At 68.3% G+C, this 225,468-nt stretch carries 219 protein-coding genes and 4 riboswitches (2 of these 223 cut by a window edge); of the genes, 90 read left to right on the forward strand and 129 right to left on the reverse strand.

Annotated features, from left to right (window positions below):
* On the reverse strand, positions 1-82 hold the start of the coding sequence (locus G6N26_RS16505; protein ID WP_083020365.1) for a hypothetical protein. The gene continues 566 nt to the left of window position 1, outside the view; the window shows 82 of its 648 coding nt (coding positions 1-82); it begins with the start codon at positions 80-82; the stop codon falls past the left edge of the window.
* A gap of 41 nt (positions 83-123) precedes the next feature.
* On the opposite strand from G6N26_RS16505, the gene G6N26_RS16510 reads away from it, so the two are divergent.
* A complete protein-coding gene (locus G6N26_RS16510; RefSeq protein ID WP_067168407.1) occupies positions 124-2,112 on the forward strand; it encodes a M13 family metallopeptidase in 1,989 nt (662 codons plus the stop codon).
* Between the two features lie 35 nt (positions 2,113-2,147).
* Here the strand turns inward: G6N26_RS16510 and G6N26_RS16515 are convergent, their stop codons facing one another.
* The 5 genes from G6N26_RS16515 to ricR all read right to left on the reverse strand — a co-directional run bounded on the left by G6N26_RS16515 (position 2,148) and on the right by ricR (position 7,952).
* Positions 2,148-4,394 (reverse strand): molybdopterin oxidoreductase family protein, encoded by a 2,247-nt coding sequence (locus G6N26_RS16515; protein WP_067168408.1) that lies wholly within the window; start codon positions 4,392-4,394, stop codon positions 2,148-2,150.
* Positions 4,391-4,993, reverse strand: coding sequence for a TetR/AcrR family transcriptional regulator (locus G6N26_RS16520; RefSeq protein ID WP_139799230.1), 603 nt, complete (start codon positions 4,991-4,993; stop codon positions 4,391-4,393). Before G6N26_RS16520 ends, G6N26_RS16515 begins: the two co-directional genes overlap by 4 nt.
* A 146-nt stretch (positions 4,994-5,139) precedes the next feature.
* The gene (locus G6N26_RS16525) at positions 5,140-6,180 is read right to left on the reverse strand and encodes a L,D-transpeptidase (RefSeq protein WP_095577971.1); all 1,041 of its coding nucleotides are present in this window, start codon (positions 6,178-6,180) and stop codon (positions 5,140-5,142) included.
* A 118-nt stretch (positions 6,181-6,298) separates the two neighbouring features.
* Positions 6,299-7,543 (reverse strand): MFS transporter, encoded by a 1,245-nt coding sequence (locus tag G6N26_RS16530; RefSeq protein ID WP_083020381.1) that lies wholly within the window; start codon positions 7,541-7,543, stop codon positions 6,299-6,301.
* 118 nt (positions 7,544-7,661) lie between these two features.
* Positions 7,662-7,952: a copper-sensing transcriptional repressor RicR gene (gene ricR, locus G6N26_RS16535; RefSeq protein WP_067171393.1), complete on the reverse strand. Its 291-nt coding sequence runs from the start codon at positions 7,950-7,952 to the stop codon at positions 7,662-7,664.
* A gap of 108 nt (positions 7,953-8,060) precedes the next feature.
* On the opposite strand from ricR, the gene ilvD reads away from it, so the two are divergent.
* Positions 8,061-9,773 carry a dihydroxy-acid dehydratase gene (gene ilvD, locus G6N26_RS16540; protein WP_083020380.1) on the forward strand — a complete coding sequence of 571 codons (1,713 nt, stop codon included), beginning with the start codon at positions 8,061-8,063 and terminating at the stop codon, positions 9,771-9,773.
* 65 nt (positions 9,774-9,838) lie between these two features.
* Here the strand turns inward: ilvD and G6N26_RS16545 are convergent, their stop codons facing one another.
* A complete protein-coding gene (locus G6N26_RS16545) occupies positions 9,839-10,279 on the reverse strand; it encodes an SPW repeat protein (RefSeq protein WP_083020379.1) in 441 nt (146 codons plus the stop codon).
* Positions 10,280-10,394: 115 nt separating this feature from the next.
* Here G6N26_RS16545 and G6N26_RS16550 point away from each other — a divergent pair, with 115 nt between their 5' ends.
* Entirely contained in the window at positions 10,395-11,378 is a 984-nt protein-coding gene (locus G6N26_RS16550; RefSeq protein WP_083020378.1) for an NAD(P)H-dependent flavin oxidoreductase, read from the forward strand.
* A 2-nt stretch (positions 11,379-11,380) separates the two neighbouring features.
* On the opposite strand, the gene G6N26_RS16555 is transcribed toward G6N26_RS16550, so the two are convergent.
* Complete coding sequence (locus G6N26_RS16555; protein ID WP_083020377.1) at positions 11,381-12,037, reverse strand: O-methyltransferase; 657 nt, start codon at positions 12,035-12,037, stop codon at positions 11,381-11,383.
* Positions 12,038-12,184: 147 nt separating this feature from the next.
* Here G6N26_RS16555 and mymT point away from each other — a divergent pair, with 147 nt between their 5' ends.
* The gene (gene mymT / locus G6N26_RS16560; protein ID WP_008261926.1) at positions 12,185-12,331 is read left to right on the forward strand and encodes a copper-binding metallothionein MymT; all 147 of its coding nucleotides are present in this window, start codon (positions 12,185-12,187) and stop codon (positions 12,329-12,331) included.
* Between the two features lie 41 nt (positions 12,332-12,372).
* Here mymT and G6N26_RS16565 read toward each other — a convergent pair whose 3' ends face one another.
* The 4 genes from G6N26_RS16565 to G6N26_RS16580 all read right to left on the reverse strand — a co-directional run bounded on the left by G6N26_RS16565 (position 12,373) and on the right by G6N26_RS16580 (position 16,760).
* Entirely contained in the window at positions 12,373-14,490 is a 2,118-nt protein-coding gene (locus G6N26_RS16565) for a glycoside hydrolase family 3 protein (RefSeq protein WP_083020376.1), read from the reverse strand.
* A complete protein-coding gene (locus G6N26_RS16570) occupies positions 14,487-14,999 on the reverse strand; it encodes a TIGR04338 family metallohydrolase (RefSeq protein WP_067171381.1) in 513 nt (170 codons plus the stop codon). The genes G6N26_RS16565 and G6N26_RS16570 overlap by 4 nt, the downstream gene beginning before the upstream one ends.
* On the reverse strand, positions 14,996-15,745 hold the full coding sequence (locus G6N26_RS16575; RefSeq protein WP_067171379.1) for a DUF2786 domain-containing protein: 750 nt from the start codon (positions 15,743-15,745) through the stop codon (positions 14,996-14,998). Before G6N26_RS16575 ends, G6N26_RS16570 begins: the two co-directional genes overlap by 4 nt.
* Positions 15,746-15,926: 181 nt before the next feature.
* On the reverse strand, positions 15,927-16,760 hold the full coding sequence (locus tag G6N26_RS16580; protein WP_083020375.1) for an alpha/beta hydrolase: 834 nt from the start codon (positions 16,758-16,760) through the stop codon (positions 15,927-15,929).
* A gap of 80 nt (positions 16,761-16,840) precedes the next feature.
* Here G6N26_RS16580 and G6N26_RS16585 point away from each other — a divergent pair, with 80 nt between their 5' ends.
* Together G6N26_RS16585 and G6N26_RS16590 are read left to right on the forward strand one after the other, a co-directional pair.
* Positions 16,841-17,872 (forward strand): sigma-70 family RNA polymerase sigma factor, encoded by a 1,032-nt coding sequence (locus G6N26_RS16585; protein WP_083020383.1) that lies wholly within the window; start codon positions 16,841-16,843, stop codon positions 17,870-17,872.
* A gap of 13 nt (positions 17,873-17,885) precedes the next feature.
* The gene (locus G6N26_RS16590; RefSeq protein ID WP_083020374.1) at positions 17,886-19,307 is read left to right on the forward strand and encodes an alpha/beta hydrolase domain-containing protein; all 1,422 of its coding nucleotides are present in this window, start codon (positions 17,886-17,888) and stop codon (positions 19,305-19,307) included.
* A gap of 85 nt (positions 19,308-19,392) precedes the next feature.
* On the opposite strand, the gene G6N26_RS16595 is transcribed toward G6N26_RS16590, so the two are convergent.
* Positions 19,393-20,583 (reverse strand): NAD(P)H-dependent amine dehydrogenase family protein, encoded by a 1,191-nt coding sequence (locus G6N26_RS16595; protein WP_083020373.1) that lies wholly within the window; start codon positions 20,581-20,583, stop codon positions 19,393-19,395.
* A 74-nt stretch (positions 20,584-20,657) separates the two neighbouring features.
* Between G6N26_RS16595 and G6N26_RS16600 the strand changes: the two genes are divergently transcribed.
* The 4 genes from G6N26_RS16600 (at position 20,658) to G6N26_RS16615 (ending at position 24,937) form a co-directional block, all read left to right on the forward strand.
* Positions 20,658-21,536 (forward strand): MarR family transcriptional regulator, encoded by an 879-nt coding sequence (locus G6N26_RS16600; protein ID WP_067171369.1) that lies wholly within the window; start codon positions 20,658-20,660, stop codon positions 21,534-21,536.
* Positions 21,537-21,561: 25 nt separating this feature from the next.
* Entirely contained in the window at positions 21,562-22,287 is a 726-nt protein-coding gene (locus G6N26_RS16605) for a pirin family protein (RefSeq protein ID WP_083020372.1), read from the forward strand.
* A gap of 57 nt (positions 22,288-22,344) precedes the next feature.
* Positions 22,345-23,748 (forward strand): YhgE/Pip domain-containing protein, encoded by a 1,404-nt coding sequence (locus tag G6N26_RS16610; RefSeq protein WP_083020371.1) that lies wholly within the window; start codon positions 22,345-22,347, stop codon positions 23,746-23,748.
* A gap of 79 nt (positions 23,749-23,827) precedes the next feature.
* Positions 23,828-24,937, forward strand: a complete 1,110-nt coding sequence (locus G6N26_RS16615; RefSeq protein WP_095577979.1) for a phosphodiester glycosidase family protein — start codon at positions 23,828-23,830, stop codon at positions 24,935-24,937.
* Here G6N26_RS16615 and G6N26_RS16620 read toward each other — a convergent pair.
* The 14 genes from G6N26_RS16620 to fadD5 all read right to left on the reverse strand — a co-directional run bounded on the left by G6N26_RS16620 (position 24,930) and on the right by fadD5 (position 40,294).
* Positions 24,930-25,595: a YoaK family protein gene (locus tag G6N26_RS16620; protein ID WP_083020370.1), complete on the reverse strand. Its 666-nt coding sequence runs from the start codon at positions 25,593-25,595 to the stop codon at positions 24,930-24,932. The two genes, G6N26_RS16615 and G6N26_RS16620, sit on opposite strands and share 8 nt — an antisense overlap.
* Positions 25,596-25,667: 72 nt before the next feature.
* Positions 25,668-26,378, reverse strand: a complete 711-nt coding sequence (locus G6N26_RS16625) for a mammalian cell entry protein (RefSeq protein ID WP_083020369.1) — start codon at positions 26,376-26,378, stop codon at positions 25,668-25,670.
* Positions 26,345-26,899: a mammalian cell entry protein gene (locus tag G6N26_RS16630; RefSeq protein WP_083020382.1), complete on the reverse strand. Its 555-nt coding sequence runs from the start codon at positions 26,897-26,899 to the stop codon at positions 26,345-26,347. The genes G6N26_RS16625 and G6N26_RS16630 overlap by 34 nt, the downstream gene beginning before the upstream one ends.
* On the reverse strand, positions 26,896-27,867 hold the full coding sequence (locus tag G6N26_RS16635) for an RDD family protein (RefSeq protein WP_083020368.1): 972 nt from the start codon (positions 27,865-27,867) through the stop codon (positions 26,896-26,898). The genes G6N26_RS16630 and G6N26_RS16635 overlap by 4 nt, the downstream gene beginning before the upstream one ends.
* Positions 27,864-28,544 (reverse strand): Mce protein, encoded by a 681-nt coding sequence (locus G6N26_RS16640; protein WP_067171350.1) that lies wholly within the window; start codon positions 28,542-28,544, stop codon positions 27,864-27,866. Before G6N26_RS16640 ends, G6N26_RS16635 begins: the two co-directional genes overlap by 4 nt.
* Entirely contained in the window at positions 28,514-30,064 is a 1,551-nt protein-coding gene (locus G6N26_RS16645) for a virulence factor Mce family protein (protein ID WP_067171347.1), read from the reverse strand. Before G6N26_RS16645 ends, G6N26_RS16640 begins: the two co-directional genes overlap by 31 nt.
* Entirely contained in the window at positions 30,058-31,209 is a 1,152-nt protein-coding gene (locus tag G6N26_RS16650; RefSeq protein WP_067171344.1) for a virulence factor Mce family protein, read from the reverse strand. The genes G6N26_RS16645 and G6N26_RS16650 overlap by 7 nt, the downstream gene beginning before the upstream one ends.
* A gap of 17 nt (positions 31,210-31,226) precedes the next feature.
* Positions 31,227-32,843: a virulence factor Mce family protein gene (locus G6N26_RS16655; RefSeq protein WP_067171341.1), complete on the reverse strand. Its 1,617-nt coding sequence runs from the start codon at positions 32,841-32,843 to the stop codon at positions 31,227-31,229.
* On the reverse strand, positions 32,840-34,405 hold the full coding sequence (locus G6N26_RS16660; protein ID WP_067171337.1) for a virulence factor Mce family protein: 1,566 nt from the start codon (positions 34,403-34,405) through the stop codon (positions 32,840-32,842). The genes G6N26_RS16655 and G6N26_RS16660 overlap by 4 nt, the downstream gene beginning before the upstream one ends.
* A complete protein-coding gene (locus G6N26_RS16665) occupies positions 34,402-35,442 on the reverse strand; it encodes a virulence factor Mce family protein (protein WP_067171335.1) in 1,041 nt (346 codons plus the stop codon). The genes G6N26_RS16660 and G6N26_RS16665 overlap by 4 nt, the downstream gene beginning before the upstream one ends.
* Positions 35,439-36,746 carry an MCE family protein gene (locus G6N26_RS16670; protein WP_163648830.1) on the reverse strand — a complete coding sequence of 436 codons (1,308 nt, stop codon included), beginning with the start codon at positions 36,744-36,746 and terminating at the stop codon, positions 35,439-35,441. The genes G6N26_RS16665 and G6N26_RS16670 overlap by 4 nt, the downstream gene beginning before the upstream one ends.
* Before the next feature lie 5 nt (positions 36,747-36,751).
* Complete coding sequence (locus G6N26_RS16675; RefSeq protein ID WP_067169545.1) at positions 36,752-37,621, reverse strand: MlaE family ABC transporter permease; 870 nt, start codon at positions 37,619-37,621, stop codon at positions 36,752-36,754.
* A gap of 1 nt (position 37,622) precedes the next feature.
* Complete coding sequence (locus tag G6N26_RS16680; RefSeq protein ID WP_067169542.1) at positions 37,623-38,438, reverse strand: MlaE family ABC transporter permease; 816 nt, start codon at positions 38,436-38,438, stop codon at positions 37,623-37,625.
* Between the two features lie 260 nt (positions 38,439-38,698).
* Positions 38,699-40,294, reverse strand: coding sequence for a fatty-acid--CoA ligase FadD5 (gene fadD5, locus G6N26_RS16685; RefSeq protein ID WP_083017941.1), 1,596 nt, complete (start codon positions 40,292-40,294; stop codon positions 38,699-38,701).
* A 183-nt stretch (positions 40,295-40,477) separates the two neighbouring features.
* On the opposite strand from fadD5, the gene G6N26_RS16690 reads away from it, so the two are divergent.
* The gene (locus G6N26_RS16690) at positions 40,478-41,155 is read left to right on the forward strand and encodes a GntR family transcriptional regulator (RefSeq protein WP_179960224.1); all 678 of its coding nucleotides are present in this window, start codon (positions 40,478-40,480) and stop codon (positions 41,153-41,155) included.
* 59 nt (positions 41,156-41,214) lie between these two features.
* On the opposite strand, the gene G6N26_RS16695 is transcribed toward G6N26_RS16690, so the two are convergent.
* Entirely contained in the window at positions 41,215-41,655 is a 441-nt protein-coding gene (locus G6N26_RS16695; protein ID WP_067169537.1) for an SRPBCC family protein, read from the reverse strand.
* 58 nt (positions 41,656-41,713) lie between these two features.
* Complete coding sequence (locus G6N26_RS16700) at positions 41,714-42,202, reverse strand: acyl-CoA thioesterase (protein WP_120312685.1); 489 nt, start codon at positions 42,200-42,202, stop codon at positions 41,714-41,716.
* Positions 42,203-42,216: 14 nt separating this feature from the next.
* Between G6N26_RS16700 and G6N26_RS16705 the strand changes: the two genes are divergently transcribed.
* Positions 42,217-43,329 carry an alcohol dehydrogenase catalytic domain-containing protein gene (locus tag G6N26_RS16705; protein ID WP_083017806.1) on the forward strand — a complete coding sequence of 371 codons (1,113 nt, stop codon included), beginning with the start codon at positions 42,217-42,219 and terminating at the stop codon, positions 43,327-43,329.
* On the opposite strand, the gene G6N26_RS16710 is transcribed toward G6N26_RS16705, so the two are convergent.
* From G6N26_RS16710 to G6N26_RS16760, 11 genes are all read right to left on the reverse strand, one after another.
* On the reverse strand, positions 43,326-44,249 hold the full coding sequence (locus G6N26_RS16710) for an alpha/beta hydrolase (protein ID WP_083017808.1): 924 nt from the start codon (positions 44,247-44,249) through the stop codon (positions 43,326-43,328). The two genes, G6N26_RS16705 and G6N26_RS16710, sit on opposite strands and share 4 nt — an antisense overlap.
* On the reverse strand, positions 44,246-45,766 hold the full coding sequence (locus G6N26_RS16715; RefSeq protein WP_139799136.1) for a flavin-containing monooxygenase: 1,521 nt from the start codon (positions 45,764-45,766) through the stop codon (positions 44,246-44,248). The genes G6N26_RS16710 and G6N26_RS16715 overlap by 4 nt, the downstream gene beginning before the upstream one ends.
* A complete protein-coding gene (locus tag G6N26_RS16720) occupies positions 45,748-46,476 on the reverse strand; it encodes an SDR family NAD(P)-dependent oxidoreductase (RefSeq protein ID WP_083017810.1) in 729 nt (242 codons plus the stop codon). Before G6N26_RS16720 ends, G6N26_RS16715 begins: the two co-directional genes overlap by 19 nt.
* The gene (locus tag G6N26_RS16725; protein ID WP_083017812.1) at positions 46,473-46,883 is read right to left on the reverse strand and encodes a nuclear transport factor 2 family protein; all 411 of its coding nucleotides are present in this window, start codon (positions 46,881-46,883) and stop codon (positions 46,473-46,475) included. Before G6N26_RS16725 ends, G6N26_RS16720 begins: the two co-directional genes overlap by 4 nt.
* Positions 46,880-47,638: an HpcH/HpaI aldolase family protein gene (locus G6N26_RS16730; protein WP_083017814.1), complete on the reverse strand. Its 759-nt coding sequence runs from the start codon at positions 47,636-47,638 to the stop codon at positions 46,880-46,882. Before G6N26_RS16730 ends, G6N26_RS16725 begins: the two co-directional genes overlap by 4 nt.
* Positions 47,639-47,648: 10 nt before the next feature.
* Complete coding sequence (locus G6N26_RS16735) at positions 47,649-48,617, reverse strand: zinc-binding dehydrogenase (RefSeq protein ID WP_067169516.1); 969 nt, start codon at positions 48,615-48,617, stop codon at positions 47,649-47,651.
* 1 nt (position 48,618) lies between these two features.
* Positions 48,619-49,839 carry a cytochrome P450 gene (locus G6N26_RS16740; RefSeq protein WP_083017816.1) on the reverse strand — a complete coding sequence of 407 codons (1,221 nt, stop codon included), beginning with the start codon at positions 49,837-49,839 and terminating at the stop codon, positions 48,619-48,621.
* 17 nt (positions 49,840-49,856) lie between these two features.
* Positions 49,857-50,561, reverse strand: a complete 705-nt coding sequence (locus tag G6N26_RS16745) for an NIPSNAP family protein (RefSeq protein WP_083017817.1) — start codon at positions 50,559-50,561, stop codon at positions 49,857-49,859.
* Between the two features lie 4 nt (positions 50,562-50,565).
* Complete coding sequence (locus tag G6N26_RS16750; protein ID WP_067169507.1) at positions 50,566-51,129, reverse strand: hypothetical protein; 564 nt, start codon at positions 51,127-51,129, stop codon at positions 50,566-50,568.
* A 159-nt stretch (positions 51,130-51,288) separates the two neighbouring features.
* Positions 51,289-52,458: a CaiB/BaiF CoA transferase family protein gene (locus G6N26_RS16755; RefSeq protein ID WP_067169504.1), complete on the reverse strand. Its 1,170-nt coding sequence runs from the start codon at positions 52,456-52,458 to the stop codon at positions 51,289-51,291.
* A gap of 63 nt (positions 52,459-52,521) precedes the next feature.
* Complete coding sequence (locus G6N26_RS16760) at positions 52,522-53,442, reverse strand: NAD(P)H-binding protein (RefSeq protein WP_083017819.1); 921 nt, start codon at positions 53,440-53,442, stop codon at positions 52,522-52,524.
* A gap of 89 nt (positions 53,443-53,531) precedes the next feature.
* On the opposite strand from G6N26_RS16760, the gene G6N26_RS16765 reads away from it, so the two are divergent.
* Together G6N26_RS16765 and G6N26_RS16770 are read left to right on the forward strand one after the other, a co-directional pair.
* Positions 53,532-53,999 carry a winged helix-turn-helix transcriptional regulator gene (locus tag G6N26_RS16765; protein ID WP_083017820.1) on the forward strand — a complete coding sequence of 156 codons (468 nt, stop codon included), beginning with the start codon at positions 53,532-53,534 and terminating at the stop codon, positions 53,997-53,999.
* Positions 54,000-54,034: 35 nt separating this feature from the next.
* Positions 54,035-54,721 (forward strand): DUF427 domain-containing protein, encoded by a 687-nt coding sequence (locus G6N26_RS16770; RefSeq protein WP_083017822.1) that lies wholly within the window; start codon positions 54,035-54,037, stop codon positions 54,719-54,721.
* On the opposite strand, the gene G6N26_RS16775 is transcribed toward G6N26_RS16770, so the two are convergent.
* Genes G6N26_RS16775 through G6N26_RS16785 form a run of 3 tightly spaced genes read right to left on the reverse strand, consistent with a single transcriptional unit; the run spans position 54,705 to position 57,718 of the window.
* Positions 54,705-55,889, reverse strand: coding sequence for an acyl-CoA dehydrogenase family protein (locus tag G6N26_RS16775; RefSeq protein ID WP_083017824.1), 1,185 nt, complete (start codon positions 55,887-55,889; stop codon positions 54,705-54,707). The two genes, G6N26_RS16770 and G6N26_RS16775, sit on opposite strands and share 17 nt — an antisense overlap.
* On the reverse strand, positions 55,890-56,810 hold the full coding sequence (locus G6N26_RS16780; RefSeq protein WP_083017826.1) for an LLM class F420-dependent oxidoreductase: 921 nt from the start codon (positions 56,808-56,810) through the stop codon (positions 55,890-55,892).
* A 5-nt stretch (positions 56,811-56,815) separates the two neighbouring features.
* Positions 56,816-57,718, reverse strand: a complete 903-nt coding sequence (locus G6N26_RS16785) for an acyl-CoA thioesterase (protein ID WP_179960225.1) — start codon at positions 57,716-57,718, stop codon at positions 56,816-56,818.
* A 121-nt stretch (positions 57,719-57,839) separates the two neighbouring features.
* On the opposite strand from G6N26_RS16785, the gene G6N26_RS16790 reads away from it, so the two are divergent.
* The 4 genes from G6N26_RS16790 to G6N26_RS16805 all read left to right on the forward strand — a co-directional run bounded on the left by G6N26_RS16790 (position 57,840) and on the right by G6N26_RS16805 (position 60,620).
* Positions 57,840-58,316: an SRPBCC family protein gene (locus G6N26_RS16790; protein ID WP_083017828.1), complete on the forward strand. Its 477-nt coding sequence runs from the start codon at positions 57,840-57,842 to the stop codon at positions 58,314-58,316.
* 72 nt (positions 58,317-58,388) lie between these two features.
* Positions 58,389-59,207: an SMP-30/gluconolactonase/LRE family protein gene (locus tag G6N26_RS16795; protein WP_067169486.1), complete on the forward strand. Its 819-nt coding sequence runs from the start codon at positions 58,389-58,391 to the stop codon at positions 59,205-59,207.
* Positions 59,208-59,225: 18 nt separating this feature from the next.
* Positions 59,226-60,059 carry a thioesterase family protein gene (locus G6N26_RS16800; RefSeq protein ID WP_083017830.1) on the forward strand — a complete coding sequence of 278 codons (834 nt, stop codon included), beginning with the start codon at positions 59,226-59,228 and terminating at the stop codon, positions 60,057-60,059.
* A 15-nt stretch (positions 60,060-60,074) separates the two neighbouring features.
* Positions 60,075-60,620 carry a TetR/AcrR family transcriptional regulator gene (locus tag G6N26_RS16805; RefSeq protein WP_067169480.1) on the forward strand — a complete coding sequence of 182 codons (546 nt, stop codon included), beginning with the start codon at positions 60,075-60,077 and terminating at the stop codon, positions 60,618-60,620.
* A gap of 85 nt (positions 60,621-60,705) precedes the next feature.
* On the opposite strand, the gene G6N26_RS16810 is transcribed toward G6N26_RS16805, so the two are convergent.
* The 3 genes from G6N26_RS16810 to G6N26_RS16820 are packed head-to-tail and all read right to left on the reverse strand — an operon-like array spanning position 60,706 to position 63,929.
* A complete protein-coding gene (locus tag G6N26_RS16810) occupies positions 60,706-62,046 on the reverse strand; it encodes an FAD-binding oxidoreductase (protein WP_083017832.1) in 1,341 nt (446 codons plus the stop codon).
* A gap of 21 nt (positions 62,047-62,067) precedes the next feature.
* Positions 62,068-62,811 (reverse strand): glucose 1-dehydrogenase, encoded by a 744-nt coding sequence (locus G6N26_RS16815; RefSeq protein ID WP_067171839.1) that lies wholly within the window; start codon positions 62,809-62,811, stop codon positions 62,068-62,070.
* 17 nt (positions 62,812-62,828) lie between these two features.
* A complete protein-coding gene (locus G6N26_RS16820) occupies positions 62,829-63,929 on the reverse strand; it encodes an NAD(P)H-dependent amine dehydrogenase family protein (RefSeq protein WP_067171837.1) in 1,101 nt (366 codons plus the stop codon).
* A gap of 110 nt (positions 63,930-64,039) precedes the next feature.
* Here G6N26_RS16820 and G6N26_RS16825 point away from each other — a divergent pair, with 110 nt between their 5' ends.
* Positions 64,040-64,939, forward strand: a complete 900-nt coding sequence (locus G6N26_RS16825) for an alpha/beta hydrolase (RefSeq protein WP_083017834.1) — start codon at positions 64,040-64,042, stop codon at positions 64,937-64,939.
* Here the strand turns inward: G6N26_RS16825 and G6N26_RS16830 are convergent.
* Positions 64,936-65,571, reverse strand: coding sequence for a TetR/AcrR family transcriptional regulator (locus G6N26_RS16830; protein WP_014381479.1), 636 nt, complete (start codon positions 65,569-65,571; stop codon positions 64,936-64,938). The two genes, G6N26_RS16825 and G6N26_RS16830, sit on opposite strands and share 4 nt — an antisense overlap.
* A 157-nt stretch (positions 65,572-65,728) precedes the next feature.
* Here G6N26_RS16830 and G6N26_RS16835 point away from each other — a divergent pair, with 157 nt between their 5' ends.
* Positions 65,729-65,854: a hypothetical protein gene (locus G6N26_RS16835; protein WP_003874194.1), complete on the forward strand. Its 126-nt coding sequence runs from the start codon at positions 65,729-65,731 to the stop codon at positions 65,852-65,854.
* Between the two features lie 87 nt (positions 65,855-65,941).
* On the opposite strand, the gene G6N26_RS16840 is transcribed toward G6N26_RS16835, so the two are convergent.
* The 4 genes from G6N26_RS16840 to G6N26_RS16855 form a co-directional block, all read right to left on the reverse strand.
* The gene (locus G6N26_RS16840; RefSeq protein ID WP_067171834.1) at positions 65,942-67,366 is read right to left on the reverse strand and encodes an NAD(P)(+) transhydrogenase (Re/Si-specific) subunit beta; all 1,425 of its coding nucleotides are present in this window, start codon (positions 67,364-67,366) and stop codon (positions 65,942-65,944) included.
* On the reverse strand, positions 67,363-67,692 hold the full coding sequence (locus tag G6N26_RS16845; protein WP_008262035.1) for an NAD(P) transhydrogenase subunit alpha part 2: 330 nt from the start codon (positions 67,690-67,692) through the stop codon (positions 67,363-67,365). The genes G6N26_RS16840 and G6N26_RS16845 overlap by 4 nt, the downstream gene beginning before the upstream one ends.
* Positions 67,693-68,802, reverse strand: coding sequence for a Re/Si-specific NAD(P)(+) transhydrogenase subunit alpha (locus G6N26_RS16850; protein ID WP_067171833.1), 1,110 nt, complete (start codon positions 68,800-68,802; stop codon positions 67,693-67,695). It abuts the gene before it with no gap.
* 244 nt (positions 68,803-69,046) lie between these two features.
* On the reverse strand, positions 69,047-69,508 hold the full coding sequence (locus G6N26_RS16855) for a nuclear transport factor 2 family protein (RefSeq protein WP_083017836.1): 462 nt from the start codon (positions 69,506-69,508) through the stop codon (positions 69,047-69,049).
* A 119-nt stretch (positions 69,509-69,627) separates the two neighbouring features.
* Here G6N26_RS16855 and G6N26_RS16860 point away from each other — a divergent pair, with 119 nt between their 5' ends.
* Entirely contained in the window at positions 69,628-70,848 is a 1,221-nt protein-coding gene (locus tag G6N26_RS16860) for an acyl-CoA dehydrogenase family protein (protein WP_067171849.1), read from the forward strand.
* On the forward strand, positions 70,841-71,674 hold the full coding sequence (locus tag G6N26_RS16865) for a tyrosine-protein phosphatase (protein ID WP_067171829.1): 834 nt from the start codon (positions 70,841-70,843) through the stop codon (positions 71,672-71,674). The genes G6N26_RS16860 and G6N26_RS16865 overlap by 8 nt, the downstream gene beginning before the upstream one ends.
* A 27-nt stretch (positions 71,675-71,701) precedes the next feature.
* Here the strand turns inward: G6N26_RS16865 and G6N26_RS16870 are convergent, their stop codons facing one another.
* The 9 genes from G6N26_RS16870 to G6N26_RS16910 form a co-directional block, all read right to left on the reverse strand.
* A complete protein-coding gene (locus G6N26_RS16870; protein WP_067171827.1) occupies positions 71,702-72,565 on the reverse strand; it encodes an SDR family oxidoreductase in 864 nt (287 codons plus the stop codon).
* 55 nt (positions 72,566-72,620) lie between these two features.
* A complete protein-coding gene (locus G6N26_RS16875) occupies positions 72,621-74,054 on the reverse strand; it encodes an aldehyde dehydrogenase family protein (protein ID WP_067171825.1) in 1,434 nt (477 codons plus the stop codon).
* 106 nt (positions 74,055-74,160) lie between these two features.
* Entirely contained in the window at positions 74,161-75,726 is a 1,566-nt protein-coding gene (locus G6N26_RS16880; RefSeq protein ID WP_067171823.1) for an LCP family protein, read from the reverse strand.
* A gap of 80 nt (positions 75,727-75,806) precedes the next feature.
* A complete protein-coding gene (locus G6N26_RS16885) occupies positions 75,807-76,748 on the reverse strand; it encodes a class I SAM-dependent methyltransferase (RefSeq protein ID WP_067171820.1) in 942 nt (313 codons plus the stop codon).
* A 33-nt stretch (positions 76,749-76,781) separates the two neighbouring features.
* Positions 76,782-77,723, reverse strand: a complete 942-nt coding sequence (locus G6N26_RS16890) for a class I SAM-dependent methyltransferase (RefSeq protein WP_083017838.1) — start codon at positions 77,721-77,723, stop codon at positions 76,782-76,784.
* A gap of 55 nt (positions 77,724-77,778) precedes the next feature.
* Positions 77,779-78,411 (reverse strand): TetR/AcrR family transcriptional regulator, encoded by a 633-nt coding sequence (locus G6N26_RS16895; protein WP_083017840.1) that lies wholly within the window; start codon positions 78,409-78,411, stop codon positions 77,779-77,781.
* Positions 78,412-78,413: 2 nt separating this feature from the next.
* The gene (locus G6N26_RS16900) at positions 78,414-79,397 is read right to left on the reverse strand and encodes a pirin family protein (RefSeq protein ID WP_083017842.1); all 984 of its coding nucleotides are present in this window, start codon (positions 79,395-79,397) and stop codon (positions 78,414-78,416) included.
* A 146-nt stretch (positions 79,398-79,543) separates the two neighbouring features.
* Entirely contained in the window at positions 79,544-80,092 is a 549-nt protein-coding gene (locus tag G6N26_RS16905) for a Dps family protein (RefSeq protein ID WP_067171810.1), read from the reverse strand.
* An 88-nt stretch (positions 80,093-80,180) separates the two neighbouring features.
* On the reverse strand, positions 80,181-81,092 hold the full coding sequence (locus tag G6N26_RS16910; protein ID WP_083017843.1) for a DNA-3-methyladenine glycosylase family protein: 912 nt from the start codon (positions 81,090-81,092) through the stop codon (positions 80,181-80,183).
* 62 nt (positions 81,093-81,154) lie between these two features.
* On the opposite strand from G6N26_RS16910, the gene G6N26_RS16915 reads away from it, so the two are divergent.
* Entirely contained in the window at positions 81,155-81,553 is a 399-nt protein-coding gene (locus tag G6N26_RS16915; RefSeq protein ID WP_067171806.1) for a nuclear transport factor 2 family protein, read from the forward strand.
* Here G6N26_RS16915 and G6N26_RS16920 read toward each other — a convergent pair.
* The 4 genes from G6N26_RS16920 to G6N26_RS16935 form a co-directional block, all read right to left on the reverse strand.
* A complete protein-coding gene (locus G6N26_RS16920; protein WP_067171804.1) occupies positions 81,547-81,927 on the reverse strand; it encodes a DUF427 domain-containing protein in 381 nt (126 codons plus the stop codon). The genes G6N26_RS16915 and G6N26_RS16920 overlap by 7 nt on opposite strands.
* 50 nt (positions 81,928-81,977) lie before the next feature.
* Positions 81,978-82,805: a class I SAM-dependent methyltransferase gene (locus G6N26_RS16925; protein WP_067171802.1), complete on the reverse strand. Its 828-nt coding sequence runs from the start codon at positions 82,803-82,805 to the stop codon at positions 81,978-81,980.
* Between the two features lie 79 nt (positions 82,806-82,884).
* A complete protein-coding gene (locus G6N26_RS16930) occupies positions 82,885-83,904 on the reverse strand; it encodes an NAD-dependent epimerase/dehydratase family protein (protein ID WP_083017845.1) in 1,020 nt (339 codons plus the stop codon).
* A complete protein-coding gene (locus tag G6N26_RS16935) occupies positions 83,901-84,410 on the reverse strand; it encodes a nuclear transport factor 2 family protein (RefSeq protein ID WP_067171847.1) in 510 nt (169 codons plus the stop codon). Before G6N26_RS16935 ends, G6N26_RS16930 begins: the two co-directional genes overlap by 4 nt.
* 74 nt (positions 84,411-84,484) lie before the next feature.
* Here G6N26_RS16935 and msrA point away from each other — a divergent pair, with 74 nt between their 5' ends.
* Positions 84,485-84,997 carry a peptide-methionine (S)-S-oxide reductase MsrA gene (gene msrA / locus G6N26_RS16940; protein WP_083017847.1) on the forward strand — a complete coding sequence of 171 codons (513 nt, stop codon included), beginning with the start codon at positions 84,485-84,487 and terminating at the stop codon, positions 84,995-84,997.
* Positions 84,998-85,002: 5 nt separating this feature from the next.
* On the opposite strand, the gene G6N26_RS16945 is transcribed toward msrA, so the two are convergent.
* Positions 85,003-86,322 carry a cytochrome P450 gene (locus G6N26_RS16945; protein WP_067171798.1) on the reverse strand — a complete coding sequence of 440 codons (1,320 nt, stop codon included), beginning with the start codon at positions 86,320-86,322 and terminating at the stop codon, positions 85,003-85,005.
* 145 nt (positions 86,323-86,467) lie between these two features.
* On the opposite strand from G6N26_RS16945, the gene G6N26_RS16950 reads away from it, so the two are divergent.
* Positions 86,468-87,073 carry a TetR/AcrR family transcriptional regulator gene (locus tag G6N26_RS16950; RefSeq protein ID WP_083017849.1) on the forward strand — a complete coding sequence of 202 codons (606 nt, stop codon included), beginning with the start codon at positions 86,468-86,470 and terminating at the stop codon, positions 87,071-87,073.
* Between the two features lie 106 nt (positions 87,074-87,179).
* The gene (locus G6N26_RS16955) at positions 87,180-87,392 is read left to right on the forward strand and encodes a TOBE domain-containing protein (protein ID WP_067171845.1); all 213 of its coding nucleotides are present in this window, start codon (positions 87,180-87,182) and stop codon (positions 87,390-87,392) included.
* A gap of 26 nt (positions 87,393-87,418) precedes the next feature.
* On the opposite strand, the gene G6N26_RS16960 is transcribed toward G6N26_RS16955, so the two are convergent.
* Both G6N26_RS16960 and G6N26_RS16965 read right to left on the reverse strand, forming a co-directional pair.
* The gene (locus G6N26_RS16960) at positions 87,419-88,309 is read right to left on the reverse strand and encodes an alpha/beta fold hydrolase (RefSeq protein WP_067171794.1); all 891 of its coding nucleotides are present in this window, start codon (positions 88,307-88,309) and stop codon (positions 87,419-87,421) included.
* Between the two features lie 29 nt (positions 88,310-88,338).
* A complete protein-coding gene (locus G6N26_RS16965) occupies positions 88,339-89,583 on the reverse strand; it encodes a sulfotransferase family protein (protein ID WP_083017851.1) in 1,245 nt (414 codons plus the stop codon).
* A 28-nt stretch (positions 89,584-89,611) separates the two neighbouring features.
* On the opposite strand from G6N26_RS16965, the gene G6N26_RS16970 reads away from it, so the two are divergent.
* Together G6N26_RS16970 and G6N26_RS16975 are read left to right on the forward strand one after the other, a co-directional pair.
* Positions 89,612-90,187 carry a TetR/AcrR family transcriptional regulator gene (locus G6N26_RS16970; RefSeq protein ID WP_083017853.1) on the forward strand — a complete coding sequence of 192 codons (576 nt, stop codon included), beginning with the start codon at positions 89,612-89,614 and terminating at the stop codon, positions 90,185-90,187.
* Entirely contained in the window at positions 90,184-91,305 is a 1,122-nt protein-coding gene (locus tag G6N26_RS16975; protein ID WP_083017855.1) for a DUF1214 domain-containing protein, read from the forward strand. Before G6N26_RS16970 ends, G6N26_RS16975 begins: the two co-directional genes overlap by 4 nt.
* Positions 91,306-91,373: 68 nt before the next feature.
* Here G6N26_RS16975 and G6N26_RS16980 read toward each other — a convergent pair whose 3' ends face one another.
* From G6N26_RS16980 to G6N26_RS16995, 4 genes are read right to left on the reverse strand one after another with little or no spacing between them, the layout of a single operon-like run.
* Entirely contained in the window at positions 91,374-92,432 is a 1,059-nt protein-coding gene (locus G6N26_RS16980) for an LLM class flavin-dependent oxidoreductase (RefSeq protein ID WP_083017857.1), read from the reverse strand.
* Complete coding sequence (locus G6N26_RS16985) at positions 92,432-92,956, reverse strand: SRPBCC family protein (RefSeq protein ID WP_179960226.1); 525 nt, start codon at positions 92,954-92,956, stop codon at positions 92,432-92,434. The genes G6N26_RS16980 and G6N26_RS16985 overlap by 1 nt, the downstream gene beginning before the upstream one ends.
* 44 nt (positions 92,957-93,000) lie before the next feature.
* Positions 93,001-94,107: a fatty acid desaturase family protein gene (locus G6N26_RS16990; protein ID WP_083017861.1), complete on the reverse strand. Its 1,107-nt coding sequence runs from the start codon at positions 94,105-94,107 to the stop codon at positions 93,001-93,003.
* Positions 94,108-94,138: 31 nt separating this feature from the next.
* The gene (locus G6N26_RS16995; protein ID WP_083017863.1) at positions 94,139-95,242 is read right to left on the reverse strand and encodes a ferredoxin reductase; all 1,104 of its coding nucleotides are present in this window, start codon (positions 95,240-95,242) and stop codon (positions 94,139-94,141) included.
* A 70-nt stretch (positions 95,243-95,312) separates the two neighbouring features.
* Here G6N26_RS16995 and G6N26_RS17000 point away from each other — a divergent pair, with 70 nt between their 5' ends.
* A complete protein-coding gene (locus G6N26_RS17000) occupies positions 95,313-95,987 on the forward strand; it encodes a TetR family transcriptional regulator (RefSeq protein WP_067171779.1) in 675 nt (224 codons plus the stop codon).
* 34 nt (positions 95,988-96,021) lie between these two features.
* Here G6N26_RS17000 and G6N26_RS17005 read toward each other — a convergent pair whose 3' ends face one another.
* Positions 96,022-96,375: a hypothetical protein gene (locus G6N26_RS17005; protein ID WP_067171776.1), complete on the reverse strand. Its 354-nt coding sequence runs from the start codon at positions 96,373-96,375 to the stop codon at positions 96,022-96,024.
* 30 nt (positions 96,376-96,405) lie between these two features.
* Complete coding sequence (locus G6N26_RS17010; protein WP_083017865.1) at positions 96,406-97,020, reverse strand: GNAT family N-acetyltransferase; 615 nt, start codon at positions 97,018-97,020, stop codon at positions 96,406-96,408.
* A 52-nt stretch (positions 97,021-97,072) separates the two neighbouring features.
* Here G6N26_RS17010 and G6N26_RS17015 point away from each other — a divergent pair, with 52 nt between their 5' ends.
* Both G6N26_RS17015 and G6N26_RS17020 read left to right on the forward strand, forming a co-directional pair.
* Positions 97,073-98,170 carry a F420-dependent hydroxymycolic acid dehydrogenase gene (locus tag G6N26_RS17015; protein ID WP_139799137.1) on the forward strand — a complete coding sequence of 366 codons (1,098 nt, stop codon included), beginning with the start codon at positions 97,073-97,075 and terminating at the stop codon, positions 98,168-98,170.
* A gap of 88 nt (positions 98,171-98,258) precedes the next feature.
* Positions 98,259-98,837: a hemerythrin domain-containing protein gene (locus G6N26_RS17020; protein ID WP_083017867.1), complete on the forward strand. Its 579-nt coding sequence runs from the start codon at positions 98,259-98,261 to the stop codon at positions 98,835-98,837.
* A 56-nt stretch (positions 98,838-98,893) separates the two neighbouring features.
* On the opposite strand, the gene G6N26_RS17025 is transcribed toward G6N26_RS17020, so the two are convergent.
* A complete protein-coding gene (locus G6N26_RS17025; RefSeq protein WP_067171769.1) occupies positions 98,894-99,790 on the reverse strand; it encodes a manganese catalase family protein in 897 nt (298 codons plus the stop codon).
* Between the two features lie 144 nt (positions 99,791-99,934).
* Between G6N26_RS17025 and G6N26_RS17030 the strand changes: the two genes are divergently transcribed.
* On the forward strand, positions 99,935-100,633 hold the full coding sequence (locus G6N26_RS17030) for a GAF and ANTAR domain-containing protein (RefSeq protein ID WP_067171766.1): 699 nt from the start codon (positions 99,935-99,937) through the stop codon (positions 100,631-100,633).
* A 72-nt stretch (positions 100,634-100,705) separates the two neighbouring features.
* Here the strand turns inward: G6N26_RS17030 and G6N26_RS17035 are convergent, their stop codons facing one another.
* Positions 100,706-101,161, reverse strand: a complete 456-nt coding sequence (locus G6N26_RS17035) for a MaoC family dehydratase (RefSeq protein ID WP_067171764.1) — start codon at positions 101,159-101,161, stop codon at positions 100,706-100,708.
* 116 nt (positions 101,162-101,277) lie between these two features.
* Between G6N26_RS17035 and G6N26_RS17040 the strand changes: the two genes are divergently transcribed.
* Both G6N26_RS17040 and G6N26_RS25815 read left to right on the forward strand, forming a co-directional pair.
* The gene (locus tag G6N26_RS17040) at positions 101,278-102,114 is read left to right on the forward strand and encodes an alpha/beta fold hydrolase (RefSeq protein ID WP_083017869.1); all 837 of its coding nucleotides are present in this window, start codon (positions 101,278-101,280) and stop codon (positions 102,112-102,114) included.
* An 82-nt stretch (positions 102,115-102,196) separates the two neighbouring features.
* Positions 102,197-102,370, forward strand: coding sequence for a hypothetical protein (locus G6N26_RS25815; RefSeq protein ID WP_165605075.1), 174 nt, complete (start codon positions 102,197-102,199; stop codon positions 102,368-102,370).
* A 37-nt stretch (positions 102,371-102,407) separates the two neighbouring features.
* Here the strand turns inward: G6N26_RS25815 and G6N26_RS17045 are convergent, their stop codons facing one another.
* From G6N26_RS17045 to G6N26_RS26580, 4 genes are all read right to left on the reverse strand, one after another.
* Positions 102,408-103,067, reverse strand: a complete 660-nt coding sequence (locus G6N26_RS17045) for a GAP family protein (protein WP_067171760.1) — start codon at positions 103,065-103,067, stop codon at positions 102,408-102,410.
* Between the two features lie 74 nt (positions 103,068-103,141).
* Entirely contained in the window at positions 103,142-103,537 is a 396-nt protein-coding gene (locus G6N26_RS17050; RefSeq protein WP_067171758.1) for a DUF302 domain-containing protein, read from the reverse strand.
* Positions 103,538-103,588: 51 nt separating this feature from the next.
* The gene (locus tag G6N26_RS17055; protein ID WP_083017871.1) at positions 103,589-104,203 is read right to left on the reverse strand and encodes a mycothiol-dependent nitroreductase Rv2466c family protein; all 615 of its coding nucleotides are present in this window, start codon (positions 104,201-104,203) and stop codon (positions 103,589-103,591) included.
* A 32-nt stretch (positions 104,204-104,235) separates the two neighbouring features.
* Positions 104,236-104,553 (reverse strand): metal-sensitive transcriptional regulator, encoded by a 318-nt coding sequence (locus G6N26_RS26580; protein WP_083017873.1) that lies wholly within the window; start codon positions 104,551-104,553, stop codon positions 104,236-104,238.
* 234 nt (positions 104,554-104,787) lie between these two features.
* Between G6N26_RS26580 and G6N26_RS17065 the strand changes: the two genes are divergently transcribed.
* From G6N26_RS17065 to ag85C, 7 genes are all read left to right on the forward strand, one after another.
* Positions 104,788-105,219, forward strand: a complete 432-nt coding sequence (locus G6N26_RS17065; protein ID WP_083017875.1) for an MmpS family transport accessory protein — start codon at positions 104,788-104,790, stop codon at positions 105,217-105,219.
* Positions 105,216-108,134: an MMPL/RND family transporter gene (locus G6N26_RS17070; RefSeq protein ID WP_083017877.1), complete on the forward strand. Its 2,919-nt coding sequence runs from the start codon at positions 105,216-105,218 to the stop codon at positions 108,132-108,134. The genes G6N26_RS17065 and G6N26_RS17070 overlap by 4 nt, the downstream gene beginning before the upstream one ends.
* A 25-nt stretch (positions 108,135-108,159) precedes the next feature.
* Positions 108,160-108,657 (forward strand): metallophosphoesterase family protein, encoded by a 498-nt coding sequence (locus tag G6N26_RS17075; protein WP_083017879.1) that lies wholly within the window; start codon positions 108,160-108,162, stop codon positions 108,655-108,657.
* 57 nt (positions 108,658-108,714) lie between these two features.
* Positions 108,715-109,176 carry a MarR family winged helix-turn-helix transcriptional regulator gene (locus G6N26_RS17080; RefSeq protein ID WP_067171745.1) on the forward strand — a complete coding sequence of 154 codons (462 nt, stop codon included), beginning with the start codon at positions 108,715-108,717 and terminating at the stop codon, positions 109,174-109,176.
* On the forward strand, positions 109,173-110,012 hold the full coding sequence (locus G6N26_RS17085) for an ATP-binding cassette domain-containing protein (protein WP_083017881.1): 840 nt from the start codon (positions 109,173-109,175) through the stop codon (positions 110,010-110,012). Before G6N26_RS17080 ends, G6N26_RS17085 begins: the two co-directional genes overlap by 4 nt.
* Positions 110,002-110,820 (forward strand): ABC transporter permease, encoded by an 819-nt coding sequence (locus tag G6N26_RS17090; protein ID WP_083017883.1) that lies wholly within the window; start codon positions 110,002-110,004, stop codon positions 110,818-110,820. Before G6N26_RS17085 ends, G6N26_RS17090 begins: the two co-directional genes overlap by 11 nt.
* Positions 110,821-111,052: 232 nt before the next feature.
* Entirely contained in the window at positions 111,053-112,102 is a 1,050-nt protein-coding gene (gene ag85C / locus G6N26_RS17095; protein ID WP_067171739.1) for a diacylglycerol acyltransferase/mycolyltransferase Ag85C, read from the forward strand.
* A gap of 60 nt (positions 112,103-112,162) precedes the next feature.
* Here ag85C and G6N26_RS17100 read toward each other — a convergent pair whose 3' ends face one another.
* The 4 genes from G6N26_RS17100 to G6N26_RS17115 all read right to left on the reverse strand — a co-directional run bounded on the left by G6N26_RS17100 (position 112,163) and on the right by G6N26_RS17115 (position 117,276).
* The gene (locus tag G6N26_RS17100; RefSeq protein WP_083017885.1) at positions 112,163-112,849 is read right to left on the reverse strand and encodes a YoaK family protein; all 687 of its coding nucleotides are present in this window, start codon (positions 112,847-112,849) and stop codon (positions 112,163-112,165) included.
* 60 nt (positions 112,850-112,909) lie between these two features.
* Entirely contained in the window at positions 112,910-114,262 is a 1,353-nt protein-coding gene (locus G6N26_RS17105; protein ID WP_083017887.1) for a maltokinase N-terminal cap-like domain-containing protein, read from the reverse strand.
* 52 nt (positions 114,263-114,314) lie between these two features.
* A complete protein-coding gene (gene treS, locus G6N26_RS17110; protein ID WP_083017947.1) occupies positions 114,315-116,096 on the reverse strand; it encodes a maltose alpha-D-glucosyltransferase in 1,782 nt (593 codons plus the stop codon).
* Between the two features lie 121 nt (positions 116,097-116,217).
* Complete coding sequence (locus G6N26_RS17115) at positions 116,218-117,276, reverse strand: S1C family serine protease (protein WP_083017889.1); 1,059 nt, start codon at positions 117,274-117,276, stop codon at positions 116,218-116,220.
* A 162-nt stretch (positions 117,277-117,438) separates the two neighbouring features.
* Between G6N26_RS17115 and G6N26_RS17120 the strand changes: the two genes are divergently transcribed.
* The gene (locus tag G6N26_RS17120; protein ID WP_083017891.1) at positions 117,439-117,864 is read left to right on the forward strand and encodes a TIGR03668 family PPOX class F420-dependent oxidoreductase; all 426 of its coding nucleotides are present in this window, start codon (positions 117,439-117,441) and stop codon (positions 117,862-117,864) included.
* 125 nt (positions 117,865-117,989) lie between these two features.
* Positions 117,990-120,158: an elongation factor G-like protein EF-G2 gene (locus tag G6N26_RS17125; RefSeq protein WP_083017893.1), complete on the forward strand. Its 2,169-nt coding sequence runs from the start codon at positions 117,990-117,992 to the stop codon at positions 120,156-120,158.
* Between the two features lie 13 nt (positions 120,159-120,171).
* Here the strand turns inward: G6N26_RS17125 and G6N26_RS17130 are convergent, their stop codons facing one another.
* Entirely contained in the window at positions 120,172-121,752 is a 1,581-nt protein-coding gene (locus G6N26_RS17130) for a FadD7 family fatty acid--CoA ligase (protein WP_083017895.1), read from the reverse strand.
* Positions 121,753-122,016: 264 nt separating this feature from the next.
* Here G6N26_RS17130 and oxc point away from each other — a divergent pair, with 264 nt between their 5' ends.
* Positions 122,017-123,753 carry an oxalyl-CoA decarboxylase gene (oxc, locus tag G6N26_RS17135; protein ID WP_083017897.1) on the forward strand — a complete coding sequence of 579 codons (1,737 nt, stop codon included), beginning with the start codon at positions 122,017-122,019 and terminating at the stop codon, positions 123,751-123,753.
* On the opposite strand, the gene G6N26_RS17140 is transcribed toward oxc, so the two are convergent.
* Positions 123,737-124,669 (reverse strand): LysR family transcriptional regulator, encoded by a 933-nt coding sequence (locus G6N26_RS17140; RefSeq protein WP_067171843.1) that lies wholly within the window; start codon positions 124,667-124,669, stop codon positions 123,737-123,739. The two genes, oxc and G6N26_RS17140, sit on opposite strands and share 17 nt — an antisense overlap.
* 332 nt (positions 124,670-125,001) lie before the next feature.
* On the opposite strand from G6N26_RS17140, the gene G6N26_RS17145 reads away from it, so the two are divergent.
* Entirely contained in the window at positions 125,002-125,757 is a 756-nt protein-coding gene (locus tag G6N26_RS17145; protein WP_083017899.1) for a L,D-transpeptidase, read from the forward strand.
* 109 nt (positions 125,758-125,866) lie between these two features.
* Positions 125,867-129,442, forward strand: a complete 3,576-nt coding sequence (car, locus tag G6N26_RS17150) for a carboxylic acid reductase (RefSeq protein ID WP_232067478.1) — start codon at positions 125,867-125,869, stop codon at positions 129,440-129,442.
* A gap of 31 nt (positions 129,443-129,473) precedes the next feature.
* On the opposite strand, the gene G6N26_RS17155 is transcribed toward car, so the two are convergent.
* Positions 129,474-130,106: a hypothetical protein gene (locus G6N26_RS17155; RefSeq protein WP_083017901.1), complete on the reverse strand. Its 633-nt coding sequence runs from the start codon at positions 130,104-130,106 to the stop codon at positions 129,474-129,476.
* 129 nt (positions 130,107-130,235) lie between these two features.
* Between G6N26_RS17155 and G6N26_RS17160 the strand changes: the two genes are divergently transcribed.
* Positions 130,236-131,180 (forward strand): NADP-dependent oxidoreductase, encoded by a 945-nt coding sequence (locus G6N26_RS17160; protein WP_083017903.1) that lies wholly within the window; start codon positions 130,236-130,238, stop codon positions 131,178-131,180.
* On the opposite strand, the gene G6N26_RS17165 is transcribed toward G6N26_RS17160, so the two are convergent.
* Together G6N26_RS17165 and G6N26_RS17170 are read right to left on the reverse strand one after the other, a co-directional pair.
* A complete protein-coding gene (locus G6N26_RS17165) occupies positions 131,172-132,983 on the reverse strand; it encodes an NRAMP family divalent metal transporter (protein ID WP_083017905.1) in 1,812 nt (603 codons plus the stop codon). The genes G6N26_RS17160 and G6N26_RS17165 overlap by 9 nt on opposite strands.
* A gap of 72 nt (positions 132,984-133,055) precedes the next feature.
* The gene (locus G6N26_RS17170) at positions 133,056-133,271 is read right to left on the reverse strand and encodes a hypothetical protein (protein ID WP_131813331.1); all 216 of its coding nucleotides are present in this window, start codon (positions 133,269-133,271) and stop codon (positions 133,056-133,058) included.
* 249 nt (positions 133,272-133,520) lie between these two features.
* Positions 133,521-133,749, reverse strand: a riboswitch (M-box (ykoK) riboswitch).
* 169 nt (positions 133,750-133,918) lie between these two features.
* On the opposite strand from G6N26_RS17170, the gene G6N26_RS17175 reads away from it, so the two are divergent.
* Positions 133,919-134,578, forward strand: coding sequence for an O-methyltransferase (locus G6N26_RS17175; RefSeq protein ID WP_083017907.1), 660 nt, complete (start codon positions 133,919-133,921; stop codon positions 134,576-134,578).
* Positions 134,579-134,598: 20 nt separating this feature from the next.
* On the opposite strand, the gene G6N26_RS17180 is transcribed toward G6N26_RS17175, so the two are convergent.
* The 8 genes from G6N26_RS17180 to G6N26_RS17215 form a co-directional block, all read right to left on the reverse strand.
* The gene (locus tag G6N26_RS17180; protein ID WP_083017908.1) at positions 134,599-136,593 is read right to left on the reverse strand and encodes an acyltransferase family protein; all 1,995 of its coding nucleotides are present in this window, start codon (positions 136,591-136,593) and stop codon (positions 134,599-134,601) included.
* Between the two features lie 232 nt (positions 136,594-136,825).
* Complete coding sequence (locus G6N26_RS17185) at positions 136,826-138,256, reverse strand: aldehyde dehydrogenase family protein (protein WP_067175937.1); 1,431 nt, start codon at positions 138,254-138,256, stop codon at positions 136,826-136,828.
* A 28-nt stretch (positions 138,257-138,284) separates the two neighbouring features.
* Positions 138,285-139,994 (reverse strand): thiamine pyrophosphate-binding protein, encoded by a 1,710-nt coding sequence (locus tag G6N26_RS17190; protein WP_083017910.1) that lies wholly within the window; start codon positions 139,992-139,994, stop codon positions 138,285-138,287.
* 44 nt (positions 139,995-140,038) lie between these two features.
* Positions 140,039-141,181: a CaiB/BaiF CoA transferase family protein gene (locus tag G6N26_RS17195; RefSeq protein ID WP_067175925.1), complete on the reverse strand. Its 1,143-nt coding sequence runs from the start codon at positions 141,179-141,181 to the stop codon at positions 140,039-140,041.
* Positions 141,182-141,194: 13 nt separating this feature from the next.
* The gene (locus tag G6N26_RS17200; RefSeq protein WP_083017912.1) at positions 141,195-142,163 is read right to left on the reverse strand and encodes an SDR family NAD(P)-dependent oxidoreductase; all 969 of its coding nucleotides are present in this window, start codon (positions 142,161-142,163) and stop codon (positions 141,195-141,197) included.
* Complete coding sequence (locus G6N26_RS17205) at positions 142,160-144,007, reverse strand: flavin-containing monooxygenase (RefSeq protein ID WP_067175919.1); 1,848 nt, start codon at positions 144,005-144,007, stop codon at positions 142,160-142,162. The genes G6N26_RS17200 and G6N26_RS17205 overlap by 4 nt, the downstream gene beginning before the upstream one ends.
* Entirely contained in the window at positions 144,004-145,404 is a 1,401-nt protein-coding gene (locus tag G6N26_RS17210) for an aromatic ring-hydroxylating oxygenase subunit alpha (protein WP_083017914.1), read from the reverse strand. Before G6N26_RS17210 ends, G6N26_RS17205 begins: the two co-directional genes overlap by 4 nt.
* A complete protein-coding gene (locus G6N26_RS17215; RefSeq protein WP_083017918.1) occupies positions 145,401-146,258 on the reverse strand; it encodes an SDR family NAD(P)-dependent oxidoreductase in 858 nt (285 codons plus the stop codon). Before G6N26_RS17215 ends, G6N26_RS17210 begins: the two co-directional genes overlap by 4 nt.
* A 209-nt stretch (positions 146,259-146,467) precedes the next feature.
* Between G6N26_RS17215 and G6N26_RS17220 the strand changes: the two genes are divergently transcribed.
* Genes G6N26_RS17220 through G6N26_RS17245 form a run of 6 tightly spaced genes read left to right on the forward strand, consistent with a single transcriptional unit; the run spans position 146,468 to position 153,940 of the window.
* A complete protein-coding gene (locus G6N26_RS17220) occupies positions 146,468-148,090 on the forward strand; it encodes an SMP-30/gluconolactonase/LRE family protein (protein ID WP_083017920.1) in 1,623 nt (540 codons plus the stop codon).
* On the forward strand, positions 148,090-148,839 hold the full coding sequence (locus G6N26_RS17225) for a GntR family transcriptional regulator (protein WP_083017922.1): 750 nt from the start codon (positions 148,090-148,092) through the stop codon (positions 148,837-148,839). The genes G6N26_RS17220 and G6N26_RS17225 overlap by 1 nt, the downstream gene beginning before the upstream one ends.
* 4 nt (positions 148,840-148,843) lie before the next feature.
* The gene (locus G6N26_RS17230) at positions 148,844-150,472 is read left to right on the forward strand and encodes an AMP-binding protein (RefSeq protein WP_232067606.1); all 1,629 of its coding nucleotides are present in this window, start codon (positions 148,844-148,846) and stop codon (positions 150,470-150,472) included.
* Positions 150,473-150,474: 2 nt separating this feature from the next.
* Entirely contained in the window at positions 150,475-151,257 is a 783-nt protein-coding gene (locus tag G6N26_RS17235) for an SDR family NAD(P)-dependent oxidoreductase (protein ID WP_082991560.1), read from the forward strand.
* Positions 151,254-152,783: an acyl-CoA synthetase gene (locus tag G6N26_RS17240; RefSeq protein WP_179960227.1), complete on the forward strand. Its 1,530-nt coding sequence runs from the start codon at positions 151,254-151,256 to the stop codon at positions 152,781-152,783. The genes G6N26_RS17235 and G6N26_RS17240 overlap by 4 nt, the downstream gene beginning before the upstream one ends.
* Positions 152,780-153,940 (forward strand): NDMA-dependent alcohol dehydrogenase, encoded by a 1,161-nt coding sequence (locus tag G6N26_RS17245; RefSeq protein WP_083017926.1) that lies wholly within the window; start codon positions 152,780-152,782, stop codon positions 153,938-153,940. The genes G6N26_RS17240 and G6N26_RS17245 overlap by 4 nt, the downstream gene beginning before the upstream one ends.
* A gap of 8 nt (positions 153,941-153,948) precedes the next feature.
* On the opposite strand, the gene G6N26_RS17250 is transcribed toward G6N26_RS17245, so the two are convergent.
* Positions 153,949-154,431, reverse strand: coding sequence for an SRPBCC family protein (locus G6N26_RS17250; protein ID WP_083017928.1), 483 nt, complete (start codon positions 154,429-154,431; stop codon positions 153,949-153,951).
* 115 nt (positions 154,432-154,546) lie between these two features.
* On the opposite strand from G6N26_RS17250, the gene G6N26_RS17255 reads away from it, so the two are divergent.
* Complete coding sequence (locus G6N26_RS17255) at positions 154,547-154,768, forward strand: hypothetical protein (RefSeq protein WP_067175893.1); 222 nt, start codon at positions 154,547-154,549, stop codon at positions 154,766-154,768.
* A gap of 44 nt (positions 154,769-154,812) precedes the next feature.
* Here G6N26_RS17255 and G6N26_RS17260 read toward each other — a convergent pair whose 3' ends face one another.
* Together G6N26_RS17260 and G6N26_RS17265 are read right to left on the reverse strand one after the other, a co-directional pair.
* Entirely contained in the window at positions 154,813-155,586 is a 774-nt protein-coding gene (locus G6N26_RS17260; protein ID WP_083017929.1) for a DUF899 domain-containing protein, read from the reverse strand.
* A 29-nt stretch (positions 155,587-155,615) separates the two neighbouring features.
* Entirely contained in the window at positions 155,616-156,383 is a 768-nt protein-coding gene (locus G6N26_RS17265) for an SDR family oxidoreductase (protein WP_083017931.1), read from the reverse strand.
* A 156-nt stretch (positions 156,384-156,539) separates the two neighbouring features.
* Between G6N26_RS17265 and G6N26_RS17270 the strand changes: the two genes are divergently transcribed.
* Positions 156,540-157,496, forward strand: a complete 957-nt coding sequence (locus G6N26_RS17270; protein ID WP_083017933.1) for a sigma-70 family RNA polymerase sigma factor — start codon at positions 156,540-156,542, stop codon at positions 157,494-157,496.
* A 171-nt stretch (positions 157,497-157,667) separates the two neighbouring features.
* Positions 157,668-162,509, forward strand: coding sequence for a cation-translocating P-type ATPase (locus tag G6N26_RS17275; protein WP_083017935.1), 4,842 nt, complete (start codon positions 157,668-157,670; stop codon positions 162,507-162,509).
* Between the two features lie 10 nt (positions 162,510-162,519).
* Here G6N26_RS17275 and G6N26_RS17280 read toward each other — a convergent pair whose 3' ends face one another.
* A complete protein-coding gene (locus tag G6N26_RS17280) occupies positions 162,520-164,097 on the reverse strand; it encodes an AMP-binding protein (RefSeq protein WP_083017937.1) in 1,578 nt (525 codons plus the stop codon).
* Positions 164,087-164,992 carry an SDR family NAD(P)-dependent oxidoreductase gene (locus G6N26_RS17285; RefSeq protein WP_083017939.1) on the reverse strand — a complete coding sequence of 302 codons (906 nt, stop codon included), beginning with the start codon at positions 164,990-164,992 and terminating at the stop codon, positions 164,087-164,089. The genes G6N26_RS17280 and G6N26_RS17285 overlap by 11 nt, the downstream gene beginning before the upstream one ends.
* A gap of 301 nt (positions 164,993-165,293) precedes the next feature.
* On the opposite strand from G6N26_RS17285, the gene G6N26_RS17290 reads away from it, so the two are divergent.
* Complete coding sequence (locus G6N26_RS17290) at positions 165,294-166,037, forward strand: cutinase family protein (protein ID WP_095578022.1); 744 nt, start codon at positions 165,294-165,296, stop codon at positions 166,035-166,037.
* 82 nt (positions 166,038-166,119) lie between these two features.
* Here the strand turns inward: G6N26_RS17290 and G6N26_RS17295 are convergent, their stop codons facing one another.
* Both G6N26_RS17295 and G6N26_RS17300 read right to left on the reverse strand, forming a co-directional pair.
* Positions 166,120-166,884, reverse strand: a complete 765-nt coding sequence (locus G6N26_RS17295; protein ID WP_083015952.1) for an SDR family oxidoreductase — start codon at positions 166,882-166,884, stop codon at positions 166,120-166,122.
* Positions 166,885-167,032: 148 nt separating this feature from the next.
* Complete coding sequence (locus G6N26_RS17300; RefSeq protein ID WP_067175797.1) at positions 167,033-168,004, reverse strand: oxygenase MpaB family protein; 972 nt, start codon at positions 168,002-168,004, stop codon at positions 167,033-167,035.
* Between the two features lie 201 nt (positions 168,005-168,205).
* Here G6N26_RS17300 and G6N26_RS17305 point away from each other — a divergent pair, with 201 nt between their 5' ends.
* The 3 genes from G6N26_RS17305 to G6N26_RS17315 all read left to right on the forward strand — a co-directional run bounded on the left by G6N26_RS17305 (position 168,206) and on the right by G6N26_RS17315 (position 171,087).
* Positions 168,206-168,811, forward strand: coding sequence for a TetR/AcrR family transcriptional regulator (locus G6N26_RS17305; RefSeq protein ID WP_067175794.1), 606 nt, complete (start codon positions 168,206-168,208; stop codon positions 168,809-168,811).
* A gap of 40 nt (positions 168,812-168,851) precedes the next feature.
* On the forward strand, positions 168,852-170,237 hold the full coding sequence (locus tag G6N26_RS17310) for an adenylate/guanylate cyclase domain-containing protein (protein WP_083015948.1): 1,386 nt from the start codon (positions 168,852-168,854) through the stop codon (positions 170,235-170,237).
* Positions 170,238-170,343: 106 nt separating this feature from the next.
* Positions 170,344-171,087: a methyltransferase domain-containing protein gene (locus G6N26_RS17315; protein WP_083015944.1), complete on the forward strand. Its 744-nt coding sequence runs from the start codon at positions 170,344-170,346 to the stop codon at positions 171,085-171,087.
* An 18-nt stretch (positions 171,088-171,105) separates the two neighbouring features.
* Here G6N26_RS17315 and G6N26_RS17320 read toward each other — a convergent pair whose 3' ends face one another.
* Both G6N26_RS17320 and G6N26_RS17325 read right to left on the reverse strand, forming a co-directional pair.
* The gene (locus tag G6N26_RS17320; protein ID WP_083016003.1) at positions 171,106-171,558 is read right to left on the reverse strand and encodes an SRPBCC family protein; all 453 of its coding nucleotides are present in this window, start codon (positions 171,556-171,558) and stop codon (positions 171,106-171,108) included.
* A 57-nt stretch (positions 171,559-171,615) separates the two neighbouring features.
* Positions 171,616-172,311: an SDR family oxidoreductase gene (locus tag G6N26_RS17325; RefSeq protein ID WP_083015940.1), complete on the reverse strand. Its 696-nt coding sequence runs from the start codon at positions 172,309-172,311 to the stop codon at positions 171,616-171,618.
* Between the two features lie 149 nt (positions 172,312-172,460).
* On the opposite strand from G6N26_RS17325, the gene G6N26_RS17330 reads away from it, so the two are divergent.
* On the forward strand, positions 172,461-173,006 hold the full coding sequence (locus G6N26_RS17330; RefSeq protein WP_083015999.1) for a CGNR zinc finger domain-containing protein: 546 nt from the start codon (positions 172,461-172,463) through the stop codon (positions 173,004-173,006).
* Here the strand turns inward: G6N26_RS17330 and G6N26_RS17335 are convergent.
* The 3 genes from G6N26_RS17335 to G6N26_RS17340 all read right to left on the reverse strand — a co-directional run bounded on the left by G6N26_RS17335 (position 172,986) and on the right by G6N26_RS17340 (position 174,789).
* A complete protein-coding gene (locus G6N26_RS17335) occupies positions 172,986-173,597 on the reverse strand; it encodes a class I SAM-dependent methyltransferase (RefSeq protein ID WP_083015937.1) in 612 nt (203 codons plus the stop codon). The genes G6N26_RS17330 and G6N26_RS17335 overlap by 21 nt on opposite strands.
* 27 nt (positions 173,598-173,624) lie before the next feature.
* Positions 173,625-173,789, reverse strand: a complete 165-nt coding sequence (locus G6N26_RS25820; protein WP_165605111.1) for a hypothetical protein — start codon at positions 173,787-173,789, stop codon at positions 173,625-173,627.
* Positions 173,790-173,943: 154 nt separating this feature from the next.
* Positions 173,944-174,789 (reverse strand): SDR family oxidoreductase, encoded by an 846-nt coding sequence (locus tag G6N26_RS17340; RefSeq protein WP_083015934.1) that lies wholly within the window; start codon positions 174,787-174,789, stop codon positions 173,944-173,946.
* Positions 174,790-174,882: 93 nt separating this feature from the next.
* Here G6N26_RS17340 and G6N26_RS17345 point away from each other — a divergent pair, with 93 nt between their 5' ends.
* A complete protein-coding gene (locus G6N26_RS17345) occupies positions 174,883-175,497 on the forward strand; it encodes a PaaI family thioesterase (RefSeq protein ID WP_067175774.1) in 615 nt (204 codons plus the stop codon).
* Between the two features lie 13 nt (positions 175,498-175,510).
* On the opposite strand, the gene G6N26_RS17350 is transcribed toward G6N26_RS17345, so the two are convergent.
* Positions 175,511-176,275, reverse strand: coding sequence for a DUF2127 domain-containing protein (locus G6N26_RS17350; RefSeq protein ID WP_083015931.1), 765 nt, complete (start codon positions 176,273-176,275; stop codon positions 175,511-175,513).
* 70 nt (positions 176,276-176,345) lie between these two features.
* Entirely contained in the window at positions 176,346-177,197 is an 852-nt protein-coding gene (locus tag G6N26_RS17355; protein ID WP_083015929.1) for a helix-turn-helix domain-containing protein, read from the reverse strand.
* A gap of 124 nt (positions 177,198-177,321) precedes the next feature.
* On the opposite strand from G6N26_RS17355, the gene G6N26_RS17360 reads away from it, so the two are divergent.
* The 5 genes from G6N26_RS17360 (at position 177,322) to G6N26_RS17380 (ending at position 182,019) form a co-directional block, all read left to right on the forward strand.
* Positions 177,322-178,365 carry a zinc-binding dehydrogenase gene (locus tag G6N26_RS17360; protein ID WP_083015926.1) on the forward strand — a complete coding sequence of 348 codons (1,044 nt, stop codon included), beginning with the start codon at positions 177,322-177,324 and terminating at the stop codon, positions 178,363-178,365.
* Entirely contained in the window at positions 178,362-178,772 is a 411-nt protein-coding gene (locus G6N26_RS17365; RefSeq protein WP_083015923.1) for a nuclear transport factor 2 family protein, read from the forward strand. Before G6N26_RS17360 ends, G6N26_RS17365 begins: the two co-directional genes overlap by 4 nt.
* A gap of 18 nt (positions 178,773-178,790) precedes the next feature.
* Complete coding sequence (locus G6N26_RS17370) at positions 178,791-179,609, forward strand: SDR family NAD(P)-dependent oxidoreductase (protein ID WP_067175758.1); 819 nt, start codon at positions 178,791-178,793, stop codon at positions 179,607-179,609.
* A 246-nt stretch (positions 179,610-179,855) separates the two neighbouring features.
* Complete coding sequence (locus G6N26_RS17375) at positions 179,856-181,148, forward strand: sodium:proton exchanger (protein ID WP_067175755.1); 1,293 nt, start codon at positions 179,856-179,858, stop codon at positions 181,146-181,148.
* Between the two features lie 34 nt (positions 181,149-181,182).
* Positions 181,183-182,019, forward strand: coding sequence for an SDR family oxidoreductase (locus G6N26_RS17380; protein ID WP_082991558.1), 837 nt, complete (start codon positions 181,183-181,185; stop codon positions 182,017-182,019).
* On the opposite strand, the gene G6N26_RS17385 is transcribed toward G6N26_RS17380, so the two are convergent.
* The 4 genes from G6N26_RS17385 to G6N26_RS17400 all read right to left on the reverse strand — a co-directional run bounded on the left by G6N26_RS17385 (position 182,016) and on the right by G6N26_RS17400 (position 186,603).
* Positions 182,016-183,560, reverse strand: a complete 1,545-nt coding sequence (locus G6N26_RS17385; protein ID WP_225323272.1) for a flavin-containing monooxygenase — start codon at positions 183,558-183,560, stop codon at positions 182,016-182,018. The genes G6N26_RS17380 and G6N26_RS17385 overlap by 4 nt on opposite strands.
* A 38-nt stretch (positions 183,561-183,598) precedes the next feature.
* A complete protein-coding gene (locus G6N26_RS17390) occupies positions 183,599-185,407 on the reverse strand; it encodes a flavin-containing monooxygenase (protein ID WP_083015919.1) in 1,809 nt (602 codons plus the stop codon).
* A 36-nt stretch (positions 185,408-185,443) separates the two neighbouring features.
* Positions 185,444-185,920 carry a DUF417 family protein gene (locus G6N26_RS17395; RefSeq protein ID WP_083015994.1) on the reverse strand — a complete coding sequence of 159 codons (477 nt, stop codon included), beginning with the start codon at positions 185,918-185,920 and terminating at the stop codon, positions 185,444-185,446.
* 68 nt (positions 185,921-185,988) lie between these two features.
* The gene (locus tag G6N26_RS17400; RefSeq protein WP_197746771.1) at positions 185,989-186,603 is read right to left on the reverse strand and encodes a TetR/AcrR family transcriptional regulator; all 615 of its coding nucleotides are present in this window, start codon (positions 186,601-186,603) and stop codon (positions 185,989-185,991) included.
* 125 nt (positions 186,604-186,728) lie between these two features.
* Between G6N26_RS17400 and G6N26_RS17405 the strand changes: the two genes are divergently transcribed.
* Positions 186,729-187,286: a pyridoxamine 5'-phosphate oxidase family protein gene (locus G6N26_RS17405; protein WP_083015912.1), complete on the forward strand. Its 558-nt coding sequence runs from the start codon at positions 186,729-186,731 to the stop codon at positions 187,284-187,286.
* Here the strand turns inward: G6N26_RS17405 and G6N26_RS17410 are convergent, their stop codons facing one another.
* Positions 187,287-187,757: an SRPBCC family protein gene (locus tag G6N26_RS17410; protein ID WP_067175735.1), complete on the reverse strand. Its 471-nt coding sequence runs from the start codon at positions 187,755-187,757 to the stop codon at positions 187,287-187,289.
* Between the two features lie 39 nt (positions 187,758-187,796).
* Positions 187,797-188,762, reverse strand: a complete 966-nt coding sequence (locus tag G6N26_RS17415) for a LysR family transcriptional regulator (RefSeq protein WP_083015991.1) — start codon at positions 188,760-188,762, stop codon at positions 187,797-187,799.
* Positions 188,763-188,901: 139 nt separating this feature from the next.
* Between G6N26_RS17415 and G6N26_RS17420 the strand changes: the two genes are divergently transcribed.
* From G6N26_RS17420 to G6N26_RS17470, 11 genes are all read left to right on the forward strand, one after another.
* Positions 188,902-189,777, forward strand: a complete 876-nt coding sequence (locus G6N26_RS17420; protein ID WP_067175732.1) for an SDR family NAD(P)-dependent oxidoreductase — start codon at positions 188,902-188,904, stop codon at positions 189,775-189,777.
* 44 nt (positions 189,778-189,821) lie between these two features.
* Positions 189,822-190,982: a sulfotransferase family protein gene (locus tag G6N26_RS17425; protein WP_067175806.1), complete on the forward strand. Its 1,161-nt coding sequence runs from the start codon at positions 189,822-189,824 to the stop codon at positions 190,980-190,982.
* Positions 190,972-192,036 (forward strand): hypothetical protein, encoded by a 1,065-nt coding sequence (locus tag G6N26_RS17430; protein WP_083015909.1) that lies wholly within the window; start codon positions 190,972-190,974, stop codon positions 192,034-192,036. Before G6N26_RS17425 ends, G6N26_RS17430 begins: the two co-directional genes overlap by 11 nt.
* Positions 192,037-192,054: 18 nt before the next feature.
* Positions 192,055-192,876 carry a mycofactocin-coupled SDR family oxidoreductase gene (locus G6N26_RS17435; RefSeq protein WP_083015906.1) on the forward strand — a complete coding sequence of 274 codons (822 nt, stop codon included), beginning with the start codon at positions 192,055-192,057 and terminating at the stop codon, positions 192,874-192,876.
* On the forward strand, positions 192,876-193,646 hold the full coding sequence (locus G6N26_RS17440) for an SDR family NAD(P)-dependent oxidoreductase (protein ID WP_083015903.1): 771 nt from the start codon (positions 192,876-192,878) through the stop codon (positions 193,644-193,646). The genes G6N26_RS17435 and G6N26_RS17440 overlap by 1 nt, the downstream gene beginning before the upstream one ends.
* 63 nt (positions 193,647-193,709) lie before the next feature.
* The gene (locus G6N26_RS17445; RefSeq protein ID WP_067175720.1) at positions 193,710-193,922 is read left to right on the forward strand and encodes a heavy-metal-associated domain-containing protein; all 213 of its coding nucleotides are present in this window, start codon (positions 193,710-193,712) and stop codon (positions 193,920-193,922) included.
* Positions 193,919-196,189, forward strand: coding sequence for a heavy metal translocating P-type ATPase (locus G6N26_RS17450; protein ID WP_083015900.1), 2,271 nt, complete (start codon positions 193,919-193,921; stop codon positions 196,187-196,189). Before G6N26_RS17445 ends, G6N26_RS17450 begins: the two co-directional genes overlap by 4 nt.
* A 146-nt stretch (positions 196,190-196,335) precedes the next feature.
* The gene (locus G6N26_RS17455) at positions 196,336-197,727 is read left to right on the forward strand and encodes an alpha/beta hydrolase (RefSeq protein ID WP_083015897.1); all 1,392 of its coding nucleotides are present in this window, start codon (positions 196,336-196,338) and stop codon (positions 197,725-197,727) included.
* Positions 197,728-197,988: 261 nt separating this feature from the next.
* A complete protein-coding gene (locus G6N26_RS17460) occupies positions 197,989-198,798 on the forward strand; it encodes a polysaccharide deacetylase family protein (protein WP_067175710.1) in 810 nt (269 codons plus the stop codon).
* Positions 198,799-198,911: 113 nt separating this feature from the next.
* Positions 198,912-200,201, forward strand: a complete 1,290-nt coding sequence (locus tag G6N26_RS17465) for a lipase family protein (protein ID WP_145010373.1) — start codon at positions 198,912-198,914, stop codon at positions 200,199-200,201.
* Between the two features lie 102 nt (positions 200,202-200,303).
* On the forward strand, positions 200,304-200,864 hold the full coding sequence (locus G6N26_RS17470; RefSeq protein ID WP_083015892.1) for a TetR/AcrR family transcriptional regulator: 561 nt from the start codon (positions 200,304-200,306) through the stop codon (positions 200,862-200,864).
* Between the two features lie 8 nt (positions 200,865-200,872).
* Here G6N26_RS17470 and G6N26_RS17475 read toward each other — a convergent pair whose 3' ends face one another.
* Positions 200,873-201,481: a TetR/AcrR family transcriptional regulator gene (locus tag G6N26_RS17475; protein ID WP_083015888.1), complete on the reverse strand. Its 609-nt coding sequence runs from the start codon at positions 201,479-201,481 to the stop codon at positions 200,873-200,875.
* A 68-nt stretch (positions 201,482-201,549) separates the two neighbouring features.
* Here G6N26_RS17475 and G6N26_RS17480 point away from each other — a divergent pair, with 68 nt between their 5' ends.
* The 3 genes from G6N26_RS17480 (at position 201,550) to fadD1 (ending at position 204,961) form a co-directional block, all read left to right on the forward strand.
* Complete coding sequence (locus G6N26_RS17480) at positions 201,550-202,380, forward strand: alpha/beta fold hydrolase (protein ID WP_067175701.1); 831 nt, start codon at positions 201,550-201,552, stop codon at positions 202,378-202,380.
* Positions 202,381-202,478: 98 nt separating this feature from the next.
* Positions 202,479-203,240 carry an SDR family NAD(P)-dependent oxidoreductase gene (locus G6N26_RS17485; RefSeq protein ID WP_083015885.1) on the forward strand — a complete coding sequence of 254 codons (762 nt, stop codon included), beginning with the start codon at positions 202,479-202,481 and terminating at the stop codon, positions 203,238-203,240.
* 86 nt (positions 203,241-203,326) lie between these two features.
* Positions 203,327-204,961 carry a fatty-acid--CoA ligase FadD1 gene (fadD1, locus tag G6N26_RS17490; RefSeq protein WP_083015880.1) on the forward strand — a complete coding sequence of 545 codons (1,635 nt, stop codon included), beginning with the start codon at positions 203,327-203,329 and terminating at the stop codon, positions 204,959-204,961.
* Here fadD1 and G6N26_RS17495 read toward each other — a convergent pair.
* Genes G6N26_RS17495 through G6N26_RS17520 form a run of 6 tightly spaced genes read right to left on the reverse strand, consistent with a single transcriptional unit; the run spans position 204,900 to position 211,205 of the window.
* A complete protein-coding gene (locus G6N26_RS17495; protein ID WP_067175692.1) occupies positions 204,900-205,550 on the reverse strand; it encodes a PadR family transcriptional regulator in 651 nt (216 codons plus the stop codon). The two genes, fadD1 and G6N26_RS17495, sit on opposite strands and share 62 nt — an antisense overlap.
* On the reverse strand, positions 205,547-205,981 hold the full coding sequence (locus G6N26_RS17500; protein ID WP_083015877.1) for a Zn-ribbon domain-containing OB-fold protein: 435 nt from the start codon (positions 205,979-205,981) through the stop codon (positions 205,547-205,549). Before G6N26_RS17500 ends, G6N26_RS17495 begins: the two co-directional genes overlap by 4 nt.
* Complete coding sequence (locus G6N26_RS17505; protein ID WP_083015873.1) at positions 205,978-207,138, reverse strand: thiolase family protein; 1,161 nt, start codon at positions 207,136-207,138, stop codon at positions 205,978-205,980. Before G6N26_RS17505 ends, G6N26_RS17500 begins: the two co-directional genes overlap by 4 nt.
* A 26-nt stretch (positions 207,139-207,164) precedes the next feature.
* Positions 207,165-207,518 (reverse strand): hypothetical protein, encoded by a 354-nt coding sequence (locus G6N26_RS17510; protein ID WP_067175682.1) that lies wholly within the window; start codon positions 207,516-207,518, stop codon positions 207,165-207,167.
* Between the two features lies 1 nt (position 207,519).
* The gene (locus G6N26_RS17515; RefSeq protein WP_083015870.1) at positions 207,520-209,853 is read right to left on the reverse strand and encodes a CaiB/BaiF CoA-transferase family protein; all 2,334 of its coding nucleotides are present in this window, start codon (positions 209,851-209,853) and stop codon (positions 207,520-207,522) included.
* 2 nt (positions 209,854-209,855) lie between these two features.
* Entirely contained in the window at positions 209,856-211,205 is a 1,350-nt protein-coding gene (locus G6N26_RS17520) for an amidohydrolase family protein (protein WP_020823950.1), read from the reverse strand.
* A 301-nt stretch (positions 211,206-211,506) separates the two neighbouring features.
* On the opposite strand from G6N26_RS17520, the gene G6N26_RS17525 reads away from it, so the two are divergent.
* On the forward strand, positions 211,507-212,484 hold the full coding sequence (locus G6N26_RS17525; RefSeq protein ID WP_020823951.1) for a LacI family DNA-binding transcriptional regulator: 978 nt from the start codon (positions 211,507-211,509) through the stop codon (positions 212,482-212,484).
* A gap of 3 nt (positions 212,485-212,487) precedes the next feature.
* On the opposite strand, the gene G6N26_RS17530 is transcribed toward G6N26_RS17525, so the two are convergent.
* Genes G6N26_RS17530 through G6N26_RS17540 form a run of 3 tightly spaced genes read right to left on the reverse strand, consistent with a single transcriptional unit; the run spans position 212,488 to position 216,350 of the window.
* On the reverse strand, positions 212,488-212,901 hold the full coding sequence (locus G6N26_RS17530) for a Zn-ribbon domain-containing OB-fold protein (protein WP_020823952.1): 414 nt from the start codon (positions 212,899-212,901) through the stop codon (positions 212,488-212,490).
* A gap of 6 nt (positions 212,902-212,907) precedes the next feature.
* Positions 212,908-214,116 carry a thiolase family protein gene (locus G6N26_RS17535; protein WP_083015866.1) on the reverse strand — a complete coding sequence of 403 codons (1,209 nt, stop codon included), beginning with the start codon at positions 214,114-214,116 and terminating at the stop codon, positions 212,908-212,910.
* 8 nt (positions 214,117-214,124) lie between these two features.
* The gene (locus tag G6N26_RS17540) at positions 214,125-216,350 is read right to left on the reverse strand and encodes an acyl-CoA dehydrogenase (protein ID WP_067175672.1); all 2,226 of its coding nucleotides are present in this window, start codon (positions 216,348-216,350) and stop codon (positions 214,125-214,127) included.
* Between the two features lie 220 nt (positions 216,351-216,570).
* On the opposite strand from G6N26_RS17540, the gene G6N26_RS17545 reads away from it, so the two are divergent.
* Complete coding sequence (locus G6N26_RS17545; RefSeq protein ID WP_067175669.1) at positions 216,571-217,167, forward strand: TetR/AcrR family transcriptional regulator; 597 nt, start codon at positions 216,571-216,573, stop codon at positions 217,165-217,167.
* Here the strand turns inward: G6N26_RS17545 and G6N26_RS17550 are convergent.
* Complete coding sequence (locus tag G6N26_RS17550; RefSeq protein ID WP_083015862.1) at positions 217,154-217,792, reverse strand: TetR family transcriptional regulator; 639 nt, start codon at positions 217,790-217,792, stop codon at positions 217,154-217,156. The two genes, G6N26_RS17545 and G6N26_RS17550, sit on opposite strands and share 14 nt — an antisense overlap.
* Before the next feature lie 61 nt (positions 217,793-217,853).
* Here G6N26_RS17550 and G6N26_RS17555 point away from each other — a divergent pair, with 61 nt between their 5' ends.
* The 3 genes from G6N26_RS17555 to G6N26_RS26355 all read left to right on the forward strand — a co-directional run bounded on the left by G6N26_RS17555 (position 217,854) and on the right by G6N26_RS26355 (position 222,075).
* Entirely contained in the window at positions 217,854-218,948 is a 1,095-nt protein-coding gene (locus tag G6N26_RS17555; protein ID WP_083015859.1) for a DUF1214 domain-containing protein, read from the forward strand.
* Positions 218,948-220,120 carry a sulfotransferase family protein gene (locus G6N26_RS17560; protein ID WP_067164966.1) on the forward strand — a complete coding sequence of 391 codons (1,173 nt, stop codon included), beginning with the start codon at positions 218,948-218,950 and terminating at the stop codon, positions 220,118-220,120. Before G6N26_RS17555 ends, G6N26_RS17560 begins: the two co-directional genes overlap by 1 nt.
* Positions 220,121-220,269: 149 nt before the next feature.
* Positions 220,270-220,330: riboswitch (Fluoride riboswitch) on the forward strand.
* A gap of 359 nt (positions 220,331-220,689) precedes the next feature.
* A complete protein-coding gene (locus tag G6N26_RS26355; protein ID WP_083015856.1) occupies positions 220,690-222,075 on the forward strand; it encodes a PPE family protein in 1,386 nt (461 codons plus the stop codon).
* Here G6N26_RS26355 and G6N26_RS17570 read toward each other — a convergent pair.
* Positions 222,072-223,289 (reverse strand): MFS transporter, encoded by a 1,218-nt coding sequence (locus G6N26_RS17570; protein ID WP_083015853.1) that lies wholly within the window; start codon positions 223,287-223,289, stop codon positions 222,072-222,074. The genes G6N26_RS26355 and G6N26_RS17570 overlap by 4 nt on opposite strands.
* The gene (locus G6N26_RS17575) at positions 223,286-223,858 is read right to left on the reverse strand and encodes a histidine phosphatase family protein (protein ID WP_083015849.1); all 573 of its coding nucleotides are present in this window, start codon (positions 223,856-223,858) and stop codon (positions 223,286-223,288) included. Before G6N26_RS17575 ends, G6N26_RS17570 begins: the two co-directional genes overlap by 4 nt.
* 11 nt (positions 223,859-223,869) lie before the next feature.
* A riboswitch (Fluoride riboswitch) is annotated at positions 223,870-223,950 on the reverse strand.
* A gap of 101 nt (positions 223,951-224,051) precedes the next feature.
* A riboswitch (Fluoride riboswitch) is annotated at positions 224,052-224,125 on the forward strand.
* An 83-nt stretch (positions 224,126-224,208) separates the two neighbouring features.
* On the opposite strand from G6N26_RS17575, the gene G6N26_RS17580 reads away from it, so the two are divergent.
* Both G6N26_RS17580 and G6N26_RS17585 read left to right on the forward strand, forming a co-directional pair.
* Positions 224,209-224,634: an NUDIX domain-containing protein gene (locus G6N26_RS17580; RefSeq protein ID WP_225323264.1), complete on the forward strand. Its 426-nt coding sequence runs from the start codon at positions 224,209-224,211 to the stop codon at positions 224,632-224,634.
* Positions 224,631-225,468, forward strand: partial view of a respiratory chain complex I subunit 1 family protein gene (locus tag G6N26_RS17585; RefSeq protein ID WP_083015846.1) — the 5' portion only. The gene runs 122 nt beyond the window's last position; the window shows 838 of its 960 coding nt (coding positions 1-838); the start codon lies at positions 224,631-224,633; the stop codon falls past the right edge of the window. Before G6N26_RS17580 ends, G6N26_RS17585 begins: the two co-directional genes overlap by 4 nt.

Below are 225,468 nucleotides of genomic sequence, written 5' to 3' on the forward strand. Positions count from 1 at the left end.
CGCCAGCGGCTTCGGCGTCGTCGACATGGACGTCGGCGGATTCTTCTTCGGCAGGTGGCTCGGTGCGCGCGCCCTCGGACATGGCCCGATCGTTGCACCCGGGAAAGATGGAAGGATGGCGGGGTGACGAATACGGCTCTCCGCTCGGGCATCGACCTGAGCCACGTAGACGACAGCATCCGCCCCCAAGACGACCTGTTCGGTCACGTCAACGGTCGTTGGCTGGCCGAATACGAGATACCGGCGGACCGGGCCACCGACGGCGCCTTCCGGCAGCTCTACGACCGCGCCGAGGAGCAGGTGCGCGACCTCATCGTCGAGGCCAGCGAGCAGGGTTCGGCGGCCGGCGACCCCGACGCGCAGCGCATCGGCGATCTGTATGCGAGCTTCCTGGACGAGGAAACCGTGCAGCGCCGCGGTGTGCGCCCGCTGCTCGACGAGCTGGCCGTGATCGATGGCGCCGCCGACGCCGACGCGCTGGCCGCGGCCCTGGGCGCGCTGCAGCGCACCGGGGTGGGCGGCGGCGTCGCGATGTACGTGGACACCGACGCCAAGAACTCGGCGCGCTACCTGGTGCACTTCACCCAGTCCGGGCTCGGCCTGCCCGATGAGTCCTACTACCGCGAGGAGCAGCACGCCGAGGTGCTCGAGGCCTACCCCGGGCACATCGCGCGGATGTTCGGCCTGGTGTTCGGCGGGGACCCGGAAAGCCACATCCAGACCGCTGAGCGCATCGTCGCGCTTGAGACCAGGCTGGCCGAGGCGCACTGGGACGTGGTCAAGCGCCGCGACGCCGACCTCAGCTACAACCTGCGTACGTTCGCGGAATTGCGCGACGAATCGGTGGGCTTCGACTGGGTCACGTGGGTCGCCGCACTGGGCACCAACGTTGACGCGCTCGCGGAGGTCGTTGTGCGCCAACCGGATTACATTCGGTCATTCGCCGAATTGTGGCGCGGCGAAGACCTCGAGGTGTGGAAGAGCTGGGCACGCTGGCGGGTGATCCGCGCCCGATCCTCCTGGCTGACCGACGAACTGGTGGCCGCGGACTTCGACTTCTACGGCCGCCGCCTGACCGGGGCCGAGCAGATCCGCGAGCGGTGGAAGCGCGCGGTCTCGCTGGTCGAGGGCCTGATGGGCGACGCGGTCGGAAAGCTGTACGTGCAGCGGCATTTCCCGCCCGGCGCCAAGGCGCGCATCGACGAGCTGGTGGCCAACCTGCGGGCGGCCTACCGGATGAGCATCAACGACCTGGAATGGATGACACCGCAGACCAGGGAGCGGGCGCTGGCCAAGCTGGACAAGTTCACCGCCAAGGTCGGCTACCCGGCGAAGTGGCGGGACTACTCCGCGCTGGTGATCGACCGCAACGACCTCTACGGCAACTACCAGCGCGGGTACGCCGTCGACCACGACCGCGAGCTGGCCAAGCTCGGCGGTCCGGTGGACAAGGACGAGTGGTTCATGACCCCGCAGACGGTCAACGCGTACTACAACCCGGGGATGAACGAAATCGTTTTCCCCGCGGCCATTTTGCAGCCGCCGTTCTTCGACGCCGAGGCCGACGATGCCGCGAACTACGGCGGCATCGGTGCGGTGATCGGGCACGAGATCGGCCACGGCTTTGACGACCAGGGCGCCAAGTACGACGGTGACGGGAACCTGGTCGACTGGTGGACGGATGCCGACCGCACCGAATTCGGCACCCGCACAAAAGCTCTCATCGAACAGTACGACACGTACATCCCGCGGGGGCTCGCCGGCGGCCACCACGTGAACGGCGCGTTCACCGTCGGGGAGAACATCGGCGACCTGGGCGGGTTGTCGATCGCGCTGCTCGCCTACCAGTTGTCGCTGAACGGCCAGCCCGCTCCGGTGATCGACGGCCTGACCGGCGTGCAGCGCGTGTTCTACGGCTGGGCCCAGGTGTGGCGCACCAAATCCCGTGACGCCGAAGCGATCCGGCGCCTGGCGGTGGACCCGCACTCGCCGCCGGAATTCCGCTGCAACGGCGTGCTGCGCAACATGGACGCCTTCTACGACGCTTTCGACGGCGCCGACTCCGGAGCGCTGTTCTTGGAGCCGGACCGCCGGGTCAAGATCTGGAACTGACGCCGGCCTCCCCCGCGAGCAGACGTAACACGCCGTCAAATGGGGACTGTTGCGTCTGCTCGGCAGGGTTCGATGCGCGCGGGCACGTGCTTGTGCCACGGTGTGCCCGCATAGGGATCGCGCCACCCAGTCGAGGTCAGCGCGTTCGGGGCTACGCCGGGTACGACGGTGTGACCGTCGTCGTCGAGGTAGTCGAGCCCAAAACCGTTGGGCAGGGCTGCATGTCCGGGCAGCATGGTCTCGGTGATCTCCACGGTCGCCTCGGCGCTGCCGGCCGCGGTGCTGATGCGCGCCCGGCATCCGTCGGCGAGGCCCAACGCCTGGGCGTCTTCGACGCTCACCCGCAAGGCGCCGTCGGCATCGCGCTTGCGCCAGGACGGGTCCCGGAAGATGTCGTTGGCGGTGTAGGCGCGCCGCTCGCCCACCGACAGCACGATCGGGAAATCGGGGGTGGTCAGCTCGGCCGGGGTGCGGGCCAGCGCCGCCAATTCGTCGAGCATCGACGGGATTTCCAGCGCGATCTTGCGGTCGGAGTGGCCGATCAACGCGAAGTCGTCCTCGTAGTTGTGAACGGTGAACGTCACTCCCGAGGGGTTATCGAGGATCGCGTCGAACAGCGCGTTGCCGTCGGCGTGCCCGGCGCGCCGCACGGCGTGGGGATAGCTCATCGCGGTCTTCTGGGCCAGGCCCCACAGGGCGGCCGCGCCGCGCAGGCCGTCCGGCAGCGTGGGTCCGAGGGTCTCGTAGAGCACGTACGGGAGCAGCTGCGCCACCGTGGGATTGGTGGCGACGGCCGATAGGAAGGCCTCGGCGTAGGCTGGCCGGCCCCGTTGGGCGGCGTCGCGCAGGGGCCGCAGATCCGCGTCGTCGACCACGCCGAGCGCGCGCACCAGCCGGGCCCAGATCTCGGGCTCGGGCAGTGTTCCGGGCAACGGCTCCAGCAGCGGGCGGCGCAATTGGAAAGTGTTGTGCGGGAACTCCAGGTTGAAGAAGGTGGCCTCGGGCTTCTCGAATTGGGAGGCGGCGGGAAGCACGTAATGGGCGAGCCTGGCGGTCTCGGTCATCGCGACGTCGATGACCACCATCAGTTCCAGCGACCGGAAGGCCTCGCGGCAGGCGGTCGAATCGGCCAGCGAGTGAGCGGGATTGCTGCTTTCCACGATCATGGCGCGGAAGCGGTCCGGGTGGTCGGTCAGGATTTCCTCGGGCACCACGTTGCTGGGCACCAGTCCGGAGATGATGGGAGCGCCGGTGACCGGCGTGCGGCCGGAGAACTGGCCGAACAGCGGCGCGAACGACGAATGCAGGTGCTGGCCACCTTTTTTCGCGAAGTTGCCGGTGAGCACCCACAGCAGCTTGTTCAGGTAGGAGCACAGCGTGCTGTTGGGGGCCTGCTGCACGCCGAGATCCTCGAAGACCGACACGCTGGCGGCGGCGCCGATGCGCCGGGCCGCCGCGCGCAGCAGTTCCTCGTCGACCCCGCAGTGTTGCGCGTAGTCGGCGACCGCGACGTCGCGCAAGGCGGCGCAGACGGTGTCGGCGCCGCGCACATGATCGGCGAGAAAAGTTTCGTCGCAGAGGTTTTCCTGGACGAGGATGGCGGCCAGCGCCGCCAGGCACCACGCGTCGGTGCCGGGTCGCACCCGCAGATGGAAGTCGGACATCTTGGCGGTGTCGGTGAGGACGGGATCGATGACGATCATCGACCGGGCCGGATCCTTGGCGATCTCGTTCAGCACCACCCGCGCGCGCGGAAAGCTCTGCGACATCCACGGATTCTTGCCGACGAACACCGCCACTTCAGCGTGCTCGAACTCTCCCCTGGTGTGGCCCCCGTACAACTGTCCGTCGATCCAGGACTCACCGGTTTTCTCCTGCGCCAACGCATTTGAGCGGTAGCGGGATCCCAGCGCTTTCAGGAAGGCGCCGCTGTACGCCCCGCCCAGGTGATTGCCCTGCCCGCCGCCGCCGTAGTAGAAGATCTTGTCCCCGCCGTAGGTGTCGCGAATGCGCTTGAACCCCTCGGCGATCTCCACGATCGCGGTGTCCCAGTCGATTTCCTCGTAGCTGCCGTCGGCGCGGCGGCGCAGCGGGGAGGTCAGCCGGGTGCGGCTGTTCTGATAGTGGTCCAGCCGCAGCGCCTTGTTGCACGTGTAGCCCTGCGATGCCGGGTGTGCCTTGTCGCCGCGGATGCGGGCTAGCCGGCGGTCGTCGAGCTGAACGACGATGCCGCAGTTGCATTCGCACAAGATGCAGGCGGTGGAGTGCCATTCACCGGTCATTGCGGGACATCCTCTTCGGTTACCTGATGGGGCGGGGTCGCCAACAGCAGCTCGCGCAGCTGACGGCGCACGACGTCAAGGGGCATCAGATCGCGGCGCACCCGGGCCAGCAGGATCGCGCCCTCGAGCGCGGTGGTGGCCAGGACCGCCAGTTCACCCCCTCGTTCCCGGGCTATGCCGTCGGCGATGAAGCGCTGCGCGATCAGGTCGGTCCAGCGGTCGAACACCGCCGCCGCACGCTCGACGACCGGCGCCATGCGCTCGGCGTCCTGCTGCTCGCCCGCCTCCACGGAGACGGCCACGATGGGACAGCCGGCGCGGAAGTCGGTGTCGAGCAGCTGTTGGCGGTATTTGTCGATCAGGGTGTCGATCAGCTGCAGGCCGTTCTCGGCCTCGGCGATGATCTCGGCGACGTGGTCGCCGGCGTAGTCCACCGCGTCGCACAGCAGTTGCGTGCGGCCGCCCGGGAAGTAGTGGTACGCCGAACCGCGCGGCGCCCCGCTGTGCTCGAGCACGTCGGAGATGGCGGTGGCGTGCGCGCCGCGCTCCCTGATCAGCAGCGCCGCCGAGATCACCATCCGTTCGCGTGGACCGCGCACCGCCGCTCCTCAGGGCCGAAGTTATATATGATGCTATACATAATCCGGCGACCCGCGAAAGCCCCCGCTGCGGCGCGACGGCGGAGAAAAGCAGAAATCGCCGAGTTCACGAGGAAATGGGCGATTCTGCGGCTGCTGGCGAAGAGCTAGTTCATCCAGTCGGCGGAGCCGTCGTTCTTCTTGTAGCTGCCGCCGGTGGAGTTCTTCACGATGATCGGGTCCCCCGCGCCGAAGTTGTCGAAGAACCACTTCGCGTTGGACGGGCTGATGTTGATGCAGCCGTGGCTGACGTCGCGCTTGCCCTGGTCGTCCACCGACCAGGGGGCGCTGTGCACGTAGTCGCCGACGTTGTCGAAGCGGACCGCGTCCTCCACCGTCACCTTGTAGCCGTAGGTCGAACTGACCGGCACCCCGTAGGTCGACGAGTCCATCACCACCGACGCCTTCTTGTCCTGCACGTAGTAGGTGCCATTGGGGGTCTGGTGGTTACCGGACGTCATGCCCATCGACATCGGGATCGTCTTCTCCACCGTGCCGTTGCGGGTCACGGTCAACTGATGCGTGGCGTCGTCGGCCGTCGCCACCAGCGTGTCTCCGGTGCGGAAGCTCGACACGGTGCCCCCGGCGTCGACGGTCACCGCGGTGTGGGCGGGCCAGAAGCTCAACGGCCGCCAGCGCAGCTGCGTGGGGGTCATCCAGTAGAACTTGCCCGGGACCGCGGGCACCGACGAGACGTGGACCGCGCCTTCGGCGGCGCCGGCGTCGTCGACCCGTCCCGGGAAGTTGATGATGATCGGCTGGCCAACGCCCACGGTCGACCCGTTGGCGGGCTGGATCTTCGGGGGCCCGAATGGCGCGGTCCCGGTGAACGGGGCGGGGTTCTGCCCGGCGGCCGAGGCGGCCGCGGGTTCCGCCATCGGCGGAACCCATGGCGGGGCCGCCACCGGGTCGGGCGGGGGCGGCGGTGCCAGCGGGTCGGGCGGGGGTGGCGGCGCGAAGGGATCCGGCGGCGCGGGCGGGCCGGGCGGGGCGGCGACGGCGCCCGGATCACCGGGGGCCGGCTCCGGGTCGGCCAGCGCGGGGGCCGCGCTCAGCACCAGCGCCAGGGTCAAGACAGCGCCCCAGCCGGTGACGTTCAGAGCGGCGAAGAGACCCCTGAAAGTCCAGGCCTTCGTCCAGCCCGACATATGCATACCTCCACTCGTCTACTCCGACACAGTGTGGCATAGGGCGCGCGCCGAAGACCGTCGTCGACGGGCGTGCGCGGGCCCGACGGCGGCGCAATGGCGCCCTTGAACAGGGCTTTTATGAATCGAGTGAGCTTGTCGGCGGCGGCTGGGGGACGTCGAGCATCCGCCGGTTGGCCGCGATGCCGACGAGCGCGACCGCCATCAGGATCGCCGAAGCGATGAGCATCGTCGTGACGCTGTGCTCGTAGAGAAGACCACCCGCCAACGAGCCGGCCATGATGCCGACCTGAAACGCCGTCACGTACAGACCCGACGCGCCGTCGGGGTCGTCGGCCCCGTTGCGCATGGCGGCGGATTGCATCATCGGCGACACGGCGGTGGCCATGGCTCCCCACAGCACGATCGCGGCGGTGCCGATCAGTGCGGTCGTCGCGCCGGACCGGCCGCCGAACGCCAGCGCGGTCAGCACCACGAAGGCCGCCGTCAGTCCGGCCATGCACAGGATGACGGCGCTCTTGGGCCGGTGGTCCAGCGGCCGCGCCACCAGCGGCACCGACAGCAGGCCGGCCAGCCCGTAGGCGGCCAGCACCCAGGCCAGGTTCGGCCCCCGCACGCCCAGGACGTTGCGGATCAACTCGACGATGAACGTGTAGGACACGAAATGGCCGGTCACCGCGATCATCGCCAGCACGCTCACCGTGATCAGCCGGGGGTTGCGGTGATGGCGGGACCGGGGCCCGACGTGGGCCAGCTGGTCCTCCGTGAGCACCATCTCCGGCAGCATCAGCCGCGCGGCGACCGTGACCAGCGCGGCCGCCACGGTGACGCACACGACGGCCAGGCGCCAGCCCCACATCAGGCTCAGGGCCGCGGTCAGCGGGCTGCCCACGACCAGCGCCAGGCTGGTGCCGACGTAGATCGACGTGGTCGCGCGCCCGGCGTGGCTGGGCGGCACCAACCGGGTCGCGATCGGCGCGATGACCGACCACAGCAGGCCGTGGGTGATCGCGCACAGCACCCGCCCGGCGGCCAGCACCGCGAAGTTGGGCGCCAGCGCCGAGATCACCTGCGAGGCGGTCAGGCAGGTCAGGCTCACCACCAGCACGCGGCGGCGGGGCAGGTGCGCCGTCCAGCGCACCAGCGGGATCGTCGTCAGCGCCGCCACCAGGGCGTACCACGACAGCAGGGTGCCAACCAGGACCAAGCTGACGTTGAGGTTGCGGGCGATCGCCGGCAGCGCCCCGACCGGCAAAATCTCGGCGGTGACATAGGTGAAGGCCGCGGCCGCGAGGATGGCGAGCTGAGCCGCGATCCGTGGCGTCCACGTTCGCGCGGCTGTGTTGGCGGTTTCGGCAGTCATCACAGTCATCGCTTGGGTGTGCGCAATCGGCTGAGCAACGTCGCCGAGGTCACGCTCCCCTACCGTACGCACACCGACAACCGGTTCCTCCAACTTGGCGTGGCAACACGCCCTGCGATCAGGAGCGAACGAGGCGAGCGATCGCGGCGGAGGCCTCGGTGAGCTTGGCGTCGGCCTCGGCGCCGCCCTCGGCCACGGCCCGGGTGACGCAGTGGCTCAGGTGCTCATCGAGCAAATTCAGCGCGACCGACCGCAACGCGCTGTTGACGGCGCTGACCTGGGTCAGGACGTCGATGCAGTACTTGTCTTCCTCGATCATGCGGGCGATGCCCCGCACCTGGCCCTCGATGCGCCGCAGCCGCTTGGCGTAATTGTCCTTCTGCTGCGAGTACCCGTGTTCGTCGGTCATCGTCGTTTCACCCCTGCCGCTCCGTGTGGCCCGCCGATCCCAGCTTATACCCCATCGGGGTATTACCCCGGCAACGGGCATCGCGACTGGCCAGCGCATACTTGAACGATGCCCACCACCGATTCGGCTCGGACCGCCGACATCAAGCCGCGTAGTCGTGACGTCACCGACGGCCTGGAGAAGGCCGCCGCCCGTGGCATGCTGCGGGCCGTAGGCATGGGCGACGAGGACTTCGCCAAGCCGCAGATCGGGGTCGCGTCGTCCTGGAACGAGATCACGCCGTGCAACCTCTCCCTGGACCGGCTCGCCAAGGCGGTCAAGGAGGGGGTGTTCTCGGCCGGCGGGTACCCCCTCGAGTTCGGCACCATCTCGGTGTCCGACGGCATTTCGATGGGCCACGAGGGCATGCACTTCTCGCTGGTGTCGCGCGAGGTGATCGCCGACAGCGTCGAGACGGTGATGCAGGCCGAACGCCTCGACGGCTCGGTGCTGCTGGCCGGCTGCGACAAGTCGCTGCCCGGAATGCTGATGGCCGCCGCGCGGCTGGACCTGGCCTCGGTGTTCCTCTACGCGGGCTCGATCCTGCCCGGGGTCGCCAAGCTTTCCGACGGCAGCGAGCGCGAGGTCACCATCATCGACGCGTTCGAGGCGGTGGGGGCGTGCGCCCGCGGGCTGATGCCGCGCGAGGACGTCGACGCCATCGAGCGGGCGATCTGTCCCGGCGAGGGCGCCTGTGGCGGCATGTACACGGCCAACACGATGGCCAGCGCGGCCGAGGCGCTCGGGATGTCGTTGCCAGGCAGCGCGGCGCCGCCGGCGACCGACCGCCGCCGCGACGGGTTCGCGCGGCGCAGCGGCGCGGCGGTCGTCGAACTGCTGCGGCGCGGGATCACCGCCCGCGACATCCTCACCAAGGAGGCGTTCGAGAACGCGATCGCGGTGGTGATGGCGTTCGGCGGTTCCACCAACGCGGTGCTGCATCTGCTGGCCATCGCCCACGAGGCCGACGTCGCGCTGACGCTCGACGACTTCAGCCGGATCGGATCGAAGGTTCCGCATTTGGCTGATGTCAAGCCGTTCGGCCGCCACGTCATGTCTCACGTCGACCACATCGGCGGCGTGCCGGTGATGATGAAGGCCTTGCTGGATGCCGGCCTGCTGCACGGCGATTGCCTGACGGTGACCGGCGCGACCGTGGCCCAGAACCTGGCCGAGATCGCCCCGCCCGACCCGGACGGCAAGGTGCTGCGGGCCCTGAGCAATCCCATCCACCCCACCGGCGGCATCACCATCCTGCGCGGATCGCTGGCGCCCGAGGGCGCGGTGGTCAAGTCTGCCGGTTTCGATTCCGACGTGTTCGAGGGCACCGCAAGGGTTTTCGACGGCGAGCGGGCCGCGCTGGATGCGCTGGAGGACGGCACCATCACCAAGGGTGACGCGGTCGTGATCCGCTACGAAGGCCCCAAGGGCGGGCCCGGCATGCGTGAAATGCTGGCCATCACGGGCGCAATCAAGGGCGCCGGCCTCGGCAAGGACGTGCTGTTGCTGACCGACGGCAGGTTCTCCGGCGGGACGACCGGCCTGTGCGTCGGGCACATCGCCCCGGAGGCGGTGGACGCCGGACCGATCGCGTTTCTGCGCGACGGCGACCGTATTCGCCTGGACGTCGCGAACTGTGTCCTCGACGTGCTCACCGATCCCGCCGAATTCGACTCTCGGCGAACGGGGTTCACGCCGCCCGTGCCGCGCTACAAGACCGGCGTGCTGGCCAAGTACGTCAAGCTGGTCAGCTCGGCGGCGATCGGCGCAGTCTGCGGTTGATCTCCGCCTGACCGGATCGCCCGGCCAGGCGGTCAATCGTCCTGCGACCTAACCGAATTCGGGGTCTACGCGTGGGTGCCCGTGGCGCGCGTGCGCATGCCGAAGTAGGTGGCGTTGAGACCCAAGAACGTCAACAACGCACCCGCGACGACATTCGACCAGGTCATGCCGGTGGTCAGCGCGACGTCCGGCAGGATCCACGTCGACACGATGACCCACACGCCGAGCACCGGCAACGTCCACGTCATGCCGTGTGCGCGATCCAGCGTCGTCGCGAACCCGTACGCCAGGAACGCCACCGCGATCCCGACGATCAGGTCAGACGTGGCGAGCGACCTCGTCGCGCTGAATCCCACGATCCACGGCGACGTGGCCACATACAGACCCGTCAGCAGTGCGAGGCCGAAGGTGAAATGCGCACTCATCGACTCGGCCACGCGCTCGTAGCGGGCGCGTAGCGCCAACAAATCGGGGTGGTGATCGATTGATGAATGGACTGTACTCATTTTGTGACCTTTCTGTTATGCAGCAAGCCTTTTGAGCTGGACTGCACCCATCCATCTGTGGTCCAGATTACGCTCGATCGCGGCGGGGTTCGAGGGTCCGCGTAGCGTATTGAGGATGGACGTCACGGACCGGTTGCGGCTCGATTGCCCCGTGGGGCAGGCCGGCATGGGCGGCGGGCTGGCGGGGGCGAGCCTGGCGGCCGCGGTCGCCGACGCTGGTGGGCTGGGCACGCTGGGCATCGACACGCCGCGGCGACTGCGCGCCTCGATCGACCGGGTGCGCGAACAAGCGCCGGGCCGTGCCGTTGCGGTAAACCTGTTGCTGCCCTTCGTGCATCGCCACCACGTCGCGGTGTGCGTCGACGCCCGGGTGGACGCTGTCGTGTTGGCGTTCGGCGAGAAGCGGGGCCTCGTCGAGCATCTGCGCGACGCCGGGATCTTCGTCTTCGTGATGGTGGGCACCGAGGCGCAGGCGGGTGCCGCGATCGCCTGCGGCGCCGACGGTTTGATCGCTCAGGGGCGCGAGGCCGGCGGGCACCTCGTCGGGACCGTGCCAGCCCTCGATTTCCTGCCGCACGCCCTGAGCGCGGCCGGGGACCGTCCGGTATTCCTGGCCGGCGGCATCGCCACCGCCGCCGATACGCGCGCCGCGCTGGACGGCGGTGCCAGCGGCGTGATCGCGGGCACGCGATTCCTGTTGACGCACGAGGCCAACGCGAGCCGCGAGTATCAGCGGCGAATCCTTCAGGCCGACAGGACGATCGAGACCAACCTGTTCGGCCTGAGCTGGCCGCTACGCCACCGCGTCGTGCCCAACGCAGCCACGCGCCGGTGGTGCCGCCCCGACGGATGGGCCAAGGCGGTGCCGGCGGCGCTCAACGCGGCCAGTCGCCCGGTCTCGGCGCTGGGCTATTTCGACGCGGGTGCACTGATGCGCCTGCAGTCCCCGGCTCTTCCGTTCTTCACGCCCCTGGCGCCGGTGGCCGGTGTGCCCGATTCCCGGCTGGACAGCGTCGCCCTCTACGCCGGTGAAACCGCCCTGCGGATCGGCGAACTCACCTCCGCCGGGCAAGCGGTCGCCGACCTGTCGCCGCGCTGAGGCTACTGCACCAGAGCCAAGGCGAAGCCGTCCCAGTGCTTGGCCCCCACCGTCTGGATCACCGCCGTGTCCAGGCGCGGGTGCTCCCCCATCGCCTGCAGCGTCTTTCGGGTCGCCACCACCCGGGCATCGTCGGAGTCCGGCCGCAGGATCTGTCCGTCGCGAATCACGTTGTCCACCACGACGACTGCGCCGGGACGGGCCAGTCGAACGGCCCACTCCAGGTACGCAAGGTTGTTCTCCTTGTCGGCGTCGATGAAGATCAGATCGAAGGGGCCGGTGACCGTCGGCAGCGTATCCAGCGCTGCGCCGACGATCACCTCGACCCGCTCGGCGACGCCGGCGCGCTCCAGGTTGCCGCGCGCCACTTCGGCGTGCTTCGGCGCGTATTCCAGCGTCACCACCCGGCCCTGCGGCCCGGCGCCGCGCGCCAGCCAGATCGTGCTGAAACCGCCCAGGGTGCCGATCTCGAGGATGCGCCGCGCGCCGGTGGCGCCCGCGAGCAGGCTCAGGAACTTTCCTTGCTGCACCGAGACCGCGATCGGCGGTAGCCCGGCCGCGTTGCTGGCCTCGAGCGCGGCGGTCAATGCCGGGTCGTCGCCGACCACTGTGCTGTCCAGGAAGGCGTCGACGTCGTGGGGGGTTGGTTTTTCGCTCATGACGTCAACGCTAGCCGCGCGCGATCGGCCCACGCGCGCGCCACCGAACCCGTCGCGAGTGTTTACGTATACCCATGGGGGGTATATAGTGAGGGTGCGGCCGAACCGCGCCGCATGAGTCACACCACAAGAAGAGGGTGAGTCAAAATGGCAACTTACGAAGCCGGAACCCTGTTGACGTGCGGTCACGAAGGCTGCGGCTGCCGTGTCCGCATCGAGGTTCCCTGCCACTGCTCGGGTGCGGGTGAGGGGTACCGCTGCACGTGCGGCGATGCGCTGACCCCCGTCGAGTAACGCGTCGGGCCGGTCGTGCGTTCGGCGTCAACCGGTGCGAGTCATCGCCCGAACGTACGGCCGGTCAGCTCGACCGCGGCCGCCAGCCGCATGGCCGACGCCGAAATGCCCACGGCCGCCGCGTAATCGCCGGGCTCGATCCGCCAGCTTCCGACACTGCTGTCGTAGCGGGCGAGCAGGCGCGGATCGGCCTCGATCCTCACCCGGCGGGTGGCGCCCGGTTCGAGCTCGACCCGCTCGAATCCCAGTAACCGCAGGCACGGTCCGCCGGGTGCTGCCGTCACATACAGCTGCGGCACGTCGGCCCCGGCGCGATCGCCGACATTGACGACGCTGAAACTCGCGGTGATGGTGTCTCCGCCGGTGAGCACCAGGTCGCGGTAGTCAAACCTGGTGTAGGACAAGCCATGACCGAAGGCAAACATCGGGACGTGGCCATTGCCCGCATACCAGCGATAGCCGACATCGGCGCCCTCGGAGTACTCGATCGTGCTGGCCGTCCCCCATGGCGCGCCGGCGCCGGGCAGCCGCGGGCGCGGCGTCTGGTCCAGATCGACCGGAAAGGTGATCGGAAGCCGGCCCGACGGATTCACCCGCCCGGTGAGGATCCCTACGATCGCGCGGGCGCCGGCCTGGCCCGGATACCATGCCTGCACGACGGCGTTCACCGCAGCACGCCACGGCATGCTCACCGGATTGCCGGTCTCGAGGACCACCACGGTGTTGGGGTTGGCTGCCGCCACGGCCATGATCATCTCGTCCTGCCCCCACGGCAGCGACAGGTCGGCGAGGTCGTAACCTTCCCCCTCCGCACGCACCGCGAACACGATCGCGACGTCGGCGAGCTGCGCCGCGCGCGCCGCCTCGGCGGGGCTGACGCCGGGATCGAACTCAATCTGGGTCTGCGGCAATTGGTTTCGCAATTCTTGCAGCGGAGACGACGGTAGCAGGTACAGGTTGCGCAGCCCGGCCTCCAGTCCCGAGCCGCCGATCGGGACCACGCCCGCATAGCCACCGTGGGGGACGACGGTGCTCGAACCGTAACCGGCCGGCACGCCCAGGTGCGCGTACCCGCCGATGACGGCGATGCGTTGGCCCGGCTCGGGCGCCAACGGGAGCGCTCCGCGGTTGGTCAACAACACGGCGCCTTGGCGAGCTATGCGCAGCGCAATCTCGTTGTGCGCGGCCATATCCGGTTCCGGCGGCGCGGCGGCGGCGTCGATACCGACGGCGAACATGGACCGCAGGATCCGTCGGACCATGTCCGACAGCCGCTCCCGGGGCAGCCTGCCCTCGGCGTACGCGTCGCGCAGCGGCGCACCGAAGGTCTCGGCCTGCCACAGCAGCGCGTCGATCTGGGCCCCGCATTCTTGGTCGAGACCGGCCAGCGCGCATTCCCAGCCGGGGGTGGCGCCCCAGTCGGACATGACCCAACCGCGATACGCCCAGGCGCCCTTGAGGACCTCGTTGATCAGGACGGCGTTCGCCGCGGCGTAGACGCCGTTGACCTTGTTGTACGCGGTCATCACGGCGCCGGGTTGCGCCCGCTCGATCGCGATCTCGAAGGCCAGCAGGTCGGATTCGCGGTGCGCGTCGGGATCGATGACCGCGTCCAGGAAGTGCCGATTGGACTCGTTGCAGTTCAGCGAGTAGTGCTTGACCGTCGAGATGACGCCGTGGCGCTGAATGCCGTCGATCGACTCCGCGATCATCGTGGCGGTCAAAAGCGGGTCCTCGGACAGGTATTCGAAGTTGCGGCCGTTGCGCGGGTCGCGCGCGAGATTCATCGCCCCGGCGAGCTGCACGTTGAATCCGCGGCTGCGCGCTTCTGAACCGATCACTTCGCCGGCGGACCGGGCCAGCGCCGGATCGAAGCCGGCGGCCAGTGCCAGGCCGGCCGGCAGCGCGGTGGCCGTGTCGCCCGGGCGGTAGCCGGGGTTGGTGACGCCCAGGCCCGCGTCGCTCATCCGCAGGGGCGGCACCCCGAGGCGGGGTACCCCGGGCACGTACCCCGCGCTCATCGGTGTGTCCGCCGGGATGCGCTCGTCGCGTACCGGCCACAGGTCACCGGCCCCCATCACCGAGACCAGCAGCGAGAACCGCTCGTCGTCGGTCATCTGGGCTTCGATCTCGCGCGCCCTCTCGTCAGGATCGCTCACCGCACACCCTCTTTGGCGTAGACGACGCGCAGCACATGCCCCACTTCGGGTCCCATCACCAGCTCCGACAACTCGCAGATCGTCGCGACGAACTCGGGGCCGTGCGCCGGCTCGGCCTGGCACAAATGATGCGCCACTTCGTGCAGCATCACCAGCTCACGCAGCGCCCAGTCGGCGGTGTCACGGTCCGGGACCGCGATAACGCCCGTGCCGTCGTGGTTTTCGTAGTGCGCGGCGGTGGCGGCCCGCCGCGGCCGGACCCGCAGCGGTGCCACGCCCGGCCACCGCTGACGCACCGCGGGCAGCGCCAGCACGTCGTCCACGTAGCGCTGGGCGGAGGCCACCGAACCGAATCGTCCCTCGGGTGGCAGCGTCAACTGGGTGCCGAAGAAATCCACGGCGGGCGACCCGTGCTCGGTGGCACGGTCGAACAGCGTGCGGACGAATTCCTCGGCCGCATAAACCCTGGAGCGTTGAGAATCCCGCCGGCGGGAGTTCCCGGGACTCACCCGCTCAGCGCGCTCCGCGCCCCGGGGAGTTCCGGGCTGTTGCCGAGCCGCGCTCGCTTCCCGGCCCGGTCGCCCGCGCGCCGCGCGGCCGAGGAATACCCGGCCGAGGCTCGACTGGCCTGCCAGGTGCCGCGCGCCTTGGACGCACCGCGGTAGTAGTCCACGAGCTCAACCTCCTTGTCCCGCAGGGCGATAGCGGTGCCCGGTGCACGCCGCCGGTCCTTGGTGGCTTCCTGCCGCGCTTCGTCGCGGGCCTCGGCCAGCCGGTGGCCGACGCGCGCCCCGAAGGCCAGTTGAAAGTTGAGTCGGGCGGTGATCGTCGGTGTCGGACGATGCGCACCCGAGGCGAGATAGGCGTCCGACGCGCGCACCATTTGCACGACCAGGCTGGCGTACAGGGCGTGGCTGGCGTCGATGTCCTCGGCGAACCCGTAGGCGTAGACGAACGTCGAGTTCGATGCGACGTCGCATCGAACGTCGTTGGCCGCGGCGATCAGCACGAAGAGCTGAACATACGTCCGTAACCCCTTGGTGCCCGCCGCGCCGATGGTGATGGTGCGCTGCGTCGGGGCCTCCGCGGCCGAACGCTGCGCCGAATGGGAGCGCGCCACCGCGAGGTCGATGGACGCGGCCGTCGCCAGCCGCTGCGCCGCCGACATGAACGCGTCCGCTTCGTGGGAGTTGTCGGTGCCTTCGGCCTGACGCAGTAGCGCGGCGATGCGCGCCAGCATCTTGTCGTCAGTCATCGGCGCCGTTCCTCCTCATCGCTGCGTTCTGCATCGTCACCGGCGCGAGTCATCGGCGCCGTTCCTCCTCATCGCTGCGTTCTGCATCGTCACCGGCGCGAGTCATCGGCGCCGTTCCTCCTCATCGCTGCGCTCTGCATCGTCACAGCGCCAAACTACGGGAGCGGTCCGACACGCTCGCTCACAACCGAGCGGTGATCCAGGAGACGACGTCGTCAAGCACCTGCTCACGCTCGGGCTCGTTGAAGACCTCGTGATACAGGCCGGGGTAGACCTTCAACTCGACGTCGGTGGACCCCACGCATTCGACGAGGCGGTGGCTGCCCGCGACGGGGATCAACCGGTCGTCGGACCCGTGCACCACCAGTAACGGCGCGGTCAGCGCCGGCGCCCGCCGCGGCATCGTCTCGCCGACCTGCAGCAACGCGCGGCCGATGCCGGCCGGAACCTTGCCGTGGTACACCAGCGGTTCGTCTTTGTAGGCCGCCACCACGGCAGGATCGCGGGAGATGGCGTCGACGTCGAGGTCTTGCGCGGGCAGCCCGGGCACGATGGCGCCGAGCACCTTGGCGGCCAGGGCCAGCAGCGGCGACACCTGGTCCTGCGCCGCCACCGCGGGACCCGACAGCACCATCAGGTCGTAGTTGTCCGGGCGCTCGACGCCGTAGGCGAAGACGATTCCCCCGCCCATGCTGTGGCCCAACACGATGCATTTGAGGCCGTGGTGCTCCCGGGTGGCGATCCCGACCAGGGTGTCGAAGTCGGCGGTGTACTCGTGGATGTCGCGCACCAGCGCCCGTTTGCCACCGGAGCGGCCGTGTCCGCGATGATCCAGCGCGTAGGTGACCAGGCCCGCCTCGCCGAACCGCTGCGCGACGTGGTCGTACCGGCGGGCGTACTCCCCGAGGCCGTGCGCCAGCACCAGGACCGCCCGCGGCGCCGTGTCAGGGGTCCAGACGTCATAGACGATGCGCACACCGCCGAACCCGTCGAAACTGCGTTCGGTGCGGTTCATCGGGAGGTCCTAGTCATCACGTGGCAGCGTAATGGCTGGGATCGGGACCGGGTTTGCGGACACTGCGTAGGCTCATGCGGATGAGCTCCCCCGCAAGCGGGTGGCACCACCATCCGGCGGAGTACCCGGCGCCCTCCCCGGTGGTGGGGGCCGATTTCTCGGCGCAAGCCGAACCGTATCGCCGCGAGCTGCTCGCCCACTGCTACCGGATGACCGGCTCCTTGCACGACGCCGAGGATCTGGTGCAAGAGACGTTGCTGCGGGCCTGGAAGGCCTACGACCGTTTCGAAGGTAAGTCCTCGCTGCGGACCTGGCTGCACCGCATCGCCACCAACACCTGCCTGAGCGCGCTGGAGGGCAAGGGACGCAGGGCGCTGCCGGTGGGCCTGGGCGCCCCCAGCGCGGACCCGACCGCCGAGCTGGTGGAGCGCCGCGAGGTGCCCTGGCTGGAGCCGCTGCCGACGTCGACCGACGACCCGTCCGACCCGTCGGTGGTCGTCGGGTCGCGGGAGTCGGTGCGGCTGGCGTTCGTGGCTGCGCTGCAATACCTTCCGCCACGGCAGCGGGCGGTGCTGTTGCTGCGCGACGTGCTGCAATGGCGCTCCGCCGAGGTCGCCGAGGCGGTGGGCACCACCACGACCGCCGTCAACAGCCTGCTGCAGCGGGCCCGGTCGCAACTGGACGCCGTCGGCCCCAACGTCGATGACCGACTGGCGCCGCCGGATTCGCCGGAGGCCCAAGACCTGCTGGCCCGCTACATCGCCGCGTTCGAAACCTACGACATCGACCGCCTGGTCGAGTTGTTCACCGCCGAGGCGATCTGGGAAATGCCGCCGTACGCCGGCTGGTATCGGGGTGCGGCGGACATCGTCACCCTGATCCACCAGCAATGCCCGGCCGAGGCGAGCGGAGACATGCGGCTGCTGCCGCTCGTCGCCAACGGTCAGCTGGCCGCGGCGATGTACATGCGCGCCGGTGACGTGCACGTCCCCTTTCAGCTGCATGTGCTCGATCTGCACGGCGACAAGGTGTCTCACGTGGTCGCGTTCCTCGACGACACCTTGTTCACCAAGTTCGGGCTGCCCGGTTCGCTGTCCGCGGGTCACCAATAAGAAGGGTGCGCTTATGCCGAGTTCCACCGCCCAGGTCACCGCCGCGCCCGGGAGACCGCTGCTGCTGCTGAGCGCCTATGACCTCGCCGACGTGGGCTACCAGGTCGAGGAGTTCTTCGTTTCCGCGACGGCCACGTCCTATACCCCGGTGACCGAGCTGGGCCCGGACGGCCGTTGGGACGTAACACCCTCGGGCTCCGCCGATTTCACGACGCGAATCGTGGTGCTGACACCCACCGATCCGGCGCGCTTCAACGGGACCGTGCTCGTCGAATGGCTCAACGTGAGCGGCGGCATCGACGCTCCCGCGGTCTGGATGATGGCGCACCGCGAAATCATCCGGGCCGGTTACGCCTACGTCGGGGTCTCGGCGCAGCGGGTGGGGATCGAGGGCGGCGACAGCCTGCTCGGCGCGGACATGTCGCTGAAAAGCCAGGATCCGCAACGTTATGCGCCCCTCCACCACCCGGGCGACGCCTTCTCCTACGACATCTTCTCCCAGATCGGCGACCTGCTCAACAGCGCCAACCACTGTGACCTGGTCCGGGATCTGCCCGTGCAGCGCGTCATCGCGCTAGGGGAATCGCAATCGGCGATGTTCCTCACGACCTACATCAACGCCGTCGACCCGTTGGCCCGCAGCTACGACGGGTTCCTCGTCCATTCCCGCTTCGGCTCGGCCGCCCCGCTCCACGGGACCTCGATCTTCGCGGAAACCGAGGAGCCGCAAGGGGTTGCGTTCCGGCCGGAGCTGCGCGTCCCGCTGCTGACGGTCGTCACCGAAACCGACGTCTTCGGCGGAGCCCGGCAGGGCTACTACTTCGCCCGGCAGCCCGACAACCAGCACCTGAGGGTGTGGGAGATCGCCGGCGCCGCCCACGCCGACAACTACACCATCCAGGTCGCGTTCATCGACAGCGGCTCGGCGCCGCTCGCGGACATCGCCGCCGCCTACGCGCCGACCAACATGCTGATGGGCCAACAATTGGCGCACTGCATCAACTTCGGACCGCAACACCACTATGTGGTGCAGGCCGGGCTCGCCGCCCTCAACGCCTGGGTCGCCAGCGGCGAGCCGGCGCCGAGCGCGGAGCCTCTCGCGGCCCGCGAAACGCCAGGGCCACAACCGGTTCCGGATGACAACGGCGTCGCCCGCGGCGGCCTCAGGACCCCGTGGGTGGACGTGCCGGTCGCCCGGACGTCGGGCCTGGGCGGCGAGGAAAGCATCATGTCCATGATCTTCGGCTCCGGCGAGCTTTTCGACGCCGCCACGCTGCGCGGGCTCTATCCCGGCGGTAGCACCGAATACCTGGAGCGCTTCACCGGCGCGCTCGACGCGGCGATCGGCGCCGGGTTCATCCTGCCGGCCGACCGCGAGGAGATCCTGCAGCTCGCCGCCGCGACGTATCCCGGGCGCGGCAAAAACCAGGGCTAACGCTGACGCCGAGCGCGCGATCGGTGGCGACCGCACCGCGTGCCGCGTCGTGAAATGCGCACTCGGCGAAGCGGACTGAGCGCCCCTAGGTCCGATTACCCGGCTCCTCACTCGCGCTGTTCCGGCGCTCGCCGTCGCCGGGCGAGAACAGCCGGCTGTCCGGCGGCGGCCCCGGCACCGGCCGCACCAGCCCGGTCCCCGTGATCAGCGGCAGGTCCAGCGCGGAGAGCAGCCCGGGCGGGGCGGCGCACACCGCGGGGATGGCGTTGACCATCCGCGAGGAGCCCGCAATGCGCGCCCCCAGGTCGTGGTCGTGGTCTTCGGCCATCTCGAATTCGCACCGCATGCTCGGGGAGCCCTCGATCTCCACGCGGTACAACCCGCGGCCGGACGCCATGCCGTAACCGAGGTCCTTCGGCTCGATGCAGATGCGCGGCTGGGGCCAGTCCGGCGCGATGTCGTCGCGCATGCGCGTCACGTGGTCGAGGACGAATGTCGGTTTCCCACCGACGTAACCGGTCAGGGTCGAGCGCATGGCCGCGATCGTTCCGGCCGCGATACGCCCCGTCGGCGTGTCGAACGATTCACCCGCGGACACCCGCTCGTTGGCCTCCTCGATGTTGTCGATCTTGACCCCCAACCCGGCGGCGAGCTGGTGCAACACGGGCCCCCAGCCGAAGGTGAAGATCCCGGGCTGGGCAGCGAAGGCCGGGTAGTCCGGTGGTTGCCCGAAGCCGAGGATCTCGTAGACCGCGGAGCGATCCGGATAGGTCGCGTAGTTGAACATCTCGGTCACCCGCACCGAGTCGATCACCCGGGATACGCCGGTAAGTACCAGCGGCAGAACGTCATTGGCGAAGCCGGAGTCGATCCCGGTGGTGAAGAACGACACCCCGCCCTCGATCGCGGCCTGGCGCAGCGGCTCGGTGAAGGCGGCGTCGACGCCGTCGGGAAAGACCAGCGGCACCACCGAACACGACACCACGTTCTTTTTGGCCCGCAGGATCGAGACCATGTCCTCGACGGCGTCCAGCGGCCGCAGGTTGGCGCCGGCGGCGTAGACCACCGCGTCGGCGTCGCCGGCGAGCATGGCCGCCGGATCCTGGGTAGCCACCACGCCCACTGGCGCGATGCCGCACAGCTCCCCGGCGTCGCGGCCGGCCTTGGCGTCGCTGTGCACCACGACGTCGACCAATTGCAGCTCCGGATGGTCGATCACCCCGCGCAGGGCGACCACGCCCATGGAACCGGGCCCCCACACTCCCACCTTCAACACGACGATCTCCTAATATTAGGACGTATATCCTTGTATTTTGGACGGATCGTAGGGAGGCGGCGGTGGCTACGTCAATGGCCCAGGAGCGCAGCGAATCACGCGCCAAATCGCCCCCCACGGCGCGGGTGATGGATGTCCTTGCCGCCCTGGCGAATTCGCCGGGTGGCTTGACGTCGGCCGAGCTGGCGAAGCGGTGCGCGATCAGCACCTCGACGTGTGCCCTCGTGCTGGCCGAGCTGGAACGCGGCGCCTGGGTGGCGCGCCGCGGGGATCGTCGCTATGCGCTGGGCAGCGGGCTGTTCGGGCTCGTGCATGGGCTGCGCGAGCAGTTTCCGCTGCTGGACCGCGGGCGTGACGCGCTGCGCTTCCTGCACGACACGCTCGGCGCGGGCTGTTCCATGTCGAAGATCGGCGCCCGGCACCTGACCACTGTCGACACCGTGGGCCACGGCACCGACGGCGAACATGCCGTGGGGCAGCGCTTCCCCATCGACCCGCCATTCGGTCTGGTCGCCATGGCCTGGCGTGACGAGGATTTCATCGCGACCTGGCTGCACCGCGTGATGCCCCGGCTCACCCGCGCCGAAATCACCGAGCACCAACGGGTGCTGGCCGACATCCGCGCCCGCGGCTATGGCGCCTGGCGCTTCGACGACACCCACCAGTCGCTGCACAATCGGCTGGCCGAGGTGCTGTCGTCGCTGGAGCCGACGGCCCAGGTGACCCGTCAGCTCACCACGCTGATGACGATGGTGACGCTGCGGTCGGTCACCGACGTCCTCGAAACAGACTTGCCCACTGCCGAATTCGTCGTGCTGCCGATCTTCTCCCCGGCTGGTCAACCGGAGTACCAGATCGAGATCCACCTGGGCCACGCCACCGGACTGACCCTGTCCGAACTCGACGCCGCGCTCCGTCATGCCCAAGGGCTGCTCACCGCCGCCGTCGGCTGACCCGGCCGAGGATTACCCTGGAAACATGTCTGCCACCACGGAGATCCGGCGTGCGGCCGATCGGGCCGTCACCACCACACCCTGGCTGACCTCCCGGCACTCGTTCTCCTTCGGCGACCACTACGACCCGGGCAACACCCATTACGGGCTGCTGTTGGTCAACAACGACGACATCGTCGCCCCTGGAACGGGTTTCGACACGCACCCGCATCGAGACATGGAAATCGTGACCTGGGTGCTGCGCGGCGAACTGTCCCATCACGACTCCACCGGAAACCGAGGGGTCATCTATCCCGGGCTGGCGCAACGTATGTCGGCCGGCAGTGGCATTCTGCACTCCGAGCGCAACGACTCCCCCAGCGAGCCGGTGCATTTCGTGCAGATGTGGGTGGTGCCCGACGAGTCCGGCATCGACCCGAGCTACCAACAGTACGAGATCGACCAGAAGCTGTTGGACGACAACCTTGTGACGATCGCCTCAGGCAGCCCCGCCGACGACGCGGCCATCACCCTGCACAACCGCAGCGCCGCCCTGCACGTCGCACGCCTGCGGGCGGGGACGACGGTGGCCCTCCCTGCGGCCCCCTACCTGCATCTTTTCCTGGCCCACGGCCGGATCCGGGTCGAAGGAATCGGGGAGTTGAACGAGGGCGACGCCCTGCGATTCGCCGACGCCGACGGCCGGCACGTGGCGGCGAGCGAGCCCTCGGAGCTGCTGATCTGGGAGATGCACGCGAAGCTGGGTGACTGAGACCATAGAGGGCCGGCGGCACAGCCCATAGAGTGGGCACGACAGACAGGAGTCGGCATGCCTCACTCGCACCCGCAGCACGCGGCGCCCAACCCCAAGCACAACATCAAGGCGATCCGCACCGTGCGATTCTGGGCGGCACCGCTGATCATCACGTTGGCACTGATGTCGGCGCTGTGCGCGCTGTATCTCGGCGGTATCTTGAACCCGAGCACCAACCTGCGCCATTTCCCCATCGCGGTGGTGAACGAGGACGCCGGCCCCGGGGGCGCGCAGATCACCGACCGGCTGGTCAATGGGTTGGACAAGAACAAGTTCGACGTCCGGGTGCTCTCCCGCGGCGAGGCCAAACAGCAACTGGACACCGGCCAGGTGTACGGCTCGGTGGTGATACCGGTCAGCTTCTCGTCCAAGCTGCGCGACTTCGCGACGAGCGCGGTGGTGCCGACCCGCGCCGAACGCCCGTCGATCACCGTCTCCACCAACCCGCGCGCCGGCACCCTGGGCGCGAGCATCGCCGGGCAGACCCTCAGCATGGCCATGGGCATGGCCAATGGCATAGCGGGGCAACGGGTTATGGCGGAGGTGGCCGCGCAGACCGGCGGCGCGCCGCTACCCGGCGCGGCCCAGGTGGGCCTCGCCGCTCCCATCGAGATTCAGTCGGTCGTCTACAACCCGCTGCCCAACGGCACCGGTAACGGGTTGTCCGCCTTCTATTACGCGCTGCTGCTCCTGCTGGCCGGGTTCACCGGCAGCATCGTGGTCAGCACGCTCGTCGACGCGCTACTCGGCTATGTGCCTGCCGAATTCGGCCCGGTATACCGGTTCGCCGAGCAGGTCAGGATCTCCAGATTCCAGACGCTGCTGCTCAAGTGGGCCATGATGGTGCTGCTCGCGCTGCTCACCTCGGCGGTGTACCTGTGGATCGCCGACGCGCTCGGCATGCCCATCGATCTCAGTTGGCAACTCTGGGCGTTCGGCGTGTTCGCGATCGCCGCGGTGGGCATCACCTCCAGTTCCCTGCTCTCGGTGCTGGGCACGGCGGGAATGCTCGTCAGCATGCTCATCTTCGTCATCCTTGGCTTGCCATCGGCCGGAGCCACGGTGCCGCTGGAGGCGACGCCGTCCTTCTTCCGCTGGCTGGCCGAATTCGAACCGATGCACCAGGTTTTCCTGGGCGCTCGATCCCTGCTGTACTTCGGCGGCCGCGCGGATGCGGGCCTGGCTCAGGCCCTGATCATGACGTCGGTGGGCCTTGTCATCGGTCTGCTGCTCGGCGGTGTCGTCACGCATCTGTACGACCGCAAGGGCTTTCACCGTATCCAGGGCGCGGTCGCGTTGGCGATCGCGCAGGAGCATCAGGCGCAGCACAAAGCCCGCCGCGGCAAGCAGGCGGAGGCCGTCGTCACCGAATCGGAGCCGGTGGTCACCGAGCCCGAAAGCTCAAGCGAACAAACGTAATTCGCGCGTGTCCCAAGCGTCACCGGCCCGTTATTTTTGTTGACAGTGTGACTTATGAGGCTGATGATGTCTGTGTTGCATTCAGATCATGGCCGAAAGGGCGATCGTGGTGACCCGACGCGCCAGCTTCCGCCGGCTGGCGGCGTGCTGCACCGCCCTCCTGGCCTGGTTCACGCTTGGCGTCACCTCGGGCCAGCCCCTGGCGCGAGCCGCCGACGGGCGCGATCTGCTCGCCAACGCCATCGGCGGCACCCGCGGTTCCTACCTGGTCTATAACTTCGGCGCCGGCCACCCCGCGCCGATGCTCAACGCCGGCGGCAGTTGGTATGAGATGAACAACGGCGGCCATCTGATGATCATCAAGAACGCGGCCGGACGTCTCTCACCGCATTTGCTCGTCGACACCCACCAGGGCGACCAGGCCCGCTGCGAAAACAATCCCGGCGCCCGCACCGGCGAAGGGCTGTGGCAGGCCTCGGAGCTCTACGCACCGCTGCAGGCGTGGCAGCGCATGGGCCAGCCGACGATCGCGATCAACGCCAACTTCTTCGACGTGCGCGGGCAGAAGGGCGGCTCGTGGCGCCAGACCGGCTGCAGTTCGCCGTTGGGCGCCTTCGTGGACAACACCAATGGCCGGGGCCGCGCCAACCAGGCGGTCACCGGCACCCTCGCCTACCCCGGCAAGCAGGGTCTCTCCGGCGGTGGCGAGAGCTGGAGCGCGCTGACGACGATGATCCTGCCGTCCGGCGGCGCGCCCTATGTGGTGTGGCCCAGGACGAAAAAGGACTACGACGCCGCCACCCCCGTCGTCCAGGACCTGCTCAACAAGAACGAGAGGTTCGTGGCGGTGTCGGGAATCGGACTGCTGGCGCCCGGCAACACCGGACAGCTTCACGACGGCGGGCCCAGCGCGGCGCGAACGGCGTTGGCCTACTCGCGACAAAAGGACGAGATGTACATCTTCGAGGGCGGCAGCTACACGCCGGACAACATGCAGGACCTGTTCCGCGGGCTGGGCAGCGACAACGCCGTGCTGCTCGACGGCGGTGGCTCCTCGGCGATCGTGCTGCGCCGTGACACCGGCGGCATGTGGGCCGGCGCCGGCTCGCCTCGGGGGTCGTGCGATACCCGACAGGTGCTCTGCGACTCCCACGAGCGGGCGCTGCCGAGCTGGCTGGCCTTCAACTAGCAACCGCCGCAGTGTTTCTCGCCGCAGCGGGACCGAACCGGAAGATCAGCAGGCTCGTCGCGATCACCGCCGCCGCCACCACGAAGACCGGGGCGACCACGTACCTCGACATCGTCGCGCCGACGAACGCGCCGGCGCACATCGTGACGACGACGCCGATGCGCAGCCGTTGGCGCTCGCCCGTGCCGCCGGCCAGCCGGCTGTCCAGGCCGAGGCTGACGATCGTCGACGTCAGCACCGTGGTGGAGAGTTCGGGAATGCCGAACTGACGGGCGCTGGAATGTTGCAACCCGAATGTCACGGCGAGCATGCCGATCATGATGAGTGTGGAATTCCGTTGGTAGGGCAGCACTCCCGCGCCCGCCAGAATGGCCAATGCGACCAGCAACGCGATTTCGGTGGCCAGCACCGTGGTGATCCACGCCCGCGTTCGCTCGCCGAAGTGCCGGGACAGCCGGCCGCTGAGCACGGTGGTGCACACGAACGTCGGCAGGGCGACCACGACGGCGGTCAGGTCGATGCTGGTTCTCGGCGCCAGCCAGAAACCGAGGAAGATCACGTTGCCGGTCATGTTGGCGACGAACACGTGGCCGAGCACCAGGATACTGATCGAGTCGGCCAATCCCGTCGCAAACGTCAGCAGCAGCAGCGCCGCCACCGTCGATCGTTGTGATACCGGTGAGGTAACTGCCATGGGGTGCAGTCTCTTTCGGCGCGGGCCGCTGCGGCGTTACGTTTTCGGTGTCAGATCCAGCGAGGTGATCGTCGTCATCCTGGTCACCAGCCAGTGGCTCTTCTGGCGCTTCATGAACAGCCGGTAGGACAGGTATTTCAGCGATGGCACGTTCTTCGTCAGCGGGCTGGTGGACGTCGTGTTCGTGTAGGTGATGACGACGGCGTTGTTGTCGTCGAGCGATTCGACCGCCGCGCCGGTGACTTCGGTGCTGTTGGTGATCTTGGCCTGCTTGTTGGGCGCCACGATGGCGTCGACGAATTTGCGGTACTGCGCGGCGAAATCACCGCTGAGATAGGCGGATGCGCGGTCGGCCAGGGTGTCCATGTTTTCCGGGGTGTAGGTCCACAGGGTGGTGATCGCCCTTGCCGCGGTTCGCGCGACGTTGAGTTTCGTTTCGGCGACGGCCCGGTCGGCCAGGTAGGGCTGCACCATCGCCCCGGCGAATCCCGCCGAACCGACGAAGAGCAGGGCGGCGACCAGCGCGACGATCGCCCACGCCTTGCCCGCCAGGCGTCTTTTCCGCTTCGCGGGCGGTGGTGCTTCGGTTGCGTCGGCGGCGTCCTCAGTGGCCTCGCCGTCCTCGGTCGTCTCGGCGTCTTCGGTGGCCTCGGCGTCGTCCGGTGCCGCCGCGGTCGCCTCGTCCTCGGGGCCCGCTGGGTTGTCCTCGGCGGTCAGATCACCTGTTGCAGGTTGCTGATCTTCCACTGGTTCCCTTCCTGCGTCGCGGTTGCCGCCCAACGGTTGGCGTTTTCCAAGACCTGTTTCTCATCCGGTGATTTCGTGGTGATGGCCGTGGCCACCATGACATTGGCGCTGCCGTCGTCGTTCCATCGCTCCAGGCCGGCGTCGAGCACGCTGCCCGTGGCCGGTTCGGCCCGGGCGACCTGGAGCAGGATCTCGTTGGCGTTCTTCTGGTACTGCTTGGCGAAATCACCGGTCGCCTGGGCGAGTATCCGGTTCACGTAGTCGTTGGCGTGAAAGGGGTCGATGGAGGTGAACTGCGTCATGAAGCCGGTCACGTAGGTCAGCACCTCGCGGTCCCGCGAGGCGGCCCGCGCCTGCGATTCGTGGGAAACCCACACCAGCGCGCAGACGGTGATCGCCGCCACCATCAGCACCGCCGCGACCGTACTGGCCAATGACATCAGCCACCCTCGCTGCGGCGCGACCGGGCACTCGACGAGCAAGGGCCGCTCACCGGGCGCGAACTTGCGGCGGGGGCTCATTTGCCGTCTCCCGGCGGTTTCGGCTTGGACAGCACGGTGAGATCATCGACGCGCCAACCGTTTCCGCCATTCTTGGCGAAGTTCACCCGCACGGTCGCGCTGATGTAGCGCACCTCGGGTGCCGCGCCGCGCCGGCCCTGCATGAACAGCAGCATGGTCGCCCGGTTCGGGGCGGCCGTTTCGATCGAGCTGTTGGTGACCCAGTACTCGTTGATCACCGGGGTGCCCTTGCGCACCAGGTCCTGCTGGGCCGCCAACTGTCCGCGGTATTTGTCGGTCGCCAGCGACTGCGCCCGGGCGAAGTCGTCCTGCAGCGACTTGGGGTCATACGTCAGCATCTGGGCCACGATTTTGGGGCCCTGCGTGGCGATCTGGGCGCGGGTCTGATCGCTCGCCCGCTGCGGGGCGTACACCGCGCCATAGCTCATCGCCGCACCGCCCAGGCACGCCAGCGTCGCGCCCGCCACCGCGACCGCGGCCCAGCGCCGGGCATCCGGCGGCACCTGGTCCGGTGGCAGGCGCCGCACCTCGGTGCGCGCCACCATGTCGGCGAACGTGCGGCGACGCGAATCCCACAGCGGCCACAGCCATCCCACCACCGACACGGTGTCGAGCAGGTGGGCGACGTCGCGCAGCAGCAGCGTCCACGGCCCCGCAGCGTCGCCGCCGCGACGGGTCACGGCGACGCCGACCAGGCCGCGGCCCAGACTCCACCCGAGGATCGTCGGCAGCAGCAATCGGTTGACCAACATCGCCAAGACGACAAGCCCCAACACGCAGATGCACACCCACCACCACGCGCCGCGCGCCGGCACCGTGGACGACACCAACGCCAGCGTCACCACGACCGCCACGCCGGGCAGCACGTCGACGCCAACGGCGCCGGCACGAGAAGGCCAGGGCGCCAAGGCTTCCCGCGGTGGCTCTTGGACGTCCGTGGGTGCAGTCTGTTCGACCACCACCGTCACTTCGTCACCTGGTCGAGTTTGGAGATCCGGTAGCGCCCCTCGGCGAAGGCCATCTTCACCCGCAGGCGGTAACCGGCCTCGTTCTGATTCTGGTCGCTGGCCACCTGGACGCGAAGCGCGACCAGGATATCGATCGAACCGTCGGGGTTGTTGCGCTCGACCGCCGCGCGCACATCCGACACCTGAACGTGGATGTTCGCGGCCTGATATGCCTGGATGAGCATGGAGGTGTAGAGCAGGGCCTGCGTGCGGAAAGTGTCTGTGCCACAGTCGATGATCTTCTGCTCGCTCGCGGTCATCGCGTTGGTGTCCGGCGCCTGGGTCGCCGTCACGCATTCCACCGCCGCCTTGAGCGCGGTGGCGTCGTTGCGGGCGATCATCTGGCTGTCGTGGTGGTAACGCAGCGCAAGGTAGCCACCCGCCCCGATCGCGGCCGCACACAGCACCAGCAGCACGGCGATGGCGGCTAGCCACCCACGCCCCACCCGCGACGGACCGCGTGGCGCGACCGCGCCGGGCTCACCGGATTCCACCGGATCCTCGGGGTCGCCCTGCGGACCGGTCTCCTCGGCTCCGCTGTCGGCCGCCGTCGAATCCTCATCCTTGTCTTCGGGGTTCAACGAATCGTCGTCCGTGTCGATGGGGTTCAGCCGGCTGGTGCCAGCATCTCCTTCCATCCGTCGTCTCCTGTTCTGGCCGAGTTCTCGACGGAGTATTTAACTCCGTCTGGCCCCACCAGTTCACCGCTTTGGGGACTGTAGACCGCCGTGGGAGGCCCGCTGGGGGTGTAGACACACGGGTTCGGTTGCTGGCCGTTGCACTGCACCGTACCCGACCCCGGCCGCGACAACGGATCGCTGGTCGGCGGGGGCGTTCCCGCCACCCGGTCCGACGGCGCGGGGTTGAGCCCGTTGTTGATCGACGGCGCCGGGATCACCATGCCGGGCTTGACGGGCTGGTCACAGCGCGCGGACGGCGCCGGGCAGGTGAGGGTCTGGTTGGGGTCGCCGTACCAGGGGTTGGTGCCCGCCGGGACGTACGGTTTGGGGTCGCGGCATTCCCGCGGGGTGGCCGCCCGTTTGCCCGGGATGTCGGTGCAGGGGATGTTGCGCGACCCACGCACGCTGTTGGCCGGGGTCTCCATCGGGATCTTGCAGTAGGTGCCCGTCGGCAACGGCTGCATGCTGGTGTCCGCCGGGGACCGCCACTCCGACGCCGGGATGAACCCGGTGAGGCACGGCGGCGGCTGGTTGATCGACAGCGCCAGATCGAGCGCGGCCATGTTCGGGAACGGCGCGGCCACGGTCTGTGCGATCGATGCGCCCTGCGGAAGAAACACCAGGACCTGCTCGACGCCGGTGTGGTAGCGCTTGAGCAGGTCGAAGACGACCTCGAGATTGGCCAGCGTCTGCGGCAGCGAATCCCGAACACCGCTGAAGACGCTTTCGACCTGATCGGCCGTCGGGGCCGCCTGGCGCAGCAGGCTTTTCAGGTGCGGGTCCTGCTGTGCGGACTGGGCGGCCAGCCTGTTCAGGTTGCGCGCCCAGCGCTCGATGTTGTCACCCGATTTGACCTGGCTGTCCAGCACCGGGCCGGAGTTCTCGATGATGTCGTTGACGTCGGTGATCTGTGTTTTGAAATCGCCCACGATCGCCTGGGTCGCGTCGACCAAGCGCTGCAGGGCGGGCCCCAGCCCGCCGACGGACTGCGCCGTCTCGTCGAGGAGCTGGCCGATCTTCTCCTTGGGCAGCACCGACAGGCCGCGGTTCGCCGTGTCCAGGGCCGGCCCGATCTCCGCGGGCACCGTGCCCTTGGTGATGGTCTGCCCGTCCGCCAGGTATTTGCCGGGGTTTCCGGTCGACACCAGGTCCAGGTATTGCTCACCGACGGCCGAGACCGAATGCACGTCGGCCGTCGCGTCGACCGGGATCTTGTAATGGCTGTCGATGCTCATGGTGGCCTCGGCGCCGTGCTCGGTCGGCTCGACATCCGTGACCTTGCCGATGGTGATGCCCCGGTAGGTGACGTTGGCCGTCGGGTACAGCCCGCCCGAAGCGGGCAGCTCGGCCTTCAGGGTGTAGCGACCGATCCCCACCAGGCTCGGGATCTGCAGGTAGTACACCCCGAGCACGAGCAGCGAGACGACGGTCAGGATGCCGAACGCGATCAGCTGGCGTCGGATGAAGGGAGTCAGCAATTCCTGTCCCCCCTTTCCACCAGCGGTCCGCCCGGAGCGTCATTCGGGTTCGGTGTGTAGCGCACGTCCGGGATCATCGTCTCGGGATCGCGCCCGAACGACTGCTCGAGTGCCCGCAGCGCTCCGGACAATCCGGTCCCGGTGAGGAACGCGTTATCGACGGCGCTGTAGGTCAGGTCCAGCGTCAGCGAGATGTTGATGTAGTCACCGCGGAAGATCTTCGGCACGGTGTCGATGTCGAACGGCTGGGTCAGGATCAACTTCAGCGCGCCGATCAAATACGGCGAAGCGCGGCCGAGCTCCTTGAGCGGGCATTGCAGCAGTTGCAGGTCCTTGTTCAGCGGCGCACGCGTCTCCGACAGGTACTGGTCGGCGACCTGGCTCAGGCGTCCCACCGAATCGACGGCGTTGATCAGCAGGTTTTGGGTGTCGGCGAAGTGCTTGATCACCGGCGGGATGTCGGTGAGCACCCGGTCCAGGACGTCGGCCCGGCCGCCCACATAAGTCAGCAGCCGGTTGGTGGAGTCGATGGCGTGGGTGATGTCGTCACGCTGCGCGTTGAGCTGGGTGGTGAACGTGTCCAGCTTGCCCAGCAGGGACCGGATCGCCTCGCCCCGCCCGTTGAAGATGTTGTAAATCTCGTTCTGCAGCACCTCGAGATTGGGGATGCCGCCACCGCGCAGGATCAGCGACAGGCTGGCCAGCGTCTGCTCGGTCGTCGGATACGACGACGAGTTCTTCAGCGGGATGGTGTCGCCGTCCTTGAGCAGCTCGGGCGACGGGTTCGGCGGTGCCGCGAGCTCGACGTGCTGGGAACCCAGCAGCGAGGTCTGGCCGATCTTGGCGGTGGCGTTCTTGGGCAGCTTGGTGTGCTTGTCCAGCCCGAGCGTCAGGGTGGCCACCCAGTTCTTCAGGTTGATGGCCTTGATCGAGCCGACGAACACGTCGGCCACCATCACCTTGCTGTTGCCGTTGATCGCCAGGGTGTCGGGCACCTGGACATAGATGGTCATGGCCCCCGACCCGCTGCCGGGGCCACCCGGAATCGAGACGTTGGAGATGCCCTTCCAGCCGCAGGAGCTCAGCACCATCGCGGCCACCAGCAGTACCAAGGTCTGCCACGACCGGTAGCGGATCAGCCTCATCACGCTCGTCGCGCCCCTCACTGGCCACCCCCGAAGTCAGCGGCCGACGCCGGGCCACCCGCGTTCGGCGCGGGCGCCGACACCGGCGCCGGTGTGGGCGCCACGGGGCCCGGGGCCACGCCCGGCCCGGGCGGTGGCGGCGGTATCGGAACCTGCGGCGGGTTTTGGCCGATCACTGGCGCGATCGGGTTCTCGTCGTAGGCGTTCGGCGGACCCGGCGGAGTCTGCAGGTTCGACTGGACGGGTTCGATGTTGGGGCCACCCATGAGCTCTTCCAGCGACTCCGGCGTCATCAGGCCCGCGGTGATAGGTCCGACCTGCTGGCCCTGCATACCCGGGGCGACGATCCAGCCCGGCTGGGTGTTGCGGTGCGAGGTCGGGGTGTCCGGCACCCAGATGCCCGGAACGGTCGTGTCCTTGTATCCGTTCGGCGGCTGTAGCCGCGGCTCGGAGTAGGCGACTTCCTTGGGCAGCGTCTCGGCGGTGCTGAACAGGTTCAACCCGAACGGCGGGTAGTTGAACTTGATCGCGTCGAGGATCGGTGCCAGGTATTGCGCGCACAGTTCGGCCGACTCCTGATAGCCCAGCCGGCTGCCGGCCTGAATCGCGCTGCAGATGAACTGCATCGGGTTCGCGAAGTTGGTGATCGAAGGGATGGCGACCACTGATCCGTGCGACGGGTGATAGATCTGGTTGATGTTCGCCGCGGCCGTCGGCAGCACATGCAGCGCGGTCTCCAGCCCGTTCAGCGGGTCCGGCTGCAGCAGCGCGTTGGTCGCGGTCTCCAGGTTCTTGACGTCGTAAATCAACACTTCGCTGTTCTTGTCCAGCCACGGACGGATCGTGGTCAGCAGGCTGTCGAACTGCTGGAGCGCGTTGGACAGGTCGGTGTCGTTGTGCGCGAGCCGGGTGGTGAAATCGGCCAGGTTCTGGTTGAGGGCGACGAACTGCGCGTCGTCCTCGTGCAGCGCGTTGACGAACAGCGCCAGGCTGCGCACCACCGCGAAGAAGTCGCCGCGACCCTCGTTCAATGCGGTCAACGCTCGCGACAGGTTGCTCAGCGTGGTGTTGAACTGCTTGCCCTTGCCGGCCAGCCCGTTGGCGAACGACTCGATGACCTCACCGAACGGGCCCTTGGGTTGCTCGGCAGTGGGGCCCAGCTTCGAGATGATGTTGGTGATGCTGTTGCGCAGCTGATCCCATTCGACCGGAACCTGGGTGCGCTCCTCGGGGATCACCGCGTTGTCGGACAGCACCGGGCCGCCCTTGTACGGCGGCTCCAGCTGGATCGCGCGCGAGGCCACCAGGGTGGGGTTGAGGATCACCGCCGACGCGTTGGCCGGCACCCGGTACTTGTTCTCGTAGTGGAAGGTGACCTTCATCTTGTCGCCGGCCGGCTCGATCTTGTCGATCGCGCCCACCCGCAGGCCCATGATCTGGACCTTGTCCCCCGGGTAAAGGGCGTTGGCCGCGGGGAAGTAGGCGACCACGGTGTTGTTGGTGAGCTTCTCGTACAGCCGCCAGCCGACGTAGCCGACAACGAGGGCCAGCACGATCACCAGGGCCCCGATGATCACCGACGCCCGGGACAGCTTCGGGAGCCGAATGTTGCGGATGTCAAAGATGGTGCTCAATTCTGGCTACCTCCCCCCGCTGCGCCACTACCTCCGGCTCCGCCGGGGTTGATGAACGGTGCCGGCAGCTGGTTACCGGGCCCGGGCGGTGCCGGCGGACCCGGCGGCAGCCCCGGCGCGAACGTCGACGGCGGCGGCACCGGTCCGGCCGGCGCCAGGTTCTCGGTGCGCGCGCCCGGGGGCGCCTGCGTCGGCAGCGGCACCGGTGTTCCCGGCACGTCGGGCGGCGGGTCGCCCGGCCGCCCGGCGATATTGATGCCCGGCGTGGGCGGCAGGCCCGCGGGGTTCGGCGGCGACGTCAACACGTCGACCGGCGCCGGGAAGCCCGGCCCACCGAATGGCCCGGACACCGCGCCCGCACAGGGCAGCGGGTTGTCGGGCCGGGGCAGCCCGTCGGCCGCGGGCGTGTACGAACACGGCGATCCCGGTGGGACGGCCGGGCCCGGGTGATCGGGCGTGCCCTCGAGCACCGGGGGCGCCGGGGGCGGTGCGCCGTTGGGGAACCGGGTGCCGTTGGGGTCGGGGAACCGGTAGGCGGGCAGTCCGGCGCTGCGCCAGAAGTCCTCCGGATCGATGCCGCGCTTCTTGAACGCCGCGTCGACCCACGGCTGCGAGATCTGGTAAAGGGCCAGGTTGTGGAGGACCACCTTGAAGAACGGTCCCGACGCGATGGCCTCGTTCAAAGACGGCAGGAACTTGCCGACCTCGGTGAACCCATTGGCCAGGTCGTCCTTGCGCTGGACCAGGATGTCGCTGAGCGTGCGCAACTGCTCCAGCACGTGGTTCAGGTTCGGGTTGTCATTGATGAAACCCTTGACCTGCTCGGAAAACGCGGCGATGTTCGCCAGCAGGGCGTTAATGGCCTGGCCGCGCTCGTTGAAGGCGGCCAGCAGCGTTTTCGCGTTGACCAACGCCCGGTCGACCTGGTTGCTGCGGTCACCCAGGACGCTGGCCACCTGGTTGGCCTGGGCCAGCAGATGCTTGACCTCTTCGTCGCGCTTGCCGATCGTGTCGGAGAACTTGGCCACGCCGTCGAGCGCCGGGCTCAGGTGTGGGTAGGTCTGGTCGATGGTCTCCGAGAGCACGTGCAGTGACTGCTTGACGGTGTCGATGTCCCATCCCTGGGCAGCTTTGGTGACGTCGAAGAACGCGTCGTAAATCTGGTAGGGCGTGGTGCTTTGGCCCAGCGGCAGGGTCTGGCCGGGGCGCAGCGGCTGGTTGCCGCGGGCCTCGACGTCGAGGATCTTCTTACCGAGGATGGTGTCGGTCTTGATCGCCAGCCGGCTCTCGGTGCCGATGGAGTTGGTGCCGACGGAGAACTTCAGCTTGACGTGGTCGCCGTCGATCTTCAGGCCCTCCACTTTGCCGACGTCCACGCCGGCGATGCGCACTTTGTCGCCGGTGTTGATGCCGCCGGAGTCGGTGAACTGCCCGTAGTAGCTCGGCTTGGCGAACAGCATCGGAACGCTGGTGAAGCTTTGGCCGACGCCGATCACCAGCACCGTCACGGCGATGCCCATCAGTCCGATGCGCACCCGGTTCGGGGGTTCCAGGGTTCTCATTGCGGCGTGCACCTACCCGTCGGCTGCTGGAACAGCCGGACCGTGCGGACCGGCCCGCCCGCCTGCAGGCCGTTGATCTTGAGGGTGATGTCGCAGGCGTAGAAGTTCACGAAGTCCCCGTAGGAGCCGATGGCGCGACCGATCATGTTCAACGCGGTCGGCACCTTCTTGAGGTAATCCTGCAATTGGTCTTGCTGGTCGATCAGCGGCTGCTGCACGGCGTCCAGATAATTCAGCGTCTTGTGCAGCAGTGTGCGATCTTCGGCCAGCAGATCGGCGACCGTCCCGGCGGCGTTGCTGATGTGGGCGAACCCGGCGGCCTGCTGGTCGCCGTGGTTCTTGAGCCCGGTGATCAACACCTCGAGCTTGTCGACCGTCTGGTCGAACTGCTGCCGGTGCCGAACGGTCGTGTCCAAGACGACGTTCAGGTTCTTGATGACCTCGCCGATCGCTTGGTCGCGCTCACCGAGCTGGTTGGTCAGCTGCGCGGTGTTGTCGAGGATGTCGTTGATGGTGCCGCCCTGGCCCTGGAACACGGTGACCAGCGTGGACGCGATGGTGTTGACCTTCTGCGGGTCCAGCGCCCGAAACAGCGGCTTGAAACCGCCGATCAGCGCGTCGAGGTCGAGTGCCGGCTGGGTGCGCGACAGCGGGATGAAGCCGCCGGGCGGCAGAACCTTGTCCGCTCCCTCACCCTGACCGCGTTTGATCTCCAGGTAGCGGTTACCGATCAGGTCGAGGTAGCGGATCTGGGCGCGCGTCGACTGGTACAGCGGGATCGAGCGGTCGACGTTGAATTTCACCCGTGCGCGCTTGCCGCCGTCGGTCAGTTCCACCTTGTCGACCTTGCCGACCTCGACGCCGGAGGCGCGGACGAACTGACCCGCGCGCAGGCCGCTGACGTTGGTGAACTCCGCCGAGTACCCGTTGGTGCGGTCAAAGCGCATCTGACCGAACACCACGATGATCATCACAGTGAAGATCAGCAGCACCACCGAGAAGATGCTGAGTCTGACAAGGGTTCCGGTGATTTTCATGGGTTGATCGTGTTATCCCCTACCTGGCGGCCCCAGACGTACTCGATCGCATACGGCGATCCGGTGTCGAGGTGGTTGTACGGCGCGAGGCTGTTTCCGGAGTCCATCACCAACTCCGGTGCGGGCCACAGATCGTGGGTGAGGGGCTGCCAGCAACCCGGGGCGCCGCCGGGGCCGCCGCGGGCGTTCACCCGGGGCAGGTTCTCGGGCCAGACGTAGGGGTTGGGCGCCCCGCCGACCAAACCGGCCGTGGCGCCGAGTCCAAGCGTCAACGCGGCGACGGCGACCAAGGACAGCGGGTTGGCGATCAGCCCCAGTCCGGACAGCGCCTGGGTGTGGCTGTTGAGCGAGTAGCCGTTGCCGCCCAGGAACGACGCGGCCTTGGGCTCGATGTCGTGGTAGTTGCGCACCGTGCAGAACAGCTCGGGGCTGTACGTGTCCAGCAGCTCCGCCGAGGGCACCAGGTCGGCCGCGCCGCGCGCCAGGTACGGCCCGCCCTTGGTGAACAGGTCGGCCCCGGTGTTGCCGAACCCGGCCGCCGCCAACAACGCCTGATCCAAATCCTTTTGCTGCGCATTGATCGTGCGCGAGGTCACCACCGCGTTATTCAAAAAGTCGAACAGATCCGGCGACGCGTTCGCATACGTATCCCCCAGCGCCGCCAACCGCTGAATGTCCTTGCGCGCCTGCGGCATTCGCGGGTTCACATCGTCGAGCAGCATATCGGCGTTCACCACCGACTGGCCGAACTTCTCCCCCAGCCCCGCCAACGACTGCGCCGCCGCGCTCAACGTCAAATTCAACTTGACCGGATCAACCTTCTCCGCGATCGAGGTGATCGTCTGAAACAACGTGTTGATCTCAGTGGTCACCGACCGCGCATCCAGCACCGTGTGCGACGAGATCTTCTGCGGCGACGGGTTGGCCGGCGTCGTCAACGACACATACTTCCCACCGAACACCGTCGTCGCCTTGATATCGGCGTTCACATTCGACGGAATCAGCTTCAAATACCGCGGATAGACCTCGAGGGTGAACTTGGCCGCCGGCTTGCCATCACGCACCGTCTCCGCGATCTTGCCCACCCGGCCGATCTCCACCCCGTTGTAGGTCACCTTCGACCCCGGATCCATCACCAGCCCGGCCCGCGCGGCCAGCATCGTCAGGTTGGTCTTCGGGGTGAAATCGCCACGGAACTGCCCGTAGACGAAGCCGAGGACCAGCGCGGCGATCAGCAACGCCACCAACCCGACCCACTTGTACGGCGGGTTCCGCGGGGCGTTGGTCTGGATCGGCGCGGGCATGGCGGCTACACCGTGAGCGCGAAGTTGGGGTTGACGCCATAGAGCGCCAACGCGGCGGCCAACACGACAACCTGCACCGACACCAGCGAGAAACGCATCGATCGGCCGACGGCCTCACCCACGCCGACCGGCCCGCCCCCGGCGTTGTAGCCGTAGAAGCAGTGGGTGATCATGACGACGGCGGTGATGATGATGGCTTCCAAGAACGACCAGAAGACGTCGTCGGGGCGCAGGAACGTCCGGAAGTAGTGCTCGTAGGTGCCGTTGGATTGCCCGTAGAGCACGGTCGTGGTGATCTGCGGTGACAGGAACGACATGATCATCGCCAGCGCGTACAGCGGGATGATCACCACCAGCCCGGCCATGATCCGGGTGGTCGCCAAGAACGAAATCGATTTGATGCCCATCACTTCCAGCGCGTCGATCTCCTCGCTGATGCGCATCGCGCCCAGCTCGGCCGTCGCGCCGGCACCGACCGTGGCGGCCATCGCGATGCCGGTGACGACGGGCGCGGCGATGCGCACGTTGATCAGCGCGGCGAAGAACCCGGTGAACGCCTCGACGCCGATGTTGCCCAGCGAGGCGAACCCCTGGATCGCGACCAGGGAGCTACCGGACAACGTCACGAAGCCGACGATGGCGACGGTGCCGCCGATGACGGCCATGGCGCCGGTGCCCATGCCGATCTGGGCGATCAGCCGCAGCGTTTCCTTGCGGTAGTTGCGCAGCGCGTGCGGAATGTGGGCCAGGGCCACCCCGCCGAACCACGCCATCTGGCCGATGTCGTCGAGCCCGCGTGCCGCGGCGAGGCCGTAGCGGTTGAGGTTTTCTGCCGCCCGCGGGAAGCGGGAGCGAAAGACGGCGGCGGTCGACATGTCAGTGCCCCGTCCCGAATCGGACGCCGATCGTGGTCAGCACGACGTTGACCGCATACAGCGCGACGACGCAGAGCACCACGGTCTCGTTGACGGCGGTGCCGAGCCCCTTGGAGCCGCCGCGCACGGTCAGGCCGCGGTAGCACCCGACCAGCCCGGCGATCAGACCGAAGACGGCGGCCTTGACCGTCGCGATGACGACCTCGGGCAGGCCGGTGATGGTGGTCAGGGTGGCCAGGTACGCCCCGCCCGACACGTTCTGCAGGTAGACACCGAATAGATAGCCACCGACCAGACCGACGGTGATCACCAGGCCGTTGAGCAGGGTGGCGACCAGGGTCGCGGCAATCACCCGGGGCACCACCAGCCGGTGGATCGGGTCGATCCCGAGCACCTCCATCGCGTCGATCTCTTCGCGGATGGTGCGCGCGCCCAGGTCGGCGCAGATCGCCGTCGAGCCGGCGCCGGCGACCACCAGCACCGTGGTCAGCGGGCCGAGCTGGGTGACCGCGCCGATGGCCGCGCCGGCACCGGAGAGGTCAGCGGCGCCGAACTGCGCCAGCAAAACGTTGAGGGTGAAGATCAGCAGCACGGTCAGCGGGATCGAGACCATGATGGTCGGCAAGAACGCCACCCGCATGATGAACCAGCACTGCAGGATGAACTCGCGATACTGGAAAGGCCAGCGGAACAGGGCTTTTCCGGTGAGCACGCACATCCGGAAGAACCCGCCGACAAGCTCCAGCGGGGTTTGCAGTTGATCGCGCACATAGCCGACCAGGTAGGGGCCCCGTCGACTCGTCGACGTTGAAGTCACCGTTGCCCCCTCAGACCGTCACCGCGCACCGTCCGGCGCCGCGGCGGAACATGTAGCACGCCTCCTCCTCGCCCCGACTCAACGTCTGTGACCATCGGCTCCCTACTGGCAAGTAGTAACGGAGACCACAGGAATGTACCCGATGGCCAAGCACGTGTGAACCGCATCCGCACAATTAACCCTTCGCCAACAGCTGGCAAACGTTACCGCTCCTGCCCAACTTCCTCTCTGGCTTTAAAACCTCTTGCCCTAGAATGGATTTAGTCGATTTTTGCGACTCCGTAACGGACCCGCAGCTCAGTCTTGAGCACCTTGCCGGCCGGGTTGCGCGGCAGCGCGTCGACGATCTCGAGCGCCTTCGGGTGCTTGTAGCGCGCCAGCCGCTCGGTCAAGAACTCGTCCAGTTCGTCGAGCCCCAACTTGTCGCCCGCCACCGCGGCGACCGCGATCGGCACCTCGCCCCACTTGTCGTGGGACCGGCCGATGACGGCGACTTCGACGATGCTCGGGTGGCTGGCCAGGACGTTCTCCACCTCGGCGCAGTAGATGTTCTCGCCACCGGAGATGATCATGTCCTTCTTGCGATCGACCACCCACACGTAACCGTCGGAGTCCATGCGGACCAGGTCGCCGGAGTGGAACCAGCCGCCGGCGAACGCTTCCGCCGTCGCCTCCGGGTTGTTCCAGTACCCGCTCATCAAAGTTGGTGCGCGATAGACGATTTCACCGACCTCGCCGATGGGCACGTCGTTCATGTTCTCGTCGACGACCCGGGCGGCCACCGTCGGGATCACCTTGCCGACCGAGCCGCGCTTACGGATCGCGTCCTCGCCCAGCAACATGCAGGTGACCGGCGACATCTCCGTCTGGCCGAACGCGGCCAGGATCTGGGTGCCGGGGAACCTTTCCGACATCTCCCGCAGCAGCGCGTCGGGAGCCGGTGCGGCGCCCCAGGAGATCACCCGCAATTTCAGGTCGCGTGGGTGCGCCTTTTGCTCGGCGCAGACCGCCTGCCACTGCGCGGGGACCAGAAAAATCCCGGTGACCTTTTCTGCGGCCAGCACGTCGAGCAGTTGCCCGGGCTCGAACGCGCCGAGCGGGTAGATGACGGTGGCGATGCCGAGCAGCACCCCGGTCAGCATGTTGCCGATGCCGGCGATGTGGAAGAACGGCACCCCGATGAACCCGACGTCACTGTTGATGTCGGCGCCGTTGGTGTACAGCCCGGTCATCGTCTGGCCGGTCAGGTTGGTGTGGGTGAGCACGGCGCCCTTGGGGCGGCCGGTAGTGCCCGAGGTGTACATGATCAACGCCGGCGAGTCGTTCGGGATGTCGACGGGTTCGTGCGACTCCCCGGTCTCGCTGACGAGGTCTTCGTAACCCAGCACCTTGGCCGTGTCGTCGTAAGTTGAGCCGCCCGCAACCACGATGGTGCCGAGCAGCGACTCGATGTCGCGCACGCCGGTGGCGACCGGGGCGAGCACCGATTCGGTGATGATCACCCGCGCTTCGCAATCCTGGACCAGGAAGGCGATTTCGGCCGCGGTAAGCCGGAAGTTCAGCGGCACCGCGATGGCGCCGAGCATGTTGATGGCCAGCACCGACTCGACGAACTCGGTGCGGTTGAGCATCAGGATCATGACGCGGTCGCCGAAGCCGACACCCCGGCGGCTCAGCGCGTCGGCCAGCGCCGCCACCCGGCCGCGCAGGTCACCCCACGTCAGGGTCTTGCCCAGGAACCTCAGCGCCGTCGCGTTCGGCTGCATCAGGGCGTGCCGCTCGAGCTGGTTCACCCAGTTCTGCCGCCGGGCCAGGTACGGCTGCTGGGTCAGATGGTCTGCCAATTGCGCGGTCAAACTGCACACTTCCCTTCACTCGCGCACCGCTTGCGCCAGGTTGATATTTGATAAAACTTAGTGTTGTGTGGGTCACACTATGGCTTTGACAGTCCACTGACAAGTCCCCGTCAACACCCGTCAAAACTTAAACCCCGTCCCGCCACGTCACTGAAAGTCCTGGCAGACCCTGTGAACGCACCGATGTCTATGCAGCCGAGGAGTCGGCGGCCGCTGCGGCGGGCCCAGCTGTCCGACGAGGTCGCCGGCCACCTGCGGGCGTCGATCATGTCCGGCAGGCTGCGTCCGGGAACGTTCATCCGTCTCGACGAGACCGCGGCCCAGCTCGGTGTCAGCGTCACCCCGGTGCGCGAAGCCCTGCTGAAATTGCGCGGCGAGGGCATGGTGCAGCTGGAGCCGCACCGCGGTCACGTCGTGTTGCCGCTCACCCGCCAGGACATCGAGGACATCTTCTGGCTGCAGGCCTCGATCGCCAAGGAGTTAGCGGCCGCGGCCACCGACCACATCACCGAGGCCGAGATCGACGAGCTGGACCGCATCAACGATTCCCTCGCCGCGGCCGTCGGTTCCGGCGACGCCGAGACCATCGCGGGCATCGAGTTCGCCTTTCACCGCGTCTTCAACCAGGCCAGCGGCCGGATCAAGCTCGCCTGGTTCCTGCTGAACGCCGCGCGCTACATGCCGGTGCTGGTGTATGCCGCCGATCCGCATTGGGGCGAGGCGGCCGTCGACAACCACCGGAAGCTGACCGCCGCGCTACGCCGACGCGACACTGCCGCGGTGATCGAGCACACCGTGTGGCAGTTCACCGACGCGGCGGCCCGGCTGACCGAGATGCGGGACCGCACCGGAATCTTCTGATTCGCGGCGATCGCAACAGACCAGCCGGGCGCAGCGGGTGTCGCCATCAAGCGCCGCGGCTAGCTGGCGGCCAGCTGCTCGGCTCGCTTCTTGAGGCTCTCGGCCAGATGGTCGAGGACGTTGTTGAGGAGTTGCTTGACCATCGGAGCGGGGACCGGCATCGACGTTTCGACATCCAGGTCCACGGTCAGCAGGCTCGACGCGCCCATCGCCACCACGGAGAACAGCTGCTCCTGCTTGGTGAACAGGTCGCCCTGCTGCAGGACGGTCTGGATCTGGTTTTCGCCCGGGTAGTACACGGCCTGGATGAACATGCTCTGCATGCCCTGGTAATCGGTGTCGAGCCGCAACTGGCTGGGCCGCCCGTCGTCGTACCGGGCGAGCACCCAGAGACCCTTGATCTCCTCGTTCCACTGCGGGTAGGCCTCGAAGTCGCCGACGATCTTCATGATCAACGCGGCGTCGGCGCCGATCTCGACGGTCTTGCTCAACACTGGCATGCGCGCAGCATAACGGGGTGAGCGAAAACCCCAGCGCGGGGCGCTATCTGGGCCGCGGCTAGGCCGATTCGCCGACGTCGGCCGTCGACAGCAGGGTCCGGACGGGCTCGGGAATCGGGACGGACTTGCGCGTGAGACGGTCGACGTAGACGTGCACCCAATGTCCCAGCGCGGTGATCGGCCGCGCTATTTCTTCTTCGGGGCCGTCCCCGGACTCGAACACGCCCAGCCGGTAGGTGACGCTGCTGCGGCCCAGCCGCGTCACGGCCAGACCCACCATGAGGTCCTGCGGGAAATGCAGCTCGGCGAAATAGCGGCAGCCCGACTCGGCGACGATGCCCAGCGCGGGGGTGGTCATCGGATCCAGCCCGGTGCTGGTGTTAATCCACGCGTTGATCGCGGTGTCGAACAACTGGTAGTAGACCGCGTTGTTGAGGTGTCCGAACATGTCGTTGTCGGCCCACCGCGTCCCGACCGGCCACAGCACCGGGAAGTCGTTGCTGGTCAACCCGTCCGGGGCGGGGGGAACTACTGGAGCCGGGGCCATGGTTGTATTCCAGCATGTCCGGAATTCGGGGCGCGGTGCTGGAGCACATCGGGGCGCCCCGGCCCTACGCACGGTCGCGGCCGATCAGCATCACCGACGTCGACCTCGCGCCCCCGGGACGCGACGAGGTGCTGGTCCGCATCGAGGCGGCCGGCATCTGCCACTCCGACCTGTCGGTGGTCGACGGCAACCGGGTACGCCCGGTGCCGATGCTGCTCGGCCACGAAGCCGCCGGCATCGTCGAGCAGGTCGGTGACGGTGTCGGTGACGTGGCCATCGGTCAGCGGGTGGTGCTCGTGTTCTTGCCGCGCTGCGGCCATTGCGCCGCGTGCGCGACGCAGGGACTGACGCCGTGTGAACCGGGCAGCGCGGCCAACGGCGCCGGCACCCTGCTGGGCGGTGACATTCGGCTCAGCCGGGCCGGTCGGCCGGTCTATCACCACCTCGGGGTCTCGGGTTTCGCGACGCACGCGGTCGTCAACCGCGCCAGCGCGGTCCCGGTGCCGCCCGACGTGCCGGCCGATGTCGCCGCGCTGTTGGGATGCGCGGTGCTGACCGGCGGTGGCGCGGTGCTCAACGTGGGGCATCCGCGGCCCGGCCAGGCGGTCGCGGTGGTCGGTCTGGGCGGCGTCGGGATGGCGGCGCTGCTCACCGCGCTGACCTACGACGACGTGCGGGTGGTCGCCGTCGATCAATTGCCGGAGAAGTTGGCCGCCGCCCGCCGCCTGGGCGCCCACGAGACCTACACGCCACAGCAGGCCGCGGACGCGCGGGTGAAGGCGGCCGTGGTCGTCGAGGCCGTCGGCCATCCAGCCGCCCTTGAGACCGCGATCGGGTTGACCGCGCCGGGCGGTCGCACCATCACGGTCGGTTTGCCGCCGCCGGACGCGCGAATCAGCGTGTCGCCGTTGGGTTTTGTGGCCGAGGGCCGGTCGCTGATCGGTAGCTACCTCGGATCGGCGGTGCCCAGCCGGGACATCCCGCGGTTCGTCGAGCTGTGGCGTTCCGGCCGGCTGCCGGTCCAATCGCTGGTGTCGTCGACGATCCGGCTGGACGACATCAACGAGGCGATGGACCATCTGGCCGACGGCACCGCCGTGCGCCAGCTGATCCGATTCGACGCCTAGCCGCCGTGCAGCGCGCTGGACAGGACATCGCCTTGCAGCGCGAACAGGCGCTGGGAGCCCGGCCATTCCGGTAGCAGCGAGTCGAACCCATGGCAGGCGCGCGCAAACACGTGCAGCTCCGCTGAGACACCGGCACGCAGGAGCCGCAGCGCATAGTCGATGGCCTCGTCCCGGAAGGGATCGATCTCGGCGCAGGTGATCAAGGCCGGTGCCAACCCGGCGAATTCCTGCCGACGGGCGGGCACCGCTGCCTGCGGCCCGACCTCCGGGTGCAGGTAGTGGCGCCACATCAGCTCGGCGCCCTCGCCGTCGAACGCCGGGCTGGCGCGGAACTCCGCCTTCGACGGGGTGGGCCGGTCGTCGAGCACCGGCTGGTGCAGCAGCTGGAACACCACCGGCGGCAACGATCCGTCGGCGGCGCGCTGCGCCAGGCACGCGGCCAGGGCGGCGCCGGCGCTGCTACCCGCGACGGCCAGCCGGGTGGGATCCACGCCGAGTGACGCCGCGTCGTCGGCCACCCAGCGCAGCACGGCGCTCGCGTCCTCGAGCGCGGCCGGATGGGGGTGCTCCGGCGCCAGCCGGTAGTCCACCGACACCACCGTGCACCGCCCGCGGCGGGCGAGCTCCACGCACTGGCGGTGATCGGTGTCGAGGTTTCCCAGCGCGAAACCGCCGGCGTGGCAATACACGACGGCGGGCGACGGCGCCGCGCCCCCGCGGTAGATACGCACCGCGACGCCGCCCACGCTGTCCTCGTCGATTCGGACGTCGCCGGCGCCGGTCTGCCCGGCCGTGATGCGGCGGCGTTCGTTGAACGGATCGCGGGTCAGTCGGATTGCGGCAGCCGAGAAGTCGGTGCGGGTGGTCGCGAGCGCGCGCAGCGCCGGGTCGAGGCGGTCGGCGCCGTCGAGCTCCGTCATCGCGTACTTCGCTCGGGCTCGGCGGCCGGGGAGGGGGTCAAGGCGGCGGGCGGCTCGAAGCGGAAGTCGGCCGGTCTGAACCTGCGCGTCATGCCCCAGAAGGTACGCGCGCTGCGCGGCCACTGGGTGACCACGCGCCCGTTAGGAGCGCGGAAGTAGTTGCTGCACTGGGTGGTCCACACGGTGCCCGCCATCCATCGGTCGATCTTGTCGACGAAGTCGGCCAGCGCCGAGGCACGCACCGCCACGTACCGCCGGCGGCGACGGCGCAGGTGCCGCAGCGCCCGCACGATGTAGCGCGCTTGGGCTTCGAGGATGAAGATGACGCTGTTGGAGCCGACGTTGGTGTTCGGCCCGTACAGCATGAAGAAGTTGGGAAACTCCGGCACGGCCATGCCGAGGTAGGCGTGTGCGCCGTCGCGCCAGACCTGCCGCAGCGTGATTCCGTGTTCGCCGGAAACGTCCAGTTCCCCGAGATAGTCGGCGGCGGCGTAGCCGGTGGCGCAGACCACCACGTCGACCTCGCGTTCGGTGCCGTCTTCGGTGACCAGGGATCGCTTACGCAGGTAGCGCGCCGGGCTGGTCACCACCTCGACGTTGGACCGGGTCAGCGCGGGCAGGTAGTCCGAGGAGAACACCAGCCGCTTGCAGCCCATCGGATGATCCGGTGTGAGCTTGCGGCGCAATTCCTCATCGTCGACCGTCTTTTCGAGCAGCTGCAGGGCCAGTGCGGTGAACTGCTCGGTCTTTTCGCTGCCGTGCTCGATCACGGAGATGTTGGATTCGCTGCGCAGCCACAGCCGGGCGCGGTAGAGCTTTTTGGCGAGCGGGAGGTGCGCGAAGGCCCAGCGCTCCCGCCGCGTGTAGTGCCGGTCGGGCTTGGGCAGTATCCAGGTGGGTGATCGTTGCACCGAATACACCGTGTCGGCCACCTTGGCCAATTCGGGGATCAGCTGGGAGGCCGTCGACCCGGTCCCCAGCACCGCAATCTTCTTGCCCTCCAGCGCGATCGAGTGGTCCCAGCGCGACGAGTGCATCACCTTTCCGGTGAAGGGCTCTTCTTCGATGAGGTCGGGCAGCAGCGGCCGGGTGAACAGGCCGACGGCCGAAACGACGATGTTGAAGTTGTGCTGTTCGCCGGCGGTGGTGGTCAGGCACCAGAGCTGGGTGTCCGAATCCCAGTGCGCGGAGCGGATTTCGGTGCGCAGCTTCAGGTGCGGCCGCAGGCCGTGCTTGTCGGCGGCCCGCTGGAAGTAGTCCAGGATTTCGGGTTGTCCCGACCACAGCCGTGACCAGTGGGCGTTCAGGTCGAAGGAGAACGAGTACAAGTGTGACTTGACGTCACAGGCTAGCCCCGGATAGGTGTTGATGCGCCAGGTGCCCCCGACACCGTCTTCGCGGTCGAAAATGGTGAAGTTGCCAAAACCGGCGCGGGACAGCATGATTCCGAGCGCCAGGCCGCCCGGGCCCGCGCCGATGATGCCTACCGACAGGTCGTTCATCGGATCTGCAGGCATTGACCACCGTCGATGATGAGTTCGGAGCCGGTGATGAACGACGCCTCACCGGAGACCAGGAAGGCCACGGCGTCGGCGACTTCGTCGGCCCGGCCTATCCGCCCGAACATCGACGCCTCGGCCAGCCGGTCCTGGGTGGTTTCGTCGAGCATCGAGGTGGCGATCGGCCCGGGGAACACCGCGTTGACCCGGATGCCGGCGGGGGCGAGTTCGGCCGCGGCGGTCTGGGTCAGGCCGCGCAGCGCCCACTTCGACGAGCCGTAGGCGCCGTGCTGCGGGAACGGGCGGATCGCGCCGGTGCTGCAGATGTTGACGATGGACGCGTCGGGCGCCGCGCGCAGGTGCTCCAGCGCCGCGCGCATGCCGAGGAACGCGCCCAGACAGTTGACCCGCCAGGAGTTTTCGAATCCTTCGGCGGTCTCCTCGGTCAACGACGCCCGGTGCAGCACGCCGGCGCAGTTGACCAGCGTGCTCAGCGACCCGAAGCGCTCGACCACCGCCGCAACCGCGGAGTCCCACTGCTGCTCCGCGGTGACGTCTAGTTCCACCGCGATCAGTTCCTCGTCGCCCGATTCGCGCACCGCGGCGGCGAGATCGTCGGCCCGCCGGTCGCAGGCCGCCACCGAAAACCCCTTGGCGCGTAACCGTTCGGCGATGGCCCGGCCCTGCCCGCCGGCCGCGCCGGTCACCAGTGCGACACGTGGATTCATGCCGGCGTCACCTCCGGGCTCTCGGCTAATCCGCCGGTGGTGATGAAGCGGCACCGGCGCCGCGCGAAACGCCACTGGCCGGCGACGCGGGTCAACTCGTCGTCGTAGAGGGCGGGCCGCAACTGCAGATCGCCGCACCGGACGAACAGCACCTGCGATCGGGCGCTCGCGCGGTCCCCGTCGACCGTGATCCTCGAGACACCGGTCAGATGCAGGCCGCGCGCCGCGTCGCGGAACATGCCGGCGATCCCGTCGTGTCCTGCGAAAGTCTTGCCGTAGACCAGGAATTCGCCGTCGGAGGCGAACAGCTGGGCGCAGCCGTCGACATCACCGGCATCGAGTGCGAGGGCGTATGCGGCGATCAGGTCGCGGATCGCGGCCTGATCGTCCGCCTGGTTGGCGGTCATTGCGTCGCCTCACGCAGGTGTTCGGCGGCCCCGCGCCGCAGCGCCAGGGACTCGGCGGCCAGGGTGATCATGCCGAAGCCCAACCGCGCCATGGCCTGGCCCGTGACACCGTCGCCGGCGTGGATGCCGGTGACCAGGCCCGCGTCCGAGGCCGCCCGGTGGACGCGCGTGATCGCGTCGAGCACCTCGGGGTGCCGGGTCGCCCCGAGGACGCCGACACCCATGGAGATGGCGAGATCGGCGGGGCCGACGTAGATTCCGGTCAGACCGTCGACGGCGCAGATCTCCTCGATGCCGGAGAGCGCCGCCGCGGTCTCGATCATCGCGAACACGCTCACCCGGGATTCGTGGGCGGCGGGGTCGGCACCGAGACTGGCGCACAGCGGGCCGAAGCTGCGCACGCCCGCCGGTGGATAGCGGGTGGCGGCCACCGCCGCCGCGGCCTCGTCGGCCGACTCGATCATCGCGATGACGACGGCGTCGGCGCCGGCATCGGCCACCCGCCCGATCGGCGCGGCATCGGCGTTGGGCAGGCGCACCGCGGTGGCCAGCGGCAGGTGCTCGGTGCGGCGCAGCATGCGGGCGATGTCGGCGTCGTCGAGATAGCCGTGCTGGGCGTCGAATCCGACGTAGTCGTAACCGGCGCGGGCGAATTCCTCGGGCCCCAGCCACGTCGGCCCGGTGACCCAGCCGCCGAAGATCACGGGTTTGCTGCCCAGCGCCAGCTGCAGATTGCTCGGCGAAGCATCCGTCACGGTCGGCCCCTCACCCGGCGATCGCGATCTTGATGCGCTCGGCCACCGGTCGGCAGGCCAGCTCGAACGCATCCTGCACCGCCTCGACACCGAACGTGTGGGTGAGGTAGGCGCCGAGTAGCCAGGGATGCTCGGCGGTGAACTTGCTCGCGAGCTCCAGCATGCGCCGCCGGTCAAGGGTCACACCGGATTTCAGCGTCAGGTTATTGCGCAGCATGGCCCGCATGCTGATCGGATACATCTCGTCGTCGGCGACACCGAAATAGAAGACGGTGCCGCCGGGTGCGGTGGCGTCGATGGCGTGCGTCAGGGTGGCGACCTGGTGTCCGACCGCCTCGATGACGACGTCGGCGCGGTCCCCGGGTTCGAGCTGACTCGCCCAGCGATCGCTGGTGGCGCGCACCGCCTCGTCGACGCCGAATGCCCTTGCCACATCGCGGCGATCGATCGGGTCGACCCCGGTGACGCGCCGCGCACCGGCCGCCTTGGCCACGTAGGAGAACAGCAGGCCGATCGATCCCTGGCCGATGATCGCGACGTGCCGGCCGGCCAAATCGCCGAGCTGCTCGCAGGCGTAGAGCACACAGGCCAGCGGTTGCAGGCCGATGGCCTGCGCCGGCGTCAGCGCCGGGTCGTAGGGCGCCAGCCCATCGCCGTTGCTCACGATGCGTTCCATCATGCCGTCGAACCCGGAGGCCCAGCCGACGACGACGTCCCCGGGACGGTGCGCGCGGTGCCGGCTGGCGATCACCTCACCGGCGACCTCGTGGATGGGGAAGCCGTCTTTCTCGGGTCCGCTGCGGCCGTCGTCGCCCGGGATCCGGCCCTTGGCACCGCGGAAGGCGGGCAGGTCGCTGCCGCAGACGCCGGCGGCCAAAAAACGCAGCAGCACCTGTCCGTCGGTCAGGGACTCGGGCGTGGGGTCCGCGATCGTCGTCCGCTCGAACTGGTACGGGGCGATGAGCCGGTAGGACCACACGTCACACCTCCACCGGGATGTTGTTCCAACCCCATTGGAAGCTCGACGGCAACCGGGTGGCGGCTTCGGACTGAATAGCGTAGTCGGGCACCCGGCGCAGCCATTCCTGTAGCAGCACATCGATTTCCAGCCTCGCCAGGTGGTAGCCGATGCAGAAGTGCTGGCCGCGGCCGAACGCCAGTGAGCGGCGGATGGGCCGGTCCCAGAGGAATTCGTCGGGTTCGGGGTACTCCCGCTCGTCGCGGCTGGCCGACGCGAGCAGGGTGATGACGCGCTGGCCGGGGCTGATGGTCTGGCCGTGAATCTCGAAGGGCCTGCGCGCCGTTCGCGCGAACCACTGCGCCGGCGCGCAGTACCGGATCATCTCCTCACGCGCGACGGGCACGTTGCTTGCGGGATCGGCGCGAACGGTGGCCAGCTGGCCGGGCCGTTGGCTGAGCTCCCACAGCCCGTGGGCGACGATCTTGGGCACCGTCTCCGTGCCGCCAATGAAGATGCACAGCATCTGGGTGGCGACTTCCATGTCGTCGAGGGCGCTGCCGTCGGGCAGGTGATAGCCGAGCAGGCCGTCGACCACGTCCAGCGGCGGCCCGGACCGGTCGGCGCGACGGCGGGCGACCGCGGGCAGCAGGAACTCGAAATAGTTGGGGCGCGCCTGCCCGGTGTCCACGCCGACACCGGGCTGAGCGAGGCTGCCGACGTTGACCGCGGCGAGGACCTGCGGCGCGAGATCGGTGGGGATGCCCAGCAATTCGCAGACAACCGCGGCCACCACGACGCCGCCGTAATCCTGGGTCAGGTCGAACGCACCGCGCGGCAGCAGCAGGTCGAGCCGTTCGTTGGCCAGCTCCCGGATCCTGCCCTCGAGGTCGGTGACCGACCGCGGCCGAAACGGCCGGGAGTGCGTGCGCCGGATCTCGCCGTACAGGTCGGCGTCGAACATGGCGTGGAACGGCAGGGGGTGCAGCGGTGGGTCGTCGACCGGACCCGAGTTGTGTTGGGCCAGCACCGATGCCGCGGGCAGGGTGCCCTCCGAGGCGACGAACGTGCCGTTGTTGACCTCCAGGACCTTCCAGATGTCCTCGAAGCGCGACAGCGCGAAGGTGTCCCACTGCGGCATGTAATACACCGGGTGGTGGTCGCGCAGGATTCGGTAGTACGGCAACGGGTTTGCCATCACCGCAGCGTCGAAGGGATCGTAGCTGAAGTCGGTGTGGTCCATGGGTCCTTGGCGCTCGGTCACTGCAGCGGTGAGGGCGGGAGGGCCTGCAGGATGGAATCTTCCCACCCGTCACGCAACGCGGGGGCCACGCTCATCCAGGTGACGATCTCGGCGGGCGGGCTCTCCTTCCACGAGGGGTAGTGCTCGGCGAAGCAGTCCCAGCCCCCGTCCAGCGCCCAGTAGTGGATGACCTCGTTGAAGCGGAAGGTCGTGGTGAACGAACCGAGCCAGCGTTTTCCGGTGCGTTCCGACCACGGCACGTAGAGCCGCTCGAGCTCCCGGATGTAGTCGTCCTGGCGGCCCGGCTTGGTCTGCATGATCTCCTGAATCACCAGCGGCGCAGTGAAATTCGCCTCACGCAGCTGGGCGAGCGTCCTGTTGCTGGGTCCGGCGTACATGATGCGGCCCTCGCCCGAGGCGCCGAGGTCGGCCAGAAACGCCGACCATTTTCCGGCCGCGGCCTCATGACTGCCGCCGCGGGCCTGGGCCGCGCCGATCCTGGCGTAGTCGGCGAACCCGTCGATCTCCCAGATGACCGTCACCTGCGGCCAGTGCCCGTTGTACGCGGTGGACTCCCAGATCGCGAACAACCGGGCGCCCAGTTGCTCCATCATCGGCTGGTAGGTGTCGGCGAAGATCTCGGTGAACCGGTCGCTGCGTCCGGATCCCAGCGAGATCGTCTCGTGCAGGTAGAGCAGCGCGTGTTTGTAGTACTTCTTCATGGGCCTAGTCGAGCCGGATCAGCTCGGAGTCGGCCCCCGACCCCACGTCGCACAGCAGCGTTTCGATGGGGGCGACCGTGGCGTCCGAAATGCCCGCTGCCGCAAGCGCATAGCCCTTGAACATGCGCGCCGCACCGCTGAGCAGGTGCTGGGCGCGGGTCGTGGCGCGATGCACTCCCAGGGGCCACCCGTCGCCCCACAACGCGACTTCCGTCAGCCGGTTGTCCAGCGACTCGAGCACGGCGTCACGCACCCGGGCGTCGGCGGTGAAGGCGTCCGCGCTGACGGCCAGGCTGGTCGAGCCCGCCCCCAGCGCGGCCAGGGACGACTCGAGGTCGGCAACCCGCACCCCCAGGATCCGCAGCGATCGGGTGTCGCGGCCCTGAGGCAGCAGGACCGTCACCTCCCAGCCGGCCATCGCCCGGTCGTAGAGCCACCCCCCGGCCGATTGCACGACGTCGACGGCGCTGGCGGCGACGACGTCCAGTCGATAGCGCAGGCCATCACTGGTGGCCTGGGTTGCTCGGGCGGCGTCGGTCTTGCTGATGTCGAACGTTGGAGCGACCATCGATCCATTCCTCACCACGGCCCCAACGACTCCGTTGGCGGGCCTCAAGCACTTGTCATGGGCTTTCTCAAGGGCTGGAGCCGCTGCACGCGTCGGGTGAAGCGACTCACCGGACAGCGTGACACTTCCGGCGAAATTTGTAAAGGTCCTCGCGGGCCGTTACGAACCGCGGCGCGCCTCGAGGTCGGCCAGGACTTCCTCGGTGTGCTGCCCGAGTTCTGGTGCCGCAGAACGCGGTGCCCAGGGGGTGCCGTGAAAATCCGCGGGCGTGGCCACCATCGGCACGGCCGCCTCCCCGTCGGGCACGTCGACGATGCCACCCGCGGCGTGGAACTGCTCGTCGGCCACGACGTCCTCGAGGGTGTTGACCGGTGACCAGAAGAAATCCGGTTCGCCGGCGAAGACCTGCGCCCATTCGTCGAGCGGGCGCGTCGCGAAGATCTCGTCCAGGGCGGCAATCAGCGCCGCCGAGTTGGCCGCACGGGATCGGGCATCGGCGAACCGCGGGTCGTCGCGCCATTCGGGCCGTCCCACCGCGCGGCACAGCGCCGGCCAGTGCCGCTCGGGCTCCAGGCCGACGATCCAGAACCGGCGCCCGTCTTGGGCGGCGTAGTTGTTCATGCACGGGTTGCCCATCGATTCGCGCTGCCCGATCGCGATCGGCTGGCCGCTCATCAGATAGGTGTTCAGGTCGAAGCTCACGGTGTAGGCGCCCTGCCGGTACAGCGAGGTGGTCACCAGCTGGCCCGCCCCGGTGCGTTCGCGCGCCAGCAGCGCCGCGCACACCGCCGCGGCCATCGTCATCCCGGCGGAGTGGTCGCCCATGCCGCCGCGCTGAAACGGAGGCGTCTCGCCGGGCCGGGTGAGCAGGTGGGCCACCCCGGCCCGCGACCAGAACGCGGCCACGTCGAAGGCGGCGCGATCGGCGTCCGGTCCGTTTTCGCCGTATCCGGTGATGAGGCCGTAGACCAGGCGGGGGTTGGTCGCCGACACCGACTCGAAGTCCAGCCCGAGGCGTTGCAGCGCACCCGGTCGCACGTTGGTCAGGAAAACGTCTGCGCCGGCGAGCAATTCGAAGGCGGTGGCGCGGCCCGCGTCGGTGCCGAGGTCCAGCACGACGCTGCGCTTGGACCGGTTGTCCATTTCGAACGGCGGGTTGAGGCCCATATCGCAGCCCAGCATCCGGCCGAACAGGCGCGCCGGATCGCCGGTGGGCGGTTCGATCTTGATCACGTCGGCGCCCCAGTCCGCCAGGATGCCGCCGGCGGCCGGCCCGGCCACCCACACCCCGAGCTCGACGACTTTGACGCCTTCCACCGGTCCCGCCATGGGTAAGTTCCTACCCTGTCGGCGGGCGGAGGCGCACGCATCCCCCCGATTGCGCGGTAGGGGTCAGCTCGCCACGGGCTGATCGCGCACCGCGAATCCGCCGTCATGGTCGAAGGCGGCGCGGTTGGCATCGACGTACTCGGGCACGGTCATGGGTTTGTGGCCTGTGATGACCTCGGTGAGGTTGTTCTCGCCCGCGAAGATGCCGTCCTGGTAGTCCCGGGCGACGCTGCTGATGTGCTGCACGAAGAAGTCGGACCTGCCTTGCGCTTTCAGCGCCGCGGCAAACGTCGGGACGCCGACCGGCTCGTAGCGGACCGGAATGCCCAGCGTGTCCGAGATTTGTTCCGCGATGTGAAAGTGGTCGAGTTCTTCGGCACCCACCAGCGGATAGATCTGGCGATTGTGGGGAGCCGGATTCTGCAGGATCGCGGCGATGACGCCGGCCTGATCGCGCCCGGCGATGGGCGCGTGGCGCCCGTTGCCGAACGGCAGTCGCAGCACCCCTTCGTCGCCGTTACGCAGCCATTGCCATTTGAGCCACTCGGCGAAGAACGTAGGGCGCAGGTGTGTGGTGCCGAACGCGAAGCGGTCCAGCAGCCGCTCGGCGATCCAGTGCTGCTGTGCAGCATTGCTTTTCGCCTCACGTCGCGCGGATATCTGCGACATGTTGACCACCGCGCGCACGCCCGCTTCGCTGGCTGCCTGGGCGAAGATGGCAGTGGCCGGCAGCAGGCTGCCCGGGGCGATCGGGTAGCAAAAGTAGGCGGCGCTGACGCCGGACATCGCCGAGCTGACGGCATGGAAGTCGAGCAGGTCACCTGTGACGACCTCGGCCCCGATGGCAGCCAGCGCGTCGGAGCGTCGGTCGCTGCGGTGCACGAACGCGCGCACTCGGTGGCCGGCGTCGAGCAGCATCTCGACGGTGGGCGCGCCGGTGTTGCCGGTTGCGCCGGTGATGAGAAACAGCTGGTCTGATGGCATTGTCCGCCCTCCTTGCTGAGTAACGATTCCGTTAGTAAGATAAGAGCACACCATGCTGGATAACGCAAGCGTTAGTCATAGGGGTTGTGATGGAGTTCGAGAACCGGCTGCAAGACCGGGAGCGATGGGCCATTGGCGAAAGCTGTTCGATGTCGAAAGTCCTCGAGCTACTCAGCACCAAGACCGCATTCCAAGTGGTCCGCGAGTTGTTCTTCGGCACAAGGCGATTCGAGGACTTTGTAGAACGCATTGCGACGTCGGCCCCGGCGGTGTCGCGGGCGCTCAAGCAGCTCGAAGCCGCGGGCATCGTCGCCCGCGTTCCCTACCGGGAGGCAGGTAAGCGCGTCCGCGACGAGTACCGACTGACCGAGGCCGGGGAGGACTTCCTGCCGGTGTTCATGTCGTTGGTGCAGTGGGGAGACACCTATCTGCAGGATGGGCCTGCGCCTCTGTCGTTCGTCGACGCGGCCACCGGCCGGGCAGTTGGGGTGTGCGTCACCACCGACATCGACGCACCGGGAAAGCGGTCGGCCGACATTCAGATACAGCGCACATGATTGGCTAGAGCGGCGAGCAACCGGAAGGACGACGCATGAGTCTGGTGGCAGGGCGCGGTCCCCTCAGCAGCGAGCCGGCGGGGCGCTTCGTGCCCGCGATCCCCTACGGTGTCGTCTACGTCGAGCCGCATCCCCGGCGCGTGCAGGCGGTCAAGGACGGGCGGCTGGTGATCGATACCGAGCGGGCGCTGATGGTGCACCGGCGGGGCCGCCCACTGGGCTACGTGTTCACGCCCGACGACGTCGGCGAGCTGCCGAGCGAGCCCGAGCCGGAGGCACCGGGTTTCGTTCACGTCCCGTGGGACGCGGTCGACACGTGGTTCGAGGAGGGGCGCAAACTCGTGCACTATCCGCCCAATCCCTATCACCGCGTCGACTGCCGCCCGACGCAACGGCGCCTGCGCGTCCGCGTCGACGGCACCACGTTGGTCGACACCGACGACACGACGATTCTGTTCGAGACCGCGCTCGAGCCGCGGTTGTACGTCGACCCGGCACACGTGCGCACCGATCTGCTGCGCCGATCCGAGACGTCGAGTTACTGCAATTACAAGGGCTTTGCGACGTATTGGTCGTTCGTCTCGGGCGACCGGGTCGCCGAGGACGTCGCCTGGTGTTATCCGGACCCGCCGCCGGAAAGCCTGCCGATCAAGGGTTTTCTGAGTTTCGACGACACGCGCGTCGACATGCTGGCCGCGCTGCCGGTCAGCGGCCGTAGCTAGGGCGCCCGAGCCCCAACTCGTGCTGGGCGATCATATTGCGGAACACTTCCATGGTGCCGCCGTAGATCCCGGCGGGCACGCCGTGCCGGAAGATGAACTCGATGGCACCATTGTCGGCGAAGTCCGCGGATCCCGTGGTGTCGGTGGGCAATGCCGAAGCCGCCCCCAGCAGGTCCATCAACTCCTGGGACACCTCACGCATGGTCTGGATGAGCCCCACCCGCCCGTACATCCCGGGAGTCGACATGGCCGCCTCGATCCGGGCCATGGCGCGCCCGAGGCGGTATTTCGTCGCCTCGTCGTCGATCGGGCGCCGCCCGCTGGCGTCGGGCCTGGACAGGATCGCGGCGACCCCGTCGGCCGCCTCGGCCATCAGGTGGCCGTGCTCTGAGAGCATCGAAATGTTCTGCAGGCCATGGTCTTGGACCTCGGTGATGCCATGTTCGGCATCGAGGGCGAACCGCATCACCGTCCAGCCGCCGTTGACCTCACCGATCCGGTAGAGGTCGTCGACCCGCACGTCGCTGTAGTACACGATGTTGGTGCGGTCCCCGTCGACGGTGCGGATGGCCTGGACCTCGATGCCCTCCGAATCCAGCGGCACCAGAAACATGGTCAGGTTCTTGTGCTTCGGGCCCTGCGGGTCGGTGTTGGTGAGCAGGAAGACGTACTTGGCGTTCTGCGCGTTCGAGGTGAACATCTTGGAGCCGTTAATGATCCACGCATCGCCGTCGCGCACCGCGCGGGTCTTGCAGGTGGCGACGTCGGAGCCGCCCTCGGGCTCGGTGTAGCCCAGGCAGAGCCGGATCTCACCAGACAGCACCCCGGGCAACACCTGGCTGCTCAGTTCCGGCGCACCGAATTGGCGCACCAACCGCGCGACGACCGCCGTGGTGCCCCAGTGGAACCACGGGGCGTGGGCACGACCGATCTCGAGGTGAAAGATCCGGCGGCGCACCGGATTGAAGCCGCCTTCGGACTCCAGTCTCCAGTCCGACTCCAGATAGCCGGCTTCGCCTAATGCCAAATGCACCGGCTCACTGAAGTTTTCGCCGGTCTCCCGATCGCGTCGCCGGACCTCGTCGGTGACATGCTCGGTGAGGAATTCCCGGAACTGATCGTGGAAGTCCTGGTCCTCGGGCGAGAGCGCTACGCGGGAGAAGTCCATTCAGGCCGCGTCGATCACGAGGGTACGGAAACGGTCGAGGGTCTCCAGCGCGTGCGTCATGCTGTCGCCGGGCAGATGGACACTGACCCAGGTCACCCCCAGCTTCGCCAAGCTGTCCAGGCCCTCCAGGTAAGCGTCGGGGTTGAACGCGTCATCGGCGGGGCTGCCGCCCTCGAAGTTGGTGAAGGTGATGTCGATCGCCGACCAATCCCGGCCCGCCGCATCGCATCTGCGCCGCAGGTCCTCGATGCCCGCGGTGAGCTTGGCCACCGAGTCGATGGTGGCCGTGCCCGCGGTCTGCGCCAACTGGGGCGGGGCGGGAAACGGGCACCAGCCGTCGCCGTACTGGGCCACCCGCTGACGCGACGCGGCGGTGTTGCCGCCGATCCAGATCGGGGGGTGCGGGCTGCTGACGGGCCGCGGATGCGCGGTGATGCCGCGCGCGCTGAAATGCTTCCCCTCGAAGGAGATGTCGTCTTGGGTCCAGACGGCCCGGATCACCTGGAGGGCTTCCTCGAACAACTCGGCGCGTTCGTCGTAGCTGACGCCCAGCGCGGCGAATTCGCGCTTGAGGTAGCCCACGCCGACCGCGAGCGTGAAGCGGCCGCCGGACAACAGGTCCAGCGTGGCGCCGGACTTGGCCACCACGAACGGGTTTCGGTACGGCAGCACCACGATGTTGGGGATCAGCCGCAGGGTGGACGTGGTGGCCGCGGCGAAACCCAGTGCGACGAAAGGATCTAACGCGTCATGCCCGCCGGCTTCCAGCCACCGCTGTGACGGTGCCGGGTGATCGGTGAAGCCGAAACCGTGGATCCCGGCGGCTTCGGTGGCCGCGGCCACCTTGCCGATGCCGTCCCCACTCACCAATTCCCGGTTGTAGGGATGGCTGTGCATCGGGTGGGTGATCGTGAAGTGCATGGCCGTCAGAAGCGCGCGCGGGAGTCGATCGCGGAGTCGCTGGTCCGCAGCGGGCGGATCAGCGCCTCCTGGGAGAACGACGCCAGCAGCTCCCCCTCTTCGGCGTGCACGGCGCCGCGCACGTACGACATTCCCGCACCCACCTGAGTGCTCTCGTGGGTGTAGAGCAGCCACCCACTCCAGTGCACCGGCTCGTGGAAGGCGACCGAGATGCTCATCGGCGCGGTGGACACGGTCAGGTGCGCCTGGGCGGTGCCGATGCCTTCGTGCGCGCGCATGGTGGTGGAGATCCCCAGGTGGCCGGTGAAGTACGCCAGCAGCGCCTTGGCCAGATCGTCGCGCTGCGGGATCGGGTCGTAGTGCAGCCACGCGTAGAGCTCCGGCGGGCCGACCTCGTCGGGGCTGTTGACGTCGACGACGTCCACCAGGCGCAGCTCGCGGCCGACCATCGGCATCGGTGAGGGGTTGGCGTCGGCCGGCGCGGCCACGTCGGGGCGCGGCAGGTGGTGACGGATGACATCGCCGGTCGGGACGTCGGCCAGCACCGTGATGCTCAGGCAGCGCCGGCTGTTCTGGTGCACGGCGACGACGGCGGTGGCGGTGGATCGGCCCTCGGCCACGACGTCGAGGATCAGCTCGATCGGCGGACCGACGGTCACGGCGCGAGAGAACACCGCGTGCGCCGAGCGCACCGACTTGTCCGGGAATCGTTTGGCCACCGCGACGATCGCCTGGGCCAGCACCTGGGTGCCCTCCACCACCTGGCGTTCGTCGCCGACAGCGATGCCGGTGTCGCCGGTGAACCGGTCCTGGCCGTCGGCCTGCACGTCAAACAGATCCAGCAGGCCTTGCACCGTCCACTCGGTCTGCTGAGATTCCTCGGAAGCTTTCGTCAAAATCCGCTCCACCTCTCGCGCTAGCAGCTCAGGGCTCAGCGTGACACTTTGAGTAGGATTTGTAAAGCTTGGCTAACAAGACGGCGGCCTGGCGGCTGAATCGGCCAACGGAAAGCGCAGGGAGGCAACACCATTGGGCATCGTGACCACCACTTCGGAGACCGCGTTCACGCAGTCCGCCGAGACCGTCTACGACTTCGTCACCAACCCGCAGAACTGGACCAAGACCTACCCCGGCAGCGCCCACATCGGCGGGCTGCCCGAGCTACCCCTGAAGGTCGGTGACACCTGGGAGGAAGCCGGGCCCGACGGCGACCGGATCTTCCGCTGGCAGCTGGCCGCCGCCGTGCGGCCCACCCTGTTCGTGTTCACCTCGATCGGGCGCCTGGGCCATGACCGCGACGGGAACGGCGGTATGGAGGGGCGGATCACCGTCTCCTACCACTTCACCCGGCCGGGCCAGGACGTCACGCTGTTCTCCCGGACCATGACGATCGAGGCGTACAAGCACGCCCCCTTGCCCGATCAGCTCTTCGTCCAGGCCAACCCGGCGAAGATCGACGCCTACCACGAGGCCGTCGCGCGCGAACTCGCCCGATCGGCAGATTGACACCGGCACCCGCGGTGCGTGACACTTTTTCGGTGTTTTGTAAAGCGGAAGGTTGGCCGAAGGCATGAGCGGATGATCCCCGAGCCGCTGGCCAACGGGTTCTGCTTCGGCGAGGGACCGCGCTGGTTCGAGGGCCTGCTGTGGTTCTCCGACATGCTAGGCGAAGCGGTCCACACCTCGACCATGGGGGGCTCGCTGACTACGCTGCCGCTGCCCGGGCACTCACCGTCGGGCCTGGGCTTCCGTCCCGACGGCTCGCTGCTGATCGCCTCGACCGAGGACCGGCGGGTACTGCGCTATGACGGCGAAACCGTCGTCACCATCGCCGATCTCGCCGACGTGGCGCCGGCCAACCTCGGCGACATGGTCGTCGACGACGCGGGCCGCGCCTACATCGGCTGCCAGGCGCTGCACGGCGGCGTCGTCATCCGCCTCGATCCCGACGACAGCGCGACCGTCGTCGCCGAGGATCTCGACTTCCCCAACGGGATGGCGATCACCCCGGACCGCAAGACCCTGATCGTCGCCGAGTCGACGGGGCGGCGGCTGAGCGCGTTCTCCATCGGTGATGACGGGGGCCTGACCGACCGGCGGATCTTCGCCGACGGCCTGGACGGGCCGCCCGACGGCATCGCGCTCGACGCCGAGGGCGGGGTGTGGGCGTCGATGACGCTGGCCCATCAGTTCGAGCGGATCGTGGCCGGCGGCGACGTGACCGACCGCATCGACATGGGCGACCGCGTCGCCATCGCCTGCGCCCTCGGTGGCCCGCAACGCCGCACCCTGTTTCTCTTATCGAGCACGGAGGCCTACCCCCAGCGCCTGGTCGGCACCCGGCTGTCGCGGCTGGACGCCGTCACGGTGACCACCCCCGGCGCCGGCCTCCCCTAACCCCCGAAAAGGTTGACGATGACCGACGCCTACTACGAACTGATCGACCCGGCCGGCGACGACGCCGATGCGCCGGGCGAGAAGTTCCGGGCGACCGACCTGGCGCGCGGCACCTGGTCGGCGGCGATCCAGCACGGCGGTCCGGTGTCGGGGCTGCTGGTGCGGGCGCTGGAACGCTGCGAACAGCGCGACGACACCCGCCTGTCCCGGGTCGTCATCGACCTGCTGGGCGGGGTGCCGGCCGACGGCGACCTGTGGGTCCGCTCGCAGGTGCAGCGCCCGGGCAAGCAGATCGAACTCGTCAGCGCCGAGATGCTGGCGCCGGGCCCCGACGGCGCACCCCGGCCGGTGGCGCGCGCCAGCGGCTGGCGGTTGCAGCACCAGGACACCCACGAGCTGGCGCACGCGGCGGCCCCCCTGCCCCGGCCGAGGGCCGAGGCCTACGACCGCAACCTCAAGGCCAAGGACTGGGACCGCAATTACGTGCACAGCCTTCAGTGGCTGTGGCTGACCGAGCCGCTGAGCGAGGGCCCCGGCGAATCGTGGATCAACCCGACGGTCGACCTGGTCAACGGCGAGTCCATGACCCCGCTGGAACGGCTGTTCGCGGTCGCCGACTGCGCCAACGGCATCGGCAGCAAGCTCGACATCACCAAATGGACGTTCCTCAACACCGATCTGGCCGTGCACGTGTTTCGTGTTCCCGACGGTGATTGGATCGGCATCAGGGCGGAAACCAGTTACGGGCCGGACGGAATCGGGACGACGATCGGCACATTGTTCGATGAGCAGGGCGCGGTCGGCGCCATCCAGCAGTCGGTGCTGGTGCGCCGGCGCCCCCCTCGGGCCTAACGTGGAGGCGAAAACATGAGCCAGCCGGTCCGGGCGACGACGATCGCCGACACAGACACCTCGACCCGTCAGCGCATCCTGGCGGCCACCGCCGAGGTGCTCGGCCGCAATGGCAAAACCAAGCTCAGCCTGTCCGACGTGGCCACCCAGGCGGGCGTGTCCCGCCCGACGCTGTACCGCTGGTTCGCGTCCAAAGAGGAGTTGCTGTCGGCGTTTTCGGCCTACGAGCGACAGATCTTCGAAAGCGGCCTCGTGAAGGCCACCGCGGGCCTCAAGGGCGTCGACAAGCTCGACGCCGTGCTGCGGTTCATCGTCGATTACCAGCATTCATACTCGGGTGTGCGCATGGTCGACGTCGAACCCGAGCACACCATCGCCCAGTTCTCCTGGGTCATCCCGCAGATGCGCGAGGGCCTGCGACGGCACCTGCCCGGACCGAACTCCGCGGTGAAGGCGGCGACGGTGATCCGGATCGCGATCTCGCACTACATCGTGCGCAGCGACGACGCCGAGCAGTTCCTGGCGCAGCTGCGCCACGCGGTCGGGATCAAGGGCAGCTGAGATCAACCACCCCCGCGAGCGTGCAACTGGCGACACATTTCCCGAGTAGCGGTGTCGGTACTTGCACTCTCGGGGCGAACGCGCGTCAGTCGAACAGCACCGCGGCGTTGAGATAACCGGTCGGGTCCAGCGCGGCCTTGAGCGTGCGCATCGCGGCGATGTCGGCGGGCTCGCGGGACATGCCGAGGTAGGGCCGCTTGCGGCTGCCGACGCCGTGCTCGGAGCTGACATTGCCCCCGGATCGCGCGATGAGGTCCATCATCGGCTCGTAGAGGTGCCGCTCTTGCTCATCGGGGCAACGCAATACGTTCAGGTGCAGGTTGCCCTCGCCGACATGCCCGAACAGCACCGGCAGCGCCCCGGGAGCGTGGGTAGCGACCAAATCGACGGCGTGGCTTTCGAATTCGCTGATCGCCGACAGCGGCAGCGACACGTCGAATTTCAGCGGCGGCCCGTACACGCCCAGCACCTCGGCGAGTGATTCGCGCAACTGCCACAACCGTTGCTGCGCCGCGAGATCCACGCCCACCGCCGGTTCGCCGCACATGGGCACGTTTTCGAGCAGGTCGGCGAGGCGCTCGGTCTGGTCATGGTCGGCGGCCAACTCAACCAGCAGCAGCCAGTCCCCGGTGACCGGCGAACCCACACCGCGATGCTCGCGGGTCAGCGCGGCGGCCCGGCCGTCGATCAACTCCAGGGCCGCGATGCCGTCCACGTCGCGGAAGATGCGGCCGGCGGCCACCAGCGCGTCGAGGTCGGCGAATCCGCAGATGGCGGTCACCCGGTGCGGGGGGATGGCGTGCAGCCGCAGGTCCAGCCCGGTGATGACGCCCAGCGTGCCCTCGGCGCCCACGAATAGCGCCGGCAGGTCGTAGCCGGTGTTGTCGCGGCGCACCCGACTGTGCCGGCGCAGCAGGGAGCCGTCGGGCAGCGCGACGTGCACGCCGATCACCTGCTCGCCCATGTTGCCGTAGCGGACGGTGCGCAGTCCGCCGGCGTTGGTCGACGCCATGCCGCCGACGGTCGCCGTGTCGCGGGCGGACAGATCCACGCCGAACACCAGGCCGGCCGCCGCCGCGGCTTGTTGCACCGCGGCCAGGGTGGCGCCGGCGCCGACCTCGATGCGGCTCTCGACGGTGTCGACGTCCCCGATGCCGTGCAGCCGTTCGGTGGACAACAACACGTCGTCGTGTTCGGGGACGGTGCCGGCCACCAGCGAGGTCCGGCCGCCCTGCACCGTCACATGCGCGCCGGCGTCGCGGCACACCCGCAGCACCTCGGCGACCTGCTCGGCCGAGCCGGGCCGCACCAGGGCGCTCGCTCGCCCGCGGTAGCGGCCGGTGTGGTCGACGCTGCGCGCCGCCAACACGTCGGGGTCGGTGACGACGTGGTTCGATCCGACCAGGCTCGCCAGGGTGCGCAGCATGTTCGCGGTTATAGCACCGCCCTAGAACAGGTCCTTGTGCGGCACGTCGGTGACCAGGCCGCCGTCCATGACGAATTCGCTGCCGGTGGCATACGACGACTCGTCGCTGGCCAGGAACAGGATGAACGTCGACACCTCCCGGGACTCGGCCGGGCGGCCCAGCGGGATGGTCACCATGTCCTCGGGCAGGTGCTTGGTCATCGGGGTGCGGATGAACCCGGGGTGCACGGAGTTGACGCGGATGTTGTGCTTCGCCAGCTCCAACGCCGCGGACTTGGCCAGGCCGCGCACCGCCCACTTGGAGGCGACGTAGGGGTGCACCATCGGCGCGCCGCGCAGACCCTCGATGGACGACACGTTGATGATCGAGCCGCCCCCGGCGGCGATCATCGGCTCGACGGCCACCCGCATGCCCAGGAACGTCCCCGTCAGGTTGACGTCAATCACCTTCTGCCACTTGGCCAGATCGAAGCTCTTCAGTGGGCCGAGCGCGACGGTCCCGGCGTTGTTGACCAACACGTTGAGCTTGCCGAATTCGCCGATGGCGGTCTGCACGGCGGCGTCCCACTGGTCGGGCTGGGTGACGTCGAGGTGCACGTAGCGCACCGCGTCACCGATCTCGGCAGCCACCGCTTTGCCCTCGTCGTCGAGGATGTCGCCGATCACCACCTTGGCGCCTTCGGCCGCCAGCAGCCGCGCGTGCTCGGCGCCCATCCCGCGCGCACCGCCACTGATGAGCGCAACTTTGCCGTCTACTCGACCCACCTGGGTCTCCTTTCGATTTAAGTGGTCACCAAAGTGCTTGGTGCGTAAAGGCCTTTTCCGGTGACCAGCGGCAGATCGAGCGTGGTCCGGATGCCCGGCGGCGCCGCGATCACCGCCGGGATGGCGTTGACGACGCGACCCGCGGCGCCCGCGATCGCGGCGTGGTTGTGGTCGCCCTTGCGGCTGCTGGGAATGATGTCGACGGCATAGGAGGGCTCGCCCGTGATCTCGACGCGGTAGGAGCCGTCGCCCGCGGCGGGCTGGGGCAGGTCGGGGCGCAGGTCGGGCCGCAGCCGGGTGACGTGCTCGATGACGATGGCGGGGCGGCCCTTGACCATGCCGCGGATCTCGAACTGCAGCACGGCCACGGTCCCCTTGGCGACGTGGCCGATCGCGATGTCGAAGTCCTCGGGTGCGGGCTCGCGCTGGTAGGACTCGGTGATCTCGTCGACCTCGATGCCCAGGCCGGCCGCCAGCTGACGGATGGCGGTGCCCCAGGCGATGCTGAGGATGCCGGGCTGCAGCAGCATCGGGACCTCGTCCATGGGCTTGGCGAATCCCATGTAGTCCATGACCTCGGTCCCGTTGTAGGACGCATAGTCGTGAATCTCCATGCAGCGCACCTGCTCGATGCGCTGGCACGTCCCGGCGAGCGCGAACGGGATCAGGTCGTTGGCGAACCCGGGGTCGACGCCGCTGATGAAGATGCTCGAATTACCTTGTTTGGCAGCCTCTTCCACGCGGGCGATGTACTTGTCGGGCATCACGCCCCACGGGAACTGCAGCAGACCCGGCGAGGACCCGACGACGTTGATGCCGGCGGCCAGGATGCGCATGACGTCGGCCATCGCCTCGGGCAGCCGGGTGTCGCCCATCGCGCAGTAGACGACGCACTCGGGCTTGGCGGCGATGATGGCGTCCAGGTCGTCGACGGCCGCGACCCCGGTGACCACGGGGCCGTCCAGCCCGACGCCACACAGCTCCCCCGCGTCCCTACCCACCTTCTCCGGGGTGGAGACGCACACCCCGGTCAGTTCGAACGCCGGATTGGTGATCAGTTCGGCCAGGGCCAGGCCACCGACGTTTCCGGTACCGACGTGCGCGACGCGGATCGCCATGACAGTCTCCGTCCGTTGAGCGCTCAAAACGTTTCTAGACACTAGTCCATTAATTTGGGCGCGCATACCGGCGGACCGCTCGCGACCCGCGGGGGCACAATCAACCGTTGATGACAGCACGCGAAGACATCCGGTTCCCGTCCGGTGACGACCTGATCAGCGCCTGGCTCTACCGGCCGGCCGGCGACGGGCCCGCGCCGCTGCTGGTGATGGCGCACGGCCTGGGCGCGGTGCGGACCATGCGCCTGGACGCCTACGCCGAACGCTTCAGCGCGGCCGGCTATGCCTGCCTGGTGTTCGACTACCGCAATTTCGGCGACAGCGCCGGGTTGCCCCGTCAGGTCCTCGACGTCGGCATGCAGCTCGCCGACTGGGCCGCGGCCGTCGACCACGCCCGCACCCTCCCGGCGATCGACCCCGACCGAATCGCGTTGTGGGGCACCTCCTTTGGTGGCGGCCACGTGATCGCCACGGCCGCGCGGCTGCCGGGCATCGCCGCGGCCGTCGCCCAGTGCCCCTTCACCGACGGCCTCGCGTCGGCGCGCACCATCACCAACCCGTCGATCACCGCGCGCATCACCGCGCGGGCGGTGCGCGACGTGCTCGCGAGCAAGCGCGGCAGGCCGCCGGTGATGGTCGCAACGGCGGGTCCGCCCGGCGAGGTCGCGTTGATGAACACGCCCGACGCGTATGCGGGCTATCTGCGGCTGGTGCCCGACGGCGTTGACCTACGCAACGAGGTCGCCGCGCGAATCGCGTTGCAGGTCTTCACCTATCGCCCGGGACGCCTGACGCCGAAGATCTCCTGCCCGATCCTGTTCTGCGTGTGCGAGGCCGACTCGGTGGCTCCGGCGGCGGCGACGCTGCGCCACGCGGCCAAGGCGCCCCGCGGCGAGGTCAAGCTGTATCCCGAGGGCCATTTCGCGATCTACGTCGACGACGCGTTCGAGCGGGTGGTCGCCGATCAGCTCGCGTTCCTCGACACGCACCTCACCGGTGCGCGCCCCTAGGGTCCGAGCGGCGACGTCGTGCGGATCGCCTCGTCACGGATCAGCCCGCGCAGCAGCGCGGTGCTGAACTCGGCCGCGATCTCCTTGGCGGAGCGGCGTCCGCTGGGCCGCAGCCAGCGATAGCTGCCCAGCGTCATCCCGATGTAGCCGAGCGCCAGCACGTGCGAGTCGCACTGGTAGAACTCGCCGCTGGCGATCCCGCGGTCGATCAGGCCGTGCACGTGGTGGTAGACCTGCGCTTCCTTCTCGCGGACCTCGGCGACCTGTTCGCTGGTGAACCACTCGGTGATGTAGGGCTGTTCCTGGAAGTACACCGCCGCCCGCTCGGGATCGCTGGCGATGCCGGTGAGCAACCGCACGGTGTACTGGTAGAGCGCCTCACGCGCCGTCCAGGACGGGTCGTCGTGCACGGCGGCCAGCGTGCCCTCGGCGGCCTGCCGGTAGATGTCGAACAGGATCAGCGACTTGCTGGCGTAATAGTGATAGACGGTCGCCTTGTTCAGGCCGATCACGTCAGCCACATCGTCCATCCGGGTGCCGTGGTAACCGCGCGCGGCGAACAGTTTGGTGGCGACGGCGAGCAGCTCTTCGCGCCGCGTTTGCCCATTGGGTGTGATGCTGTCGGTGGGCATCTGTTCTCACTATCGTCGGTACGGGCAGGCCAGGCCCGGTTCGGCCAAGAATAACTATCAATCAACTGGTTGGACAGTTTAAGCAACAACGCCGGGTGTCACGTCGACGGGCATGCGACTAGACTCCTGAACGAACGAGATTCGAGAGGTGGGACCGATGGATCCGAGCCCGGATTACGACGGAAGCGACGAGATCGAGTTCTTCATGCGGTACCTCACCTGGGGTTTGCGCGGCGTCACGGACGGCAACGGATACCCGCCGCCGGCCTACCCACCCGTCTAAGCGCCACGAGCAGACACAAAAGCACCTAGAACATCGGCGTGTCGGGGACTTTTGCGTCTGCTCGGCGGAAAGCCTTCGGCGGAAGTCCTACAGCGCCTTGAGTTCCTCGGCGACCTCGGTCACCGACTTCTTCGCATCCCCGAACAGCATGCTGGTGCCCTCGCCGTAGAACAGCGGGTTGTCGATGCCGGCGAACCCGGAGTTCATCGACCGCTTCAGCACGATCACCGACTTGGCCTTGTCGACGTTGAGGATCGGCATGCCGTAGATCGGGCTGGACGCGTCGTTGCGCGCCGCCGGGTTGGTGACGTCGTTGGCGCCGATGACGATCGCGACGTCGGTGCGCGCGAACTCGTCGTTGATGTCGTCCATGTCCTTCATCGCGTCGTAGTCGACCTCGGCCTCGGCCAGCAACACGTTCATGTGCCCGGGCATTCGGCCGGCCACCGGGTGGATGGCGTACTTGACCTCCACGCCCTTGTCTTCCAGCAGGGCCGCCATGTCCTTCACCGCGTGCTGCGCCTGCGCCACGGCCAGGCCGTAGCCCGGCACCACGATCACCTGGTTGGCGTAGGCCATCTGGATCGCGGCGTCCGCGGCCGAGGTGGCCTTGACCGTCTTGTCTCCCCCGCCGTCGCCGCTGGGGGCCACCCCGCCGCCGCCGAAGCCGCCGGCGACGATCGCGGGGATCGAGCGGTTCATGGCCTTGGCCATCAGGTTGGTCAGGATCGAGCCGGACGCGCCGACGATCATGCCCGCGACGATCATCGCGGTGTTGTTCAGCGCCAGACCGGCGGCCGCGGCCGACAGCCCGGTCATCGCGTTGAGCAGCGAAATGACCACCGGCATGTCGGCGCCGCCGATGGGCAGCACCACCATCAGGCCCAGCACACCGGCCGCGGCGAGCAGCCCGATCATCCACCACAGTGACGCACCACCGGTGCCGGGATGGGCGTGCAGCCCGATGACCACCGCAGCGGCCACCGCCGCGGCGAGCAACAGCAGGTTGACGGGTTGCTGGGCCCTGCCGAAGCCGATCGGCGAGCCCGAGATGATCTCCTGCAGCTTGCCGAACGCGATGATCGATCCCCAGAACGAGATCGAGCCGATGACGGCGGCGAACAACGACGCCACCACGATGTGCACGGTCGGTGACTCACCGTGCTGGAAGGCCGAAAACCCGCTGGTCTCAATGAATTCCGACAGCGCGATCAGCGCGACCGTGCCACCGCCGACACCGTTGAAGAACGCCACCAGTTGCGGCATCGCCGTCATCTTGGTGTAGCGCGCCGGCGGGACACCGAGCACCACACCCACCACCAGGCCGGCGATGATCAGCACCCATTGGTCGGTGTGGCGGATCTTGATCAGGGTCGCCGCCACCGCGAGCGCCATACCCACCGCGGCGATCAGGTTGCCCCGCACCGCTGTCTTGGGCCCGGTCAGGCCCATCAGGCCGTAGATGAAGAGGGCGAACGAAATGATGTACAGGCCGATGACCAAGTAGTTCATTTGGCGGCCGGCTCCTCACTCGCGGCGGGCACCGGTTTCTTCTTGCCCTTGAACATGCCCAGCATCCGGTCGGTGACGATGAACCCGCCGATGACGTTCAGGGTGCCGAACACGACGGCGACGAACAGGATGATCTGCACCGCCAGCGAGGGGTGCTCGACCGAGCCGAACACCACCAGCGCGCCCAGCACCACGATGCCGTGGATGGCGTTGGTGCCCGACATCAGCGGTGTGTGCAGCGTGTTGGGCACCTTGGAGATGACCGCGAACCCGACGAACCCGGACAGCACCAGGATCGCCACGTTGGCCAACAGTTCGTCGTACATCTAGGAATCCTTCTGTCCTTGGTCGCGGGTCACGCACGACCCCGCGATGACCTCGTCGTCGAAGTCCGGCGCCAGCTTGCCGTCGGTGAGCAGCAGGTCGAGCAGCGCGGTGATGTTCTTGCTGTAGAGCTCGGAGGCGTGCTCGGGCATCGTCGCCGGCAGGTTCAGCGGCGAGGCGATGGTGACGTCGTGCTTGACGACGGTCTTGCCGGGTTCGGTGAGCTCGCAGTTGCCGCCGGTCTCACCGGCCAGGTCCACCACCACACTGCCGGGCTTCATCGCCTCCACGGCCGCGGCGGTCACCAGGCGCGGCGCCGGCCGACCGGGGACCAGCGCCGTGGTGATCACGACGTCGAAGCCGCTGATGGCCTTCTCCAGCGCCTGTTGCTGCTGCGCGCGCTCCTCGTCGGTCAGCTCGCGGGCGTATCCGCCCTCGCCGGCCGCGTCGATACCGATGTCGAGCCATTGCGCGCCCACCGAGCGTACCTGGTCGGCGACTTCGGGGCGCACGTCGTAGCCGGTGGTGCGCGCGCCGAGGCGCTTGGCCGTCGCCAGCGCCTGCAGCCCGGCCACCCCGACCCCGAGCACCAGCACCGTCGCCGGCTTCACCGTTCCGGCCGCCGTCGTCAGCATCGGGAAGAATCGGGTCGCCTCGGAGGCCGCCAGCAGCACGGCCTTGTAGCCGGCCACGTTGCCCTGCGACGACAACGCGTCCATTGCCTGCGCCCGCGAGATCCGCGGGATGGCCTCCAGCGCGAACGCCTGCACGCCCGCCTGTTTCAAAGCGCCGATCGAGTTCTCGGCGTTGCGCGGCGCGAGGAAACCGATCAGGGTCTGCCCGCTGCGCAGCTTGCCGACCTCGTCGGCGGTGGGCGGCGCGACCTTGACCACGACATCGGCGGCCCACGCGTCCCCGATGGTGGCGCCGGCCTGCGTGTAGAGCTGGTCGGGAAGCAGCGCCCGTTCGCCCGCGCCGGACTCGACCACGACCGCCACGCCGCTGCCCACCAGCGACGCGACCGCCTTCGGCACCAGCGCGACCCGCCGCTCGTCGGCCCCGGACTCGGAGACCACTCCTACCTTGACCGCGTTGGTCTGCGCATCTGTCATGGCGCGTACATCTACTTTCCGTACTCTTACGTACTGTCCGTGCCGATGGGCGTGGCGCCGGCTCGGCCGCGCGCTTCGCTACCTTAACCAGCTTTCGCCACGGATGGGTGATCGGCTCTGGGCCACCCGGGGCCGGATACCCCGCCCGCGGGCGATCGACTCCCGGTCATGGTTCGCCGCTCCACGGCGATGCAGTAGCGGCCACACCGTTGTGACGTCACAAGGGGTCGTTGTCGCGTCCCGCCTACCAGAGCGGGATGTCGCGGCCGTGTTCGGACGACGGGCGAGGCCCGAAGAAACGTCGCTGCGATGCGTCGATCGGCACGTCGTTGATGCTGGCTTCGCGGCGGGCCATCAGCCCGGACTCGGTGAACTCCCACAGCTCGTTGCCGTAGCTGCGGTACCACTGGCCCGATGCGTCGTGGCACTCGTACTGGAACCGCACCGCGATGCGGTTGTCGTGGAAGTCCCAAAGAACCTTGCGCAGCGCGTAATCGAGTTCGCGCTGCCACTTGCGGGTCAAAAACGCCACGATCTCGTCGCGGCCCACGACGTGTTCCCCGCGGTTTCGCCACTGCGAGTCGACCGTGTACGCCAGGCTGACGCGGTGCGGGTCGCGGGTGTTCCACGCATCCTCGGCTGCCTGCACCTTCTGGATCGCGGTCTCCCGCGTGAACGGCGGGAGCGGGGGCCGGGATTCGCTCACCCCCTCATCCTGCGCGAGTAGCCACAGAATCGCACTAATCCGCACTGCAGCATGCGATTTTGCGTCTGCTCGCGCCGTCCGATACCGCGTGACCTATCGTGACGGGCATGGACTTCGCGATGTCGGCCAAGGCCAGCGACTACCACAAGCGGCTGACCGATTTCATGACCGAGCATGTGTTCCCGGCCGAGGCCGACTACGACAAGTTCCGCCACGAAGCAGGCCCGCGCGACCACACGGTTCCGCCCGTCGTCGAGGAACTGAAGATCAAGGCCAAGCAGCAGGGTCTGTGGAACCTGTTCCTGCCGGCCGAATCCGGCCTGACCAATCTCGAATACGCGCCGCTGGCCGAGATCAGCGGCTGGAGCCTGGAGATCGCGCCCGAGGCGCTCAACTGCGCGGCGCCCGACACCGGCAACATGGAGACGCTGCACCTGTTCGCCACCGAGGAACAGCGCAAGCAGTGGCTGGAGCCGTTGCTGGCCGGTGAGATCCGCAGCGCCTTCTCCATGACGGAGCCGGCCGTCGCCAGCAGCGACGCCCGCAACATCGAGACCTTGATCGTGCGCGACGGCGCCGACTACGTGATCAACGGGCGCAAGTGGTGGACGTCGGGTGCGGCCGACCCGCGCTGCAAGATCCTCATCGTGATGGGCCGCACCAACCCCGACGCGGCCAGCCACCAGCAGCAGTCGATGGTGCTGGTGCCCATGGACACGCCGGGCGTGACGGTGGTGCGCTCCACCCCGGTGTTCGGCTGGCAGGACCAGCACGGCCACTGCGAGATCATTTACGACAACGTGCGCGTGCCGGCCACCAACCTGCTCGGCGAAGAGGGCGGCGGCTTCGCGATCGCCCAGGCCCGGCTCGGACCGGGCCGCATCCATCACTGCATGCGCGCCCTCGGCGGCGCCGAGCGCGCCCTGGCGCTGATGTCCGACCGGGCCCAAACGCGGGTGGCGTTCGGCCGCCCGCTAGCCGAGCAGGGCGTGGTACGGGAGTCAATCGCCAAGTCCCGCAACGAAATAGACCAGGCACGGCTGCTGTGCGAGAAGGCGGCGTGGACCATCGACCAGCACGGCAACAAGGCCGCGCATCTGCTGGTCTCCCAGATCAAGGCGGTGGCCCCGCAGGTGGCCTGCGACGTCATCGACCGCGCCATCCAGGTGCACGGTGCCGCCGGTGTCAGCGACGACACGGTGCTGGCCCGCCTGTACGGCTGGCACCGCGCCATGCGGATCTTCGACGGCCCCGACGAGGTGCACATGCGAACCATCGCGCGCGCCGAACTCGGCCGGGAAAAGTCGGCCCTCGCCGCGGCGGTCACGGCGCATGACTGAGGCCTTGCGAGAACTGTCGGGCGCGTGGAACTTTCGTGACGTCGCAGAAGGTACCGCGGTGCTCAAACCCGGGCGGCTGTTCCGCTCCGGTGAACTGAGCGGGCTCGACGACGACGGCCGCGCGACGCTGAGCCGGCTGGGCATCACCGATGTCGCCGATCTGCGGGCGTCCCGCGAGGTCGCCCGGCGCGGCCCCGGGCTGGTTCCCGACGGCGTCGAGGTGCACCTGCTGCCCTTCCCCGATCTCGGCGACCAGGACGCCGGGACCGACGACGCCGCGCCGCACGAACACGCGTTCCAGCGGCTGCTCACCGGCGAGGGAGTCGAGGAGCAGTCGGGCCAATCCGTCGATGAGGCCGCCACCCGCTACATGATCGACGAATACCGGCAATTCCCCACGCGTAACGGGGCGCAGCAGGCGGTGCACCGCGTCATTTCGCTGCTGGCCACCGGGCATTCGGTGTTGACGCACTGCTTCGCCGGCAAGGACCGCACCGGCTTCGTGGTGGCGACGGTGCTCGAAGCGATCGGCATCGACCGCGACACCATCTTGGCCGATTTCCTGCGCAGCAACGACGCGGCACCCGCCCTGCGGGCGCAGATTTCGGCGATGATCGCGCAGCGCCAGGACTCCGAGCTGACGCCGGAGGTGGTGACCTGGACCGAGGCGCGGCTCTCCGACGGCGTGCTCGGGGTCCGGGAGGTCTACCTGGCCGCCGCGCGCCAGACCATCGACGAGGAATTCGGGTCGCTGGACGCCTATTTGCGCGCCGCGAGTGTCAGCGAGTCAGACGTGGAGCGCCTGCGCGAAGCGCTGCTCGCCTGACCCGCCGAGCACCCGGCAACGGCGGGCTCAGCCCAGCTTGAAGGTGGCCTGCTGGGCCGCGGACAGGTCGGTGATCTGGCCCCACTTGGCGGCGATGTCCTCGACCGACGGCACGCTGTCGAAGGTGATGCCGTCGTTCTGGAACAGCGCGGTGCGCTGCACCTTGCCGCCGCCGACGATGAACACCGAGTCGGTGTCGGTCAGCTCCTCGGTCATCAGGTAGGCCACCACCGGGGCGACGTACTCCGGGGTGATCTTCTCGAAGACCTCCGGCGGCAGGATGTCCTGCGTCATCCGGGTGGCGGCGATCGGCGCGACCGCGTTGGTCTTGATGTTGTACTTGGCGCCCTCCTGGGCCAGCGTGTTGATCAGGCCGACCAGGCCGAGCTTGGCGGCGCCGTAGTTGGCCTGCCCGAAGTTGCCGAACAGACCGCTGGTGGAGGTGGCGACGACGACGCGGCCGAAGCTCTGCTCACGGAAGTGCGGCCACGCGGCGCGGATGATGTTGTACCCGCCGTAGAGGTGCACCTTGAGCACGGCGTCCCAGTTCTCGAAGGACATCTTGTGGAACGTGCCGTCGCGCAGAATGCCCGCGTTGCTGACCACGCCGTCGACCTTGCCGAATTCGTCGAGCGCGGTTTTGACCATGTTCTCGGCGCCCTCGGGTTCGGCGACGCTGTCGTAGTTGGCGACCGCCCGGCCACCGGCGTCCTTGATCTGCTTGACCACCTCGTCGGCCATGTTGTGGCCGGCGCCGGTGCCGTCGCGGGCGCCACCGAGGTCGTTGACCACGACGCTGGCGCCCTCCTTGGCGAGGGTCAGGGCGTACTCGCGGCCCAGTCCCCCACCGGCTCCGGTGACGATGACGACGCGATCCTGCACTCCGGGCATAAGGTTCCTCTCTGCGTGGAAAACTCTGTCTGGCAAATGGTTCGGCGAAGCCGGGTCAGAACATCCGGCGGGCCATCTTGAAGGCCCGCTCGGTGTATGGAGGGTAGATGAAGCTCGACAGGTCGGGGCGGGTGGGCTTGGTCAGGACCGCCTTGCGGTGGCTGAACTCGTCGAAGCCCCACTTGCCGTGGTAGGCGCCCATGCCCGACGCGCCGACGCCGCCGAAGGGCAGCTTGGCCGTCGACACCTGGAAGGCGACGTGGTTGACCAGCATGCCCCCGGCCGGCACCTCCTTGATCACCCGCTCGCGGGTCTCGCGCCGCTTGGTGAACAGGTAGGCCGACAGCGGCTTGGGTCGTGAGTTCACGAAACGTATTGCCTCGTCCAGGTTTTGGACCGTGATCACCGGCAGGACCGGACCGAAGATCTCGTTCCGCATCAGCGGGCCGTCCGGGTCGGGGTCCAGAACCACCGCGGGCTGGATGCGCAGCTTCGAGGCGTCGCAGGCGCCGCCGACGGTGACCGTGCCGTCGGATCCGGAAAGGTAGCCGCTGATTCGGTCGAACTGCCGCTGGTTGACCACCCGCATGCCGTCCGGCTTGTCGGAGGTGAACTTCGTGATGGCGGCACCGATCTTGTTGACCAGGTCGTCGCGGATCGTGGCGTCGGCCAACACGTAATCCGGTGCGACGCAAGTCTGTCCGGCGTTGAGCAGTTTCATCCAGGCGATCCGCTTGGCGGCCACGTCCACGTCGGCGTCCGCCGCGACGATCACCGGGCTCTTGCCGCCGAGCTCGAGGGTGCAGGGGGTCAGGTGCGGCGCCGCACCCTCGTAGACCTTGCGGCCGATCTCGGTGCCGCCGGTGAACATCACCCGGTCCAGGCCCTGGGCGATGAGCTCCTGGCTCGTCGCGCCGTCGCCCTCGATCACGGCGATGGCGTCGTTGTCGAGGTACTTCGGGACGAGTTCGGCCATCACTCGCGAGGACGCGGCCGCGATTTCCGACGGCTTGAGGATCACGGTGTTGCCGGCGGCGATCGCCCCGACGGCCGGGCCGAGCGTGAGGTAGAAGGGGTAGTTCCAGGCGCCGATGATCAGCACGGTGCCATAGGGCTCGTATTCCACCCAGCCGCGGCCGGGCAGCTGCGGCAGCTCCAGCAGTTGGTACTTGCGCCGCGTCCACTTGCGCACCCGCTTGGCCGCGTACTTGGCCTCACCGGCGGTGGTGGCGATGTCGGCGATGTAGGCCTCGAACGGGCTGCGGTCCAGGTCTTCGGCGAGCGCGGCGGCCAGCGCGGCCTCGTTCTCCTCCATCAGCTTCACGAGTTGCAGCAACTGCCGCTTACGCCATTCGACGTCGCGGGTGCGCCCGGTGGCGAAGGTCTGGCGAAGCCGCGCGACCGTCGCGGCGATGTCGCCCGAAGCGGCGCCGTTCGTGGAGTCCTTGGAGAGCGATGTCTGCGATGCAACCGATTCGGTGGTCATCATTGTCCTTCCCGAGCAGAGTCCCGCCGCGAGGCGGCCGCTCATCGGCGATAACCGCGATACTAACCATCCGGTTGGGAGAGCAGTAGAAAGGCTCTGGCGCGCGGGGTTACTTGACGCAGGGGACGCTCGAGGCCGTCATCTGGCTGAGGTCGGTCGGCGCCGGGGCGCGGTCGCCGCTGCCGGTGGCGGCGACGGCCATCACCTGCCCGGACGCCGATGCAGCACCGGCCGCGCCGGGGCGGGTGAGGTAGTCCGCCGCGGGAAATCCCGTTCCCACCGTCAGCCGGACGGTTCCGGAGGCCACCGAGGGATCCGCGGTCGCCGGCACGTGCAGCTGCTCGGCCAGGACCCGCGCGCCCGCATCGGCCCCGGGGCCGTATTCGATCGCGCTGTCGTCGGCCGGGGCGGCGGCGGTCGTGGCGCTGCCCCGAGTGAAGCCCCGTCCGGCGAAGGCCTCCTCGAGAGCGGCCGCGAGTCCGTCGCGTGCACTGGCGTTGACGACGTCGAGAACGACGGGGTCGGCCAGCGCGGGTGGCGGCTGGGCGTCCGGCGACGCGGCGTCGAGCGCGGCCGGCGCGTCCGACATGAAGCGCTCGTTGACGATGCGCCGGATGGCCGGAAGGTCGACGAGGTTGATGTCGGAGCCGTTCGGGTCCGTGCCGAAGCCGGAGATCGGCAGGGTGTAGAGCGACAGCGGCCGCCCGGTCAGCCGCGAGGCCCGCGACGCGAACTGCACGAGGTCGAGCCCGGCGTCGACGGCGACGTTGTCCCGGGCGACCTGAAGCATTTTGCGCAGCCCGCTCACGCTGGACAGTGCGCCGCCGCTGCGGGCCGCCTCGACCAACGACACCAGGAACGCCTGCTGGCGTCGGGTCCGGTCGAAATCGGTGAACGAGCCGTCGTTTTCGTCCCGCCGCTGCCGCACGAAGGCCATCGCGTCGGCCGCGTCGATGCGCTGCACCCCCTGGTGGAAGTCCGCACCCGAATAGCTGTCACGCGTATCGCCGTTGAGGCACACCGTGATTGGCTCGACCGCCTTGGCGATCTGGTAGAAGGCGCCGAGCGTGACCTCGACGAAGTGGTCGATCGAGATACCCAGAAAGTCGCTGACGGCGCCGATTTCGGCTTTGCGGCCGGCCTCGCGGGCGGTCTGCTCGCGGGCCGCCAGATCGGTCGACCCCGCGCCGCCCGAGTTCCCGGCGGCCTGCGCGTTCAGCGATTGCTGATAGGCCAGCCCGTAGGCCTGCTTGATCTTGCCGGTGCAGACCGAGCCCGGGCAGCCCGGCAGCTCGGCGTAGTCGTCGCGGGGAATAGACACCGCGGTGACGGGACCGTCGCGGTCCGAAATGTGCACGACGATAAGGACATTGGCGTTGTAGCCGCCCGAGGTTTCGTCGCCGGCGTGCAGCGCGTCGTAAATCTCGGCCGGCAGCGGCCGGCCGTTCTGGTCCAGCCGGCTGTCAAGGCCCATCAACAGGATGTTCTGGTTGTCGCCGAGCGAGGCCGCCCCGTTCGGCAGCGCGTGGGAGATGATGATCCGGCCCAGGGCGGTGTGGTAGCCCGTCCAGCCGATGCCGGTGATGGCCATGACGAAGGCCGAAGCGATGCCGGCGACGAGCCGGCCCTTCAACAGCACCCAGCGGTGTGATCGCTCAGCCGCGCCGCCGCCCATAATGAGTCATCATTGTCCCCGATGACCTGGCGAAATCCCGGTAACCGCGGCCGCGAGCCGACGGTGGGCGGGGCGGGTCGTTACAGGCGCTCGCCGATCACGAAGTCGGAGAAGGCGTCCCGGTCGTCGTCCAGCTCTGAACTCCGGACGCCGCGGTTCAGGCGGTACATCTCGTCGATCGAGTTCTGCGCGGTGGCGCGCCAGCCGTGGTCGTTGAGCCAGTCGGCGAGGTTCGCGCGGTGCTCGTCGCGGTACATCAGCTCGCCGACGTCGACGGTCTCCTCCAAGCCGAGCTCGTCGGCCACCTTCTTGAACCGTTCGCGCATCTGCTGGCGCCGCTCCTCGGCGTGCATCGGTGCGGTTTCGGCGGAGACCCGGCTGCCCGCCGGACTCAACTCGCCGATCTGCGTGAACAACTTGTCCTGCGCCTCGGCGGGCAGGTACATCAGCAGGCCCTCGGCCAGCCAGGCGGTCGGACGCGCGGGGTCGAAGCCCGCGGCGCGCAGCGCGGCCGGCCAGTCTTCGCGCAGGTCGACCGCCACCTCGCGGCGGTCGGCGGACGGCGTGGCGCCGGCTTCGGCCAGCGTGGTGGTTTTGTAGTCCAGCACCTGGGGCTGGTCGATCTCGTACACCGTGGTGCCGGCCGGCCAGTCGAGGCGGTACGCCCGCGAATCCAGCCCCGACGCGAGGATCACCACCTGCCGGATTCCGGTGGCGACGGCGTCGGCGAAGTACTCGTCGAAGAAGTGGGTCCGCACCGCCTGGTAGCCGCGCATGTGCTGGATCCGGGCGGCGGATTCCTCATCGATGGCTTCGATCTTGGCCACCACCTCGGGGTCGAGCATGGCTTCCCACAGGACCTCGGCGCCGGCGTTGTTCACGAGCAGGCGGGCGTAGGGGTCGCGGATCAGCGCGTCGGGCTGCTCGGTCTCGATGGCGCGGGCGGCAGCCACCATGACGGCGGTGGTGCCGACGCTGCTCTTGATGTCCCAGGTGTCGTCGTGGGTGCGCAGCGAGCTCATGCATTAACTCCTTGGGTGTCGAGAGGCTGAAAGTCAGGCGGTGGTCCCGCCGAGGCGCGCCCGCAGCAACTCGCTGCGCACCGCCTCGTCGGAAAGGTCCTCGGGGACGGCACGGCCGAGCCGGGCCATCTCGTCGCGGTTGTTCACGGTCTGCACGTGCCAGCCGTGGTCGGTCAGCCACGCGGCGGCGTCCGAGCGGTCCGGCTCGTGGTAGGTCAGCGCCTGGACGTTGACGTCCAGGCCGAGCCGCTCGCGCATCCGCAACCAGCGCTGCGAGTTGCTCCGCGAGTTCATGCCGAACACCTCGATCGCGACCTGGCTGCCGGGCGCGCTGAGCGCCGTGAACATCTCGAACAGCCGGTCCTGGGCGTCGCTGGGCAGGTACGGCAGCAGCCCTTCGGCCAGCCAGGCGGTCGGTTGCGTGCGGTCGAAGCCGGCCGCGGTCAGGGCCGCGGGCCAATCCTCGCGCAGGTCCACCGCGACGGGATGGCGGATCGCGGTGGGCACGGCGCCGTGCTGCTGCAGGATGCCGGCTTTGTACTCCAGCACCTTGGGCTGGTCGATCTCGTAGACCGTGGTGCCGGTGGGCCAGTCCAGCCGGTAGGCCCGCGAATCCAGACCGGCGGCCAGGATCACCGCCTGCCGGATTCCGGAACGTACCGCGCCGTCGAAGTACTCGTCGAAGAAGTGGGTGCGCACGGCCTGGTAGTCGATCCCGGTGCGATGCGCGCGGCGCCCGTGCTGGTCGTCGTCGAGCCAGGACAGCTCGGGGTCGGCCAGCCGCGCCCACGCCGGGCCTGCCGACGACACCAGCAGGCGGGCGAACTCGTCACGAATCAGGGGCTCGGCGCCGGCGGTCTCGGCCGCGCGCGAGGCGGCGACGCCCAGCGCGGTCGCGCCGACGAGTTCGGTGATGGACCAGCTGTCGCCGGCAGACCGCACGGACGGCGGCATCGAGGCATCCAGGTCAGTCATATCCCGACCATGGTACCGGGATAAGTTAGTTAGCCTATACGCTTTGTGCGCAACTTCACTCGCGTGGCCGCAACGCACCTTCCAGTAACTGGCGCAGCACCCCGGTGAGGGCCATTATGGCCTCCGGACTCTGGATGTAGCCCGCGTACAGGCCCACCCCACAGACGAGCACGAGCTGCGCCTCGACCAATGCCGACGCATCGAAGTCGCTGACGATTTCGCCCCGCTCCATCGCCTCGTTGACCACGCGCACCAGGAATTCCCGGGCAATCCGCACGGAATCGTTTTCGGTTCCGGCCAAATCCGGATGGCGCTGCGATTCCAGTACGCCGCTGATTAAAAAAGCGGATCCGGCCGGGTTCTCGGCATTAGCTCTTGTCGCTTCGTAGATGAACGCCGTCAACTGCGCCGCCAGCGTGGACTCTTGCTCGGCTTGTTTGATACCGGCCCCGATGACGGATTTGTTCGTCTCGTTAAGTACTTCGCGATACAACGCGCGCTTGCTCGAAAAGTAATGGTTGATCGCCGGCCGGGTCAGGTCCGCGCGAGAAGCGATGGCCTGGAACGTCGCTCCGTCGTAGCCGCGTTCGCTGAACACCAAACGAGCAGCTTGGATGATTCGTTGCCGGGTCTCGTCCGCCTTCGCTGCAGGCGGACGGCCCGGCCTGCGATTCCCCCGAGGAAGCATTGCTAGAGTGTGCCACCGCCACGGTGAGGCATTAGCGCATTTGGCGGAATACTGCCAAATTTTCCAGCTTGATAGTCCTCGAGCGCCTCGATCAATTCCGCGCGAGTGTTCATCACGAAAGGGCCGTAGTGGAATACCGGCTCGCGAATGGGTCGCCCACCCAGAAGCAGCACATCAATGGCCGTCGCGCCACCCGAATCCCGCACCCGCTGCGCGCCGACCGTGATCCGGTCGCCGGGCCCCAGGACGGCCAACTGACCCTGGTGGATCGGGTGGGCGACCGGGCCGACGTACCCGCTGCCCGACAGCACGTACACGAGTGCGTTGAAGTCCCGCCGCCACGGAATGTTGAGCCGCGCGCCGTTCTCGACGGTCGCGTGCGCGAGCGTGACCGGCGTGTGCGTGACGCCGGGCCCCCGGTGGCCGTCGATCTCGCCCGCGATGATGCGGATCAGGGCCCCACCGTCGTCGGACGCCAGCAACGCGGCGTCACCACCCTCGATGGCCTGGTACCGCGGCGGGGCGAACTTGTCCTTCTTCGGCAGGTTCACCCAGAGCTGGACGCCGTGGAAGAGGCCGCCGCTGTCGACGAGTTCGGCCGGCGGCGTCTCGATGTGCAGGATGCCCGAACCCGCGGTCATCCACTGCGTCGCTCCATCGGCGATCAGGCCGCCGCCCCCGTGGGAGTCCTGGTGAGCGAATTTCCCGTCGAGCATGTAGGTGACGGTTTCGAAGCCGCGGTGTGGATGCCAGTCGGTGCCGCGGGGTTCGCCGGGCTGGTAGTCGACCTCACCCATCTGGTCCATGTGCACGAACGGATCCAGGGCCGCGCTGCTCACCCCGGCGAAAGCCCGGACGACGGGAAAGCCTTCGCCCTCGTACCCACGCGGGCCGGTGGTGATCGACCGCACCGGCCGCTCGGTGTCGGCGGGCCCGGGGCCGTGGACTCGCGGCAACGTCAGCGTGTTGGCCGTAACTGCAGGCATCTGACCTCCTCGTAAAGCGAACTACCCGATATAACCGGACTAGAGTCCACTTATTCCGGGGGGTCGGTGTCACGAGGTGCGGCAAGACGCCATCGCCCCGGCAGCCGTTTGCCGGGGCGATCGCGCGGAGTGTGCGAACGGCGGTGTCAGGATTTGCTGCGCGCGCTCTTGGCGGCAGATTTTTCGGTGCTCTTGCCCGCGTGGGCCAGCTGGCCGCCGGCGCTTTCAAGGTGCGCCCGGACGAACCATTGGAACTTCTCCAGCTGACCCGCCTGGCCGATCAACAGGTCCTGGGTGACCTGGTCGAGTTCGTCTGTCTCGTCGATGTATTGGCGGATGTCTTCGACGACCCCGTTGTAGACGAGGTCCAGCGCGGCCAAGTGGGCCTGGACGGTGTCGCGGCCGACCGAATAGTCGTCCCACGAGCGGTCCTTGATGATGGCACCAGGCGTGCCCTGCGGCGAAGAGCCCAGAGCGGCAATGCGTTCGGCGACATCGTCGGCGAAGCTGCGCACCGCATCCACCTGCGGGTCGATCATCTCGTGCACACCGATGAAGTTCGGGCCAACGACGTTCCAGTGAATGTGCTTGAGCGTCAGGTGAAGATCGTTGTAGGTGCTCAGTTGCTTTTGCAGCAGTTCGGTGAGGCGCGCCGCCTGCTTGTCGGTCAATCCCGGAATCGTGAACTGAGTCATCGCGTGTTTCCTTGTTTCCTTTCGTGGGGTTCCCACACAGTTACTTGCCCTGTTGGGTACCCGATGGCCGGTGCGAAAAACCGGCGGATCACAGTGAGTGGATTTGCTGCACCGGCAGGCGCGGCCCGCGGCGCGGTTCGTACGCCAATCCGCTGGCTTCGAGCAGCCGGACCACCCGCTGGCGGTGCGGCCGCATCGGCTCCAGCAGTTCGAGCATCCCCGCGTCGTCGGTGGGCTCTCCCCGCAACGTCCAGCCGATCATCTTCGGGATGTGGTAGTCGCCCACCGATACGGCGTCGGCGTCGCCGAAGGCCCGCTGCGCCGTCTCGGCGGCCGTCCACACGCCCACGCCCGGCAAGGACATCAACGCCTCGCGCGCCTGCGCCGCCGGCCGTGACGTCAACCGTTCCAGCGAGGCGGCGCGCTGGGCGCAGGTCACCACCGCTTGCGCCCGCCTCGGGTCGACGTTGGCCCGATGAAACTCCCACGACGGGATGGTTCGCCACTCCTGCGCCGACGGCAGCACCCGCATCCCCTCCGGGGCCGGTCCCGGCGCGGGCCTCCCGTACTTGGTCACCAGCACACGCCAGGAGCGAAACGCGTCGGCGCCGGGCACCCGCTGCTCGATGATCGCCGGGATCAGCGCCTCCAGCACCAGCCCGGTGCGGCCCAGCCGCAGGTGCGGCACCCGCTGGTGCGCGGCGGCGACCGTCGGGTGCCGCGGCACGAAGTCCGAGGCGTCGTCCTCGAGACCCAGCAGGGCGGGCAGCATTTCGACGAACTCCTGCGCGCCGCCCCCCCACGCCACACACTGCGCGGCGTCGGGGGCCGCGCGCGTGATTCTCGCCGTGACCGGGCCGGTGGGCAGCAGGCTGGTCCGCCAGATCGAACCGTCGCCGGGCGTCCGGAAGCAGGGATCCGCTGGACCACGGCGAAGCGGCGACAACGTGTGCCCGAAGCTGGCGGCCCCCGGGAACACGACCGTGCGCGTGCTCTTCACCTGATGACTCTCCGACTGCTCGATTGACCCTGAACTCCGTCCCCAGTCAATATTGCGGTGTGATGACGCCGTTCGATGACCCGCAGGGCGAACTGGCCTGGATGTTTTTGCAGAGCACCAGCGACGGCGGCGATCTGGACGAGGGCTTCGCGCTGCTGCGCGACGACTTCACCTACTGGACGCTGTTCACGCGTACCGCCTGCGACAAGGACACCTTCCGGCGCGCGATCGAGCGGCGCAAACAAGACCTCGAACTGGACATCGACTTGGTGCGCTGCGTAAACGAGGGAGAGACGGTGGTGGTGGAGGCGCACGCCACCGGCACGACGTCCGACGGCGTGGCCTATGACAGCCCGTTCGTGTGCATCTTCGACACGCGCGACGGCCTGATCGTCTCGATGCGCCTCTACAGCGATACCCGGGCGGCGGCGTCCGCGCTTCCCGGATGGGTCCCCTACTGAGGCGAGACGCTGATGTCGGCCTTGTCGGGGTAGAACGCGACGTGCCCGGCGATCGCGGCGACCGCCGGATACGGCTGCTCGTAGGTCCAGATCACGTCGTCGACGGTGTCACCGGATGAGGTCGTCACGCTGTAGTAGGTGGCGTCGCCCTTGAACGGGCAGTAGGTGCTGGTGTCGGTGCGGGTGAGCCGATCCTGTAGCACGTCGGCGATCGGAATGTATTGCACCGCAGGGATTGTGGCTTCGCGCAGTTCCAGCGCGTCGGTGGTGTCGGCGACCAACTCGCCGTTGACGCGGACCTGCACCCGGCCGTTCGTGGGCTCGATGGTGATGGGGTGCCCGGCGTTTGGCTCCAGGACTTGGCGGTGGGCCATGATCAATACCTCCTACAGACGCCTATTGAGGTTGCAACACCCCGCCGTCGTCAACCCTTCCCGTCCGGCGGGCCGAATGCGTACCGGTGGTACTGAGACATGTTCGCCGCGGCGGGGATCGCGGACATAACTCTGCCCAGGACCCGGGATGAGCGTGGCAACTGCGCGAAGGTGAACGACTCGAACCATCGCTCCCAGGCCAGCAACCGCACCCCCGGTACGGCTTCGACGATGTCGTCGGGTCCGTTGATCGCCCACTGCAGGGTCGACCCCGACCCTCGCACCACGGTGTTGAGCCATTGCGACTTGATCCCGAGCCAATTGAACACGTCGAACTGCAGTTCACCCGAACCGAACCGGTCGACGACTCGGCGCAGCAGCGCGGTGCCGTCCTGCTCGGTCAGGTACATGGTCAGCCCCTCCCCGATCATCAACGCAGGACGGTCGGCGGGGATTTCGCTCAGCCATGCCGGGTCGGTGACCGAGGCGGCAATGACACGATAGCGATCGCGGCTCGGGTAAAGCTGGGTGCGCAGCGCTGCGACCTCGGGGTAGTCGACGTCGTACCACTGGACGTCCGGGCCCGGCTGCACGCGGAAAAACCGGCTGTCCAGTCCGCAGCCCACGTGCAGCACGACCGAGCGTGGGTGCGCTGCAAGGAATTTGCGCGTCCACTCATCAAAGTGCGCCGAGCGGGTAGTGACCGACGGCGCCCGCCGGGCGGTGATGGTCGTTTTCTTCCAGTCGTAATCGATGCGGTCGACGATTTCCTTCGCGTACCGATCGCCCAGGATCGGTTTTTCGAAGTCGGCATCCAGCGCCTTCGCGTAGAAGGTCGCCAGCATGGTCTGGGGCGCCCCGGTGAGATCGACGGACACTCGTGCGGTATTCACACCGCCCGAGGCTAGTCCCACAGCAAGTGCCGCGCAGCGTCCTGAACAACGGCCGGCGTGGTGTTCAGCCGGGAGTCGTGCTCCTACCCTTGGCATTTCGCATCTCCGCCCAGAAGCGCGCCGCCTCGCGGATGGATTCCTCGACGGGGCGTGGCTGCCAACCCAATTCGCGGACGGCCTTGCTGTGGTCGACCGGCGCCTCGGCACGCATCATGCGCACCGACGCGAGGCTGAGCTCGGCGTCCTTGCCGGTGAGCCGGGCTCGCAGACTGCCCAGCGCGCCGAGGGCGTACAGCACCGGAACGGAGATGGAACGTCGCGGTGCCGGCACGCCAGCCTCGTCGGCCGCGATCCGCACGACGTCGGTCAGCGCGATCATCCGCTCTGAGATCAGGTACCGCTCGCCGATGCGCCCGCGCTCGGCCGCCAAGACCATGGCCCGGGCGGCGTCGGTGACGCCGACGACTTCCAACTCGATGCCGTCCATCGTGAAGGGCAGCTTGCCGAAGACGGCGCCGGCGATGAACGCGCCGTGCGGGGTGCCGCCCCAGTCGCCGCTGCCGTAGGTCGTCGACACGCACATCGCCACCGCGGGCAGCCCCGCCTCGGCCACGTAGCGCATCACCAGATCCTCGGCCTGGACCCGGGATTGGACGTAGTCCGACAGCCCGCGGGCGGCCACGATGTCGTCCTCGGTCGCCACGTGCCCGCGCCGCCGGCCGACGGTCGCGTACGTGCTCGTGAAGACGAACCTGCGCAGGTCGGGTTGCGCGACGGCCACGTCGAGAACGTTGCGCAACCCTTCGACATTGGTGTGAAACAGCGGCGAGGTGTCGCGCAGCCAGGCGCGGGTGTCCACGACGCAGTAGTAGACGTCGTCGACGCCGTCCATGGCCGCCCGCAGCACGGCGGAGTCGAACACGTCGCCGTGGAAGCGCGTGAGCTCGAGGTCGTCGATGGCGCGGGTGTTGGCGCCTTCGCGCACCATGGCCCGCACCTGATAGCCGTCGGCGACCAGCTGACGGGTCACATGCGAACCCAGAAATCCGTTGGCACCGATCACGAGCTTGGGCTTCGTGGTCATTGAGCCGCCCCTCCGTACTGCTCCATGAAACGCGCGGCGTCCTCGTCGAGGGTGCCGAGCTCCTGGGCCTTGCGGCACCACTTCATCGTGGCCTGCACGAAGCGCAGCGGGTTGTAGATGTCCTCCTGCTGACGCCACAGGCCGTCGCCGGCGTAGGTGATGATCGAGATGTTGGTGGCACCGATGACGGTGCCATCGCCGGGATCGCGCATCGGATTGTCGAGTTCCATGATGATCCGCCCCGTGGGTTCGTCGATCACCGACCACAGCGACGGGAACGCGACCATGTGGCTGCCGGGAAAACTGCCCATCGTCCTGCTGATCCACTCGCGGACCTCGTCGCGGCCGTGCATGGTGCCCGCCGCGTGTTCGATGTACAAGACGTCCGGAGTGTAGTGCTGGACCCACGCGTCCCAGTCGTGCGACTGGGCGGCCGCATCGACGGTAGCTTCGAATTGCTCGAACGCGGCGGCCAGTTCGCTACGGGAGAACTTCGGCGTACTCATGATTTCGCGGCACCATTGCAGCTCATCGGCGGAGTGTAGCCTGGGCGTCACTGTGGCGGTTAGGAGGACGAGCGATGACCAACCAGAAAGCGATTCTCGCCGGCGGGTGCTTCTGGGGAGTGCAGGAACTCATCCGCAAGCAGCCCGGAGTCGTCTCGACGCGGGTCGGCTACACCGGCGGTGACGTCCCCAACGCGACCTATCGCAACCACGGCACCCACGCCGAAGCCATCGAGATCGTCTACGACCCAGCGGAGACCGATTACCGGACGATGCTGGAGTTCTTCTTCCAGATCCACGACCCGACAACGAAGAACCGCCAGGGCAACGACCTGGGGATGAGTTACCGGTCGGCGATCTTCTACCTGGACGAGGAGCAGAAGCGGATCGCGCTGGACACCATCGCCGACGTCGAGGCGTCCGGCCTGTGGCCGGGCAAGGTGGTGACCGAGGTCAGCCCCGCCGGCGACTTCTGGGAAGCCGAGCCCGAACACCAGGACTACCTGCAGCACTATCCGAACGGATACACCTGCCACTTCATCCGCCCGGGCTGGAAGCTGCCGCGGCGGGCGTCAGCCAGCCAATAGGCGGATCAGCGCCGGCGCACCGTAATTCGGCCGCCGTCCTTCGGGGTGAACGCGACCCCGCGGCAGTGCCACCGCTCACCCGGTGCGTCGGTCGTCTCAATCGCCAAGCGGCGCAACACCGTCCGGAGCACGACGTCCATCTCCATGTTGGCGAATGCGGCCCCGACACAGCGGCGGGTGCCCCCACCGAACGGAACCCAGGCCAGCGCCGACGGTTTCGTGCCGATGAAGCGCTGCGGGTCGAAGCGGCCGGGATCGGGGAACAGCTCGGGGTTGTCGTGTAGCTGTGCGATGCCCACGATGATCGAGTAACCGCGCGGAATCACCCACTCGCCCAGTTGATAGGTCTCGGGGTAAACGTGGCGTCCGGCGAAGTCGATCACCGTCCTCGCCCGCTGGACCTCCAGGATTGTCGCCTGGCGCAGCTCGTTGCCGCCGCTATCGGCCTCCTCGACGAGGGCCGCCAGCACATCGGGGTGCCGGCTGATCCGCTCGAACGCCCACGCCAGCGTGGACGCGGTGGTTTCGTGGCCGGCGGCCAGCAGGGTGAGCAGCTCGTCGCCAATGTCCTTGTGTGACATGGCCGAACCGTCGTCGTAGGTGCTGCGCAGCAACAGGGCGAGCACATCGGTCCGCTCGGCGAAGTCCGGGTCCGCCCGCTCGGCCGCGATCAACGTGTCGATGACCTTGTCGTACTGGCGCCGCCACTCGTCGAGGCGGTACCACGGGCTGAACCGGCCGTAATTCCGTTTCGGCTTGGGCAGCGCCGCCAGACGCGAGCCCAGGGTGACCCACGGTGGGATGAGGCGGCGCAGCTCGTCGAGTTCGGCGCCGTCGGCCCCGAAGACCGCGCGCAGGATGGCGTTCAGCGTGATCCGCATCATCGGAGGCAGCGTCGCGAACGATTCGGCCTGCTGCCAGCCGGCGATCTCGCGCAGCGTCTCCTCTTCGATGATGCTCTCGTAGTTCTTCATGCTCTTGCCGTGAAACGGCGGCGCCAACAGCCGTCGCCGGCGACGGTGGTCATCGCCCTCGAGCGCGAACACCGAGCCGCTGCCGAACAGCCTGCTCAGATTGGGCTGGATGTTGCCGAGCTCGTCGGGGCTGGTGGTGAAGACCTGTTTGGCCAACTCCGGGTCGCTGACGGCGATGACGCGCCCCCACATCGGGAGCCGCAGCGCGACGACACTGCCGTAGCGGCGCGACAGTCGTCGCATCATCGAGCGCCGCGACATCGCGAAGCCAATGCCCTGAACTGCCTTGGGAATTCGGGCGACCGGCGGCAGCTTGACCGCGGCCGGTGGGGCGACGACTTGTTGGCTCATGACGATGACTTCTCCCAACGTCGGCCCCTGCACCGGGGTTGGTACGGCGATGTACCGCGGGTTCTTCCAGGTACGGTACTCTGAAGTACCAGAGCTGACAAGATCCGCATCGAACCGAAAGGGGGCGCCGGCCGTGACCTCAGCGATGACAGCGACCGATGGCGGCCCCGATCTCGTCGAGGTCGATCCGTTTCGACTCAGATTGCTCGACGGCCTGGCCGACGCGATCACCGAGCGCGGTTACCGGACCAGCACGGTCGCCGACATCGTCCGCTACGCCCGCACCTCCAAGCGCACCTTCTACGACCAGTTCGCCAGTAAGGAAGAGTGCTTCCTCGAGCTACTCGCCGCCGACATGGAGAAGCTCGGCGAACGTATCGCGGCCTCGGTCGATCCCGACGCCGATTGGCACGCGCAGATCCGGCAGGCGGTCGAGGCGTATGTCGGTTACATCGAGGCCCGCCCTGCCATCACGTTGAGCTGGATCCGTGAATTGCCGTCGCTGGGTGCGGCCGCCCGCCCGGTTCAGCGCCGCGGGCAGCAGTTGTTGACCAGCCTGCTGATCGACCTCAGCGCCAGCCCCGGGTTTCGGCGCGCGAAGCTGCCGCCGTTGACCGCGCCCCTGGCCGTGATCCTGTTGGGGGGCCTGCGGGAGCTGACCGCACTTGCGGTCGAAGACGGAACACCGGTCCGAGAAATCGTGGAACCGGCGGTGGATGCGTCCGTAGCTCTGCTCGGCCCGCGGCACTGAGCTCGCCGGGCCCCGTAAATCAAGGTGTCGCAAGCCATTCCGGGCCCGGCCCGGCGGAGATAGGCTCACCGCAGACCCCGTCCGCTCTGACATGGAGGATTCTGCGATGCGGCTCTCGACTCGAAACCAGCTCAGGGGAAAGATCACCGAGGTCGAACTCGGCGCCGTGATGGCCGTGGTGAAGGTGACGCTCGACGGTGGCGATCAGGTCGTCACGTCATCGGTCACCAAGGACGCCGCGACCGACCTCGGGCTCAAGGTCGGGCAGCCCGCGACCGTGTTCATCAAGTCGACCGAGGTCACCATCGGCGTCGATTAGGGCGTGCCGAAAAGCTTTGCCGCGAACTACTTTTGGGCGCCGAGAAAGGTCCGCACGCGGTCCAGGACCAGGTCGGGCCGCTGGTCGACGATCCAGTGGCCGACGCCGTCGACCAGTTCGACCTCGAAATCCTCGATGTGGTCGGCGTATCCCTCGGTCAGGTCCGCGGTGATCACCGGATCTTCGGTGCCCGTCAACCAGCGGACGGGGACGTCGACACGGGCGTCGGCGTACTCGCCGCGCATCCAGCTCAGCATTTCCTTGGTCTGAAACGACCGGTACCACCGCGAACCCGCTTCGGCGTGGCCGGGCTGGCGCATGCACTCGAGGTACAGCTGCACGTCCTCGTCGGGCAGCGTGTAGCCGCCGCCCACCCATGACCCGAGGAAGCGCAGGAACCGGGAGTCCGGCGCGCTGATCACGCGGGGGCCGATGACCGGCAACGAGATTGGGATCTGATACCAGAACCGCCAGACGTTGCGCAGCGTCGACGGTGAGCGCTTCACGAATGGCGCCGAGGTGTTCACCCCGAAAAAGCCGCTCACCCTTTCGGGGTGGCGCAGCATCATGATGAACGCGACCGGCCCGCCCCAGTCGTGGGCCACCAGCTTGACCGTCGCGACGCCCAACCGATCCAGCACGCCGGCCAGATCGTCGGCCATCTCGTCCTTGCGGTAACTGGATGGCGGCGCCGAACTCCAACCCGACCCGCGCAGGTCCGGACACAACACCCGGTAGCCGTCGGCGGCCAGCGGCCCGATCAGCTCGCGCCATTCCCACCAGTTCTGCGGGAAGCCGTGCACCAGCATCACCACCGGCCCGCTCGCCGGGCCCGCGTCCGCGACATGGATCGTCACGCCGTCTCCGAGATCGACGTACCTGTGTTCGACACCGTCCAGCGCGGGCATAGTCACCATGTGTTGAGAACGTAGCGGCTGGGAAGGGCTTAGGCCAGAAACCGCTCGACATACGGCGCGAAGCGCTCCCGCAGGTTGTCCTCGGTCAACCCGAACATCTCGAAGGACGTTTCAACGTTGCCCAGCCGGCCACGGCGGTGGCCCGCCAGGTAGCCCGTGATCGCGTCGCGCGCCTCGTCGGTGAAGGGCTCGCCGGCCAACGTGTAGACGCGCTGCGCGGTGCCGAGTTCGTCGGCCATGAACTCGTCGAACCGGATGTCGACCGAGCGGTCCGGGCCGATGGTGTCGCGGTCGCGCACCAGCGCGCTGAGCATCTGGTCGAGGCGGTCGATCCAGGAGTGGGCGATCTGCTCCACCGGCACCGGCGAGCGGTGCATGCGCGCGGAATAGGTGATCATCGCGATCATCGACAGCGCCACCGGCACGGGGTCGCGGTGGGTGAACACGACGATGCTGTCGGGAAACACCCGGTCCAGGACGGGCACCTGTTCGAGGTGCTGGGGCGACTTGAGCAGCCAGCGCCGCCCCCCGCGCAGGAACTGCATCGCCCGCAGCTGGGTGGCCAGGTATTCGTAGTGCGGCGTCTGGTCGTGGGACTGGTAGTAGTCGCGCCAGCGGGGCACGTCAGCGAGCGTCTCCAGCAGCATCGTGGACACGTCGTTGGCCAGCAGCTGGATCTCCTCGTGGACGTGGTCGGTAGTCATTTCGTGCATGAGGACGAAATGCGGCATCACCATATTGATCACCCCGACCGCGACGTCCATCCGAGCCCGTCGCGGATCCGGCTGCACGCCAACCTCATTCGGCGTCGGGAAGGGCTCGTTGCTTTCCCAGTACGGCATGGTCCGGAAGGTGGGTGGCGCGGCCAGCAAGTTGTGCAGGTGCGTGGTGCCGGTGCGGGGCAGCCCGGCGATCACCACCGGCGAGGTCAGCTCGATGTCGTTGATCTCGGGGTGGCGCGTCAGCAAATCGGCCAACAGCAGCCGATTTTTGAGGATCTGCAGCAGCTGCCCGTAGAAGTTGACCGCGCCGGCGCCGTGCAGCCCGTCGATCTCCCGCAGCGCGGCGAGGTAGACATCGAGACGCTCGCGGTAGTCGTCGGGCCCGAAATCGTGCAATCCGGTGTCCTGCCTGGCCTGGGCGTGCAGCGCGTCGGCGTCCAGCGGGCACTGCGGGGCCATCGCGGTCATCATGTCGAGGATCTGCTGACCCTCGGCGCTGAATCGGGGCGTGGCCAGGTCATCGAGGGAAACGGAGCGAACGGCATCGGTCACGGCGACTTATGTTACTCTGAGTTTCGTAATGGTTGTTGATTTTGGCCGGCCCCGCGATCCGCGTATCGACGCCGCGGTGTTGCGCGCGACGGTGGAGCTGCTCGCCGAGTCCGGTTACCCGGGGTTGTTGGTTTCCGCCATTGCCGAGCGGGCCGGCACCAGCAAGCCCGCGATCTATCGCCGCTGGCCCAGCAAGGCGCATCTGGTGCACGAGGCGGTGTTCCCGATCGGCGCCGGCACCGCCATCCCCGACGCCGGCTCGACGCCCGACGGGCTGCGCGAGATGGTCCGCCGCACAATGCTTTTCCTCACCACGCCGCCCGCGCGGGCGGCACTGCCGGGCCTGATCGGCGAAATGGCCGCGGATCCCAGCCTGCACTCGGCGCTGCTGGAGCGCTTCGCCGGCGTCATCGGCGGCGGGCTGGCCGACTGGCTCGCGGCGGCGGCCGCGCGTGGTGAGGTGCGCGCGGACGTGACCGCCGCGGAACTGGCCGAGACGATCGCCGGCGTCACGCTGGTCGCCCTGCTCACCCGCGCCACCGAGCTCGACGAAGCGTGGGTCGATCGCACGACAAGGTTGCTCCTGAAAGGAATCAGCGCATGACGCACGAATCGACGGTCGCGTGGCAGGACTTGCTGAAAACCCTTGGCGGCCTCGATCGCTCGTTCTTGGAGGGCGACCGCGCCGTCACCGACGACCGGCACATCGCCGACGGCTACCGCATGCTCGCCACCACCCTGGGCGTGGCGTTGGACACCTACCTGTTCCCCGAACCCGATCGGCCGCAATTCGTCGCGGTGAACACGCCGTTTCGCCGCGACCGCCGCTGGGGCGGGGACAACACCGACGCCTACTACCACATCTGCCCGGTCGACCCGGCGCGCCGCTACCGCATCAGCGGGAACAAGGGTGACAGCGTGTACTTTTCGGTCACCGCCTACAACGAACCGACGCTCGGCGCCTGGTCGGACCGGGTGGTCGCGATCGTCCGCGACACCGACCTCGACATCGACGCCGACGGCAACTTCTCCTTCGACTTCCCCGCGGGGGATTCCGGGGCCGACGCGGCCGTGCTGATGACCCGCGACTACCAGGCCGATCCCCTGACCGGTCGCCCGGTGGTCTGGCAGATCGAGGCGCTCGACGAGCCGACGCCGCTTCGCCACGGCGACGCGGAGACCGCCGCGCGCCTGCGCGCGGTCGCGACCTGGCTGCACACCATGTTCGCCATCGTGCCGCTGGCCGTCGGTAACCGGGTCGACGACACCCACGCCCTCGGGCACGAAACCGCCCACGCCGCAAACGCGTTCGCCGACCCCTATCAGGTGCCGGACGCCAACTTCGGCTGGTCGGCGCGCGACGCCTGCTATTCGTATGGCAGTTTCGTGCTCGACGAGGACGAGGCGCTGGTGATCACGCACCGTCCGCCGTCGTGCAGGTTCTGGAACATGGTGGTGTGGAACCAGTTCATGGCCACCTACGGCGTGTCGGAGGGTCCCGACGCGCGCTGCTCGATCAACGGCCACAGCGCGGTCGCCAACAGTGACGGCTCGGTGACGATCGTGCTGTCCGGCGCGAAGACCGCGCACCCGAATTCCCTGACCACGCTGGGTTATCCGCGCGGCAACCTGGCGTTCCGGTGGTTCCTGGCCGACGGGGTGCCGCAGCGGCCGGAGGTGAAGCTCGTCAAGGTGGCCGACGCGCCGACGGCGCCCAGCTGATCCGGCGAGCGCGCACCGACGGCGAGAAAGGCGCGAAAAACTCGCCACCAGTGCATGTTTCGCGATAGTCAGGAGGCCGGCGTCTGCCGGGCCAGCTCGATGGCGCGGCCCAGCGTCTCCAGCTTGGCGTCCAGCGTGTCGCCAGCGGGATAGAGCCGCACGGTGTTCACGCCGGCATCCCGCCACACCGCGAGGCGCGCGGCCACCATCGGCTCGGTGCCGATGAGCGTGGTCGCCAGCACCATCTCGTCGGTCACCAGGCCGGCCGCGCCGTCCCGGTCACCGCGCTGCCAGCGCTCGCGCACCTCGGCGGCGATCTCGGCCCAGCCCTGCCGGCTGTAGGCCCGGTTGTAGAAGTTCGTGCTCGACGATCCCATGCCGCCGAGGCTGAACGCGAGTTCCTTCTTGCGGCCCGCGATCATGCCCCGCAACTCGTCTTCGTCTGCGGCGAAGGCGACTTCGGCCCCCTGGCAGATGTCGATGTCGGCGCGGGTGCGGCCCGCCGCCGCCAGGCCATCGTCAAGGTGGGAGAAGTAGGCGTCCTTCGCGCCCTCCGGGACGAAGCTGGTGCCCAGCCACCCATCGGCGACCCGTCCGGTCAACCGCAGCATCGCCGGTGACAGGGTGGCCAAATAGAGCGGGATGGCGTGTTCCGGTCGCGTCGACAGCCGCATCGGCTTCGCCTCGCCGCCGGGCCGGGGTAGCTCGAATTCCCGCCCGGCGTAGGAGATCTTTCCGCCCGCAAAAGCCTGCCGAACGATGTCGACGGTTTCGGAGATACGCGCCAGCGGCCGGTCGAACGCGACGCCGTGCAGGCCCTCGATCACCTGCGGACCCGAGGCGCCCAGCCCGAGCAGGAACCGCCCGCCCGACAGGTTGGACAGCGTGATCGCGGTCTGGGCGATCAGGACGGGCGATCGCGTGCCGACCTGGATCACGCCGGATCCCAGCAGCATCCGCTCGGTGCGCGCGGCCAGGTAGCCCAGAGCCGACGGGGCGTCCGCGCCCCACGCCTCGGCCACCCAACACACGTCGAGGCCCAGCTTTTCCGCCTCGACCGCGAGCGCCACCACCTGCCCGGCGTCGTTCCCGGTCCCGGAGAACTCCACCGTGGTGGCGGTCCGCATCACCGCACTCCGTGCTCGGCCAGCCGTTTGATCGACGCCAGGGCCTTGCCGATCGCGGCCTCGAACTCCCGCATCCGCACGAACACGATTTTCTGTTCCTTGTCGGGCATCGAGTCGATCGCGGTCGACAATCCCGAGCGACCCGGCCCCATCTGCATCCAGTAGTTCAGGGCCGTGCCGCCGTCGCGGGGCGCCAGCCGGAACCGCCAGGTCGCGGCCGGGTTATCGGGTTCGCCGACGGCCCAAGCGAATTCGCGGGGCTCGTCGCAGGCGACGATCTGTGACGTGGTGCTCCATTGGCCGAACGCCTCGTGTTCGTTGTGTCCGATGAAGCGGGCGCCGACCCGGGGGCCGTCCGATCCCTCGGCCCACTGGACGGCCTTGAGCTCGTTGCTGACCGCGGGCATCAGCGCGATATCGCAGACCAGGCTCCAGACCCGGTGCGGGTCGGCGTCGATCCAAGTCGAGGCCTCCACGGTCGGGGTGTCCGCATAGCGCGCGCCGGTCCATTCCACGGACCTCATTGTCCCCCTCGCCCGGCGCAAGGCAATGCGTGGACGGCACCGAGTTACGCGGCGATCGGCTCCCGAGCGGCGGACTCGTCCGCACCGGCCTTGGGGAGCCAGTTGTCCGGGAATGTGAGCCTGACGATCTTGCGGACGACGGTGCCGAACTGCCGCAGCAGCGGGCCGCGGTTGTACGGGATGCCGTAGCGCTCGCAGATCCGTTGCACCTCGGGCGCGATCTCGGCGTAGCGGCGGGCCGGCATGTCGGGAAACAGGTGGTGCTCGATCTGGTGGGAGAGGTTGCCGGAGAGCAGGTGAAAGAGCCGGCCGCCGGTGAGGTTCGCCGAGCCGAGGACCTGGCGGAAGTACCACATACCGCGCGACTCGTCCTTGGTCTCCTCGACGGTGAATTCCTGTGTGCCGTCGGGGAAGTGACCGCAGAAGATGATCATGTACGACCACACGTTGCGCATCAGGTTGGCCGTGAGGTTGCCGGTGAAGACGAACGGCGCGAACGGTCCGGCCAGCAGCGGGAAGGCGACGTAGTCCTTGAGGGTCTGGCGGCGGGTTTTGCGCCAGATGGCGCGGAGCACTTCCCGCTTGTCCTCGAGGCGGATCTCGCCCGAGCGGATGCGCTCGGTTTCCAGTTCGTGCAGCGCGACGCCGTATTGGAACAGGACCATCAGCAGGAAGGCGTAGAGCGGGTTGCCCAGGAAGTAGGGCTGCCAGCGCTGGTCCTCGCTCATCCGCAGGATCCCGTAGCCGATGTCGCGGTCCATTCCCACGATGTTGGTGTGGGTGTGGTGCATGTAGTTGTGCGAGTGCCGCCACTGGTCGGCCGGGCACGCGGTGTCCCACTCGAAGGTGCGTCCCGAGATCGCCGGGTCACGCATCCAGTCGTACTGGCCGTGCATGATGTTGTGGCCGATCTCCATGTTGTCCAGGATTTTGGCGATGCCGAGCATGCCGGTGCCCAGCAGCCAGGCCGGCGGCAGGAACAGCAGCACCCGGCCGCCGACTTCGAGCGCACGCTGGGTCTTGATGACGCGGCGAATGTAGTCGGCGTCCTTTTCGCCGAGGTCCGCCATCACGCGCTCCTTGATGGCGTCGAGCTCGCGGCCGAAGGCGTCGGCCTGCTCGGGTGTCAGGGTGATCTTGTTGGGTGTCATGGCTTTTCCTCTCAGGTCTTCTGATCGACCGCTAGAGCGAGACATCGACGTCACCGACCGGAACGGACACGCAGATCTGCACGTCCTCGTCGGGGGCGGTCGAAACCGCGCCGGTGACCAGGTTGCGCACGGTACCGGCGGTTTTGCGCCGCGTGCAGGTGTGGCAGATGCCCATCCGGCATCCGTTTTCCGGGGACAGGCCGGCGGATTCGGCCTGCTCCAGCAGTGAGCGCCCGTCGTCGGTGATGTCAACACCGCTGTCGGAGAACGTGACTCGGCCCCCCGACGGGTTGGCCGGCACGTCGAGCGCGGGCGGGACGAAGCTCTCGGTGTACACGGTGTCGCAGTGCTCGCGCACGGCCTCGACCAAAGCCGGCGGCCCGCAGACGAATACCGCGTCGGGCGAGGGCATCGCGGCGGCCAGGTGTTCCGGGCCGAAGCGTCCGGCCAGCTCGCCGCCCTCCGAACGGGTGTACCCGTGCAGCACCCGCACCGAGGACAGCGCGGCCAGCTCGTCGCGGTAGCAGGCCTCCGCGGGCGTGCGCGCGTAGTGGATGAAGGCGATCTCGCCGCGATGCCTTTCGGCGACCAGGGTGCGCGCCATCGCCAGCACCGGGGTGATCCCGCTTCCGCCGGAGACGAGGAGGATCCGGCGCGGGCGCCGCGATCCGCGCGGCGGCAGCGTGAAGTCGCCGCCGACACCGGTCAGACCGACCACCATGCCGGGACGGGCGTGTTCGTACAGGTGGTTCGAGACCAGCCCGCCCTCGTGCCGACCGATGGTCAGCTCGAGGGTGGCCGTGCCTTCGGCATTGGCCGGGGAGTAGCAGCGCGTGTGCCGGCGCCCGTCGATCTCGACGGTCAGGTTGACGTACTGGCCGGCCCGGACGGTGTGGGCGGCCAGGAAGGTGTCGTTGGGAGTCAGGGTGAGCGTGACGCTGCGGGGCGTGCTGCGGCGCACGTCGGTCACCTTGGCGCGGGCTTCGCCCAGCGTCCACGTCGGTGCGACGAGTTCGGTGTAGCGGTCGACGCCGTGCGGACCAGTCAGCAGGTCTAGGAGCTCTGAACCCAACACGCGGCGCCGCAACGTCCGCGCGAGGACCCGGCCAGAAGCTTGAGCGGTTTGAGTGAACATATGTACACCGTGCGACCGCAACGGCCAGGTCGTCAAGGGTTTACTGGCCGGATGTGGTAGGGTTCACATAGTGAACAGCCGTACTCCTAGCTCACGGGCGCGCGGCTCCGGACGTGAACGCTCGCGGGAAAGTCAGTCGCGCGAGGAGCGCAAGGAGGCGACGCGCCGCGCCATCATCGCCGCGGCCCTCAAGCTCTTGCAGGACCGCAGCTTTTCCAGCCTGAGCCTGCGCGAGGTGACCCGCGAGGTCGGGATCGTGCCGGCGGCGTTCTACCGCCACTTCGAGTCGATGGAGGCCCTCGGCCTGGTCCTGATCGACGAGTCGTTTCGCAGCCTGCGCGACACCCTGCGCGACGCCCGCGCCGGCAAGCTCGACCCGAACCGGGTCATCGAGTCGTCCGTCGAGATCCTGGTCGCCAGCGTCGCCGACCGGCGCGAGCACTGGAGGCTCATCGGTCGCGAGCGCAACAGCGGCCTGTCCGTGCTGCGCTACGCCATTCGCACCGAGATCCGGCTGATCACCTCCGAGCTGGCCACCGACCTGGCGCGTTTCCCCGGTTTGAACAAGTGGACCACCGAGGATCTCAACGTGCTGGCGACGCTGTTCGTCAACGCCATGATCGTCATCGCGGAGGCCATCGAGGATTCGCAGAGCACCGAGGCCACCGAGGACATCCGCCGGCTGGCCGTCAAGCAGTTGCGGATGATCGCGACCGGCATCGCCGGGTGGCAGAGCACTCCCTGATCGCGCCGGCCGCAGTAAACAGGCGAGCACTGACTTACTCGTCGACCACGTCATAGAGCGAATCGCCGTCTTCCGGGGTGCCGTCGATCTGGCCGCGATGCGCGCGCCGCGGGCCGTCGTCGACCGGCTCGATGGCGTCGGGCACGTCGGGCTCCTCGGCGGCCAGTCGATCGTCGAGGGATTCGCCCTCCCGTTCTTCTCTCGCCGTCACGCCGAAGCGGTTGGCCTCGCTCCAGTCCTCGGGGGGATCGACGACGATGTCGCCGTCGTCGTTGCGCAGTTCGTCCGAGTCGGTACCTTCGCTCGCGTTCAGGGTGTCACCCGGGCCGCCCTCTTCGGGGAAGTCGGCGGGATCGACCAGATCGTCGGCGTGGGGGTTGTCGCTCATGCCAAAACGGTTGCCCGCCGGATTGGGCGACTAAACGCGGCCCCGCGGCGCCCGCCACATGGCCCACATCGTCGGCCCGCCGTCCGGCAGCACGATCTCCCGGGTGACGGTGAAGCCGAAACGCTCGTAGTACGGGACGTTTTCGGATTTGGTCGACTCGAGGTAGGCCGGGCAGTATTCGGCGTCGCAACGGTCCAGCCGCGATCTCATCAACGCTTGCCCGAATCCCCGGCCACGGACCGTCGGGTCGCTGCCGATGACCGCCAGATACCAGTGCGGTTCCTCGGGGTGGACGCTTTTCATCAATTCCTGGACCGCGCGTCCGCGCATCGAACGCAGGCCGAATACCCGCAGGAACGTGGGCGTCATCGCCAGCTGGGCACCCTGCGTCTCCCGCCACTGGTCGGGCGGATCCCACAGCGCCGCAGCGCCGATACCGGACGCCTCGGAGGCCACCTCCACGCCGCCACGGCCCAGATGGTGGTGGCGGGTCATCGTCGCGAACATCCGCGCCAGGTGAGCGGTGCGCTTGTCCTGGTCGGGCAGCAGCCAGATCATCACGGGGTCGTCGTAGAACGCGCGGGCCAGGGTGCGTGACAGCTCGCGGACGTCGGCCTTGGCCGCCGGGCGGACGTGCTGGGTCATCCACGTCAGGCTAGTGGGTGTGTGAGGTGATCGCCGCGGGTATGCCGACCCGGTGACCGGCATGTCGCGGCGAGCATTCGGGCGGGTGGCTGCCGGCGCGGGCGTGGCCGGGTCCGTCGGGCTGTCCGACGGCTGCGCGAAACGCGGCCGCGACCACGGCACATCGTCCGGTCCGCCACCACCGTCCGGCAGGGGCGTGGGGTTCGTGCTCTCCCACGAACAATTCCGCACCGACCGGCTGGTGGCGCAGGCCCAGGCGGCCGAAGAGGCCGGCTTCCACCACGTGTGGGCCAGCGACCACATTCAGCCGTGGCAGGACAACCAGGGCCACTCGATGTTCCCGTGGCTCACGCTGGCGCTGGTCGGCAGCGCCACCAGCCGGATCTCGTTCGGCACCGGGGTGACCTGCCCGACCTACCGCTACCACCCGGCCACGGTCGCTCAGTCCTTCGCCTCCCTGGCAATCCTCAACCCGGGCAGGGTGTTCCTGGGCGTCGGCACCGGCGAGCGGCTCAACGAACAGGCCACCACCAACGCCTACGGGAACTACGCCGAGCGCCACGACCGGCTGGTCGAAGCGATCGACCTGATCCGGCGGTTGTGGAGTGGATCGCGAACCTCCTTCTCCGGGAAATACTTTCAGACCAATTCGTTGAAGCTCTACGACGTCCCGGCCACTCCGCCACCGATCTTCGTGGCGGCCGGCGGACCGAAGAGCGCGAGACTGGCCGGTCAGTACGGAGACGGCTGGATCACCCAGGCCCACGATGTGACGGACCCAAAACTGTTGGCGGCCTTTGGCGCCGGAGCGCAGGCCGCCGGGCGCGACATGGGCACGCTCGGTAAACGGGCCGAATTGTTCGCGGTCGTCGGCGACAAGGCCAAGGCGGCCCGCGCCGCCACGCTGTGGCGTTTCACCGCCGGTGCCGTCGACCAGCCCAATCCCGTCGAGATCCAGCGCGCTGCCGAGTCCAACCCGATCGACAACGTGCTGGCCGGCTGGACGGTCGGCACCGACCCGGCTCCCCACGTCAGCGCCGTGCAGCGCCTGCTCGACGCCGGCGCCGTCCCCTTCCTGCACTTTCCCCAAGACGACCCGATCGCCGCGATCGACTTCTACCGCACCGACGTCCTGCCGAAGTTGCGCTGAGCGGACTTCGGCCACCGTTCGTTTCGACGTCGCCGCCCCGGGTATCCGCACGCAACTTCGAGTGACAGCCCAACTGGAAAGGCAACGCATGGACGCAATCACTTTTCTCCGCCAAGACCACAAAAGCGTGCTGGGCCTGTTAGAGACGCTCGACGGGGCACCGTCAGAGGCGGGCGCGCATGCGAGCGGCTTGGAAACCATGGTGAACAACCTCATCATCGCCGAGTCTCAGCATGAAGCGATTGAGGAGCAATACTTTTGGCCGGCGGTGCGCGACGCGATCGGTGACGGACTCGTCGACAAGGCGATCGAGCAGGAGCAGGCCGGCAAGAAGCTGCTGCAGCGACTCGAGGACGGCAAGCCGGGCGAACCCGATTACCACGAAGCGCTCCAGGAATTCGTCACGGCGGGGCGGGAACATATCGCCTACGAGCAGGACGAGGTTTGGCCGCAGGTCGAGACCGTGATCAGCCGCGAGGATTTGGAGAAGATCGGCGAGAAGCTGGAAGCGGCAAAGAAGATCGCCCCGACGCGGCCGCACCCGAATACCCCACCCAACCCCGCCGCACTGAAGACGATGGGAATGGGCGCCGCGGTTGTCGACCATGTGCGGGACGCGCTAACCGGCCGCGGTGAAGACAACCCGCCCGATCCACAGATGCACTGACACCAGTTGGAGGCCGGGCGCCGATTATTCGGCGCCCGGCCATTTTCCGGCTCCAATTACCCTGTGGGAACGTGCTGTTCGTGCGTGAACGGCTTTTCGGCGTTGACGGCGGGCGAACCTTGCGGGTTCTCCTTGGCGCCGGTGTTCTTGCGCGTGGCGCCACCCAGCCACTGCTGTTCGGGCTTTTCCACGTACTCCCATTCCATGCCCTCGGGCCAGGGCCCTTGCCCCTGATTCCACGGACCGCGCACGGATTCGCCGCCCCCGTTGGACATGTTGAACGCCACGTTCTGAAAGCGCGGGTCACCGGGCAACTGTCCGGGCGGGAAATTCACCGGCAGCTCGTTCAGCGCGGCGCTGAATTGCTGATAGTGCGCGACCTCGCGGGTCATCAAGAACGTCAGGGTGTCCTGCACGCCGGGGTCGTCGGTGAACTGCTTGAGGTATTCGTAGACGATCTTCGCCCGCGATTCCGCCGCGACGTTGTTGCGCAGGTCCACTGTCGGGTCGCCATTGGCGTCGATGTAGGCGCCGGTCCAGTTGTTTCCGCCGGAGTCCTTGACGTCCGGGCCGCCCCCGCTGAGCACCAGGAATAGCGGGTTGACCGACACCGAGTGGATGAGGCCGTCCCGGCCGCCCCCGTTGGCCACGGCCGGCATCCAGTCGCATTTCTCATTGGCAATCTTGAGGTTGTCGTTGAGCCCGTCGAGCAGCATGGTGATCATCGATCCGACCATTTCGAGGTGGCTGAGCTCCTCGGTCGCGATGTCCATGAATAGGTCATACATTTTCGGGTTCTTCTGCCGCAGCACAAAAGCCTGGGTGAAGTACTGCAGCGCCGCGGTGAGTTCACCGTTGGCGCCACCGAACTGCTCCATCAGCAGCGACGCGAAACGCGGGTCCGGCCGGTCGACGCGTACCTCGAATTGAAGATCTTTGTTGTGCACAAACACTGGGGGCCTCCTGGGGGGTCGAGATCGGGCTGTCGCCGCCGGATACCCGGGGCCTTTTGCGCCAAACAACTGCAAGAGCACCTCAGTCCTCGGCGCATACCGCGGGGATGACTCTCGTGGCGACATCGTGGAGAATGCGCCCCTATGGAGTCCCAAGATCCAACCTCAAGGCATGAGTTGGCCGTGCGCATGGCCGAGCTTGCCCGCGAGATCGCCACGCCACGCTCGCTCGACCACGTCCTCGCCGACGTGACCACAGCCGCGGTGGACCTGATACCGGCCGCCGACCTCGCGGGCGTGCTGCTGCTCAAGGCGGGTGGGGAGTTCGAATCGATCGCGGACACCGACGGCCTGGTCGCGCAACTCGACCAGCTACAGCACGACTTCGCCGAGGGCCCCTGTCACGACGCCGCCCTGAAAGAAACGATCGTGCGCACCGATGATCTGCGCGACGAACCGCGCTGGCCGAAATACGCACCGGCGGCGGTCGAGCACGGGGTGCTGAGCAGCCTGTCGTTCAAGCTGTACACCGCGGAGCGCACGGCCGGCGCCCTGAACCTGTTCAGCTTCCGGCCCAATGTGTGGGACACCGAAGCCGAGACCATCGGGTCTGTGTTCGCCGCGCATGCAGCCTCGGCGATCATGGCCGGGCGCCACGGACTGCAAATGCAGTCGGCCCTTTCGTCACGGGACCGCATCGGGCAGGCCAAGGGCATCATCATGGAGCGCTACGGCGTGGACGACGTGCGCGCCTTCGAATTGCTGCGCCGGCTGTCTCAGGAAGGCCAGACCAAGCTCATCGACATCGCCCAGCGTGTCATCGACACCCGCGGCGAGGCCTGATCCTTACCCGCCCGCGCCAATACGGGCCCGTGCCAACGCCTTTCCCACCGGCCGAGCAGCGGTAGGCCGGCCCTAGGCGACGAAGCGGACGACGCTTTCGGCCACGCACGCCGGCTTGGCCGACCCCTCGATCTCGACGGTCGTCGACAGGGTCGCCTGCACGGCGCCGTTGCCCACGTCGTCCACGCTGACCAACGAGCTCTGGGCGCGCACCCGCGAGCCGACCGGGACCGGCGCGGGGAAGCGAACCTTGTTGAGGCCGTAGTTGATTGCGAGCTTGATGCCGTTGACGGTGTAGATCTGGTGCTGCAGTTGCGGCAGCAGCGCCAGGGTCATGAACCCGTGGGCGATGGTCTTGCCGAACGGACCGGACGCGGCCCGCTCCGGGTCGACGTGGATCCACTGGTGATCGCCGGTCGCGTCGGCGAACAGGTTGACGTCGTCCTGGGTGATGGTGACCCAGTCACTGTGACCCAGATCCTCGCCCGCGGCGGCGGTGAGCTCGGCGACTGATTCGAAGGTGCGCATTGCATGTCTCCTTGGTTTCGGCTGCTAACAATAGCGATGGGCCGCACGGTTAGCCCCGGGCCCTCACGGGTAGTAGCCGGTGGACGGACGAACCCCATCTCACGGAAGGCCGCTTCATGCCCGATGTGATTGCGCATCATGGAGTTTTCAAAGACACCCACCTGCACGTCGACGACACCGGCGGCGCGGGCCGACCGGTGCTGCTCATGCACCCCTGGCCCCTGTCCGGACAGGCGTGGTCGGCGCAAGTCCCGGCCCTGCGCGCCGCCGGCTACCGGGTGATCACCTACGACCGGCGTGGCTTCGGCCGCAGCGACAAGCCCCTCACCGGGTACAGCTATGAAACCCTCACCCAGGATCTGCACACCCTGATCGACTCCCTCGACCTGCGCGAGCTCACCCTGGTGGGCTCGTCCATGGGCGGCGGGGAGATCGCCCGCTACCTGTCGGCCTACGGCGCCGACCGCGTGCGCAGCGTCGTGTTTGCCTCCTCGGTGACCCCGTATCTGTTGCAGACCACCGCCAATCCGGACGGGCCGCTCACCATGAAGGACGCGGCGCGCGCGACCGCCGCGTTCGTCAAGGATCAGGACGCCTTCTACGACCAACAGATGACCGAATTCTTCACTGCCAACGGGCAATTGCGCGTGAGCGCCGCCACGCGCGCCGAGGCGCTCAGACTGTGCGGGCTGGCGAGCAAGGAGGCGTCGCTGGCGTGCATGGCCGCGTGGGCCAACACCGACTTTCGGGGCGACCTCGCCCGGGTGTCGGTGCCGACGCTGATCATCCACGGCGACGGCGACGAGTCCGTGCCGCTGCACGGGTCGGCCCGGCGCACGCACCAGGCGATACCTGGCAGCGAACTGCGGGTCATCGTCGACGGGCCACACGGCTGCCAGATCAGCCATCCCGAGGAATTCAACGCGGCGCTGCTCGAATTCTTGGCGCGGTAGCAGAGGTCGCGGGCCCGCCTGGCTGTTTCGCGCGAGCCGTCGGGGGAATCCTCCCGGGAACGTTCAACGAAAAGGAACCGCCATGCCAGACCGCAAGGGCCACAAACCCGAGCAAGACGTGGAACCCGACACCCACCAAGCCCGATCGCGCGCCGCCGCGGGCGAGGAAGACGGCTCATATGTAGGCGCCGCGGGCTCCGATGACTCGTTCGATGCCGGCGAGACCGGCGCCGAGGCCCGCAGCCAACAAGACTGACGCCACACGGCAGAGGGCGCACGTATCCCGGCTGCTCTCACGAGAGGCCGTACAGCACCACGGCGATACCCACGATCCCGAGTGCCAGCGCCGTGATCGCTCGATGCCGGTCTTGAATCCACCGTCGCAGCCGCTCAAGTCGTGAATCGATTCGCGGCCCGACCACGAAATAAGCCAGGATAGGCGCGGCGACAGTCGAATTCGCGAGTAGGGCATAGTAAGCGACGGCGATCGCCGCGCCGGTGCCGGTGAAACGAACGGATGCGATCTGCGTTCCGACGGCCGCGGTGGCCGCCAGCACTTTGGGATTGGCCAGCATCGGAAACATCCCCATGCCGGCCGCCACGGTAGGGGTGATCGCGCCGACCCTGTCGTCCCACCCCCGCCCCGCGCGGCGGCTGCCACGGCGCCACACTCGCACCCCCATCGCGACGAGAAGCACGCCGCCGACGGTGACCGCCACGTCAGCCCATGGCGGCGCGGGGCCGACCAGCACGTCGAACAACCGCGGGACGTGCATGAACGCGGTCGCGAGTGCAGTCAGGGAAACCAATCTCCCCAACACGTAAGAGACGCTGGACAGGTACGGCCGCTCGTTGTGAACGAGTAGCACCAACGCCACCACGACGGGCACGGGCGAAAGCGCGATCACCAGCGCAGGTGCGGTCAGGCTCGCGAACACCGGCCCTGAAAGCATCGACAGGTCAAGGCCTTTCAGGAGGATTGAGCGACGGGCGTAATAGGCCGGCGCGCCGCGTTCGGTGTAGCGGTTTAACCCAGCGCGCCGATCGCCGCTTGCAGCCTGGCGGTGGCCTGGTCCGCGACCTCCTGCAACGCCCCGGCTTCGCCGGTCACTTTGACCATGAGCTGGGGATCCATCGCCTCGACCAAGACCGCGTCAGTGTCGGGGTCGGAGCGCACCACGACGTTGCACGGCAATAATTGGCCGATCTGGCGGTGGATGCCCAGCGCGCGGTGCGCGAGCGCCGGGTTGCAGGCACCCAGGATGAGGTAGTTCTCCATGTCTTCGTCGAGTTTCTGCTTGAGCGTGGCTTTCACGTCGATCGTGGTCAGCACGCCAAATCCCTGATCCGCCAGCGCTTTCGTGGTGCGATCCACCGCGTCCTCGAACGAGGTGTGCAGCGTGGTGCTCAATGCCGATGTCATCTGTTTCTCCTCATTTCGGGTGTGAACGAGCCAGATATCGCCCGGTGGCGGCTAGGCCGCGGTGCGTGGTCGTTGCAGCTGGGCGAATTGTGGGGTTTTGGCCAACGTTTCGACGGCATCGAACAGTGCGGAGGCATCCTCCGCGGCTGGTACCGCGGTCAGGACCGGTCCGAAGAAGGTACGCTCGCCGATTTGCAGAATCGGGCTGCCGCCAGTCTCGCCCAGCGCGTCTTGGGCCGCCTGGTGTTGCTGCCGGATGGACTCGTCCAACGATTCGTCCGATACCGCCGCCGCCGTGGCGCCACGGGCGCCGACCGCCATCAAGACCTGCGCTACGAGGTTGGCATCGACGGGTTCGGAACGATCGAAATACCGCTCGCCGAAGGCGAAATACGCGGCCGGCCATGCCGCGACGCCGCGCTCGCGCGCGACGGCGGCCATCAGCCGACCGATCTGTTGCGAATCACGCATGCGGGCCTGCTGCGCGGGCGGCAGTTCGCGCCCCTCGTTGAGCACCGCCAGGCTCATCAGCCGCCAGTCGATGGCCAATCCCGTGCGCTCGGCGACGGTACGCAGCCAACGTGCGGTATTCCACGAGAAGGGACACACCGGGTCTAGCCACAGCGTCACCTTCGGCGCAATCTGATCACTTTCGGTGGCAGACATTTGCCCTTCCCTCTTCCGTATCGGTGCGGCCGTCAGGCCAGGCTCAGAAACAGTTTTTCCAGCTCATCCATCGACAGGGATGCACTGTCAGCCCGGTTTCCCGCCGGCATGATGCAGTCACGCAGACCCGACGCGATGATCTTGAAACCCGCGCGATCCAGGGCCCGCGATACCGCCGCGAGCTGGGTGACAACGTCTTTGCAGCTACGCCCCTGCTCGATCATCGAGATGACGCCACCGAGCTGCCCCTGTGCCCGACGCAGCCGGGCGAGGACGGCATCGATGTCGCCCTGGTTATGTCTCGCGGTGTCGCCGTCCGGCGCAGAACCGCCGCGTACATCGTTTGCCATAGCTCCTTCATACCATACCCGGCGGGGTATATGCTGCGTCCTGGTCAATACCCTGGGGGGTATGGTATTACTGGATTGCGGCCCACGCCCTGGAGTGCGGGTACCTCGTCACGCGACCGAGCGCGATGCACAGCCGCCGCCCACCGGGCGCGGGCCGTACGGCCCTGTCAGGTGTCACGCCGCGGGCCGAGACTTTTCGCCGGAAAGACCAGGTCACCAAAGGAGGAGACGTCAATGCCTACGTTTCTCGAACGGGCTTGGCTGCCGCTTGTCGTCGTGGCGGCGGTTGCCGTCGGGGGCGTGGCCGTCGATCGGCTCCGCGGGGTTTTCGGCTCCGAAGCGATCTTCACCGCGACCGGCACCAGCGCCGAACCACTCGAGGCCTCGCACATCAAGCGGGTGACCTACGAGGTCTATGGACCCATTGGCACAGCGGGAAGCGTGAACTACCTCGACAACAACGCACAGCCGAAGCAGGCGGACTTCACCGCGCTGCCGTGGACTCTCACCATCACGACCACGGTGCCGGCAGTGATCGCCAGCCTGGTCGCGCAGGGCACCGGTGACGACATCGGCTGCCGCATCACCGTCAACGGCGAGCTCAAGGACGAGAGATCCTCGGCTGGGCGGCACGCCCAAACTTCCTGTCTGGTGAAGGCCGCATGACCACCGACAACGACACCCCTCCGAAATTCATGCGGTTCGTCCGCAGATTCGCCATCCCCATCCTGCTGGGGTGGCTACTCCTGACGGTCGCCCTCAACGTGCTGGTGCCGCCCATCGAGTCGGTCGCGCGAAACCACGCGGTGACCATGTCACCGCAAGACGCGCCCGCGATGATCGCCGCCAAACGCATCGGCGCCACGTTCCACGAGTCCGACTCCGACAGCATCGCGATGATCGTCCTGGAGAACAGCAGCCCACTCGGCGACGAGGCGCATCGCTACTACGACGGCCTGGTGAGGAAGCTGCAGGCCGATCCCAAACACGTGCAGCACGTCCAAAACGTGTGGGGGGACCCACTTACCGCCGCCGGCGTCCAGAGCCGGGACGGCAAAGCCGCCTACGTTCAGCTCAACCTGGCGGGCAATCAGGGCAGCACCGAGGGCAACGAATCGGTCAAAGCCGTCCGCGAGATCGTCGACCACTCGAGTCCGCCCAAGGGGCTGAAGGTATACGTCACGGGTCCCGCGGCGCTGACAACCGACATGAACGAAGCCGCCGATAAAAGCATGTTCAAGATGATGGGCGTCACGGGCCTGGTCATCATGATGATGCTGTTCATCGCCTATCGTTCGATCGGCACGGTGCTTCTGGTTCTCGTCATGGTTGGTTTCGAAATGGGCACGGCCAGAGGACTGGTCGCGCTCCTCGGAAATTCCGGCCTATTGGGATTCTCGACGTTCGTCGTTGCGATGTTGTCGTCGTTGGCGATCGCGGCGGGAACCGATTACGCGATTTTTCTCGTCGGTCGCTATCAAGAGGCACGTCAGGCGGGCCAGGATCGAGAAACCGCCTACTACACGATGTTTCGCGGGACTTATCACATCATCCTGGGCTCTGGGTTGACGATCGCCGGGGCAACGTTCTGCCTGCATTTGGCGCGCCTCTCGTACTTCAAGGCGCTCGGCATCCCGTCAGCGCTGGGTCTGCTCGTCGTCGTGGCGGGGGCGATGACGGCAGCGCCCGCCGTCGTCGCGGTAGCCACCCGGTTCGGTCTGCTCGACCCCCGACGCATGATCAAGACGCGTGGCTGGCGGCGGATCGGCACCGCCACCGTTCGCTGGCCCGGCGCGGTGTTCGCGACCTCGCTCGTCATCGCCATCGTCGGCATCCTGATCATGCCAAGCATGAAGGTCAGCTACAACGATCGCTTCTACATACCGCGTGACCTACCGTCGAACGTCGGATACGCGGCTGCCGAGCGTCATTTCAGCGCCGCCACAATGAATCCCGACATTCTGATGGTCGAAAGCGATCATGACATGCGCAACAGCGGCGACATGATCATCCTGGACCGGATCGCCAAGAACGTCTTCGCATCGCCCGGAATCGCGATGGTGCAGAGCATCACCCGGCCGTTGGGCGGTCCGATCGAGCACACGTCCATCCCGTTTCAGATCAGCGCGCAAGCGATCCCGATCCGGCAGAACATTCAGTTCATGAAGGACCGCAGCGACGACATGCTCACGATGGGTGATGACCTCGGCGCCATGATCGCCTCGATGCAGCGGATGCAGGGCCTACTCGGGCAGATGAGCGGCACGACCCATCACATGGTCGGCGACATGCACGAAATGCAGGCCACGTTGAACGAGATGCGGGACCATCTGGCGGATTTCGATGATTTCGCGCGGCCGTTCCGCGACTACTTGTATTGGGAGCGGCATTGCTTCAACATCCCGGTGTGCTGGGCCTCGAGATCGGTCTTCGAAGCGATCGACGGCGTCGACCAATTCAGCGAAAACATGACCACGCTGATCAAGGACGTGAGCAACGTCGACGCCATACTGCCGCGGCTGCTGGCCGAGTTTCCGCCGATCATCGCCGTCGCCCAATCCATGCAGGGGACGTTGCTCACGATGCACAGCAGCTTTTCCAACCTGATCACGCAACTGGAGCAGATGACCGACACGGCGAGCGCGATGGGGCAGGCCTTCGACGCGTCGCGCAGTGCCGACTATTTCTACCTACCGCCGGAAGCCTTCCAGAATCCCGACTTTCAGCGCGGTCTGAAGCTTTTCCTGTCACCCGACGGGAAGGCCGCGCGCTTCATCATCACCCATGAAGCGGATCCTGCGACGCCGGCGGGCATTTCCGCGGTCATGCCGGAGCTGACCGCCGCGCATCAAGCGGTGAAGGGGACGACCCTGACCGGCGCCAAGTTCTACCTCGCGGGGACCGCGGCCATCTACCGCGACATCCAGTCGGGCTCCCATTACGATCTGCTGATCGTGGGCCTTGCGGCGTTGACGCTGATCTTTGTCGTGATGCTGATCATCACCCGCGCACTGGTCGCATCCCTGGTGATCGTCGGCACGGTGCTGCTGTCGCTGGGGGCCGCTTTCGGTCTCTCGGTGCTGGTGTGGCAACACCTGTTCGGCCTCGAATTGAATTGGATCGCACCGGTGTTCGGGTTGATCATCCTGCTGGCCGTCGGATCCGATTACAACCTGCTGCTGGTGTCGCGGTTCCAGGAAGAGATCGGTGCGGGGCTGAAGACCGGCATCATCCGCTCGATGGGCGAGACCGGCGGAGTCGTCACCTCGGCGGGCCTGGTATTCGCCTTCACGATGATGTCGATGGTCGCCAGCGACCTGCGCTCAATCGGCCAGGCCGGCAGCACGATTGGTCTCGGCCTGCTGTTCGACACCCTGATTGTGCGCTCGTTGATGACACCGTCGATCGCGGCCCTGCTCGGGCGCTGGTTCTGGTGGCCGATACGGGTGCGGCCACGGCCCGCCAGCTCCATGCTCCGGCCCTTCGGTCCGCGTCGCCTCGTTCGGTCGCTGCTACTGGGTGAGGCGGCGGACCGGACAAACGGCGAGCCCGACAGGGCCCTGGCTCGCTCACCGGGGTGATCGGTCGCGAGCGCACAATGGGTCGGTGAGGCTGCTGCTGATCGCCGATACCCACATTCCCAAACGCGCCCGCGACCTGCCCGCGCAGGTGTGGGATGAGGTCGCCGGGGCCGACGTCGTCGTGCACGCCGGCGACTGGATCGCGCCGGAGTTCCTGGACCGTCTCGAAAGCGCTGCGTCTCGCCTGGTGGGGTGCTGGGGCAACAACGACGGCGCGGAACTGCGGGCCCGGCTCCCCGAGCGGGCCGACGTCACCCTGGGGGGCGTCCGGTTCACGGTCACCCACGAGACCGGCGCTGCGGCCGGCCGCGACGCCCGCATGTCCCGGCTGTACCCGGACAGCCAGGTGCTGGTGTTCGGGCACAGCCACATCCCCTGGGACAGCACCACCGAGACCGGGTTGCGCCTGCTCAATCCCGGCTCGCCCACCGATCGGCGCCGCCAGCCGTTCTGCACGTACATGACCGCCGACGTCGACGACGGCGCGGTCACCGGCGTCGTCCTGCATCGTCTGCCCAGGTAGCGGGTACTTACCGTACGCAGGGCTTCCCCACATCAATAGCTCGACTACAGAGGTATCATGGCGGAAGTGAAAACACGCACCGATGTCGTTACCGACCTGTTCGGCGTGGTCGGCCGGTTCCGGCGGCAACTGCGCCGGTCGGCCGGCCGAGCGTTCGATGCGTCGCGGCTCTCCGAATCGCAGTCCGAGCTGCTGTGGCTGGTCGGCCGGCGTCCGGGGATCTCGGTCAGCGCCGCCGCGGCCGAGCTCGGGCTGGTGCCCAATACCGCCTCGACCCTGGTCACCAAGCTGGTGTCCGACGGGCTGCTGCGCCGCACCGCCGGGGACACCGACCGCCGGGTGTGCCGGCTGGAGCTCGCCGAGCCCGCCCAGCAGATCCTCGACGCGTCCCGCGCGGCGCGGCGGGGCCTGCTGTCCGAGCTGCTCGACGAACTCGATGCGGACGAAATCGAGTCCTTGGCAAAGGGATTGGAGGTCCTCGACACGATGACCCGAATGCTTCAGGAGCGACGATCATGAGCGCGGCGCTGCCGATGGCCGTCGACGCCCGGCACCTGACCTATCGCTACGGCCAGTTCACCGCCGTCGATGACGTGACGTTGCAGGTCCGGCCCGGCGAAACGATGGGCCTGCTAGGGCCCAACGGCGCCGGAAAGACGACCATGGTCCGGATGCTCACCACATTGGCCCCGGTGCAGCACGGTGAGCTGCACATTTTCGGCATGGACGCGCGCCGCCAAACCACCGATATCAGAAGCAACATCGGCTATGTCCCGCAACAACTTTCGATCGAGCCCGCCTTGACGGGCCGACAGAACGTGGAGTGGTTCGCACGGCTGTACGGTGTGCCGCGCGCCGAACGCTCCCAACGTGTCGGCCAGGCGCTGGTCGCCATGGACCTGTTGGAGGTGGCCGACCGGATGGCGTCGGCCTACTCCGGCGGCATGGTCCGCCGTCTCGAGGTGGCGCAGGCACTGGTCAACCGGCCGTCACTGCTGGTGCTGGACGAGCCGACCGTGGGGCTGGATCCCATCGCGCGCGACGGCGTGTGGTCGCAGGTGCGAAAGATGCAGGCCCAGTTCGGCATGACGGTGCTGCTGACCACCCACTACATGGAGGAAGCCGACGCGCTGTGCGACCGGGTGGCGCTGATGCACCGCGGGGCGTTGCGCGCCGTCGGCGCACCCGACGCGTTGAAGGCCCAGATATCGAAGGGTTCGCAGGGCGCGACGCTCGAGGACGTGTTCCGCCATTACGCGGCAACGGGTTTGGACGATGAGGCGGCGTCGACGGAGGAATCGGGCTCCATCCGTGAAATCCGTTCCAGCAGAAAGGTGGCGCGCCGTGTCGGTTGATAGCGCCCCGACCGGGACACTGCTCCGCGCGCCGCGGGGGTGGCGGCGGGTTGGTGCGCTGTCCGGCCGCATCGGGGCATTCGCGATCGTCGAACTGCAGAAGCTGCAACACGACCGGACCGAGCTCGTCACCCGGATGGTGCAGCCGGCGCTGTGGCTGCTGATCTTCGGTACCACCTTCAGCCACTTGCACGTCATCGCCACCGGATCGGTGTCGTACCTGGCGTTCCTGGCGCCCGGGATCATCGCCCAGTCGGCGTTGTTCATCTCCATTTTCTATGGGATACAAATCATTTGGGATCGGGACGCCGGGGTGTTGGCCAAACTCATGGTGACGCCTGCGCCGGCGTCGGCGCTGATCACCGGCAAGGCGTTTGCGGCCGGCGTGCGTTCGGTGGCCCAGGTCGTCGGCGTGATGGCGCTGGCGTACTTGATGGGCGTGGGCCTGACGGTCAACCCGCTTCGGATCGCGGCGGCGATGGGCGTCGTCATGCTCGGTGCCGCGTTCTTCGCCTGCCTGTCGATGACGTTGGCCGGCTTGGTACGCAACCGTGATCGCCTGATGGGCATCGGACAGGCGATCACGATGCCCCTGTTCTTCGCCTCCAACGCGCTGTACCCGGTTGACGTGATGCCGGCGTGGTTGCGCGCGCTGAGCAAGGTCAATCCCCTCAGTTACGAGGTCGACGCGCTGCGGGCGCTGCTGATCGGGACACCGTTCAACCCGCTCGGCATCGTCGTGCTGGTGGTGGCGGCGGTGCTCGGAATCACCACGGCGTCAACCCTTTTGCGTCGCCTGGTCGCCTAGACCGGCACCGGCGGATAGCGGATCAGCCGGCACGTCACAAGGGCCGGCGTGGTTTCGAGAGCCGATCGTGATCCGAATGTGATGATGTCTGGCCGACTCTCAATCGTTAGCCAACCGCGATCTGTCGCTGCGGCCACGACACCCGAATTCGGCGCTCTCCCTGTGTTTCACTCCCCGAGAACAGATTCCACCGCATGGTGCGGCAGATGAAAGTTGGGATGGGTAGAGAGCTATGTCGTTCATCGAAAAGGTGCGAAAGTTGCGTGGCGCGGGGGCGAACATGCCGCGCCGACTGGCGATCGCGGCCATGGGGGCCTCCCTGCTGTCCGGTCTCGTCGCCGCCACCGGCGGCTTCCCCACCGCGAGCGCCTTCTCCAAGCCGGGGCTCCCGGTGGAATACCTCGAGGTGCCCTCGCCGTCGATGGGCCGCAACATCAAGGTCCAGTTCCAGCCCGGCGGCGCGCACGCCGTGTACCTCCTGGACGGCCTGCGCGCGCAGGATGACTACAACGGCTGGGACATCAACACCCCCGCCTTCGAGGAGTTCTACCAGTCGGGCCTGTCGGTGATCATGCCGGTCGGCGGCCAATCCAGCTTCTACAGCAACTGGTACCAGCCGTCATTGAGCAACGGGCAGAACTACACCTACAAGTGGGAGACCTTCCTGACCCAGGAAATGCCGCTGTGGATGCAGGCCAACAAGCAGGTCTCCCCGGCGGGCAACGCCGCGGTGGGGCTGTCGATGTCGGGTGGCTCGGCGCTGATCCTGGCGGCCTACTACCCGCAGCAGTTCCCCTACGCCGCCGCGCTGTCGGGCTTCCTGAACCCGTCCGAGGGTTGGTGGCCCACCCTGATCGGTCTGGCGATGAGCGACTCGGGCGGTTACAGCGCCAACAGCATGTGGGGTCCGTCCACCGACCCGGCGTGGAAGCGCAACGACCCGATGATCCAGATCCCGCGGCTGGTCGCCAACAACACCCGCGTCTGGGTCTACTGCGGCAACGGCACTCCCAGCGACCTGGGCGGCGACAACATGCCGGCCAAGTTCCTGGAAGGGCTCACGCTGCGCACCAACCAGCAGTTCCAGAACAACTATGCGGCCGCGGGCGGGCGCAACGGCGTCTTCAACTTCCCGGCCAACGGGACCCACTCGTGGCCCTACTGGAACCAGCAACTGATGGCCATGAAGCCCGACATGCAGCAGGTGCTGCTGGCCAGCAACACCACCGCACAGCCGGCACAACCCGCGCAGCCGGCGCAACCGACACAACCGGCCACGTAACACCCGGCGGACCAGCATCGGCAGCAGCGCACCGGTCAGCGCTGCTGCCGATGCTCTTTCTCACGCCTGCTTGAGCAAGGCGCGCCGATCGGAGTGGAAGTACGTGTAGCCGGTCGTCACCGCGCACACGATCGTGGCTATCACGAGCATCGCCGTCCCGTTGACGAACAGGCTGATGAAGCCGCCCACGGTCGCGCCCAGCACGAAGCTGGCGAACAGCAGAAAATAGCCCAGCCAGTCCGCCACGGTCCCCCCGGCGATGTGGCGCTCGATGCCCTGGCCCATCTTGACCAGCGTCCCGGTCACGTAGCTGAGCGACACCGACACCTCGCCGTCCTTGACGAACGAGGTGTTCAGGGCGCCAATTCCGAAGGCCACCAACATGATCGGCGCAAAATCGAGCAGATTCTCTTCCCAGCCCTCGTCGATGACGTCCACCAGGGTGGCCGCGGCCAGGCTGAACGTCGTCAGCACCGTCGGGCCGTGCGGGTGCGCCACCCAGAAATGCCGCCGGCACACCGAGGCGATCACCACGCCCGAGACGAAGGAGACGATCAACACGCCCGCCGTCACCGACAGCAACACGTCGCCGCGGAAATAGCCGAGCATGGCCCGCTGGGCGTTGCCGGTCATGAAGGTGACGAAGTAGCCGGCGGAATGCGTGAAGGCGGTCGCTCCCAAGATTCCCGCCAGCACCGCCAGCACCCACGACAACCGCGACTCACTGTTGTTGATCTCGTTCGGCACACGCACATGGTTCCAGACGACGGCGGTGCGCGCAGCGCGCGGAACCCGGCCCCGACGCCGTCAGGCGGTCAGGCGCGCGATCGAGCGCAACGGGATCGGCAGCCAGCCGGGCCGGTGCCGCGCCTCGTAGCCGGCTTCGTAGACGGCCTTGTCCAGTTCGTAGGCGGCCAGCAGCTGCGCCGAATCGCGCGGGTCGATCCCGGAGGCGGCCGCGTAGCCGTCGCAGAACGCGCTGCGGTTGCGTTCGACCCACTCGCGGGCCCGGGCCGCCAGCTGCTTGTCATCGGCCTGGTCCACCAGCGGCCCGTAGGCAGCGTAGTCGAACGACCGCAGGACACCGGCCACGTCGCGCAGCGGCGAATCGGGCGCGCGGCGTTCCTCGAGCGGCTGCCCCGGTTCGCCTTCGAAGTCGATGAGCAACCAGCTCTCCGGCGTGCGAAGCACCTGTCCCAAGTGCAGATCACCATGGATGCGCTGCACGGTGATCGTCTCCGCGACCAGCTTGCCGAACCGCTCTTCGACGGTCGCCGAGCACTCCCGCAGCTCGGGAACCAGGGCCACGGTCGCCGACAGCCGCGCCAGCACGTTGTCCACCGGAAAGACCGCGTGGGAGGTGCCGAGGGTGTCGGCCAGGGTGGCGTGCACCGAGGCCACGGCTTCACCGAGGCGGAAGGACTCGCCGGCGAAGTCGCCGCCGACTTCGTACGCGTACAGGTCGCCTTCGGCGAACAGGTCACGGACGCTGGCGGTGGCCATCGCCCAGCCTTCCGCGGCGTTGGCGGCGAATTCGGTCACCATGCCCAGCGGCCACACCTCATCGGCCGCCTCACCCGGACCCGTCATCTCGTAGGTGCCCAGCAGCCGGGCGACGTGCGGGTTGCCCGCGCGGCCCAGCACGCGGTTGAGTTCAATGTCGGGGTTGATGCCGCTGCTGACGCGGCGAAACACCTTGAAAATCGCGTCCCGGTCGAAGATGACGCTGGTGTTGGACTGCTCGGCGTCGGACACGTGGGCCATCGCCTCCAGCGGCAGCTCGGCGTCGGGCTCCTTGGCGAACCGCACCTCGACGCCGGACGCGCCGCGCGCGGCCGACGAATCGATCAGCGACAGCAGGAACTGCGGCGCGTCGGCGTCATACATCGCGTCGAAGCCGGTGCGGTCGTCGGCGGCGCCGATGGTGGCGACGTTGCTGTACTCGGAGACCGGGGCGGAATCCCACCGCACGATCACCTGGTAGCGGTCACGGGAACCGTCGGCGTAGGAGGCGTCGACGAGGACCAGGTCAAGGTCGTCGCGCAAGCCGACGACGACGCTCGGTTCGGCGCTGGACAGCTGGCGGTTGCGTCCGGCGTACCAACGTTGCTGCGGAAGCCACTCAGACCAGGGCAGCTTTCCCGGTTGTGTCGTGGTCATTGGCGCCACTCCTCCTCATCGCTACGCTCAGCATCGTCGCCAGCGCGAGTCGTCATGCGTCCTCCTCGCATCCGGTCAGCCGGAACCAATAGAACCCGTGTCCCGGCAGTGTCAGCAGGTAGGGCAGGTGACCGATGCGCGGAAACTCCACCTGCCCGGTCAGCTCGACCGGCGTGCATCCACTCCAATGCTGCAGATTCAGTTCAATAGGCTGCGGGAACCGCGACAGGTTGTTGACGCACAGCACGGTGTCGCCGTCTTGCCCGTCAGCGGACACCTGCCGCACGAAGGCCAGCACCGACGGGTTCGAGCCGCCCAGCTCCTCGAAGGTTCCGATCGCGAAGGCCTCGTGGCGGCGCCGCACCGCCAGCATCGTCCGGGTGAAGTTGAGCAGCGACGTATTCGTGTCGCGTTGCGCCTCGACGTTGACCGCCTGATAGCCGTAGACGGAGTCCTGGCTGGGCGGCAGATAGAGCCGCCCGGGGTTCGCCTTGGAGAAGCCCGCGTTGCGGTCCGGCGTCCACTGCATCGGGGTGCGCACCCCGTCGCGGTCACCCAGCCAGATCACGTCGCCCATGCCGATCTCGTCGCCGTAGTAGAGGACGGGCGAGCCGGGCAGCGACAGCAGCAGCGCGGTGAACAGCTCGATCTGGTTGCGGTCGTTGTCCAGCAGGGGCGCCAGCCGGCGGCGAATGCCGACGTTCGCCTTCATCCGCGGATCCTTGGCGTACTCCGAGTACATGTAGTCGCGCTCTTCGTCGGTGACCATTTCCAGCGTCAACTCGTCGTGGTTACGCAGGAAGATCCCCCACTGGGCCAGGTCGGGGATCTCGGGCGTCTGGGCCAGGATCTCCGAGATCGGGAACCGCGATTCGCGGCGGACCGCCATGAAGATGCGCGGCATCAGCGGGAAGTGAAACGCCATGTGACATTCGTCGCCGCCGGTGGTGGCGTCGCCGAAGTACTCGACGACGTCGGCCGGCCACTGGTTGGCCTCGGCCAGCAGCACCCGGCCCGGGAATTCGTCGTCGATGACCTTGCGGACGCGCTTGAGGAAGGCGTGCGTCTCCGGCAGGTTCTCGCAGTTGGTGCCCTCCCGTTCGAACAGGTAGGGCACCGCGTCCAGGCGGAACCCGTCGATACCCAGCTCGAGCCAGAAGCGCAACACGTCGATCATCGCTTCCTGCACGGCCGGGTTGTCGTAGTTCAGGTCCGGCTGATGAGAGAAGAACCGGTGCCAGTAGAACTGCTTGCGCACCGGGTCGAAGGTCCAGTTGGACTCCTCGGTGTCGATGAAGATGATCCGCGCGTCGGTGTAGCGCTCGCTGGTGTCGCTCCACACGTAGTAGTCGCCGTAGGGGCCGTCGGGGTCGTGGCGGGACTCCTGGAACCAGGGGTGGGAATCGGAGGTGTGGTTCATCACCAGGTCGGTGATGACCCGGATGCCCCGCTCGTGCGCGGCGTTGAGCAGCGCGACGAAATCCTCGACCGTCCCGAACTCGGGCAGCACCTTGTAGAAGTCCCGGATGTCATAGCCGCCGTCGCGCAGGGGCGAGTCGTAGAACGGGGGCAGCCAGATGCAGTCGATGCCCAGCCACTGCAGGTAGTCCAGCTGCGCTAGCAGTCCGCGCAGGTCACCCGCACCGTCGGCGTTGGCGTCGAAGAACGCGCGGACCAGCACCTCATAGAACACGGCGTGCTTGAACCACGTCGGATCGGTAGGCAGCGCGGCGGCATTGTTGAAGTCCTCGGCGTCGGGGTGCTCGACCACGCCATCCTGGACGTGACTGCCCCCTTCGGGATGGTGCTCGACAGCTTCTCGTGCGTCGTTCATCAAATCCACGATGCCACGGGTACCCGAGGCGCGACATTCGGAATCACGCCCAGACCTGGGCGACGAAACACGGCCGGGGGCAAACGAATTGGCCGCCGGACGGGTCTCGTGGCCGCGTCTGTCAGGCCGGCGGCCCCTCCGCCAGGGTGATGTTCGCGGTGCGGTCGCCGCCGTCAGCGGAACGGTAATGCACCGCGATGTTGTCCCCGGGGTGGTGCGGGACGAGCACCTCGGTCATGGACGTCGCCCCGGTGATCGCGACGTTGTCGACGCCGGTGATGACGTCGCCGGCGGCGATCCCGGCACCCCCGGCGGGGCCGCCGTTGACCACGCGCTGCACGCGGGCGCCGTTGCCGTTGTTGTCCATGACGCCCAGCCCCAAAAATGCGGTGGGGCCGATGTGCACCGTGTTGGAACCGGCGCCGGCCCTGATCTGGCCGGCGACGCCCATCGCGCGGCCGATGGGAATGGCGAAGCCCTGCCCGCCGGACATCTTGTAGCTGTCGGTGGCGGCGGTGTCCACGCCGATCACCTGCCCGGCGTTGTTCACCATGGGACCGCCGGAGTCGCCCGGCCTGATCGGCGCGTCGGCCTGGATGAGGCCGCCCAGATTCTCCTGCGCGCCGGTCAGCGTGTCGGTCGCCGAGACGCTCTGGTTGAGCGCGACGACCTTGCCGGTGACCGCGCTGGGGGTGCCGCCCTGACCGCCGGCGTTGCCCAGGGCGACGATCGGCTCGCCCACCGTGGCCTCGCCACCGATGGCGGCGGTGGGCAGCCCGGCGGCGCCGCGCAGCTGCAACACCGCGATGTCTTGCGTGCGGTCGTAGCCGACCACGTCGACCGCGTAGGTCTGCCCGTTGCCGACGTCGAAGGCGCTGATGTCGGTGGCCCCCGAGATCACGTGGTTGTTGGTCAGCACCACACCGTTCGGGTCGATCACGATGCCGGTGCCGGCGCCCACGGCGTTGTTGTAGCCGAACTTGGTGTCGATGTTGACCACCTGCGGCCCCACCTGACCGACCATCGCCGACGGGTCCAGCGGCAGCGCGGGCGGCGCCGCGGTCGCCGGCCCGGCGGCCAGTCCGACGCCGATACCGGCGTGCAGACCGAGGCCGAGCGCGACCACGGCCAGCACGCTGACCACCCTGGACCAGACCGAGCGGTGGTGCGATTTGCTCATCGGTGACACCCTCCTGCTTCGCCGTCAACAACAACTGTCCCGGCCTCAGGCTCTGGGCGGCACAATTTGTGTACATAACCGTAATGCAGGTAGCTATGCACGGCATGTGTCAGGTTCTCGCGGGCGCTGCTCTCACGCACGGCGCGCCCCTAAGCTGACGCCGTGGGCGAATTCGACCCGCGGGCCAGGTTCACCGAGTCCCCGGTAGCGCGGTTGGGCACCGTCACGCCGGGCGGCGCGCCACACCTGGTGCCGGTGGTCTTCGCGGTCGCCGCCGACCCGGTGAGCGGCCAGGACGTCGTGTACACCGCCGTCGACGCGAAACCGAAGACCACACGGCGGCTGCGCCGGCTGGCCAACATCGACGCCAACCCCCTTGTGAGCCTGCTGGTGGACCACTACGCCGATGACTGGACGCGGCTGTGGTGGGTGCGAGTCGACGGTGTCGCGACCGTCCACGACGATGGCCAGGCCCTGGAGGTTGGGCGCCGGCTGCTGCGCGCGAAATACCCTCAATACCAATCGGTTTCGCTGGACGGTCCGGTGATCGCCGTCGCCGTGCACCGCTGGTCGAGCTGGCATCACTGATCCGCCGCCTGCGCACGCCTGCCAGCGCGCGGCGGCCCATCTGGCCCGACGGTCTTGTGGTCGACGGAAGTTGGGTGAATGGTAGCTAGATAGGTGCTAGCTAGCCCGGCAACCTGGAGGAAGTCATGGCGGACAAGACAACTACTTCCCAAGGCGCGGGAAGCGCTCCTACCGCCAACGGTCCGGATGAGATTCGCAACGTGGTTCTGGTGGGACCGTCCGGCGGCGGCAAAACCACTCTCGTCGAAGCGCTGTTGGTCGCCGCCGGTGTGTTGACGCGAAGCGGCTCGGTGGCGGACGGCAGCACGGTCTGCGACTACGACGAGGCCGAGATCCGCCAGCAACGGTCGGTGGGCGTCGCCGTGGCGTCCCTGTCGCACGACGGTGTCAAGGTCAATCTGGTCGACACACCCGGCTACGCCGACTTCGTCGGGGAACTGCGGGCCGGGCTGCGGGCCGCCGATTGCGCGCTGTTCGTGATCGCGGCCAACGAAGGCGTCGACGAGCCCACCAAATCGCTGTGGCAGGAGTGCAAGCAGGTCGGCATGCCCCGCGCCGTGGTGATCACCAAGCTCGACCACGCCCGCGCGAATTATCAGGAGGCGCTGGCGGCGGCGCAGAATGCGTTCGGCGACAAGGTCTTACCGCTGTACCTACCGACCGGGCTGCCCTCGTGCCAGGGGTTGATCGGGCTGCTGTCGCAGGCGCGCTACGAATACGCCGACGGGAAGCGCACCGTGCAGGCGCCGGACCCGTCGGACGCCGAGCAGATCGAGGAAGCGCGCGGCGCCCTGATCGAAGGGATCATCGAGGAGTCCGAGGACGAGTCGCTGATGGAGCGGTATCTGGGCGGTGAGTCCATCGACGAAGGCGTCCTCATCGCCGACCTGGAGCGGGCCGTCGCCAGGGGGTCGTTCTTCCCGGTGATCCCGGTCTGCAGCACCACCGGCGTGGGCACGTACGAACTGCTCGAGGTCGCCACCCGCGGGTTCCCGTCGCCGATGGAACACCCGCTGCCGGAGGTCTTTACGCAACTCGGCGCCCCGCACGCCAGCCTGACGTGTGACACCGGCTCGCCGTTGCTCGCGGAGGTGGTGAAGACGACGTCGGACCCCTACGTGGGCAGGGTCAGCCTGGTCCGGGTGTTTTCCGGGACCATCAGGCCCGACACGACGATTCATGTGTCGGGCCATTTCGCGTCGTTCTTCGGGACGGCCAACGGCTCCGGCTCCGGGGGCCACGCGCACCCCGATCACGACGAGGACGAGCGCGTCGGGGTGCTGTCCTTCCCGCTGGGCAAGCAGCAGCGGCCGGCCACGGCCGTGGTGGCCGGCGATATCTGCGCGATCGGCAAGCTGAGTCGCGCCGAGACCGGCGACACCCTTTCGGACAAGGCGGAGCCGCTGGTTCTCAAACCCTGGACCATGCCCGAGCCCCTGCTGCCGGTGGCGATCGCCGCCCACGCCAAGACCGACGAGGACAAGCTGTCGGTGGGACTGGGCCGGTTGGCGGCCGAGGACCCGACCCTGCGGATCGAGCAGAATCAGGAGACCCACCAGGTCGTGCTGTGGTGCATGGGTGAGTCCCACGCCGGTGTGGTACTCGACGCGCTGGCCAACCGGTACGGCGTCACCGTGGACACGGTGGAGTTGCGCGTCCCGTTGCGAGAAACCTTCAGCGGCAAGGCGAAAGGCCATGGCCGTCACGTCAAGCAGTCGGGAGGGCACGGCCAGTACGCGGTGTGCGACATCGAGGTGGAGCCGCTGCCGGAAGGCTCGGGCTTCGAGTTCGTGGACAAGGTGGTCGGCGGGGCGGTGCCGCGGCAGTTCATTCCGAGCGTCGAGAAGGGGGTGCGCGCCCAGATGGAGAAGGGGGTGCACGCGGGCTACCCGGTGGTCGACATCCGCGTCACCCTGCTCGATGGCAAGGCGCACAGCGTCGACTCGTCGGACTTCGCGTTCCAGATGGCCGGCTCGCTGGCGCTGCGCGAGGCCGCCGCCGCCACGAAGGTGGCGCTGCTCGAGCCCCTCGACGAGATCTCGGTGCTGGTGCCCGACGATTTCGTCGGCGCGGTGATGGGCGATCTGTCCAGCAGGCGCGGCCGGGTCCTCGGGTCCGACACCGCGGGCAACGAACGCACCGTGGTCAAGGCCGAGGTGCCCCAGGTCGAGCTGACCCGCTACGCCATCGACCTGCGGTCGCTGGCGCACGGCGCCGCCTCGTTCACCCGGTCGTTCGCCCGCTACGAACCCATGCCGGAGTCCGCCGCGGCCCGGGTCAACGCCGGCGTCTGATCCGCCGGGATTTCTAGGCCCCGCGGCCGAACTGTTGGGCGACGGCGCGCCGGTCCAGCGAGCCTTTGGCGGTGTGCGGCAACTCCGCCGCCTGCTGGAAGCCGGTCGGCACCTCGAAGGGGGCCAACCGATCTCGGCAGAACGAGGCCAGCTCGTCGGCCGTCGGCGCGGCCGATCCGCGCGCGACGATCACCGCGGCCACGGTCTCGCCGTACAGCGCGTCCGGCCTGCCGAACACGGCCACCTCTAGGACGTCGGGGTGGCTGGCCAGCACCGCCTCGACCCGCTCCGGCGAGATCTTCTCCCCGCCCCGGTTGATGAGTTCCTTGATGCGGCCCCGGATCACGAGGTCGCCGGCCGGCGACAGCGTCCCGAGGTCGCCGGTGTGCAACCACCCCCGCGTGAAGTTGGCGTCGGTGATCGACGGGTCGCCGAGGTAGCCCCGCACCACGGTGGGGCCGTGCAGCCAGAGCTCGCCGACGGTCTCGGCGGGCAACGACTGACCGTCGGGCCCAACGATCCGGATTTCGGGCCCCGTCGAGCGGCCGACGAGACCCGGTGTGGCGCCGGGGTTTTCGCTGTGCCCCCCGCCTTCGGCCGCCGTGGTCGCGACCTGGTGGGTCGCCTCGGTCATCCCGAACGCGCACACCACCGGGGCCGAGAACGTGTCCTGCAAGGCCTGCGCCGTCTCGGCGGTGAGCGGCGCGCTGCAGCTGCGGATGAACCGCAGGGCGCCGGTGCTGGCGGGCCGCTCGGTTCGGGCCCGTTCCAACAGGATCTGATGAATGGTCGGGACGGCTGTGTACCAGGTGGCCCGGACCGTCTCGATGTCATCCCAGAACGTGTGCGCCGAGAAGCGTCCGCCCGAGGGCAGCAACACCGATCCCCCGGACGCCAGGGTGGCCAGCAGCGCGGCGAGCAGGCCGTGGCCGTGGTAGAGCGGCATCACCGCGACGGTCGAATCCCGCTCCCCCAGAGCGTATCCGGCGACGATGGCCGCGACCGAGCCGGCAATGTTGTCGCGCGTCCAGGGAACCATCTTGGGCATGCCGGTGGTGCCGCCGGTGAACATGATCATGGCATCGTCGTCGCGCAGGCCCTGCGGCGTCGCAACGTCGCGCTGCGGTGCGCCGCTGACGTCCAGGCTGACTGCCGGGTCGGCGTCGCCGACGCTCACCGCGATGCGCCAGGCCGGCGGTGCCGCCTCGACGTGATCCCGGGGCTGGTCGACGAGCACCGCCCGCGCGCCCACCGCCTCGCTGCGGGCGCGCTGCTCGCTGTCGGGCAGAGCCGGATCGAGCGGGGCCACAACGAGCTCCGCACGCGACGCCGCCAGTAGCCCGACCACGAATTCGGCGTTGCTGCCGGCACACAGCGCGACTCGGTCACCCGCCTGTAGGCCGCCGGCCTTCAGTTGTGCGGCGAGATCGTCGACCAGCCGGGTCAAGTCGCGGTAGCTGACCGGGACGCGTTCGGCGGTGACGACCAGCGCGCACGCCTGCGGCGACCGCCGCGCCACCGTCTCGACCAGGTCGGCGATGCGCGGGCCGGCGGGCCCCGTGACCTCTTCGCCGGTTGTCGAATCGGGTCCCATCGCCGCGCTCCTTCCCCACGTTTGCCGTGCTCGTGGCCGTCGATGCCACCCTGCCGGGCGGGGCTCTCGCCCGTCCAATACCGATTCACTCACGCCCGATAAATGTCGGCTATCAAAGCGCGGCCGCACCGCGTCGACCTGCGGCGATAGACATGGTCAATCGTCGGATAGCGCCCTCGACTTGGACACGCGCCGCGCGTCGGGGTCACAGTGTTGGCTAAGGATGGCTAGGCAGTACCGTCCGCCGCACCCGAGGAGTCGCACATGTCCACCGTTTCGGCGTCGGGAAGCGACGCGCAGGGGCCGGCCCGCGTGCTCGACGGCTTCCACCTCGTGGTGGAGGCGCTCAAGGCCAACGACGTCCAGACCATCTACGGCCTCGTCGGCATCCCGATCACCGACCTCGCCCGCACCGCGCAGGCGTCGGGCATCCGCTATATCGGCTTTCGGCAGGAGGCCTCGGCCGGCAACGCCGCGGCGGCCGCCGGATTCCTCACCCGCCGCCCCGGCGTATGCCTCACGACGTCGGGGCCCGGGTTCCTCAACGCATTGCCGGCGTTGGCCAACGCCACGACGAACTGCTTCCCGATGATCCAGATCTCCGGCTCGAGCGACCGGGCGCTGGTGGATCTGCAGCGCGGTGACTACCAGGATCTCGACCAGCTCAACGCCGCCCGGCCGTTCGCGAAGGCGGCCTATCGGATCGACCGGATCGAGGACATCGGTCGCGGCGTCGCGCGCGCCATTCGCACCGCGGTCTCCGGTCGTCCCGGCGGCGTGTATCTCGACATCCCCGGCGACGTCCTGGGCCAGACCCTGCAGGCCTCGGGCGCCGCCGGCACGATCTGGCGGGTGGTCGACCCCGCGCCCCGTCAAGTGCCCGCACCCGACGCGGTCGATCGCGCGCTGGGCGTGCTGGCCCAGGCGCGACGGCCATTGATCGTGCTCGGCAAGGGTGCGGCGTATGCCCAGGCGGACAACGCGATTCGACGGTTCGTCGAGGCCACCGGGATTCCGTTCCTGCCCATGTCCATGGCCAAGGGGCTACTACCCGATTCCCACCCGCAGTCCGCGGCGACCGCACGCTCGCTGGCGATCTCCCGCGCCGACGCCGTCCTGCTGATCGGCGCCCGGCTGAATTGGCTGCTGGGCCACGGGGAGTCGCCGCAATGGTCCGCCGACGCCACATTCGTACAGGTCGATATCGCGGCGACCGAATTCGACAGCAATCAGCCGATCGCCGCGCCGCTGGCCGGCGACATCGGCTCGGTGATGTCCGCGCTGTGCGACGCCGTGACCGCCCAACCCATCACCACGCCCGCGGACTGGACCCGTGAGCTGGCCGACCGCAAGGCACACAACGACGCCAAGATGCGCGAGCGCCTGGCCGAGGACCCCCACCCCATGCGGTTCTATAGCGCCCTGGGCGCGATTCGCGCTGTGCTGCAGGGCAACCGCGACGTGTACGTCGTCAACGAGGGCGCCAACGCGCTCGACCTGGCGCGCAACGTCATCGACATGGAGCTGCCGCGGCACCGGCTCGACACGGGAACCTGGGGCGTCATGGGAATCGGCATGGGCTACGCCATTGCGGCCGCCGTCGAGACCGGCAGGCCGGTCGTCGCGATCGAGGGAGACAGCGCATTCGGCTTCAGCGGGATGGAGATCGAGACCATCTGTCGCTACCGGCTGCCGGTGACCGTCGTCATCCTCAACAACGGCGGCGTCTACCGCGGGGACGAGACCGCCGCACACCCGTCGGACCCGGCCCCCACCGTGCTGAACGCGCGGGCGCGCCACGAGCTGATCGCAGAGGCGTTCGGCGGCAAGGGTTATCACGTCACCACGCCCGGTGAGCTGCGCGCGGCGCTGACCGAGGCGATCGGGTCCGGGGGGCCGTCGGTCATCGACTGCGAGCTCGACCCGGCCGCGGGAGTGGAAAGCGGGCATCTGGCGAGCCTGAACCCGGCCCGCGCGGCCACGGTCAGCGGCGGCGGGTGACGCCCAGGAGCTGGGCGTCGAAAAACTCGTTCAGCGCCAGCCCGGCGGCCGATTCCGCGAGCGCCCGTGCGATCGGCGAACCGGGTCCGCTCGAACCGGTCGCCAGCACGACGTCGGCTTTGAGTACCGGGTCGACCATCTCCACCGCCCGGATTTCCGGGCCCAGCGGCGAGGTCCACAGCCACGTGTGCGGCACGATGGATGCCCAATTCCCGGCGGACGCCTGAGCGAATAGCGAAGCGACGGAATCGGTTTCCACTTGGGGGCTGACGGTGATGCCGTGATCGGCGAACGCCTTGTCGATGATCTGGCGGTCGCGCATGTCGGGGTTCAGCAGCGCCAACGGCAGTTGCGCGGCCTGGGCCCAGGTCATCGTTGCCGCACCGGATCCCAACATCTCCGCGGGCGACAGCAGCACGTAGCGCTCCTGGTAGAGCGGGACCACGTGCACGTCGTGCGCCTCGTCGGGCGTCGCGTGCACGATCGCGGCGTCGAGTTCGAACTCGCGCAGGCGTCGGTAGAGTTCGGTCGCCGCCAGTCGGGACAGGATCTGCACCTTCACCAGTGGATGCGCGGAGCAGAACGCCGAGAGCACCAGGGACGCCGTCGTCGAGGCGGTCGGCACGGTGCCCAGCCGCAGCGTCCCGGTGATGCCCGAGCGCACGGCGTCGACCTCGGCCTTGAAGGCGTCGTGTTCGGCGAGAATCCGCCTGGCCCACACCACCAACCGCTCCCCTTCGGGGGTGAGGCCCTCGAAGCTGCGGCCGCGGTTGATCAGCGTGACGTTCAGTTCCCGTTCCAGCTTGGCGATCGCGGCCGAGAGCGCCGGCTGGGATACGAAACACTTCTCGGCCGCCCGGGCGAAGTGGCGCTCGGAGGCGACCGCAACGAAGTACTCCAGCTGGCGGAAGAGCACCCGCACTCCTCGGGGTTCGGGCTCGGGCTCGGGGCGCCGATCTCGCTGAGGCTAACGCGCGCCCGACGGGTGCGCCAAGCCCGCGGCGGACACCTTCGACCACGCCCGCGGATGATTCGGAGGGTTGTAGCCGCGAAAAACGGTGTATCGGTGCCGCTTTCACGCGTGTGCCGCCCGGGGCCGAGCATCGCTGACAGAATCGAACCCATTCGGCGTTCGAATCGTGATCGTGGCGACCGCGGCGAGCTGTCATTGTTTGCTGAAACAGCCGATTCGTGGGTAACCCGTAGAATATCCGTGTGTTGATCGCACCATCTCGAAGGGTGGACGCTATGCGCCGAGGCGTTCGTTATCTATTTGTTATGGTCGCGATCACGGTCATGGGCCTGGTGGGATCGGTAGGCCGTGGCAGCGCCGCCGTGCCGACGCCCCACTCGTCTCCCGAGGTCGCCTCGATTTTGCCCGCCGACGGCGCCGTGGTCGGTGTGGCGCATCCCGTCGTGGTGACGTTCACCGCGCCGGTGGCCGACCGCGCCGCCGTCGAACGGTCGATCCACGTGACGTCGCCGGGCGGTACGCCGGGGCACTTCGAGTGGATCCACAACACGGTCGTGCAGTGGGTTCCCAACCAGTATTGGCCGCCCCACACGCACGTCTCGGTGGGCATTCAGGCCCTGACGACAGGTTTCGACACCGGCGATGCCCTGCTCGGTATCGCCAGCATCTCCAAACACACCTTCACCGTCAGCAGGGACGGCGAGGTGTTGCGCACCATGCCCGCATCGATGGGTAAGCCCAGCAGGCCCACCCCGATGGGCAGCTTCACCGCGCTGGAGAAGCAGCGCACGGTGGTGATGGACTCGCGCACCATCGGCATTCCGCTCAGCTCCCCCGAGGGCTACAAGATCACCGCCCAGTACGCCGTCCGCGTCACCTGGAGCGGCGTCTACGTGCACTCGGCTCCGTGGTCGGTGGACTCCCAGGGCTACGCCAACGTCAGCCACGGGTGCATCAACCTCAGCCCCGACAACGCCGCCTGGTACTTCAACCAGGTCAACGTCGGCGACCCCATCCAGGTCGTGGCCTGAGCGCCACCCGCGGAGCCCGTCGTGTGACGGTCGTCACACCCGTTGATGGAAGACCGGCCCGCGGCGGCGAGTTCTCGTTGGAGCGAGGTATCTGAACGAGAGGCGGGCCATGTCCGGTGATGCGAAGCGCACGAAAGTTAGCTCTAGAGGCCCGATCAGCCCGGCGCGCGAGCGCGTCGCCGACCGCATCCGCGAGTTGACGGCCACCGACGAACAGTTCCGCAACGCCGAACCCGATCTGCCGCTGCAGCAGGCGGCGCGCCAGCCGGGTCTTCGGCTGCCCCAGATCCTGGAGCTGTTCGTCGAGGGCTACGCCGAGCGGCCCGCGCTGGGCTGGCGCGCCAGGACACTGAGCACCGATCCCGCGACCGGGCGCGCCACCACGCGCCTGCTCCCCCGGTTCGACACCATGACCTACCGCGAACTGTGGTCCAACGTGCGCGCGATCGCGGGCGCGTGGCGGCACGACGCCGAGAACCCGGTGTCGCCCGGCGACTTCGTCGCGACCGTCGGCTTCGCCAGTCCGGAATACCTGACGCTTGATCTGGTCTGCGGCTACCTCGGTCTGGTTGCCGTTCCGCTGCAACACAACTCCACCGCCGCACGGCTGCGCCCGATCGTCGACGAGGTCGAGCCCTCGATACTGGCCGCCGGCGTCGGCTATCTCGACCTTGCCGTCGACGCGGCGTCGGGCAGCCCCTCGTTGCGGCGCCTCGTGGTCTTCGACTACCAGCCCGAGGTCGACGAGCAGCGCGAAGCGGTGCAGCGCGCCCAGGCGAAGCTGGCGGCCGCCGGCGCGGCGGTGCAGATCGAGACCCTCGACGACACCATCGAACGCGGCCGCGCGCTGCCGCCCGAACCCATGTACACCGGGGACACCGATGAGCGGCTGGCCATGGTCATGTACACCTCGGGCAGCACCGGATTACCCAAGGGCGCCATGTACACCGAGCGGATGCTGTGCAAGGTATGGACCAACGAGCTGATGCCCGACTTCGCGGACACGCCCGTGTTCAACGTCAACTTCATGCCGCTGAATCACCTCGGCGGCCGGATACCGCTGTCGACGGCGTTCCAGGCGGGCGGCACCAGTTATTTCGTGCCCGAAAGCGACCTGTCCACCTTGTTCGACGACTGGAACCTGGTGCGCCCCACCGAGATGGGCCTGGTGCCGCGGGTTGCGGAAATGCTCTACCAGCGCTACCAGAGCGCCGTCGATCGATTCGCCGCTGCCGGCGCCGACCCCGGCTCGGCCGAGACCCGGGCGCGGGATGAGCTGCGCGAGCAGGTTCTCGGCGGGCGCATCGTGACCGCTTTTTGCGGGACGGCGCCGCTGGCCGCGGAAATGCGGACCTTCGTCGAAACTTGTTTGGACGTCCACGTTCTCGACGGTTACGGACTGACCGAGGTCGGCATGGTGACCAAGGACGGGCGCATGAACCGTCCCCCGGTGCTGGACTACAAGCTCATCGACGTTCCCGAACTGGGCTATTTCCACACCGACAAGCCTTATCCGCGTGGCGAATTGCTGGTGAAGTCGTTGACCGCCACACCGGGATACTTCAAACGGCCGGACGTCACCGCCAACGCGTTCGACCCCGACGGCTACTACCGGACCGGCGATGTGATGGCCGAGCTGGAACCGGACCGGCTGGCCTATGTCGACCGCCGCAACAACGTGTTGAAGCTGGCGCAGGGCGAGTTCGTCGCCGTCGCGCGGCTGGAGGCCGTGTTCGCCAGCGCGCCGCTGGTCCGCCAGATCTTCGTCTACGGCAACAGCGAACGACCCTATCTGCTGGCCGTCGTCGTCCCGACGGCCGACGCCGCGGAGCGATTCACCGGAGATCCCGACGGCCTGAAGGCCGCCCTCGCCGAATCCCTGCGCCAGTCAGCACAACTCGCCGAGCTGCAGTCCTACGAGGTGCCCGTCGACTTCATGGTCGAGACCGAGCCGTTCAGCGAGGACAACGGCCTGCTCTCGGGCGTGGGTAAGCTGCTGCGTCCGAAGCTCAAGCAGCACTACGCCGACCGCCTCGAACAGCTCTACACCGAGCTGGCCGAAACCCGTGTGACCGAGTTGCGCGCGCTGCGCGAGGGCGCGGACAAACACCCCGTGATCTTCACCCTCACCCGGGCCGCCGAGGCGCTACTGGGTGTGGCCGGCGGCCCGCCCGCCCCCGACACACTCTTCATCGAACTCGGCGGCGATTCCCTTTCGGCGCTGACCTTCTCCAACCTGCTGCGCGACATCTTCGACGTCGACGTGCCCGTGGGAATGATCACCGGACCCGCGACCGACCTCGGTCAGCTCGCGCAATACGTTGAATCCGAGCGCAACTCGGGGTCGCGCCGGCCCACGTTCGCGGCGGTGCACGGGCGCGACGCCACCGAGGTCCGCGCCGCGGAGCTCACGTTGGACAAGTTCATCGACGCGGAGGCCTTGGCCGGCGCACCAAGGCTGCCGCGTGCGGCGGGCACTCCCCACACGGTCCTGCTGACCGGCGCCAACGGTTACCTCGGCCGCTTCCTGGCCCTCGAATGGCTCGAGCGTCTCGCCGAGACCGGCGGGAAGCTCATCTCCATCATCCGCGCGACCGACACCGCGACGGCCGTCAAACGGCTGGAGGCGGTCTTCGACAGCGGGGATCCACAGTTGCTGGAGCGATTCCGCACGCTGGCCGCCGAGCACCTGGAAGTGATCGTCGGCGACATCGGCGAGCCGAATCTCGGCCTGGACCAAGCGACTTGGCAGCGTCTCGCCCAGAGCGTGGATATGATCGTCCACCCGGCAGCGCTGGTCAACCACGTGCTGCCGTACGACCAACTCTTCGGTCCTAACGTCGTCGGCACCGCGGAGTTGATCCGCCTGGCGATCACGACGCGAATCAAGCCGGTCACCTACCTGTCGACCGTCGCAGTCGCCATGACGGTCGACCCCGGCGACTTCGCCGAAGACGGCGATATCCGCGCCGTCAGCGCGGTCCGCCCGATCGGCGACAGCTATGCGAACGGGTACGCGAACAGCAAGTGGGCCGGCGAGGTGTTGCTGCGCGAGGCGCACGACCTGTGCGGATTGCCGGTCACCGTCTTCCGGTCCGACATGATCCTCGCGCACAGCCGGTACGCCGGGCAGCTGAACGTGCCAGATGCGTTCACCCGCTTGATATTCAGCCTGCTCACCACCGGCATCGCGCCGTCCTCCTTCTACCGGCCCGACGAGCACGGAAGCCGGGCGGTGGCCCACTACGACGGGCTGCCCGCCGACTTCGTGGCCGAGGCGGTCACCACGCTCGGCGAGCAGATGGCGGCCGAGGAATCCGGCGGCTACCGCTCCTATGACGTGATGAACCCGCACGACGACGGCGTCTCCCTGGACGTGTTCGTCGACTGGCTGATCGCCGCCGGACACGACATCCGCCGCATCGAGGACTACGGCGACTGGCTCGGCCGCTTCACCACCGCGCTTCGCGCGTTGCCGGACAAGCAGCGCCAGCATTCGGTGCTGCCGTTGCTGGACGCCTACCGGGAACCCGAGACGCCGCTGCGTGGCGCTCCGGCGCCCACCGACGTCTTCCGCCACGCGGTACGGACGGCGAAAATCGGTGCGGACGAGGACATCCCGCACCTGTCGGCGGGGTTGATCGACAAGTATGTGGCGGATCTACGCCTGCTGGGGTTGGTGTAGCCCCGGGCTGTCCTCGCCGGACAGACCTGTCCTAGCCGGGCAACCCCTTTGTGATCGCAGCGTCCTGCTTGCGCGCGATGTCGAGGGTCGCGGCCGGATCGAATGGGTCGTTGGGGGCGCTGTCGAATTCCAGGGTGACGAGCGCCTTGCCTTCGGTGAAGAGCAGGACCGTCATCGCCTGGGAGTTATCGGGGGAAGCGCCCGACACCACTGCCCCGTTGGCGCCCACGGCGAGCGGGCGCCAGTCGCCGACCACCTTGCCCGCGTAATCGCTTTTGCTACCGGCGAGTTCGGCCGCGGCCGCCGACGGATCGGCGGTCACCACGATGGTGTCCCACAGGCGGCGGCTGCTGTCGGGGTTGGCGAACAGTTGCGCGACTCCCGGCTCGTTGTTGGGGTTGAGCATCGGCGACTGGGGTGCGGTCAGACCCCCTCCGACGTCGCTGGGCTTGATCAACAAGAAGCCGTAATCGTTGGGTTGCCCCGGCGGCGGCCCGGTGACCGCGCCCGAACCCGTCGGGGAGGCGGCTGGGCTCGACTCCGTCGCGGAGGGCGACGAGGATTCGTGCGCACCGCCACAGCCCGCGCTCGCGGCGCCGGCCGCGACGATCGCGGCCACGCGCAGCAAGACACCGGCGGCGATACCGATCCGAGGAGCCCCCACGCATGTTCCTTCCACGCGTCATCCGTGTCCCAGTTGCTACGAACATATGCCCAACGAGGCGCCGGTGGATAGGTCTTCGCGTGCCTATGCTGGCGTGAGTGGGGGCATCGTCGCGGTGAGGAGATCGGCATGACCGCTGCAGGGGCGCGCGCCGTACGGTTCGACCGATACGGGGGACGTGAGGTGTTGTATGTCGCGGACATCGACATGCCCACACCCGGGCCGGGCGAGGTGGTCGTCGAAGTCCGCGCGGCCGGGATCAATCCCGGCGAGGCCGGCATCCGGGTCGGGGCGATGCACGAGATGTTCCCGGCCACCTTTCCTTCCGGTGAGGGCAGTGACCTCGCCGGCGTCGTGACCGCGGTGGCGCCCGGCGTCACCGAGTTTGCGGTCGGCGACGAGGTGCTGGGATTCAGCCTGGCCCGGTCCAGCCACGCGACCCACGCCGCCGTCCCGGTGGGTCAATTGATCCGCAAACCCGCCCAACTCGGTTGGGCGGCAGCGGGTTCGCTCTACGTGGCCGGCGTGACGGCGTACGCGGCCGTGCGCGCGGTGGCGCCGCAGGCGGGTGAAACGGTTGCCGTATCGGCCGCCGCGGGCGGAGTGGGCAGTCTGGTGGTGCAGCTTCTGGCGCTCCGCGGGGCGCGCGTGCTGGGCATCGCCGGCCCCGGCAACGCCGACTGGCTGGAGGCGCACGGCGTCGTCCCGATCGCCTACGGTGACGGGCTCGGCGAGCGGCTGCGCGACGCGGCGCCCGACGGCATCGACGCTTTCATCGACCTGTTCGGTCCGGACTACCTCCAGCTCGCCGTGGACCTCGGCGTGGCGCCGGAGAGGATCAACACCATCATCGCCTTCCAAAAAGCGGGCGAGGTGGGCGCCAAGACCGAGGGCAGCATGGACGCCTCGACACCCGAGGTGCTCGCCGAGATGGCCGGCCTGATCGTGTCCGGCGCCATCGAGTTCGACGTCGCCGCGACCTATCCACTGGACCGGGTCGCCGACGCCTTTGCCGAACTCGAGCAACGGCACACCCACGGGAAAATCGTTCTGCTGCCTACCGACTCACAATGACGAGACCGGCACGACGACCCCGGCCTGCACGATTTTGATGATGACGAACGCGACGGCCAGCACGAGGTAGCCGCGCAGGGTGAACAATCCCGCCCGGCGCATCGGCGATATCGCCGGCCGCTCGAGCAGGGCCAGGTTCGGGGTCTGCCAGCCGGCCCGGTCCTGGCGGCGCACGGCCCGCCGTTCGGCACGGGTGAGCGATGCGGCGTCGTCCAGTTCGTCGACCTGCTCCGGGTCCAGCCCGCCTCCGAGCGTGCGCACGATGGCTTCCGCGTCGGCCAGGTTGCGGTGCCGCCGGCCGACGATGATCATCACCGCGCCGCCGGCGATGCCGATCGCGGCGCCGGCGGCGAGCCCGGTCTCGATGGTGGCGGTGGACAGGTCCGGGAAGAAGGTGGTCGCCGTCAGCGCCAGGGACAGCAGCACCAGGCACCACACGATGGTCCAGGCAACGATGTTCTGCCGCACCGTGTTTACCCACGGTCCCAGCACCGCGCGGTCGTTGCACAGCAACACCAGGAAGACGGTGGCCGAGGGAAGGAGGACGCCGGCGAGCGCCTGCACGCCTTGGGTCACCAGCCCCAGGACGTGGTCGGGGCTGAAGGAAACCGCCGCCGACACCGCAAGCAGCACCGCGTAGCCCCCGTAGAACACCGGCGCCTCGCTGATCTTCCAGTGCAACGAGTGCCGCTTGCCCATGGCGTCACCGACGGCATAGGTCGTCGCCAGGCCGACGGCGTTGGCGCCGATCAGCGACGCGTCCAGCAGGATGATCGCGAATAGCGCCCCGACCGTGCCGCCGAGATGCCGAGACAACCCCGCGGCGACCGCGCCCGCGTCGGTGAAGTGCCCGGCCTCGGCGGTGCCCGCCATCCCGAACGCAGTCACCGCCATCAGCGCCGTCGCACCGACCATGACCACGACGATCCCGATCACCAAATCGGCTCGCCCGTAAGGGATCCAGCGCGCGGTGATGCGCTTGTCCACCACGTTGGACTGCTGGAAGAACAGCTGCCACGGCGCGACCGTCGTCCCCACGATCGCGACCACCAGCAGCAGCACGGTCGAGTTCAGGCCTCCGGGGAACTGCGGAATCAGCCCGGCCGCAGTCGCTTTCGGGGCCGGATGCACCAGCAGCACCATCGGGATGATCAGCACGTTCACCGCGATCAACAAGAACATCAGCCGCTCCCAGCGGCGAAAAGAACCGCCGGCCACGACGGCGAACAGCAGCACCGCGGCGGTCGGGACGGCGACGATCTTCGGGCAGCCCAAGAAGCCGAGAGCCAGCGACACACCGATGAATTCGGTGACGATCGTCAAGGCGTTCAAAACCAGCAGATCACCGACGCTGAACGCGCCCCAGAACTTGCCGAAGCGCTCGAAGATCAACCGCGCGTGACCGACGCGGGCGACGGCGCCCAGCCGCAGCACCATTTCCTGGTTCACGTACAGCACCGGAATCATCAGCACCAGCGCCCACAGCAGGCCCATCCCGTAGTCCTGGCCGGCCTGGGCGTAGGTGGCGACGCCACCGGCGTCGTTGTCGCCGACCATGACGATCAGGCCGGGACCGGTGATGACCGCCAGTGTCTTCAGGCGACGCCAGCGGCCGCTGGTGGTCGCGCCGCTGCCGTCGGCGCCGTCGCGCGCGATTCGACCGAACGCGCCGACGATGTCGCCGACGTGCGCGGTGTCGAGCACGGTCGGTGCCTGCGCCTCGGCGGGCGGGCTTTCCGCGGCGGCGGCCGCGTGGCCGGAACCCGGGCCGCGGCGGCCGCCACCGGTGTGGATCGACGTCATCTGATCCTCGCTAGACGAATCGTTCTCACCTCGCGGTGAGGACATGCGGATGCACTCGATGCGCGGGACGGATCACCAGTGGTTGTCGGTGCGTCCCGATGCGTGTCCGCCCAGCGAGGCGGTGACCACCGCGATCGGCATCCGCGAGACGTACAGGTTGGCCCGCTCCTGGGGGGTCAGGTTGGCCCGCAGGTGCAGCTTGTCGGCCAGCAACCGGCCCGCGCGCAGCATCGACCGCCCGCGTCCCCTCGGCGCAACGGAAATACGGTGCGTAACAACAAAAGCCATGATCTTCTCCTGCCAGAGGCCCGATCGGCATCGACACTGTCCGTGGGACGGGTCAGCCGCGCGGGACCAGAGGCAAGGTCAGGCGGCGGAAGGAATGCCGGAGCCGGATCGGGGCAAAACGAATTTTGGATGCGGACTATCGCCGGGACTCATCTCGCCCTCACCTCCTCACGGCCAGGACACACGCGGGTGTCACCACATTCACCTGAACGGGAGAGGCAGGAATGACCGACGGCACCAAAGCCGCCGGTCGCACCCCTCTCGTCGGAGCTTCGGCACTGCACGGCGTATCCGGACATATCCGATGGTCGCGACCCGCTGCGCGCGGCTTCCGCCGCGCTTGCGATCGCTCCTCGTCCAGAAGCCACTTGGGCTCAACCCTTGGGTCCGGGAAGAGCTGTCCTGACCCGGGGCGTCTCTCGACGTTCGGGGTCAGTGGCCTGTATCCATGCAGACGCCTCACCTACCGAGGTGCTTGCGGAGTCCATAGTGGCACCGCGGCCCGGGCTCGTCAAACTCATTTGCCCTGAGCGCGGCGCCGCCGCCGGCCTCCCCGCACCCACCCAGGCTGCGCGCCTACGCTCGATTGCCCGGCTCCTCACTCGCGCTGTCCCGGCGCTCACCGTCGCCGGGCTACGCTCGGCGACATGGCCACAACGCTGCAGGATCCCAAGGTCTCATCGACGCTCGACCGCATGTACGCCGAGTCGAGAAACCAGATGTCGCTGTTGCGCGAGCGGAGTGGCACCTTCAATCAGCCGATGACCGCCCAGGAGCGGGCCGAGGCGATGAGCGAGTTCTACATCCCGGTGACGCCCGAGGCCGGCCGGCTGCTGTATTCACTGGTGCGCGCCACCCGCCCGGCGACTGTCGTCGAATTCGGGATGTCGTTCGGCATTTCCGCCGTTCACCTGGCCGCCGCGGTGCGCGACAACGGGAGCGGCCGGGTCGTGACCACCGAGCTCAGTGCGCCCAAGATCGCCGCGGCCAAGCAGACGTTCGCCGAGACCGGCCTGGACGACGTGATCACGATCCTGGAGGGCGACGCCCTCACCACGCTGCAAGGCCTGGACGGGGCGGTCGATTTCCTGCTGCTCGACGGTTGGAAAGACCTGTACCTGCCCGTGATCGAGTTGCTCGAACCCCGGCTTTCCACGGGCGCGTTGGTTATCGCCGACAACGCCAGCTCGGCCGATATGGCGCCGTATCTCGACCGCGTACGCGACCAGGCCAACGGCTACGTCAGCTTCAACTTCCAGGTCCGCGACAGCGACAGCATGGAAATCAGCTGCCGCACGGGCAATTAGGAAAAATCACCGCAGCGGCGCTACCGCAGCGATTCCTCGAGCCACGGCGTCAGCCACTTCACCCCTTCCGGGGTCAGGTGCACGCCGTCGCTGCGCACCTTGATGCCGTCGACCTTGGCGGTATAGACCCCGTCGGGACACAGCTTCTTGTTCAGGTCGAGGATCGCGACGCCCGGGTGGTGGCTGACGGTCTTGCGCAACATGGTGTTCCACAGGTTGACCCGGTCCGGCTGGTCCTCGGGATACAGCCGGCCGTCCGGCTTTTCACCGCCGCGGCTGTAGGGCACGGTCGCGACCACCACCCGCACACCGGTGGAACCGGCGATGGTCAGCGCCCGCTCGAGCTCGCCGTTGAGGTAGGCGTCGAAGGTCGGGTCGCCGATGTGGGTCCACTGGCCCTCGTTGACGCGGTCCACGGTTTCCCAGCGGCCGATGATCAGCAGCGCGACATCGGGCTGGTCCTGGCTGACCTGCCTGGCCCATCGGATCGGCCAGCCGTCGCATTCGGATCGCTGCTCCAGGGTTTGGCCCACATACCGGTACGGGGTGCCGCGCACCAGGCTGCATCCGATGACGGTGTGGTCGAGGAACGCGAATCCCGGTGTCGGCGGAAGGTAATGCATCCACGTCCACCCGATCGAGTCACCGAACACCGAGACGGTGAACGGCCGATTGGGATCCCGCGGCCGGCTTTCCGCCGGCGGCGACGGCGAGACCGCCGCGACCGCCGAGACGCCGGGCGGCAGACCCACCTCGCGCAGCCCCGGCCCGGTTCCCACCGGGACCACCAACAATGTCACCGCCGCGGCGCTGGCCACGGTCGCCGCCGCCAGCGGCAGCAGCGGCACCCGCGCCGGGCGCCAGCGCTGGATCGGCTGCTCGAGCACCCAATACGACGCCGCGGCCACCACCACCGTGGCGGCGCACCGCGCGGTGAACAACGGCAGCCCGGACCACCCGGTGCGTTCGCCGTTGAGTGCCAAGAAGATCGGCCAGTGCCACAGGTAGACGCCGTAGGAGATGGTCCCGAGCCACACCAACGGCGGCAACGCGAGCGCGCGGGCGACGACGCCGCGCTGCTCCAGGGCGACCGGGGCGATGACGAGGACGGCCGCGACCGCGACGCCGATCAGCAAGCCGTGGCGGAATTCGCCGCTGGCACCGGTGGCGTAGTGGGTCGCGGCCGCCAGGCCCGCCAAACCCAGCAGCGGCAAGATCCGGGCGGCGCGCCGTCCCCACCGCGTGCGGATCATGCACCAGCCGCGGTTCATCGACGGCCAGTCCCGCACCAGCAGGGCGGCGGCCGCGGCGCCGACCAGGAGGGCCTGCGCGCGGGTGTCGGTGCCGAAGTAGATCCGGTCGCGGGTGCCGTCGGAGGCGGTGACGATGGCGAGCGCCGCGGACGCCAGGGCCCCGAGGGAGGCGATGAGAAATGTCGCGAAGCGCACGCCCCCGACGGTGGCTCGGGTGAACCGCCGCCTCGCGCGCGCGGCCAGCGCCAGTGTGACCGCGATCAGCAGCAGCGGCCAGACGAAGTAGTACTGCTCCTCCACCCCGAGCGACCAGGTGTGCTGCAGCGGCGACGGCGGTGCGCCCTGGGTGAAGTAGTCGGTTTTCTGGGCGACGAACCGCCAGTTGGCCATCCACACGAACGCCGCGATGGCGTCGTCGCGCAGGCCGGTGAGCGACCGCTCGGGCAGCAGCTGCCGGGCCGCGGCCACGGTCAGCACCATCAACACCAGCGCCGGCAGCAGCCGGCGCGCGCGCCGGATCCAGAAGCCGGTGAGTTCGATGCGGCCGGTACGGCCCAGCTCGTCGAGCAGCAGCGAGGTGATGAGGAATCCGGACAGGACGAAGAAGACGTCGACGCCGATGAATCCGCCGCTGACACCGGGGATGCCGCCGTGCCCGATGAGCACCAGTGCGACGGCGATCGCGCGCAGGCCGTCGAGCGCCGGGATTCCGCTGCGCCGCTCCGGCCGGTCCCAGACCGCCAGCCGTCCGACCCGGCGCACGGGGGCGACCCATCGGGGCCGAGTACGACGAGCCGGTGCGGGGTGAGACCCGCCCGGCTCGGTGCTCGCCGTCAGCGCGCCGTGACTACCATCCCGCCCGGCGCCATGGTTGATGCCGATACGTCGCTGCCCCTCCTCGTGAACGGAGCCAGCTTAAGGGCGGGCGCGCGGGATCGCGTGGAGGACACGCAACGGTTTTCCGCTGCGGTGCGTTCGGATTTCGGCTGCGGCGTCAGGCCTTGCTGGGCGCGTAGCCGAGGGTGCTCTTGACCTCCAGGTACTCGTGGAAGCCGAAGTCGCTCCACTCGCGGCCATTACCGCTGCGCTTGTAGCCGCCGAATGGCGCGTTCATGTCGAACGCGTGGTTGATCGTCACCCATCCCGCGCGGATCCGGCGGGCGACCTCGCGCGCCTTGTCGAGGTCGGCGCCGGACACATAGCCGGCGAGGCCGTACTCGGTGTCGTTGGCGATCTCGACGGCCTGGTCGATGTCGTCGTAGCCGAGGATGCACAGCACCGGCCCGAAGATCTCCTCGCGCGCGATCGTCATGTCGTTGGTGACATGCGCGAAGACGGTCGGCTTGACGTAGTACCCCGTGTCCAGCCCCGCCGGGCGGCCCGGGCCGCCCGCGACCACGGTCGCGCCCTCGTCGATGCCCTGCTGGATCAGGCGCTGCACCTTCTCGAACTGTGACCTCGACGCCACCGGCCCGATCGCGGTCGCGTCGTCGGCGCTGCCCACCTGGACTTGCTCCGCAACCTCGCGCGCGATCGTAATGGCCTCGGCCATCCGTGAATTGGGCACCAGCATGCGCGACGGCGCGTTACAGCTCTGCCCGGAGTTGGGCATCATGTTGGCGACCCCCGCGCGGACGCCGTCGGCGAATCCGCCGTCGTCGAGGACGATGTTGGGGCTCTTGCCGCCGAGTTCCTGGGTCACCCGCTTCACCGTCGGGGCGGCGGTCTTGGCGACCTCGATGCCGGCGCGCGTGGACCCGGTGAACGACACCATGTCGATGTCGGGATGGCTCGCCAGGGCCGCGCCCACGCCCGCGCCGTCGCCGTTGACCAGGTTGAACACCCCGGCCGGCACGCCCGCGGCGGCCAGGATCTCGGCGAAGATGTAGGGCGAATACGGCGCGACCTCAGAGGGTTTCAGGACCACGGTGCAGCCGGTCGCCAGCGCCGGGTACACCTTGACCGCGACCTGGTTGATCGGCCAGTTCCACGGCGTGATCAAACCGCAGACGCCGATCGGCTCCTTGGCGATGAGGGTCTCCCCTTTTTGTTCGGAAAACGGGAAGTTCTTCAGCGCGTCGATGGCCGTGGTGAGGTGGCCGATGCCGAGGAAAACCTGCGGGCCCGCGGCCAGCGAGGGCGGTGCGCCAATCTCCTCGGTGACCGCCTGGGCGAGATCGTCCGCGCGCTTCTGGTATTCGGCGAGGATGGCCTGCAACAGGTCCAGGCGCTGTTCGCGGGTGCTCTGCGACCAGCCGGCGAAGGCGCGCCGAGCGGCTTGGACCGCCACGTCGACGTCGGCCGCCGACCCCAGCGAGATCTTTCCGGAAACCTCCTCGGTCGCCGGGTTTTCCACCTCGAAGGGGTTGGGCCGCACCGGGTCGACCCATTGTCCGTCGATGTAGAACTTCAGGTATTCGCGCATAGCTTGCACTCTTCCTTGTTTGCGACCCTTACTGGGTGCCTTCTGCATACCAGGTGCGGAATCGGTCGTACTTGGGCATCTCCTCGGAGTTGGCCTTCGGGTCGATGCACACGTGCACCACACCCACTTTGCCGCTGGCGTAGGCGCGGGCGATGGCCGGCCCGATCTCCTCTTCCTTCTCGACGAACTCACCGTGGCAGCCGAAGCCCTCCGCGATCTTGTCCATTCGGACGTCCTTGCTCCAGTGCACGCCGGGCTGCGGCGACGGCTGGGAGAAGGTGCGCTTGTAGACGCCCACCTCCAGGCCCCACTGGTGGTCGACGCCCACCACGCACACCAGCGGAAGATTTTGCCGCGCAGCCGTTTCCAGCTCGGCGATGTGGAAGAGGAACGCCGAGTCGCTGGTCAGCAGCATGACGGGGCGCTTGCCGCCCTCGGCGACGGATGCCCCGACCGCGTAGGGCAGGCCGGTGCCGAGGTGGCCGAAGTTCTGGTTCCAGATGACGTCGCGCGGCTTGGACTGCGAGTAAGTCCACTGAAATATGACGGTCGCGCCGCCATCCCGGACCATGATGGCGTCGTCGAGTTCGTTGAACGCCTTGGTGGCCTCGACGACGTAGCGCGCCGGGTGAATCGGACGGCCCGACGGCGCGTTCTCGGCGAGCTGAGCGAGCTCCTCGGCGTCGGCCTTGACCAACTTCTCGAGGTTGGCCGCCGGGGTGCGCGGCGTGTCGCGGAGCGCCTCGACGAGCTGCGGCACGACGCCGCGCAGATCGCCCACCAGCGGCACGTCGAACTGGCGGTTGACACCGATGGCGGCCGGGTCCTGCTCCACGTACACCCATTTGCGGTTCGCGTCGTTGTCCGCCCAATGCTGAGTCCGCCCGTAGTGCATGGGCTCACCGAGTTCGGTTCCCAGCGCGACGCACAGGTCGGATTCCTCGACCGCCTCGTTGGCGGCCGGGGAGAACAGGTAGGGGAAGGTCCGGTCCTGCAGACCCGGGATGTATGACGTACCCCCGGAGGTCTGGATGACCGGGCAGGCCATCAGGTCCGCGAGCTCCTTGACCGCGGGGCCGGTACGCGACGTGTGCACGCCGTGTCCCACCAACAGAATCGGGCGCTTCGCTTCGCGGATCAGCTTCGCGGCCTTGGCAATCTCCGGGGCGCCGGCCCCCTGGTTGACGAGGCGATACCGGTGGGGCGGTAGTGGATCGGCCACGTCGAGCGCTTCGAGGATGACGTGCGACGGGTATTCGACGTAGGCCGGGCCGGGGGTGCCCGACATGGCCTGGCGGATCGCCTCATGGATGATCTCGTCGGTCTGGTCGGCGTACTCGATCGAGCTGCTGTACTTCACCGACGCCGCGAAAAGTGGTTCCTGACGGACGAATTGGATGCGGCCGCGTCGGACCCGGCGCTCGGTGATCCGGGCGCGCTGGCCGCCGAGGAAGATCACCGGCGAGTTCTCCACGAGCGCGCACTGGATCGCTCCGGCCATGTTGGCCATGCCTGGGCCGAGCGTGCCGATGCACAGGCCGGGCTTGCCCGTCATCCGCGACGCCGCGTCGGCCATGAAACCTGCGCTCAGTTCGTGATGCGGCGCGACCACCGACCACCCGCGAGCCTCGGCCTCGGCGAACATGTGCACGAAGTTCGGGTCCGGGATACCGAACAGTGTGTTGATGCCCTCGGCCTCGAACAGGTCGAGGATGCGTTTGTAGACAGGCACGGCCATGGTGGAAAACTCCTTTACTAGCAATAAATTTCGATGAGCAAGCGTTATCCGGGGTTCGCGTCGACCGCCAGACCCAGCTCGTCGAGGACCGCCGCGGTGTCGGCGCCGAGTTCTGGTGCCGGCCCCGCGACGCGCCCCGGTGTCTGTGAGAACCAGGTGGGGACGCCGGGGAAGCGGACCGGCCCGTGCGGGGTGTGGACCGTCTCGAACATGCCGACGGCATTGAGATGCGGATCGTCGAACAGCGCGCCGGGCGTGTTCAGCGGCGCGGCCGGGATCTCGAGTTCGCGGAGCAGCTCCAACCACTCCGCGGTGGAACGCTCCTTCATCGTCTCGGCGACCAGCCCGTAGACGGTGTCGATCTCGCGGGCACGCTGTTCCAGCGTCGCGTACAGCTCGCTGGCCCACGGCGGCTGCACGGCCTTCATGAACGCGTTCCAGTGCTTGTCGTTGTAGATCAGCGCGGCGATGTAGCCGTCGCTGGTGCGGTACGGACGGCGGTTGGGCGCCACGGTGCGCGGATACACCGCGGGTCCCAGTGGGGGATCGAACAGCGCGCCGTTGGCATGTTCGACGAGCATGAACGACGCCATGGTTTCGAACATGGCGACCTCGACCTCTTGCCCCTGCCCGGTGCGCTCGCGGTGAAACAACGCCATCGTCGTGGCGTACAGCGCCGTCAGCCCGGCGATCTTGTCGGCCATGATGGTGCCGACGTAGTCGGCCTCACCGGTCAACTGCTGCTGCACGGCGGGCAGGCCGCATTCGGCCTGGATCGTGTCGTCGTAAGCGGGGCGATCGCGATCGGGCCCGCGCCGCCCGTACCCGTAGCAATTGGTGTAGATGACTTGGGGATTGATCGCGGCGACGTCGTCGTAACCGAAGCCGAGCTTGGCGATCGCCTTGGCGCGCATCGAGTGGATGAACACGTCGGCGGTCTCGACCAGGGCGCGCAACGCCCGCGTCCCGACCTCGGTGTGCAGGTCCAGCACGATGCTGCGCTTGCCGCGGTTGACGTTGACGAACACCCCGCTCATGCCCGGCGCCGGGCCCACGGAGATGTAGCGGGTGTTATCGCCCTGGGGCGGTTCGACTTTGATCACGTCGGCGCCCATGTCGGCCATGATCTGAGTGCAGTAGGGCCCCATCACCATCGCGGTCAGATCGATCACGCGCACACCGGCCATCGGGCCCCTGGGGCTAGCCATTGAGCGCTCCTTGGTGGGTCGAGCCAGGTAGTTCGTTTGACCTCTGTGCCAACTCGAAGCTGTAGCGGATGTGCTGGTTGTGGCCGTCCGGGACGACCGGGAAGATCAGGGGGGCCTCCACGTAGCGGATCGCGTCCAGATGATTGCCGACGTCCTCGATCGTCCACGACGACCGGCACACGCCGGGGCTCTCGGCGACGACCGCCCGGGCCACGCGCCCCGCCAGCGCGATGAACAGCTCGCCGGTCACCGAGCACGACTCGTGTGCGAGCCAACCCACCACCGGCGCAACGAGTTCCGGGTCCATCGGCGGATAGGCCGAGGTATCAATGCCTTCGGCCATGCGTGTCACGGCCGCGGGCACGATCACGTTGCAGCGCACCCCCTCGGGGGCGCCTTCCAGCGCGGCGACATTGGACAACCCGATCACGCCCGCCTTCGCGGCCGCGTAGTTGGCCACGTCGTGGTTTCCGTACAGGCCGCCGATCGACGACGTCAGCACCATGCGGCCGTAGCCCGCCGCGCACATCAGGGGAAACGCCGGGCGCACCACGTTGAACGCGCCGCGCAGGTGCACGTCGAGCACGGCGTCGAAATCCTCGTAGCTCATCTCCTTCAGTGAGGCGCGACGGACGTTGCCGGCGTTGTGCACCAGGATGTCGACGCGGCCATAGTGCTCGAGCGCGGTCGCGATGATCGCGCCGCCGCCCTCGGCGGTCGCGACGGACGCGCTGCACGCGACGGCCTGCCCGCCCGCCGCGGTGATCTCGGCGACGACCTGCTCGGCCGGACCGACGTCGACCCCGGCTCCGTCGAGGGCGCCGCCGACGTCGTTGACGACCACCTTCGCCCCACGCGAGGCCAGCAGCTTCGCGTACGCACGGCCCAGCCCTCGGCCCGCTCCGGTCACCACGGCGACGCGGCCGTCGAATCGTAGTGGTGCTGCGGGGGTTTCGCTCAAGTGCCGAGCACCAGCCCGTCCAGGTCGCCCTTGTCACGCCACAGACGCAGCAAGTCCTCGAAGGCGTAGAAGCCGGGACCGTACGGTTCGCCCAGGTGCGACCGGATGCCCTCTCCCCCGCCGCCGCCTTCGTTGTTGTAGTAGCCGGGCGTGCACTGGGCGTCGAACGCCGAATTGTCGACCGCGGTTTCGCGGATCGTCGCGCACCACTGCTCCTGCGCCTCCTCGCTGGGCTCCACGGTGGTCGCCCCCCGTCTCAAGGCCTCGGCGATGACGTAGGCGATGTGCTCGCCCTGCAGTTCGTAGTTGGCGGCGATGTTGGCGGAGATGCCGACCTGGGTGAAACCGGTATAGAACTGGTTCGGGAACCCGCGGCTGGTCATCCCGTGCAGCGTCTTGTATCCGTCGCGCCAGTAGTCGAACAGCGACAGCCCGTCGCGCCCCTCGATCGTGTCCATCGAATAGCGGCGGCTGATCTCGGTGGTGATTTCGAAGCCGCTGGCATAGACGATGCAGTCGACCTCGTACTCGACGCCGCCCGCCACCAGTCCCTTTTCGGTGATCCGTTCCACGCCTTTGGAATCGGAGACGTCGACGAGGGTGACGTTGGGGCGGTTGAACACCGGCAAGAACTCGTCGTTGGACAGTGGGCGTTTGCATAGGAAGCGGTAGTAGGGCTTGAGCGCCTCGGCGGTCTGCGCATCCTCGACGATCACGTCGATGCGGCGGCGCAGCCGCTCCATCAGCTTGTAATCCTCTTCTTCGCGGATCGCCATGAACTGCTCGGGGGTCAACGACGCCGGATCGTCCAGCGCGAGCACCCGGGCCGCGGTGTTGCGCCCGAGCTCGGTCCAGAAGTCGCACACCAGATCCGGCTGACCCAGCGCCATGCCTTCGAACGTCCAGGAGTGGAAGTTGCGTTGCCGTTCCCGCTGCCAGCCCGGCCGCAACGACTTCGCCCACTCCGGATCGGTGGGCGCGTTGTTGCGCTGGTCGACCGTCGAGGGGGTGCGCTGAAAGACATAGAGGTGCTGGGTGTCTCGAGCCAGGAACGGGACGATCTGGATCGCGGTGGCGCCGGTGCCGATGACGGCCACCCTCTTGTCTGCCAGCTTGTGCAGGTTGCCGCCGCTGTCCCCGCCGGTGTAGTCGTAGTCCCACCGCGAGGAGTGGAACGCGTGCCCCTTGAAGTCCTTAATCCCCGGAATGCCAGGCAATTTCGGCCGGTGGAAGGGGCCCGACGCCAGCACCACGAACCGGGCACGGATGTCGTCGTCGCGGTTGGTGCCGATTCGCCAGCGCTTGATCTCCTCGTCCCAGCGCAGGTCGCGCACCTGGGTGGAGAAGATCGCCGAGTCGTAGAGGCCGAAATGTTTGCCGATGTTGCGGCAGTGCTGGTAGATCTCGGCGCCGTCGGCGAACTTCTTCGACGGCATGAAGTCGAGCTCTTCGAGAAGCGGTATGTAGCAATAAGATTCGTTGTCGCACTGGATGCCCGGATAGCGGTTCCAGTACCAGACGCCGCCGAAGTCGCCGCCGAGCTCGATGACGCGTACGTCGTCGACGCCGGCCTTCTTCAGGTAGGCCGCCGACAGCAGGCCCCCGAATCCGCCGCCGAGGACCGCGACGTCGATGTCCTCGCAGATCGGGTCGCGTGGCGTCGCCGGGGTGTAGGGATCGACCTCGTAGTAGCCGGCGAAGTCGTCCTCCAACTCGATGTACTGCTTGGAGCCCTCCGTGCGCAGCCGCTTTTCGCGCTCCAGCCGGTACTTCTCGCGCAGCGTGGCGATGTCGATGTCGTCGGGCGTCTGGGTGGGGCCGCAGTTGTCCTGGTGCATGGTCATGCCGATGGGGACTCCTTGCCTGAAAGTTCTCGGGGCTCACCGGCGCCCATGTATTTCGACAATTGGTAGTGCAGGTTGACGGTGCTGCGTTCGCGGTAGGGGTTGGGCTTGGTGCCCGGGAAGCCGAGCGATTTCATGCCCTGTTGCACGGCGGCCATGTTGGAGAAGTCCTGCGGCAGTACCGACCGCCACCGCGGGTCGCCGACCGGGGTGTACTCCCATTCCGTCTGGGGCTCTTGTCCTTTCGGGTACAGCTCGAAGACCGACACCTCGAACAGGCACTTGTCGGGGTTGTAACTGGGGTGCGGCCGCGCGCCGTAGCACAGCGCGCTGGTCAGGCCCTGCCCGATCTGGAAGTTCGGGAAGATCTGCCACGCGGTGCCAGCCTGCCCGAGGATGTCGGCGGGAATCGTCGGCCAGATCACGCCACGGGCCTCGTCGTCGCGGCGCGCCGACGCCAGCCAGTGCTCGAGGACCTTGTCGGCCGGTGTCCCCTCGGGCAACTCGTCGACCAGCCGCCGGGCGGCGTTCACCAGCGTCTGGGTGGTGGTGGCGTTGGTCTCCTCCATCGTGTACACCTGCATCTCCGCGGTGGACACGCGCGGATCGGCGCCGATACCGAGGCGGATCTTGGACTTGGTGGCCTCCATGTCCTCCGGGGCGTCATAGCCGATGTTGCTGTGTCGCCCTTGGGCTTTCGCCCACCCCTTGAACTCACCGAACTTGTTGAACTCCGGGTGAGTGGTGAAGACGTGGTAGGTCTCGTTGAAGGCCTCCAGCGCGACCTTCCAGTTGCAGTCGAAGGACAGCCACTTGCGCCACTTGTACCGCATGTTCTCCAGGCCGAACGGGTCGAGGATCTTCGCGGCGGGGAACAGGAAGTCGGCCAGCGGCTCGCAATCTGGGTCCATGTTGATCCATAACCAGCCGCCCCACGTGTCGACCCGCACCGGGCGAAGGTGGGTGTTGTCCGGGGTGAGCGCGTCCTGCCAGTCCTGTTGTTCGCGGATATGCGTGCACGCCCCGTCCAAGCCGTAGGTCCAGCCGTGAAAGCCACAGACGAACGACTTTCGGGTACGGGCGCAGGCATTCTTGGCGCCCTCGGGCGTGTCGATCAGCCGGCGGCCGCGGTGCATGCACACGTTGTGGTGCGCGTGAAACTCGTTCGGGCCGGTACGCACCACGATGATCGAGTCATCGAGGATGTCGTAGGTCAGGTAGCTGCCCACCTCGGGCACTTCCTCGACGCGGCCAACCTGCTGCCAGACCCGGCGCCACAGCTTGTCGCGCTCGGCGCGGGCGTAGTCCTGACAGATGTAGGCCTCGACGCCGATCGTCATCGGACTCGAGAGTTCTTCGGCACCCGCGGAATTCGTGTCTTTGGCGAGGTCGGTCATGACATCCTCCTAATTGCCGCCCGGAAGGATTCGTCTTTGAGGAAGAGCGACGTGTTGTCGGCGCCGAGGTGGCTCCACTTGAGGTCCAGCCCGCCGTCGACCAACAGCGTCTGGCCGGTGATGTAGCTCGACATCTCCGAGAGCAGAAACAGGATGGCCCCGGCCTGTTCTTCGGGCCGGCCCCGCCGGCCCATGGCGATCGCCTGACGATCCCGCTCGGGGTCCTCGTCGACGTAGGTGCGCGAGGCCGCCGTCTCGGTGACACCGGGTGCCACGGCATTGACCCGGATTCCCGCCTGCGCCAATTCGACGGCCATCGTGCGCGTCATCGCGGTGATCGCGGCCTTGGCGGACCCGTAGGCGATGTGAAACGGCGCGGTGTTCATGCCGCTGATCGAGGAGATCGACACGATCGCTCCCGGCTGGTGGTGCGCGACGAGTTCGGCCGCGACGGCCTGGCTCATGAAGAACGCCGTCTCGAGGTTGTCGGCGAAGATCTTGCGCCAGTCGCTGCGCGTCACCCGCGTCGACGGCATCCACGTCGACGGCTCGGCGCCACCGGCGACGTTGACCAGCCCGTACAAGCTCCCGTCGGCGCGGCGCGCGTGGTCGATCACCGTGGCGATGCCCTCGTCGGTCGACGCGTCGGCCGCGACGGGCACCACGGCCAGGCCCTGTCCGGCCAGCGGGGCGATGTGCTCGTCCAGGTTTTCCTTGGATCGGCTCACCGCGATCACGGTGGCCCCGGCCCGGGCGGTCATGGCCGCGACGGTGGTGCCGATCCCGCCGCCGCCGGCGCCGGAGACCACCACGATGCGGCCGGCGAGCCCGAGGTGCCCGATTTGATCGTCCATGACCTGCTTTCGGCCGCCACCGGCGCCGGCAACGACATCTGTACCAGTTTGTCCGGACAAAACATGGCATTCTGTCCCTGGGAGAACACTATTCCGACCCGTGGACTTCGCTGTCAAGATCGAGGCCCGACGCCGTGGCGGCTATTGTCTGGACTACGAGGAATTGATAACGTCCAGCCCAACCGGCTGACGGAAGGACCTCGGCGAGCATGTCCATTTCACGGGCCCTCTCCACGCGGCCCTCGCGGTACGCGGGCCCAGACGCAACCGACGTCGCGCCGGGCTGGGAGCTCGAGCGGGTCACCGCGCCCAGCCGGCTGTTCGGCGCCAACGGGCTGCGCACCGGCCCGGACGGCCGCATCTACATCGCGCAGGTGACCGGCAGCCAGATCAGCGCGCTGGACCACCGCACCGGCGAACTGGTGACCGCCAGCCCCAGGGGCGGCGACATCGTGGCGCCCGACGACGTCGCGTTCGACCCCGGCGGCAACCTGTACGCGACCGAGGTGATGGACGGCCGGGTCAGCGTGCGCGAGACCAGCGGTCGCACGCGCGTGCTGCGCGACGACGTGCCGTCGGCCAACGGCATCACCTTCCATCACGGCCGGTTGTTCATCGGGGAATGCCGGGAGGGCGGACGGCTGCTGGAATTCGACCTGTCGGGCGGCCCGCCACGGGTCCTCTTGGACAACGTGCCCTCACCGAACGCGATGGAGGTCGGTCCCGACGGTCTGCTGTACTTCCCGGTGATGGGCGCCAACGAGATCTGGCGCGTCGACCCCGATGGTGGCGAGCCGCACTGTGTCGCAACGGGTCTCGGCGTGCCCGACTCCGTCAAGTTCGATGCCCAGGGCTACCTCGTGTCGACGCAGGTGGCCAGCGGGCAGGTGCTGCGCATCGATCCCCGCAGCGGCGAGCAACGCCTGCTCGCCCAGCTGAACCCGGGGCTGGACAACTGCACCTTTGTCGGCGACCGGCTGTTCGTCTCCAACTTCACCGGCGAGATCACCGAGATATCCCCGGATGGCACAACGACATCCGTGCTGGCGGGCGGACTCAACTGGCCGTTAGACCTGGCCGTGGGCCACGACGGGCAACTCTACATCGCCGACGGCACCTACTTCTACGTCGCCCTGCCCGACGGGTCCTTGCACACCGCCGGGATGTTGTTCAGCCCCGGCTATCCCGGCTTCCTGCGCGGGCTCGCCGCGAGCGGGCCCGGCGAGTTCGTCGTCACGACATCGGGCGGCCAGGTCGCCCGCTACCGGCCCGAGGCCAGCGAAACCGAGGTGCTGGCGGACGGTTTCGATCAGCTCTACGGCGTGGCGGTGAGCCCCGGCGGTGTGGTGGTTGCGGAGTTGGGCACCGGGCGGGTGCTGGCGCTGCGGTCGGGGGACGTCGAGGTGCTGGCGACGGGCCTGCGCGAGCCGGTCGGCGTCGCGATCGACGCCGACGGGGCCCCGCTGGTGGCGGAGGCCGGCGCGGGGCGGGTGGTCAGGCTGGCCGGGTCGAGCGCCGACACCGTCGTCGCCGATCTGCAACGGCCCCAGGGCATTCTGGTCCGCGACGGCGTGCTCTATGTGGTCGATGCCGACGCCAAGGAATTGATCGCCGTCGACCTCGCCAGCCGCGCGCGCCAGACGATCGCGTCCGGGCTGCCGGTCGGCCCGCCGCCGGGCGTCACGCCCAAGCCGCTGCGCGGCATGCCACCGTTCTCCGGGCCGCAAGGTCCGTTCGCCGGCATCGCCGCCGCAGCCGATGGGACGCTGTACATTTCGGCCGATGGCGAGGGCAGCGTGCTGGCCGTACGCCCGACGGGGCACGGCCGCTGATGTCCCAGGCCATCGCGGCCGATCACCGCTACCTGCAGATCGCACGCACACTGCGCAAGGAGATCGTCGACGGGGTCTACCCGGTGGGATCTCAGCTGCCGACCGAGCACCAATTGTGTGAGCGCTTCGCGGTCAGCCGCTACACCGTTCGCGAGGCGCTGCGCCGGCTGCGGGAGGACAATCTGGTCGCGTCCCGGCCGCGGGCAGGCACCCGGGTGGTGCCGCGGCCGGCGTCGAGTTCCTATGCGCAGGACGCGATGTCGATCGAGGACCTGCTCGCGTTCGCGGCCGGCGCGCAACTGACCATCGAATCCAACGCGATGGTGACGATCGACGACGAGCTGGCCGCCCGCACCGGACTCGAGCCCGGCACCCAGTGGCTCTCGGTGCGCGGCTACCGGCAGGCCGACGACGCGTCGGTGCCGATGTGCCGCACGGAGTACTACATCAGCCGCAGTTTCGCCGCGGTCGGCAGGCTGCTGCAACGCCATGCCGGCCCGATTTTCCCGTTGATCGAGGATCTGTTCGGCGTGAGCGTCTCCCAGTTGCACCAGGAGATCGCGGCCGTCCTGCTGTCCCCGGAGCTGGCCGACGGCCTCGGCGCGGAAGCGGGAACGGCCGCGTTGCAGATGCGGCGCACCTACACGACCTCCGACGGCGAGGTGGCCCAGGTGACGATCAACACCCACCTGTCGTCGAGGTTTCGGTACGCGATGACCATGCGTCGCGTCACGGGTCAGGCCGGTTGAGTTGATCACCCGGGCCCGACACGACGCGGCGCACGCGTCAGAGGCCTACCGGCGCGGTCTGTGGGTGCACACCACGCTGGCCGATGCGCTGCGCGCCGCCGCGGAGACATCGTCTGATCGAATAGTTCTGGTGGACAACGACGTTCGGCTAGACTGCGCGACGCTGCACGCGCAGGCCGGCGCGCTGGCGGCGGCACTGCTGGCGCGCATGCCCGCCGGCAGCGTGGTGTCGTTCATGCTGCCGAACTGGCACGAGAGCGCCGTCATCTACCTGGCCGCGACGCTGGCCGGCATGGTGGTGAACCCGATCCTGCCGTCGCTGCGCGACCACGACCTGCGTTTCATCCTCGAAGATGCCGGCACCGCGATGATTTTCGTTCCGCAGCGGCACGGCGGCCACGACTACGAAGCGATGCTCGAACGGGTGACGGCCGCGATGGATTCGGCACCTGAGGTGGTGGTGCTGCGCGGCGCCGAAGCCGGGCACGGCGGTCCGCACACCTCCTATCGGGACCTGCTGGGCCAGGCGCCGAACGCCGCCGCGCTCCCGACGCTCGATCCCGACGCCGTGCGGATGATCCTGTACACGTCCGGAACGACGAGCCGACCGAAAGGCGTGCTGCACACCCATAACTCGCTGTACGCCCTCATCTGTCAGCTCCGCGAGCACTGGAACATCGATCCCGGCGACACGTTCCTGGTCCCCTCGCCGGTCGCCCATATCGGGGGCTCGATCTATGCCTTCGAATGCCCGCTGCTGCTGGGGACGACCGCGGTGCTGATGGACCGGTGGGACCCGGCGCAGGCGATCGCGCTGATGAACACCGAACGGTGCACCCACATGGCAGGGGCCACGCCGTTCCTGCAGCAGCTGCTCTCGGCCGCCGAGCGCGCCGGCACCCGCCTGCCCGACCTGAAGGTGTTCATCTGCGGCGGCGCGTCGGTCTCGCCGATGCTGATCCGGCGCGCCGCACAGTATTTCGATCGCGCCGTCTTCACCCGGGTGTACGGCTGCACCGAGGTGCCCGTCGCGACCGTCGGCGCACCCCGGCCCGACGAAGCCGAACCCGCCGCCGACACCGACGGCAGGGCCGGCATCGCCGAGATCAAGCTCGTCGCCCACGAAGCCGCGCCCGCCGGTGAGGGGGAAATCTGCGTGCGCGGACCCCAGATGCTGGTGGGCTACCGCCATCCCGAAGACGACTCTTTCGATGCCGCAGGGTTTTTCCGCACCGGGGATCTCGGCCGGTGGGTCTCGGCCGGCCTCTCGGCCGGTATTGAAGACCGGTATCTCGTCGTGACCGGGCGGGCCAAGGACGTCATCATCCGCAGCGGCGAGAACATCTCGGCCAAGGAGGTCGAGGACCTGCTCGCCGACCATCCCGGGATCGCTGAGATCGCGGTGGTCGGGCTGCCCGACGAACGCACCGGGGAACGGGCCTGCGCGGTGATCGTCCCGGCGGGCGACGAGAGCCCGGACGTCGCGAGCCTGCTCACGACGCTGGTGAGCAAGGGCGTCGCCAAATTCAAGGCGCCCGAACAGGTCGTGATCTGGGATGCCCTCCCGAAGAACGACGCGGGCAAAGTCCTCAAGCATCGGATCCGGGCGGCTCTCACACAGGGCGGAGACTAAGGATGGGTGAGATGCAGGTCGCAATCGTCACCGGCGCGAGCAGCGGCATCGGGCTGGGCTGCGCCACCAAACTCGCCGAGATGGGCATGGCGGTCCTCGGGACGGGCCGCGACCAGGACCGGCTCGCCGAGCTGCACAAGGCGATCGGCGATCCGGAACGCGTTGCCACGCTTGCCGTCGACCTGACCGACGACGACGCGCCGCGACGCATCGTGGAGCGTGCCGTGCAGCGGTGGGGCCGCATCGATTACCTGATCAACAACGCCGGCGTGGGCAGCCCCAAGCCACTGCACGAGACCGACGACCACACCCTGGACTACTTCCTGGGTTTGATGCTGCGGGCACCGTTTCGGCTCGCGCGTGACGTGCTGCCCCACATGCGACCCGGCTCGGCGATCATCAATGTGACATCGACGTTCGCGGTCGTCGGCGGCCTGCGGGGCGGAGCCTATTCCGCGGCCAAGGGCGGGCTCACCGCCCTGACCACCCACATCGCCTGCCAATACGGCGCATCGGGCATCCGCTGCAACGCCGTCGCGCCCGGCGTCACGGTCACGCCGATGGTCGAGAAGCGGTTGGAAGACGAGCGATTCCGCAAGATCAACACCGAGATGACACCGCACCAGCGGTTGGGCCGCATCGACGACATCGCCAGCACGGTCGCCTTCTTGTGCTCGCCGGGCGGCAGCTTCATCAACGGCCAGACGATCGTCGTCGACGGCGGATGGAGCTCGACGAAGTACCTGTCGGAGTTCGCCCTGTCCTCCCAGTGGATCGAGCGATGAATCTGTTCGCGATGCTCGACCAGGCGGCGAGCCGGCACCCAGACCGCGGCGCGCTGTATCACGGCACCCGCCGCCTGTGCACCTGGATCGAACTGCGCGACAGGGTGTTACGGCTGGCCGCATCGATCCGCCAACAGCACGGGGCCGGCGCCCGCATCGCGATCGCGACCCACAACCGCCCCGAGATCGTCGAGTTGATGTTCGCGATCTGGGCCGCCGAGTGCGTCGTCGTCCCCATCAACTACAAGCTGCATCCCCGCGAAATGGCCGAGATCCTCGACGACGCGGGCGCGGCGCGGGTGTTCGCGTCCTCGGCCATCGGCGGCGAACTGGCGCCGATCGTCGCGACACAGATGGAAACCTTTGAGTCCGAGGACTACTCGCGGCGGCTCGCCGTCGTCCCGTCGTTGCCGCCGCGCACGGACCCGTCGGCGCTCGCGTGGCTGTTCTACACCAGCGGAACCACCGGCCGATCCAAGGGCGCGATGCTGTCGCACCGCAATCTCACGGCGATGACCGTCGCGCACCTCGCCGACATCGACGCCCCCGACGAGGGCTGCAGCCTCCTGCACGCGGCACCCATGTCGCACGGCTCGGGCCTCTACGTCCTGCCGTACGTGCTGCGCGCCGCCCGGCAGGTGGTGCCCGAGTCGGGCGCGTTCGATCCCGACGAATTCCTCGATCTGTGCGAGCATCACCCCGGCGGCAGCGCGTTTCTCGCTCCGACGATGGTGCAGCGGCTGGTGGATACGGGCCGCGCCTGCCCGGCCAACCTGAGAACGATCGTCTACGGCGGCGGTCCGATGTATGTCGAAAGCCTGCGCAAGGCGATCGCGGCGTTCGGCCCGATCTTCGCCCAGATCTACGGGCAGGGCGAATCACCGATGACCATCACCGGATTGCGCCGCGCCGACCACGAATCCGGCGACGACGCAACCCTGGGATCGGTCGGCTATGCGCGGTCCGGGATGGACGTCGCGGTGCTGCGCGCCGACGGCGGCCCCGCACCCGTCGGCGAGATCGGCGAAATCGTCTGCCGCGGCGACGCGGTGATGTCCGGCTACTGGCGAAACCCCGACGCGACCCGCGCCACCCTCAACGAGGGCTGGCTCTACACCGGGGACATGGGCTCGTTCGACGCGCGCGGATTCCTCACGCTGCGCGATCGGTCGAAGGACGTCGTCATCAGCGGCGGCAGCAACATCTACCCGCGCGAGGTGGAGGAGGTCCTGCTCGAGCACCCCGCGGTCGCGGAGGCGTGCGTGGTCGGCACTCCGGACCCCGAGTGGGGCGAGGTGGTGGTCGCATTCGTCGTCGGCACAGGCGATTCCGTCGACCCGGCGGCGCTGGACGCGCACCTATTGCGGCGCATCGCCCGCTTCAAACGTCCCAAACGCTACGAATTCGTCGGCGAGCTACCGAAAAACAGCTACGGCAAGGTGCTCAAGCGGGAACTGCGTGCCAGCCTGGCGCCGGTCCCGCCGCGGCGCCAGGAATGCCACGAGACATCAAGGAGGTCGCAATGAAGTGTCGCGCCGCTGTCATCCGCGGGGTGGGCCAGGACTGGGAGATCAGCGAAATCGAGCTGGATCCGCCCCGCGGCGGGGAAGTCCTGGTCCGGATGGCCGTCGCCGGGATCTGTCACTCCGACGACCATCTGTTCACCGGCGATGTGGTGCCGACCCCCGAGGCGCTGGCCGCGAGCGGCCAGCCGGCGCCGGACTGGTTCCCCCTGCTAGGCGGTCACGAGGGCGCCGGTGTCGTCGAAGAAGTCGGGCCCGGCGTGACCACGGTGCAACCGGGAGACCGCGTGGCGCTGTCCTTCATCCCCGCGTGCGGCAGCTGCCGGTTCTGTGTGAACGGTCAGAGCTACATCTGCGACATCGGTGCGAGCCTGTTCGTGCGGGAGATGCCCACCGACGGCACCTGCCGCCGCCACCTCGGTGACGAAAACCTGTTGGCTTACGGGCAACTCGGCACGTTCGCCGAATACGCGGTGCTGTCGGAAAGGTCCGTGATCAAGATCGACGACGCGATCCCGTTCCATGCCGCCTCGCTGGTGTCGTGCGGGGTCAGCACCGGCTGGGGTTCCGCGACGATCTCGGCGGGCACCGAGCCCGGCGACACCGTCGTGGTCATCGGCGCCGGCGGCGTCGGGATGAATGCCCTGCAAGGCGCGCGTGCCGTCGGCGCCAAATTCGTCGTTGCGGTCGATCCCGTTGAGTCCAAACGTGATTCGGCCAAGATCTTCGGTGCCACGCACACCGTCGCCTCCGCCGCGGACGCGATACCCCTGGTCAGGGAGATCACCGCCGGCCTGATGGCCGACCGCGTCGTCGTCTGTCCCGGGGTGGTCCACGTGGACCTGCTTCCGCAGGCGATGACGCTGCTTCGCAAAGGCGGCATCTGCGTGCTCACCGGCATCACCCCGTTCACCGAGCCCCCGGTTCCGTTGGTCCTGCAGGAGATGACGCTGTCGGCCAAGCAGCTCAGGGGGGCGCTCTACGGCGGTATGAACCCGCGCACCAGCGTGCCGATGCTGTTGTCGCTGTACCAGGCGGGCGCGGTGAAACTCGACGAGTTGGTCACGCGCCACTACCGGCTCGACCAGATCAACGAGGCGATGGCGGACCTGCGCGAGGGCCGCAACATTCGCGGCGTCATCGATTTCGCGGGCGTCTAACCGGCGGCTCACCCGGATTCGAAGTGCCTCCGGATGCCGGCCAGCATCTCGGCGTGCGCCTTGACCGCCTCGCGGATGGTCACCCCGGCAAGGAGTCGCGGCGCGGCGATCCGGATGCGCTCGGTGACGCGGGTGTCACCGCCGTCGGGCTCGAAGCTGACCGTGCCGCGTAACCGCACCCCGGGTGACTGATCAGCCTCGGTCAGCACGTCGCCGGCAACGGGCACCCGCAGCCGGGCCTGGTAGGCGGTGCGGACGGTGAACGGCCCCAACGGGATTCGATCTACCACCCGATAGCTCTGCTGGTAGCCCTCCGCGGTTTCGCTGCGGGACAACGTTTCCACGGACACGATCAGCGGGTGCACGAGCCTGATGTTGTTTAGGTCCACATAGAAATTGCGCACCGCATCGGGCGGGGCGGGCACGCGCTCCGACAGCCTCCGGTTGGCGTTCACGAAAAGCAACGACCGAGCCCGCGAATGTAACGCCACGGCGACATTCTGCCGGTTTTTTCGCCGTGGCGTTACGCTCGGCGCGAATCAAGGAGTTCGGCCGCCAGGTAGCGGTCTATTCCCTCGCTTGCGGAATTGACCTAACGTGTCATGGATGGAGGCAGATGGAACTCCGGAGTCGGTGCCGGTCGAGAAATTGCACTCGGGCGACCCGATCACCGATTGTGGTCAGCGGTACATAGTTCTCGAATCGAAGGCGCTCAGCGACTGCGTGGTCCTCGAGCTCGAATCCCGAGTGGATCACCAGCTGCAGGTCATCGAGAAGTCCTTCCCGGCCGGTTACCAGGTCGGCAGGGCGAACCACCGAATTCTCTAGCCAAAAATCTTCGGTGGCATAGTGCGCGAGTAGCCGGTCGACGGCTACCGCGCATTCGTGCTTTTCGGGCCGATTCCGTCCTGGCTCCTTCGCGGCGGGCGGATGTCGTTGGGGTCGTTGGGATCCGGCTCGCCGAACCAGCGTGACGGCGCGTGCTCGCCGTATTCGTCGTGCCAGTCCCACCACTCGTAGGGTGCGGTCTGCGGGTAGCCCTCGGGCGAATCCTCCCAACTTTCCTGGCGTCCGAGCGCGGTCATGTCCAGGAAGCTCCAGGTGGTCCCCAACGCCTCGTCACCGCGGTTGTTGATGAAGTAGGTGCGAAACACCCGATCGCCGTCGTGGATGAAGGCGTTGGTGCCGTGCCATTCGTCGACGCCGAAGTCGGCGTCGAACGTGTCGGTGATCGTGTACCAAGGCATCTTCCAGTCCATCCGGGCCTTCAGGCGCTCGATGTCGGGCTGCGGTGCCCGCGACGCGAACACCAGCGTCGTGTCGCGGGCGTTGAGGTGCGCCAGGTTGCCGACGTGGTCGGCCATCATCGAGCAGCCCCGGCAGCCGTGCTCGGGCCAGCCGTCGATGTCGGGCCCGTAGAAGGCGCGGTAGACCACGAGTTGGCGCCGGCCCTGGAACAGGTCCAGCAGGTTGACCGTGCCCTCGGGCCCCTCGAAGCGGTAGTCGGAGTTCGCGGCCATCCAGGGCATCCGGCGCCGCCGGGCCGCGAGCGCGTCCCGAGCGCGGGTGAGTTCCTTTTCCTCTTCCAGCAGTTGTCGATGCGCGGTCGCCCACTCCTGGGCCGTCACGATCGGGGGTGTGTTCATCGGTGTCCGTCCTTGCAGTGTCGGGTGTTTCAGGTCAGCGGCGCGAGGCCGGCGGAGGTGAGTAGGTAGGCGTCGTGGTCCGCGCCCGCGGTCGCGATCTCGAGCACCGACTTGCCCACCTGTTCGGCGGTGAGCGCGGGTCCGGCGGCCTGGAGGAAGGTGTCGACGTCGACGCCTTGACGCTCGGCGTAGGCGGCGACGGCGGCCGCGCCCAGGTCGGTGGCCGGGGTCAGCCGCGGCAGCACGGCGGTGAAGCCGATCCCCAGTCCCGCGCGTTGCGATTCGCCGGCGGCATAGCCGGTGATGAACCTGACGGTCGCCTTCGCACCCGCATAACCACCGGACAGCGGCGATCCGGCCAGGGCGGCGCCGCTCGACATCGCGATCACCGAGCTGCCCGGCGCCAGCGGGCGCCGCAGCGCGTCACGAACCCAGTGAAACGCCTGCGCCACGTCGGAATTCCAGTTGTCGCTGAACGTCTCCCAGCTCTGTTCCTGCAGCGGCGCCATCCGCGGTGCGGCCCCGGCGCACAGCACCAGGGTGCGTGGCCGGTACCGGTCGATGAGCCGGCCGGCCGTCAAGGGATCGGCGGCGTCGGCCACCACCGGGACGAAGTTGTCACCCAGCTGCGCGTGCGCCTCCTCGAGTTGTGATCGGGTGCGCGCGATGCCGACGACCTGGGCGCCGGCCGTCGTCAACGCGGCCGCGATCGCGCGGCCGAATCCGCGGCCGGCCCCGGTCACGATCGCGGTGCTGCCGACGAATCCGTCGGTGCGGGGATTTCGGGTCTGGTTCATGTCGTGCTCGCTTCCTCACGTGGACTGCGGCCGTGTCGCGGCTTCACTAGTTGAGATACGGCCCGGCGGCCGGATTCATCGCTTTGGGGCCGATGAATTTCGGCCGCGGGATGTCTCTACAGGAGTAGGTTCGTCGCGCACCGAGAGGAGAGGGTCGTGCCGGCGCAGGAGGAGTTCGTCGAGCGGGCGGCGCCATTTCGTGCCGAGCTGATCGCGCATTGCTACCGCATGCTGGGATCGGTGCACGACGCCGAAGACCTTGTCCAGGAGACGTATCTCCGGGGCTGGCGCGGCTATCAGGCGTTCGAGGAACGCGCGGCGTTGAAGACCTGGCTGTACCGGATCGCGACGACGGCCTGTCTGCGCGCGCTGGAGAACCGCGCCCGCCGCGTGCTGCCGGCGGGGCTGGCTGACGGCTCGAGGGACCCGGACGTCGACCTCGATGCGGCGGCGGGCGCGCACGCGTGGCTCGAACCCATTCCGGACACCATGATGTTCAAGGGGCCCGAAGAGGACGTCACCGCGAAGCAGAGCGTGCGGCTGGCGGTGATGACCGCCCTTCAGGAGCTCCCGGCGCGCCAGCGCGCGGTGTTGATTCTGCGCGACGTCGTCCAATTCAGCGCCGCCGAGGTTGCCGAGCTCCTGGAAACCACGCCCGCCGCGGTCAACAGTTCGCTGCAGCGCGCCCGGGCCCGCCTCGCCGAGCTGTCCCCCGCCGAGGAACACATGTCCGAGCCCGACGACGCCCGGCGGCGTGAATTGCTCGACCGGTACTGCGCGGCATTCGAAAACGCGGACATGGCGGCGCTGACCGCGCTGCTGCAGGCCGACGTCAAACTCGAAATGCCGCCGCTGCCAGTGTGGTTCGCCGGCCGGGACACGGTGCTGCGGTTCCTTGCCCAGCGCGCCCTGGCTCAACCCGGCGATATCGCGATGATCCCGACCGCCGCGAACGCGCAGCCCGCCGTCGCCGAGTACCGCCGCGCCGCCGACCGCGTGCTGCGGGCCCATTCCATCCACGTGATAACCCCGGGTGCCGCCGGGATCGCCGGCATCACCGTCTTTCTCGACCCGGGCCTGTTCACTGCGTTTGGTTTATCGCCGAGCCGGTAATGTTTGTGCCAGGGACGTGATCGCAGCCCTTGCCATCTAGGGAAGCCCGACCTGCATCGACCTACATCGCCGCGGATGTCGTCGCAGGGTTTACCTTCCCGCCCCACGTGTGGACAGGTCCTTCACACGCCAGGATCATTAGGCGCGGGAGACGTATTTGAAGGGTGACGAGTGAAGATTCCCGGCGTTTCCAGCGTCGTCGCTGGTGTGGCCGGCGGAGCCGCGCAGATGGTGCGGGCCGGCGTATCGACTGCGGCGGGCGCCGCCGGCGCGCTGCAGACGTTGGCCAGCCCGGTGGCCGAGCTCGCGGGTCCCGTGATCCAATCGGTGGCCCAAACCACGGGCCGGGCAATCGGGATGGACACTTCCACCGACGGCACCGCCGCCCCGATCACGCCGCCGGTGCGCTGGCACAGCGGGCAACGCGTGCACCTGGACCTGGATCCGTTGCTGCCGTTCCCCCGCTGGGGCGAATACGCGCCCGCCGTCGAGGAGCCGGTGCGCAGAATCCCGGGGGTGGCCAAGGCCCACGTCGAGGGCTCGTTGGGCCGGTTGGTGGTCGAACTCTCCGACGGCGCGGACCACGACGCCGTCTTGGACGAGGTCCGGGCGACGGTCGCGTCCATCGCCGCCGACATCACCTGGTCGAAGTCGGAGGTGGCGACCCCGTCGGCGCCCTTCGCCGACCCGGGCAACCCCCTGGCGCTTCTGGTGCCCCTCACCGCGGCGGCACTGGATCTGGTCGCGATGAGCGCCGCGGTGACCGGATGGGTGACCCGGCTGCCCTCGGCGCCGCAGACCACCCGGGCCGCGGCCGCGCTCATCAACCATCAACCGCGCATGGTCGCGATCCTCGAGGCGCGGCTGGGCCGGGTAGGAACCGACATCGCGCTGGCCGCGACGACGGCCGCCGCCCACGGCCTCACGCAGTCGTTCGGCACGCCGATGCTCGACCTGACCCAGCGCACCCTGCAGGTCTCCGAGGCCGCGGCGCACCGCCGGGTGTGGCGGGACCGGGAACCCCACTTGGCCTCGCCCCAACGGCCGCAGGCGCCGGTCGTCCCGGTCATCTCGTCGGCCAAGTCGGAGGTGCCCCGGCACAGCTGGGCGGCCGCGGCGGCCGGCGAGGCGTCGCACGTCGTGGTCGGGGGAACCATCGACGCGGCGATGGACAAGGCGAAGGGCTCGATGGCCGGGCCGGTGGAGAGCTACGTCGATTCCGCGGCGAACGGCTCGTTGATCGCCGCGGTCAGCGCGCTGGTGGCCGGCGGCGGCACCGAGGACGCGGCCGCGGCCATCGAGGCCGGGGTGCCGCGGGCCGCGCACATGGGCCGCCAGGCGTTCGCGGCGGTGTTGGGCCGCGGGCTCGCCAATTCCGGTCAGCTGGTGCTCGACCCGGGGGCGCTGCGCCGCCTGGATCGGGTGAAGGTGGTCGTCATCGACGGCGCCGCGCTGCGCGGTGACCACCGCGCCGTCCTGCGGGTCCGCGGCGACGCGCCCGGCTGGGACGAGGACCGGGTCTATGAGGTCGCCGACGCGCTGCTGCACGGCGAGCAGGCGCCCGAGCCCGATCCGGACGAGTTGCCGGCAACCGGCGCGCGACTGAAATGGGTTCGCAACCAAGGGCCTTCGGCCGCGCCCGCGCAGGGCCTGGAGAGCGCCGACCTGATGGTCGACGGCGAATGCGTCGGCAGCGTCGACGTGGGCTGGGAGGTCGACCCCTACGCCATTCCGCTGTTCCAGACCGCGCACCGCACGGGCGCGCGGGTGGTCCTTCGCCACGTCGCCGGCACCGAGGACCTCACCGCCAGCGTCGGCGCGACGCACCCGCCCGGCACCCCGCTGTTGAACGTCGTCCGCGAGCTGCGGGCCGATCGCGGACCGGTGCTGCTGATCACCGCGCTGCACCGCGACTTCGCGTCGACCGACACCCTGGCCGCGCTCGCGATCGCCGATGTCGGTGTGGCGCTTGATGATCCGCGCGCCGCCACGGCGTGGACCGCGGACATCATCACCGGTACCGACCTGGCCGACGCGGTGCGGATCCTCTCGGCGATCCCGGTGGCCCGATCGGCCAGCGAATCGGCGGTGCACCTGGCCCAGGGCGGCACCACGCTGGCCGGGCTGCTGCTGGTCACCGGTGAGCAGGAAAAGACCACCAGCCCGGTGAGCTTTCGGCGCTGGCTCAACCCGGTCAACGCCGCCGCGGCCACGGCCCTGGTGGCGGGGACGTTCTCGGCGACCCGGGTGGTCCGGCTGCCCGACCCGACTCCCCAACCGCTGACCGCCTGGCACGCGCTGGATCCCGAGATCGTCTATTCGCGGCTGGCCGGCGGCGCGCGGCCGTTGGCCGTCGAGACCGAACCGTCGTGGCGACGCCGCCTCGACGACCTGTCCTACAGCCCGGGCCTGGCGCCGCTGCGCAAGCCGCTGCACAGCGTGGTCCGGCTGGCGTCGGCGACCCGGACCGAGCTCGCCGACCCGCTGACCCCGATCCTGGCCGTCGGGGCGGCGGCGTCGGCGATCGTCGGCAGCAACATCGATGCTCTCCTGGTCGCGGGCGTCATGACGGTCAACGCGATAACCGGTGGGGCGCAACGACTCCGGGCCGAGTCCGCGGCCGCCGAGCTGTTCGCCGAGCAGGACCAGATGGTGCGCCGGGTGGTCGTTCCCGCGGTCGCGACGACGCGCCGCCGGCTCGACGCCGCCCAGCACGCCACCCGCACGGCGACGGTGTCGGCGAAGTCGCTGCGGCCCGGCGACGTCATCGATCTGGCCGCGCCCGAGGTGGTACCGGCCGACGCCCGCCTGCTGGTGGCCGAGGACCTCGAGGTCGACGAGTCCCTGCTCACCGGCGAGTCACTGCCGGTGGACAAGCAGGTGGACCCCGTCGCCGTCAACGACCCCGACCGGGCGAGCATGCTCTTCGAGGGCAGCACCATCGTTGCCGGCCATGCCCGGGCGATCGTCGTGGCGACCGGGGTCGGGACCGCCGCGCACCGCGCGATCTCGGCGGTCGCCGACGTCGAGACCGCCGCCGGAATCCAAGCCCGGCTGCGCGAACTCACCAGCAAGGTGCTCCCCCTGACCCTGGCCGGCGGCGCGACCGTGTCGGCGTTGGCGCTGCTGCGGCGCGCCCCGCTGCGCCAGGCGGTGGCCGACGGCGTCGCGATCGCGGTGGCCGCCGTCCCCGAGGGGCTGCCCCTGGTGGCCACCCTCTCCCAGCTCTCGGCCGCCCAGCGGTTGACGGCCCGCGGCGCGCTGGTCCGCGCGCCACGCACCATCGAAGCGTTGGGCCGCGTCGACACCATCTGCTTCGACAAGACCGGCACGCTCACCGAGAACCGGCTGCGCGTGGTGTGCGCCGTGCCGGTCGGGGTCGACCCGCACGACGCGCTCCCCGAACTGACCGAGCCGCAATCGGCGGGGCTGCTGCGGGCCGCCGCGCGGGCATCCGCCCAGCCGCAGGACGGCCAGGGCCACGCCCACGCCACCGACGAGGCGATCCTCACCGCCGCGAATTCGCTGAACGGCCATGGCGATTCGGAGTGGACGATGATCGCCGAGGTGCCCTTCGAGTCCAGCCGCGGCTTCGCGGCGGCGATCGGCGCCCTGGGCCACGGTGGCAGCGTCAACGGGAACGCCGCGGACGCGCCGGTACTGATCCTCAAGGGAGCACCTGAAGTCATCCTGCCGCGCTGCCGGTTCGCCGAGCCGCAGGCCGACCAGGAGCGGGCGGAGACCGTCGTCCGCGGCCTCGCCGAACAGGGCTTGCGAGTGTTGGCGGTGGCGCAGCGCGGCTGGAAACACGAGACCGACGACGACGACACCGACGCGGACGCCGTGGACGCCGCAGCCGAGGACCTCGAACTGCTCGGCTACATCGGCTTGGCGGACACCGCCCGGGCGTCGGCCCGCCCGCTGATCGAAGCGCTCACCGACGCCGACCGCGACGTGGTGCTGATCACCGGCGACCACCCCGTCACCGCGCGGGCGATCGCCCGGCAGCTGGGCCTGCCCGCCGATGCGCGGGTGATCACCGGCGCCGAGCTCGCCGGTCTCGACGAGGACGCGTGCGCCAAGATGGTCGCCGATGTGCAGGTCTTCGCGCGTGTCAGCCCGGAGCAGAAGGTGCAGATCGTGGCCGCGCTGCAGCGCTGCGGGCGGGTCACCGCGATGGTCGGCGACGGCGCCAACGACGCCGCGGCGATCCGAATGGCCGACGTGGGGATCGGGGTGAGCGGGCGCGGGTCGTCGGCCGCCCGCGGCGCCGCGGACATCGTGTTGACCGACGAGGATCTCGGCGTGCTGCTCGACGCCCTGGTCGAGGGCCGCAGCATGTGGGCGGGCGTCCGGGACGCCGTCACGATTCTGGTCGGCGGCAACGTCGGCGAAGTGTTGTTCACGATCATCGGCACCGCCTTCGGCGCGGGGCGCGCGCCGGTGGGCACCCGTCAGCTGCTGCTGGTCAACCTGCTCACCGACATGTTCCCCGCGCTCGCGGTCGCGGTCACGTCGCAATACGTCGAACCCGACGAGGACGAGTACGAATCCCCCGAGGAGGCCGAAGAGGCGCGGCGGCAGCACCGGCGCGCGGTGCTGACCGGCCCCACGCCCTCCCTCGACGCCCCGCTGATGCGCCAGATCGTCACCCGCGGCGCCGTGACCGCAGCCGGGGCGACTGCGGCCTGGGCCATCGGGCGCTGGACGCCGGGCACCGAACGCCGCACGGCGACAATGGGTTTGACCGCCCTGGTCACCACGCAGCTGGCGCAGACGCTGCTGACCCGCCGGCACAGCCCGCTGGTGATAGCGACCGCGCTGGGCAGCGCCGGTGTGCTGGTCGGCATCGTCCAGACCCCGGTGCTCAGCCAGTTCTTCGGCTGCACGCCGCTGGGGCCGATCGCCTGGTCGGGCGTGCTGGGTTCCACCGCGGGCGCCACTGTGGTCTCGGCGCTGGCGCCCAACTGGCTGGCCAAGCAGGTCGCCGCGCTGGAGCCCGGCGAGGAGTAGACGATGGTGTTCAGCCGGATAGTTCCCGGCGCAGCACCTTGCCGGTCGGGTTGCGCGGGATGGCGTCCACGACGTTGATGTCGCGGGGCTGTTCGAAGCGCGAGACTCGGCTCTTCAAGTACTCCCGGAGCTCCGGCACGTCGACGTCGCTGCCCGGGCGCGCCACCACGAACGCCGCCAACCGCTGGCCGAACCGCTCGTCGGGCACGCCGATGACCACGCTGTCGGCGATGGCGGGATGCTGGGCGAGCGCGTTTTCGACCGCGCGCGGATAGACGTTCTCGCCGCCGGAGATGATCATGTCGTCTTCGCGGCCGACGATGAACAGGCGCCCGGCGTTGTCGAGGTAACCCATGTCGCCGGTGCTGGTCATGCCGTCGACGACGGCCTTGGCTTCCCCGGCCGCGGGGCCGCCGGTGTAGCCCTTGCCCGCAAGGTCGCCCCCGACGAAGATGCGCCCGGTCACCCGCGGGCCTACCGGCCGGTCGCTCTTGTTGAGGATGCGCACGGGACAGCCCGCGACGGGCCGTCCGACGGTTTCGGGGGCCTCGCGAAGGTCGGCCGGCGTTGCGAGGGAACCGATGCCGACCTCGGTGGAGCCGTAGCCGTTGTAGAGGATGTCGCCGTAGGTGTCCATGAACCGCTGCCCCAGCGTGGGATCGAGGCGGTCCCCGCTGGACATCACCACGCGCAGGCGCGGGACCGGGTTGCGCGCCCGCACCCGCTCGGGCAGCTCGAGGATGCGCGCGAGCACGACCGGCACCGCGGTGAAGGCGTCGGCGCGGTGCAGCGACGCCTGGGCCAGCGCGGCTTCGGCATCGAACTGCCGATGCGTGAGCACCGTGCCGCCGAGGGCGATCGTCAGCATCAGCATGCCCAGCCCCAGCCCGTGAAACATGGGCATTGCCACCGAGATCCGCGACCCGGTACGCAGCCGGGTGCGGTCGAGGATCGTCACCCAGACCCCCACCGCGGACCGCATCTCCGGCGCGCGCGGCACCCCCTTGGGTTTGCCGGTGGTGCCCGACGTCAGCAGCACGATCCGGCCGGGCGGGGCCACGCGCGGCCGTCGGGCGTCCTCTTCGGCGGTGGCCGTCGCCGGGTCGACCGTGACGGCCGATTCGTCGGCGGCCCGGATCCGCTCGCCGAATTCGTTGTCGGCGACCATCGTTGAGATGCGGTGGGCTTGCAGGGCGGCCGCCAGCGCATCGCTGCGGAATTCCGTGCTGATCGGGACGACGTCGGCGCCCAGCAGCGCGGCCGCGAAGACACCCGCGACGAAACCGCGTCCGTTGCGGCACATGACCCCGACCGCCCGGCCGGGGCCGACGCCGTCGCCGGACAACCGCCGCGCCAGCGCCTCGGTTTCTCGTTGCAGCCGGCGGTAGCTCAGCGCGCCGTCGTCGTCGACGATCGCCGTGCGGTCCGGCCAGCGGGCCGCCGTGACCGCCAACAGCGTGTAGGGGTTGGTGCCGCCCCGGCGCGCCTCGCGAAGCAGCCGCAGGCCCGCCGGCAGCGAGGGCGGGGTGAGCAGGCCGGAATGCAGCAGGGCGCGGGCGGCGGTGGTGGCGACGCGGTCATTGGTCACGGTCGCCCCCGTCGGATGCGGTGAGGAATCGGCGATGCCATACCCGGGCGGCGTAGTCGGCGGGTCCCGCCAGCAGCACCGAGGCGAACTCGGCCGGCAGCACCCACGGCGGCTCGAGGGTGCGGGGCCGCTCGATGACCGCTTTGGCGATGACGTCGGCGGCTTGGTCCGGCGACAGGCCGGGGAGCCTGCCCAGCAGGGGCGTGGGGGCGATCATGCGAGTACGGACCAGCGCGAAGTAGACGGTGGTGACATCGACGCCGTCGCCGTGCAGCTCCGGGGCCACGCTGCGCAGCCAGCGGTCGAACGCCCCCTTCGACGCCTGATAGGCGCCCCACTGCGGGCCCGGCACCACCCGCACGCCGACGCTGGACACGTTCACGACGTGCCCGCCGCCGTGGTCGCGCATGGCCGGCAAGAGTCCGAGCAGCAGCCGGACGGGCCCCAAGTAGTTGATGTCGATGGTGCGCTGGAAGTCGTGTGGCCGGTCGTACTGGTCGTGCAGCGAGCGGCGCAGCGACTTGCCGGCGTTGCTCACCACGATGTCGAGCGGGCCGTGCTCCTCGGTGATCTGCTTGCCCAGGGCGCTCACCGCGGACTCGTCGGTGAGATCGGTCGGGTACGCGACCGCGCGGCCGCCGCCGGCGTTGATCGACGCCGCCAGGTCACCGAGCCTTTCCTCGGACCGGGCAACTACCAGCACCGTCGCGCCGGCGGCGGCGAGGCTGCGCGCGGTCGCCTCGCCGATGCCGTAGGAGGCGCCGGTCACCAGCGCGGTTTTGCCGGAGGCGGCGGCGCGCAGCCTGTCGGGATCCGACACCCGCGCCGGATTGGCCACATGGTCTCCCGCCGTGGCGAAGACCGCGTTCAGGGCATGGGCTAGTGCGTTCAACATCGCTGCCGCATTCACTCGAGCCGCTTGCCGGGACGTGGCTGTTGCTCAACCGTGTCCCGACCCGTAACTACAAGTAGCAGACCACATTGCGGTCCGGGACCGCGCTTCGGCCCGGCCGTGACGGCCTGGTGGCGATCCGGGTGGGGCGCGGGAACGCGCGGAGGCGGGGTGCGCATGCCGGATGAGCGCTGCGCACAACCGATCTCACTCCGCCCGCATCAGCGGCGGTTCTTTTATGAGAACACAGTAATTTCGGCGTTTCCTCTGTTTAAGGCGCGTGTCGAATGGGCACAATGGCGGCATGTTTGCGCGTCACATCGTTCGTTCGTTTGGTCCAGCAGTAGTTATCGCCGCATCGGGCATGGCCGCCTCGGCCATCTCCGGTTCCCTCATCCCCACCGCCACCGCCCAGTGTCCCGACGTGCAAGTGGTCTTCGCCCGCGGCACCGGCGAAGAACCCGGCGTCGGCCCCACCGGACAAGCCTTCGTCGACGCCCTGCACCAACGCGTCGGCGACCGCTCCTTTGACGTCTACCCCGTCAACTACCCCGCCACCGACCAATGGGACACCGGCATCGACGGCATCCGCGACGCCAGCACCCACGTCGTGTCCATGGCACACGACTGCCCCACCACCAAAATGGTCCTCGGCGGCTACTCCCAAGGCGCGGCCGTCATGGGCTTTGTCACCTCCGCAGCCGTCCCCGAAGGCATCGACCCCGCCACCGTCCCCAAACCCCTGGCCCCCGACGTCGCCAACCACGTCTCCTCGGTCGTGCTCTTCGGCATGCCCAACGTGCGCGCCATGAACTTCCTCGGCGAACCCCCCGTCGTCATCGGGCCCACCTACGCCGACAAAACCCTCAAAGTCTGCGCCATCGAAGACCCCGTCTGCTCCGACGGCATGAACTTCGCCGCCCACAACACCTACGCCGACGACGGCTCCATCATCGACAAAGGCGTCGCCTTCGCCTCCAGCCACCTCGGCATGGGCGCCCCCAGCGCGATGTCGGTCGCATCGCCGCACGGAGGGTTCGGGGAGTGAGCGGCTGACCCGCTCGTAGTCCTTTTATCGGCCTGTCCCGCAGGCGGTTTCACGTCACGCGATAATGCTGCGCGTGGCGCCCCTAGCGGCCGGGCCCGGCGGTGATCGCCTCGTTGAAGCCGGGATAGATGTCGTCGTAGGTGCCATCCCGCTCGGCGAACCGGAAGGCCTTGACGCGCTCGACCACGATCTCGTCGGCCTGCGGATGCGCCTGCAGCAGGGCCATGGTCTCGGTGATGTATTCCTCGAGCGGCATCGCCCGGGGGTCGAATCCGCGCTCGCCCTGCAACCCGGTCTGCACCTGCGGCGGAATGATCTCGATGACCCGCACCGAGCTGTCGCGCAGCTGGAAGCGCAGCGATTGGGTGAACGAGTGCAACGCCGCCTTGGTGGCGCAATAGCTCGGGGTCAGCGCGCTGGGCATGAAGGCCAGACCGGAGGTGACGTTGAGGATGGCGGCGTGCGGCTTGCGCAGCAGCGACGGCAGCAGCGCCGCGGTCAGCCGGATGGGGCCCAGCAGGTTGATGGCCACCGTCTGCTCGGCCAGGCCGACATTGCCACTGGTGAGGTCCTCGACCCGTTGAATGCCGGCGTTGTTGACCACCACGTTGAGATCCGGGTAGTGGTCGGTGACCTCGGTGGCGAATCGGCGGATGTCGGCGGGGTCGCCTTGATCGAGCGACAGGGTCTGCATGCCCGGGTTGGCCTCGGCGACGGCCCGGAGGTGCTCGCCGCGCCGCGCGGCGACGATGACCCGGTTGCCCAACCGGTGCAACGCTTCGGCCAGGCCGCGGCCGATTCCGGTGCCGCCGCCGGTGACCAATACGGTATTGCCCGTCATCTGCATCGCGGTTCTCCTTCGGGTTCGCTCGACCGGCCCCACTCGACCGACGTTGCGGAATGCCCCATTGCGAGGGCGGCTAACCACGATGCTCAATCCGGCCGCGCGCCGTCAAGGTCGGCGCCGCGGCGAAGACGAGCCGCGGGAGACCTGTTTACGCGACGGCGCGGTTGTGCAGCGGACGCGGGTCGATGCCGGCGCGGGCCCAGGCCTCGGCCGCCCACGGGGTGTAGAGCGCCTTGACGGGTAGCCGGTTGATCAGGGGGTTGAGCGCGCGGACGACCGCGGCGAGCCGCTGGAATCGCTTCTCTTTCTTGGCATCCCACCGCAGCTGGCACACCTCGCGCATCTGCGGCGGCAGCGTTCCGACGACGACCAGGCGGGTATAGGCGTTCAGCGGCGCCGAGACCACGTTCCAGAGCGGTTTGGGCATCCAGCGCGGACCCGGGATGCCCTTGCGGATGTACCCCGTGCCGTAGAGCACCGTCTTGTGCGGGACGAACCGGTCGAGCATCTCGTCCCAGTAGGCCACGAAGTCGTCGTAGGTCTGCGGCTGTCCGCGGTCGCTGACGCCGTAGAGGCTGTACCAGACCTTGCCCTCGTTGAAGATCTGCTCCTTCTCGGCGTGCGACAACCGGCGGATGAACATGTCGGTGTTGTAGATGACCTGGTCGACGAAGCTGGCGTGGGCCCAGTAGAACAGCTCCGGGTTCAACGCGTGATACCGCGATCCGTCGCTGACGGTGCCCTTGATCGTCTTGTGAAAGTCCCGCACCTTGCGGCCCCACTCGTGGGGGTCCTCGGAGTAGACGGTGTTCATCAGCGGAGGCGCCGTCCGCTTGGCCCGGCCCAGCGTGTCACTGAAGATCACGGAGTGGTCCAGCACGCCCTGGGCGAGTTGCTCGATGCAGTTCTCGACCCCGGCGGTGCGCTGGAATCCGAAGAGCTGGGTTCGGTTGTCTCCGTAAAACTTCCAGATCAACGAATCCGGGCCCAGGCGCGGTGAGGTGTCGCCTCCGGGCGACCAGTCCGGTCCGTCGGTGGGCATGGCCACGGCCTCGCGAACGCCGCTGTCGAAACGTGACCCCGCGCTCTCGGCGGCGAGCTGGTCGTTCTGGGCGGTCATGCCCCCACCTCCTTATGGCACGCACGCTGCGCGGCGAAGCGATGTGAACCAGTGACACAAAGTCGTATCTTTGTTTCAAAGCCTAGCAACCGCCCGTCGACATTGCACATTGCCGGTGGGGGCCGGGTGGCCGTGCCGCTTTCTCGCCGCCGAAAAGTCGGCGCTGAACCGCGCCGGGGAGTTGATACGATGCCGCCAATCATGCAGTCCGAACCGGGCGCTGCCGCTATCTCCGCGTCTACCGAGGCGCTGACCGATCTCGACCGCACCATCCTGGACACGGCGCGCGGGGTGTTCGAGACCTACGGCGTGCGCCGGGCCAACATCGACGACGTCGCCACCCGGGCCGGGGTCAGCCGCAGCACCATTTATCGCCGCTTTCCGACCAAGGAAAAGCTGTTCGGACAGGTGGTGCGGCGCGAGGCCGAACTCTTCTTCAGCACGCTCGATCAGGCGACGGCCGGATGCGATCCGCAGGAGGCCGTGGTCGAGGCATTCGCGCTCGGGGTGCGCTTGGTGCAGGATTCGCCGCTGTATTCGCGGATCGCCGAAAGCGAGCCGGAGCTGTTCGGCATGTTCTCCCGGTCGCATATCTTCCCGATTCGCCAGTTCGCCGACGGGATCGCCCATACCCTGCGGCGGTGCGGCGCCGAGATGTCCGAGACCGATCTGGACAACATCGCCGACATCCTGCTGCGCGTCGCGCTCGGCATCATCGTCTTTCCCACCGACCGGCTCGACACCTCGGATCCGGCGGCGGTGCGCGAGTACGCCGCCCGCTATCTGGTTCCGATCATCAGCCGCTGACGGACACCGCGATGTCGGTGCCCTGAACTACGCTCGATCCGTGGCTGGGAGTTCTGGGGCTCCACGGACCCGGTATGCCAGTTGCGGCGAGATCGACATCGCCTATCAGGTCTTCGGCGATGGCCCGATCGACCTGCTCGTGCTGCCGGGCCCGTTCATCCCGATCGACTGCGTCGACAGCGAGCCGTCGATGTACCGCTTTCATCGACGGCTGGCGTCCTTCTGCCGGGTGATCCGGTTCGACCAACGCGGGATCGGCCTGTCGTCCCGGGTCCCCTCGCTGGACATGATCGGCGCGGAATCCTGGGCCAACGACGCGATCGCGGTCATGAACGCGGTCGGATGTGAGCGCGCGACGATCCTGGCTCCGAGTTTCACGTCGCTGGCCGGGGTGGTTCTCGCCGCCGATTTCCCCGACCGGGTGAACAGCCTGGTGATCGTCAACGGCCAGGCGCGCACGCTGCGCGCCCCCGACTACCCGTTCGGCTCCGATCTCGCCGAGGCCGACCCCTACACGACCGTGGCCATCGAACCCGACGCCGTCGAGCAGGGCTTCGACATCCTCGGCATCATCGCGCCCAGCGTCGCGCACGACGACGCGTTCCGGTCGTGGTGGGACATGGCCGGCAACCGGGCGGCGTCGCCCAGCATGGCGCGCGCGTTCATCGGCAAGATCCGCGAGGGCGACGTGCGCGACCGGCTGGAGCGGGTCGGCGTGCCGACGCTGATCCTGCATCGGGACAACCCGCGCTTCAGCCCCGTCGGGCACGCGCACTTCCTCGCCGAACGCATCGCCGGGTCGCGTCTGGTCGAGCTGCCGGGCGAAGACGTCCTGTACTGGGTGGGCGACACCGGGCCCATGCTCGACGAGATCGAGGAGTTCATCACCGGCATCCGCGGCGCCTCCGACGCCGAGCGGCTGCTCACCACCATCGTGTTCACCGACATCGTCGGGTCCACCGAGCGGGCCGCGGCGCTCGGCGATTACCGGTGGCGCGACCTGCTGGACAACCACGACAGGATCGTCCGGCATGAGCTACAGCGCTTCGGCGGCCACGAAGTCAACACCGCCGGAGACGGATTCGTGGCGACGTTCAGCGGCCCGAGCGCCGCGATCGCCTGCGCTGACGCCCTCGTGGACGCGGTGCAGGTGCTGGGCATCGAGGTGCGCGTCGGCATCCACGCCGGCGAAGTCGAGGTGCGCGGCGCCGGCAAAGCCGACATCGCCGGCATGGCCGTGCACATCGGCGCGCGGGTGGCGGCCCTCGCCGGACCCAGCGAGGTCCTGGTGTCGTCGACGCTGCGCGACATCGTCACCGGATCGCGGCACCGCTTCGGCGACCGCGGCGAGTCCGCCCTCAAGGGCGTGCCGGGCTACTGGCGCCTCTACGCCCTGGTTCGCGAGCACGCCGCCGTCCGCCGCTGACCCGGCGCGCGGCGTAGGCTGCCCAACGGGGGAATCTTCGCCAAGCCCACTGTGCGAGTTCTGGCATTCAGCTCGGCTTCTGGCCGAGGGGCCGAAGGAGTTACGCATGACCGACGTGCACATCTCGCTGCCTCCCGCGCTGCGGCGAGCGCTGGATCTGCTCATCGATCCGCCGGCCGATCCCGACGTCAGCCACGGCTATCTCGACCTGCTCGGCGGCGACGCGGTTGACGACGCCGTCGGGAAGAACACCGGCCCGATTCAGGCCGCGTGGGCCTCGACCGTCGGGTCGATGCTCTACGACAACGCCCAGGCCTTCGCCCGCCAGTGGATCAGCGCCTGGCAGCTGCCGCTCGAGTGGTTGCACATCCCGCCGGGCGGCGTCGCGCTGGACGTCGGTTCGGGGCCGGGCAACGTCACCGCGTCGCTGGCACGGGCCGCCGGGCCGGAGGGACTGGCCCTCGGGGTCGACATCTCCGAACCCATGCTGGCCCGCGCCGTCCGCAATGAGGCCGGCCCGCAGGTTGGCTTCATCAGGGCCGACGCGCAACGGCTTCCCCTGCGCGACAACACCTTCGACGCGGCGGTGTCGACGGCCGTGTTGCAGCTGGTTCCGGAGCCGAAGGCCGCGCTCGCCGAGATGGCGCGCGTGCTGCGGCCCGGTGGCAGGCTGGCCGTGATGGTCCCGACGGCCGGGCGCCTCGCCCGTTATTGGCGGATGCTGCCGAATGTCGGGGCGCACGCGTTCGACGACGACGAGATCGGCGACATCTTGGAAGACAACGGATTTGCCAGCGTGCGGGTCAATACCCTCGGCACGTTTCAGTGGGTGCGCGCCGCCTTGGGCTGACCTTCGCGCGCGGCTTAATTATTCGGCGCTCTGCGCCAGCATGGCGAGTCGATCCATCGACTCGCGCAGCATGTCCGCCGTGGTCGCGCGGGCGCGCTCGAGGCGGGTGGCGTCGGTCAGCTCGGTCCAGTCGTACGTGTGCGTCACCGTGGTCAGCTCGGCGTTGATCGGGCTGAGCTCCCACCGCCACAGGTGACCGGGTGGCTGCTTACCGGGTTCGGCTGGGCGCCAAGCGATCTTGCTGCCCTCGACGAACTCGGTGACGTGGTTCTCCCGCACTGCACCGTTGGTCAGCGTGGTCTTGAACACGTCACCCACTTGGCGCACCCGCTGGCCGGGCGCCGATGACGCCAGATTGTCGTTGCCGTCCCAGCTCGGCTGGCGCGACGGGTCGGCGATCAGTTCGAAGATTCGCGCGGCATTGGCCGACATCACGCGAGTGGCGGCCACGATGCGTTCGGTATCGGACATACCGGTATCCAAACACGTCGGGCCGCCCACCGCGGTGACCACTTCGAGCCAACCGGCTCACGGCATCCGGGGCAGCGACTCGGCGGGCCCGGACAGCGCCGCCTTGACGTAGCGGGTGTCGTCGTCGGCCAGCACCTCCGTGTCGTCCCGCTCGATGCCGTCGACGATCGCGCGCGCCACCTGGCGCGCGTCGTTCTTGGGTGCGTCGAAGCCGGCGGTCATGTCGGTGTCGGTGAAGCTGAGGTGCGCGGCCACGACCAGGGTGCCCTGCTTCTCGAGTTCGATGCGCAGGGAATTCGTCATCGACCACAGCGCCGCCTTCGAGTCGCCATACCCCCCGGATCCGGGCATCCAGGACAGGATCGAGGCGACGTCGACCAGGGCGCCGCCGCCGTTGTCGGCCAGGATCGGTGCGAACGCCTTGGCGACGCGCAGCACGCCGAAGTAGTTCGTCTCGAAGACCATTCGCACCTCGTCGACGTCGCTGTGGAGCAGGCTCCGGGCGCCGAGAACGCCGGCATTGTTGATGACGATGTCGGCGTCGGTCGCGACGGCCGCCAGCTCGGCCACCGAATCCGGCTGGGTGACGTCCAGTTCGGCGCTGATCACCCGCGGGTCCCGGCTGGACTTCGGCGCTCGCGCTGTCGCGTAGACCTTCGCCGCGCCCCTGTCCAACAACTCGGCCACGATGGCCTTGCCGAGACCGCGCTGTCCGCCGGTGACCACCACCGTCGATCCCTTGACGTTGACCATGATCCTGCTCCTTTGACTGAGGCAAACTTACTTTGCTTACGTCACGCTAGTTGTCGCGGAGCGACGTAGTCAAGTAGTATTTGCCTATGTCTTCACCGTGGGTTGCGTCACAGCGATACGGCTGCGCCGCGGCGCCCGGGGGCCTCGGCCTGGTCCAGGATTTCCTCAATACGAGGGGCATCGGCGGGTACGGGCCGGACCTGCTGGGCGACCTGGAGTCGGCGCGGGAGTGGGCGGCCGACGCGGTGCGAGCGTGGTCGTCGGTGCGCGGGGTGGACGCGTCGCCACCCGCGTTGGGTGAGGCGGACCTGGGCAGGCTTCGTGCGGTGCGGGCCACCATCGAGCGGATGGTGGACGGCGAACCGCCGAGCCCCCGGGGCGCCCACGGCGCGGTCGCCTCGTTCGCGCTGTCCGATGTCGGTGAGGTACGGCTCGATCCCGGCGGCAGCGGATGGCGGTGGTTGGCCTCGGCGCTGTGGGGCGAGATCCTGCTGAGCCAGCACGCCAATACCTGGCGGCGGATCAAACGCTGCCACAACCACCGTTGCGGGTCGACGTTCTACGACCGCTCGAAGAACAACAGCGGGGTCTGGCATGACGTCAAGACGTGCGGCAACGCCGTCAATCTGCGGGCGTCCCGGGCGCGCCGCCGCGAACGCGAAAAGCCAACGGGTTCAGCTGTTTCGCCACAGTAGGCGGTAGCGGTAATACAGCCCCCGCCGGATGACGGCGCCGGGCACGACGTCGGCGGCGACCGACCGGATCTCGTCGAGGCCCTCCCGGGGATCGGCGACGGGTACGCCGATGTCGCGGGTCTTCCGATGCAGCAGGCCCCCGGCGCGCGCCAGCGGCATGCACAACCCGGACCACACCCAGTCGGCAACGCTCTTGTTGGCGGACAGCCCGACGACCGCCAGTTGTCCTGCGGGCCGCAGCATTTGACGCGCCTTGTGCAGCGCGTCCCGCAGCGGCAGGTGATGCAGACTGGCCACGAACGTGATCAGGTCGTAGCGCCGCTCGTCCGCATCGAGGCCCTCGAATCGCACGTGTTCGACCGCCGCGTTGTCGATGGGCTGCAGTCGCTGCGCCGCGCGCCACACCGAGATCGGGTCGGCATCGATGCCGACCACGCTGCGGGACACCGCGGCTAACCGCTGAGCCAGCAGCCCTTCCCCACACCCGACGTCCAGGACGTCGCCGCGACGCCGCGCGGCGATGCCGACCAGCCAGCTGTGATAGGCGGAATTGTGGTTCCAGTACTCGTCGTGTCTCGCGTATTCATGCACCGTGGGGTCAGTCTGCCCGATCGGCGCTCAGCAGCGTTCGACGCCCCTGGACATGATGCGCGGGCCGGTAGCCGCCGGGCGCCGCTTGCTTCCGAGGACCGCGTACAGCGCGTCGCAGGCGCGCGCCTTGAGCGGCGCGACCATGTCGAGGTTGGCTGGGGCCTGGCTGACCCAGGCCGGAAGTGTGGCCACAATTCGATCCTTTGTCTGTTCGGCCGTGCGCCGATTCATTCAATTGCACCACAGCTGTTTTGCGTTGACGCTGCGCCGAGGTGAATGTCACGAAAAGCCGCGCTGTGGGATAGCGCACATTCCCGGTGCAACGAAAGGCACGCAACACCAAACCCTAGTGAAATCCCCTGAACCGGCGCAGATACCCGATCAGCCGGCGCACCGGCACCGCCTTCGGCCAGTCGTCGGGCCGAAAATAGGCGTCGGTGCCGCCGTCAACGAATACGACCGCGCCGCAGAGGAAATCGGCGGCGTCCGAGAGCATGAAGCACATCCAGTCGGCCATCTGCCCCGGGTCGCCGAAGCCGCCGACCGGAACCGGGAACGACTGGACGGCCCTGGCCTGCCGTGGGTCCGACAACTGTTCGGCCAGAAGCGGAGTCATGATCGCACCGGGCGCCAAGGCGTTCAGGCGCACGCCCGAGCCCGCCCAGTCGGGCAGCACCGCATGCCGCCGCACCCACCGGCTGACAGCGATTTTCGAGGCCCCGTACATCATGGTCGGCGCAGCCGGCCCGAACAGCCGCACCGCGCGCAACGCCCTGCCGGCGTCGTGAGCGAGCAGCGCCTTCACGGCCCGGCCGGGCACCGCCGGCATCGTCGTCGTCGAATTACTGCCGACCACAACGACTTTGGCGCCCCCCGCGGCCGCCAGCGCCTCCCGCCAGGCGCACAGTAACTCAACGACCCCGAAATAGTTGACCTGGGCGATCTGGCGAACACGATCCTTGCCGGGACTCGGACCGAGTCCGGCGGCGAGCACCGCACCGTCGAGCCTGCCGCCCGCCGCCGCCAGGACACGCGCCGCGGCGTCGTTACGCCCGTGTGGCGTCGACAGATCGGCGACGATGTCGGCGACCTTGATGTCGACACCGATGACCGTGTGCCCACCGTCCCGGAGCCGCCGCGCGGTCTCGCGCCCCATCCCGGAAGCCGATCCGGTGACCGCATACGTTCCCATTGGACTCCTCCGTTCCCAGGGCAGTATGCCCGGCCGGCCGGATGCCTCGAGGGTCGCCGCCCGCTGGGTGGACACCTGAGTTAAGTTGCGAAGATGCATGACCAAACGCCCTGCATCGATTTCAGCCAGCTCGAGTCGGTCTACGCGCCGCTGGCCGAATCGCTCCGCCGGCTCGTCGACATCAGCATCCGCACCGAGGCCGGCCCCGCGGCGGTGGCGGCGGCCACCTCCAAGATCGACAGTGCCGCAGCGGAATTGAGCGAAGCGTTGAAGCCCGGCCCGTTCGGCGTGCATCGGAACCCCGATGGCCAGACCATCGCGTGGGGCAACGCCGTGATCGGCCTGCGCAACCCGATCGCACCGCCGCTGGTCATCCATCATGAGCCCGACGGACTGGTGTGGTCGGAGTTCGTTCTGGGTGCGGCCTACGAGGGACCGCCGGACACCGTGCACGGCGGTGTGTGCGCGCTGGTGCTCGACCATGTGCTCGGCGCGACCGCGCACCAGCCCGACAAGCCCGCGTTCACCGGCACGCTCACGCTGCGATACCGGCGCCCCACGGCGCTGGGGCGGCCGCTGCGCGCCCAGGCTCATGTCGAGCGCGTCGAGGGCGTCAAGACATTCGCCGTCGGCCACCTGGCCGACGAGCACGGCGTCACCGTGGAAGCCGAGGGCATTTTCATTCACCCCAGGCAGGCCGCGGACTAGCGCACCGCGCCGCTCAGGTCCTGCTCGCCGCCCGCTCGACGTCGAGCAGCTGCTCGCCGCGCCGTTCCTCGTCGTAGGCCTTGCGCCCGCCGCGCAGGCCGAACAGGCGTTTGGAGATCAGCAGGTAGATCACCGCAGCCACGTTGATGGTGAACGTCACCACCCGCGTCATCGTGATGCCCTTGGCCAGATCGTGGATCTCCAGCGGCAAGAAGACCGAGGTGGCGATCACCGCGAAGTATTCGCCCCAGCGTTTCAGCAGCCACAGGCCGACGCCCTCGACGACCTCCAGCAGGGCATAACCGGCCAGCATCAGGGTCAGCAACGCCAGGGTCGACGGCTTGGCGGCCAGTGCCTTTTCCAGCTCGTGCACGATGGTCATCTGGTCGACCCTGAAGCCGGCGGCGCGGAAGATCGGCAGATCCCGGTCGAGGGTGGCCTGAATGGCGCCCCGCGCTCCGCGAAACTTCCACACCGCGTAGGCCGCCAGCACGATCACCACCGCACGCAACAGGCGTTCCACCGCCAGGGCGCGAATGATGATGGCCTGCCGTAAGGCCTTGCCGCGCATGATCATCGGCGCGTCCTCGGCGTGACCCCGCCCGTGTGGCGGGCCGACGGTGAATTCGCCGCACCGCAGGCAGCGCCACACCTCGCCCAGCCCGGTGGCGCCGCTCAGCCGTTCGGCGAGCGCGTCCTCGTCGGGCGCATAGGTGACGTGTCCGGCGAGCGCGCAGGTAACCAGCTCCCACCGATTGCGACCACGTGCTTTGGGCATGGCCGATCATCGACCGCCGGTGCCCGGGCGCGCAAGGGGGCGCGCGTCAGAAGCGCGGTGCGGTGGGTGGCTACCCCGCCGACGGTGGATGCGATCCGCTCAGCGCCGTCGTCTCGTCGGTCAGGTGCTTTCCGATGTCCCGGATCTGCCGCGCGCTCAGTGGGCACAGCGGGTGCACGGCCAGCATCAGGGAAACCGGTCCCCGGTCGTCGAAAACCGGTGCGGCGATGGTCACCACGGGTTGCTTCCGGCGCCCGGGGTTGTCGTCGGAAAGGAAACCGATGGTGGTGAATTCGACAAGCAGCTGGTCCATGATGTGGCGCACCGGTGTCGGCATCTCGCGGCTGTCCAAGGTGCCGACCACCTGCACGGCCTGCGCCAGTGCGGGTGTCGTCCAGTCGATGTCGAATCCCCGTTCCCGCGTGCGTGCGAGGACCTGTTGCAGGCGCTGCGTGCGATCGGCATTGGTGCCCGCGCCGCGACGAATCCAGGTGCGCTGTTCCTCGTCGGTGTCCCAAGCCGCCATCGCCACCCCGAAGGGCGGCGCGTACGGGATGCGATCGCCCGGTATGCCCGATGGTTGCGTGGCGGGCTCGCCCTCAAACGCGGTGACCACCAGGGAGTCTCCGAATTTCTCGACCACCGAACAGGCGTAGCCGACTTCACGGGACAGGCGCAGCGCCGCCGAACGCGCCGCATGGGCCAACGGTCGGGCGGTGTCCGTACGGGCGGCCACCACCGCGAGCGCGGGCCCCAGGGCGAACGTCTTCGCGATCGGATCCCGACTGGCCCACCCGCGGTCGCACAACGTCTTGAGGATGGCGTGCGCCGTCGCCTGCGTGAGGTCCAGCTCGCGCACCACGTCGGAGAACCGCAGCCGCGCGCTCCCGGACCGCGCCAGGAGCTCGACGACATCGAGCACGCGCGCGGTCGGCGCCGACGTCGATCCGCGAATCGCTTGACTCCTTCGGTACGCGATTTTTACAGTTGTACGAACATTCGAGATCTTATATCGATTATTCGAGAAAGTTAAATCCTTGCGCGCAGTGGTGTTACGAGACGGGCGGCTGCAGGTCCGCCAGACCCCGGATCCTGAGCCCGGTCCGGGTGAGCTGTTGCTACGCACGTTGAGCACCGCGATCTGCGCGTCCGACGTGCACTTCATGGATCACCCGGAACTCGCGATCGACGATCCGACCGGCCGCTCACTGTATGACACCGAGCGCGATATCGTGCTCGGTCACGAATTCGTGGGTGAGGTCATCGGGCATGGCCCCGGCTGCACCGACCAGTTCGCCGCCGGCACGCGCGTGACCGCCATGCCGGTGCGGCTGGTCGACGGCGGGGCGGGCGGAATGCGCATCATCGGCCAGCATCCCGACGCGCAAGGCAGTTTCGGTGAGCTGCTGGTGGTTTCGGAGGTCGCGGCCAAGCCCGTTCCCGGTGACGTGTCCAGCGACGCCGTCGCCTTGACCGATGCGTTCGCCGTCGGCGAGTTCTACGTGCGGTCGGCGCGGCTGGGACCGGGCGAGGTCGCGATCGTCATCGGCGCGGGCGCGATCGGGCTTTCGGCCGTCGCCGCCCTCGTCGCCCGCGGCATCGAACCCATCATCGTGTCGGACTACAAATCCGATCGGCGCGAGCTGGCCCGCGACCGTTTCGGTGCTCATGTCGTGGTCGACCCGTCCGAGAAGCCCCCGTTCGAGGCGTTCAACGAGGTTCGCGCGCAGCGCGGATTGCCCGGGCCGGCCGTCGTATTCGAATGCGTCGGCGCCGCGGGGCTGATCCAGAAGCTGGTGGAATCCGCCGAGATGGGCACCCGGATCTATTGTGCGGGTGGCTGGTACACCGGCGACACCCTCGACATCACCACCGCCACCCGCCAGGGCGTGACGATTCAGTTCGGCGGCGGCCCGCACCCGCAGGACTGGTACGGCACGCTCGACGCGATCGCGTCGGGCCGGCTGGACCCGCTGCCGAGCGTCGGCAAGATCATCGGCCTCGACGAGGTGCCCGACGCCCTCGAACTGGCACGCAGGTCCGACGGTCCGCCGCGCATCATCGTCCGTCCGAATGGAGATCGCCCGTGAGCGAAAGAGAAGACCGGCAAGACATTTCGGACCTGTTGGTGCGTTACGCCACCGGGATAGACCGGCGCGACTGGCCGCTGTTTCGTACTGTGTTCACCGATGACTGCGAGCTCGACTACGGCGAGATCGGCCGCTGGCACGGTGTGGACGAGGTCACCGACTTCATGGACAAGACGCACGCGATGGCGGGTCACACCCTGCATCGGCTTTCCAACCAGGTCATCACGGTCGACGGCGACAACGCCGCTGCCCGAACCTATGTCGATGCGGTGATCATGTTCGGCGACAACCAGGCGGGCGTGAACGCGTGGGGCTTCTACGACGACGAGATCGTACGGACCGCCGATGGATGGCGCATTGCGCGGCGGCGCTTCACGCAGGTGCGCGTCGCGGCGTTCGGTCAATAAGGAAGCGGGGGTGGTCGGATGACGTTCGCGACGAAGTACGGGCCGTGGGCGTTGGTGGCCGGCGCGTCCGACGGTGTGGGTGCGGCGTTCGCCGAAGGACTCGCCGAACGCGGTGTCAATGTGGTGCTGCTCGCCCGGCGGCAAAGCGTGCTCGACCGGGTCGCGGCCGAGATCGAGAACAAGGCGTCGGCGCAAACCCGCACTGTCGCCATCGATCTCGCGCAGCCCGGCGCCGCGGCGGCGATCGCCGCCGCCACCGCCGACCTGGAGATCGGGATGCTCGTCTACTGCGCGGGTGCCGACCCGGACTTCACGCCGTTTCTAGCCAATTCGATCGACGCCGCCGAGGCGATGGTGCAGCGCAACTGCATGGTGCCCATGCAGCTGTGCCACCACTTCGCGCCCGCGATGGTGGAACGGGGCAGCGGTGGCATCGTCCTCTTCGGCTCCGGCGCTGGGTTGGCCGGTGGGCCCAACATGGTCGCCTACGGCGCCTCCAAGGCCTTCGACATGGTCTTCGCCGAGGCGCTCTGGGCCGAACTGCGCGGCACGGGCGTCGACGTGCTGGGCCTCATCCTGGGCAAGACCGACACACCGGCGCTGCGCGCGCTCGAGTACAGCCGCGGCCAGATCGGCTCGCCCGACCAGACGCCGGCGGACGCAGCGGCCGTGTCCGACGTCATCGCCGAGGCCTTCGAGAATCTGGGCAACGGCCCGACCCTGATGGTGGGCGACACCATGCGCGCCGCCGCGCAGCTGCTGGCGTCGCTGAGCCGCAATCAGGCCGTCGAGCTGTTCGCCCAGGCCGCCGCCGCGGCCATGGGCCCGGACGCCTAGCGGGAACCAGGACCGTTCGCTGCGCGTCGAACTAAGCGTGGCGAGGTTTGCCAAAGTTCGAAATCAGGGCAGCCTAACTTTTGCTTCCATGGCCCCCTGGGCAGCAAATATAGGCTCGGGCATGTCGGCGACTTTGCCCACCCACCGCGTTGCTGGCGGTGTAGGTACCGGGTAGCTTGGGTAATCAGTTCGCCACGCCAACCGAGCCGCAGTACCACACCACCCGATCGCCGCCTCCCGCGAAGGATGACGATGCTCGCCATAGACAGGCCCGCTGCCGACGTCGCGATGACGGCGCAGTGGCGGCGCCGCACCCTGACGCGTTCGGGGCTGATCACCGGCGCATTCGTCGCCCCGGCCGTGGTCATCCGGATCTCGGGTCTGCACGTCGGTGCGGTGGCCGCCCTGCTGATCTTCGGGGCCGCCGTGGTGGCGGCCAGCTTCTTGCTGGCATGGGCCGCCGAGGCTGCCCAGATCGATGTGTCCGGAGGCCTCGCCACGGCGCTACTCGCCTTGATCGCGGTCCTGCCCGAATACGCCGTCGACCTGTACTACGCCTACGTCTCCGGCCACAACGCCGAATACACGCAGTACGCCGCCGCCAACATGACCGGGTCCAACCGGCTGCTGATGGGACTCGGGTGGCCCGTGGTGGTGCTGGTCAGCATCGTGGTGGCGCGCAAGTCCGGATCCGGGAAACCGAGCGGGCTGACGCTCGAGCCAGCAAACCGTGTCGAGCTGGGATTCCTGTTGATCGCGGGCATCCTCGCGTTCGCGGTACCGGCGAGCGGCGAGATCCATTTCGGGCTCGGGCTGGCGTTGCTGGGCTGGTTCGGGTTCTACCTCTACAAGATCAGCCACGGCGAAGTCGAAGAGCCCGACCTGATCGGCACCGCCGCCGCGCTGGGCGAACTGCCCGACCGTCGCCGCCGCATCGCCGTGGTCGGCCTGTTCGTCGCCTCGGGAGCGGTGATCCTGCTGTGCGCCAAGCCGTTTGCCGACAACCTGGTGGCCGCGGGTACCGAACTGGGCGTCAACCGGTTCCTGCTGGTTCAGTGGCTGGCCCCGCTGGCCTCGGAGGCCCCGGAGTTCATCATCGCGACCATTTTCGCCACCCGCGGCAAGGGCACGGCGGCCATCGCCACGCTGATCTCCTCCAAGGTCAACCAGTGGACCCTGCTGATCGGCTCGCTGCCGATCTCCCACCTGCTCGGTGGCGGCGGGTTCTCCCTGTATCTCGACTCCCGCCAGGTGGAGGAAATGCTGCTCACGGCGACCCAGACGATGATGGGCGTGGCGCTGATCCTGGCGCTGCGTTTCCATCGCAACGCGGCGTTGGCACTGCTGGGATTGTTCGTCGTGCAGTTCCCGATCGTCTCGACGCAGGGCCGGCTGCTGCTCTGCGGCGTCTACACGGCGGTGGCCGTCGTCGCGCTGATCCGCTACCGGCGCCACTTGCCCGCCACCCTCCGGGCGCCGTTCGTTGGGACCGCCGTCCGCCACAGCGGCCACCCGTTACATCCGGTGCAGGACCCGTAACGCCGCACGATCGCGCGCCGTATACGGTCCAGGTATGAATCGAGTGTCCGTAATCACAGGCGGCGCGGGCGGCATGGGGTTGGCCACCGCGAAAATCGTCGGCCGCGACCACACCGTGGTGCTCTGCGACGTCCGGCAGGACCGGCTCACGACCGCCGCCACCACCCTGCAGGATCTCGGGATCACTCCCACGGTGGTCAACTGTGACGTCACCGACCGGCAAGCCGTCGCGGACCTGCTCGGCGAAGCCACGGGCCTCGGCACGGTCGCTTCCGTCATCCACACCGCGGGGGTCAGCCCGAGCATGGGTGCCGCCGACTACGTGATGCGGACCAACGCGATCGGCACCGTCAACGTCGACGAGGAGTTCTATGCGCTCGCCGCCGAGGGCGCGGTGATCGTCAACGTGGCCTCGATGGCGGCGCACATGTTGCCCGCGGAAATCATTCCCACAAGCCAATTTCCGCTGGCGCTCGACGACCGCGACGCCTTCATGGACGCGATGATGACGGCGTGCAACATCGCCCCCGAGGAGGCGCGCTCCGGTATCGCCTACGCCCTGAGCAAGAGCTTCGTCAAGTGGTACAGCCAGTCGCAGGCGGAGCGCTTCAACGCCCGCGGTCTGCGGATCGTCTCGGTGTCCCCGGGATCGATCGACACCGAGATGGGCAGGCTCGAGGAGCAGGCGGGGGCCGGCGCGATGGTCGCCGACGCCGCGGTGCCGCGGTGGGGCAAGCCGGAGGAAATGGCCGAGCTGCTCGCCTTCTGCGCCAGCGAGAAGGCCGGCTATCTCACCGGCACCGACATCCTCAACGACGGCGGCGTGATCGCTTCGATGACCGAGCGAGCCAGGGCGGCCGCCGCCGGCTAGCCTGAAGATAAGTCCGCACAACGTATTTCACCATCGGTCGTGCCCGCGTCATGGCGCGGCGGCGCTACTGTGCGGTGGATCCACTCCCGGCGTCGCAGCCGCCAGGTTCGGCGGGCGTAGTCCAGCTCGGTATAAGGCCATTGGGTGACGATGCGGCCGGTGGGCGAACGGAAGTAGCTGTCGCACTGCGTCCAGATGGTGCGCGCCAGGTCCGCGGAAAGCTGGTCGTTGAACCGCTTTTCGGCCTCGGGACGGACGTCGAGGTAGCCGCCCCGGCGCGCCAGCCGGCTCACCGCGCTGGCGACCAACCGCGCCCCGGCCTCGAGGATGTAGACGATCGAGTTGCCGCCCTGGTTGGTGTTGGGACCGTACAGCATGAAGAAGTTCGGGAACCCGCTGACCGCCACGCCCAGGTAGGCGCTCGGATCGTCGCCCCAGTGATCGTGCAGGCGGCGCCCGCCGGTGCCCGTGACATCGATGCCGGACAGATAGCGCGACGTCTCGAACCCGGTGGCCAGCGCGATCACGTCGCTGTCGATCTCGCGGCCCGACGCGGTGATCACCGACGTCTCGCCGACCCGCGCGATGGGCTCGGTGACCAATTCGACGTTGTCGCGCTGCAAGGCCCGGTAGTAGTCGTCGCCCAACAACACTCGCTTACACCGGAACGGATAGTCCGGCGTCAGCGCCCGGCGCAGCGGCTCGTCGTCGACGGTGCGGCCCAGAAACGACGTCGCGATCTGCGTGCGCGCGGTCACCACGGGATCGTCGGCGAAGGTCGCGGTGTTGTCGTGCTGGAACTTCCAGATCTGCCAGCGGGTGCGGCGCAGCGCGGCGGGGCTGCGCTTGAACCGGGCCAATTCGCGTGCGCTGTAAGGGCGGTCGTCCTTGGGTACCATCCATGGCGGGGTGCGCTGGAAGACCGTGACGCGCCCGGCGGTCTTCGCCAGTTCGGGCACCAGCTGCACCCCGCTGGCGCCGGTCCCGATCACCGCTACGTTGCGTCCCGCCAGATCGAGGCGGTGATCCCACTGCGCGGTGTGCAGCACCCGTCCGGTGAACCCCGTCAGGCCGTCGATGTCGGGCAGCTTGACCGAACCGAACAGCCCGACGGCGCACACGACGACGTCGGCGTCCAACGTTGCGGGCTCGCCGTTGCGGTCCAGTCGGCACTGCCACGTCCCGGTACCCGGATTCCAGTGCAGGGACCGCACGGTGGTGGCGAGCATGAGGTGGCGTCGCAGATCGAAATCGTCGGCCACCGATTCGAGGTAGCCCAGGATCTCGGGCTGCCGAGCGTACGTGCGGCTCCAGGATGCGTTGGGCGCGAAGGAAAACGAGTACAGGTGGCTCTGGATGTCGCAGGCGGCGCCGGGATAGGTGTTGCGTCGCCAGGTGCCGCCGACGCCGTCGGCGCCCTCGATGATCACCAGGTCGTCGATGCCGGCGCGGCGCAGCGCGACGGCTGCACCCAGACCACCGAAGCCCGCGCCGATGATCGCCACCCGCGGGGACCGTCGACGCCGTGTCGCCGCGCGCATCCGCCCAATGGCGTAGAGCCGCCGGACTTTTCGGCTTGTCACGGTCCGCCCCGCGCGCGGCGGGTCAGCAGCCCGGCGAGGTCGCCGTCGGCGCGCCATCGCTCCAGGATGTCGGCGTACTCGGTGGGCGCGCCGAAGAAGAAGCTGCCCTGCCGTGTCTTGGCGTCGGCCTTGCCCTCCCGGTTGTAGTAGCCGGGCGTACACGTCTTGGCGCGCTCCGCGCTCGCCGCCGACCGCGCCACCACGGTGTCGACCCAGGCGGCCTCGGCTCCCGGTGACGCCTCGATTTCGGTGATGCCGCCCGCCAGCGCGGCGGCGATGATCCAGGCGACGTGAGTCGCCTGCACGTCGAGCAGGTAAGGGAAGTTCACGGTCAGGCCGGCCTGAGCGATGCTCTCGATGAAGCAGTTCGGGAATCCGGTCGTGCACAGGCCCTGGAAGGTGCGGACGCCGTCGTCCCAGTGCTCGGTCAGCGTGATCCCGTCGCGGCCGATCAGCTCGAATCCGGTGCGCCGGCAATAGTCCGTGCCCACCTCGAAACCCGTTGCGAAGATGAGGCACTCGAGTTCGTACGTGACACCGTCGACCACGACGCCGGCTTCGGTGATGCGCTGCACGCCGAGCCCCCGGGTGTCCACCAGCGTCACGTTGTCACGGTTGAATGTCTGCAGGTACTCGTCGTGGAAGCAGGGTCTTTTACAGAAGTATCCGTACCACGGTTTGAGCGCCTCGGCGGTGGCCGGATCGGTGACGAGCGCATCGACCCGCGCCCGGATCTCCTCCATCTTGGCGAAATCGGCCAGCTCGATGTCGCGGCCGCGCTGTGCGGGATCCGCGAGGCCATCGCCGCTCAAGCCGTCGTGACGCATGACCGGAAGCTTGCGGGTGATGCTCGTCCAGGCGTCGGCGACCAGATCCTCGGCGGCTTGACCTCCGGCGGTGAGGATTTGGAAATTCCGGATGCGTTCGCGCTGCCAACCGACCCGTAACCCGGTGGCCCACTGCGGATCCGTGGCGCTGTTGGCTCGCACGTCCACCGATGACGGCGTGCGCTGGAACACGTAGAGTCGCCCCGCCGCGGCGGCCAGGTGCGGCACGCACTGGATGGCGGTGGCGCCGGTTCCGATGACGCCGACGCGCAGGCCGGCCAGATTCTGCAAGCCCTCCCCCGTGTAGGCGTAGTCCCAGCGGCTGGTGTGGAAGGCGTGCCCGGCGAACGCGCCGAGTCCCTCGATGCCCGGCAGCTTCGGCTTGGCCTGGTACCCGTTGGCCATCGACACGAACCTGGCCCGCATTTGGTCGCCCCGGTCGGTGCGGATGATCCAGCGTGATTCGGCGTCGTTCCAACGGATTTCCCGCACCTCGGTCCGCAGGCAGGCGTCGCGGTACAGGTCGTAGTGGCGGGCGATGCGGCGGCAATGCGCGAAGATCTCGGGCCCTTTGGCGTACTTCTCGGTGGGCGTGTAACCGAGTTCCTCGAGCAACGGCATGTACACGTACGACTCGACGTCACAAGCGATTCCGGGATAGCGGTTCCAGTACCAGGTGCCGCCGACGTCGGCGGCACGGTCGATCAGCCGCACGCTCCGCACACCGAGCTGGCGTAACCGCGCCCCGGTCAGCAGCCCGCCGAACCCGGCGCCGATGACGGCCACGTCGACCTCGTCGGTGAGCGGCTCCCGGGCGACGTCCCCGTCGACCCACGGATCCTCGGCGAAACGGGCGAATGCGCCCGTCATCTCGACGTACTGGGCGATGCCGTCCACGCGCAACCGACGCGCGCGTTCCTCGGCGTACCTGCGTCGCAACGCGTCAACGTCTAGAGCCTGGCCAACGGTCTCAGTCACGGACTCGGGTTCCTCTCCGTGGCCACGACTATATAGTCAGTCGCCGCGGGCGGGATATGCCCGTGCGGTGGTGGTGCTCGCGGTCAGCGAGTCGCCCAGCGTCCACAGCGCGACGCCGAGCAATACCAGGTCCTTGAGTAGAAACTGGCCGGGCAGCGCCGAAAGCACCGGGATGCCGTGGGCATGGAACGCGACCACCCCGGGCGTGGTGAACAAGAAACTCAGTGTGCCCAGGAACAACACCACCGCAAGCGCGCTGCCCGCCGCCGACCCCCGCGGCCACCATGGCCGCAGCGCGATCAGCACGGCTGCAACGATTTCCATCGTTCCTAGTGCGCGCGCAACGAAGGTGACGCTGAAGAGGTCGTAGAGCCAGCTCATCAGCGGGCTGTCCTGGATGAGCACGCGGGATTCCATCTTCACGTACTTGCCCACTCCGATCCACGCCAGGACGACTACCAGGCCGTAGCGGCCCAGGAGTCGCCCCCATCGGCTCAGCATGTGATCGATCATCGGGGCGTGTCCTTTCGGGGCGGGAACGTGGTCATCCACCCAACCCACGGTTCGCGCCGCGAAAGCGTTCACTCGCGCAGTCGTTCGAGTCCGGAGACGATGAGCCGCAACCCGAAAGCGAACTCGTCGGCCAGCGGAACGGGAAGCTCGTCGGCGACGGTGACGGTCGCGGGATAGCGCGCCGCATCGAGCCGGTGAAACACCGCCGAGAGTTCCGCGTCCTGGGGACCGCCCCCACCAGTCGCACCGGTCAGTTGGATCGCGAAACCCAGCACGTAACGGGCCAGCGTGGCGTAGGCGTGGGCCGCGACCGCCGGCGCAAAGCCGTTGTCGAGCAGCACCGCCAGGCATCGCTCCCGATTGGCCAACGCGCTGGGGCCCGTCGGCGTGTATTCGATCAGCAGTGGTGCGACATTGCCATGCCTGCGGAGCGCGTCGAACATGTGTTGCGCGAACGTGATACATGCCTGCTGCCACGGCAGGGCGGCCAGCTCCTCCGCGTCGAGGTCGACCTCGCCGAGTATCTGGTCGATCACCTGGGACACCAGTTCGGATCGGTTGGAGAAGTGGCGGTACAGCGTGGCGGTGCCCGATTCCAGGCGCTGGGCCAGCGACCGCATCGACAACGCGTCCGCCCCTTCCTCATCGAGGAGCTCGACCGCCGCGCCCAGGATGCGGTCCATCGGCAGGGCCGGACGGCCGCGCGAACGGCGCGACGCGGGCCGGTTGACATCACGGTTCATTACGGACACACTGTATCCATAATTATTGCGCGGATCAACCCCCTTGACAGCGAGGAAAATTCGTCATGCTCCTCCCCCTGGCGTCAGAGCCCTATACCGCTCCGACCGACCGCGACATGCTTCCCTCCGAACGACGCCAGTTCGTGCGGACCCACCGCACGTGCGTGTTCGGCTATCGTCGCCGCGACGACGGCCCCGCCATGTCGGTCGTGTACTACATCCCCACCGACGCCGACGAACTGCTCGTGTCCACGATGGCCGGCAGGGGCAAGGCCCGCGTGGTCGATCGAGACGGCAAAGTGAGCCTGTGTGTCCTCGACGAGCGCTGGCCGTTCGCCTACCTGCAGGTCTACGCCGACGCCACCGTCGAGGAAGACCGGGATCTGGCGGTCGACGTGATGATGGCGGTTGCCGGCCGAATGTCGGGGCAGCCACTCGGTGACGAGGCGCGCCCGCACATCGAGGCGATGTGCGAACGCGAGAACCGTGTCGTCATTCGGTGCCGGCCGTATTCCACCTACGCAACGCCCCCGCGCCATCTGCATCGCAACGACCAGGCGTCGGAACTGAGCCACTGGGTGTCCGGGGTGATCCCTTGGGACGCAGTCGATCCGGCTAATTGATCACCCCGGGTAGCGATCCCGCAGTTTGGTCAGCGTCGCCTCGATGCCCGAGCCGTTCGCCTTGGCGAAACCCATCCGCTCGTAGTACTTCAGTTTGTTTTTGAGCGCACCGGCGTCGCGGTAGTCGAACGTCTCGGTGACCTGCGTCAAGGTTGGTGACAGCGCCTCGAACTCCCACCGCCAGCGGTGACCCAGCGGGTGGCGCCATTCGACCACTTCGTTCGGCGTCAGCGCGGTGATCGTGCTGGTGATGCGGTAGGGCAGGCCGAACATCTTCATGTTCGTCGAAAACTTCGAGCCTTCAAGGAGTTGCGGCGGCATGGTGATGTTGTCGCGCACCGTGCCCGACCCGTCGAGTTCATGGTGGCGCCGCGGATCGGCGACGATGGCATATAGCTCGGCCGCGGGCGCGGCCACTTCGACTCTGCGACTCACCTGGCGGGGTCCCCGGTCGACGACAGTAACTGTCATTGCGAATCTCCTTTCCGCTAACCGGCAGAGTAATCCCGTTCAGTTCCGCGGCTCGGGAATGTTCGGATCCCACACCGGCGACGGCTCGAAACGCGCTGGCCAGAAGCCGGATTTGGTCAGCCGCGCGACCTCTTCGCGCAACACGATTCCGATCTTGGCCGCGAATTCGCGGGGTAGTTCCAGCGCCGCGGTGGCGGCCACGCCGAGCTGTTGGGTGATCTGGGGTTCGCAGACCGGCGCCCACCGCAGCCGGCCCGCCTCCCCGTCGGCGCCGCACGCCGCCATCGGCAGCACGGCATAGCCGAGCCCCGCGGCGACCAGGTGTTTGGACACCTCCACCGAATTGGTCGAAAAGCGGGCCGTAATCGCAACTTTGAGCCGAAGCGCGGTGTTCTCCAAGGTGTTTCGAATGCCCGTCAGGGCGCTGGGCATGACCAGCGGTAGCTGGGCGAGGTCGGTGAAGCGGATCGGGCTGGCGGGCGAGAGGTCCGACGCGGGCCCTCCGACCAGCACGAGGTCCTCGGTCACCAGATGCCGGTAGAAGAGCCGGTCATCGGAGACCGGGTTGATCACCGCGAGGTCGACCTCGCCTTTGAGCAGGCGCTGCACCAAGTCGTCGGTCTCGGCCACGGCGACGTGGCAATGGACGTTCGGGAACGCGGCGCCCAGGCTGGCCACCAGCGGCGCGGCCAGGACGCCCGCGGTGGTGGGCACCATCCCGAACAGCAGTCCACGCTCGATGCGCGCCAACGGCGATCCCGCATACCGGACCGCGAGCTCGAGCTGACGCAGCGGGGCCGCGGTCGAGGAGCGCAGCCGTTCGCCCTCCTCGGTGAGATGCACGCCGCGGCGGGTCCGCTCGAACAGCGTGATGCCGAGGTCCTCCTCGAGCAGCCGGATCTGGCGACTCAACGCCGGCTGGGCGATGCCCAGCACCGCGGCCGCGCGGGTGATCGAGCCTTCCTCCGCGATCCGCAAAAAGTATTTGAGCCGGTGGGTGTCCATCGCCTCCACATCTACCAGCCATACAAATGCGGCATGACCTGTTTCCCAAATCGGTATTACCTCCTGGCCGTGAGGCGGCCATATCGTCAGCGAGGTGGGGCGGCGATGCCGTCCCGGTCTGGCTGAGGAAGGGTCGAGGATGACGGTTCAGGGCGAACAGGACTGGGTGCAGCTGCTCGGGTTGGACCGCCTACCCGAGCACATCGTCGGCAAGCGCGTGACCGAACTGATGGACCTGTCCGGCAAGAAGGCCTTCGTCACCGGTGCCGGCGGCGACGGTCTGGGACAGGCGATCGCCAACCGGCTGGCCGGCTGCGGCGCCGAGGTCGCGCTCATCGGCCGCACCTTCGAGAAGGTCGAACGCCGCGCCAAGGAAGTCGAGGAGCGCTGGGGCGTGCGGGCCATCCCCGTCAAGGCCGACATGTCCGACTGGGACCAGGTGCACGGCGCGGTGCGCCAGGCCCACGACGAACTCGGCGGCCTGGACATCATGGTGAACAACCCGGTGATGGTGGCAGCGGGGCCGTTCGAGAAGCAGACCAAACAGGACATCGACTACACGGTGCTGGGCAGCCTGACGATGATGATGTACGGGGCGCACGCCGCCCTGCACCACATGCTCGACCAGGGCTCGGGGAAGATCATCAACATCGGATCGGTCGGCGGCCGCATTCAGCAGCGCGGCCTCGTCGTCTACAACGCGTGCAAGGCCGGGGTCATCGGGTTCACGCGGAACCTCGCCCACGAGGTCGCGCTTCGCGGTGTCAATGTGTTGGGCGTGGCGCCGGGCATCATGATCAAGCCGGAGATGCGGCAGTACTTGCTCGACCCTCAGGACGACAAGCAGCGCGCCGGCCGCGGCGCCATCCAGGAAGCGATCACCCACCAGGTCCAGCTGGGTCGCGCGTCGTTGCCCGAGGAGGCCGCCAACATGGTCGCGTTCCTGGCCTCCGAGGCGGCCGATTACCTGTGCGGGCAGACCATCGACGTCGCCGGCGGGCAGTGGATGGGTTGAGCGCTGCCGCAGCCACTTTCACCAAGGACGCCAAGGAGACAGCCGTGCTGACACCCGGTGAACTGATGGAGGAAGCCGCGGCACGGACCGGGCTCACCGAATTCGGCGACGACTCCTTCACCGAGGGTCTGAGCGTCCTGTTGTCCGCGTTGCGCGACGAGGCGCACCTCAACGAGCGTGGGGAAGCCTTTCTGCGACAACGCATCGCGGGCTATCTCTCGCAACGGCTGCAGGTCGAGGACTGGTTTCGGCGGCACCCGGAGATCGGGGACGTGCCCATCCGCGAGCCGCTCGTCGGCCTGGGATTGCCCCGGACCGGATCCACCGCCCTGTCGATGCTGCTGGCCCAGGACCCCGAGGTGCGCTACCTGCGCCGATGGGAGTCGACACAACCGTGCCCGCCGCCCTCGACGGTGCACGGCGTCGATCCTCGTGTCCCGGCCGACCAGGGTGAGGTGGTGGGGACTCGCCGCCACGTTCCCGGCGATACACATGGGCCCATGGAGTGCCACGAGCTGATGGCGCTCGATTTCAAATCGCACATCTTCCAGTCCTTCGCCGAAATCCCCTCGTATTCAACGTGGCTGGTGGAGCACGCCGACCTGGCCCCGACGTTTCGCTACCAGCGGCGGGTGATGCAGCTGCTGCAGTGGGGTGAGCCGGAGCGGCCGTGGCGGTTGAAGTGCCCGTCGCACGTGTTGTGGCTCGGCGCGCTGGACGCGGCGTTCCCCGACGCGCGATTCGTCATGACCCATCGCGACCCCACCGATGTCCTGTTGTCGGTGGCCGACCTGTATGCCGACATCATCGGGTCGTTCAACACCCGTGTCGACCGCCGCTACATCGGCCGGCTCAACGTCGAGCATTGGTCACTCGGCATGGACCGCGCGCTGCAGTTCCGCGCGGCCGGTGCGGATGATCGGTTCTACGACATCGACTTTCGGGCCATGCAGGCCGATCCGGTCGGCGAGGTCGCCGGCCTGTACGCCTGGCTTGGGGCCCCGGTGTCCGACGAGTTCGAAGCGCGGATGCACAGTTGGTGGGAGCACGCCGCCGCGGAGCGCGAGCCGAGTTCGCACGCCGACCCGGTGGAGTTCGGAATCGACCTCGACGAGGTTCGGCCCCGGTTCGCGCGCTATGTCAAAAGCGCGCGGCGGTGGACGCGGCACGGAAACGTAAGGAGTGAAACAAGCAATGGCGGTTGACCTCACCGGCGGCATCGACCCGTCGCGCGAATACGTACTGGCGCAGCGCCCGGACGATCCGGAGATGCGGGACTCGGTCAGTTTCTGGGTGGTCGACGACCGCGGCCAGATCGGCCTGCCGCGCGTGGGAATCGAAGCGGTGGGCGCCAATTGGGACTCCCATGACATTCAAGTCAATGCCGCGTTTCCCGACGGGCGCGTCTACCGGCTGCGCACCAACGGGCCGTCGCTGCCCACTCGGGGCGCCGACGGGCGGCCCACCGTGCTCGGCGCGGGCGGCCTGGCATTTCAGTGCCTCGAACCCTTCGACACCTGGACGATGACGTACAACGGGCCGGCCGTGCAGACCTCGTCGGCCGACCTGGTGGCGGGCAAGAAGGACGGCCCGACGACCGACATCGGCTTCCGCGTCGAGGCGAAGATGGCGGTGCCCCCGTGGGTCCAGGGCGCGCTGCAAGCCGATGCCGACACGCAACTCAAGACCACCCCGGTCGGCGCCATCATGGGCGGGCCGCGCTATGAGCAATTGTTCACCGCCGCCGGGGAATTCCGGGTGGGGAGTGAACGCCACACGTTCACCGGCAGCGGCCTGCGGATCCGTCGTACCGGCGTGCGCAAGCTCGCCGGCTTCTGGGGACACTGCTGGCAGTCGGCCGTGTTCGGCAGCGGTCGCGCCTTCGGCTACATCGCGTATCCGCCGCGTCCGGACGGCCAGCCCACCTTCAACGAGGGATTCATCTTCACCGGCGACGGCGGTCTGGTCCCGGCGCGCGCGGTGCGCGCGCCCTGGCTGACCCGGCTGCGACCCCTTGGCGAGGATGTCTCGCTGGTGCTGGAGACCGCCGACGGGCTCGTCGAAATCGCCGGCGAGACAGTGTTTTCCACGCACGACGTGCACCACAACGACGACATGTACTCCATGCACGCCCTCAAAGAGGAGATGGCCGAGTTCCCGGCCGTCCAGCAGGCCGGCGTGCGCTACCGATGGGATGGCGAAGAAGCCTACGGCATGCTGGAACGCTCCAACCCGCTCGACAAGATCGCGCGCGACTGAAAGGAACCCAGACCACACATGAGCCAGTCACTCTCGGGAAAGGTCGCGCTGATCACCGGCGCCGCGCGCGGGCAGGGCCGGGCACACGCAGTGCGCCTTGCGGCAGAGGGCGCCGATATCGTCGCGGTTGATCTCGCCGGGCCGCTGCCACCGAGCGTCCCCTACGACTCGCCCACGCCCGACGATCTGGCCGAGACCGCACGGCTGGTGAGCGAAAACGGCCGGCGAATCGTCACCGCCGAGGCCGACATCCGCGAGCTGGACGCGCTGTCCGCCGCCGTGGACAAGGCGGTCGGCGAGCTGGGCCGGCTCGACGTCATCGTCGCCAACGCCGGGATCTGCAGCCCCGCGCCCTGGGATCAGATCACCGCGCAGGCATTCCGAGACACCATCGACACCAACGTGATCGGCACCTGGAACACCGTGATGGCGGGGGTGCGGCACATCATCGACGGCGGCCGCGGCGGCTCGATCATCCTGATCGGTTCGGCGGCCGGCATCAAGATGCAGTCGTTCATGATCTATTACACCGCAAGCAAACACGCGGTCGTGGGGATGGCGCGGGCGTTCGCCGCCGAGCTCGGCCGGTACAACATTCGCGTCAACAGCCTCAACCCCGGCGCCGTCGCCACCCCGATGGGCACCGGCCGGATGCGGGAAGCATTGCAGGCCGCCGCCGACGACTATCCGCATCTGCGGGGCATGCACAAGCCGCTGCTGCCCGAGGGCATCGCGCAGCCCGAGGACATCGCCGACGCCGTGGCCTGGCTGGCCTCCGACCAATCCAGATTGGTGACCGCCACCCAGGTTTCGGTCGACATCGGCGTCGGGTACGTGTGATGCGCGGCCTGGCCGGCAAGACATTCGTGGTCGCCGGGGGTGCCACCGGGATCGGCGCGGCCACCGCCGGGCGCCTTGCCTCCGAAGGCGCCCGCGTCGCCATCGGCGACACCAACATCGCGGGCGCCACCGCCACCGCCGAGCGGATCGAGTCGGCGGGCGGCCGCGCGATCGCCGTGGAGTTCGACCTCGCCGACGAACAGTCCGTGGGGCGCCTCGTCGAAACGACGCTCGACGAGTTCGGGGCCATCGACGGCCTGCACAACGTGGGCGCCGATCTGTCCGAGGAAAATCTTGGGCGCGACACCACGATTCTCGAGACCGAGATGGACGTCTGGCAGCGCACGCTCGACGTCAACCTGCTCGGCTATGTCCGCACGATCCGCGCGGTCCTGCCGCACCTACTCGCCCGGGGCGGGGGCAGCATCGTCAACACCTCCTCCGGCGCCGCGCTGGGCAGCGACCCCATGCACGTCTCCTACGGTGCCTCGAAGGCCGCGGTGAACCACCTCACCCGGCACGTGGCCGTCAATTGGGGCAAACACAACATCCGCAGCAACGGCGTCATGCCCGGCCTGGTGATGGGCGAGACCCAGGAGCGGCAGAACGACGTCGCGCTCCAGCAGGCCTTCCTGATGTTCGGCAAGACCAGCCGGCTGGGCAAGCCGGACGACCTCGCGGCGATCACCGCGTTCCTGCTGTCCGACGAGGCCGAGTGGATCACCGGCCAGGTCTGGTACATCGGCGGCGGGTCACACCTGCGCCAATAGCCCGAACCGCCGGGCAGGCAGAATGGTGGGGTCAAGACCGCGGCGGTATCGAGAAGGAGCGGCATGCCCACCAGCGAATATCAGGTGAGCGGGATGAGCTGCGCGCACTGCGAGGCCGCCATCCAGAGCGAGGTCGGCAGGATCCCCGGCGTCGACGGCGTGACGGTCAGCGCCGACACCGGCCGGCTCGTCGTCACCGGCGCGCTGCCCATTGACGCGGATGCCGTTCTCGCCGCGGTCGACGAGGCCGGCTTCGAGGCCGTCCTGGTCGCATGAGCACGCCCCCACGCCACATCAACGAGGGCACGCTTCCCGAGGACACCGCGGCACGCACACCCCGCATCGAGCTCGAAATCACTGGGATGACCTGCGCGTCCTGCGCGGCCCGGATCGAAAAGAAACTCAACAAGCTCGCCGGCGTCGCCGCCACCGTCAACTACGCGACCGAGAAGGCCGCCGTCAGCGTCCCCGCCGGGTACGACTCGCGCATCCTGATCGACGAGATCGAAAAGGCCGGTTACACCGCCGCCGTGGCGCGACGTTCGCCGGAGCGCGACGCCGAGCTGGCGGCGCTGCGCCGACGGCTGATCACCGCCGCGGTGCTGGCCGTCCCGGTGATCGGCATGGCCATGGTTCCCGCGTGGCAGTTTCACCACTGGCACTGGGCATCGCTGGCGCTGACGGCGCCGGTCGTCCTGTGGTGCGGGCTGCCGTTCCACGCGGCGGCCTGGGCCAACCTCAAACACCGCGTCGCCACCATGGACACCCTGGTCTCCATCGGGACCCTGGCCGCGTTCCTGTGGTCCCTCTACGCGCTGTTCCTCGGGACGGCCAGCGCGCCGGGCATGGAGCACGACTTCGAATTCACCGTCGGCCGCGATGACGCGCCGTGCCACGTCTACTTCGAGGTGGCCGCCGGCGTGACGCTGTTCGTCCTGGCCGGCCGGTACTTCGAGAAGCGGGCCAAGCGGTCCGCCGGGGACGCCCTGCGCGAGCTGGTGGCGTTGGGCGCCAAGGACGTCGGGGTAGTGCGCGACGGCACCGAGACGCGGCTGCCGATTGAGCGGCTGGCGGTCGGCGACGAGTTCGTCGTGCGTCCCGGCGAACGGATCGCGACCGACGGGGTCGTCGTCGCGGGTTCCTCGGCCGTGGACGCCTCGATGCTGACCGGCGAGTCCGTGCCCGTCGAGGTCGGCGAGGGCGACGCCGTCACCGGCGGCACCGTCAACGCCGGCGGCCGGCTTGTCGTGCGCGCCACCGGGATTGGCGACGACACCCAGCTGGCGCAGATGGCCAGACTTGTCGAACGGGCCCAGTCCGGCAAGGCCCGGGTGCAGCGCCTCGCGGACCGGGTCTCCGGCGTGTTCGTTCCCGTCGTCTTGGTGCTCGCGGTGGCGACGCTGGGCGGCTGGCTCGCGGCGGGATTTACGCCCACGACCGCGCTGACGGCGGCCGTCGCGGTGCTGATCATCGCCTGCCCGTGCGCGATGGGGCTCGCGACTCCGACCGCGCTACTGGTCGGCACCGGCCGGGCGGCCCAGCTCGGCGTCCTCATCCAGGGACCCGAAGTGCTCGAGTCCACCCGCAGGATCGACACGATCGTGCTCGACAAGACCGGCACCGTCACCACGGGCCGGATGACGCTGGTCGACGTGATCGACCGGGCGGGAACCGACCCCGCCACGCTGTTGCGCTACGCCGGGGCCCTGGAAGCCGCCTCCGAACATCCCATCGCGCAGGCCATCGCCCGGGCCGCCGCGACGCAACTCGGCGCGCTCCCCACGCCCGCCGACTTCGCGGGGGTCCACGGCATGGGCGTGCACGGCACGGTCGACGGTCACGCCGTCGTGGTCGGCCGCGCGAGCCTGCTCATCGAGCGCGGTGTGCGCCTCGACGCCGCGCTCGCCGCGGCCAAAGCCCGCGCGGAGGGCGAGGGCAGGACGGCCGTCGTCGTGGGCTGGGACGGTGTGGCCCGGGGCCTCCTGGTGGTCGCCGACACGGTCAAACCGTCCAGCGGCGAGGCCGTACGCCAGTTCCGACGGCTCGGACTGAACCCGGTGCTGCTCACCGGCGACAACCACGCCGTCGCCGCCCGCATCGCCGACGAACTCGGCATCACCCAGGTGATCGCCGAGGCGATGCCCGCCGACAAGGTCGCGGCCGTCCAGCGCCTGCAAGCCGAGGGCAAGGTGGTCGCCATGGTCGGCGACGGCGTCAACGACGCCGCCGCCCTGGCCGCCGCCGATCTGGGTCTGGCCATGGGCGCGGGCACCGATGTCGCGATCGAGGCGGCCGACCTGACCGTGATCCGCGACGACCTGCGCGCGGCCGTGGACGCGATCCGGCTCTCGCGCCGGACGCTGGCCACCATCAAGGCCAACCTGGTGTGGGCCTTCGGCTACAACATCGCCGCGATCCCCCTCGCCGCGCTGGGCATGCTCAACCCGATGCTGGCCGGTGCCGCCATGGCGCTCTCCAGCGTTCTGGTGGTCGGTAACAGCCTGCGGCTGCGCTCGTTCACCAGCGTCATCACCGACGCGTGAACCGGCCCGAGCGTTGGGCCGGCCGGCCGTGATCGTGTGGGATAGTGAGTCCGGCCGCCGTCTGCCAGATCCCGACCGGCCCCTCGACACTCACGACAATCACCGCACCCCTCGCGCAGCGATCGATCTAGCAAAGGTCACGACCGTTGGAGCAGTTCTTCGGGCAACTGTCCCTGCTGCATGGCTGGTTTCCGCCCGCCGTGCAGGGCCTGGCATTACTCGTCCTGATCGTCGCGATCCAATGGCGCGCGCCGGGCTGGCTCAAGCGCGTGCTGCCCGTGGCGGCGATCGCGGCCATCGCGGTGACCGTGCTGTCGCGGTGGTACATCACCTCGCTCGGGGTAGCCGGGGACCCGGCGCCGACGACGCTGTGGCTGTGGATCGCGATGAGCGGCTTGGCCGCCGCGGTGTTCCTGGTGGGCTGGCGCGGCGTGCGGTGGTGGCGCCGCGGGCTGGCGGTGCTGTCGATACCGCTGTGCGTGCTGTGCGCGGGCATGGCCCTGAACGGCTGGGTGGGCTACTTTCCCACGGCGCTGGCCGCGTGGAATCAGCTGACGTCGGTGCCATTGCCCGACCAGGTCGACCGGCTGCGGGTCACCGAGATGCAGATCGCGGGGACGAGGCCGACCAAGGGTGTCGTGGTGCCGGTCGACATCGACTCCGCCGCCTCCCATTTCGCGCACCGGCGGGAATTGGTTTACCTGCCTCCGGCATGGTTCAACAGCAATCCCCCACCCCGGCTGCCGGCCGTCATGATGATCAGCTCGGCCTTCAACACCCCGGCCGACTGGCTGGGCCCCGGCGGCGCCTTCACCGCCATCGACAACTTCGCCGCCGCGCATCACGGCTTTTCGCCGGTGCTGGTGTTCGTCGATCCGACGGGGTCCTTCGACAACGACACCGAGTGCGTCAACGGCAGCCGCGGCAACGCCGCCGACCACCTGGCCAAGGACGTCATCCCGTTCACGGTGTCCAACTTCGGCGTCAGCGCGGACCGCACCAACTGGGGCGTCGCCGGCTGGTCGATGGGCGGCACCTGCGCCGTCGACCTGGCCGTCATGCATCCGGAGCTGTTCAACGCGTTCGTGGACATCGCGGGCGACCGAGGCCCCAACGTCGGGTCCAAGGACCAATCCGTCGCCCGGTTGTTCGGCGGGGATCAGGCCGCGTGGGCCGCCTTCGACCCGGTCACCGTCATGACGAAGCACGGTCACTACCCCGACCTGTCCGGATGGTTCGACGTGCCCGTCTCCTCGGATCCCCACGACGCCGCCGAACAGGCCACACCCACCCTCGCCGCGTCCAGCACCGATTCGGCCGCCAACCCCGAGGGCCAGGACGCCGCCGCGAGGTCGCTGTGCGCGGTCGGCACCGCGCACGGCATCGCCTGCGCGGTGGTCACCCAGGAGGGCAAGCACGACTGGCCGTTTGCCGCCCAGGCGTTTGCCACCGCCCTGCCGTGGCTGGCTTTCACCCTCGGAACTCCCGCCGCCGAACCCGCGCAATTGCCGCGCCGCGGCCCGGGAGAACCGCATTAATTCCCGCTGGTCGGTCCGCCGTCAATAGCCGCAATGGCCGCCGCCGAGAATTCACAGCTGACCCTCCCGTAACGCAGCCGACTTATTGGGCCCCCGAATGGTACGGTTCGCTGCTGTGGCCTCGGTGTTTTGCACTCACGGCGGTTCCCGCGGGGACGCGCTTGGTACGCAACGCGCCGCAATCCGTTTCCGAATAACCGGGCCGAATTCTCCTTTTCTGCGCACGCGCTTGCCTTCGATCGACATCGCCTCGTCGCTACCATGAACCGCCGCCAGTTCCTTGGATCGCTCGCCGCGTCGGTGGTTGCCGGCGTCGGGACGGCGCGGCTCATCGTCGACCCGCAGCCGCGCACATTCGCCCAGACGCCCGGGGTCGACATCCCGACGTCGGGCCCGACCGCCCCGCAGGCGCTGCTGCCGCCCCCGCCGCTCAGCGCCCGCATCCCACTGCCCGGCGGCGGCGCGCTGACGAGACTCCCGGGCGAGGGCGACCTGCTCGCGCTGACCGTCGACGACGGCGTGAACAGCGAAGTGGTGCGCGCCTACACGCAGTTCGCCAGGGACACCGGCGTGCGGCTGACGTACTTCGTGAACGGGATCTACGACTCGTGGACCGAAAACTCCGAGCTGCTCCGGCCGTTAGTGGACAGCGGGCAGATCCAACTCGGTAACCACACCTGGTCACACCCGGACCTGACCACGCTGACCAGAGAGCAAGTCGCCGAACAGCTCACTCGAAACGACGCGTTTTTGAAGAAGACGTACGGCATTGGCGCCAAACCCTATTGGCGCCCGCCCTACGCCAAACGCAACCCCGAGGTGGATGCCGTGGCCGCCGACCTCGGTTACAAGGTCCCCACCTTGTGGTCGGGTTCGCTCTCGGATTCGACGTTGATCACCGAGGACTACATCGTGCAGATGGCCGATCAGTACTTCACGCCGCAGGCCATCGTCATCGGGCACCTCAATCATCTGCCGGTGACCCACGTCTATCCGCAACTCGTCGACATCATCCGCGAGCGGAACCTTCGCACCGTCACGCTCAACGACGTGTTCCTCAAGACGCCCTGACCGCGGCGGCTAACGGCAATTCTTCGTCCGGATTCACCGTTATGCCGTCCTAATCTCTAAAAAATTAGAGATTGCTCTTCCGCTGGCGGGCGGTCCATTGTTACCGTTCCGTAATGCATCGGGCCGGGGGAGTTTTAACAGTGCTGCTGATAATTGCTTCGACGCTGGTGGGAGGTGGAATTGCGCGCGCCGACGGCGGGGACGAGCCGCAGTACGCGGACTTTTATGCCGCGCCCGATCCGCTGCCGCCCGGTCAGCCCGGCGACCTCATCCGCACAGAACCGTCGCGGTTGGTGCTGGAACCGTCGGGCCAGCTGGGCGCGATCATGGCGACCGGCACGCGAATCATGTACCGCAGCACCGATACCCGCGGCAACCCGATCGCGGTGACGGGCACCTACTTCGAGCCCTACAACGACTGGCCGGGCGGCGGGCCGCGCCCGCTGATCAGCTACGCACCGGGCACCCAGGGGCAGGGCAATCAGTGCGCCCCCTCGCGAATGTTCAACCAGGGCATCCACTATTCGGGTGGCTGGGACATCATGTTCAACTACGAGGAGCTGTTCGTCGCCACCATGGTCGCGCGTGGGTTCGCCATTGTGATGACCGACTACGAGGGTCTCGGCACCGCGTCGATGCACACGTACGTGGGGCGGGTGGCCGAGGGACAGGCCGTGCTCGACGCGGCCCGTGCCGCCATGCGGCTGCCCGGCACCTCGCTGGATCCGCATGGGCCCGTGGCGTTTTGGGGTTATTCGCAGGGCGGCGGCGCGACGGCGTCGGCGGCCGAGCTCGCGTCGCAATACGCGCCCGAGCTGCGCATCGTGGGCACCTACGCCGGGGCGCCGCCCGCCAACCTCAAGGAACTTCTGCCCTACGCGGACGGCAGCGTGCTGGTCGGCGTCGTCGGATACGCGCTCAACAGCGTGATGGCCGCCTACCCGGAATTCGCCGACACCATCCGCTCCAAGATGACCCCGCGCGGCCTGGCGATGCTGGAATCGGTATCGCGCCAATGCGTCGGTCAGACCCTGCTGGACTTCATGTTTCGCCACATCCAGCCCTACTTCACCGAGGACATCAACCAATTGGTCAACGAGGAGCCGTTCAGCAGCCTGTTCGAGGCGCAGCGGCTCGGGCGCTACAAACCCAACGCGCCGGTGCTCATCAACAGCAACCGCTACGACCCGCTGGTGCCGTGGACCGCGGCCAACCAACTCGGACGCGACTGGTGTGCCCAGGACGCCGACGTCGAATTCCGCTCCAACGAAGAGCCGCCCTTCCTCAACAAGCTCGTCATCAACCACGCCCTGCCCATGCTGGTCGACGGGGAACCGGCCATGCAGTGGATCGCGGCCCGCTTCAACGGGGAACCCAGCACACCGAACTGCGGTCAGTTCTAACGCGCGGCCGCCGGTGGCGTCGATAAACTGGGGCGCATCGCTGCACGCAGAAAGCACAACGCGCCCGAGCGGCGCCGCCAACTCGCCGACGCCGCGATCGAACTGCTGGGCGGCAACGGGGTACACGGCGTCAGCCACCCGAAGGTCGACGACCACGCCGGCGTGCCGGCGGGCACCACATCGTTTTACTTCAGGACCCGCAGGGCGCTGGTGCACGCCATGGCGACCCGCCTGGCCGAACTCGACGTCGCCGACTTTTCGATGATGGCCGAGCTGGCCGAGGACCACGCCACCCAATTCACCGGCACCGCGGGGCTGGCCCGCATCGTCATGTACGTCAACAGCGAACCCTGGCTGACCCGCGCCAAGGCCCGCTACGAGCTGGCGCTGCTGGCCGGCCGGGACCCCGAACTGGCGGCGGCGCTGAGTGAGTCGGCGGATCGGCTCTACGCCCTGGCCCGCGACGTCGTCACCCAGTGGCACCCCGAGGGCAGCGCGCCGGATCCGGCGTTGGTCGACGACCAGGCGACCGCCACCCTGGCCTTCATCAACGGAATCATGCTGACCTTCGTCGCGGGCCAGCCGGCCGTCGACGACCCCGAGCACCTCGACCGGCTCATCCAAGGCGTCATCGCCGGCGTCGCCCACGTTCGCGGTGACTGAACCCGCCGTCAGCGCGCGTTGAACATCCCGTCGATGAGGCGGTGCAGCACCTCGCGGGTCTCGCCCCGGGTACGGTCCGGGTCGTCGGCGGTGGCGATGACCATCGCCGCCTCGTCGAGTGCCCCGATCAGCACGTGGGCCAGCGGCCGCACCGGTTGCTCGGCCAACTCGCCGGCCCGGATCGCCTCGCCGAGCATCTGCTCGGTCATCCCCAGGCTGTAACGCTGTGCGACGTCGCGGAATCCCGCCCAGCCGAGCACACTCGGCGCGTCCAGCAGGACCAGTTGCCGCACTTCGGGATCGGCGGACACCTCGAGCCAGGCATCGACCGCGGCCCGGACCGCGGCCGTCGGCGTCGCCACCCCCGCCTCGGCGACCACGACGGCCATCCGCGCCATCACATCCTGCTCGACGACCTCGACGACCTCACGGAATAGCGTTGCCTTGTCGGCGAATTGGTGATACATCGCGCCCCGCGTGACCCCGGCGGCCGAGGCGATCTCGGGCGTACCCACCTCCGCGTAACCCCGCAGACCCCAAAGCTTGCGGGCAGCCGCGATCAGCGCTTCACGCGTCGCCGCGGAGCGCTCCTCCTGGGTGCGTCTCTTGCTTTCCATACAGCCTGTTGGTAACTTACGAACAGACAGCCTGTTTGTAAGTGTATCTCTGAAGTAGGAGTCCTCATATGTCGACGATCGACATTAGTGCCGGAACCATTCATTACGAAGCAACCGGACCCGCGAACGGCAGGCCCGTCGTCTTCGTGCACGGGTACATGATGGGCGGCCAACTGTGGCGCCAGGTCAGCGAGCGGCTGGCCGGCCGCGGCCTGCGGTGCATCGCCCCGACCTGGCCGCTGGGCGCGCACCCGGAGCCGCTGCGCCGCGGCGCCGATCGCACCATCACCGGCGTCGCCGGCATGGTCGCCGAGGTGCTCGACGCGCTCAACCTCGAGGACGTGGTGCTCGTCGGCAACGACACCGGCGGTGTCGTCACCCAGCTGGTGGCCGTGCATCACCGCGAGCGGCTGGGCGCGCTCGTGCTGACCAGTTGCGATGCGTTCGAACACTTTCCACCGCCGATCCTCAAACCGGTGATCCTGGCGGCCAAGTCGAAGACGACGTTCCGGGCCGTCACCCAGGCCATGCGGGTGCCGACCGTGCGCAAGCGGGCGTTCGATGGCCTGGCCCACCGCAACATCGACGACCTCACCGAGCAATGGGTGCGCCCGGGGCTGTCGCTGCCGGCGGTCGCCGAGGACTTGCGTCAGTTCACCCTGTCATTGCGCACCGAGGTGACGACGACGGTGGCGGCCCGGCTCTACGACTTCGACAAGCCGACGCTCATCGCATGGTCGGCCGACGACGTGTTCTTCGAGCAGGAGGACGGTGCCCGGCTGGCGGCGACCATTCCCAACGCCCGCCTCGAGGTGATCGACGGAGCCCGGACCTTTTCTATGGTCGATCAGCCCGACCGCCTGGCCGATCTGCTCTCGACGGTCGCGGTGCGCACGTAAGGCCTTCTGGGTTGCGGCCGTAACGACTTCTGGGCGGCGGCCGTAACGCCACGGCGAAAATTCGAGCGGGATTTCGCCGTGGCGTTACGCTCGCGGGCATGGAAAACATGCTGCGAGGCCGGCGGATTCTGGTGACCGGAGCCGCCACCGGGATCGGCGCGGCCGCGGTGGGGGTCCTGACCGAGGCGGGCGCCGAGGTGGCCGCCACCTATCACCAGACGCCGCCGCGGGAAGGCCTCGCCGCCAAGTGGTTCCAGTGCGATGCGCGTGATCCCGACGCCGTCTCGGCCACGGTCACCGCCGCGGCGCAACACCTGGGCGGACTCGACGTGCTGGTGAACGCCGCGGGACTCTGGCAGGCGGGCATTCCCGGCTATATCGGCGCCGACGACATCTCGTCCCTGCTAGACACCAATGTCAAGGCGACCATCCTCACCAACCAGGCCGCCTACGCCGTCATGAAGGACCAAGACCCCAAGGGCGGGCGGATCATCAACTTCGGCTCGTCGGAAGCCGTTATGGGCAGCCCGATCTCGGCCGTCTACGCCGCGACGAAGGGCGCGGTCCAGGCGTGGACGCGGTCGGCCGCCAAGGCGTGGGCCGCCGACAACATCACCGTCAATGCCCTGGCACCGGCCGTGCAGACGCCGGGTGCGGATCGGCTGCGGGATTTCCTCGGCCCGGAGGCCGCGGCCCTGATCGACCAGCAGATGAAGATGATGATCCCGCTGGGCGGGACGCTGGGCGAGCCCACCCGCGACCTCGGGCCGATGCTGGTCTTTCTGGCCGGGCCCGGTTCGGGCTTCATCACCGGGCAACTGCTGGCGGTGGACGGCGGCCTGATGATGGTGGGCGGATAGGCGGCGCACCGGTCGCCACCGGACGGCTACTATAAGACGGACCGTCTCGTCTCGTATGACAGGCATAGTGAGGGTGAATCGGACCGATGGCTGACGACACGATTCAAGCGCTGCTGCGCAAGCGCCTCGCCGATCCGTCGATCGCGGTGAAATACGGTGATGCGCAGTGGAGTTGGCGACAATACCTGGAGGGGTCGACCGCGCGCGCCGCCGCCCTGTTGGCCGCCGCCGACCCGGCGCGGCCCGTGCACGTCGGCGCCCTGCTGGGCAACACCCCCGAGATGTTGAGCCAAATGGCCGCGGCCGGGCTCGGCGGCTACGTGCTGTGCGGCCTGAACACCACGCGGCGCGGTGAGGCGCTGGCCGCCGACGTCCGCCGCGCCGACTGTCAGTTCGTGGTGACCGACGCCGAACACCGCCCGCTGCTGGACGGTCTGGACCTGGCCGACACACGGATCCTCGACACCTCGTCGCCGCAGTGGACCGAGTTCATCGACGCCGCCGGCGAGCTGACTCCGCATCGGCAGGTCACCGCTATGGACGCCTTCATGATGATCTTCACCTCGGGAACGAGCGGAAATCCCAAGGCGGTTCAGGTATCTCACTTCATGGCCACGGTCGCCGGCCTCAGCCTGGCCGAGCGGTTCACCCTCACCGGCCAGGACACCTGCTACGTGTCGATGCCGCTGTTCCACTCCAATGCGGTGGTCGCGGGATGGGCGCCCGCGGTGTGCTCGGGTGCCGCGATCGTGCCGGCGAAGTTTTCGGCGAGCAACTTCCTCGACGACATCCGTCGCCACGGCGCCACCTACATGAACTACGTCGGCAAGCCGCTGGCCTACATCCTGGCCACCGCCGAACGTGACGACGACGCCGACAACCCGCTGCGGGTGGCATTCGGCAACGAGGCCAACGACAAGGACATCGAGGAGTTCGGGCGCCGCTTCGGCGTGCAGGTCGAGGACGGCTTCGGATCGACCGAGAACGCCGTCATCGTGATCCGCGAACCCGGCACGCCGAAGGGGTCGATCGGCCGCGGTGCCGACGGCGTGGCGATCTACAACAGCGACACCGTCACCGAATGCGCGGTCGCACGGTTCGACGCCGACGGCGCCCTCGTCAACGCCGACGAAGCGGTGGGCGAGTTGGTGAACACGGCGGGCTCGGGTTTCTTCACCGGCTACTACAACGACCCGGACGCCAACGCCGAGCGCCTGCGCCACGGCATGTACTGGTCGGGTGATCTGGCCTACCGCGACGCCGGCGGCTGGATCTACCTGGCCGGCCGCACCGCCGACTGGATGCGAGTCGATGGCGAGAACCTGGCCGCCGCGCCCATCGAGCGGATCCTGCTGCGGCACAAAGCAATCAACCGGGTCGCGATTTACGCCGTCGCGGACGGTCATGTCGGCGATCAGGTGATGGCTGCCATCGTGTTCAACGACGGCCACAGCCTCGCGCCCCACGAATTCGAAGCGTTCCTGGACCAGCAGGCCGACCTGTCCCCCAAGGCCCGGCCGCGCTACGTGCGCATCGCCACCGACCTGCCCAGCACCGCCACCCACAAAGTGCTCAAGCGCCAGTTGATCGCCCAGGGAACCGCGATCGGCGAGGGAGAAGTGTTGTGGGAGCGTGAATCCCGGGGGACGGCCTACACCGTTAGCCCGGGTTCCGCGGTGCCCGACGGCGGATCTGCCCCTTCGACCGTCGCACCCGTTTGACCGGATCGCGGCTCGTGCCGGCGGCGATCTCGTCGCGCAGCTGGGAGATGTTGGAGATCTCCGCGTACAGCCCGCGGATCGCGTAGTCCAAAACGGCGAAGGAGTACCGCTGTTCGGGGTCGTCGGTGATGCCGAGCTCGTGGGAACGCTGCCGCGACCACAGCGCCTCGTCGAGCCGCGCGCGGGTGGCGTCGAGGTGGCGGTCCAGGGTGTCCAGGACGTGGTCGGGGTCCTCGCCGCGGGCCAGCCAGGTTTTCAGGATGACCGGGTGTTTGATGACGACTTGGTCCTGGCCGGGGAAATGCTGCACCCAGCGGCGCAGCGCGTCGAGTCCGGCCTCGGTGGTCTCGTACAGGGTGATGGCGCGCTTGCCGGACTGGGCGCCGGTCTCGCTGACCATTCCCCGGGCGAGCAGCCGGGTCAGTTCGCGCCGCACGTGGCTGACCGACGGTGACCAGTAGAAGTGGCCGACCGACAGTTCAGCGCGCATCTTGATCTCGCCGGCGGTCAATTGTTCGTCGTTGGCCGCCAGCACGCCCAGGACCAGGTAGGCGGTGACCGGAAGTCCGTTGCTGGTGCGGGGACTCACGAACTGTCGGTTTCTTCGGCGGTGAAGTAGGGAAGGGTCACGTCGGGGCCGACGTCGTGGAATTGCACCCGCACGCGCAGGCCGACCTCGATGTCCTCCGGGGGCACACCGACGATGTTGGTCAGCATCTGATAACCCTCGTCGAGGGTGACGATCGCCGGCGCATACGGCGGTTCGAACTCCGCCGTCACGGGCCGATAAACGACCGTCCAGCTGTAGATTTCGCCTGTGCCGCTGCCCTGCCGCCAGCCGAGGTCCTCCGAAAGGCATTGGCGGCAATGCTCGGTCGGTGGGAAGTTCGCCAGGCCGCACGCCGCGCAACCCTGGTAGCGCAGTTCCTTCGATCGGCAGCCCTCCCAGAACGGCACGCTGACCTGGCTGCTCGCGTGCGGAACCGGCCCGGCCTGGGGTCGCAATGGATCAGAGGTCACCGTGGCTCGTCTCCCAGAATCAGCACCGTCGTGAACAAGGCCCCCGCTCCCCCGTTGCTGCACAACGCGATGTGGGCATCGGGGACTTGAAGATCACCGGCGTGGCCGCGCAATTGCTGGACGGCCCGGATGGCGCGCTGCATCATTTGCGGGTTGGAGCCCGCGTGGCTGAACGACATCGTTCCCCCGTCGGTGGTGATCGGATGGCTACCGTCGATGGCGATGTGGCCATCGGCGACGAACGGTCCGCCCTCGCCGTCGCCGCAGAAGCCGAAAGCTTCCAACTGACGGATGATTTCGAAGGAGAACGGGTCGTAGAGTTCCAGCACGTCGACGTCGTCCCGGCACACCCCGGCGTGGCTGAACGCGCACTCGGCGGCGCGCCGGCCCACCACCCCGTTCACGTGATCGCCGCGCCGCCCGGCGAGGTCGTACGCCGGCGGGTGCTGGTAGGACGGTCCGTGAAAGTCCGCGCCGCTGCCCAGAACGTAGATGGGTTGGCTCTTGACGTCGACGGCGTCGAGGTTGGCCACGACGAGCGCACACCCACCTTCGGAGGTGGTCGCGCAGTCCAGAAGATGGAACGGGTCCGCGATGGGACGCGACGCCGTGATGTCCTCCGGCGCGAAGGGGCCGCGTTGGTAGTAGACGGCCTCGGGGTTGCGTGAGCCGTTGTTGCGGACGGTCGCCGCCACGATCGAAAGTTGTTCGCGCGTCGTCCCGTAGACGTGCATGTGCCGCCGGGCGATAAGGGCGAACTCGGCGGTGGTGAACATGCCCCAGGGCGCGACGAATTCGTTTTCGGGCCGGGTCCACGGCGCGGTGGCCTCGTGGTCGCGGTATTCGCCGGCCTGCGCAGCGACCAGCACCACCACGTCGGCCATGCCGTGCTCGATGGCGGTGACCGCCTCGGTGATCATGCCGACCCCGAAAGCCAGGCCCTGCCAGGCCGGGCCGATGCGCAGGTCGTAGATCAACGAGGTCGACTGCGGGCTGGCGCTGATGCCGTCGACGTCGTCGAGGGCCAGGCCGGCATCGTCGAGCGCGCCCAGGATCGCCTTGATCGCAAGGCCGCGTGACGTTTCGCCGTCCAGCCTCCGCCCCTGCCGGGTGTTGTGCACCCCGACGATCGCCGCGGTGCGCTTCGTCGCGCTCACTGCTGCCCCATTCCCGTTACCGCCGTTCAGTTTTCGTCCGCGACGACACCGAGGTAGGTGCCCCTGACCTCGTATCGTCTCCCGTCGCGGGTGATGGTGCCAATAATTGTGGCGGGTGCGGCGGGGTGCCCTGCCGCCGCTTCCGTAGCCTTTTCGACAACCTCTTCCAAGACGTCGATCCGCACGTCCACCGGTCGCGCAGTCTGCGGGTCGGTGATCTCGACGACCATCGCCACCGCGTGTTCGTCCTCGTCCCATTCGACGCTGGTGATGCGGTGGCGCGCGGTCAGCTCCATCACCACGGAATCCTGACGCACCAGGAAGCGCACCGGCGCGCACAGCTCTCCGGCGCGGGGCGGCACGCACAGGCTGACCGCCATATCACAGACCCGCCGGCCGGTCGCTGATGGTGCCCGACCGCCGCAATCCGGCCAGCTCCTCCTCGCTGTGCCCGAGAATGTCGGTGAGCACCTCACCGGTGTGCTGCCCGTAGAGCGGCGGCACCCGCCGGATCCAGCGCCGCGGCCGGCCGAGGAACGCGAAAGGCATTCCCGTGCACAGGAAAGACCCCGCGACCGGATGGTCGACCGTCTCCCAGAAGCCGCGGGCGCGCAGGTGCGGGTCGGTCAGCAGCGCCGCGGCCGGGGTGACGCGGGCGGCGGCCACACCGGCGGCGCGCAGCGCTTCGACCGCGTCGGTCACCGAGCGCGTCGCGGCCCAATCGGCGATCAGTTTGTCGATGTCGTCGGCCCGCTCGTCCCAGCCGGTGTCGTGCAGGTCCGGCTGGTCGAGGAGCCCCGCCAGTGACGCGCGGTCATGAGCGTCCAGCGCGGCGAGCGCGACCCATTCGTCGTCGCCGCGGCAGCGGTACACTCCCTGGGGGCTCGCACCGGGGCCGCGGTTGCCGTTGCGCCGCAGGGCGATCCCGTTGCGGGAATACTCGACCAGCATCTCGGCGGCCACGTTGAGCGCGGCCTCGACCATGGTCGATTCGACCTGCATGCCGGCGCCCTCGCGGTCGCGGATCGTCAGCGCGGCCACAGCGGCGAAGGCGGCGTGCAGGCCGGCGATCGGGTCGCACACTCCGCGCGGAATCACCGGCGGACCGTCGGCGTGGCCGGTCATCCACGCCATGCCCGTCGCCTGTTCCATCGTCTGCGCGAAGCCGACGCGATCGCGCCACGGGCCATCGAGCCCGAACGCAGGCATCCGCACCATGACGGCCCGCGGGTTGGCCGCGCGGACCGCGTCCCATTCCAGGCCGAAATTCGCCATCACCCGGGGTGAAAAGTTCTCGATGACGAGATCGCTGGCCGCGATGAGCTCCAGCGCGACGGAGCGCCCGGCCTCGGTGCCCAGATCGATACTGACCCCGCGCTTGTTGTTGTTGCTGCACAAGAAGACTGGGCCCCACTCCCACCATTGGTCCCAGTCGGGCGGGCGCCCCGCGGAGAACCGCATGCCGTCGGGCCGCCGGACACCCTCGATTTTGATCACATCGGCGCCCAGCGCGCCGAGCAGCTGCGTGGCGACCGGGCCCGCCCAGAACGCGGTGAAGTCGGTGATCCGCACGTCGGACAGCGGCAGGACATCAGCATCGGCGATGCCGGGCGGCTCGGGTCGCGCCGGCCAGCGCAGCCGTCCGGTGTCCGCGCCGAGTGCCGGCGGCCGCGCGGGCGCCCTCGTCGCAATGGCCTCGCTGCGATACGGCACCCGCGGCGCCAGCACCCCGTCCGGCGATTCGACGAACACGCCGCGTTCCACGAAGTGGTCGACTTTGGGCAGCATGTCGGGAGACGCGATGGGGGCCACCGGAATCCGGAAGGCCACGGCGAGGTCGACGATCTCCTGGGTGGTGCGGCTCCGAGTCCATGCGGTGACCATGTCCAGGAACTCGTCGCGGCGCGCGACCCGTCCGGCAAAGGATGCCAGCTCGGCGTCGTCGACGTAGTCGGCGCGGTCGATCATCACCAGGAAGTCCTGGAACTGCTGCGCGGTGATGGTGCAGAAACCGACCCTGCCGTCGGCGGTGGGCACGATCGACGGCAGCTCCAAACTGCGTTCGTGCAGGAGGGAATCGGCGCCCAGCACGCTGGCCGACATCGCCGACAGGCCGCCCATGGCGATCACCATGGCCTCGTACGTCGAGACGTCGATGACCTGACCCCGGCCGCTGCGGGCGGCGTGGCGCGCCGTGGCCGCGGCGGCCGCGGCGGCGAACGTGGCCGCCAGCCATTCGCCGAGCCGGCCGCCGGCCTGTACCGGTTCGTCGTCCGGCCAGCCGCGCCCGGCGATCGATCCGCACAGCGCTTGCAGGATGAATTCGTTGGCCGCGACGTGGTTTTCGGCGTAGGGGCCGGTGGTGCCGAACGGTGTCACGGCCACCACCACCGCCGACGCGGCGGTGTGTGCGGTGATGCCGTCCAGCGTCCATCCGTCGGTCAGGTCGGTGAGCACGAGATCGGCTCCCGCCAGCAGGGACGCGACCTCGGCCTGGTCGTGGTTGACCACGGACTTCTTGCCGGCGGCCAGGTATCCGAACAGCGCCCCGGGGGGGCCGCCGGCCGACCAGCCGCGCAGCGAGTCGCCCTGCGGTGCTTCGATTTTCACCACTTCCGCGCCGGCGTCGGCGAACATCTTGCCGCAGTAGGACACCGCCAGACCGTTGCACAATTCCAGCACGCGCCAATCCGCGAACGGCGCCGCACCTGTCACGTTCAGTTACCCAGGGTGGTGGCGCGCCCGGCGATCCCGGCCACCTCCGCCGTCACGGGCGCGGCGGCCCCGGCCTGCAGGGCGAACTGCGTCATCCGGGTCCACGCGTCCCGGTCGCGCTGGCTGGCGTGGCGGCCGACGTGGGTCACCACGTCGACATCGGTGGCCTGCGCGCGCAGGCGGCCGGCCCGCGCCTGGTCCTTCGGGATGTGCCGGAACGGGTCGAATGAGTACGCGGCCATGGCGTTTTCATGGGTGATCTTGTTGATGACCCGGTCGTCGAGGTGGCCCATGGTGGCGATGACGTCCTCCGGCGCGAACGGCCAGTTGCTGTCAGAGTGCGGGAAGTCGGATTCCCAGCACAGCATGTCCTCGTTGAACCAATCCATGTTGTGTACGCCGACCTTGTCGCTGATGAAGCAGGTGTAGAAGTGCCGCTTGAACACATCGGTGGGACCACTGTAGCCGGGCGGGAACGTCGCCAGGGTCCACCCTGAGTGACGGTTGTACACGTGCTCGGCGCGCCAGAGAAAGTACGGTATCCAGCCGACGTCGCCCTCGGTGAGTGAGAACTTCAATTGCGGGAAGTCCGCCCAGAATTCGGCCCAGATCAGTTCGGTGAAGGTGAACATGCTCATCATCGACGACGCCGTCATCTGCACGCTGGGCGGTGCGTCCGTCGACACCTGCGGAGAGCGCGAGGCGGAGCCGACGTGCGTGCACAGCACCGTCTTGTTCTCACACGCGGCCTCGAAAAGCGGATACCAGTACTTGGTGTGAATGCTGGGCATCTGCAACGCTTCCGGATTCTCTGAGAACGTCACCGCGTGACAACCCTTGTCGGCCAAGCGTTTGACTTCTTTTGCCGCCTCGGCCACGTCGAACAGCGGCAGGATGCCGCAGGGGATGAACCGGCCCGGATACGCCCCGCACCATTCGTCGACGTGCCAGTCGTTGTAGGCCTTGATCATCACCAGGTTGGCCTCGCGGTCGGGCCCCTGGTTGAGGACCTGGCCGGAGAAGCCGGTGAAGTTCGGAAAGTTCAGCCCCGCCAGCTGGCCGCCGGCATTCATGTCGCGGACCCGCTCGTCGACATTGAAACAGCCCGGCCGCATCTCGTCGTAGCGCGAGGCGTCGATGTTGTACATCTCGCGCGGCTTGCCGGCCACGGCGTTCAGACCCATGTTTCGCCCGCGGACCTCGCCGTAGTACCACTGCTGGATGCCATCGGGTTCGAGGACCACCCGCGGGGCGCGGTCCTTGTACTTAACGGGGACGTGGGCGTCGAACATGTCGGCCGGCTCGGCGATGTGATCATCCACGCTGATCAGGATCAGATCGTCCTTGTTCATGCCGCGCTCCTCGGTCTGTTTCTAGTGACTAGTAGATAATGGTATTCGTCACAGTGTCAACCGGCCGGGCCGCGGCGGACGTGGTGCGTGCGCCCCGCCTCTTTTACTGCATGGCAACGATACACGCTCGCCCCGGTGGTCGCTTGCGAGGCGGCGTTGCGGCTGCCCCGCGGTTCGGATGAACATGGACTAATAGTCTCTACCGGGGCGGTCTGCCGACGTCGGACGGCACCACATCTGCGGTGCCGATCGGGCTCGCATGCCACCATGGGGCATGACCGGGTCCGGAAGGTAGCGCAAGTTGAGCACCAACAAAGCGGCGCGTCCGACCACCGCGGACGTGGCCCGATTGGCCAGCGTGTCGACCGCCACGGTCAGCTATGTGCTGAACAACGCGCAGGGCCGGCGGATCTCCCCCGAAACCCGCGATGCCGTCTACCGCGCCGCGAAGCTGCTGGGGTACCGGCCCAACCTCGCCGCCCGCAATCTCGCGCGCGGCAAAAGCGGTGTGGTGCTCTATGTGGTTCCGCACGTGGCCGTGGGCGAGATGCCGATGCAGGCCGGCAGCCGCATGACCACGGCGCTGGCCCGCCAAGGTTTGCTTCAGGTCCAGGTTTTCGAGACCGACGACGATCATCATGTCGTCGATGCAATCGAGAACCTGGACCCCGTCGCGATCACCAGTCTCTTCCCGCTGAGCGCGGCCGCCCGCGAAGCGGTGACCAAGGCCGGGATCCCGCACATCGAGATCGGGACGCTGCCCGCACTCAACAACCCGCATCTCTCGGTCGGCGAGATGCGCATCGAGCACCTCGTCGAACGTGGCCACCGCCGAATCGCCTTCGCCTATACCGGAATTGCCCGGTGGAGGCCGCTGGGTGACTACTGGTTCGAAGGCGTCTCGCGGGCCGCGCAACTGCGCGACCTCCCACCCGTGCGGGTGGACCAGGTCACCCTGGACAACGCCGCCGACGTCGTCACCGGATGGGTGGGCAACGGGGTCACCGCCGTCTGCGCCCAGAGCGACGAGATCGCTTGCCTCGTCCTCTACGGCATCCATCAAGCACGGCTGCGGTGCCCCAGCGACCTCGCGGTGATGGGCGTCGACGCCAGCCCCATGGGCATGGTCAGCACGCCGCCGCTGACCACCGTCCAATTCGATCCCTGCGCGGTCGCCGACGCCGCCCTCGCCGCCGTCTTCGAGCGGCTGGGGCAACCTGCCCCACCCTCCCCCGAGCCGACGGACATCGCCCACCTGGTGGTGCGGGCGTCGACCTGAGCGTCAGTCGGCCGGCTCGTAACGCAGCAGGGTGACGTCGTGTTCCGGATAGTCGCAGAAGACCGGCCTCACCCGCATCCCCACCCGCAGGCGGGCCGGGTCGGCGTTGACGATCTCGGTGGAAAACCTTGGGCCCTCGTCCCATTCGACGATGGCGAGTAGCTGCGGCACCGCGTCGGCGAAGTGGGGGCTGACCGGCCGGTGGGCCACCGTGTAGGAGTACAGCGTTCCCATCCCGGAGATCTCGCGCCATTCCAGGTCGTCGGCGAGGGTGCGCGGTGCACGTACCCGGGGATAGAACACATACGCCTGCAGGGAGGGCGAATACTGGATGACGACGCGGTGCTCGGCGAGCGCGTCCCAGAAGGGGGCGCTGGTAGGAGTTTTGACGGGCATCGGCCGCTCGAAGGTGGTCATCGGTGATCAGTCTCCCTCGAGGATGAGCGTGGTCTGCTCGGACAGGATTCCGCCGTTGCCGGAGACGAAGGCGCGGTGACAGTCGCCGACCTGTGCCGCCCCGGCGCGGCCCATAATCTGGCGGGTGGCGTCGCAGACGTGGTGCATGCCGCCGGCCAAACCCGCCTGGCCGAAACCCAATTGGCCGCCCGCGGTATTGAGCGGGAAATCGCCGCGGAAGGTGAGGTCATGGCCGGCGACGAACTCCATCCCCTTGCCCTTCTCGCAGAAACCCGCATCTTCGAGCGAGAGCAGCACGGTGATGGTGTAGCAGTCGTAGATCGAAACCATGTCCATCTGCTCGCGAGTCAGGTCCGTCATGGCGAACGCCGTGTCGGCGGCCGCGGCGATCGGGGTGTGCAGCAGATCCTGTGCGTAGGTCGGCGTCTTGAACGGCACGTGTTCGCCAAAACCCTTGATCCACACCGGCCGATGGCGTGAGCGCCGGGCAACGTCGGCGTTGGCGACTACGACGGCGGCGCCCCCCACGCACGGCATGACGATTTCCAGCATGTGCAGCGGGTCCGCGATCACCGGGCTGGCCAGGACGTCATCGACGGTCAGCGGCTTGTCCTTCCAGATCGCACCGTCGGTGTGGTTGGCGTTGGTGCGCGTATCGACGACGATCTTGGCCATCGCCCGCTCGTCGTATCCGTAGATCGCCGCATAGCGCTGGGCGACCTGGCCGTACGGGCCGTTCTGGCCGAGGTTTCCGTAGGGGATCTCGAATTCGGCCTGGGGAGAGCCGTATTGGTTGCTCGATGACCCGAAATACAATGCGTCACCCAGGGTTCTGGGCTTTTTGGGTGACATCGGGGTGATGTAGCGGGCGGGCAGCGCGCACAGCACCGCGTCACAGATGCCGAGTTCGACGGCGGCGGCGGCGCGCCACACCATGGCCGCGGCGCTGGCCCCGCCCAGGTCCACGTGTTCGGCGAACCTCGCTCCCACGCCGAGGTATTCGGCGATGGTGGACGGGACGAAGATCTCCGACTCGGCCAGGTGTGACGCCACGATGCCGTCGACGACCTCGAAGGGCAGACCCGCGTCGGCGAGTGCGGTGGCGCCGAGTTCCGCCCATTGTTCGAGGGCAAACGGGGCGGGCGTTGCCTTGGTCATCCGTTCGGGAGGAAGTTCGACGTACCCGACGATCGCGGCTTCGCCACGTAATCCCATGAGCTGTCCTACTTTCGGGGTAATCCGAGGATCATCTGCGCGATGATGTTGAGCTGGATCTCCCTGGTTCCGCCACCGATCAGCTCGGCCGGCAGATGCAGATAGGGCTCCACCACCGCGGCGTCGGGGTCGTCGACCATGGCGACCTGCCCGGTGAGCTGCAGCGTGGCCTGGAAGGTGCGCCGCAGCAGCACGTTCATCGCGACCTTGGCGATGCTGGACGCCGGACCGGAGGCCTGGCCGTCGAGCAGCCGGATGGTTTCGCGCACCCCGAGCGCCCTGATCGCGTTGGTGTAGGCGTCGAGCTCACCGAGTGCGCGCAGCGCGTCGTCGCGGTCGGGTCCGGGTTGAGCGGCGAGTCGGCGCAGCGCGACGGCCCGGTCGAACTTGACGTATCCGCTGATGGCCGAACGCTCTTCGGCCATCGTGGCGATCGCCAGGCTCCAGCCGTCGGTCGGGCCGCCGAGCAGCATCTCGTCGGGAACAAACACGTCGTTGAGAAACACCTCGTTGAAATGTGCCTGGCCCGTCGCCGTCTTGATCGGCTGGATCTCCACCCCCGGGGAGCGCATGTCGAGGATGAAATAGCCGATCCCACGGTGCTTGCTGGCCTCGGGGTCGGTGCGCGCGAGGAGGGCGCCCAGGTCGGCGTATTGGGCCAACGATGTCCAGATCTTGTGACCGTTGATCCGCCAGCCGCCATCGACCTTGGTCGCGCGGGTGGCCAGCGACGCGAGGTCGGAGCCGGCTCCCGGCTCGCTGAACAGCTGGCACCACAGGATGTCGCCCCGTTGGGTCGCCGGGATCAGCTGCTCCTGCAAGTCTTTTGGCGCGGCGGCCAGCACCGAGGGCAGGATCCATTCGGCGATGTTCAGCGAGGGCCGAACCAGGGCGGGTCGCTTGGCGAACTCCTCGTCGATGATGAGCTGTTTCAGCGGATCCGCGTCGACGCCCCACGGTGCCGGCCAGTGCGGTGCCATGAGGCCGGCCTCGGCGATCAGCGTGCGTTGCGCTCCGGTGGCAAGGTGCTCATAATCGCCATGCGGTGCGGGTTTGTCGTTGCGCAGCTGCAGGGCCGCATCGAGCGTCTCGGCCACCCAGGAACGGAATTCGGGTTCCGCGTCGCCGAGATTCACCGACATGTCGCGCGTCTGGGTGCATGTGAGCTCCCCCAGCCGCCGCGCCCAGCGGTTCGCCGGGCCGATCGATCCCGCCAGACTGATGGCCCGCCGCCAGTACAGGTGCACGTCGTGTTCCCAGGTGAAGCCGATGGCGCCCAACATCGTCAACGCGTCGAGCACCAGATCCGGCGCCGGCGAGATCGCGATCACGGCCGCGCCGGCGGCGGCCATCCGGTGCTGATCGACTGACTCGTCGACGGCGCGCACCGCGTCCCAGGCCGCCGCAGTGGCCAACTCGCTGTTGACCAAAAGCATTGCCGCACTGTGTTGCAACGCCTGGAACGTGCCGATCACCTTGCCGAATTGTTCGCGGCTGCGCAGGTGGGCGGTGACGGCCTGCAGGCACCACTGGACAATGCCGGCAGTCGTGCTGGCGACGAGTCCCACCAGCACGCAGCGCGCCCGTTCGGGGTCGATGCCGGTGAGCGCTTCGGAGTCCGTCGCGGCATAGTCGTCGAGGCGCAGGATCCCGGCGTCGGCGACGAGGTCGGTGCCGGAGACGGGTTCGGCTGTCACCGCCGGCTTTTGGGTGTCGACCGGAACCCAGGCGACGTCGCCGTCCTGGGTCTGGGCGCCGACCAGGATGATCCGCGCGGCGCACACCCCGGGCGTGACCCCCGACGCGCCGCTGACGATCCAGCGCCCGTTTTCGGCCCGCGCGCGCAGGTCACCGTCGCCCGGAAGCACGACGGCGGCGGTGATGCCGGCGGCGAGGTCGCGCACCAGCGATTGCGCGCTCGGTGTCGGATCGGCGAGCAAGGCGACCGCACCCGCGGCCACCGTCGGCAGCAGCGGACCGGGCAACAGCGACTTGCCCGCCGACTCGAGCACGCAGGCGGCGTCGATCAGCCGTCCGCCCTGGCCGCCGAGTTCCTCCGGCAGGTGTACGGCATGAAATCCATTGGCGACCAGCGCATCCCACCATGCGGGCAGACCGCCTGTCGCGAGCTCGTCGAAGGTGTCGCGCGTCGTGGCGATGGGCGCATTTCGGGCGGCGAACTGCCCGACGGCGTCGCAGAGCTCCTGCTGCTCCGGGCTCAGTCCCAGGGTCATGCGCGCGGCCGCATGGTGACTGACGTTGGCCGCACTGACTGCTACCCTTCCGGCTCCTATCGCGACGACGTGCCGCGCTATCGAGGCGACGGCCCGCTGTGCCCGGCTTCGCCGCGCTTGGGATCGTCGTGTGACAAGACGGACCGTCTCGTCTTGTGGCAGACTACCGGGGGTAGTCAGGATATGTAAAGCGGGCCAGCGCAGCAGTGAGGACCACCAGATGCCAAGCGATCTCACCGAGGTGGGCACGCCGGCGAACTCGCCCCGGCGGCGCAGCGAGAAGTCCCGCACGGCGATCGTCACCGCCACGCGTGAACTGCTGCTCGAGCGGGGGTTCGACGGGCTGACCATCGAGGCGGTTGCCGCCCGTGCTGGGGTGGGCAAGCAGACGATCTATCGCTGGTGGCCGACCCGCCCCGCGCTGGTCGCCGACGTGATGCTGGAGGACGCCGACAAACTGCTGTCGTCGGTCAACCACAGTGGCAGCCTGGCCGGCGACCTGGTGGGGTGGGTGGGCAAGCTGTTCACCAGCCTGACGACGCCGCGGGGTTCCGCCATGCTGCGCACGCTGACCGTCGCGTGCATGGAACACGAGGACACCGCCGTCAAACTGCGCGCCGGATTCAGTGCGCCGCTGCACGAACGCGTGCGGGCCCGGCTGCTCGCCGACGGGATCGATGGGGCCACCGCCGAATCCGCCGCCGACGCCATCGTGGGCGGCGTGGTGTATCCGATCCTGTCCGGCGCGCAGCCCTACTCGCGGCGGCGAGCCGAGCGGACCACCCGGCTCATCGTGTACGCCCTTACCGGCGGCTGACCGCGACCGATTCGTCGACCGTCACGGCGGCCAGTCCCTGGCTGACTCGGTCGGGCAAGGAGCCGCCGTGGCTCAGCCAGTCGTCCAAGGCGAGACGCACGGCCGCCATCGCCAGGGCGCCGATCAGGCGCGGCCGCGGATCATGCGCGGCCAGCCCGGGCATCCGCGGCGCGACCAGCTCGGCGATTGCCACCTCGTAGCGCACGTAGACGTGCAGGGTCCACGCATCGAGGGTCTCGGATGATCGTGTCAGCGTGGCCAATTCGCGAACCTGATTCTCGACCTCCGCGAAGCCGCGGGCGAGTTCGCCGAATGCGCCGATGACCGCGTCGGTCGCGCTCAGCTCCCGCGGCTGGGTCGCGAGGGCGGCGGTGATCCGATTCAGCCAGTGGGCATTCATGCCCTCGGCCACGGCGTCTTCCTTGGAGTTGAAGTAGCGGAAGAATGTCGCCCGGCCGATATCGGCGGCGTCGGCGATGCGGTCCACGGTTGCCCCCGCCAGACCGCGGCTGGCGACCAGCTGCGCGGCGGCGGCTGCGATGCGCTGACGCATCGCCGCCCGCTTCCGCTGCGCCAGCGGCGTCACCGGGACCGAAGCCGGCGCGGAAGCGGACGTACGAGACATGCCCCCACCCCGTTCTCACGAATCGACACCAAATACTAAGACATAGTCTTAGCATGAGACGATGTCTCAGACTGGTGATCCGTCCGATCAGGCCGCCCCGAAGGCGCGGGCCGCGCTGCAGTTCTTCCAGCAGATGCTCACCGACGTCAGCAACATCGTGACTGAGGACGCCGAGTCCGAACGCGAACTCGCCGAAGGGCTACGCGCGGTGGCGCGGGTGTCGTCGCTGTGCGCGCAGATGTCGGTCGAGGCCGACCCGGAGCGGCCCACGTTCTTCGATATGTGTTCGGACAACCGGATGGTGGGCGGTCCCAACCCGGACGGCAACTATTACTTGGCGATGATCCGCGGGGACCGCCGCTACCGGATCACCGGTTCCCGCGGCACCAGCGCCTACCTCGGCTTTCAGATCCTGGCCGGCACCGGGCTGACCCCGCGGCGGATGGCGGGCTACGTCAGCGACACCGACCTGACGCTCGACTCGGGCGACTTCGCCCTCGTCCTGTCCGCCGACGAACCACCCGATCTGGCCGGCGCGCAGTGGGTGAAGATCCCCGCCGACGCGTCGTCGGTGGTCGTGCGCGAGTACATCGGGGACCGGGCCCGCGAAAAACTGGCCGCGCTGCACGTCGAGGCGCTGGACCCGGGCCCGCTGACCACGCTGACCGACGACGACCTCGCCGATCAGTTCACCGCGATGGCGTGGTCGCTGATGAAGCTCACGACCCTGCACCGCACCATCAAGCCCGAGCTTTTGGAATCCCCGAACACCTTGCTGACGGCCCAGGCCGCCGATCTGGGCGCGGCCGATACCACGCCCGACAACCTCTACATGATGGGAACCTTCCGGCTCGAGCCCGGCCAGGCCCTCGTTCTCGACATCGTGCCGCCCGACACGCGGTACTGGAACGTCACGCTGGAAAGCGTCTGGCATGAATGCCTGGAGCCGCGCCGCCGGCACAGCTCGGTGACCAATCGCGGTGTGCGGCCTGACGCCAACGGGCGGGTCCGGATCGCAATCTCCGCCGAAGACTTCGGGTTTGGTCATTGGCTCGACACCGGCGGCCGGCATCGCGGCTTCATCGTGCTGCGCTGGCTGGACAACCCGAGCCCACCCGAAGTGACGGTATCGGTGCGCCAAGGACGGGAGTCGTGATGACACTGCAGGACCGATTCGCCCCGGAACGGCTGATAGCCGCGGCCTGTGAGGAAGTCGGCAGCGACGACTTCGGCGCCGAGGGCTGGCGCCCCGGGCTGCACCGCGTCACCGACGGATTGATCAACGATGCGCGGCTATCCGATATCGGCGTCGAGATCGCTCACCTTGACATCATGCGGGCCCTGAAGAACCGGCTCGGCGTAATCGCTTGGCGCAAACAGCATCCCGAGATTGCCGAGCAGAAGATCGCGGCGCCGATCTTCATCGTGGGCCAGCCGCGCACCGGGACCACGATCCTCTACGACCTGCTCGCCCAGGATCCCGAGTTGCGCGCCCCCCTGACCTGGGAGGTCGACGAGCCCTGCCCGGTCCCGCAGGCCGACACCTACCACGACGATCCGCGCATCGCCCAGATTCAGGCCAGCATCGACATGTCCGAACAGATCATGCCCGGCTTCTTGGCTTTTCATCCGATGGGAGCCCTCGTCGGGCAGGAGTGCGTGCGCATCACCGCGGCCGAGTTCGTCAGCATGATCTTCTCGGTGCAGTACCGGCTGCCGGGTTACTACCGCTGGCTGCTGTATGAGGCGGACCACGCGGGGGCGTATCGGTTCCATCGAATCTTTCTGCAGCACTTGCAGTCCGGTGTGCCCGGACAGTGGTTGCTGAAGTCGCCCGCGCACCTTTGGCAGCTGGATGCGTTGCTGGCCGAATACCCGGACGCGCTGATCGTGCAGACGCACCGCGATCCGGTCAACGTCATCTCCTCGATCGCCGCGCTCACCCATCACCTGCGCCGGATGTGCAGCGACGAATCCAGCATCACTGAGTGTGCGGCCCAGTCCTACGAGGAGGTCGTCGTTGGCCTGGACCGCGAGATGGCGTTGCGCGACAGCGGCGCCGTGCCCGCGGGTCGCGTCATCGACGTGCAGTTCGCCGACTTCATGACCGACCCGTGGACCACGATCAAAGACGTTTACCAGCGGCTGGATCGTGAGCTGCGGCCCGACACCGAGCAGAAGATGCGCGAGTTCCTCGCCTCGCATCCCTCCGACGGCGGGCACAGCCGCTACACCTGGTCGGACACCGGGCTCGATGCCGGTGAGGTCCGCGAACGGGTGAGCGCGTATCAGGACCGCTACGGGGTACCGGCCGAACCGCTGCGGTGAGGTGGCCCGAGGGGCGGCGACATCGGAGTGCGACGCGTCGTTCACAAACGCGGACCTTGGCAGCGTTCGCGACAACCTCACTGCGCCAGGTCCTTCCGATCGCCATTTGGTGACAAACCTTTGCAGGTTCGGTTAAGCCGGGGTTAGCATCAGGGACAGGCGATGAAGCTCGCCTTAACCGCCACATCGGCTGATGGCTTCTACCCGTGACTACGTCGGGTAGAAGGCGGTGGGGCGATTGGCGCATCTTCCCAACCTCTTTGTTTCGCACTGTGGTGCGCGCGCTGACGTCGAGCGACGTCCGGCACCACACGGGCGCTCCCCCGCCCGTGCACCGCCTCACGCATATCGGCTGATTGCGACGCCCGTATCTGATTGGCGTCGCGATGGGCCACCTCGACGCGCATCGGCGAGTCTTCGCGAACGACTTTTCATGAAATGCAGATGCCTTTTGTCACCACGGGGCCGGAACGCAGACAGCCGCAATCGCTTCCATCCCGACAGCGGTTCTTGCGGTACCCGGCGCCGCCAGTCCCACCGCGGCCGATTGAGCAAGGGAGCTCGAAAAAATGGATTTCGGAATGCTTGCACCGGAGATCAACTCCGCCAGCATCTACGCCGGGCCCGGTCCGGGACCCATGTTGGCCGCAGCGGCGGCCTGGGACCAACTCTCTGCCGAGTTACATTACACGGCAACATCTTACGGATCGGTGGTGTCCGGGCTGACCGCCGGGTCATGGCTGGGTGCCTCGTCAGCCGCGATGGCGGCGGCCGCCGCACCCTACGTGGCGTGGATGACCACGACCGCGATCCAGGCTGAGCAAGCCGCCACGCAGGCCAGGGCGGCAGCGGCGGCTTTCGAGGCGGCGTTCGCGATGACGGTGCCGCCGCCGGTGGTAGCGGCCAACCGCAGTCTGCTGATGACATTGATCGCGACGAACATCCTTGGGCAGAACACCGCGGCGATCGCGGCCACCCAAGCCGAATACATGGAGATGTGGGCCCAAGACGCTGCCGCGATGTACGGCTACGCGGGATCCTCGGCAGCCGCATCGACATTCACGCCGTTCACCCCGCCACCGCCGACCACGGACCCCGCGGGCATGGCCGGCCAGGGCGACGCGGTCGGAGAGTCACTCGTGTCCAACGGACCCCAGGTGATGTCTGCGCTCAACCAGGCAGTACACGGGTTGGCAATACCCGCCACAACGGCGGCGCCTTTGCTAACTCTGCCCACTGCGCTGGATCCCACCACCCTGATCACTATCCTCACCCTGATCGCGATTCCGCTGATATCGATCGACATACCGATAGCAACGACCGGTGTCGTCGCGTCGACGACGAGTGCAACGGCATCGTTCACATCGGCAGGAACCACCTACCGCGGCTTCATGATCAACGCCGACCGCGATTATGCGGCAGGCAAAGGGCCATTCACCGGCTACGGGCCGGGTGGTGAAATGGTGCCCCAATGGATTTTCGGCGGCCCGAACGCTTTGACCGAAACACCCAGCGCTGCACCGCTTCCGGTGGCCGCCGGCGTGGGGCGGGGGGCGACGGTCGGCGCGCTGTCGGTACCTCGCGGGTGGACCGCGTCCGCGCCAGCGTTCCGCACCGCCGCCTATGCGCTGCCGCTTACCGCGGTTGAGGCGGCCCCCGAGATGGTTGCAGGTAGTTCCGGCAACCTGTTCAGCGAAATGGCATTGGCCGGCATGGCAGGGCGCGCCGCCGGCACCACGGCCGGCTTTGCGCGCGGAAATGAGCGCATCAGGGCGGATCCCCGCGAAAAACCGAAGCCCGCACAGCGACCACAGGGCGAGCCGGTACCCGAAATCGCCGCCGAGTTACGGGAACTCGCGTCGCGGGCGCAATCGCTCCTTGCCAAACTGCACGACAGCGGTCTGATGAACGAGCAGGAAGTTTCAGAGCAAAAGCGCCGCTTTCTCGGTAGCTAGTGACCAGCGGGGCGACGTAGCATGCCCGAGGCCAGGACAGCCGCGACCATCCAAACTGCCGCGTATCCGAATGCCGCCGTTGGGGAAGCGAGTGTGTACAAAAGCCCGGCAACCACCGTGGCGACGACATCGCCGATGGCCTGTACGACACCCAACACACCAAACCCGCTGCCACGCAGGTGGTCCGGCAGTAGCTGCGCTACCACCGCGGATTCGGTGGGCTCGGCCAACCCGATACCGGCGCCGGCGGCGCCGAAGGCCACCACAAGCGGCCATATGCCGCTCCCCCCGGCGGCGAAAAGGCCGTATCCGATCACGTACACCGCGGCCCCTGCGGCGAAGACGACCCGCGGTCCGGCGCGGTCGTACCATCGGCCGGCGATCAATGAGGCCAGCGTCGCAATCACGTTGTGGCTGGCATAGATCAGGATGGCGAGCGACGTGGCGGCGGCGAGAGATCGCTGTGGTGTGGTGAGTAGCTGCGTGGCGCGAAGGATCAGCAGCGTCGTGGCGACGTTGCCGAATTCAAAGAGCGCTACCGGCGCCAGCGCGCGAAGCATGCCGGCGTCGCGCAAGGCCGCCAGATCGAGCCGTCGGTTCGGCGCGACTTGACTGACGGCCCGACTGCGGCGCCGGCCTTCTCGCGCGGCCACATAGATCGCGATGGCGGCGAACAGACCCGGGATCGCGGCCAATAGCAGAGCCGGGCGCACGCCGACCAAAGCCACGAGGCCGGCCGCCAGGAGCGGACCGGCGACCGCGCCAAGGTTGTCGCCGGCCCGCTCCAGGCCGAACGCCCTACCGTGAGCTGCGGTTGGGGTGATGGATGCCAAAAGGGCGTCGCGAGACGGCGAACGCAACCCACGCGAGACCCAGGCCAGCGCGCGCAAGACTCCCGCTTGCCACACCGTGGCGGCCAGCCCAATGGCGCCCGTGGCAAAAGCGGTGCCGAGATAGCCACCCGATGCGGTGCGCGCCCGCTTGCGGGGATCGTTGGCCAACGGGCCGCCCGCCAACTGCATCACCCCGACCAGGGCGTCGCTCAAGCCGTCGATGACACCCAGGGCTGCCGCGGAGCCGTGCAGTGTGCCGGTCAGGAAACTTGGTAGCAGCGCGGTAGTGATTTCGTGACCGGAGTCGGAGAAGAAGCTCGCCGCACCGACCGCGCCCACGCCCGGAGTCAACCAGCGCTCGTCCTTCCTGATGCCGGTCATTGCGCCTTGCGGTCGTAGAAATCGACCCCCCAACGTCTCCCGCGGCGGCTGATCTGGTTGTAGCACGCCGTGCGTTGCCCAACCCCGTCCAGTTCATGATCAAGCATTCGAAGGAGCGCAGTGTTGAACGCGTCGTGGGACACCATTACCAAGGGGCCGTTGTCGTATTCCCGTACCAACTCGCTAAAGGCGGCCAACGCGCGGACCGCTAGCGCTTGGGCGGGCTCGACGCCAGGCGCGGCGTCCACACTGCCGAACCGTGCTTCAACTTGAACGCGTGGCTCACCGGTCCACGGCCCATAGTCGCGATCATTGAGCCGCTCGTCGATCCTTACCGGGACGCGCGCCGCGACGCCGATTGCTTCCGCCGTGGCAACCGCGCGCTGCAGCGGGCTGCTGATGACGCACGTCGGCCGAAACACCGAAAGCGCTTCGGCGAGCCGGGTGACCTCCCCCTGCCCGACCTCATCGAGCGGTGGGTCAGAGTGGCCGCGTAAGCGGTCGTCGGCATTGAGGGCCGTCCGTCCGTGCCGTGCCAAGTAGACACGGTCGACACCGTTGACGGGCATGGTTCTCCTTCTGTCCGGCAGGAGCCATCAACCCGTGTGGGCGGTTCGGACACGTAACGTCATCCCGGCGGAGATCCATCGCCTTGCGCCCAGCCTACCGACGAAGCGATAAATCCTCGCCACAAGTGGCATAACGGTTGGAGTACCGTCATCGCTTGACCGGCTACCGGACTGTTGATTAACTGACATTGACCGTTTGACTGGCGATGGTGCCCGCCCGGAAGTTGACTTCCGAACCGCCACAAGGCTGATGGCCCCTGCGAACGAAGGAGTCGCAGGTGACCTCTTTGCCTTACTCTGCGCCGGGACGCAGGAGCATAACGACATCCCTCAAGGATCCCCCGGTTGAATTGCGTTGTGCCGTAGCGGTCGTCCGCGGTGATGCCGTCCTGCTGGTGCAGCGCCCTGACCGCGGCGATTGGGTGTTACCCGGCGGCCGTCCACATCCGCAGGAGGGGCTGGCGTCATGCGCGCGGCGGGAAACCCGCGAGGAGACGGGTCTCGACGTCTTCCCCAACAGGTGCGCCCTCGTCCTTGAAGTCAACGACCCTGTTACCCGGCGTCGCGTGGTGGAAGTCGTGTTCATCGCCGAAGAATTCGACACCGCTTCACAGCCGGCCGGTGAGGCGGGCCGTCCGCCGGCGTGGGTCCGATGGGACCAACTCAAGACGCTCACCCTGCACCCGCCCATCGCCGGCTTCCTCCCCGACCTGCGCCGCGGCGGATATGCCCGTTACCTCGGCAACATGTGGCGTCCGGATTGGGACGACCGATGACCAGCCTGCCACTGCCCGTCGTCCAGATCCTGCAAGTGCTGACCGTGGTGGCCGGTGCACCGGTCATCAGTGGATTCATCGCCTGGTTTGAGGCGAGGCTGCAGGGTCGCCGTGGGCCGCGGATTCTGCAGCCGTATTTCGACTTGGCCAAGCTGTTTTCCAAGGAAAGCCTTGCGCCGGTGGGCGCCGGTGTGTTCTTTCTTTTCGCGCCGGTGGTGTCCCTCGCCTGTTATCTGACTGTGCCGATGCTTATTCCGGTACTCACCAGCTATCCACTGCCGCTGGGGTACATGGGCGATATCCTCGGCGGCGGTCTCATCCTGGCGTTTGCGAGCTTCGTCGTCGCGGTCGCCGCGGCCGAGACCGGCGACAGTTACGCACAATTGGCGTCCAGCCGCGCCAAGACGTTCTCCGCCATCACAGAGCCGGTTATGCTGCTCGTTGTTTTCGCCGTCGCGATGATCACGACCACTGATCTCCCCTACGTTCTGGGCGCGGCGGTGCGCAGCGGTCCCGATCAGATCGTGCGCCCCGCGCATCTATTGGCCTCGGCGGCGCTCTTCATGGTCATCCTCTACGAAACCGGACGAATCCCCGTCGAAACCCACACCGGCACTACTGAATTCGGAATGATTGAAGCCGGCCGTTCGTTCGAACACTCCGATCCGCAGTTAGCCTTGCTGCAGTGGGGGTCAGCGGCCAAACAGCTTGTCCTGTATGTAATCGTTCTCAACGTTTTCGTGGCCCCCTGGGGCATGGCCTCCACCACCGGGCCACTTGACGTTGCGTTGGCGATTCCGGCGCTACTGGGCAAGGCGGCGCTACTGGGATGCG

It is taken from the genome of Mycobacterium marseillense, assembly GCF_010731675.1.
In the GTDB taxonomy this organism is placed as follows: Bacteria; Actinomycetota; Actinomycetes; order Mycobacteriales; family Mycobacteriaceae; genus Mycobacterium; species Mycobacterium marseillense.

What these genes read in the sequence shown, in the direction of transcription:
- G6N26_RS16515 (WP_067168408.1), bottom strand. Translation starts at nt 4,394, where the DNA reads ATGACCGGTGAATGGCACTCCACCGCCTGCATCTTGTGCGAATGCAAC.
- G6N26_RS16525 (WP_095577971.1), bottom strand. Translation starts at nt 6,180, where the DNA reads ATGTCGGGCTGGACGAAGGCCTGGACTTTCAGGGGTCTCTTCGCCGCT.
- G6N26_RS16530 (WP_083020381.1), bottom strand. Translation starts at nt 7,543, where the DNA reads ATGACTGCCGAAACCGCCAACACAGCCGCGCGAACGTGGACGCCACGG.
- ricR (WP_067171393.1), bottom strand. Translation starts at nt 7,952, where the DNA reads ATGACCGACGAACACGGGTACTCGCAGCAGAAGGACAATTACGCCAAG.
- ilvD (WP_083020380.1), top strand. Translation starts at nt 8,061, where the DNA reads ATGCCCACCACCGATTCGGCTCGGACCGCCGACATCAAGCCGCGTAGT.
- G6N26_RS16545 (WP_083020379.1), bottom strand. Translation starts at nt 10,279, where the DNA reads ATGAGTACAGTCCATTCATCAATCGATCACCACCCCGATTTGTTGGCG.
- G6N26_RS16550 (WP_083020378.1), top strand. Translation starts at nt 10,395, where the DNA reads ATGGACGTCACGGACCGGTTGCGGCTCGATTGCCCCGTGGGGCAGGCC.
- G6N26_RS16555 (WP_083020377.1), bottom strand. Translation starts at nt 12,037, where the DNA reads ATGAGCGAAAAACCAACCCCCCACGACGTCGACGCCTTCCTGGACAGC.
- mymT (WP_008261926.1), top strand. Translation starts at nt 12,185, where the DNA reads ATGGCAACTTACGAAGCCGGAACCCTGTTGACGTGCGGTCACGAAGGC.
- G6N26_RS16575 (WP_067171379.1), bottom strand. Translation starts at nt 15,745, where the DNA reads ATGACTGACGACAAGATGCTGGCGCGCATCGCCGCGCTACTGCGTCAG.
- G6N26_RS16580 (WP_083020375.1), bottom strand. Translation starts at nt 16,760, where the DNA reads ATGAACCGCACCGAACGCAGTTTCGACGGGTTCGGCGGTGTGCGCATC.
- G6N26_RS16585 (WP_083020383.1), top strand. Translation starts at nt 16,841, where the DNA reads ATGAGCTCCCCCGCAAGCGGGTGGCACCACCATCCGGCGGAGTACCCG.
- G6N26_RS16590 (WP_083020374.1), top strand. Translation starts at nt 17,886, where the DNA reads ATGCCGAGTTCCACCGCCCAGGTCACCGCCGCGCCCGGGAGACCGCTG.
- G6N26_RS16600 (WP_067171369.1), top strand. Translation starts at nt 20,658, where the DNA reads ATGGCCCAGGAGCGCAGCGAATCACGCGCCAAATCGCCCCCCACGGCG.
- G6N26_RS16605 (WP_083020372.1), top strand. Translation starts at nt 21,562, where the DNA reads ATGTCTGCCACCACGGAGATCCGGCGTGCGGCCGATCGGGCCGTCACC.
- G6N26_RS16610 (WP_083020371.1), top strand. Translation starts at nt 22,345, where the DNA reads ATGCCTCACTCGCACCCGCAGCACGCGGCGCCCAACCCCAAGCACAAC.
- G6N26_RS16630 (WP_083020382.1), bottom strand. Translation starts at nt 26,899, where the DNA reads ATGAGCCCCCGCCGCAAGTTCGCGCCCGGTGAGCGGCCCTTGCTCGTC.
- G6N26_RS16640 (WP_067171350.1), bottom strand. Translation starts at nt 28,544, where the DNA reads ATGGAAGGAGATGCTGGCACCAGCCGGCTGAACCCCATCGACACGGAC.
- G6N26_RS16650 (WP_067171344.1), bottom strand. Translation starts at nt 31,209, where the DNA reads ATGAGGCTGATCCGCTACCGGTCGTGGCAGACCTTGGTACTGCTGGTG.
- G6N26_RS16660 (WP_067171337.1), bottom strand. Translation starts at nt 34,405, where the DNA reads ATGAGAACCCTGGAACCCCCGAACCGGGTGCGCATCGGACTGATGGGC.
- G6N26_RS16665 (WP_067171335.1), bottom strand. Translation starts at nt 35,442, where the DNA reads ATGAAAATCACCGGAACCCTTGTCAGACTCAGCATCTTCTCGGTGGTG.
- G6N26_RS16670 (WP_163648830.1), bottom strand. Translation starts at nt 36,746, where the DNA reads ATGCCCGCGCCGATCCAGACCAACGCCCCGCGGAACCCGCCGTACAAG.
- G6N26_RS16675 (WP_067169545.1), bottom strand. Translation starts at nt 37,621, where the DNA reads ATGTCGACCGCCGCCGTCTTTCGCTCCCGCTTCCCGCGGGCGGCAGAA.
- G6N26_RS16690 (WP_179960224.1), top strand. Translation starts at nt 40,478, where the DNA reads ATGTCTATGCAGCCGAGGAGTCGGCGGCCGCTGCGGCGGGCCCAGCTG.
- G6N26_RS16695 (WP_067169537.1), bottom strand. Translation starts at nt 41,655, where the DNA reads ATGCCAGTGTTGAGCAAGACCGTCGAGATCGGCGCCGACGCCGCGTTG.
- G6N26_RS16700 (WP_120312685.1), bottom strand. Translation starts at nt 42,202, where the DNA reads ATGGCCCCGGCTCCAGTAGTTCCCCCCGCCCCGGACGGGTTGACCAGC.
- G6N26_RS16705 (WP_083017806.1), top strand. Translation starts at nt 42,217, where the DNA reads ATGTCCGGAATTCGGGGCGCGGTGCTGGAGCACATCGGGGCGCCCCGG.
- G6N26_RS16710 (WP_083017808.1), bottom strand. Translation starts at nt 44,249, where the DNA reads ATGACGGAGCTCGACGGCGCCGACCGCCTCGACCCGGCGCTGCGCGCG.
- G6N26_RS16715 (WP_139799136.1), bottom strand. Translation starts at nt 45,766, where the DNA reads ATGCCTGCAGATCCGATGAACGACCTGTCGGTAGGCATCATCGGCGCG.
- G6N26_RS16720 (WP_083017810.1), bottom strand. Translation starts at nt 46,476, where the DNA reads ATGAATCCACGTGTCGCACTGGTGACCGGCGCGGCCGGCGGGCAGGGC.
- G6N26_RS16725 (WP_083017812.1), bottom strand. Translation starts at nt 46,883, where the DNA reads ATGACCGCCAACCAGGCGGACGATCAGGCCGCGATCCGCGACCTGATC.
- G6N26_RS16740 (WP_083017816.1), bottom strand. Translation starts at nt 49,839, where the DNA reads ATGGACCACACCGACTTCAGCTACGATCCCTTCGACGCTGCGGTGATG.
- G6N26_RS16745 (WP_083017817.1), bottom strand. Translation starts at nt 50,561, where the DNA reads ATGAAGAAGTACTACAAACACGCGCTGCTCTACCTGCACGAGACGATC.
- G6N26_RS16750 (WP_067169507.1), bottom strand. Translation starts at nt 51,129, where the DNA reads ATGGTCGCTCCAACGTTCGACATCAGCAAGACCGACGCCGCCCGAGCA.
- G6N26_RS16755 (WP_067169504.1), bottom strand. Translation starts at nt 52,458, where the DNA reads ATGGCGGGACCGGTGGAAGGCGTCAAAGTCGTCGAGCTCGGGGTGTGG.
- G6N26_RS16760 (WP_083017819.1), bottom strand. Translation starts at nt 53,442, where the DNA reads ATGCCATCAGACCAGCTGTTTCTCATCACCGGCGCAACCGGCAACACC.
- G6N26_RS16765 (WP_083017820.1), top strand. Translation starts at nt 53,532, where the DNA reads ATGGAGTTCGAGAACCGGCTGCAAGACCGGGAGCGATGGGCCATTGGC.
- G6N26_RS16770 (WP_083017822.1), top strand. Translation starts at nt 54,035, where the DNA reads ATGAGTCTGGTGGCAGGGCGCGGTCCCCTCAGCAGCGAGCCGGCGGGG.
- G6N26_RS16775 (WP_083017824.1), bottom strand. Translation starts at nt 55,889, where the DNA reads ATGGACTTCTCCCGCGTAGCGCTCTCGCCCGAGGACCAGGACTTCCAC.
- G6N26_RS16780 (WP_083017826.1), bottom strand. Translation starts at nt 56,810, where the DNA reads ATGCACTTCACGATCACCCACCCGATGCACAGCCATCCCTACAACCGG.
- G6N26_RS16795 (WP_067169486.1), top strand. Translation starts at nt 58,389, where the DNA reads ATGATCCCCGAGCCGCTGGCCAACGGGTTCTGCTTCGGCGAGGGACCG.
- G6N26_RS16800 (WP_083017830.1), top strand. Translation starts at nt 59,226, where the DNA reads ATGACCGACGCCTACTACGAACTGATCGACCCGGCCGGCGACGACGCC.
- G6N26_RS16805 (WP_067169480.1), top strand. Translation starts at nt 60,075, where the DNA reads ATGAGCCAGCCGGTCCGGGCGACGACGATCGCCGACACAGACACCTCG.
- G6N26_RS16810 (WP_083017832.1), bottom strand. Translation starts at nt 62,046, where the DNA reads ATGCTGCGCACCCTGGCGAGCCTGGTCGGATCGAACCACGTCGTCACC.
- G6N26_RS16820 (WP_067171837.1), bottom strand. Translation starts at nt 63,929, where the DNA reads ATGGCGATCCGCGTCGCGCACGTCGGTACCGGAAACGTCGGTGGCCTG.
- G6N26_RS16825 (WP_083017834.1), top strand. Translation starts at nt 64,040, where the DNA reads ATGACAGCACGCGAAGACATCCGGTTCCCGTCCGGTGACGACCTGATC.
- G6N26_RS16830 (WP_014381479.1), bottom strand. Translation starts at nt 65,571, where the DNA reads ATGCCCACCGACAGCATCACACCCAATGGGCAAACGCGGCGCGAAGAG.
- G6N26_RS16835 (WP_003874194.1), top strand. Translation starts at nt 65,729, where the DNA reads ATGGATCCGAGCCCGGATTACGACGGAAGCGACGAGATCGAGTTCTTC.
- G6N26_RS16840 (WP_067171834.1), bottom strand. Translation starts at nt 67,366, where the DNA reads ATGAACTACTTGGTCATCGGCCTGTACATCATTTCGTTCGCCCTCTTC.
- G6N26_RS16845 (WP_008262035.1), bottom strand. Translation starts at nt 67,692, where the DNA reads ATGTACGACGAACTGTTGGCCAACGTGGCGATCCTGGTGCTGTCCGGG.
- G6N26_RS16850 (WP_067171833.1), bottom strand. Translation starts at nt 68,802, where the DNA reads ATGACAGATGCGCAGACCAACGCGGTCAAGGTAGGAGTGGTCTCCGAG.
- G6N26_RS16860 (WP_067171849.1), top strand. Translation starts at nt 69,628, where the DNA reads ATGTCGGCCAAGGCCAGCGACTACCACAAGCGGCTGACCGATTTCATG.
- G6N26_RS16865 (WP_067171829.1), top strand. Translation starts at nt 70,841, where the DNA reads ATGACTGAGGCCTTGCGAGAACTGTCGGGCGCGTGGAACTTTCGTGAC.
- G6N26_RS16870 (WP_067171827.1), bottom strand. Translation starts at nt 72,565, where the DNA reads ATGCCCGGAGTGCAGGATCGCGTCGTCATCGTCACCGGAGCCGGTGGG.
- G6N26_RS16875 (WP_067171825.1), bottom strand. Translation starts at nt 74,054, where the DNA reads ATGATGACCACCGAATCGGTTGCATCGCAGACATCGCTCTCCAAGGAC.
- G6N26_RS16880 (WP_067171823.1), bottom strand. Translation starts at nt 75,726, where the DNA reads ATGGGCGGCGGCGCGGCTGAGCGATCACACCGCTGGGTGCTGTTGAAG.
- G6N26_RS16885 (WP_067171820.1), bottom strand. Translation starts at nt 76,748, where the DNA reads ATGAGCTCGCTGCGCACCCACGACGACACCTGGGACATCAAGAGCAGC.
- G6N26_RS16890 (WP_083017838.1), bottom strand. Translation starts at nt 77,723, where the DNA reads ATGACTGACCTGGATGCCTCGATGCCGCCGTCCGTGCGGTCTGCCGGC.
- G6N26_RS16895 (WP_083017840.1), bottom strand. Translation starts at nt 78,411, where the DNA reads ATGCTTCCTCGGGGGAATCGCAGGCCGGGCCGTCCGCCTGCAGCGAAG.
- G6N26_RS16900 (WP_083017842.1), bottom strand. Translation starts at nt 79,397, where the DNA reads ATGCCTGCAGTTACGGCCAACACGCTGACGTTGCCGCGAGTCCACGGC.
- G6N26_RS16905 (WP_067171810.1), bottom strand. Translation starts at nt 80,092, where the DNA reads ATGACTCAGTTCACGATTCCGGGATTGACCGACAAGCAGGCGGCGCGC.
- G6N26_RS16915 (WP_067171806.1), top strand. Translation starts at nt 81,155, where the DNA reads ATGACGCCGTTCGATGACCCGCAGGGCGAACTGGCCTGGATGTTTTTG.
- G6N26_RS16920 (WP_067171804.1), bottom strand. Translation starts at nt 81,927, where the DNA reads ATGGCCCACCGCCAAGTCCTGGAGCCAAACGCCGGGCACCCCATCACC.
- G6N26_RS16930 (WP_083017845.1), bottom strand. Translation starts at nt 83,904, where the DNA reads ATGACCACGAAGCCCAAGCTCGTGATCGGTGCCAACGGATTTCTGGGT.
- G6N26_RS16935 (WP_067171847.1), bottom strand. Translation starts at nt 84,410, where the DNA reads ATGAGTACGCCGAAGTTCTCCCGTAGCGAACTGGCCGCCGCGTTCGAG.
- msrA (WP_083017847.1), top strand. Translation starts at nt 84,485, where the DNA reads ATGACCAACCAGAAAGCGATTCTCGCCGGCGGGTGCTTCTGGGGAGTG.
- G6N26_RS16945 (WP_067171798.1), bottom strand. Translation starts at nt 86,322, where the DNA reads ATGAGCCAACAAGTCGTCGCCCCACCGGCCGCGGTCAAGCTGCCGCCG.
- G6N26_RS16950 (WP_083017849.1), top strand. Translation starts at nt 86,468, where the DNA reads ATGACAGCGACCGATGGCGGCCCCGATCTCGTCGAGGTCGATCCGTTT.
- G6N26_RS16955 (WP_067171845.1), top strand. Translation starts at nt 87,180, where the DNA reads ATGCGGCTCTCGACTCGAAACCAGCTCAGGGGAAAGATCACCGAGGTC.
- G6N26_RS16960 (WP_067171794.1), bottom strand. Translation starts at nt 88,309, where the DNA reads ATGGTGACTATGCCCGCGCTGGACGGTGTCGAACACAGGTACGTCGAT.
- G6N26_RS16970 (WP_083017853.1), top strand. Translation starts at nt 89,612, where the DNA reads ATGGTTGTTGATTTTGGCCGGCCCCGCGATCCGCGTATCGACGCCGCG.
- G6N26_RS16975 (WP_083017855.1), top strand. Translation starts at nt 90,184, where the DNA reads ATGACGCACGAATCGACGGTCGCGTGGCAGGACTTGCTGAAAACCCTT.
- G6N26_RS16980 (WP_083017857.1), bottom strand. Translation starts at nt 92,432, where the DNA reads ATGCGGACCGCCACCACGGTGGAGTTCTCCGGGACCGGGAACGACGCC.
- G6N26_RS16985 (WP_179960226.1), bottom strand. Translation starts at nt 92,956, where the DNA reads ATGAGGTCCGTGGAATGGACCGGCGCGCGCTATGCGGACACCCCGACC.
- G6N26_RS16990 (WP_083017861.1), bottom strand. Translation starts at nt 94,107, where the DNA reads ATGACACCCAACAAGATCACCCTGACACCCGAGCAGGCCGACGCCTTC.
- G6N26_RS16995 (WP_083017863.1), bottom strand. Translation starts at nt 95,242, where the DNA reads ATGTTCACTCAAACCGCTCAAGCTTCTGGCCGGGTCCTCGCGCGGACG.
- G6N26_RS17005 (WP_067171776.1), bottom strand. Translation starts at nt 96,375, where the DNA reads ATGAGCGACAACCCCCACGCCGACGATCTGGTCGATCCCGCCGACTTC.
- G6N26_RS17010 (WP_083017865.1), bottom strand. Translation starts at nt 97,020, where the DNA reads ATGACCCAGCACGTCCGCCCGGCGGCCAAGGCCGACGTCCGCGAGCTG.
- G6N26_RS17020 (WP_083017867.1), top strand. Translation starts at nt 98,259, where the DNA reads ATGGACGCAATCACTTTTCTCCGCCAAGACCACAAAAGCGTGCTGGGC.
- G6N26_RS17030 (WP_067171766.1), top strand. Translation starts at nt 99,935, where the DNA reads ATGGAGTCCCAAGATCCAACCTCAAGGCATGAGTTGGCCGTGCGCATG.
- G6N26_RS17035 (WP_067171764.1), bottom strand. Translation starts at nt 101,161, where the DNA reads ATGCGCACCTTCGAATCAGTCGCCGAGCTCACCGCCGCCGCGGGCGAG.
- G6N26_RS17040 (WP_083017869.1), top strand. Translation starts at nt 101,278, where the DNA reads ATGCCCGATGTGATTGCGCATCATGGAGTTTTCAAAGACACCCACCTG.
- G6N26_RS25815 (WP_165605075.1), top strand. Translation starts at nt 102,197, where the DNA reads ATGCCAGACCGCAAGGGCCACAAACCCGAGCAAGACGTGGAACCCGAC.
- G6N26_RS17045 (WP_067171760.1), bottom strand. Translation starts at nt 103,067, where the DNA reads ATGCTTTCAGGGCCGGTGTTCGCGAGCCTGACCGCACCTGCGCTGGTG.
- G6N26_RS17050 (WP_067171758.1), bottom strand. Translation starts at nt 103,537, where the DNA reads ATGACATCGGCATTGAGCACCACGCTGCACACCTCGTTCGAGGACGCG.
- G6N26_RS17055 (WP_083017871.1), bottom strand. Translation starts at nt 104,203, where the DNA reads ATGTCTGCCACCGAAAGTGATCAGATTGCGCCGAAGGTGACGCTGTGG.
- G6N26_RS26580 (WP_083017873.1), bottom strand. Translation starts at nt 104,553, where the DNA reads ATGGCAAACGATGTACGCGGCGGTTCTGCGCCGGACGGCGACACCGCG.
- G6N26_RS17065 (WP_083017875.1), top strand. Translation starts at nt 104,788, where the DNA reads ATGCCTACGTTTCTCGAACGGGCTTGGCTGCCGCTTGTCGTCGTGGCG.
- G6N26_RS17070 (WP_083017877.1), top strand. Translation starts at nt 105,216, where the DNA reads ATGACCACCGACAACGACACCCCTCCGAAATTCATGCGGTTCGTCCGC.
- G6N26_RS17080 (WP_067171745.1), top strand. Translation starts at nt 108,715, where the DNA reads ATGGCGGAAGTGAAAACACGCACCGATGTCGTTACCGACCTGTTCGGC.
- G6N26_RS17085 (WP_083017881.1), top strand. Translation starts at nt 109,173, where the DNA reads ATGAGCGCGGCGCTGCCGATGGCCGTCGACGCCCGGCACCTGACCTAT.
- ag85C (WP_067171739.1), top strand. Translation starts at nt 111,053, where the DNA reads ATGTCGTTCATCGAAAAGGTGCGAAAGTTGCGTGGCGCGGGGGCGAAC.
- G6N26_RS17105 (WP_083017887.1), bottom strand. Translation starts at nt 114,262, where the DNA reads ATGACCACGACACAACCGGGAAAGCTGCCCTGGTCTGAGTGGCTTCCG.
- treS (WP_083017947.1), bottom strand. Translation starts at nt 116,096, where the DNA reads ATGAACGACGCACGAGAAGCTGTCGAGCACCATCCCGAAGGGGGCAGT.
- G6N26_RS17115 (WP_083017889.1), bottom strand. Translation starts at nt 117,276, where the DNA reads ATGAGCAAATCGCACCACCGCTCGGTCTGGTCCAGGGTGGTCAGCGTG.
- G6N26_RS17125 (WP_083017893.1), top strand. Translation starts at nt 117,990, where the DNA reads ATGGCGGACAAGACAACTACTTCCCAAGGCGCGGGAAGCGCTCCTACC.
- G6N26_RS17130 (WP_083017895.1), bottom strand. Translation starts at nt 121,752, where the DNA reads ATGGGACCCGATTCGACAACCGGCGAAGAGGTCACGGGGCCCGCCGGC.
- oxc (WP_083017897.1), top strand. Translation starts at nt 122,017, where the DNA reads ATGTCCACCGTTTCGGCGTCGGGAAGCGACGCGCAGGGGCCGGCCCGC.
- G6N26_RS17145 (WP_083017899.1), top strand. Translation starts at nt 125,002, where the DNA reads ATGCGCCGAGGCGTTCGTTATCTATTTGTTATGGTCGCGATCACGGTC.
- car (WP_232067478.1), top strand. Translation starts at nt 125,867, where the DNA reads ATGTCCGGTGATGCGAAGCGCACGAAAGTTAGCTCTAGAGGCCCGATC.
- G6N26_RS17160 (WP_083017903.1), top strand. Translation starts at nt 130,236, where the DNA reads ATGACCGCTGCAGGGGCGCGCGCCGTACGGTTCGACCGATACGGGGGA.
- G6N26_RS17165 (WP_083017905.1), bottom strand. Translation starts at nt 132,983, where the DNA reads ATGACGTCGATCCACACCGGTGGCGGCCGCCGCGGCCCGGGTTCCGGC.
- G6N26_RS17170 (WP_131813331.1), bottom strand. Translation starts at nt 133,271, where the DNA reads ATGGCTTTTGTTGTTACGCACCGTATTTCCGTTGCGCCGAGGGGACGC.
- G6N26_RS17175 (WP_083017907.1), top strand. Translation starts at nt 133,919, where the DNA reads ATGGCCACAACGCTGCAGGATCCCAAGGTCTCATCGACGCTCGACCGC.
- G6N26_RS17185 (WP_067175937.1), bottom strand. Translation starts at nt 138,256, where the DNA reads ATGCGCGAATACCTGAAGTTCTACATCGACGGACAATGGGTCGACCCG.
- G6N26_RS17190 (WP_083017910.1), bottom strand. Translation starts at nt 139,994, where the DNA reads ATGGCCGTGCCTGTCTACAAACGCATCCTCGACCTGTTCGAGGCCGAG.
- G6N26_RS17195 (WP_067175925.1), bottom strand. Translation starts at nt 141,181, where the DNA reads ATGGCCGGTGTGCGCGTGATCGATCTGACCGCGATGGTGATGGGGCCC.
- G6N26_RS17205 (WP_067175919.1), bottom strand. Translation starts at nt 144,007, where the DNA reads ATGACCATGCACCAGGACAACTGCGGCCCCACCCAGACGCCCGACGAC.
- G6N26_RS17210 (WP_083017914.1), bottom strand. Translation starts at nt 145,404, where the DNA reads ATGACCGACCTCGCCAAAGACACGAATTCCGCGGGTGCCGAAGAACTC.
- G6N26_RS17215 (WP_083017918.1), bottom strand. Translation starts at nt 146,258, where the DNA reads ATGGACGATCAAATCGGGCACCTCGGGCTCGCCGGCCGCATCGTGGTG.
- G6N26_RS17220 (WP_083017920.1), top strand. Translation starts at nt 146,468, where the DNA reads ATGTCCATTTCACGGGCCCTCTCCACGCGGCCCTCGCGGTACGCGGGC.
- G6N26_RS17225 (WP_083017922.1), top strand. Translation starts at nt 148,090, where the DNA reads ATGTCCCAGGCCATCGCGGCCGATCACCGCTACCTGCAGATCGCACGC.
- G6N26_RS17235 (WP_082991560.1), top strand. Translation starts at nt 150,475, where the DNA reads ATGGGTGAGATGCAGGTCGCAATCGTCACCGGCGCGAGCAGCGGCATC.
- G6N26_RS17240 (WP_179960227.1), top strand. Translation starts at nt 151,254, where the DNA reads ATGAATCTGTTCGCGATGCTCGACCAGGCGGCGAGCCGGCACCCAGAC.
- G6N26_RS17245 (WP_083017926.1), top strand. Translation starts at nt 152,780, where the DNA reads ATGAAGTGTCGCGCCGCTGTCATCCGCGGGGTGGGCCAGGACTGGGAG.
- G6N26_RS17255 (WP_067175893.1), top strand. Translation starts at nt 154,547, where the DNA reads ATGGAGGCAGATGGAACTCCGGAGTCGGTGCCGGTCGAGAAATTGCAC.
- G6N26_RS17260 (WP_083017929.1), bottom strand. Translation starts at nt 155,586, where the DNA reads ATGAACACACCCCCGATCGTGACGGCCCAGGAGTGGGCGACCGCGCAT.
- G6N26_RS17265 (WP_083017931.1), bottom strand. Translation starts at nt 156,383, where the DNA reads ATGAACCAGACCCGAAATCCCCGCACCGACGGATTCGTCGGCAGCACC.
- G6N26_RS17285 (WP_083017939.1), bottom strand. Translation starts at nt 164,992, where the DNA reads ATGTTGAACGCACTAGCCCATGCCCTGAACGCGGTCTTCGCCACGGCG.
- G6N26_RS17290 (WP_095578022.1), top strand. Translation starts at nt 165,294, where the DNA reads ATGTTTGCGCGTCACATCGTTCGTTCGTTTGGTCCAGCAGTAGTTATC.
- G6N26_RS17295 (WP_083015952.1), bottom strand. Translation starts at nt 166,884, where the DNA reads ATGCAGATGACGGGCAATACCGTATTGGTCACCGGCGGCGGCACCGGA.
- G6N26_RS17300 (WP_067175797.1), bottom strand. Translation starts at nt 168,004, where the DNA reads ATGACCGCCCAGAACGACCAGCTCGCCGCCGAGAGCGCGGGGTCACGT.
- G6N26_RS17305 (WP_067175794.1), top strand. Translation starts at nt 168,206, where the DNA reads ATGCAGTCCGAACCGGGCGCTGCCGCTATCTCCGCGTCTACCGAGGCG.
- G6N26_RS17315 (WP_083015944.1), top strand. Translation starts at nt 170,344, where the DNA reads ATGACCGACGTGCACATCTCGCTGCCTCCCGCGCTGCGGCGAGCGCTG.
- G6N26_RS17320 (WP_083016003.1), bottom strand. Translation starts at nt 171,558, where the DNA reads ATGTCCGATACCGAACGCATCGTGGCCGCCACTCGCGTGATGTCGGCC.
- G6N26_RS17325 (WP_083015940.1), bottom strand. Translation starts at nt 172,311, where the DNA reads ATGGTCAACGTCAAGGGATCGACGGTGGTGGTCACCGGCGGACAGCGC.
- G6N26_RS17340 (WP_083015934.1), bottom strand. Translation starts at nt 174,789, where the DNA reads ATGGGAACGTATGCGGTCACCGGATCGGCTTCCGGGATGGGGCGCGAG.
- G6N26_RS17345 (WP_067175774.1), top strand. Translation starts at nt 174,883, where the DNA reads ATGCATGACCAAACGCCCTGCATCGATTTCAGCCAGCTCGAGTCGGTC.
- G6N26_RS17350 (WP_083015931.1), bottom strand. Translation starts at nt 176,275, where the DNA reads ATGCCCAAAGCACGTGGTCGCAATCGGTGGGAGCTGGTTACCTGCGCG.
- G6N26_RS17370 (WP_067175758.1), top strand. Translation starts at nt 178,791, where the DNA reads ATGACGTTCGCGACGAAGTACGGGCCGTGGGCGTTGGTGGCCGGCGCG.
- G6N26_RS17375 (WP_067175755.1), top strand. Translation starts at nt 179,856, where the DNA reads ATGACGATGCTCGCCATAGACAGGCCCGCTGCCGACGTCGCGATGACG.
- G6N26_RS17380 (WP_082991558.1), top strand. Translation starts at nt 181,183, where the DNA reads ATGAATCGAGTGTCCGTAATCACAGGCGGCGCGGGCGGCATGGGGTTG.
- G6N26_RS17385 (WP_225323272.1), bottom strand. Translation starts at nt 183,560, where the DNA reads ATGCGCGCGGCGACACGGCGTCGACGGTCCCCGCGGGTGGCGATCATC.
- G6N26_RS17395 (WP_083015994.1), bottom strand. Translation starts at nt 185,920, where the DNA reads ATGATCGATCACATGCTGAGCCGATGGGGGCGACTCCTGGGCCGCTAC.
- G6N26_RS17400 (WP_197746771.1), bottom strand. Translation starts at nt 186,603, where the DNA reads ATGGACCGCATCCTGGGCGCGGCGGTCGAGCTCCTCGATGAGGAAGGG.
- G6N26_RS17405 (WP_083015912.1), top strand. Translation starts at nt 186,729, where the DNA reads ATGCTCCTCCCCCTGGCGTCAGAGCCCTATACCGCTCCGACCGACCGC.
- G6N26_RS17410 (WP_067175735.1), bottom strand. Translation starts at nt 187,757, where the DNA reads ATGACAGTTACTGTCGTCGACCGGGGACCCCGCCAGGTGAGTCGCAGA.
- G6N26_RS17415 (WP_083015991.1), bottom strand. Translation starts at nt 188,762, where the DNA reads ATGGACACCCACCGGCTCAAATACTTTTTGCGGATCGCGGAGGAAGGC.
- G6N26_RS17420 (WP_067175732.1), top strand. Translation starts at nt 188,902, where the DNA reads ATGACGGTTCAGGGCGAACAGGACTGGGTGCAGCTGCTCGGGTTGGAC.
- G6N26_RS17430 (WP_083015909.1), top strand. Translation starts at nt 190,972, where the DNA reads ATGGCGGTTGACCTCACCGGCGGCATCGACCCGTCGCGCGAATACGTA.
- G6N26_RS17435 (WP_083015906.1), top strand. Translation starts at nt 192,055, where the DNA reads ATGAGCCAGTCACTCTCGGGAAAGGTCGCGCTGATCACCGGCGCCGCG.
- G6N26_RS17440 (WP_083015903.1), top strand. Translation starts at nt 192,876, where the DNA reads ATGCGCGGCCTGGCCGGCAAGACATTCGTGGTCGCCGGGGGTGCCACC.
- G6N26_RS17445 (WP_067175720.1), top strand. Translation starts at nt 193,710, where the DNA reads ATGCCCACCAGCGAATATCAGGTGAGCGGGATGAGCTGCGCGCACTGC.
- G6N26_RS17450 (WP_083015900.1), top strand. Translation starts at nt 193,919, where the DNA reads ATGAGCACGCCCCCACGCCACATCAACGAGGGCACGCTTCCCGAGGAC.
- G6N26_RS17460 (WP_067175710.1), top strand. Translation starts at nt 197,989, where the DNA reads ATGAACCGCCGCCAGTTCCTTGGATCGCTCGCCGCGTCGGTGGTTGCC.
- G6N26_RS17465 (WP_145010373.1), top strand. Translation starts at nt 198,912, where the DNA reads ATGCATCGGGCCGGGGGAGTTTTAACAGTGCTGCTGATAATTGCTTCG.
- G6N26_RS17475 (WP_083015888.1), bottom strand. Translation starts at nt 201,481, where the DNA reads ATGGAAAGCAAGAGACGCACCCAGGAGGAGCGCTCCGCGGCGACGCGT.
- G6N26_RS17480 (WP_067175701.1), top strand. Translation starts at nt 201,550, where the DNA reads ATGTCGACGATCGACATTAGTGCCGGAACCATTCATTACGAAGCAACC.
- G6N26_RS17485 (WP_083015885.1), top strand. Translation starts at nt 202,479, where the DNA reads ATGGAAAACATGCTGCGAGGCCGGCGGATTCTGGTGACCGGAGCCGCC.
- fadD1 (WP_083015880.1), top strand. Translation starts at nt 203,327, where the DNA reads ATGGCTGACGACACGATTCAAGCGCTGCTGCGCAAGCGCCTCGCCGAT.
- G6N26_RS17510 (WP_067175682.1), bottom strand. Translation starts at nt 207,518, where the DNA reads ATGGCGGTCAGCCTGTGCGTGCCGCCCCGCGCCGGAGAGCTGTGCGCG.
- G6N26_RS17520 (WP_020823950.1), bottom strand. Translation starts at nt 211,205, where the DNA reads ATGAACAAGGACGATCTGATCCTGATCAGCGTGGATGATCACATCGCC.
- G6N26_RS17530 (WP_020823952.1), bottom strand. Translation starts at nt 212,901, where the DNA reads ATGACCACCTTCGAGCGGCCGATGCCCGTCAAAACTCCTACCAGCGCC.
- G6N26_RS17535 (WP_083015866.1), bottom strand. Translation starts at nt 214,116, where the DNA reads ATGGGATTACGTGGCGAAGCCGCGATCGTCGGGTACGTCGAACTTCCT.
- G6N26_RS17540 (WP_067175672.1), bottom strand. Translation starts at nt 216,350, where the DNA reads ATGACCCTGGGACTGAGCCCGGAGCAGCAGGAGCTCTGCGACGCCGTC.
- G6N26_RS17545 (WP_067175669.1), top strand. Translation starts at nt 216,571, where the DNA reads ATGCCAAGCGATCTCACCGAGGTGGGCACGCCGGCGAACTCGCCCCGG.
- G6N26_RS17550 (WP_083015862.1), bottom strand. Translation starts at nt 217,792, where the DNA reads ATGTCTCGTACGTCCGCTTCCGCGCCGGCTTCGGTCCCGGTGACGCCG.
- G6N26_RS17555 (WP_083015859.1), top strand. Translation starts at nt 217,854, where the DNA reads ATGTCTCAGACTGGTGATCCGTCCGATCAGGCCGCCCCGAAGGCGCGG.
- G6N26_RS17560 (WP_067164966.1), top strand. Translation starts at nt 218,948, where the DNA reads ATGACACTGCAGGACCGATTCGCCCCGGAACGGCTGATAGCCGCGGCC.
- G6N26_RS26355 (WP_083015856.1), top strand. Translation starts at nt 220,690, where the DNA reads ATGGATTTCGGAATGCTTGCACCGGAGATCAACTCCGCCAGCATCTAC.
- G6N26_RS17570 (WP_083015853.1), bottom strand. Translation starts at nt 223,289, where the DNA reads ATGACCGGCATCAGGAAGGACGAGCGCTGGTTGACTCCGGGCGTGGGC.
- G6N26_RS17575 (WP_083015849.1), bottom strand. Translation starts at nt 223,858, where the DNA reads ATGCCCGTCAACGGTGTCGACCGTGTCTACTTGGCACGGCACGGACGG.